The sequence below is a fragment of the Candidatus Hinthialibacter antarcticus genome (genome assembly GCA_030765645.1).
Classification (GTDB): Bacteria; Hinthialibacterota; Hinthialibacteria; order Hinthialibacterales; family Hinthialibacteraceae; genus Hinthialibacter; species Hinthialibacter antarcticus.
Genome location: JAVCCE010000001.1, coordinates 1 through 169,610, shown reverse-complemented (window position 1 = coordinate 169,610; position 169,610 = coordinate 1). Strand labels below are relative to the sequence as shown.

The 169,610-nt window shown below is 53.4% G+C and carries 93 protein-coding genes and 1 riboswitch; of the genes, 50 read left to right on the top strand and 43 right to left on the bottom strand.

The window, feature by feature from the left end:
* Positions 1 to 544 precede the first annotated feature (544 nt).
* Positions 545 to 3,037, top strand: coding sequence for a hypothetical protein (locus P9L94_00465; GenBank protein ID MDP8242522.1), 2,493 nt, complete (start codon positions 545 to 547; stop codon positions 3,035 to 3,037).
* Between the two features lie 29 nt (positions 3,038 to 3,066).
* Here P9L94_00465 and P9L94_00460 read toward each other — a convergent pair whose 3' ends face one another.
* Both P9L94_00460 and P9L94_00455 read right to left on the bottom strand, forming a co-directional pair.
* On the bottom strand, positions 3,067 to 3,663 hold the full coding sequence (locus P9L94_00460) for a hypothetical protein (GenBank protein MDP8242521.1): 597 nt from the start codon (positions 3,661 to 3,663) through the stop codon (positions 3,067 to 3,069).
* A complete protein-coding gene (locus P9L94_00455; GenBank protein MDP8242520.1) occupies positions 3,660 to 4,283 on the bottom strand; it encodes a hypothetical protein in 624 nt (207 codons plus the stop codon). Before P9L94_00455 ends, P9L94_00460 begins: the two co-directional genes overlap by 4 nt.
* A 453-nt stretch (positions 4,284 to 4,736) precedes the next feature.
* On the opposite strand from P9L94_00455, the gene serS reads away from it, so the two are divergent.
* The 6 genes from serS (at position 4,737) to P9L94_00425 (ending at position 16,002) form a co-directional block, all read left to right on the top strand.
* Positions 4,737 to 6,014: a serine--tRNA ligase gene (gene serS / locus P9L94_00450; protein MDP8242519.1), complete on the top strand. Its 1,278-nt coding sequence runs from the start codon at positions 4,737 to 4,739 to the stop codon at positions 6,012 to 6,014.
* A gap of 451 nt (positions 6,015 to 6,465) precedes the next feature.
* On the top strand, positions 6,466 to 7,392 hold the full coding sequence (locus P9L94_00445) for a hypothetical protein (GenBank protein ID MDP8242518.1): 927 nt from the start codon (positions 6,466 to 6,468) through the stop codon (positions 7,390 to 7,392).
* A complete protein-coding gene (locus tag P9L94_00440) occupies positions 7,389 to 8,834 on the top strand; it encodes a hypothetical protein (protein MDP8242517.1) in 1,446 nt (481 codons plus the stop codon). The genes P9L94_00445 and P9L94_00440 overlap by 4 nt, the downstream gene beginning before the upstream one ends.
* 432 nt (positions 8,835 to 9,266) lie before the next feature.
* Entirely contained in the window at positions 9,267 to 11,087 is a 1,821-nt protein-coding gene (locus P9L94_00435) for a hypothetical protein (GenBank protein MDP8242516.1), read from the top strand.
* Between the two features lie 120 nt (positions 11,088 to 11,207).
* Positions 11,208 to 14,837 (top strand): CotH kinase family protein, encoded by a 3,630-nt coding sequence (locus P9L94_00430; GenBank protein ID MDP8242515.1) that lies wholly within the window; start codon positions 11,208 to 11,210, stop codon positions 14,835 to 14,837.
* Between the two features lie 409 nt (positions 14,838 to 15,246).
* Entirely contained in the window at positions 15,247 to 16,002 is a 756-nt protein-coding gene (locus tag P9L94_00425; protein ID MDP8242514.1) for an alpha/beta fold hydrolase, read from the top strand.
* A 3-nt stretch (positions 16,003 to 16,005) separates the two neighbouring features.
* Here P9L94_00425 and P9L94_00420 read toward each other — a convergent pair whose 3' ends face one another.
* From P9L94_00420 to P9L94_00385, 8 genes are all read right to left on the bottom strand, one after another.
* Positions 16,006 to 17,406, bottom strand: a complete 1,401-nt coding sequence (locus P9L94_00420; protein ID MDP8242513.1) for an extracellular solute-binding protein — start codon at positions 17,404 to 17,406, stop codon at positions 16,006 to 16,008.
* 15 nt (positions 17,407 to 17,421) lie between these two features.
* Complete coding sequence (locus tag P9L94_00415) at positions 17,422 to 18,468, bottom strand: prohibitin family protein (protein MDP8242512.1); 1,047 nt, start codon at positions 18,466 to 18,468, stop codon at positions 17,422 to 17,424.
* Positions 18,468 to 20,120: a cyclic peptide export ABC transporter gene (locus tag P9L94_00410; protein MDP8242511.1), complete on the bottom strand. Its 1,653-nt coding sequence runs from the start codon at positions 20,118 to 20,120 to the stop codon at positions 18,468 to 18,470. The genes P9L94_00415 and P9L94_00410 overlap by 1 nt, the downstream gene beginning before the upstream one ends.
* Positions 20,121 to 20,305: 185 nt before the next feature.
* Entirely contained in the window at positions 20,306 to 20,494 is a 189-nt protein-coding gene (locus tag P9L94_00405) for a hypothetical protein (protein MDP8242510.1), read from the bottom strand.
* A gap of 22 nt (positions 20,495 to 20,516) precedes the next feature.
* Complete coding sequence (locus P9L94_00400) at positions 20,517 to 21,026, bottom strand: DUF697 domain-containing protein (protein MDP8242509.1); 510 nt, start codon at positions 21,024 to 21,026, stop codon at positions 20,517 to 20,519.
* Positions 21,027 to 21,307: 281 nt separating this feature from the next.
* Complete coding sequence (locus P9L94_00395) at positions 21,308 to 21,961, bottom strand: 4'-phosphopantetheinyl transferase superfamily protein (protein MDP8242508.1); 654 nt, start codon at positions 21,959 to 21,961, stop codon at positions 21,308 to 21,310.
* A 1,143-nt stretch (positions 21,962 to 23,104) separates the two neighbouring features.
* On the bottom strand, positions 23,105 to 23,677 hold the full coding sequence (locus P9L94_00390; GenBank protein MDP8242507.1) for a DUF697 domain-containing protein: 573 nt from the start codon (positions 23,675 to 23,677) through the stop codon (positions 23,105 to 23,107).
* Positions 23,674 to 24,312 carry a ParA family protein gene (locus P9L94_00385; protein ID MDP8242506.1) on the bottom strand — a complete coding sequence of 213 codons (639 nt, stop codon included), beginning with the start codon at positions 24,310 to 24,312 and terminating at the stop codon, positions 23,674 to 23,676. Before P9L94_00385 ends, P9L94_00390 begins: the two co-directional genes overlap by 4 nt.
* A gap of 518 nt (positions 24,313 to 24,830) precedes the next feature.
* Between P9L94_00385 and P9L94_00380 the strand changes: the two genes are divergently transcribed.
* The 14 genes from P9L94_00380 to P9L94_00315 all read left to right on the top strand — a co-directional run bounded on the left by P9L94_00380 (position 24,831) and on the right by P9L94_00315 (position 103,825).
* Positions 24,831 to 32,657, top strand: coding sequence for an amino acid adenylation domain-containing protein (locus P9L94_00380; GenBank protein MDP8242505.1), 7,827 nt, complete (start codon positions 24,831 to 24,833; stop codon positions 32,655 to 32,657).
* Positions 32,658 to 32,717: 60 nt separating this feature from the next.
* Positions 32,718 to 34,217, top strand: a complete 1,500-nt coding sequence (locus tag P9L94_00375) for a condensation domain-containing protein (protein ID MDP8242504.1) — start codon at positions 32,718 to 32,720, stop codon at positions 34,215 to 34,217.
* 63 nt (positions 34,218 to 34,280) lie between these two features.
* Entirely contained in the window at positions 34,281 to 48,341 is a 14,061-nt protein-coding gene (locus P9L94_00370; GenBank protein MDP8242503.1) for an amino acid adenylation domain-containing protein, read from the top strand.
* Positions 48,338 to 54,733, top strand: coding sequence for an SDR family NAD(P)-dependent oxidoreductase (locus P9L94_00365; protein ID MDP8242502.1), 6,396 nt, complete (start codon positions 48,338 to 48,340; stop codon positions 54,731 to 54,733). The genes P9L94_00370 and P9L94_00365 overlap by 4 nt, the downstream gene beginning before the upstream one ends.
* Entirely contained in the window at positions 54,730 to 58,167 is a 3,438-nt protein-coding gene (locus tag P9L94_00360) for an amino acid adenylation domain-containing protein (protein ID MDP8242501.1), read from the top strand. Before P9L94_00365 ends, P9L94_00360 begins: the two co-directional genes overlap by 4 nt.
* A gap of 7 nt (positions 58,168 to 58,174) precedes the next feature.
* A complete protein-coding gene (locus tag P9L94_00355; protein ID MDP8242500.1) occupies positions 58,175 to 71,362 on the top strand; it encodes an amino acid adenylation domain-containing protein in 13,188 nt (4,395 codons plus the stop codon).
* The gene (locus tag P9L94_00350) at positions 71,359 to 74,772 is read left to right on the top strand and encodes an amino acid adenylation domain-containing protein (GenBank protein MDP8242499.1); all 3,414 of its coding nucleotides are present in this window, start codon (positions 71,359 to 71,361) and stop codon (positions 74,770 to 74,772) included. The genes P9L94_00355 and P9L94_00350 overlap by 4 nt, the downstream gene beginning before the upstream one ends.
* On the top strand, positions 74,773 to 76,068 hold the full coding sequence (gene ectB / locus P9L94_00345) for a diaminobutyrate--2-oxoglutarate transaminase (GenBank protein MDP8242498.1): 1,296 nt from the start codon (positions 74,773 to 74,775) through the stop codon (positions 76,066 to 76,068). It abuts the gene before it with no gap.
* A 23-nt stretch (positions 76,069 to 76,091) separates the two neighbouring features.
* A complete protein-coding gene (locus tag P9L94_00340; GenBank protein MDP8242497.1) occupies positions 76,092 to 82,643 on the top strand; it encodes an SDR family NAD(P)-dependent oxidoreductase in 6,552 nt (2,183 codons plus the stop codon).
* Positions 82,631 to 86,092 carry an SDR family NAD(P)-dependent oxidoreductase gene (locus P9L94_00335; protein MDP8242496.1) on the top strand — a complete coding sequence of 1,154 codons (3,462 nt, stop codon included), beginning with the start codon at positions 82,631 to 82,633 and terminating at the stop codon, positions 86,090 to 86,092. The genes P9L94_00340 and P9L94_00335 overlap by 13 nt, the downstream gene beginning before the upstream one ends.
* Positions 86,093 to 86,107: 15 nt before the next feature.
* A complete protein-coding gene (locus P9L94_00330; protein MDP8242495.1) occupies positions 86,108 to 87,073 on the top strand; it encodes a hypothetical protein in 966 nt (321 codons plus the stop codon).
* Positions 87,070 to 91,650 carry an SDR family NAD(P)-dependent oxidoreductase gene (locus P9L94_00325; GenBank protein ID MDP8242494.1) on the top strand — a complete coding sequence of 1,527 codons (4,581 nt, stop codon included), beginning with the start codon at positions 87,070 to 87,072 and terminating at the stop codon, positions 91,648 to 91,650. The genes P9L94_00330 and P9L94_00325 overlap by 4 nt, the downstream gene beginning before the upstream one ends.
* Complete coding sequence (locus P9L94_00320) at positions 91,647 to 98,306, top strand: type I polyketide synthase (GenBank protein MDP8242493.1); 6,660 nt, start codon at positions 91,647 to 91,649, stop codon at positions 98,304 to 98,306. The genes P9L94_00325 and P9L94_00320 overlap by 4 nt, the downstream gene beginning before the upstream one ends.
* Positions 98,307 to 98,317: 11 nt before the next feature.
* Complete coding sequence (locus P9L94_00315) at positions 98,318 to 103,825, top strand: type I polyketide synthase (protein MDP8242492.1); 5,508 nt, start codon at positions 98,318 to 98,320, stop codon at positions 103,823 to 103,825.
* A gap of 225 nt (positions 103,826 to 104,050) precedes the next feature.
* On the opposite strand, the gene P9L94_00310 is transcribed toward P9L94_00315, so the two are convergent.
* Both P9L94_00310 and P9L94_00305 read right to left on the bottom strand, forming a co-directional pair.
* Entirely contained in the window at positions 104,051 to 104,479 is a 429-nt protein-coding gene (locus tag P9L94_00310) for an SET domain-containing protein-lysine N-methyltransferase (GenBank protein ID MDP8242491.1), read from the bottom strand.
* Positions 104,476 to 104,856 (bottom strand): S-adenosylmethionine decarboxylase, encoded by a 381-nt coding sequence (locus P9L94_00305; GenBank protein ID MDP8242490.1) that lies wholly within the window; start codon positions 104,854 to 104,856, stop codon positions 104,476 to 104,478. The genes P9L94_00310 and P9L94_00305 overlap by 4 nt, the downstream gene beginning before the upstream one ends.
* 190 nt (positions 104,857 to 105,046) lie before the next feature.
* Between P9L94_00305 and P9L94_00300 the strand changes: the two genes are divergently transcribed.
* From P9L94_00300 to P9L94_00280, 5 genes are read left to right on the top strand one after another with little or no spacing between them, the layout of a single operon-like run.
* Positions 105,047 to 105,835 carry a hypothetical protein gene (locus P9L94_00300; GenBank protein MDP8242489.1) on the top strand — a complete coding sequence of 263 codons (789 nt, stop codon included), beginning with the start codon at positions 105,047 to 105,049 and terminating at the stop codon, positions 105,833 to 105,835.
* A gap of 54 nt (positions 105,836 to 105,889) precedes the next feature.
* Positions 105,890 to 109,096 (top strand): cyclic nucleotide-binding domain-containing protein, encoded by a 3,207-nt coding sequence (locus P9L94_00295; GenBank protein MDP8242488.1) that lies wholly within the window; start codon positions 105,890 to 105,892, stop codon positions 109,094 to 109,096.
* Between the two features lie 7 nt (positions 109,097 to 109,103).
* Positions 109,104 to 111,470 carry a hypothetical protein gene (locus tag P9L94_00290; protein MDP8242487.1) on the top strand — a complete coding sequence of 789 codons (2,367 nt, stop codon included), beginning with the start codon at positions 109,104 to 109,106 and terminating at the stop codon, positions 111,468 to 111,470.
* Positions 111,471 to 111,472: 2 nt separating this feature from the next.
* Positions 111,473 to 111,871, top strand: coding sequence for a hypothetical protein (locus P9L94_00285; protein ID MDP8242486.1), 399 nt, complete (start codon positions 111,473 to 111,475; stop codon positions 111,869 to 111,871).
* A 13-nt stretch (positions 111,872 to 111,884) separates the two neighbouring features.
* Positions 111,885 to 113,279, top strand: a complete 1,395-nt coding sequence (locus P9L94_00280) for a hypothetical protein (protein MDP8242485.1) — start codon at positions 111,885 to 111,887, stop codon at positions 113,277 to 113,279.
* A 33-nt stretch (positions 113,280 to 113,312) separates the two neighbouring features.
* Here the strand turns inward: P9L94_00280 and P9L94_00275 are convergent, their stop codons facing one another.
* A complete protein-coding gene (locus P9L94_00275) occupies positions 113,313 to 113,516 on the bottom strand; it encodes a hypothetical protein (GenBank protein ID MDP8242484.1) in 204 nt (67 codons plus the stop codon).
* A 35-nt stretch (positions 113,517 to 113,551) separates the two neighbouring features.
* Positions 113,552 to 114,748, bottom strand: coding sequence for a hypothetical protein (locus P9L94_00270; protein MDP8242483.1), 1,197 nt, complete (start codon positions 114,746 to 114,748; stop codon positions 113,552 to 113,554).
* Between the two features lie 254 nt (positions 114,749 to 115,002).
* Between P9L94_00270 and P9L94_00265 the strand changes: the two genes are divergently transcribed.
* From P9L94_00265 to P9L94_00250, 4 genes are all read left to right on the top strand, one after another.
* Positions 115,003 to 116,430 (top strand): glycosyl hydrolase family 28 protein, encoded by a 1,428-nt coding sequence (locus P9L94_00265; protein MDP8242482.1) that lies wholly within the window; start codon positions 115,003 to 115,005, stop codon positions 116,428 to 116,430.
* Between the two features lie 306 nt (positions 116,431 to 116,736).
* The gene (locus P9L94_00260) at positions 116,737 to 118,047 is read left to right on the top strand and encodes a Gfo/Idh/MocA family oxidoreductase (protein MDP8242481.1); all 1,311 of its coding nucleotides are present in this window, start codon (positions 116,737 to 116,739) and stop codon (positions 118,045 to 118,047) included.
* Positions 118,048 to 118,170: 123 nt separating this feature from the next.
* Positions 118,171 to 118,401 (top strand): prepilin-type N-terminal cleavage/methylation domain-containing protein, encoded by a 231-nt coding sequence (locus P9L94_00255; GenBank protein ID MDP8242480.1) that lies wholly within the window; start codon positions 118,171 to 118,173, stop codon positions 118,399 to 118,401.
* 517 nt (positions 118,402 to 118,918) lie between these two features.
* Positions 118,919 to 119,872 carry a hypothetical protein gene (locus P9L94_00250; GenBank protein ID MDP8242479.1) on the top strand — a complete coding sequence of 318 codons (954 nt, stop codon included), beginning with the start codon at positions 118,919 to 118,921 and terminating at the stop codon, positions 119,870 to 119,872.
* A gap of 127 nt (positions 119,873 to 119,999) precedes the next feature.
* On the opposite strand, the gene P9L94_00245 is transcribed toward P9L94_00250, so the two are convergent.
* The 5 genes from P9L94_00245 to P9L94_00225 are packed head-to-tail and all read right to left on the bottom strand — an operon-like array spanning position 120,000 to position 123,448.
* Positions 120,000 to 120,965 carry a ribose-phosphate pyrophosphokinase gene (locus P9L94_00245; protein MDP8242478.1) on the bottom strand — a complete coding sequence of 322 codons (966 nt, stop codon included), beginning with the start codon at positions 120,963 to 120,965 and terminating at the stop codon, positions 120,000 to 120,002.
* 18 nt (positions 120,966 to 120,983) lie between these two features.
* Positions 120,984 to 122,171 (bottom strand): acetate/propionate family kinase, encoded by a 1,188-nt coding sequence (locus tag P9L94_00240; protein ID MDP8242477.1) that lies wholly within the window; start codon positions 122,169 to 122,171, stop codon positions 120,984 to 120,986.
* On the bottom strand, positions 122,171 to 122,653 hold the full coding sequence (locus P9L94_00235; protein ID MDP8242476.1) for a protein-export chaperone SecB: 483 nt from the start codon (positions 122,651 to 122,653) through the stop codon (positions 122,171 to 122,173). Before P9L94_00235 ends, P9L94_00240 begins: the two co-directional genes overlap by 1 nt.
* Positions 122,628 to 123,077, bottom strand: coding sequence for a helix-turn-helix transcriptional regulator (locus tag P9L94_00230; protein MDP8242475.1), 450 nt, complete (start codon positions 123,075 to 123,077; stop codon positions 122,628 to 122,630). The genes P9L94_00235 and P9L94_00230 overlap by 26 nt, the downstream gene beginning before the upstream one ends.
* Positions 123,056 to 123,448: a type II toxin-antitoxin system RelE/ParE family toxin gene (locus P9L94_00225; protein MDP8242474.1), complete on the bottom strand. Its 393-nt coding sequence runs from the start codon at positions 123,446 to 123,448 to the stop codon at positions 123,056 to 123,058. Before P9L94_00225 ends, P9L94_00230 begins: the two co-directional genes overlap by 22 nt.
* Positions 123,449 to 123,603: 155 nt before the next feature.
* Here P9L94_00225 and P9L94_00220 point away from each other — a divergent pair, with 155 nt between their 5' ends.
* A complete protein-coding gene (locus P9L94_00220) occupies positions 123,604 to 124,089 on the top strand; it encodes a hypothetical protein (GenBank protein MDP8242473.1) in 486 nt (161 codons plus the stop codon).
* A 4-nt stretch (positions 124,090 to 124,093) separates the two neighbouring features.
* On the opposite strand, the gene P9L94_00215 is transcribed toward P9L94_00220, so the two are convergent.
* Positions 124,094 to 125,218: an MraY family glycosyltransferase gene (locus P9L94_00215; GenBank protein MDP8242472.1), complete on the bottom strand. Its 1,125-nt coding sequence runs from the start codon at positions 125,216 to 125,218 to the stop codon at positions 124,094 to 124,096.
* Positions 125,219 to 125,531: 313 nt separating this feature from the next.
* Between P9L94_00215 and P9L94_00210 the strand changes: the two genes are divergently transcribed.
* Both P9L94_00210 and P9L94_00205 read left to right on the top strand, forming a co-directional pair.
* The gene (locus P9L94_00210; GenBank protein MDP8242471.1) at positions 125,532 to 126,803 is read left to right on the top strand and encodes a Gfo/Idh/MocA family oxidoreductase; all 1,272 of its coding nucleotides are present in this window, start codon (positions 125,532 to 125,534) and stop codon (positions 126,801 to 126,803) included.
* A gap of 387 nt (positions 126,804 to 127,190) precedes the next feature.
* Positions 127,191 to 128,282 carry a Fic family protein gene (locus P9L94_00205; protein ID MDP8242470.1) on the top strand — a complete coding sequence of 364 codons (1,092 nt, stop codon included), beginning with the start codon at positions 127,191 to 127,193 and terminating at the stop codon, positions 128,280 to 128,282.
* A gap of 25 nt (positions 128,283 to 128,307) precedes the next feature.
* On the opposite strand, the gene xerD is transcribed toward P9L94_00205, so the two are convergent.
* From xerD to P9L94_00175, 6 genes are all read right to left on the bottom strand, one after another.
* Positions 128,308 to 129,246 carry a site-specific tyrosine recombinase XerD gene (gene xerD / locus P9L94_00200; GenBank protein MDP8242469.1) on the bottom strand — a complete coding sequence of 313 codons (939 nt, stop codon included), beginning with the start codon at positions 129,244 to 129,246 and terminating at the stop codon, positions 128,308 to 128,310.
* The gene (locus P9L94_00195) at positions 129,243 to 129,872 is read right to left on the bottom strand and encodes an MBL fold metallo-hydrolase (GenBank protein MDP8242468.1); all 630 of its coding nucleotides are present in this window, start codon (positions 129,870 to 129,872) and stop codon (positions 129,243 to 129,245) included. The genes xerD and P9L94_00195 overlap by 4 nt, the downstream gene beginning before the upstream one ends.
* Positions 129,873 to 129,948: 76 nt before the next feature.
* The gene (locus P9L94_00190; protein MDP8242467.1) at positions 129,949 to 130,533 is read right to left on the bottom strand and encodes a hypothetical protein; all 585 of its coding nucleotides are present in this window, start codon (positions 130,531 to 130,533) and stop codon (positions 129,949 to 129,951) included.
* A gap of 230 nt (positions 130,534 to 130,763) precedes the next feature.
* Positions 130,764 to 131,672 (bottom strand): GTPase Era, encoded by a 909-nt coding sequence (era, locus tag P9L94_00185; protein ID MDP8242466.1) that lies wholly within the window; start codon positions 131,670 to 131,672, stop codon positions 130,764 to 130,766.
* Between the two features lie 117 nt (positions 131,673 to 131,789).
* The gene (locus P9L94_00180) at positions 131,790 to 134,072 is read right to left on the bottom strand and encodes a VCBS repeat-containing protein (GenBank protein MDP8242465.1); all 2,283 of its coding nucleotides are present in this window, start codon (positions 134,070 to 134,072) and stop codon (positions 131,790 to 131,792) included.
* Positions 133,993 to 134,685, bottom strand: coding sequence for a hypothetical protein (locus tag P9L94_00175; GenBank protein ID MDP8242464.1), 693 nt, complete (start codon positions 134,683 to 134,685; stop codon positions 133,993 to 133,995). The genes P9L94_00180 and P9L94_00175 overlap by 80 nt, the downstream gene beginning before the upstream one ends.
* 314 nt (positions 134,686 to 134,999) lie before the next feature.
* On the opposite strand from P9L94_00175, the gene P9L94_00170 reads away from it, so the two are divergent.
* Positions 135,000 to 135,581 carry a prepilin-type N-terminal cleavage/methylation domain-containing protein gene (locus tag P9L94_00170; GenBank protein ID MDP8242463.1) on the top strand — a complete coding sequence of 194 codons (582 nt, stop codon included), beginning with the start codon at positions 135,000 to 135,002 and terminating at the stop codon, positions 135,579 to 135,581.
* A gap of 41 nt (positions 135,582 to 135,622) precedes the next feature.
* Here the strand turns inward: P9L94_00170 and P9L94_00165 are convergent, their stop codons facing one another.
* Entirely contained in the window at positions 135,623 to 135,934 is a 312-nt protein-coding gene (locus P9L94_00165) for a non-heme iron oxygenase ferredoxin subunit (GenBank protein ID MDP8242462.1), read from the bottom strand.
* A gap of 107 nt (positions 135,935 to 136,041) precedes the next feature.
* Here P9L94_00165 and P9L94_00160 point away from each other — a divergent pair, with 107 nt between their 5' ends.
* Complete coding sequence (locus P9L94_00160; GenBank protein ID MDP8242461.1) at positions 136,042 to 136,917, top strand: DMT family transporter; 876 nt, start codon at positions 136,042 to 136,044, stop codon at positions 136,915 to 136,917.
* 46 nt (positions 136,918 to 136,963) lie between these two features.
* Here P9L94_00160 and P9L94_00155 read toward each other — a convergent pair whose 3' ends face one another.
* From P9L94_00155 to P9L94_00140, 4 genes are all read right to left on the bottom strand, one after another.
* Positions 136,964 to 138,274 carry a glucose-1-phosphate adenylyltransferase gene (locus P9L94_00155; protein MDP8242460.1) on the bottom strand — a complete coding sequence of 437 codons (1,311 nt, stop codon included), beginning with the start codon at positions 138,272 to 138,274 and terminating at the stop codon, positions 136,964 to 136,966.
* Between the two features lie 148 nt (positions 138,275 to 138,422).
* Positions 138,423 to 139,214, bottom strand: a complete 792-nt coding sequence (locus P9L94_00150; GenBank protein MDP8242459.1) for a CbiX/SirB N-terminal domain-containing protein — start codon at positions 139,212 to 139,214, stop codon at positions 138,423 to 138,425.
* A 139-nt stretch (positions 139,215 to 139,353) separates the two neighbouring features.
* Positions 139,354 to 140,712, bottom strand: coding sequence for a hypothetical protein (locus tag P9L94_00145; GenBank protein ID MDP8242458.1), 1,359 nt, complete (start codon positions 140,710 to 140,712; stop codon positions 139,354 to 139,356).
* Positions 140,709 to 141,824 carry a glycosyltransferase gene (locus tag P9L94_00140; protein ID MDP8242457.1) on the bottom strand — a complete coding sequence of 372 codons (1,116 nt, stop codon included), beginning with the start codon at positions 141,822 to 141,824 and terminating at the stop codon, positions 140,709 to 140,711. The genes P9L94_00145 and P9L94_00140 overlap by 4 nt, the downstream gene beginning before the upstream one ends.
* Before the next feature lie 87 nt (positions 141,825 to 141,911).
* Between P9L94_00140 and P9L94_00135 the strand changes: the two genes are divergently transcribed.
* The 6 genes from P9L94_00135 (at position 141,912) to P9L94_00110 (ending at position 148,534) form a co-directional block, all read left to right on the top strand.
* Positions 141,912 to 142,481: an SIS domain-containing protein gene (locus tag P9L94_00135; GenBank protein ID MDP8242456.1), complete on the top strand. Its 570-nt coding sequence runs from the start codon at positions 141,912 to 141,914 to the stop codon at positions 142,479 to 142,481.
* Positions 142,478 to 143,437 carry an ROK family protein gene (locus P9L94_00130; GenBank protein MDP8242455.1) on the top strand — a complete coding sequence of 320 codons (960 nt, stop codon included), beginning with the start codon at positions 142,478 to 142,480 and terminating at the stop codon, positions 143,435 to 143,437. The genes P9L94_00135 and P9L94_00130 overlap by 4 nt, the downstream gene beginning before the upstream one ends.
* On the top strand, positions 143,437 to 144,978 hold the full coding sequence (locus P9L94_00125) for a M14-type cytosolic carboxypeptidase (GenBank protein MDP8242454.1): 1,542 nt from the start codon (positions 143,437 to 143,439) through the stop codon (positions 144,976 to 144,978). Before P9L94_00130 ends, P9L94_00125 begins: the two co-directional genes overlap by 1 nt.
* A gap of 342 nt (positions 144,979 to 145,320) precedes the next feature.
* Positions 145,321 to 147,564 carry a hypothetical protein gene (locus P9L94_00120; GenBank protein MDP8242453.1) on the top strand — a complete coding sequence of 748 codons (2,244 nt, stop codon included), beginning with the start codon at positions 145,321 to 145,323 and terminating at the stop codon, positions 147,562 to 147,564.
* Positions 147,565 to 148,143, top strand: coding sequence for an NUDIX hydrolase (locus tag P9L94_00115; GenBank protein MDP8242452.1), 579 nt, complete (start codon positions 147,565 to 147,567; stop codon positions 148,141 to 148,143).
* Positions 148,130 to 148,534, top strand: a complete 405-nt coding sequence (locus P9L94_00110) for a DUF2203 domain-containing protein (GenBank protein ID MDP8242451.1) — start codon at positions 148,130 to 148,132, stop codon at positions 148,532 to 148,534. The genes P9L94_00115 and P9L94_00110 overlap by 14 nt, the downstream gene beginning before the upstream one ends.
* Here P9L94_00110 and P9L94_00105 read toward each other — a convergent pair whose 3' ends face one another.
* From P9L94_00105 to P9L94_00070, 8 genes are all read right to left on the bottom strand, one after another.
* Positions 148,535 to 148,840: a putative addiction module antidote protein gene (locus P9L94_00105; protein ID MDP8242450.1), complete on the bottom strand. Its 306-nt coding sequence runs from the start codon at positions 148,838 to 148,840 to the stop codon at positions 148,535 to 148,537. It abuts the gene before it with no gap.
* A gap of 143 nt (positions 148,841 to 148,983) precedes the next feature.
* Entirely contained in the window at positions 148,984 to 149,817 is an 834-nt protein-coding gene (gene moeB, locus P9L94_00100; GenBank protein MDP8242449.1) for a molybdopterin-synthase adenylyltransferase MoeB, read from the bottom strand.
* Positions 149,818 to 149,976: 159 nt separating this feature from the next.
* Positions 149,977 to 150,252 carry a MoaD/ThiS family protein gene (locus tag P9L94_00095; protein MDP8242448.1) on the bottom strand — a complete coding sequence of 92 codons (276 nt, stop codon included), beginning with the start codon at positions 150,250 to 150,252 and terminating at the stop codon, positions 149,977 to 149,979.
* 165 nt (positions 150,253 to 150,417) lie between these two features.
* The gene (locus tag P9L94_00090) at positions 150,418 to 151,671 is read right to left on the bottom strand and encodes a threonine synthase (GenBank protein ID MDP8242447.1); all 1,254 of its coding nucleotides are present in this window, start codon (positions 151,669 to 151,671) and stop codon (positions 150,418 to 150,420) included.
* 23 nt (positions 151,672 to 151,694) lie between these two features.
* Positions 151,695 to 151,946 carry a sulfurtransferase TusA family protein gene (locus P9L94_00085; protein ID MDP8242446.1) on the bottom strand — a complete coding sequence of 84 codons (252 nt, stop codon included), beginning with the start codon at positions 151,944 to 151,946 and terminating at the stop codon, positions 151,695 to 151,697.
* 114 nt (positions 151,947 to 152,060) lie between these two features.
* Positions 152,061 to 152,177: riboswitch (SAM riboswitch) on the bottom strand.
* A gap of 106 nt (positions 152,178 to 152,283) precedes the next feature.
* Positions 152,284 to 153,153: a hypothetical protein gene (locus P9L94_00080; GenBank protein MDP8242445.1), complete on the bottom strand. Its 870-nt coding sequence runs from the start codon at positions 153,151 to 153,153 to the stop codon at positions 152,284 to 152,286.
* Entirely contained in the window at positions 153,153 to 154,313 is a 1,161-nt protein-coding gene (locus P9L94_00075; GenBank protein ID MDP8242444.1) for a response regulator, read from the bottom strand. The genes P9L94_00080 and P9L94_00075 overlap by 1 nt, the downstream gene beginning before the upstream one ends.
* A 220-nt stretch (positions 154,314 to 154,533) precedes the next feature.
* Positions 154,534 to 156,897, bottom strand: coding sequence for a hypothetical protein (locus P9L94_00070; protein ID MDP8242443.1), 2,364 nt, complete (start codon positions 156,895 to 156,897; stop codon positions 154,534 to 154,536).
* A 232-nt stretch (positions 156,898 to 157,129) separates the two neighbouring features.
* Between P9L94_00070 and P9L94_00065 the strand changes: the two genes are divergently transcribed.
* From P9L94_00065 to P9L94_00035, 7 genes are all read left to right on the top strand, one after another.
* Positions 157,130 to 157,594, top strand: coding sequence for a PTS sugar transporter subunit IIA (locus P9L94_00065; GenBank protein MDP8242442.1), 465 nt, complete (start codon positions 157,130 to 157,132; stop codon positions 157,592 to 157,594).
* An 8-nt stretch (positions 157,595 to 157,602) separates the two neighbouring features.
* Positions 157,603 to 158,565 carry an HPr(Ser) kinase/phosphatase gene (hprK, locus tag P9L94_00060; protein MDP8242441.1) on the top strand — a complete coding sequence of 321 codons (963 nt, stop codon included), beginning with the start codon at positions 157,603 to 157,605 and terminating at the stop codon, positions 158,563 to 158,565.
* Between the two features lie 4 nt (positions 158,566 to 158,569).
* On the top strand, positions 158,570 to 158,851 hold the full coding sequence (locus P9L94_00055; GenBank protein MDP8242440.1) for an HPr family phosphocarrier protein: 282 nt from the start codon (positions 158,570 to 158,572) through the stop codon (positions 158,849 to 158,851).
* Positions 158,814 to 160,622: a phosphoenolpyruvate--protein phosphotransferase gene (gene ptsP / locus P9L94_00050; GenBank protein ID MDP8242439.1), complete on the top strand. Its 1,809-nt coding sequence runs from the start codon at positions 158,814 to 158,816 to the stop codon at positions 160,620 to 160,622. The genes P9L94_00055 and ptsP overlap by 38 nt, the downstream gene beginning before the upstream one ends.
* A complete protein-coding gene (locus tag P9L94_00045) occupies positions 160,600 to 160,893 on the top strand; it encodes a DUF167 domain-containing protein (GenBank protein MDP8242438.1) in 294 nt (97 codons plus the stop codon). Before ptsP ends, P9L94_00045 begins: the two co-directional genes overlap by 23 nt.
* Positions 160,894 to 161,104: 211 nt before the next feature.
* Positions 161,105 to 162,991, top strand: a complete 1,887-nt coding sequence (locus P9L94_00040; protein ID MDP8242437.1) for a DUF4914 family protein — start codon at positions 161,105 to 161,107, stop codon at positions 162,989 to 162,991.
* A 228-nt stretch (positions 162,992 to 163,219) separates the two neighbouring features.
* Positions 163,220 to 164,359, top strand: a complete 1,140-nt coding sequence (locus tag P9L94_00035; GenBank protein ID MDP8242436.1) for a DegT/DnrJ/EryC1/StrS family aminotransferase — start codon at positions 163,220 to 163,222, stop codon at positions 164,357 to 164,359.
* Positions 164,360 to 164,410: 51 nt separating this feature from the next.
* Here P9L94_00035 and P9L94_00030 read toward each other — a convergent pair whose 3' ends face one another.
* The 3 genes from P9L94_00030 to P9L94_00020 form a co-directional block, all read right to left on the bottom strand.
* Positions 164,411 to 164,671, bottom strand: coding sequence for a hypothetical protein (locus P9L94_00030; GenBank protein ID MDP8242435.1), 261 nt, complete (start codon positions 164,669 to 164,671; stop codon positions 164,411 to 164,413).
* A 121-nt stretch (positions 164,672 to 164,792) separates the two neighbouring features.
* Positions 164,793 to 166,313, bottom strand: coding sequence for a hypothetical protein (locus P9L94_00025; protein ID MDP8242434.1), 1,521 nt, complete (start codon positions 166,311 to 166,313; stop codon positions 164,793 to 164,795).
* Positions 166,314 to 166,376: 63 nt separating this feature from the next.
* Positions 166,377 to 166,667, bottom strand: a complete 291-nt coding sequence (locus tag P9L94_00020) for a putative quinol monooxygenase (GenBank protein MDP8242433.1) — start codon at positions 166,665 to 166,667, stop codon at positions 166,377 to 166,379.
* Positions 166,668 to 166,874: 207 nt separating this feature from the next.
* Here P9L94_00020 and P9L94_00015 point away from each other — a divergent pair, with 207 nt between their 5' ends.
* Both P9L94_00015 and P9L94_00010 read left to right on the top strand, forming a co-directional pair.
* A complete protein-coding gene (locus P9L94_00015) occupies positions 166,875 to 167,075 on the top strand; it encodes a hypothetical protein (GenBank protein MDP8242432.1) in 201 nt (66 codons plus the stop codon).
* A 16-nt stretch (positions 167,076 to 167,091) separates the two neighbouring features.
* A complete protein-coding gene (locus tag P9L94_00010) occupies positions 167,092 to 168,666 on the top strand; it encodes a sodium:solute symporter family protein (GenBank protein ID MDP8242431.1) in 1,575 nt (524 codons plus the stop codon).
* A 13-nt stretch (positions 168,667 to 168,679) separates the two neighbouring features.
* On the opposite strand, the gene P9L94_00005 is transcribed toward P9L94_00010, so the two are convergent.
* Positions 168,680 to 169,321 carry a DUF1080 domain-containing protein gene (locus tag P9L94_00005; GenBank protein MDP8242430.1) on the bottom strand — a complete coding sequence of 214 codons (642 nt, stop codon included), beginning with the start codon at positions 169,319 to 169,321 and terminating at the stop codon, positions 168,680 to 168,682.
* Positions 169,322 to 169,610 lie beyond the last annotated feature (289 nt).

Here is a 169,610-nt window from a genome sequence, read left to right as displayed (position 1 = left end):
TGTAGGGGCGCAACACGTTGCGCCCGAATCCCCCCTGGCGCTTTCAGCGCCGTCCCCCCTTAAAAAGGGGGGCTAAAAGTCTTAAGTCAATGACATTGGCTTCAGTGCGGGCTTTCAGGCCCTGATGCAACGAAATCAAAAATATCAGCCTTGTAGGGGCGCAACGTGTTGCGCCCGAATCCCCCCTGGCGCTTTCAGCGCCGTCCCCCCTTAAAAAGGGGGGCTAAAAGTCTTAAGTCAATGACATTGGGCTAGGGGGGATCAGGAAAAATGAGCGAATTCATTTCCCCCAAAAATGCGATGATTAAAAAAACCTATCCGCCCTTGCCTCTCTTACAGCAGCGCTAGACACGATTCAGCCTATCGAAATACAACCCCAAAAGGCCGGCAGCCCGCCCTCTAACTCATTCTTTGCTAAAGGTTTGGTGAAGAAATTGCGATTATACTATAGATAGAGCGATTGCCATCACTCTGTTTGTATGGGCGTTCTGTGCAATCGAGCAAGATGCGGCAATCCGTAAAGCGTAATTTTAACTGAGGCCAGATGACAAAACGGCTGGTGTTTTCTCTATGTGTATTGTCATGCCTGGCGGCGTTTGCCTATAGCGCCGCAGCGGAAGACCTGCGTCTGGATTCGGCGCTGTTGGACGACCTGTCTGCACCTGCGCAACTGGTTGTGGTTCCGTCAACGCCTGCGATGACCATTCTCCCCGCGACGTTCGCGGCGGTGTTCGAGAACGAACCCGTCACCTTTCAGCTCGAAGCCACTGGCGGCGCATCGTCGCAGCCGTACGTCTTTTTTGTTTCGCCGACGATTCCAAACGCCCGGTTAAACGCCCAGACCGGCGTCTACCGCTTTTTGCCCAATTTCATTCAAGCCGCGACCTACACCGTTGAGTTTAGCGCCGACAACCTGATCGACCGCGTCTCGAAGACGGCGACCATTCAGGTGAAAGACAACAACCGCCCGCCTGAGTTGCAAATCAGTTTTGCGAACACTCTTTCCGTTAATGAAGGCGCTTCAGTCCAGTTTGAAGCGGTCGCGATTGATCCAGACATCGACAATACTCTCGTCTTTAGCGTGACCCCTGCGGTCGCCAATTTGCATTTAGCGACGGATACGGGCGAGTTTTTGTTTCAGCCCGACTATTTTCAAGCGGGCGGCGCTACCATTGTAATTTCCGTCACCGATGGAACCCAAAGCGTCAGCCAAACGCGCATTCTTCAGATCAACAACGTCAACCGTTCGCCGCAACTTTCACTCAACCCCGAAGGAAAACACAACGTTCAAGCGGGCGATACCTTTAATTTGCTTGCGTTCGCGTCAGACCCTGATTTAGAAATCTTGGACCTCAGCGCAACCGGGCTGCCCTTGAATAGCACGTTTGACCGCAACACTGGACGCTTTCGCTTTACCCCAAAACTCAATCAGTTTCGCCAGCAATTTCAAGTGAATTTTACCCTGACCGACGGCGCAGTGACCGTGCATGACTCGGTCGATTTAGAAGTCGGCGCCGACGTCAGCCACATTTGGGAATTCAATACGCCCAATGACTTTGAGGGATGGCGCGCCTTTCAACATATTTCAAACCTTGCAGTCAGCAACGGCTTTTTAGAAGGGACCGTTACCGGCAATGATCCAATCCTGTTTCGCTCGGGCTTGAATTTCGACACGTTTTCTCAATTCGAGATGGTGATGCGCTTTTTTATGACCCCGGTCGCGCCCATCGACGTTTCGTTCATCACCGACCAAGGCTCCTTTGTCGGCCCCAAAGCCATTACCGGGTTCAACGCCTTCGGTTATCAGACCGTCACGCTGAATTACAGCGACCTGTTTGACCAAACCAAAGTGATTGAAACCTTGCGCATTGACCCCGGCTTTATTCGGGCGTCGAGCTTCTCGATTGACTATATTGGCATCGTGCGCAGCAAGTTTCCACAGCGAACGCCGACGCCGGTCCCGAGCCCAACTTTTACGCCGACGCCAACTCCGACGCCCATGCCGACGCTGGTCGCTACTCCAACGCCAACCCCGGGGCCGCCGACGCAAACGCCGACGCCGTCGCCAACTCCAAACCCCAATCTGGCGCTATATACGTTTGAAAATTCGGCCAGACTGACATCACAATTCACGCTTAACGCGCCGCAAAACTTCAAACCCGCGACGGGGCTTATCTCCGTCTCGCCTGATGTCGATGGGTTCAGCGGCAAGGCGCTCAAAGTGGTTGCGCGTCCCGGCGAAGGCATGATGATTGTCGCCAATACCCCCGTGACCTCTAAAGATGAACCCCTGTGGGCCAACGTCGCCGCCTGGGTCGATTCGTCGTCCGCCACCATTTCGCTGATGGCGTTTAACTGGCCGGTCGATAATCAATTTGGCTATAACATGTCTATTGAAGGGGCCATGCCCACGGGCGTGGCGCGCCAGTTGACGACCATTTATGACCCTCCGGGCGATATGGCGCTGTTGGCGTTGCAAATTACCCAACCCGCCGACGCCAACCACGACGCCACCGTATTCTTCGATAACTTACAAGCGCAATTGCTCGGCGAGTTTGACCGCGTCAAACAACCGCTTCAGCCCGAAGGGTCGTTCAATACCAACCTGAACGGGCTTATCATTAATTTGACCAACAACAAGGGCGGGGTGCAGATCATCCGCGACCTCTTCGGTAACCAGTCGATCGCGCTCTCATCCAGTCCCAGCGCTCCGTCGGCCAATGTCGGCGTCTTTAGCACCACCAGCCAGGATGCGTTCAACCAGCTGCAAATGGCGCAGGTTGACGTGAAACGCCTGAACGGAAGAGATGGAATGATTGATTATATCTTTACGGACGGTCGTTCTGCATTCGGGCTGGTCGCGAACGGACGCTTATTGCGAACCAGCGTAAGTACGCGCTTGACCATTGGCGGGCGCATCTTCATGCGGGAGCCGTATATCACGCCGATTCTGCTATTACAAAATGCCGGGCCGTTCGCCGCCACCGCAATCAACGCCGACGAATTCACCCAATTCACCATCAACCGCCTTCGCTAAGCGCCCCGTCGCTCCATCAGACGCTCTCATTACGAACCGCTGGCTTTGCGGGGGACGGCGTCTTTGGGGAATTGGACTGATTCACCCATGCGGGAGCCTTGGTTGCCCTTGGTTTTGATTGATGTTAATTCTTTGTCTTTGCCGTTCATGGTGAACCGAAACGTGAATTCAACCGACTTGGCGAATACTTTATCCTGGTTTGGCGGGTTGTAGAGAATTTGCGCGGGCGTTTTTGGGGTTCCTACCAAAATCATGATTAGTTTTTTTGGATCATATTGAATTTTTTCCGGCCCGGATAAATATTCGTCGCCGCGTTGAATTTTGGCGTCGCCTTCGAGCAAAAACTCTTCGGTTGCGAGTGCGTAGCGGATTTTTTTTGCGGTATAGATGGTGGTGCGGGTGCCTTCAACCAAGGTCGCTTTGGCGACGGCCATGCCCTCTTTGGGACTGAGGTTTAAGATAGGCGCGTCAGAGAACGGGTCTTCGGCTTCCCACTCGGTGTCTTCGTCGATGAAGACATCGCCGTTTCCCGTCGAGAACGAGGTCGAGAGGTCTTGGGCGAAGGCGGTTGCGCTCATCATGGCGATCAAGAAAAAGGCTGCGAAGGGGTAGAGGTTTTTTTTCATGGTTTTGGTTTCCGTGCGCTCAATAGCGTTTCTTTATTTTGGTTAATTTTCTCTTGAATCGGATCAAAATACAATGCGCCTTGCGGGTCAATGCGTTTTGATTTCGATGCGCGAATTCTTAATTCATAACTGCCCAGCACTTCAAAAAGCAACAGCTCATTGTCGAAAACCAAGCGGTCGGCGTCAACCGCCGTCTGTCCGCTTTGGGCGGAGGCCCCGCCGTTGAGTTGCATCCGGTTAAATTCGGAGGGCAAGGCGCTGACGTTGGTTTCGACCTGAAATTGTCCAGTGGCGCCCGTGGCTTTGAATGACTCTTCGGCGGCGGGATTGTCCCAGGCCAGTTCGGGCGAGTCAAGTAGAAATTTTTTTTCGGTTTGATTGAAATAGGCGCTGGGCGCGTTGACGATGATGCGTCCGCCGTCTTCGCCGAGTTGTTCAAAGCGCAGGCCTTCAAACGAGATGCCCGAATAGGCCAGGCTCGACGGTAAGGCGCGGGGGTCATGCACCGGGGCGCGTTCGATATAAAACGACATGGCGACCACCCAGCCCCAAAAGAGCACAGGCCATAGGTAGCCGCGTCCGGTGAATTCTTTGAATTGCGTCCAGGTGACAGGTTGCATAGTGGCTATTGTGGCGCCGAAGCGGGCTTTGGTCTACTCGGCCCTGCGTCGGTTTGTTTTGGAAGAGTTCAATCGTATAATTCCAACCTATCTGTATTCAAGCATACAGAGCGTTGCGTTATCGCGAGGGCCGTCCGCTGCGGCGAACGACCGAAGCGCCGGGAGGGCGAGGCTCCCGCCGAGCCACAAGAAATAAAAACGTCAGCGATATTCTATGGCTCACCAGGAAGTTCGCCCTCTCGATCTTTCACAGAAGGTTTAAGCCATTAATTAGCATCTTGGGTGTTCGTCTAGACGAATTAACCCGCCAGCAAAATAACCAGGGCCGTGGATTCAAATCCCCCCTGGCGCCTTGACGGCGCCGTCCCCCCTTAAAAAGGGGGGCAGGGTTGTCTTCGGTAAATTAAAACACGCGCGTTTTCGCGAACAGGCGAAACGTTTGGAGGATTGACTGTGCTGGATCTGAAAGTCATTCGTGAAAAGCCTGAATGGGTCGAAGCCGAGCTGCGCCGCCGCGAGCCGGGCGTTTCACTCAACGCCATTGTTGAACTCGACGCCAATCGACGCGCCTTGCAAACCGAAACCGACGAGATGCGCTCGAAACAAAACGCGGTCACCGACCAGATCGCCGTCTTGAAAAAAGACAAACAAGACGCCAGCGCCGTCATCGCCGAGATGAAGCAACTCTCAGAGCAGATCAAAGAAAAAACCGTCCAACTGCGTGAACTAGAAACGCAACTGGATATGAAAGTTGCGGAACTGCCCAACCTGCCGCATGAATCCGTTCCGACGGACATGGACAAGGCCAACAATCAGGTGGTGCATACCTTCGGCGAGAAGCCGCAGTTTTCGTTTCAACCCAAAAACCATTTGGAACTGGGCAAGTCGCTGCAACTGTTTGATTTTGAGCGCGGCGCCAAAATTACCGGGTCGCATTTCCCGCTTTATTGGGGACAGGGCGCACAGTTGGAATGGGCGCTGCTCAATTTTTTCCGCGAGCATAACCAAAAGCGCGGATACATCCCGGTGGTCCCGCCGCTGTTGTTAAACCGCGACACCACCTTCGCGTCGGGCAACTTGCCGAAGTTTGAAGACCAATTGTACAAGTGCAAAGACGATCCGTTTTATTTGCTGCCGACCAGCGAAGTGCCGCTGACCAGCATGTTTCGCGATGAGATTCTCAACGAAGACGACCTGCCGCTGATGTACACCTCGGTGACGCCCTGTTTCCGCCGCGAAGCGGGCGCGCACGGCGCCGAAGAACGCGGGCTGGTGCGGATGCACCAATTCAACAAATGCGAAATGTATAAATACACCACGCCCGAAACCTCATACGATGAGTTGGAGGCGTTGGTCAAAGACGCTCAGCATATTCTCGAAGAACTGGGGCTGCATTATCAGTCCATGCTGCTGGTGACGGGCGATATCGGCAACCAGGCCGCCAAGACCTATGACCTCGAAGTGTGGCTGCCGGGGCAAGATTCGTACTATGAGGTTTCGTCGTGCAGCAACTGCGAAGACTATCAGGGTCGGCGCGGCAACATTCGTTACCGCCCCAAAGACGGCGGCAAACCGCGTTTTGTTCACACCTTGAATGGTTCCGGTTTGGCGACGCCGCGCTTGATGATTGCGGTTCTCGAAAACAACCAGCAGGAAGACGGTTCGGTGATCGTGCCCGAGGCGTTGCGGCCTTATATGAGCGGGCTTGAGGTGTTGGAGCCGAAGGGGTAGCGAAAGGTTCGCATGGCGCAGCGGCGTGGGTGCATCTCTGCTCGCTTCGGTGCGGGCTTTCAGGCCCTATTGCACAGGCGCTCACAGAGACGCCCTCCACGCCGGAGTTGGCGTGGATTCAGTAAACACAATACCGCGAACTGAAAAATGAGTGGTTACCCAAAGTGGACAAAATGCGTAAGTTTTGATACGCTTAGTGTTTCAGGCGGGGCGTATAGGTGTTGAGGGTTGGTTGAATACACGGAGATTGACGTAACGCTTTCAACCCCCCTCTTATATCTCCCCCCATCTTGGGGGGAGGGAGCAAAACTTGAGGTAGGGTGGGTTCGAAGCAGCCTGCCGGGATCTATTTGCCCTCACCCCAACCCTCCCATAGGGAGAGGGAGCAGGTTGTGAATACTTTCAGGGTGAGTTCTGAACTCATTCAAATACTGATGAAAACGAGTTTTCTATGTTGCGAACAATTGTCACAAGCGTCTTTACTCTCTTGCTGTCTGTTTCTGTCGCGGTTGCGCAGCCGTATGAGATCAAAAATATCTTCAGGCCGGGCGCAGTCACGTTTCTGACCTTAGATACCTACATTCAGGGCGCCATGCAGAGCCAGGCGGGCGCGTTCCCCATCGAGGCCACCAATAGCGGGCTGTTTCGCTATGAAATTCAAAACGTGCTGACGACTGGCGCGGTGTGTAACGTGAAACTCGAAAAAATGGAAATGTTCGCGCCGATGGCGGGGCACCGCGAACCGCTGGATATGATCCCAATTTTGGCGAAAGAAGACGCCGCGTTTGATCTCACCATGAAGACCAACGGCGAAGTGGTAAAAAACTCTAAGCAACTCGACCTGGGAGCCGTGCTGCCGGGGTTGGACCAGGTGGGGCTTTCGCCGATTCAGATCCGCCCGTATATGCGCTTGCCGAACGGCCCGGCGAAGATCAACGACGTCTGGTCGGAAAGTTGGGTGGTTCCCCATTTAAAAGGCTCAAAGCCGATCATTGCTTACGCGACATACTCCCTGCGCAAAATTGAAGAACGCGACGGAGTGCGCACTGCTGTGATTGAAAGCGAAACCACCATCAACGCCGAGAACGTGCAATTTGACCCGGTGAAAAGCGATGACGAGGCGCCGCCGCAAATTCAACTGACCTTGAACTATAAGTCATACGTCATGCGCGGGACGGGCGAGTGGTTGTTTGATCTCGAAAAAGGCCGCCTGACCTCGATGAAAGACGACACCCGCACCGAACTGGAAATGGCGGGATCATCGAACCTGGGGGGCATGTCGTTCCCCACGGAATACACGATGACCTTGCGGGTTCGGAACGCTGGCGTGAGTTTTGACTCAATGCCGGAATGGAAAGGCGCTGCGCCGCAAGAATGATGACTTCTCCTTTACGTATATGCGCCGCGCTGGTTTGTGCGGCATTGATGGCCTGCGTCGCCGGCTTGCCGACGGCGGTCGCTAAGGCGGCGGTCAGCCGCGATAAAACCAATGCGTTTCTTTTGTCGAACCAGGGCAAATTGTTTTTCCCGCAAGGCGCCAATGTCGGCTACCTGTTGCAGGAAACCGTATCCGCGCGGACGTTGGATTCAACATTGAACATGCTGGCTGACGCGGGCGTGAACACGGTGCGGGTGAACCTCGAAGACGCGTTGGGCGACGGCGCTGCGCTGGATGCGCTGCTGGACCGTACTGGTATGTTTCGAGACGAGGTCATGCAGCGCTTTGAGGCGTTGCTTTCCGCCGCTGAGACCTATCAATTGCAGGTTGTCCCCATTCTGTTTGATTTGCAGTCCATGCAGGAAGATTGGGGCGCTTCGCCTTATAGCGAAGCCAACGGCGGGCCTTGCGAGAGCATTCATGATTTCTTGATGAACGCAAAAGTCCGCCAGCAGTCGTTGACCCGCGCCGCGCAATTGATCGAGCGCTTTCAAGGCCGCAATATACTCGCCTGGGAACTGGCGCGCGGCGCGAACGTCTGGGACGCTTCCGTCCCGCGTGATGTGGAACTTCGCGGCGAAGTCTTACTTTGGCTGAACTTGGTTCTCGACCGGGTGCATCAAGTGAACACCGAGCGCCACCTGATCGCCGCGTCATTTTGGCCGAACACGCTGCCGTATGATTTGATGGAGCAAGTTGACGTTTTGTTTCTTCACTTCCGTTCGCGCGCGCCCATTCTTGCGGCGAGCAGCATCCAAAATTTTCTAGAAGAGTGCCGGAAGTCGCGGCGCCCGGTGTTTATTAGCGAGGCGGTTTGGAACGCAAAACCTGCGCAGCGCGATTTGTTTTTCCACACGTTGTTTTGGTCGTCGCTTGCGATGAGCAGCAGCGCGTTTTTATCGCCGCTCGAGCGGGGATCGACGTTTGATTTCTCGGGTTTTGATTTGCAGCTGGCGAAAGCGCGTGAAGAGTTCATGCCGTTGTTGGATTTCACCGGCCCGGCGCGGCCTCCATCGCGGGCGCCCGTCACGGTGACGCCCAAAGATCAATATATTTTCATTGATAATCTTGTCGGGAACGACCGTCTGTTTTGGTTGTTTACCCGTGAGCCAGGCCGGAGCCAGGCGCAACTGGTTCTGCAAACCGTTGAAGGGATTTATGAATTGCAGTGGTTTGATATCGAGACGCTGGCCCCGTTGCAGCGCAACCGCTTTAATCAAGGGCGCAAAGACCTGAGAATTGAAACGCCCGCCTTTGAACAAAGCATCTTCGGCCTACTTCACTTGGTTAAAAAAGGTTCCTCAGAAAACAAAAACGGGCCGCCAGCGCCCAGTTCACCGGACGCTAACGGCTCGTTGCTCGGGCCGCGTAAAACTAATTAAACAACGTGTGAAATGAGCCTTGGAGACCGCTGTGGGATATTGAAAGCGCGAGATAAATGAGTCCTGAGCTAACGACAATTCCAGCGCTTAGCCAAATCCACGTGAGATGGGATTGATGAGTACGAGTATTTCGGCTTTTCGATTGGAGAGATTCCAACATTCTGTCCATCCGGGCTGTATACTCATCAACGGTTGCTGTTTCTTCTTCTGGTATTTGTTTTGTGTCAGTCATGGTGACACCTCCGTCAATGATCTAACTATATTGTAACTATTTATCGGCAATATGCCAACTATCTTTATAGTTTTCGCGTACAAGAGAGCGGTTTTGCTGGAGTATGATAAAATTATAGTAAATGTAATATGACTTCAGATATATTCTGGTTTTTAAATAAGACGAATTCAATATCTACCTGATTTGGTGTATCTTATCGAATGGCTGACCAAGACGCTGTGGAAATGAACCCCAAAGAAAATGTCAGCCGCTGGCTTTCAGCGGCGCTGATAATTATTTTGTTACTTGGGGCATTCTCTGCAGGATTATTTCCCATTCGCGGCAGCAATGACCCCTGGTGGCATCTGAAAACCGGACAGGTGTTGTGCGAGCATTTTGCCGAACATGGGTTTACTTTTCCCGAACATGACGTGTTTACCTACACCGGGGCGCAGACCGATTGGGTCAACCATGAATGGCTCAGCCAGGTGGTATTTTACAGCATCTATTCGATTGGGGGCGGCGAGCCGGGCGGCTTGCAGGCAGTCATCGCCTTCAAATCGCTGGTTTTGGCGGCGACGTATTTTCTGTTGGCGTTCTTTATTCGCCGCTTAGGCGTCGATTGGCCGATGGCTTGTTTGGGCGCGATGGTCGCCTTGCTTGCCGGACAACAGCATTTCTTTTTGCGGCCTCCGGTCTTTACAAACTTTTTTATCACGGTGTTTATGCACCTGCTGATGAACCTTCAGCAAGGCAAGCGGGCCAAGATCAACGTGGTTGCGATTGTGGTCGCCGAGATCGTGTGGATGAACCTGCACGGCGGCGGCGTGATCGGCATTATCCTCACTTGTTTTTGGCTGATGCAGGAAAGCTGGCTTTGCTTTTATGGTTGGATCCGAAACGCGGCGCGTCATGAGGCCAAATTCGGCCTGAGCCTGGGCGTGTTTGTTGCTGTTAGCGCTGTTTCGTTTCTGAACCCATTTACCTATCACATTCACCTGTTGCCGTTTCATGTGACCGGTGACGCGTTTTTGCTGCTCAGCATCGGCGAGATGCGTCCGCCTGACCTGCAACATTTCCAGGCGTTCTATTGGCTGCTGTTGGGATTGCTGTTCGTCCCCCTGGTGAATTTGCGGCGCGTTTCGATCTATGAAGGGCTGACGGTATTCTTCTTCACCCACCAGGCGCTCAACCACATGCGCCACCTGCCGCTGTTCGCGCTGTTCGCCGCGCCAACGGTGTTTGCTGCGCTCTATCAGGGGCGTAATCAATTGCGGGACGCTGTCCGTCATGCAGAGAATACGGGCGGCTTACAAGCGCTTATTCGTAACAGCATGAGGGCTGTCATCAATCGCCGCGTTGATGTGCTTATTGTGCTGCTGTTATTCAGCTGGCAGTATGGAACCATCTGGCGGGCGAACGCTTACAGTTTGCGCACCTATCTTGATACGGGATATGACAAGACCCGCTACCCCGTGGGGGCGGTCAATTTTCTATTACGCAACAACGCGCCCGGCCCGATGTTCAACCACGATAATTTTGCCGGGTATCTGATCTACCGTCTGGCGCCCGAACACTACACGCTGTTTACAGACAGCCGCTACGACCTGTGGGGCAGCCGCTACGCCAAAGAAGAGATCGCGGTGTTTTCGGGGATGGGCTGGCCGTTTGGCGCCTATCGCGACGACGGCGCCTGGCTTTCGTTCAAAGACGCCTGGACGCGCGACAGCCTGGGGGCCTACGCCAATGACCCGGCGTTTATGGAGACGTTTTCAGAGTTCCGCGCCTGGTGGAATAGCGAACAACCCTATTGGCAGTGGGTGCTCGATAAATATAAAGCGAATTTTATCATCACCTATACCCACCCGGTGGAATACCCCATCTACCGCATGTTGCAAGAAGAATTTTACGGGTGGTATAAAGTCTATGATAACCACGGCTACGCAATCTTCTTGCGCGACGCCCCGCAAAACCAGGCGTTGATTGAGCAATACGCGATGTTGTTTCGCGACCGCATCGGCGCCGTCCCGGCGAACGAATAATTTTCGCTCTCATAGACAACATGACTATTTCTATGATCCTGTGATATATTCATTGATATCGCTTACTATTTAATTGGCTGTCTGTTTGCCGTCTTACATTGTGAAGGGGAGTTTTCTTGCATGTTGCGAACCGTAATGTCCTGCCTACTATTGTGCCTACTCACTTATTCCGCGCAATCAGCCATTGTCATTAATGAGATTTTCTATCATGGGCCTGACAACACTCTCGAATATATCGAACTGTATAACGCAGGCGACTCGACGGTCGATCTTTCACGATGGACGTTGAAGGACGAACTCGACTCGCACGAATTTATCGTACCGTCTGGAAGTTCGCTTTCGCGCGACACGTATTTCGTCATCGCCAAAGATGAAGATGTGTTCCAGGAGAAGTATGGCTTTAGGCCGGACGCGAGCGGCGTTGGATTTAATTTTTCGAACTCCGGCGATAGCGTTCGCTTGTTTGACGCTTCGGGCGGTTTGATCGAAGCGGTCAATTATTCCGACCGCGCGCCCTGGCCGGAATCCGCCGACGGCCTGGGAACATCAATCGAACGGCGCAATCCAGCGTTACCGGCTTTTTTGGCTGCGTCGTGGGCTGCGTCAACAGAAAACGGAACGCCCGGCGAAGAAAATTCGGCCTACACCGAAGACCTCGCGCCGTTGGTGTACGAGGTTGACCACACGCCGAAGGTTCCACTGCCTAGCGAAGATGTAACCGTGACTGCGCGGGTGTATGACGCTGACGGCGAGCTGGGCGAGGTGAACCTGTATTGGGGGCGCGATGGTTCGCCTTATCGTCCCGTCGAGATGTTAGACGACGGCGCGCACGGCGACGGCGCGGCGGGCGACGGCGTCTATGGCGCAAGTTTTCGCGGCGCCAGTTTGGGCAGCATTTTGGGTTTCTATATTCAAGCCGAAGACGACGAAGGCAACGAGACCCTGTTACCTGAACAGGGCGAAGAACAACCCTATCTGACCGTGGTGGAAAATGCGTTGAACAACGAAACGGTTTCGGTCTTGCGGTTCGTTATGTTGCCGGATGTCTATCAGCGATTTTTAAGCCGCTACCAGACCGATGACTATTTCCCCGCGACGTTTTATGACGGCGATGAGGTTTACTATAACGTGCATGTGCGCCATCGCGGGCGCTCGCGCATTCGAAACGGGCGCTTTAAAATCCGCTTTCCGCATAGCCAGTTGTATCGGGGCCGGATTCGCCGGTTGAATTTTAACGGAACCGATTCCGCTACAATCTTGCGCGAGTATTTGAGTTTTCAACTCTATCAGGAAGCCGGGCTTCCAAACATGGAAACCGAACTGGTGCGGCTGCACGTCAACGGAGAACCCGGCGCCGGGACGCCGTACCGGGTGGCGATTGAGAACCCCGATTCGCAGTTCTTACGCCAGCGTTTGTACTTTAACAACGATGATGGCAATCTCTATAAAACCACCCTCGATGGGACGCCGCAAAACAAAGCCACCTGGCGGTATGTGGGCGACGACCCCGATTTGTATCGCGGCTGTTATCTTAAACAAACCAATGAAGAAGAAGACGACTACAGCGATATTATTCGTTTCTGCAAAGTGTTAAACGAAGCGGAACCGTGGGAGCCGGACTATCTGGCGCGCGCTGAGTCGGTCATCAATACAGACAGTTTTATGCGCTGGATGGCGGTATCGGCTTGCGTGGCGCATTGGGACTCGCCCTACACCGATCACGGACACAACTATGTCTTATACAACAACCCGTCCAGCGAACAGTTTTTTGTTCTCGCCTGGGACCTGAACGGCTCGTTCATTTATAACTCAAACCATAATGTCCTGAACTACCGCAAACATTACACCCATATCCGTTCGACCAAGTTTCCGACGATCAATAAGTTGCTAAACCACCCTGTCATTGGCGCGAAGTATTACCGCGAAATTGATAACCTGTTGAGCTACCTGTTCAGTTCTGATGTGATGAACGAGCGTATCGACAAAGCGCGCGACGCGCTGAAACTGGGCAACGGTTCGGTGTCGTTTTTACGCACTTACGTCAATCAGCGCATCGGCGACTTGTCGGAGTGGATCAACCGCGATCAGGGTTTGGCGTTTTTGTCGAAGCCCAACTATCAAGCCAACGCCGGACAAGCGTATCTCTACCGGATCGTCGCGGTCGATTATCAAACCAGCCAACAGCCAGACGTCTCGCTGGTGGAAGCGCCGGATTGGTTGACGTTGAACCCTGAAACGGGCGAGCTGAGCGGGACGCCGCCCGCCGCCGGCGAGTTTGAAATCAGCATTCGCGCCGACGGAAAAAAAGGCGCCATCGAACAGACGTTCACCCTGCAAGTGGTCGATCTCAGGCCGCGGGTGTTGATGAATTTTAATGATGATGGAGCGCGGGCGGCGGACCTGAGCGTGTTTAATAATGAAGGGACTTTGCGCGGCGGGGCCACACGCGGCGCCGGGCGGTTGGGACAATCGCTTGATATTACCGGGCAGTCGGATTATCTCACGATTCCGCACAACGAATCGCTTGATCTCTCCGGCGCAATTACCGTCGAGGCGTGGATTCGCGCAGAACCCGCCTCCGTTAGCAACCCGGTTATTCTGACCAAAGGCGACGCCAACACATTCAATTATAAATTGATGTTGGGCTATGGGCCGTTTAATTCTCATCCGTGGGAGCCGTGTTTTATGCCGCGTCCGTTTGATATTGTCGCGCGGGCGTATTATGGCGAGAAGGAAATCGAGTCAAATCTGTCGCCGCGAAAATGGGTGCACATCGCCGGGACGTTTGATTCGAATCGAGAACTGGTCTGCGTGTATCACAACAACAAACGCACTGTCGAAAGCGCTGGACGTTTTGTGATGGAACCCAATGGAAACGCGATTCAGATCGGCTTGAACGGCAACCAAACCTATCGTGGTTATATTGACGATATCAAGATTCTGCCGTTCGCGAAGCAGGCGTTCGCCGCAGGATTGTGTCTCTCGCGAATTGACGTGTCGGCGATCTCTCCCGCGCAAGAGCGAGTGAGGTTGTCGCTGTCGGTCCTGCGTGAGGACGCTCTCGATACGGCGGATTATTGTTTGTATCTAACACAGGCTGACCGCTGGTTGCAATTGCCGCCTGATACTTTACGCCCTGGAAATTCCGTCGAGTTTTGGCTGGATGATTTGGGGTTGGAGGAACCGCTCGGTCAACAAGAAACTTTCGCGCTCTATCCCGCCTCGCAATGGGGAACGCCGGGCCATGAGTGGGTGCTCGACCAGGCGTCGTGGGGCGCTGCGGGCCCTGGCGTCGACGACCCCGGCGTGTGCGCGGGGGTGTGGATAGACGGACGTTCTGTGCCATTGCTCGAAGGCGAATCAAATACGCTGTCGTTGACGGCGTTTGCTGACAACGATGATATGGACTTGGATTGGCAAGCCGCGCCGCAAGAAACCACAGGCCCTGCGTTAAGCGCGGTCTTCATCAATGGCGGCGACGTAACCACCAGTGACCGTGATGTGGAATTGAACATTGAAACCAGTGCGCCTACTTCGTCGCTGCGGATGCGTATTTCAAACGCTCCATTTTTCGATGGGGATTGGACCGCGTTTAAGCAAACCGCGAACTGGCAATTGCCGGGTGAAGATGGAGAGCATACGGTTTATGTGCAACTGTTGAATTCATCTGGGCAAAGGTCATTGGTTCGTAAGACGACAATTGAGTTAAAGCAGACGGCTGTGGAAGAATGGCCTGTCCATTTACGCTAGATTCACTTGTGTTTCTATCGGCTGCATGGATGCGGAATGCCTGTCGCAGTCAGGCTTGGGTGCATCTCTGCTCGCTTCGGTGCGGGCTTTTCGCCCTTGTTGCACAGGCGCCCCCAAGCCTGCCTGTTGTTCTGTGTGGGAACCCTGGCATGAGCAGCGGGGTGGGGTGGGTTTCGTAATTAACTGCAAAGCCGACTATTTTGAATTTTCGTTTATCTATATCAGGCTTGGGTGCATCTCTGCTCGCTTCGGTGCGGGCTTGCCGCCCTTGTTGCACAGGCGCTCCCAGAGGCGCCCCCAAGCCTGCCTGTTGTTCTATTTTGGAATCCGGCATGAGCAGCGGGGCGGGGTGGGTTTATAATGCAGATATCTCAAGTCATATAATTGGATTTAAAAGAGGTTTTTTTAAATGGATTCCGTTTCTAAGCAAAGCCGCTGGGTGCAGCCTGCGCCGGTGAATTCAAAGCAGACGCTGCGGTTGTTTTGTTTTCCGTTCGCGGGCGGCGGGGCTTCGGTTTACCGTACCTGGGCGGAACAACTGCCGGACTCTGTGCATGTGTGTCCCGTGCAATTGCCGGGCCGAGAGAACCGTTTGTCGGAACCGCCCTATTCGCAAGTCGCGCCGCTGGCGAGAATTTTGAGCGAGCAACTCGCTCCGCTGATGGATATGCCGTTCGCGTTTTTTGGCTACAGCATGGGAGCGTTGATTGCGTATGAATTGACGCGTGAGTTAAGGCGGTCAAACCGCGCGACGCCGGTGCGTTTGTTTCTCGCGGCGCATCGCGCTCCGCAGTTGCCAATGCGGCGGGAGGCGATTTATCATCTGGACGACGAAGGCTTCAAACAAGGGCTGCGCCATCTGGAAGGCACGCCCGAGGAAGTGCTCGCGAATGATGAACTGATGGACATTATGTTGCCGCGATTGCGGGCGGATTTTACGCTCTATGAAACGTATACGCATCAAGCCGAAGCGCCCTTGGATATGCCGCTCAGCGTCTTTGGCGGGACGCAGGACAAGGACATCCCCAAAGAAAATTTAGCGGCCTGGAGCGAGCTGAGCAACGAGTCGACGAACTTGCGTATGATTGAGGGCAATCACTTTTTTATCAACACGGCGGAGAAAAATATTCTTGACTTTGTTGTTGCTGATCTTGAATTGAAGTAAGAACTATTCGATGGGATTATTTTTGATATATTCTTCCACGGCTTTTTGAATGACCTCTGCTTTGGTCATTCCCTTCGAGAGTGAATACAGCGTTAATTCATAATGACGGTCGCTGGGGAAGGTGATGATTTCCTGGTTGGCGCCCGCGCGCGCGGCGCGGTTTTGGCGCGTTTCGGCGGCGATTTTTTTGCCGCGAATGTAGCGGTTCACGCCCGAGTCGATTCGCTCTTGTTGTTCGTCTTGAAACGAGACAAATTTAGACGCGGGGTTCATTTTGAGCGACATGGCGACTTTCCACAATGCGCTGGTAGTGTGGTAATTGACCGGGCGTAGAATTTCCCAAAATGAAACCGCGTTCCAAAACTCTTCATTCTCAATGTGGAAGTATTCAATTTCTTCGGGCGTGAACTGGTCTTTCAAGCCGGTGATGACAGGGGTCATGCCCCAGTCGCGCACTGCTTTCACTTGAACTTGCGATTCATGGCAGTGGTTGATCCATTCGATGCACAGGTCGTATTCGATGGAGTCAGGGGGGACGGTGGTGGAGATCGCCCATGAATCAAAGTAGGCGGTTAACCCTTCTTTGGGTTTGGCGAATTTCCAGTTTTGGCCTTGCATGTTAGCTTGTTGCACGGCAAAGCCCCAAGTGGTGGTGAATTTCAGCGTACTCATTTCTTCGACGTTGGCGGTGCTTTCCCAAAATGACCGGGCGTTTTTAGCCAGGTCGTTGAGTTTGGAGCGAAACTCGTTGAGAGGCACCTTCTGGAAAATAATATCAGGGTCGTACACGTCTTCGGGGGCGATGCCCATCGCGAGCGCGGTGAGGTAGATGTTGCATTCAGAATAATCGGAGGTCAGAGAATATTGGTTTTGGCTGCGGACGTTCCACAAGACGTTCCAACTGGTGGGGGCCTCGTCGACCAGGTCGGCGTTGTAGGCCAATGCGTATGAACCGGCGGCGAAGGGAATGCCATATATTTTATCGCCGACGCTGACGAATTTTTGTTTGAAAATCAATGGAGAAATTTTGTTGTAGTTTGTGATTCGGTCTGTCGGCAAGGCCTGGACGAGGTTCTCATGTACGAGAGGCCAAACGTCGCTGAGAAATAGATTGCTGGAAATGCTCAGTAGGTCAGACCGCCCCGATTTGGCGTCGTTAAAGATATCATCCGGGTTGTTGGCGACGCGCAATTCAATTTTAACATCGACGTCGTATTTCTCTTTGACTAACGCTTTGAATGTTTTCTCTATCGTATTGGAGTAGCCCTCAAACGCGGTGATGTGTAAAGTCACGACTTTTTTTTGCGCTTGGGCGCTCGCGAACAGCCCCAGGGCGACGCAGACAGCCATGCAGACAATCGCGATGGAACGCATGTAGCGGTGGTTGGAGCGATGCGGATTCATAGCGTCGGCTCCTTTCTATTTCAGGCCGCTCGAACCCATTTTTTCAAATGTGCTCAATGGCGTTTGGAAGACCGAGGAATAAGCGGACGTCAGTTTTTCGACTTCGGTTGCGTCCATTGCAGCGCCTGCAGACGCGGACGGAAGCGAGCCGAGGTTGGTCGCGTTTTGTTCTAACGTGGGCGCGTCGGACGCATTAAATATGAGCGGCAGCCCGTCGCGCGAGTTGCCGATGATGACGATTTTTGAATTGGGCGACTTGGCGAGTTCTAGCGTGGCTTCGATACCGCGCCATTGCAGCAGTTGGGTGGAGATGCCTTCGCCGACGATGTCTTGAAAATCACGGATGCCAGTCGCGAGAATCACTTTGCGCTTGGCCTCTTCTTCGGCCTGCTGCAATAAGTATTTATATTTTTCGGCGTTGTGTTGTTCCATCAATTTGTTTTGAATGGCGTCTTGCACCAAAGGCGGCAGCGCAATTTCAGTGATGAGCAAGTCGTCGAGGACAACGAAACTTTCGGTCAGCTGCATCAACGATTCGCTAATGGCCGATTCAAGCAGGCTGTAATCGGCTTGATACAGTTCCGCCGGTTCATATTTACCGATGATGGTACGCAGCGCCGATTCGATTTCTGGAATAATGATTTTCTTCAAATATTCGGGGCCGATTTGTTTGTGTAATAAGTTCAGGTTTTCGTCGCGGTGAGGATGAAAGCGAATCGAAACGCTGATGCTGATGCGCAGGCCGTCTTTGCTGAGGACGTGGTATTCATGTTCTTCCTGCTGGACGCGAACGTCGTAAACCGAAACGATATTGATGGGCAGAACGAAATGCAGGCCTTCTTGCAGAGGCGGCTTGTCGACAACGGTGCCTCCGAAGCGTTTGTAGAGCACGCCTAACTCGCCCGACTGAATGGTTATGAAAATGCGGTCCGCAAAAAACAGCGTCAGCAACACGCAGATCAATAAGAAAATCTCCATGCCAAATCGTTTGCTCGCGATCCAATAGCCAAAGCGGCGGATCAGCCCTGCTTTTTTCGGGGTCGGTTTGGTTGCTTCTTCCATTAGCGCTTTTTCTGTCCCGGTTTTGGTTCGACTTTATAATCAATGAGTTGACCGTATTCCATTTTATAAATGCGGTCGGCTTTATGATAGTACCTGTCGTCGTGTGTGATTGCCAGTATGGTTTTTCCGCGCTTCTTGAGTTCGGGCAAATAGGTTTCATAAAAATATTTGCGGAACTGCGGGTCTTGGTCGGCGGCCCATTCATCGAATACGCAGATGTCGCGGTTTTCGAGGTCGCCGATGATGAGCGCCAGGCGTTTTTTCTGCCCGGTTGAGAGTTGCAGATTTTCGATTGAGCCGTCTTCCAGAATCGACGTCTTGTCGTCGAGTTTCATTATATCGAGTAAGTGGTTCACGCGGTTGTTGTCGATCTTGCGAACGCCGTACATGCGGTCGAACAGGTGCATGTCTTGAAAGACGATCGAAAAGCAGGCGCGATAGGCGGACAAGTTGCGCTTGTTGACGCGGCGCCCGTTGTGCATTATCTCGCCCCGGTTCCAAAAATATAAGCCGGTCAGCACTTTGAAAAAGGTTGATTTTCCGGCGCCGTTGCCGCCCATGATAAACACAATCTCGCCCCGGTGGAGTTCAAAATTAATCGGGCCGATGCGGAACTGCGATTCGGATTGGGAGTGGTTGTATTCGTACGTCACGTCTTTACAGACCAGCGATTCAAACGGTTTGGGTTTGCGGCGTCCGGTGGGGCGCACGGTTTCGAGTTCGATGTGTTCGAGTTCGGCCTCGAGGTCGCGCAGGTTGCGTACGGCGACGTTGGCGCGCTCCACAAAGGGAAACACGCCGACCGCTTCTTGCAGCGGGCCGGTGGTGAGAAATAAAATTACCGAGACGATCTGCACCAGCTGCGAGTGTTCGACTTCGACGATGGTGGGGAAAACAAAAATCATGAAGCCCATTAATAAGTAACAAAACACTTGGGCGAAAATGATGGTCTTGGTTTGTTGTTCGGACGAACGAACCTTGAGGGCTTCGGTCTCTTCGCCGATCTTGCAAATGTAATTGGTGAATAAATCGTCATTGCGGTCGTCATTCACTTTGACTTCTTTGAAACCGTCGAGCAAATGGTTGACTTTTTCAAAATATAAATTTTCTTTGTCGCTTGCTTCTTTTAAATCTTTTTCATGGCTGTTTTTTTTGTCGCGGTAAGCCAGGACGCCAAAAAAGATCAGCCCCAGCGTGATTAACAGCGCGGTCAGCGAAATGTAAGCGATGAATAAAAAGCCGACGATGAGCAGCGTTGCGGTTGAACACAAGCGCGAAAACAAACGGGCGGCGCCGGAGATGGTCAAGGTTTCCTGGGTGAGCAGGTTCATCAAGCGGCTTTCGCCGATGTTTTCAAATGAAGACAAATTCGAGCGCCGAATTTTATCGACCAGGCGCGCGCGAATCTGGGTGATGACCCCTTCGACGATTTTGGTGGAGCGGTCCATCGAATATTTTTGAGTGCGGACGAAGGCGAAAATCGAAACGGCGAAAATAATCAGGTTTTGCAGAGTGTTGCCGTCGGCGGTGCTGATGGAGGCGATGATGACCACAATGATTAAAAAGTTAATCAGCCCTGATATGGCGAACACCACAAGCAGGTTGGTTTGGAAGGCGTCTGACTCATTTTTGAGAAAATCAAAAAAATCCATTTCACACAAACAATTCACTGGTTGAGAATAAAGACGATGAACATTGACGCGATGAACGATTCGGGCCGCATTGGTCCACGCGGCTGCACAATATACTCAACCCAAAACGAAAAAAGAGCAACAGTTGCGGTTGGATTTACAACCTCAACCGTTGCTCTTTCGTTACAATTTAAAACGAAACGCGTCTAACTGGCGTCAGCTTCTGCTTCGACTTTGGCTTTGATCTTCGGCTCGGATGGAATCATCATTAAGATCCCGCCGATGGGGGTGAAGATCAATGAGGCGATCAGATATCCCCAGAAGCCGAAGCGTTTTTTCTTTCCAAAAAACGCGACCAAAAAACAAAAACTGATATAGATAATCAAGTGACTCATTTTTCGCTCCCGCTAAATTAATTTACGAAGCAGCGGCGGTTTTTTTGGCGCCTTTGGAGGCGTCTTCCGCCATGCCAGCGCCTTCTTGCAACTGGCTGTTGAAGTACTCGCGCACTTTGTCAGGGTTGAGGTCTAAGAAGGTTCCGCCTGCTTCAAAGTGTTGAACGAAGACTTTGCCCATTGCGTAGGTCACGGCGCCTGCGGCGACGGGAACAGACGCGTAGCCCATGATTGTTCCCAGGCCCGGTAAAAACTTGACGACGCTGCTAAACAAAAAGCCTGCGACGTACGGCGCGGTGAAACCCGACACCAACGAGGCGATGACGTTCTTTACTTTGTGCTCATAAAACGTAACGCCGTAGAGGTCAGACAATTCTTTGATGGCTTTGACCTGAAAAGCGGCGATGCCAACGAGATCAACGATGGGGACAGGGACGGCGCCGATGCCCATAGCCCAATACATATTTTTGCGAACGATTTTGCGGGCCTCATCGAGATGACCGCTTGGCTGTAATTCTGGAGTGGCTGCCATTTTGTTTCTCCTCTTTTATATGTAAGTCTTTTTATCTTCGTATTTTACTTTATAAGTGGAAGGCATTATAAAGTAGATTTGAAATTATGCAATTGTTTTATTTCACATTTTTCCTGCTTCAATTCGCATGAGTCTATGACGTATTTGAGCAGGCGGTCTGCTGATGAACGTGTCGTTTTCAGCATGGATTCTCAAAGGTGCTGCTAAATAGCGCTGTTCTAAAGTAATCCAGTACACCGGGGTTGTCAAGTAAAATTGATACTTTATTCAACTTGTCATATTTAACATGACATATTGTTAAAATCTAGCGGTAACAAGCAGATTTGCTGGTCGCAGTCATCCGTCGCAAGGTGGCAAGTATGAGCCTTCGCGATTTTCAATGGATGCAGGCGCCAAGTGGTTTCGCTTAACATCGCGAGGGGCGGCTTGATGATAACTTCCTCCAGCGGGGCGGATAACCCGCGCCCATCAGCTTTGATGACGCTCTCTTTGGCGGTCCAATAATGGTAAAAGCGTTCGAGAGGTTGATGTGCGGCGTTGATGTCATGCCATTCAGTGGGCGACATATATTGTTGGAAGTCTTGAAACTCGATGGAGCGGTTGAATTCGACATCAACGCCGAGGCGGGAACTATCAGATATTGCGCAAACAACAATCTCACCGGAATGCGACAGATTAAAATCGCCTGGCCCGTCTAAATAGGGGCGGTTGTATTGGGTGTATTGAAGGTCGCTCAGGCATTGCTCAGAAAAACCCGCGTCGATCAGCGCTGAAAGCAGTAATCGTTTACCGAGCAGACAGGCGGTTTGGTCTTGCCAGCGTTTGTATCGGTTGATCTGCTCTTGAATGGCGGGGGGCAGCGGTTCAAACAAGCGGCGCCATTGGGCGTCGGGCAGCGGGGCGGAGAATTGGGTGTGATATACCCGAATCGTCATTATATTGTTCCGAACGAAGCGTCATAAAATTGCATCTAATCGTAAAGGCTTGGGCGCCTCTCTCTTCGCTTCAGTGCGGGCTTTCAGGCCCTTTTGCACAGGCGCTCACAGAGAGGCTCCCAAGCCTTTTGACGAGATTCGCGATGTACAATCACGTGTCAGATGCAAGATATTGGTGGCCTGCTTGGGCGGCTCGCTCTTCGCTTCAGTGCGGGCTTTCAGGCCCTTTTGCACAGGCGCTCACAGAGAGGCTCCCAAGCCTTTGGACGAGATTTGCGATGTGATACGCCAATCGTTTGATCCCCCCTTGCGCTTTCAGCGCCGTCCCCCCCTTAAAAAGGGGGGCTACGAGCCGCGCAGAATCAATATGTAAACGCTCTAATGCGGCTCACCAGGAGGTTCGCCCTCCCCTCAAATGCTTATTTGCGTTTATTTAACTGTTTATGCTTAATTCGCTAATCTCACCTTGATAAGGCCAATCGCCTGCAGAATTCACAAACCCTTTTCGGACTGGGTTCTCACTGACATACGCCCACTTTTCATCATAGTGATTCCAATTCCTAATCCGCGTATCCCAAAAATGAGATTGCCATTGGAATTCAGGGTTCTTGTTTTTTTTGTAAATTGTGATTTCCAGTACCGAACCCAATCTTTAACTGAAATTTCATCAATTACTGGTGAAATAAAAAGGTGTATATGGTCAGGCATAATTAGATATTTACCAACAATACATGCAGTGGATCTATTCCAGATGTCCAGTAAATCTCGATGTACTGTTTCATTTGCCAACCACGGAATGCGGTTCTTTGTGCAGATGGTAATGAATACAATCAAACTTTTGTGGTAATTATAATAATTGCCGTCAGCAGGCCGTTTTCTTGATGGTAAATGATTATTCATGCTACTCGTATCATTCGTGGGGAGGGCGAGTCTCCCGACGAGCCGCGCAGAATCAATATGTAATCGCTCTAATGCGGCTCACCAGGAGGTTCGCCCTCCCCACGAATCATCTCTGCCCCTGGGCAGGGTGGCGAGCCAAGGCTGCGAAGAATCAATATGCAATCGTTCTAATGCGGCTCACCAGGAGCCAGCCTGCGGCAGGCAGGGTTCGCTCTCCCCTAGTTGAATAATTGTAATCTCGCGTCAGGCGGATTGGCCTGCCTGGGCGGCTTCTTGGAGGCCTTCCTGGTAATAGTGTTTGAAATAGTGGTGGACGTCTTTCGGCTCGAAGTTTAAGAAGGTGCCGCCGGATTCAAAGTGTTGGACGAATACTTTTCCTATGGCGTAAGTCATCGCCCCGGTGGCAATCGGCATACTGGCCATGCTGACCGCGTTGCCGACAAACGGGAGCGATTTGATAAAACTGCGCGAAAGCAAGCCGCCCAAATAGGCTGAACCCAAACCGCTCACCAGGGCGCCGATGATGTTTTTGACGCGGTGATCTGAAAAGGGGATGTCATAAAAATCAGACAACTGCTGAATGGAGCGTACTTGGAATGCGGTAATTGCGACCAGATCAATCAGCGGAAACGGCAGCAGGCTGACGCCCATCGACCAATACATGTTTCTTTTTACGATTTTCATGGCGCGGTCGTCTTTGGTGGAGATGGTCTCTTTTGAAACGACTTCCGCTTCAATCACCATTTCTTCTTGCGTACTGGATGTTGAAGCGTCATCCGCAATGTTGCTGAAATCTTTCAAGCGGCTTTTACTCATTTCAAAATCTCCTCGACCTTGTCGGTCAATAATTGAATCTCATGATAGGCTTTTGATTTCGGGTCGCTACGGCCGACCCAATCGGCAAGGCCAAAGCTGTCGATAAAGGCGCTGCGCTGGCCGATCTCGGGGCCAACGGTTTCATTGAATTCTGCCAAAGACGCCGAAATTTCTTTGCCGAAGGCGGTGCGACGGTCGACCCGCGAGGGAACCAGCAAGGCTTTTGGCGCGCCGTTGCGGTAGGTTCGGCCTTCTTGAACCAGAGCCAGGGCTTTGCCAGTTGAGGTGAAATCTGCGCCGGAGGGCGTAACCGGGATGAGGATCAGGTCGCAGACGGCGATGGCCGCTTCGGTGGCTTCGCGGGTGTGGGGCGGCAGGTCAATTATGACGATGTCCGATTGATCGGATTTGATTTGGTGGATAAACTGTTTCGCTTGGTCAGGATGTTCGATGGGGACGGTTTTGCACTGGATGGCTAGATTGCCCCGCGCACACCAATTGGACGAGGTGCCTTGTTCGTCGGCGTCATAGAGCGTAACCGAACGATTGCGGGATGCGAATTCGCACCCTAAATGGACGGCGATGGTCGATTTTCCCACGCCGCCTTTTTTATTGCCCACTGCGATACATCTCATAGTTTCACTGATTGAGTCAAGTTAAATTTTCACAGGGTGCGGCAACGGAATTTGAGAACAAACGATAGAATTCTATAGGAATAATTGCAAGTGATAATTATCAAAACATCAAAATGAGTCGATGGTCAAGTAAAAAAATCATTGTTTGATGATTTTATTGAGTAAAAGCGCTAAGGCGGATTTTTTAGATATAAAACTATAACACTTTTGATAAATTCGGCTACTTTTCATTGTAAAATATGAAATTATATTCAAGAAACGTTTACTTTTTTCTTGACATAAACGTAAAAAAGACTGAATATTATATTAACAAAATACTATATGTATTGGCAATCGTATCCCGACAAGTTCTATCGGGATGCTTTCATCTTAGGCGATTTCATCAAAACATATCCTAAGCGGATTTAGCAGATTAAGACGCAAGAGACTTTAATCGTCGCTTGTGCTTTGAGCAATTTCAGTATAATGGACTGCTCTTATAACTGTTTACTATAATGGTATTGAAGAAAAGTGGTGTAATGAATAAACAAACCGAAGATCAGCCGACGCAAGCTGAGAAGCGGAAACTTCTGGCGGAATGGTTGCTGCAAAAAACAACGCAGCCCAAACGCCATGTGCTTTCATTTGGTCAGAAAGCGCTCTGGTTTTTATACAAGAACAATCCTGCGAGTGCTGCGTATAACGCCGCATACGCTGTCCGAATTCTTTCTCCGTTAAGCGAGCCAATTGTCAAGCAGTCGTTTCAGTTGCTGGTTGACCGGCATTCGATGTTGCGGTCGATCTATAAGATGGACGAAGGCGAACTGGTCCAGCAGATACTGCCCAAGCAAGAAGTCGCCTTTGAAACAATTGATGTTTCCAACCTGTCTGATTCTGAAACCGACAAGCGGGTGCGTGAAAACTATCGTAAGCCGTTTGATCTGGAAACCGGCCCGGTGTCGCGGGTGACGTTGTTGCGTCGTTCAGACCGTGAATGCATTCTCCTGGTGAATGTACATCACATCGCATGCGACGGTTGGTCGATGTGGGTGTTGATGAATGAGTTTCGTCAGATTTATCCGGCGTTGCTCAAGGGCGAGGCGGTGACGCTGCCCGGGTTGGATTATCAGTATTCCGATTTTATCGACTGGCAAAACCGGATGGTCGCCGACGCGGAAGGCGAACGCCTGTGGGACTATTGGCGCAATGCGCTCAAGGGCGAAGTTCCCATACTGAATTTGCCGACTGATAAGTCGCACCCGCCGATGCGTTCGTTTAACGGCGCCTCGATTCCCTTTCAAATTTCCGGCGACTTGACGGAGCGGCTTCACGCCTGCGCCAAAGAACAAGGCGCAACGCTCTATATGGCGATGCTGGCGGCGTTTCAGGTTTTGTTGTTTCGCTATACCGGACAGGAAGACATCATCGTTGGCTCGCCCACATCAGGGCGTACGCAAGCGGACTTCGCGTCGGTGGTGGGGTATTGCGTCAACCCGGTGGCGTTGCGTTCATCGTTTGAGGGCGACCCGGCGTTTTCTGATTTTTTGAGCCAGGTGCGCCACACGGTATTGGACGCGCTCACGCACCAGGATTTTCCGCTGCCGCTGATTGTGGAGCGGTTGCAGATGAATCGCGACCCCAGCCGTACGCCGCTGTTTCAGTCGATGTTTATTTTGCAAAAGCCGCCGCAGTCGGACGAGTATCTCGAACTGTTGACTCCCGGCGAAGCCAACGTGCATTGGGGCGGGCTTGACTTGCAGCCCTATGAACTGCCGCAGATGGAAGGGCAGTTTGATTTGACGTTGGAGATTTTAGAAAAAGCCGAACAGCGCGACAGTTTGTTTGGCGTGTTTAAATACAATACCGACGTATTTCAGAAAAGCACCATCCAGCGGATGCAGGCGCATTATTGCGTCTTGTTAGAGCAGATTGTTGAGAACCCCAATCGGCGGGTTTCAGAATTGCCGCTGCTGCCCAAGCGCGAAAAGACGCGCATTCTCAGCGACTGGAACGCGACCCGAAAAGAATATCCCTTACACAAAAGCCTGCATGAGTGGGTGGAAGAACAAGTCAATAAAACGCCTGATGCGATTGCGGTCGAAGCGCCTCAAGCGAACGGTGCGGTTGAAACGCTGACCTTCCGCGAGTTGAACGCGAAGGCCAACCAACTGGCGCACTATTTACGCAGCCTCAATGTGGGGCGCGATACGCCGGTGGGCATTTGCATTGAGCGCTCGCTGGACATGGTGGTCGGGCTGTTGGGCATCGTCAAAGCGGGCGGGGCGTATGTGCCGCTTGACCCGGATTACCCGAACGACCGCTTGCGTTATATGCTCGAAGACGCGCAGGTGCCGGTGTTGTTAACGCAGCAAAAACTGCTGAATGAGCACCCCGTGTTTTTGAACCTAAAAGCGTCTCCGTTTATCGTGTGCGTTGACCGCGACCTGGAGGCCATTGAGACATTTGATGAGGCGAACCCGGTCAACCAGTCGCGGCCCGAAGATTTGGCTTACATCATTTATACCTCCGGCTCGAGCGGGCGCCCCAAGGGCGTGATGAATATTCACAAGGCGATCTGTAACCGCTTGTTGTGGATGCAGGATGAATATGGGCTGGATGAAAATGACCGGGTGTTGCAGAAGACGCCCTTCAGTTTTGACGTGTCGGTTTGGGAATTTTTCTGGCCGCTGATGACGGGTGCGCGGCTGGTGATGGCCAAGCCCGAAGGCCACAAAGACAGCGCGTATTTGATTGACTTGATCCGGGCGCGAAACATTACCACGCTGCATTTTGTGCCTTCGATGTTGAAGGCGTTTTTAGAGCGCGACGAAGCGGGCACCTGCCGTTGCGTGCGCCGGGTGGTCTGTAGCGGTGAAGCGCTGACGCCGGAAATCCAGACGCGTTTCTTTGAGCGCTTTGATTGTGAATTGCACAATCTCTACGGCCCCACCGAGGCCGCCATCGACGTGACCTATTGGGAATGTAAGCCTGAACCGGACGCGGTGACGGTGCCGATCGGGCGGCCCATCGCCAACACGACAATCTATATTTTAGATTCGCATAAAAAGCCGACGCCGATTGGCGTGAGCGGCGAGTTGTATATCGGCGGCGTGAACCTGGCGCGCGGGTATTACAATAAATCGAAAATGACCGAAGAGCGCTTTGTGCCCGACCCGTTCGACCGGACGCCGGGCGCGCGCTTGTATAAAACCGGCGACGTGGCGCGTTTTCGCGCTGACGGCGTGATTGAATATATTGGTCGCGCTGACTATCAGGAAAAGATTCGCGGTTTTCGGATTGAACTCGGCGAAGTCGAAGCCGTGTTAGAGCGCCATCCTGATGTGGGGCAGGCGGCGGTGATTACCCGCGACGACCGCCCCGGCGGGCGCTATATGGCGGCGTATGCAGTGGCGAGTAACGGCGCCGATCTTGACGCGGCCTCGCTGCGCAATTTTATTCAAAAATTCTTGCCGGATTATATGATCCCCTCGGCGTTTGTGGTGATGGATTTGTTTCCACTGACGCCGAACGGAAAACTCAACCGCGGCGCTTTGCCTGCGCCCGATACGGTGCAGCCCGGCGACGGCGCCGATGCGCCGCGCTCGCGGACGGAAGACGTGATTTACGCCGCCTGGAAGCAGGTGTTGCAGCGCGATGAGATCGGGCTGCGCGACAACTTCTTTGAAGTCGGCGGGCATTCGCTGTTGTTGGGGCAGGTGCACAGCGTTTTGCAAACCCATTTCGGCGACGGCCTGACGATGGTCGAGTTGTTTCAATACCCGACCATTCAATCGCTGGCGGCGTATTTGTCGCGCCAGGAACAGGCGGGCGAAGTAAAGCGGCCCGCAAAGGCTGCGGTTGCGACCGCCAATCAAGACATCGCGGTCGTCGGCATGGCGGGGCGTTTTCCCGGCGCGAAGTCGGTCAGCGAGTTATGGAACAACCTGCTCGAAGGCAAAGAGAGCATTACGTTTTTTTCTCGCGATGAAATGATTGCGGCGGGCGTTGATCCAAAATTGATTGATCGCCCCGAATACGTGAACGCGTTTGGTTCGCTGGACGGGGTAGACCAGTTCGATGCGTCTTTCTTTGGCATGACGGCGCGTGAAGCCGAGGTGATGGATGTTCAGCATCGCCTGTTTTTAGAATGCGCCTGGGAGGCGCTCGAAGACGCGGGCTGCAATCCTGATGCGTATGACGGCGCGGTGGGCATGTTCGCGGGAGTCGGGTTGAATACCTACCTGCTCAATAATTTGATTACGAATCCTGAAGCGGCGCAGTCGGCGGGCGAGTTTCAGGTGTTGATTTCAAACGATAAAGATTATCTGCCGACGTTTGCTTCTTATAAACTCAATCTCAAAGGCCCCAGCGTCAGCGTGCAGACCGCGTGTTCGACTTCGCTGACGGCGGTGCATTTTGCCTGCCGCAGTTTGATTGACGGCGAGTGCGACATGGCGCTGGCGGGCGGGTCGTCGATCCACCTGCCGCAACGCACCGGCTACTTGCACAAAGAGGGCATGATTCTTTCGCCGGACGGACATTGCCGCCCCTTCGATCAAGATGCGCAGGGGACGGTCGGCGGCGACGGCGTGGGGTTGGTCGCGTTAAAGCGCTTGGATGATGCGGTGCGCGACGGCGATGTGATTCACGCTGTGATTGCGGCGACGGCGATTAACAACGACGGCGCATTGAAGGCGGGCTACACTGCGCCCAGCGTCGAAGGCCAGGCGAAGGTGATCGAGCAGGCGCTGGTACGCTCTGGCGTTGACCCAAACGCGATTGGCTATATCGAAACCCACGGCACCGGGACGGTGTTGGGCGACCCGATTGAAATTCAGGCGCTGCAGAATGTCTATAAAGACCGAATGAAAGAGGGCGCCTGCGCTATCGGTTCGGTCAAATCTAACGTCGGCCATCTCGACGCCGCCGCCGGGATCACCGGATTCATTAAAGCGGCGTTGACGGTAAAACACGGCGAGATTGCGCCGACGCTGCATTATCAGAAATCCAATTCACAAATTGATTTTCAGCGCAGCCCCTTCTATGTCAACGATGCGCGGCGCGAGTGGAAGCCCGAAAAAGGCGTACGCATTGCGGCGGTGAGTTCGTTCGGCATCGGCGGCACCAATGCTCATGCGATAATAAAAGAGGCGCCCGCGCAGGAAGCCGCGCCGGTCGAGCGCGATTTGTACCTGCTGCCGCTGTCGGCGAAAACCCGCGACGCGCTGGACGGACGCGCGGAACTGATGCGCACTTATTTTGAAGCAAACGCGAATGCTGCATTGGGCAACACGGGCTATTCGCTCAGCTGCGGTCGCAAGGCGTTTGATCATCGCGCGTTTATCGTCGCGGCTGATGCGCAAGACGCCGCAAAGCAATTGAACGCGGAGCGCTGGGCGCAACAGCCGGCTTCACAAATTAAAAACGAAGCGCAGCCGGTTGTGTTTCTGTTTCCCGGACAGGGAACCCAGACGCTAAACATGGGGCGCGGGTTGTATCAGCGCTTCAAGCCCTACCGAAAAACCTTTGATAAATGCTGTGAGTTGTTGCAGCCGCATCTTGGATTGAACTTGCGCGACGCGGTGTTTTGTTTGGAAGAAAATGACGCCGCCGCCGCGCGGCTTGGCCAGACCGCAATGGCGCAGCCCGCGTTGTTTGCGGTGGAATATTCACTGGCGAAGTTGTGGATGGCGTGGGGCGTTGAGCCGGAGTCGATGATCGGGCACAGCCTGGGCGAGTATGTCGCGGCGTGTTTAGCGGGCGTGTTTTCGCTGGAAGAAGCGCTGGCGCTGATCGCTGTGCGCGGGCGCATGATGCAGGAACTGCCCGCCGGGCGCATGTTGGCGGCGCCGCTGCATGAAAACGAATGTAGAGAGTATTTAAAAGACGGCTTGTGTCTGGCGGCGGTAAACGGTGAGCGCTCGTGCGTGTTTTCCGGCCCAGGCGAAGCGATTGAACAATTAAAAGAAACGTTATCGCGGCGCAATATCGAGAGCCGCCTGCTGCATACGTCTCATGGGTTTCATTCGGCGGCGATGGACGCCATCACCGATGCGTTTGCAAAGCGCGTTTCACAGGTGGAGCGCAACGCGCCGCAGGTTCCATTTATCTCGAATGTGACTGGCGACTGGATCTCGGCGAACCAAGCGGCCGACCCGCAGTATTGGGCGCGGCATTTGCGCGAGACGGTGCGTTTTGCCGATGGGCTGGGCGTTGTGTTGAAATCGGGCGGCGGGGTTTTACTCGAAGCAGGGCCGGGGCGCGTGTTGAGTTCGTATGCGCGTCAACATCACGGGTTCGGCGCGGGCCACGCTGCGGTTGAATCAATGCCTCATGCCAAAGAAAAACAAAACGAAGAACGTCGCATCCTCGCCGCCGTTGGTGAAGCGTGGTCGGCGGGAGTCGCGCTGGACTGGCAAAAATGGTATGCGGATGAGCGCTGCGTGAAGACGGCGCTGCCGACTTATCCCTTCCAACGCCAACGCTATTGGATCGAAGCGAAGTCACGCGGTGGGCTCACGGCGAACGCGCAAGATGAGCGGCCCGTTAAAAAAGACGATAGGGCGGAGTGGTTCTACCTGCCGTCTTGGAAAGAAACCCGGGCGGCGCATCCGCCAAAAGAGACTTCGAGAAATTATTTATTCTTTGTTGACTCACAAAATGATTTTCATACGCGTTTGGTTGAGCAATGCACAGACGGCAGTCAAATTGTCACTGTTGCGGCGGGCGAAACATTCGCCTGTGTGGATGAAGGGCGTTATCAAATTAATGCTGCGAATCCCGCCGATTTTGTCGCATTGTTGCAATCGTTGTCAGAACAAGATTATGCGTTTGATGAAATTGTCGTCGGCTGGTTATGCGGCGGCGCTTTGAGCGCAGAACAGAAACGGGAACGCGGATTTTATAGCCTGATCTCTCTCGCGCAGGCGATGGGCGAGTGCGGCCTTTCGCGTCCCATTCATTTGACGCTGCTGACCCACGCGGCGTATAGCATTGCGGGCGAGTGCGGCGGCGACGCCGACCTGGCAATGGCGGCGGGCGCGATCAAAACCATCCCATTGGAGTATCCCAACGCGCAATGCCGCTCGATTGATATTCTATCGCTGGACGCAAACCTGAAGCCAATCATTCAAGAAATGAAACGTCCGGTTGACGAACGGCTGATTGTGTTGCGCGGCGCGAAACGCTGGGTGGAAGACTATCAAGCCGCGCCATTGCCGACGACGGAGGCGGCGCCGTTTCGAGACGGCGGCGTGTATTTACTCACTGGCGGCCTGGGCGGCGTCGGGCTGGCGATTGCGGAACGGATCGCGCGCTCGGCGAAAGTGAAACTGGCGTTGACGGCGCGTTCGGCTTTCCCGAAGCGGGAGCAGTGGGACGCGATTGAAAAACTCGCCGCGTCAGGCGACGCGACGGCGGGGATTGTTCAGCGATTGAAACTTATTGAACTGCACGGTTGCGAGGTCGCGGTTTATCAGGCTGACGCGGCGGACGAAACCGCCATGAGACGCGTTGTCGTTGACGTTGAACGCGCAATGGGGCGAATCAACGGCGTACTGCATACCGCAGGCGTCGCTTCGCAGACCATTATTCAACGCAAGACGCCGGACATGATGAAGAAGGTCATCAGCGGTAAGGCCGACGGCGCAGCGGTTTTGTCGAGAATATTTGAGCCGGGTTCGCTGGACTTTTTCGTGCTGTTCTCGTCGATTGCGACGGCGTTGGAAGAAGTGGGCCAAGCCGATTATCTTGCCGCGAATGCGTATTTGGATGCGCTGGCGCAGCAGCGCCCGGACGCTGTCTCAATCAACTGGGACGCCTGGCGTGAAAGCGGGATGGCGGCGAATGCGCAACTGCCGGAAGAGATGAAGGCGGCTCATCAGGAGCGTTTGAAACTCGGCTTGTCAGACGACGAAGGCTTTGACGCGTTGCTGCGCGTGCTGCAAAACGGCGGCGGTCGCGCATTGATTTCGACGTGTGATTTTTCGTCGCGCCGTCAACGGCATTCAAAACAATATGAAGACGCATGGACGAAAGAGACGCATGCGTCGGTCCAGCCCGACGCGAACTACGTTGCGCCGCAAACCCAGACGGAAGCAACGCTGTGTGAGATATGGCAGACGTTGTTTGGATTGCCGCAGGTGGGGGCGCAAGATGACTTTTTTGCGCTGGGCGGCCATTCGCTGCTGGCGACGCAGGCGTTGTCGCGCATCCGTGAGGCGTTTGAGGCGCCGCTGAGTCTCGATGATTTCTTCTCGGCGTGTACAGTGCGCGCGCTGGCGGAACTGATCGACGCCAAGACGTTTGAAAGCGCCGGGGCGGACGATCTGGCGGAAATTCTCGCCGAAGTCGCGAAAGATAAATAACGTTATACACCCAAGAAAAATTTCACGGTTTGTTTTTAGTAGGGGTTTTTATTTTCGTTTATGGTTACAACGGATTTACAAAAACAATTGGCCAACCTAACGCCGGAGCAACGCGATCTTGCGCTGCAGAAATTGCGCGAGCGTAAGTCAGGCGCTGCTGTGGTTGGTGATAAGAACAGCGTGATTGTCGCCGCGCAACGCAACGGCGTTGCGCCGCTTTCGTTTGCGCAACAGCGCTTGTGGTTTCTTGAGCAAATGGAAGGCGCGAGTTCGTATTACAACGAATTCGGCGTTCAGCGCATCATCGGGCGGTTCGACCTTTCTGCGCTGCAAAGCAGCCTCAATGAATTGGTGCGCCGTCACGAGATTTTGCGCACCACGTTTCCTGAAAAAAACGGTGCGCCTATCCAATCTATTGCGGATGCGGGCGCCGTTCAAATCAATACCGTTGATTTGACTCATTTGCCTGAACGCCAGGTTGAACGCGAAGCCATGCTGTTGGCGGAACAAGAATCGAAGCGCCCGTTTGATTTGGCGATAGGGCCGCTGCTTCGGGTTACGGTCGTGAAATGCCGCCCGGAACGGCATTGGTTGATGACCAACATGCACCACATTATTTGCGATAACTGGTCGTCGTCGGTGTTTAATCGTGAGATTGCGGAACTCTACAGCGCCTATACGCAGGGGCGTTCGTCGTCATTGCCGCCGCTGCCGATTCAGTATGCGGACTTCGCAGTGTGGCAACGGGACGCGCTTTCAGAATCGAAGCGGGAAGAACTGCTTTCTTATTGGAAAAAGCAATTAGAGCCGCTGCCTGCGCCGTTAGAATTGCCGACCGATTTTGGTCGCCCCGCCAAGCAAACCTATGATGGCGAAAACCACCCTGTTACATGGGAGCGGGACTTGGCGTCCGCCGTCGCTGACGCGGGCCGCCGGTACGGCGCGACGCCGTTTATGGTCTATCTGGCGGCGTATGCAGTTTTGTTGGCGCGGTATAGTTGCCAGGAAGAAATTGTGATCGCGGCGCCCATCGCCAACCGCAACCGCAAAGAACTCGAACCGCTTATCGGTTTTTTCGTTAACACGCTTTTATTGAAATTAGATTTGCGCGGCAACCCCACCTTTGAGGCGTTGATTCAACGGGCGCAATCCGTTTCGTCAGACGCCTACGCCCACCAGGACATGCCGCTCGATCAATTGATCGAGTCGCTCAACCTCTCGCGCAATACTCCACTGTTTCGGGCGATGTTTATTTTTCAAAATTCGCCGCAAGTGAAATTGCAGTCGCCGGAGATTCAGATTGAACCGGTCGAGATGAGCAGCGACGCGGTCCGCTCGGACCTGGATTTTTATTTGATGGAAGCCGATGGGGCCATGCAGGGCTCCCTACGGTATAACCGCGATTTATTCACAACGGCAACCATGGCTACAATGGCAAACCGTCTTCGCCTGGTGTTGGAACGGTATGTACTGAACCCGACCACGCCGCTTGATGACCTGCAGTTTGAGAGCGCCTGCATGTTGCCGCCGATACGCAAGCCGGCGGCTTCGATTGCTTAACCATTCATGAGTTTGGGTTGATTGTATTCTTGATTCGCAACGCTAAAGCGTATGCAGGACTGTATGACGAATTTACAAAAATTTCCTCTTTCATTTCACCAGGAGCGGATGTGGTTTATCGACCGTTTCGAGACGAACAACGTCTATGAGACGCACCCGGTCTATCACAACATTCCACTGGTTTTGTATTTGCGCGGGGCGGTCGATGCGCCTCGGCTTGAAACCAGCCTTTCAAAAATTGTGCAACGCCACGCTTCGCTGCGCATTCGGGTTTCTGCACAAGACGAGCAGCAAACGCAATGGATCGATGACGACTGTTCGATCTCTGTCCCGGTGGTCGGGCCGGATGAGACTGCTGCGCTGGATTGGCGAACATGGGCGCAGCAGGAAACCTTGCGCCCGTTTGATTTAAACCAGGAACGCTTGTTGCGGGCAACGCTGTTGCGTATAGCGCCGGATGAGTCGGTTCTGGTGATGGTTGCGCACCACATCATTGCCGACCGGACCTCGATGGGCCTGCTAACGAATGAATTGAAAGAAATCTATCAGGCGCTGAGCGAAAACCGCGAACCAAATTTGCCCCCGGTGGATGTGCAGTATCCCGAGTATGCGCAATGGCAGAAGTCGCTGCGGCGCGATGATTTTGAACCGCTGTTGTTTCATTGGCGTTGGGAACTGCGGGGCCGCTTGCAAGCGCTGGAGCTGCCTGAAGACAAGCCCCGGCCTGCGGTGCATACCTACACGGCGCGTTCAATCGAATTTTCGGTTGACGCTGAATTAACGCGAGGCATTTTGGCGGGATGCCGTCAACACGAAACGCCGCCTTCGGTTTGGATGCTGGCGGCGTATGTGGTTTTGCTGCACCGCTATTCACGGTTAGGTGAAATTGTGGTGGGGACGCCTTTCGACTGCCGTCGGCAAGATGGGCTGGCGGGAGGCGTTGGGCCGTATTCAAACCTGACCGTGTTGCGCAGCCGCATGGAAGATGAAACCACGCTGCAAGAACTCCTGAACGATTTGCATAAACGCTACAACCGCGCGGCGGCGTTTCAGGAAATGCCCTTCGATCTGCTGGTGAAAGAACTCAACCCGCAAAAAGATATGAGCCGCACCGCGTTGTTTGACGTGCTCTATCAATATGATGATGCGGCGTCTGCGTTTTCGATGAACGGATTGGACGCCCGCGTTATCGAAACCAACCTTGGCTTTGGCAAATATGATCTAAACCTTTTGTGTAAGCTCGACGGCGATCAGTTCGCCGGGGTGTTAACGTTTAATCTAGATATTTATGACGACGCGACCGCCCGCCGCATGGCGGCGCATTACGAATCAGTTTTGCGCGCCATGGCGCAGGGGCTGTCAGGGCGCGTGTGTGACGCGCCGCTGTTGAGCGAAGGTGAGGTCCATCAACAGTGCGTCGAATGGAACCATACCGAGGCGGCGTATCCAGACCGTGTGACCGTGCATGAATTATTTGAAGCGCAGGCGAGGCAGGTTCCTGATAAAGTCGCGGTAATCGCAAGCGACCGAACGCTGACCTATCGCGAACTCGACCGCGCCGCCAATCAACTCGCGCATGAATTACGCCGCTTGGGGGTGAAAGAAGAAACTCTGGTCGCCGTATGTTTAGACCGCAGCGCCGATGCGATTGTTGCGCTGCTGGCGGTGATGAAAGCGGGCGGCGCGTACTTGCCGATAGACCCGGCGTTTCCCGAAGAGCGCTTGCGCTTTACCGTTGAAGACGCGGCGGCGGAATTTTTAATCAGTACGCAAGCGTTGGCGGATGCGGTCCCGGTTGTGATTGCCAATACGGTTTTGCTCGACCGCGACGCGGAGCGCATCGCTGCGCAGCCGACGGATGCGCCGGAAAACCATAGCCGCCCTGAGCATCTCATCTATTGTCTGTATACCTCCGGCTCAACCGGGCGCCCGAAGGGCGTGTTGATCGAGCACCGCAACGTGGTGCGATTGTTGTTTAACGACAAGACGCCGTTTGATTTTTCGAGCGAGGACGTGTGGACGATGTTTCACTCGTACACGTTTGATTTTTCGGTGTGGGAACTCTACGGCGCACTGCTGTACGGCGGCGCGGTGGTGATGGTCTCGAAAGAATGCGCCCAAGACCCTGCAACATTTTTGGCGCTGCTGCGCGAGCATCGGGTGACGGTGCTCAACCAGACGCCCAGCGCGTTTGATGCGCTCACCGGGGCGGCGCGGCAGGCGGGGTTGCCTGAACTGGATGTGCGTTATGTGATCTTCGGCGGCGAGGCGTTGAACCCGAAACAGCTGTCGCCCTGGCGCGAGGCGTACCCCGATGCGCGGTTGATCAATATGTACGGCATTACCGAAACCACCGTGCACGTGACGTATAAAGAAATGACCGACGGCGATCTGCAGCAAACCGCCAGCGCGGTCGGGCGGCCGATCGCGACCACCACGACTTATGTGATGGACGAGCGCTTGCGCCTGGCGCCGATTGGCGTGGCGGGCGAGTTGTGCGTCGGCGGCTTGGGCGTGGGGCGCGGTTATCTCAATCGCGATGAACTCACGCGAGAAAAATTTATTGAGAATCCCTATCGCAACGGTGAACGATTGTATCGTTCCGGCGACTTGGTCAAGCAGCGTCCAGATGGCGAACTGGTATACCTGGGGCGCATTGACGACCAGGTGCAGATTCGCGGCTTTCGGGTGGAGATGGGCGAAGCGCGCGCTCGTTTGCTGGAACACCCTGCGGTTCGCGAAGCGGAAGTGGTTGCGATTCAAGACGACAGCGGGGCGACTGCGCTGGCGGCGTATTTTACGGCGACGCAAGCAATCGACTTGAGTGAATTACGCGCCCATATCGTCGAGACGCTGCCCGATTACATGGCGCCGTCCTACTACGTTTTGCTGCCGCGTATGCCGCTGACGCCGAACGGTAAACTTGACCGCAAGGCGCTGCCGGATCCGCTCGAACACCGCATTGGTTCTGAAGCGCCTTATGCCGCGCCGCGTACGCCGCGCGAGCGAGTGTTGGTTTCGATTTGGGCGGAAACGCTCGAGCTGGAGCGGGCGGGGATTCACGATAATTTCTTTGAACTGGGCGGGCACTCGATTCTTGCTACGCAACTGGCGTCGCGCATCCGCGAGCGGTTTGATTTTGAACTGCCGCTGCGGCGGATTTTTGAAGCGCCCACGCCTGCGCAATTGGCGGCGTACTTGCCCGAGCCAGTCGCAGGCGCTGCGCCGGAAATTCAACCCGCGCAACGGAGCGGTTCGGCGCCGTTGTCGTATTCGCAGCAACGGTTGTGGCTGCTCAACCAACTCGAAGGCCAAAGCGCTACGTACAATGTTATCGCTGCGCTCGAACTACGCGGGCGCTTAGATGTAGACGCGCTGCAAAAAAGTTTGGACGCCGTCGTTGCGCGGCATGAAGCGCTGCGCACGGTGATACGCGTCAAAGATCGCGCGCCCATCCAAATCGTGATGGAACCGATCCAAGCGCCCATTCGCCGGATGAACTTGCGCAATCTTAATGACGCTTCGCGGCAAGCGGCGATCGACCAGGCGGTCAATGAAGAATCGAAACGGACATTTGATCTAGAGAACGACGTATTGCTGCGCACTTTGTTGATTGATGCAGGCGATCAGCGCGCCGTGTTCGTCATCACACTGCATCACATTATTACCGACGGCTGGTCGCAGAGCATTCTGGTGCATGATCTGGCGAAGGCCTATCAAGCGTATCGCCTCGAGCGCGGACCCGACTGGGCGCCGCTTCCGCTGCAATACGCCGACTATGCCATTTGGCAACGGCAGTGGATCCAAAGCGATGCGGCGCAATCACAATTTGATTTTTGGAAAGAAACCATGCGCGGCGCGCCCGCGCTGTTAGAACTGCCGACCGACCGTCCGCGCCCGCCCGTGCAACGATTTACCGGACGGCTGAAGACGTTTCAATTTGACGGAGATTTGTTGCAGCGCTTGAAGCAATTCAGCAACGAGCAAGGCGCGACCTTGTTTATGACGCTTCATGCGGCGTTCGTTGCGCTGCTGTCGCGCTATAGCGGGCAGACCGATATCGTTCTTGGAACCGGCGTCGCCAACCGCAACCGCCGCGAACTCGAACCGCTGGTCGGGTTTTTTGTCAATACGCTGCTGCTACGCGTCGATGCGTCTGAACGTCCGACGTTCATTGAATTATTACAGCGAACGCAGGCAGCCGATCTGGCTGCGTATGAACATCAAGACGCGCCCTTTGAACGCCTGGTGGATGTGTTGCAGCCTGAGCGCGAACTGGGATATACCCCGCTGTTTCAGGTAATGTTCACCTTGCAGAATACGCCGGACGCGAAACTCACGCTGCCTGATTTAGATATCACGCCGCGCAGGGTTGACGCGGGCGCGTCAAAGTTTGATCTGACCGTCTTGCTCAATGAAAGCGGCAATGGCCTCGAAGGCGTCGTTGAATACAGCGACGACCTGTTTGACGACTCAAGCATCGAACGCTTGTTTGGTCATTACGAAATTTTCCTGCGTGCGGCGTTGAAGAAGCCCAACGCTTCGGTCGCAGAATTACCGCTGATAGGCGAGGCGGAAATGCAACAACACACCGCCTGGAACCAGACTGCGCGGGAGTATCAAAAAGAACAAAGCATCATTGCGCGTTTTACGGAAATCGCGGCGCGGTTGCCGAATGCGCTCGCGGTAGAATACGGCGAAACCCGGCTTACATACCAAGAACTCGACCAGCGCAGCAACCAGCTGGCGCATACGTTGATACAGAAGGGCGTGAAACCCGGCGGCGCGGTCGGGCTGATGCAAACCCGTTCGGCGGAATTCATCATCAGCCTGTTGGCGATTTTAAAAGCGGGCGCGGCCTATGCGCCGCTCGACCCGTCATACCCCGATGAGCGGCTGGCGTTCATGGCGCAAGACTGCGGCGCATCGATCTTGATTACAGAAGACGCATTCAAAACCCGTTTGCCGAATTTCAATGGCGAACTCATTTTATCAAACATTGGATGGACGCTGGTTTCGGGAGAAGCGACCGCTGCGCCGGACGTTCATCGCAGCGCAGACGACCTCGCGTACATTATCTATACCTCCGGCTCGACCGGGACGCCCAAAGGCGTGATGGTTTCCCATCGCGGCGTGATGCGCTTGGTTCTCAACAACGACTATTGCCCGCTGGACGCTTCGGACCGCATCGCGCAAGCGGCCAACGCTTCGTTTGACGCGGCGACGTTTGAAATCTGGGGCGCGTTGTTGAACGGCGCGGCGCTGATCGGCGTCGACCGCGACGTGACCTTGGCGCCGCTTCGCTTTGCGCAGGCGCTGCAAGAAAAAAAGATCACCACGCTGTTTATTACCACTGCATTGTTTAACGAAATGGCGCGGCAGGCGCCCAAGGCGTTTGCGGGTTTGCGCCACGTTTTATTTGGCGGTGAGGCGGTTGACTCGCACTGGGTGGGGCGGGTGTTGCGCGAAGGCGCGCCCGACCGCCTGCTGCATGTGTACGGCCCGACGGAGAACACCACCTTCTCAACCTGGCATCGGGTGTGGAATGTTGATGATGATGCGCACACTGTCCCGATTGGGCAGGCTGTCGCGAATTCGCAGGCGTATGTGGTTGACGCCAACGGGCAACTCGCTCCAGCCGGTGTTCCCGGCGAACTGTGGGTTGGCGGCGACGGCTTGGCGTTGGGTTATTTAAATCAGCCCGAATTGACGGCGAAAACATTCATCGACAATCCATTCGGGCCAGAGCGTTCGCCGAAATTGTACCGCACCGGCGATATCGTAAAACGCCGCGCTGACGGCGCGATTGAGTTTATCGGGCGCATTGACGACCAAGTCAAAATTCGCGGTTTCCGTATTGAACCCGGTGAGATTGAAGCCCGACTCACTCAACATGCGCGGGTTGATGACGCAGTGGTGTTGTATCGCGACGGGCGTCTGATCGGTTATGTGGTTGCAAAAAAAGACAATGTGAATCCCGTTGAGTTGAGCGCATTTCTCAAAGGACATTTGCCGGATTATATGGTACCGCAGTTTTATGTATTTTTGGATGCGCTGCCGATTAATGAAAACGGTAAGGTTGACCGCAAGCGGCTGCCTGAGCCAGACCTTACATTGCAAGCGGACGAGAGCGCCGCGCCGCAAACGCCTCTGCAAGAACTCTTGGCGGGCGTCTGGCAAACGGTTTTACGCATTGAAGGCGTGGGCGTTCACGATAACTTTTTTCAGATCGGCGGACATTCGCTAAGCGCGACCCAGGTGGTTTCACGCATACGCGAATCACTCGGCGTTGAACTGCCGCTGCGCGATCTGTTTCAATCGCCCACCATCGCCGGACTGGCGGAGCGCATCGAAAGGCAACAAAAACAAACGCCGCCGGAACCGCCAATTGTTGCGCGGCGGCAGATGGATGAAAAGCTGCCGCTGTCGTATGCGCAAGAGCGTTTGTGGTTTCTCGACAAGATTGACCCCGGCAACCCGTTTTATAATGTATCTATCGCGCTCAATCTAAACGGCGCGTTAAACGCCGCTGCGCTGCATAACAGTTTGAACTCGATTGTCGCCCGCCACGGCGTGCTGCGGGCGCGATTTGGCGAAGACGGCGGCGCACCCTATCAAACCATCGAGGCGCCGTTTGACCTTGAATTGCCAGTGCGTTCGCTTGATGAGGTTTCACCGGAACAAGTCGAAGATGAAATTCAGCGGCTGACCATTGAAGAAGCGCGGCGCCCGTTTGATTTATCTCGCGACCGTTTGATTCGCGCGTCGCTGCTGCGCGTCGACGAGTCGCGCCATGTGTTGTTTTTGACTATGCACCACATCGTCTCGGACGGTTGGTCGCTGGGCGTGTTGATTGAAGAACTGGCGCCGTTATATCGAAGCGATTGCGAGGGCGCGCCTGCGTCGCTGGCGCCGCTGCGCATTCAGTACGCCGACTACGCCGTGTGGCAGCGCGAATGGTTGAGCGGCGATGTGTTGGAGCAGCAGACGCAATACTGGACGCAACAACTGGTGGACGCGCCGCCGGTGTTGAACTTGCCGACCGACCGGCCCCGCCCGCCCGCGCAGTCGTATCGCGGCGACAGCGTGACCTTTGAAATTCCAGCCGAGGTCGCCAAAAAATTGCGCGGGCTATGCCGCGCAAACGACGCGACTTTGTTTATGACGCTGCTCTCGGCGTATGCGGCGTTGCTTCACCGCTACAGCGGGCAGGACGACATCGTCATCGGCTCGCCCATCGCCAATCGAACCCGCAGCGAGATCGAATCGCTGGTGGGCTTCTTTGTGAATACGCTGGCGCTGCGGTTTGATTTTTCTCAGCCGCAATCGTTTGAAACGCTGTTGCGCCGCGCGCGCAACGTCACCCTGGACGCGTACACTCATCAGGACCTTCCCTTTGAAAAACTGGTTGATGAGTTGCAACTCGAACGCGACTTGAGCGTGAACCCGTTGTTTCAGGTGATGTTCTCTATGCAGAACGCGCCCATGCAGGATTTAAGTATTCCCGGGTTGGATATCTCGCTGGTCGCAACGCGCCGCGTGGCTGCGTTGTTTGACATGGTGTTGGACGTTTGGGAAACCGGCGACTCGCTCACCGGCGTGTTGGAGTTTAATACCGATATCTTTGATGAATCGACCATTCAGCGTTTTGTTGGGCATTATCAGCGATTGCTTGAGCGCATTGTTGATGCGCCTGAAGCGCCTGTTGGCGCGATTGATATTTTATCGTCACAAGAAAAAACGCAACTGCTCGACGAGTGGGCGGGGCCGGTGCGCGAGTATCCCGTCGAGCAGACCATTCATCAATTGTTTGAACGCAGCGCCGCTGCGGCGCCGCAACGCGCGGCGGTGGTTCATAATGAAAATTCTTTGACCTACGAAGAACTCAACCAACGCGCCAATCGCATCGCGCATCGCCTGCGGCGTCAGGGCGTGAAGCCCAATGACTTTGTCGGCATACTCGAACCGCGCGGGAATGACTGTCTGGCGGCGATGTTAGGCGTGTTAAAAGCGGGCGGCGCGTTTATGCCGATTGATCCGGTTTACCCGGATGAGCGCGTCCGCTATATGATCGCCAACAGCGAGATCAAGACGCTGATTACGCGTTCGAGTTTGTCATCGCGTTTTGATTTACATTCAAACGAAAATCATTTGGCGCACATCATTCAACTCGATGCGGACGACCTTTCGAGCGAGAGCGATGAAAACCCGTCTTGCGTCAACAGCAGCCGCGACGCTGCGTATTTGTTGTATACGTCCGGTTCGACGGGGCAGCCCAAGGGCGCGATTGTTCGCCATGACGGTGCGGTAAACCATATCTTCGCGGAATTTGACTGGCTCGAGTTTCATCAAGATTCTGCCTTTTTGCAGAGTGCGCCGTCGTCTTCAGATATTTCCGTCTGGCAGTTTCTGGCGCCGGGGCTTATCGGCGGACGGACGGTGATTGCTGATTTTGAAACGGTCTGCGATCCAACGAAATTATTTGAACTGATCCAATCGCAACGCATCACGTTGATTGAATTGGTTCCTGTGGTGATGAAGGAACTGTTGGAGCATGTCAGGCCGATGAGCGCCAAACAACGCGCGTTGCCGTATTTGCAATTCGCGATGGCGACTGGAGAGAGCGTCCCGGTTGCGCTGGTCAATCATTGGCTGGAGACCTATCCCGGCGTCCCGGTGGTGAACGCGTACGGCCCCACCGAAGCGGCGGACGATATCTGCCAGTATACATTGACGAAGCCCTTGCCGTCGGATGCGCGCAGCGTGCCGATTGGGTATGCGCTGGCGAACTTGCGGCTGTATGTTCTCGATCAAAATTTGCAGCTGGTTCCGGTGGGCGTCGCGGGCGAAATTTGCGTCGCGGGCATCGGCGTTGGCGCCGGGTATTTTAACAATCAAGAAAAAACCGGGGCGGTGTTTGTGAAAAACCCCTACGCCAAACATGAACACGAAGCGGTGTTGTATCGCACCGGCGACCTGGGCTATTGGCGGCCGGATGGCGTGTTGGAATGTATGGAGCGTCTCGACTTCCAGGTGAAGATTCGCGGCTTTCGTATTGAACTCGGCGAGATTGAAAGCGTGTTGGGGCGCCACCCCAGCGTACGCGAGACGGCGGTGATTGTTCGCGACGACCCGGGCGACGAAAAGCGATTGGTGGGTTACGCAACGCTCAACCTGGATGCAAGCGAAACGCAAAAGCAATTGCGCGACCTGAAAAATGAACAGGTCGAACTCTGGCAAACGCTGCATGAAGACAGTTACGTCGATTCGCTCACCTATCAAGACGAAACCTTTAACGTAATTGGTTGGGACAGCAACTATACCAATGCGCCGCTGCCCGAAGCTGACATGCGTGAATACGTCGGTTTGACCGTCGAGCGCATTTTGTCGCTACGGCCTAAGCGCGTGATCGAAATTGGCTGTGGGACGGGGCTTATCATGTTCCCGCTGTTGCCGCATTTGCAGGGATACATCGGCAGCGACTTGTCGCAGGTTTCAATTGGGCAATTGCAGGCGTTGCAAGCGCGGGCGGATTTGCAGGATAAAATTTCCGGCTTGGCGCAAGCGATTTTAGAGCAGCGCGAGGCGACGGATTTCAGCCGCATCGAACCGGGCGCTTACGATGTCGCGATTCTGCCTTCGGTGGTGCAGTATTTTCCTGGAGTTGATTATCTGCTGCATGTGTTAGAAGGCTTGATGAAAACGCTGGCGGCGGGCGGCTCGATCTTCGTCGGCGACGTGCGCAGCCTGCCGTTGCTGCAGGCGTTTCACGCTTCGGTGCAATTGTATAAAGCCGAAGACGGGATGAGCGTTGACGAACTGGCGGAGCGGGTGCGGCGGCAATTTCAGCAAGAACAAGAAATGGCGATTGGCCCCGATTTCTTTATTGCGTTGCAAGAAAAATATGAAGCGGTCTCGCATGTTGAGATCATGCCCAAACGCGGAACGCAGCGCAATGAAATGACGCGCTTTCGCTATGACGTTGTGATTCATCTGGAAAAAGAACTCCCGCTGCGAAGTGATTTTGATTGGCGCGCATGGGACGCTGATGCGCATTCGCTGGACGGATTGCGCCGCCTGCTCGAACCACAGCCTGACGCATTGGCGTTGCGCGATGTTGTGAACCCGCGCGTCGAGCAAGAATTTTTGTTGATGGATTGCCTGGAGAAAGAAACCACTTTAACCGTGCAGGAACTGCGCACTCGATTAAAGAATACCGTCATGCGCGGCGTTGATCCAGACGATTTGTTATCGTTGGCAACGTCTTGCGGGTATGCGCTGCATACGAGTTTTGCGCGCAACGCCGGACAAGGGCGCTATGACGCGGCGTTGGTTCGCGGCGACGCGCAGCCTGTGTTTGTCGATGAATATGACGCCAAGCCTTGGCGCGAATATGCGAACAACCCATTGCAGGAAAAATTGCATCGGCGGTTGACGTCGCAACTGCGTGAGTTCATTAAAGACAAATTGCCCAATTACATGGCGCCGTCTGACTTCGTCTTTCTATCCGATATGCCGCTGTCGCCCGCTGGCAAGATTGACCGCAAGGCCTTGCCACAGCCGGAAGCAGGCCAGTCGCGCGGGGCGGATGATTATGTCGCCCCGGTGACCGACGCCGAAAAACAGATGGGCAAAATCTGGGCGGAGGTATTGGGCGCGGAGCGCGTCGGGCTGAACGATAACTTCTTTGAACTGGGTGGGCATAGTTTGAAAGCCACTCAAGTGGTCAGCCGTATTCAACGCGACATGAACGCCGAGACCTCATTACGCGCTTTGTTCAATCACCCGACCATCGCCGAATTGCTGGAGACGATGGAAGCCGCGCCCCGCGCCGCCTATGTGGAGATTGCCAGGGCGGCGGACGCCGACAGTTATCCGCTGTCGCATGGGCAGCGCCGTTTGTGGATTCTCTCGCAGATGGAAGGCGCTTCGGCGGCTTACAATATGCCGGCGGCGTTGTTGATTGACGGTGAGGTAGACCGCGAAGGATTCACTGCTGCGTTTGCCGATTTGGTTCAACGGCATGAGTCGTTGCGCACCGCCTTTGTTATGATCGGCGGCGAACCGCGCCAGCAAATTGTAAGAAGCAGCGAAAATGCGCTGCAATGGATTGACTTGAGTCGCGAACCTGCGCCGCTGCAAGCCGCGCGTGAATTGGCGCTGCAAGACGCGCAGCGTGAATTTGATTTGTCGTCGGGCGCTTTGTTGCGCGGGGCGTTGTTGCGCTTGAACGAGGCGCAGCATGTGTTGCTCTTTAATATGCATCACATTATTTCAGACGACCTCAGCATGGATGTATTGGCGCAAGAGTTTATGGCGCTCTATCAGGCCCGGCGAGACGGCGCGGCGGCGAACCTGCCCGAACTGCGTATTCAATACCGCGACTTCGCTCAATGGCAAAATGATTTTTTAGATTCAGACGAAGGGCGGGCGCAACGCGACTATTGGCGCGAAACGCTTTCGGGCGACCTGCCAGTGTTGCAATTGCCGACTGATTTTGCGCGGCCTGCGGTCAAGACCTATCACGGCGCTTCGGCGGCGTATTCTATTTCTCAAAAAGACGCCGAAGCGATTGACGCGCTCTGCCAGCAAATGAATTGCAGCGCGTTCATGTTCTTCAGCGCAATGGTCAACGTCTTACTGCATCGAACCAGCGGGCAGGAAGATATCGTGACCGGGTTCCCGGTGTCGGGGCGCAACCACCCTGATCTGGAAGGGCAGATCGGGTTTTACGTCAACACGCTGCCACTGCGGGTTTCACTCGATGGCGAGACGCCGTTTCGTGAGTTGCTGCGCGTAACGGCGCTGCGTATTTCTGATGCGCTGGATCGGCAAGCGTATCCGTTTGATCGACTGGTGGATGAATTATCGTTGCAGCGCGACGTGAGCCGTTCGCCGCTGTTTGATGTGGTGACGGTGATGCAGGGCGATGACGGGCAATCGTTGACGCTCGACGGCGCAACCCTGCGGCCTCTCGTCGAAGACTATCCAATGGCGAAGTTTGATCTCGCCTTTAATTTTCAGAAAACACGCGACGGCGTCAGCGCCGATATCGTGTTCAACACCGATTTATTTTCACCCGAAACCGCTGAGCGCATGGGCGCTTGCTTGCATGAATTGATTCGGGCGGCGTTGAAAAGCCCCTCGCTACCCATTGGTAAACTCAACTGGCTGACGGACGCAGAACGCGAAATCAATATTACGCGATATGATGCGCAACCCGCTTCGCAGCCGCTGCGCTTTTCAACATTGGCTGCGTGGTTTGAACATCAGGCGGCGCAAACGCCAAACGCGGTTGCGGTTTCTTGTCAGGACGACGGGCAACGCAGCGAATGGACGTATCGCGAACTCAATCAACGCGCCAACCAACTTGCGCATGATTTGCGCGCGCGCGGCGTCAGGCCCAATGATCTGGTGGGCGTTTATTTGCCGCGCGGGGCGGAACTGATCGCGGCGTTGTTGGCGGTCATCAAGTCGGGCGGCGCCTACTTGCCGCTGGACGGGTTTTATCCCAAAGAACGCCTCGCTTTTATGTTGGATGATGCGCAAGTCAAAGCCGTGATTACGTTGGCTTCCATCGCGCATGAATTGCCTCAACACGCAGCGCAAATGGTTGCGCTCGATGGCGACGCGCAGCGCATAGGGCAGTGCAGCGATGAGAACCCCGCTTCGGTGAATCGTGAAAACGATACCGCGTATGTGATTTATACCTCCGGCTCGACCGGGCGGCCCAAGGGCGTGATGGTTTCACATCGAAATGTGCTGCGCCTGTTTCAGCAAACCGAAACATGGTTTGGTTTTGGGGCCGATGATGTGTGGAGTTATTTTCATTCGTGCGCATTTGATTTCTCGGTGTGGGAACTTTGGGGCGCCTTGTTGTATGGCGGGCGCCTGGCGATTGTTCCTTATGAACTCAGCCGTGAGCCGGAAGCATTTTATGATTTTGTTGCGCGTGAAAAAATCACGGCGCTAAACCAGACGCCGTCGGCGTTCCGGCAATTCATTCAAGCCGAAGAACGCGCTGCTGCGCCTGCTGAACTGGCGCTGCGTACGGTGATCTTCGGCGGCGAGGCGCTTGACTTTGCGATGTTGAAGCCGTGGTTTGAACGGCATGACGACAACGCGCCGCAATTGGTGAATATGTTCGGCATCACCGAGACGACCGTGCATGTGACCTATCGCCCCATTCGCAAAACCGACGCGGCGCAGAGCGCGAGTTTGATCGGCGAGCCGATTGACGATTTGCAGATTTATATTTTCGACGCGAATCAACAACCGGTTCCAATCGGCGTATTCGGCGAACTCTATGTCGGCGGCGCGGGCGTTGCGAAAGGCTATCTCAATCGCGAAGACCTGACGGCGGAGCGGTTTATTCAGAACCCGTTTTCAAACAAGTCAGACGAGCGGCTGTATCGTACGGGCGACCGGGGACGCTTTCTGGCGAACGGCGATATCGAATACGGTGGACGCATCGACCAGCAGGTGCAGGTGCGCGGGTTCCGGGTTGAGCTTGGTGAAATCGAAAGTGCGTTGCAAGCGCATGAGGCTGTGCGCGAAGCGGTGGTGATTGCGGAAGCGGGCGAGTTTGGCGATCGCCTGCTGGCGTATTGTATTCCAAACGGCGGCTTGCCGGATGCGGGCGCCCTGCGCGCGTTTTTGGCGACGCGCTTGCCGGAGTATATGGCGCCCTCTGCGTTCATGGCGCTGGAGCGGTTTCCACTAACGCCGAATGGAAAACTCGACGCCAAAGCGCTGCCGCGTCAAAGCGAAGATCGCCCTGAATTGAGCGCCGCTTTTGTGGCGCCGCGAAATGAAATTGAACAAACCATCGCGAAGGTCTTTGAAACGATATTGAAAATTGACGGCGTCGGCGTGCAAGATAATTTTTTTGATCTCGGCGCCAATTCGATGAGTTTGGTGCAGGCGTGTCATCAATTGCGCGAGCGGTTGTCGTGCGAGTTGTCGGTGGTGCAGTTATTTCAATTCACTACCATTGAGGCGCTAGCGCGAATGATCGCGCAGGACGCGCCGGGGCAAGAGGCCGCCAGCGTTTCAAAAGCGCAAGAACGCGCCGCCAAACGCAGCCAGGCGCGGCAGCGAAGAAACCCGGGACGAAAATCATGAGTACAACCGCGATGCAAGATTCATCCAACAAGATTGCCGTGATCGGAATGGCGGGGCGCTTTCCCGGCGCGCGCGACGTGTATGAATTTTGGCGCAACCTGGAGCAGGGCGTTGAGTCGGTGCGGTTTTTCTCGAAAGAAGAATTACTGGCGGCGGGCGAAGACCCCACTTTGTTGGATGACCCCAACTATGTGGCGGCGAATGGGTATCTGGATGGAATCGAAGAATTCGACGCGCCGTTCTTTGGCTTTACCCCGCGCGAGGCGGAGATTACCGACCCGCAGCACCGCCTGTTTTTAGAATGCGTTTGGAACGCGCTCGAAGACGCGGGCTATGACTCTAGCCGCTTTGATGGGCGCATCGGCGTGTTTGGCGGCGCAGGGCCGAGTTCCTATTTAATTCACAATTTACTGGCGCGACCCGACGCGATTCAAAACGTCGACCGCTTCAATCTGTTGATGGGCAACAATAAAGATTACGTTCCAACGCGGGCGTCCTACAAACTCAATCTGACCGGGCCGAGTTTGAACGTGAACACCGCGTGTTCGAGTTCGCTTACCGCCGTGCATCTGGCCTGTCAGAGTTTGATGGATTATCAATGCGATATCGCAGTCGCGGGCGGGGTGGGCATTCAGGTTCCACAGCGCGGTTATTTATATGAAGAGAACGCCATTCTCTCGCCCGACGGCCACTGCCGCGCCTTCGACGCTGATGCGCAGGGGACGGTCAGCGGCAACGGCGTCGCCCTGGTTGTGTTGAAGCGGCTAGATGACGCATTGCAAGATCGCGACTCGGTTCGCGCGGTGGTTTTGGGTTCCGCCATCAATAACGACGGCGCCGCCAAGGTGGGTTTTACCGCGCCCAGCGTCGAAGGCCAGACCGAAGTGATCGCCGAAGCGCTGGCGGTGGCGGAGGTGGAGCCGGATTCGATTCAGTACATCGAAACACACGGAACCGGGACCCGTCTCGGCGACCCGATTGAGATTGCAGCGTTGCGTGCGGCGTTTCGCGAGGCCGAGGGCAAGGGCGCGTTTTGCGCGATTGGTTCGGTTAAAACGAATGTCGGCCATTTGGATGAAGCCGCAGGCGGCGCGGGCTTGATTAAAACTGTCATGGCCTTAGAGCATGGCGTGATCCCGCCCAGTTTGCATTTTCAAAAGCCGAATTCCCAAATTGATTTTGACGGCGGGCCGTTCTTTGTCGCCGACAAACGCGCCGAGTGGAAAACCGACGGCGCGCCCCGGCGGGCGAGCGTGAGTTCGTTTGGCATCGGCGGGACCAATGTTCATATCGTGTTGGAAGAACCGCCCGTTGTGGAGCCAACGCCGACGAATCGCCGCTGGCAATTGTTAACGCTTTCCGCCCGCAGCCAGGCGGCGCTGGAGCAATATAGCCAATCGCTCGCCGAACATTTGAGCCAAAATTCTTCGACTTCGCTTGCAGACGCCGCCTATACGCTGCAAGTCGGGCGTAAGCCGTTTTTGCAGCGGCGGGTTGTGTGTGCGCAAAATGCACAAGACGCGATGGCTGCGTTGCGCGGTGATGATGTGCGCCGGGTGGTTTCATCGGAGGCGCTCGCGGGCGGACGGCGAGTTGCGTTTTTGTTTACGGGCCAGGGTTCCCAATATGAGAATATGGGGCTGGAACTGTATCAAGGCGAAGAGGCGTTTCGGGATGCGGTCGACCAATGCGTTGCGTTGTTGCGGCCTCATCTCAAAGCGGACCTTCGCGCTGTGATGTATCCCGCGTTGTTTGCGTCAGAAAATAAAAACATTGATATTCATCAGACTGCCTGGGCGCAGCCTGGGCTGTTTACGGTTTCGTATGCGCTGACGCAGTTGTGGGCGTCGTGGGGCGTTGAGGCTGAATGCGCCTTGGGGCATAGCATCGGCGAATATGCGGCGGCCTGTTGGGCGGGCGTGTTTTCTCTTGAAGATGCGCTGGCGGTGGTCGCGCTGCGCGGGCGTTTGATGCAGAGCGCGGCGCCGGGGGCGATGTTGGCGGCGTCTACGCCGGAAGAAACGCTTCAGCCGATACTGACGGGTTCGTTGTGCATCGCCGCCGTCAATGCGCCGGATCAATGCGTGGTCTCAGGCGTTGAAGATGAGATTGAGCGCTTCAAACAATTGCTGGAAACGAACAATGTGCAATGCGCCAAACTGCGAACATCTCATGCGTTTCATTCCAACATGATGGAACCAATTTTGGATGAGTTTCGCGATTATTTAAAAAGCGTGTCGCTGCATGAACCGCAGCGGCCGTTTATTTCAAACCTCAGCGGCGATTGGACCACGAACCAACAAGCGACCAGCCCTGACTACTGGGCGGCGCATTTGCGTAACCCGGTGCGTTTCGCGGATGGTGTGCGGCTGTTATGCCAGGATGCCAAGCGGGCGTTGGTGGAACTCGGCCCGGGTAATACTTTGAGCGCGTTGGCGATGCAATCGGATGATTGCGAAGATCGGGTTTGCGTTGCGTCTATGCCGCGCGCGAAGGATGCGCAGTCGGATACGGGGGTGATTCACAAAACGCTTGGCAGCCTGTGGGCGTCGGGCGTGGAAGTTGATTGGCAAGGCTATCAGTGCCAGGAAACGCGCGGGCGCATCCCCCTGCCGACCTATCCATTTGAACGCCAACGCTATTGGATCGATGCGCCAACGAAAAGCGGCGCGGTTTCGCCTGTTCAGAAAAATGAAGAGATTCGCAAGCCGTTTTCGCAATGGTTCTATCAACCGGTTTGGAAACCGGCTCCAGCGGCAGCGGCGTTAAAAACACAACAACGATACGTATTGTTCACCAATAAAAGCCCGTTGCTAATTGATATTGAAAAGCAGTTGGCGGCAAGCGGCCCGCCGCCGATATGCGTGGTGCAAGGCGAAGCATTTGAACAAGCGGGTGAGTCTGCTTACGCGCTGCGCCACGATCAGCCTGAACACTTTGATCTGTTGTTCAACGCGCTGGATGAGCGCGGCCTGCTACCGGATTGCATCGTTTACGCCTGGGGCATGGGGCAAGCGCGTGAAGACAATACTTTGTACGCGCCCATTTGGATGACGCAGGCGCTGGGGCGGATGCGTAAGGCAAAAGCGCTATCAATTGTGTATCTAACCCAGGACGCATTTCGCGTTCAAAGCGAAACCATCGCCGCGCCCGAACAGGCGTTGATGCTCGGCCCGGCGCTGACGGCGCCGCTGGAATATGAAACCCTGTCGTGCCGGGTGATCGACGTTGAGCGCGGGCATGCGGATGCGAACGCATTGCTTGATGAATTTCGCGTTGATGAAACCGCGCCTGTGGCCTATCGCGATAACCAGCGCTGGAAACGCAGCGTTGATCCCACGCCGCAAGCGAAAATAGAAAAACTTTCGATACGCCCGGATGGAGCCTATCTCATCAGCGGCGGTTTGGGCGGCGTTGGTTTGGCGATGGCGGAACGGTTGGCGCAAAAGGGCGCCGGTGCACTGGCGCTGATTACACGATCAGAGTTTCCCGAACGCAGCGCATGGGACGAATTGTTGCGTGATGCGCCCCATTCAAAAAATGCAAAAACCATTCAAACCATTCGCGCCATTGAACAAACCGGGGCGCGGGTGTCGCTCTACGCTGTTGACGTGAGCGATGCGATGTCGTTGAAGAAAATCGTTGATGAATTTCAAACGCAAGCGGGCGCGGTGCGCGGCGTGATTCACGCAGCGGGCGTGGCTGACGGCGAGATGATTCAGCGTCGAAGCCGCGATTCGATTCATTCGGTCGTGGCGGCGAAAGTAGACGGCGCCAAAGCGCTGGCGTCTGCGCTTGATCTAAGGTCGCTTGATTTTTGCGTGTTTTGTTCTGCGCTTAGCGCCGACATCGGTTCGGTCGGGCAAGTCGCTTACATCGCGGCGAATTCGTATCTGAACGCCTTCGCGCAACAACAACGCGCCCAAGGCGCAAATGTGACCGCCATCCATTGGGACGCCTGGCGTGAAGCGGGCATGGCGGTCGAGGCTTCTTTAAAAAGTAAAATTAAAACTCATGGAAGCGATGGGTTGTTTCAGCCGATTGATGAGGCGAACGCGATTGTCTATGCGGCGCGTATTCACCCAGACCAGGATTGGATCGTTAACGAACACCGCATCGAAGGCCAATCGGTCGCGCCGGGCACTGCGTATCTGGAATGGGTGCGCGAGGCGTTTCAACATTGCACCGGAGAAGCGGCGTATGCGTTTTCGGACGTGTACTTTTTGAATCCAATGATCATGGATTTCGAGCGCGAAGCCCGGGTTTTGTTTGACGCCAATCATTCGCCCTACGAATTTCAAGTTGTTAGTCGAAAGTCCGGCGAGGACGACTGGACGGTCCATGCGCAGGGTTGCGTTGAAGCGTTGCGCGATACTGCAAGCGGGAGGCTAGATCTAAGCGGCGTTCAATCGGCTGAAGACGAAGTCGGTTTGAGAAATATCAATGACCATCTAAAAGCGTTTGGCCCGCATTGGCATTGCGTTGAATGGGTGAAGGCTGACGGCGACGCAGCGCTGGCGAAATTGCGCCTGCCGGATTCATACGCGGCGGAACTCGCGGCGCAATCGTTGCATCCCGCCTTGTTGGATGTCGCGACCGGCATCTGCGTTTTGCGCGACGGCTTTCTCGACGGCCTGCCGTTTTCATACCAGCAAATTCGCGTCTATGCGCCGTTGACGCAGACGTTGTATAGCCGGGCGCGGCTCATCAAAAACGAAGAGAGCGAAATCGCGTTTGACGTTTCACTTTATGACGGCGACGGCGCTCTCTTGGTTGAGATCGAAAATTATACGCTCAAGCGGGTGCAACAAGAAAGCAAAACCTATCAGCAATTACAATCGACGAATGAAGCGTCGGCGTATGAAAACTATCAGTTGGATATTACCGCGCCGGGCGATCTCGAGACGCTGGCGCTGAGGCCGTCGAAACGCTCTGCGCCCGCGCCGGGCGAAATCGAAATCTGCGTCGAAGCGGCGGGGCTGAATTTCAAAGAAGTCATGTACGCCTATGGCATGTTCGCCGAGGCGGAGGGCTTTAAACTGCCGCTTGGCTTAGAATGCGCCGGGACGGTGACGGCTGTCGGCGACGGCGTTGCATCGTTTAAAACCGGCGACCGGGTGGCGGCGTTTGCGACCGCTTGTTTTCAACGCTATGTGACCGTGGCGGCGGAGCGGGCCGCGCGGCTACCGGACGGCGTCAGTTTTGAAGAGGGCGCCAGTATCCCGGCGGCGTTTTTAACAGCGTATTACGCACTACGGAAACTCGCGCGCTTGCAGGCGGGCGAGCGGGTGTTGATTCATGCGGCGGCGGGCGGCGTCGGTATGGCGGCGGTGAAAATCGCCCAGCAAATCGGCGCGGAAATTTTCGCGACGGCGGGCAGCGACGATAAGCGGGCCTATCTCAAAACGCTGAGTGTTGCGCATGTGATGAATTCGCGTACAGCGGAGTTTGCCGACGAGATTCAACAGATCACCAGCGGAGAAGGCGTCGACGTTGTGTTGAATTCACTCAGCGGCGAGCTGATGGAAAAAAGTTTTGAAACGCTGGCCCCGTTCGGGCGCTTTCTTGAGATCGGCGTGCGCGACATTTATCAAAACGCGCAGTTGGGCTTGGCGCCGTTTCAGAAATGCCTGTCGTATTTCGCCGTCGGCGTGGGGCCGGATACGCCCGGGTTCGCCGGGGCCTTTCAAGAGTTGATGCAGGAATTCGCCGATGGGCGCTTGCAGCCGAGTCCACATAAAACCTATTCTGCCCAACAAGCGCGCGACGCCTTTGCATTTATGGCGAAGGCCAAACACATCGGAAAACTTGTCATTCAATTTGCGCCGCTGGATTCGGTTGAGTTAGAAACGGTTGAGCCGAAACAACGCTCGCAGAGTTGGGAGAAACTGGTCGAGCGTTTTGCGCGTACGGATGACGCTGGAAGCGAGGATGCGTCGCTGGCGCTCGGTTTGTCGAACCGCGAAGGGCAGGATGTGTTTGAATACGCCCTTTCATTGAACGCCGCCGAGTTGATCGTTTCAACTACAGACTTTCATCAGCGGATGAATATTGACCGTACGGTTCACGGCGCATCGGGTGCAGGTCCTGATGTGGTTGATTCTAAAAATGATGTTTCACTCCTCAACGCGCATGACGCGGTTGAAGCAATTTGGAAAGAATTTCTCGGCGTTCGTTCTGTTTCTGATGCAGATAATTTTTATGAACTGGGCGGCGACTCGCTGCTGGCTGCGCAAATATTGACGCGGCTGCGTAAGGCGTTGCGGGTGAATATACCGCTCAGCGCGTTTTTAGAAGACCCGACCTTCGGTGGATTGCGTTCGCTGGCGCAGCCGGAGCATGAAGGCGCGATGGAAGACGCCGCTGAAGAAATGGAGGAAGGCGTGATATGACGAAATTGCCGGCCTTCCTTAAACAATTGCGCGAGTGGGGCGTTCATCTCTGGCTGGAGGACGGGCAGTTAAAGTTCCGCGCCGCCAAGGGCGTGATGACGCCAGAGCGCTTGGATGAACTTCGCGCTCACAAAGAAAAACTGATCGCTTTTGTTGCTTCGCTTGAAGGCGGGCCGATTCCACAGGCGCCTGAGGGTGATGACGGCGAACTGTCGAACGCCCAGCGCCGTTTGTGGGTGTTATGTCAGATCGAAGACGGCTCGGCGGCGTACAACATTCCATTGCATCAGCAGATTGAAGGCGATCTGAATCCCGCTGCCTTGCGCGCGGCGCTCGAACGATTGGCGGCGCGCCATGAGTCGCTGCGGACGTATTTTCCGTTAGTCGAAGGCGAGCCGAGGCAGGCTGTGTATTCAGACGCGTTGGCGCCGTTCGCGGTTGAAGATTTGCGTTCGTGTGCTGATCCGGCGCAAGAAGCGGTTCAGCGCGGACGGCTTCATGCGCGGCAGACGTTTGATTTGTCGGCGGGGCCGTTGTACGACGTAAGGTTATTACGCTTGGCTGAGCGGCGCCATGTGATGTTGTTTACGGTGCATCACATTATTTCTGACGGCGTCAGCATCGGGATTTTGGCGCGCGACCTATCGGCGCTATACAACGCCGAGGCGAACGGCGCGGATGACGGATTGCTATCGCTGCCGGTTCAATATCGCGATTATGCGCACTGGCAAAACGCCTGCTTGCAGTGCGAGGCGATGGAAGCGCACCGCAACTATTGGCTGGAAACACTTGCGGGCGAATTGCCCACGTTGAATTTACATACCGATTCGCCGCGTCCACCGCATCAGACGTTTTCCGGGCGCGAGTTGACGTACTTGTTTGATGAAGAGCGTTCTGCGCAGATTCAGGCGCTTGCAAAAAAAGAGAACGTCAGTTTGTTTATGTTGTTGACGGCGTGGGTCGCGGCGCTGCTGCATCGGTATACGCAGCAGGATGACGTGATTCTCGGCAGCCCGTTTTCCGGGCGCGACCATGCCGATTTAACGGGCCAGATCGGGTTTTATATCAACACTGCGCCGTTGCGGTTGCGCCCCAATGCGGCGGCGCCGTTTGTTGGACTGCTGCAGCAGGCGCGCGAGATGGTTTCGCAGGCGTATGACCATCCCTATCCATTTGACGTGTTGGTGAATGAACTCAAACTCGAACGCGACATGAGCCGCTCGCCGTTGTTCGACGTCTGTGTGATTTTGCAAAACCAGGATGACTCTGGTTTGCAGATGGGCGGGTTGTCGTGCGAGCAATTTTTTGAGCATCCAGAAACCAGCAAGTTCGATTTGACTTTTTGCTTTAAAGTCAGCGGCGGGCGTTTGATCGTCGCGATTGAATATAACACGGACTTGTTTAGCGATGCCCGCATTCAGCGTATGGTTGGTCATCTGCAAACGATTGCCGATGGTTTCTTACGAGACGCAAGCCAACCCATCGGGCGTCTTGGTTTGTTGGACAAATCGGAACGCCGCTTCTTGCTGGAAGAATGTAACCAGACGCAGAGTGAATTGCCAGACGATGGGACTTTTCTTGGTTGGATTGACCAACAGGTAAAAGAGGATTCGGAAAAAATCGCAATCACTTTTGGCGATGAGCGCATTTCGTACGGAGCGCTCAGCTGCCGTGTGAATGCGTTGACGCAGCGTTTGGTTCGAGCAGGATTGGCTCCCGGCGAATTGGCGGGCGTGTATCTCGAGCGCTCGCCGGATATGGTAATTGCGTTGCTGGCGGTGTTGAAAGCGGGCGGCGCGTATGTGCCAATGGACCCGGGGTTTCCTCAAGAACGCTTGCAATACATGCTGCAGGACTCGGGCGCGAAAGTTCTTTTGACCCAATCCTCATTGCAAGATGAATTGGCGATCGAAGGCGTGAGTGTAATTGTCGTCAATGAAATACAACACGATGCGCTGGCGCCGGATGCGCCGCGCGTTGATATTTCTCAAAATCAATTGGCGTACATTATTTATACCTCCGGCTCGACCGGACGGCCCAAGGGCGTCGAGATTTCTCATCGCACCTTGTTGAACTTTTTATTGTCGATGGCGCGCGAGCCCGGCTTTAACGCCAACGACCGCTTACTCGCGGTGACGACGATTTCGTTTGACATCGCCGGGTTGGAATTGTTTCTGCCGTTGATGCGCGGCGGCGAGATCGTGTTGGCCTCGCATGATGAAGGGGCGGACGGCATCCAACTGTTGCGGTTGATGGAAGACGCTAAGCCGAGCGTGATGCAGGCCACGCCCGCGACCTGGCGGATGCTGTTAGAAGCGGGTTGGAGCGGCAGCCCTGAAATGAAAATTCTCTGCGGCGGCGAGGCCCTGCCCTGGCGGCTGGCAAAGGAACTGTTGCGGCGCGGCGCGTCAGTGTGGAACCTTTACGGCCCGACGGAAACAACGATCTGGTCGTGTCTGCACCGGGTTGAAGAAAATACAAACACCGATCTCGACGCCAATATCTTGATCGGCCGCCCCATCGACAATACGACTATATATATTGTTGATGCGAGTGGACAGCCAACGCCCATCGGCGTCCCGGGTGAGTTGCTGATCGGCGGCGACGGGCTTGCGCGGGGGTATCACAATCGCGATGAATTGACGCGTGAAAAATTTATTGTAAATCCATTTTCAAAAGAACTGGGCCAACGGCTCTATCGTACCGGCGACCTGGCGGCGTATCGCGAAGACGGGACGATTGAGTTTTTAGGGCGGCTTGACCATCAGGTTAAAGTGCGCGGATTTCGCATCGAGACCGGCGAGATCGAAGCGGTGTTGTCCGGCCATCCAGGCGTACGGCAAGCGGTGGTGGTTCTAAACAAGAGTTCGAATGGAGAAGGCAGTCTTGCCGCTTATTACACGGCGGACGAATCGATTTCGTTGGTGGATATACGCGCATGGGTGCGGGCGAAATTGCCTGAGTATATGGCACCGTCGTATTTCACGCATCTCGACGCAATGCCGCTGACGCCCAATGGAAAAGTTGACCGCAAAGCGCTGCCGCCGATTGAGAGCAGCATTGCTGAGGCGGCGCCGATTGATGAAGAACCGCGTACGGAACTCGAAGTTAAATTGTTGGAATTGTGGCGCGGTAGTTTAGAAAACAACGCGGTCGGCGTTCACGGCAATTTTTTTGAATGGGGCGGACACAGCATTCTCGCGACGCGTTTGTTGTATCGCATTCAACGCGATTTGAGTTTGAATGCGACTTTGATGGACTTGTTTCAACATCCAACCCCGGCGGGATTTGCGGCGGCTTTTGCCGAAAAAGACGCGGCGCCGATAGACGAGATTTGTCCGGTTGACGAAGAACCTGTAGATGAAATTGAAGCAATCAGCAGCGATGAAGCGGATTCGCTTTCCGCTGAAGAACTCGAACTGTTAAACGATTAGGAGAGTCGTGAATTTGAACCCGGCGGCCATTGAGCAATTAAAACAACGCGCCAAAGCAGGCGACCAAAAGGCGCTGCAAGAACTGCGCGACAGCGGTTTTTTCGAGCAGAAGAAACGCGCGCGTAAGGGCTATGCGGTTTCTCATGCGCAAGAACGCCTGTGGCTGCTGGACCGCATGAACGAAGGCTCGACGGCGTATAACGTGCCCGGCTCGATTGTGCTGCGCGGTCAATTTGACGCCTCTCTTTTTTGGGGCGCGCTGCGTGAAATCATTCAGCGCCATGAAGCCCTACGGACGACGTTCGGTTCGCCCGATGGAGAAGTGCGCCAGTTTATTCATGATGAAATTTCTCTGGACGAAGAGATCGTTGATTTGACAGACAGCGCAGACCCGATGCAGGCGGCGAAAGACTGGGCCTTACGCGAAGCGGCGCATTCGTTTGATTTGCAGCGTGGGCCTTTGTTGCGCGCCAAAGTGTTGCGCATCGGCGAAGACGCGCATGTGTTTCTGTTTAATCTGCACCACATCATTTGCGATGAATGGTCGCTGGGTATCTTAATCAGCGAACTGAGCGCGGCCTATGAGGCGCGGTTGCAAAAGCGCGAATCGCCGCTGGCGCCGCTGAAGATTCAATATAAAGATTTCGCTGCGTGGCAAAATAAAAAACTGTCCGGCGATGCGTTAGAACCGCTCAAGACCTATTGGCATCAAAAACTGGCGGGCGACCTGCCGCGTTTAGACCTGCCGTTGGATTATCCCCGCCCCGTCGTGCAAACCAATGCGGGCGCCACGGTTACCTGCCCGCTGAATCCTGATGCGTTTGCAGCAATTCAAACATTGGGGCAAAAACAACAAGCCTCTTTGTTTGTAACTTTGACCGCGCTGGTCAAAACATTTTTGTATCGCTACAGCGGACAGGACGACCTCGTCATCGGTGCGCCCTTCGCGGGGCGGACGCATCCTGACGTTGAAAATATGATCGGCTTTTTTGTGAACACGCTTTGCTTGCGCGATAGCGTATGCGGCGATGGTTCGTTTGTCGAATTGCTGAATCGCGTCCAGGCCACCGTGACGGAAGCCATCGCCCATCAGGATTATCCCTTCGACCAATTGGTGAGCGATCTCGAAACCACGCGCGACCCAAGCCGTTCGCATTTGTTCGATGTGGTCATTTCGCTTCAACATGAGGGCGCCGGCGCGTTTCGATTAGGCGAAGCGACAGGTGAATCATTGGAGAGCGGCTTTGATACCGCCAAATTTGATTTGATTTTTGATTTTACCGAATCGCCGGACGGGTTGTTGTTTCGCATCAATTACAACACGGATTTATTTTCAGAAGAAACCATTCAGCGGATGGGCGCCCATTTCTCCCGCTTGTTGGACGGCGTCGCAGCGCAACCCGAGGCGCCGATCAATCACCACCCCATCGTGAGTGATGATGAAGCGCGGCGAATGATTTATGAGTGGAACGCGACCCCGGCTGCGTATCCTGAAACGGCGACCATTCTTTCGTTATTTGAAGAACAAACGAAAAAAACGCCGGAGCGCACTGCGGTTGTATTTGGCGAGCAGTCGCTTACTTATAGAGAACTCAATCAACGCGCCAACCAAATCGCCCGGCGTATTCAGCGTGAGATTCAACTTGGTTTTGATGAGCGCATCGCCATCTTTTTGGATCGTTCGGATTGGATGGTCGCCGTGATTCTCGGCGTGCAAAAAGCCGGAGCGGCGTATGTCCCGGTTGATCCAACGTATCCACAAGAACGCATCCGGTTCATGCTGGACGATTGCGGCTGCCGTCTGGTGGTCAGCGAAACGCATCATCAATCAACGCTGCGCGAACTGGCGCCGTCGCTGTTGTGCGTTGACGTGCATGAAACCGCGAATGAGGATGCGAGCGAAGCGGCTTCGCCGCTTACACCCGACAGCGCAGCCTATGTGATCTATACCTCCGGCTCGACCGGCAAGCCCAAGGGGTGCGTGGTCACTCACCGTAACGTTGTCCGGCTGATGGTGAATGATCGGCATCCATTCGACTTTAATGAAGATGACGTGTGGGTGGTCGCTCATTCGTTTTGCTTTGATTTTTCGGTTTGGGAAATGTACGGCGCCTTGCTGTACGGCGGCAAACTGGTGGTCGCGCCGCGTGATGAAGTGCGCAACGTCGAGGCGTTTCATGAACTCTTGCGGCGCCATCGGGTCACGGTGTTGAACCAGACGCCTGCTGCATTTTATAACTTGATCGCGCAAGAAGTGCGCGCGCAAGCGCATTCGCTCGACCCGCATTTGCGCTATGTGATTTTCGGCGGCGACCGCCTGGAAGCGACCTACTTGCGCCCCTGGGTGGAACGCTACCCGCTCAACGAAATTAAACTAATTAACATGTACGGCATCACCGAAACCACTGTGCATGTGACTTATTATGAAATTCAACCGCGCGACGTGTTTGGCGCGGCGGGCGTCAGCCCGATTGGAACGCCTATCCCGGGGACGACCGTCTTTGTTTGTAATGACGCGCTGCAATTGCAACCGCCGGGCGTTGCGGGTGAAATTTTAGTGGGAGGCGACGGGGTCTGCCGCGAATATCTCAACCGCGAGCCATTGACCCGAGAGCGTTTTATTGAAAACCCATTTGAGTCGCCGGGTCGCTTGTACCGTTCCGGCGATGTGGGGCGGTGGTTTGCGGACGGGCGCCTTGAACATCTGGGCCGCAATGACGACCAGGTGCAAGTGCGCGGCTTTCGAGTGGAACTCGGCGAAATCGAAAGCGCTGTCGCCAAGCACCCCGCCGTTGACCGATGCGTTGCGTTGGCGCAAGGCGACGACGCGACGTCGATGCAGTTGGTCGCCTACATCGCGCCCGACCCCGACAAGGCGGCGCCGCTGAAGCGCATCTTGCGTTCTATACATGAAATTCCAGATGATGCTTCGTTGATTTATGAATTGCCGAACGGGTTGACCATTGCTCATCAAAACAAAAGCGAGTCGGATTTTCTTTATGAAGAAATTTTTACTCACAATGCATATTTAAAATACGGCATCGAAATTCATGACGGCGATTGCATCGTTGATGTGGGCGGAAACATCGGGTTGTTTTCTGTCTTCGCGGCGCTGCAAGAAAAAAACATTACGCTCTATTCGTTTGAACCGATCCCTCCAGTGTATGAATGCCTGCGCAAAAACTTGCAATGGTATTCGCCGCCGTCGCGCGCATTTGAAATGGGATTGTCTGATAAGCCGGGCCAAGCGCGTTTTGTCTATTTTCCATATAACACCGTGGTTTCAGGCAAGGGCGTTGACTCCGGTGAAGTGCGCGAAGTCGTTAAAACCTATCTGGTGAATGAACTCACTGCGCAAGGGCGTGAAATTACCGACGCCGCGCTCGAAGACCTGTTGGAAGAGCGCATGCAGTCGCAGGAATTTGACTGCCGCTTGGAGACGCTGTCGAACGTGATTCGCGAACAGTCCATTGAGCGTATCGACCTGTTGAAGGTCGATGTCGAACAAAGCGAGTTAGAAGTGTTGCTCGGCATTGACGAACGCGATTGGGACAAAATCGCGCAGGTTGTCATCGAAGTGCATGACGTTAACGGGCGCCTGGATACAGTGACGAACGTATTAAAGCAGCGTGGATTCAGCCTGCAGATTGAACAAGACGCCTTGCTGCAAAATACCAATTTATACAACGTATTCGCTTTGCGGACTGATCGAAATGTTACTGAGATAAAACAATCAAACCTCGATGGTATAAATCCGTCATGGTGCGGCGAGTCTTCGTTCGCGAAGGAAATTCGTAAAACAATTGCGCCGCTGCTGCCGGATTACATGGCGCCGTCGTCGTATATTTTTGTGGAGGAATTTCCACTGACGGCGAATGGAAAGATCGACCGTAAGGCGCTGGCTGCGCTGGCGAAGAACGCTCAACGCGATCACCAGCAATTTGTCGCGCCCCGCAATGAGAAAGAAGAACGCCTCGCCGGGTTGTGGCGCAGCGTGTTAGAACGCGAAGACATCGGCGCGTTTGATAATTTCTTTGAACGCGGCGGGCATAGTTTGAAAGCGACGCAATTGGTCGCGAAAATTCATCAAGAGATGAATGTGAAAATCCCGCTGCGGCTGGTGTTTCAACATCCAACTCTTGCGGGGTTGGCGCAGGCGATTGAGCCGGGCCACCTTGAAGCGTTCCGTCATATCGAACCCGCGCCGGGTGCGGCGCGGTATCCGCTTTCGCATGGACAGCGCCGCTTGTGGCTGATTGAGCGCATGGGCGCCAACCGCCTCGCCTATATGATTTCAGAAGCGTTTCGCGCGCCCGGCGACCTGGACGCGGAGGCGTTGCGCGAGACGCTGGGCTTGTTGATTGCGCGGCATGAATCGCTGCGCACTGTTATTGTCGAAGAGCATGATGAACCTTGGCAAGTTGTGCAAGACGCCATTGATGTTCCCTTTGAAATCTTTGACCAGCGCAGCGCTTTGTTACGTGAAGATGATGAACGCGAATTAATCCTCAGCAAAACCAATCAGCCGTTTGATTTAGCGAATGGGCCGCTGTTTCGCGTCGCGCTGTTTCGGTTTGCTGAACAACGCAACATCGTTTTGTTCAGCATCCATCACAGTATCAGCGACGGCTGGTCGATGAATGTCTTGCTGGATGAATGGGCGCAACTATACGAGGCCCACCGCCGCAAACAACCTTCGCCGCTGGCCGGATTGCGTTTGCAATATAAAGATTACGCTGTCTGGCAGAAAGAATGGCTGCAATCCAACGGCGTCGAAAGCGCCCGGCGTTTCTGGCTCGATCAATTTAAGGATGAAGTTTCCGTTTTAGAATTGCCGACGGACCGCCCCCGGCCTGTGGTGCAGAGTTTTTCGGGTGGCGTCTATTCGTTTGAACTCGAAGCCGCGTTGGCCCAGCGCCTGTGGATGTTTGGTCGCGACCGTGGCGCCAGCGCGTTTGTGACTGTGTTGGCCGCTGTTTATGCGCTGCTGTTTCGTTATGCGAACCAAGATGATGTCGTGGTTGGCTCGCCGGTCGCAGGGCGTGAACACGCCGACCTGGAAGGGCTGGTTGGCTTCTTCGTCAACATGTTGCCCTTACGCAGCCGCATCAACGGCGACGCGGGCTTTGCCGGGTTGCTCGAACAGACGCGCGACGCAGTCGCCCAGGCGCTCACCTATCAGGCGTACCCCTTTGACCGTTTAGTCGATGAACTCGAACTGCATCGCGACTTGAGCCGTTCGCCGCTGTTTGATGTCGCGGTGACGTTGCATAATCAACAAACGCAAGATGGCAACGCGGTAGCGATTGAAGCGTATCCGCTGCATTCTGCGATCAGCAAATTTGATTTGACTTTTTTCTTTAGTGAATTACCAAACGGGCGGTGCGGCGTCGGCATTGAATATAACGCTGACCTGTTTGAACCGAGACGCATTGAAGGCATGGCGCGTCACTTTTGCGCGTTGGTTGCATCCGCCCTTGCTGCGCCGCAGAAGGCGCTGCATTCACTGCCGGTTATGTCTGATGATGAACGGCGGCGGGTGATAGAAAACTTTAATGACGCTGCGGCGGATTATCCAAAAACATTGAGCGTTGCGGAGCTGTTTGAACGTCAGGCCGAACAAACACCGAACGCAACCGCCCTGATCTGCGGCGATGATAAGTTGACGTACCAGCAGCTCAACCAAAAAGGCAACGCGCTGGCGACGCGGCTGTGCGTCGAGTATGCGCTGCAGCCGGAAGAATGCGTGGGGGTGTTGATGGAGCGCTCGCAAGGGCCGGTGATTGCAGCGTTGGCGATCTTGAAGGCGGGCGGCGCGTATGTCCCGCTGGACCCGGCGTATCCCCAGTCGCGTATTCAATATATGGTTGAAGACGCGCAATGCCGCATTGTTCTCTCAGACGCAGCGCTGATTGAGACTTATTCGACAATTTTAACGGACATCCATTGGGTCGACGCGGCGCAAGTCGAAGGCGAACTGTCTGGAAATCCGTCAACGCAAACCGATGGTTCGAGTTTGGCGTATGTGATATACACCTCTGGTTCAACGGGCGAACCCAAGGGTTCGCTAATTGAGCAGCGTTCGATTACGCGTTTGGTCAAAAACACCAATTACATTCAAATCAATCAGAGCGATTGTATCTTGCAAACCGGATCGCTTTCGTTTGACGCCTCTACTTTTGAAATCTGGGGCGCGTTGCTCAACGGCGCCAGCGTGTGTATGCCGCATGAAGACGACCTGCTTGAACCGGCCCGCTTGGCGGCTCTGATTGAAACGAACCGGGTTAGCATTTTGTTTCTGACCACAAGTTTATTCAATCAATACGCCGAAGCGCAAATTAATATGTTTGGTTCGCTGCGGGTTTTGTTGACGGGCGGCGAAAAGGTTTCCGTCAAACATATCAACCGCGTCCGCGCCCATTGCCCAGACTTGTCTATGCTGCATGTGTATGGCCCGACCGAAAACACCACCTTCTCGACGTATTATTCGATTGAACGCGAACAAGTCGGCGATGCGCCGATTGGAATGCCCATCGCCAACTCGACGGTTTATATTCTTGATGCGCATGGCGGCCCGCAGCCGGTTGGCGTCCCGGGCGAGATCTGCGTGGGCGGCGACGGCGTGGCGCGCGGCTATTTGAATCGCGATGCGCTGACGCGTGAGAAATTTGTTGCTGACCCGTTTCGCTCCGGCGCGAGTATGTATAAAACCGGTGACCAGGGCGTTTGGAACGATGATGGAACCGTTTCGTTTATTGGACGCATCGACAACCAGGTGAAGGTCCGCGGCTTTCGGGTGGAGCCGGGCGAAATTGAAATTCGCTTGCAGGCGTTTGATGAGATCGACCAGGCGGCGGTCGAAGCGCGTTTGACTTCGGTGGGGACCAAAGAACTGGTTGCGTATTACGCAGCGGCGCGTTCCGTTTCTGCGGCGCAGTTGCGCGAGCGTTTGTCGAAGGAACTGCCGGATTACATGGTTCCGTCTCGGTGGGTCGAGTTAGAGCGGCTGCCGCTGAACCGTAATGGAAAAATTGATCGCAAGAAATTACCTGAACCCGGCGGCTTGGATACGGCTTCATCCAAAGACGCCGCGCCGCGCAACGAAACCGAACAGGCGTTACTCGACGTTTGGCGTTCGGTGTTGGGGCGCCCGGCCCTTGGCGTGCATGATAATTATTTTGAGGCGGGCGGCGATTCGATCCGCGCGATTCAAATCGTCAGCCGCTTGCGCCAGTTGGGTTGGCAGGCGGAGATTCGCCATTTGTTTCAATACCTGACTGTCGCGGAACTGGCGCCGAGGTTGAGCGCCGCGCAAGTCGAAGAAACCGCCGATGAAGTTATTGAAGGCGAAGTGAAACTCGCGCCGATTCAGCAATGGTTTTTTGACGGGCATGATGACGACATTCATCACTTCAATCAATCGGTGATGTTGAAACCGTTGCAAGCAATAGACGCTGATGCCTTAAAAGAGGCGTTTAAGGATATCTGGCGCCACCATGACGCGTTGCGCATGCAGTTTCATCAGCCGCGCGGCGCCTATCAGCAATACAATCGTGGACTGGACGTTCCCATTGATTTCGAGGTGGTGGATTGCTGCGGCGAGACCGATGAAACCGCCGCAGTTGAACTTCACGCGCAGTCTGCGCAGGCGGGCTTTGATTTGCAAAACACGCCGTTGATGAAAGCAGCGCTCTATCGTACGTCGAGCGGCGACCGGATTTTATGGATCGTTCATCACCTTGTGGTTGACGGCGTTTCGTGGCGCATTCTCCTGGAAGATTTAGAGACGGCCTATCAGGCGCGGTCGCATAACGCGCAGCCGGTGTTGCCTCAAAAAACGGCTTCGTATCAACTATGGGCAGAGGCGCTTCATGTGTTTTCGCAAGATGGCGCCCTGTTGCAGGAAACGGACTATTGGCGCAGCGCACTAACTCAACCTGCAACGGCGCTGCCGCTGGACGGCGACGCGGACGCGAATGTTTACGGCGATTGCGACGTGATTCAACTTGAACTGTCGAATGACGAAACCGAGCAATTGTTGACGCGTTCGCACCGCGCTTATTCAACGGAGATGAACGACCTGTTGTTGACGGCATTAGCGCGCGCTCTGAGCGATTGGACTAGCGGCGATGCGTTTTGGATTACGCTTGAAGGCCACGGACGCGAAGCGCTGTCGCGACCCATCAACATCAGCCGCACTGTTGGCTGGTTTACCTCGATGTTTCCATTTTTGCTTCGAGTAGAGAGCGACTCGCTGGCGCAGCAGATCAAAGAAACCAAAGAAGCGCTGCGGGCGGTTCCGCGCAAAGGGATGGGCTATGGCGTGTTGCGCCATCTAGCGAAAATCGAAGAGATTGAGGCGCCGCCGTCGCAACTGAGTTTCAACTATCTGGGGCAGTTTGACGCCGATGGAAACGAAGGCCTGTTCTCGATTGTGGATGAACCGTGCGGCAAGACGCTGGGCGCTCGTTTACAGCGCGACTTCGATATAGAAATAATCGCCCTGGTCGCCAGTGGGCGTATGGCGTTATCGGCGATTTATAACAAGCGCCGCCATCAAAAAGAAACGGTCGAACAATTTTTGCAAGCGTTTCGAGAACAACTCAACGTGGTCAGCAATCATTGCAGCCGTCAAACGATGTCAGAATTAACGCCGTCAGATTGCACGGGATGTTCTTTGTCGCTTGTTCAATTTGAAGAACTGCTGGAAACGAACGGCTGGCGCGCCAGTGAAATTGCAGATGTGTATCCCTTGTCGCCTATGCAGCAGGGCTTGTTGTTTCAGTCGCTCTATCAGCCTGAATCGCAGGCCTATTTTCTGCAAATGTCGTTTCGGCTGAATGGCGGGTTGTCGGTTGAAGCGTTTCGCCAAGCGTGGTTTGAATTGTGCCAACGTCATGCGATTTTTCGCACCGCCTTTGTTTATGACGGGGTTGCATCGCCCTTGCAGATTGTATTGAAACAACGCGAGCCGGAATGGAATTTTGAATCAATCGCGGCGTTGCCCTCAGAACAACAAGACGTATTGATTCAACAAAAACAAGAAGACGAACGGCGGCGCGGATTTCATTTCACCCATGATCCATTGATGCGCATTCACGTTTACCAATTAAACGAAACGCAATATCAAGTCATCTGGAGTTATCACCATTTGCTGTTGGACGGCTGGTGTCTTCGTATTGTCTATCAAGAACTCTATCAGTTATACGGCGGCTTTGCTCGCGAGGGTGCAGCGGAGTTGAATTCACCGCCGCGCTACGGCGACTATATCGCCTGGTTGCAAAGTCAAGACGCAGAACAGGCGCAAGCCTATTGGGCGAAGTGGGTCGAAGGCTATGAGCCCGCCGCCACGATTGCGAAACGACGTAATGCAAGCGACGAAAGTTATCAATTCAAAAAAGCCGAAATCACATTAGATGAAGAATTGACTGCGGCGCTTCAGGCTGTCGCGTCAAACGCCAACGTGACGTTGAATACTGTGGTCCAAACGGGGCTGGCGTTGGCGCTGCAACAACACGCGGGCCGCGACGACGTGATGATGGGGTCGATTGTTTCGGGACGCGCGGCGGATGTTGAAGGCGTCGAAGACATGCTGGGATTGTTCATTAATGCGATCCCGGTTCGCGCTGGGTTTGATGGAAACCATACGGTCTCTGATGCGTTGAAAATTATTCAAAACCAAACGCTCGAATCCGAAGCGTATTCATATTATCCACTGGCGGACATTCAAGCGCTGTCGGGCGGCGAACGCGACTTGTTTGACGTGTTGATGATCTTTGCGAATTATCCGACCGAACTGGATTCCATCGAAGTTGAAGATGACAGCGAGGCGCATTGGACGATTGATCAAATCGAGAACTTTGATCAAACCCATTACGATCTCAATCTCATCGTTGCGCCCGGCGCCCGGTTGCAACTGAAATTGCATTACAACGGCGCCGCGTATGAAGAGACGCGCATCGCCTGGTTGGTGAAACAATTAAAGGCGGCGTTTGAGCGCATGGCGCAGAACCCCGGCCTGCAAGTCAAGCAATTCTCTATCTTGTCTGGACCCGAATATGGCCTGGTTGTCAATCAATGGAATGCAACCCGGACCGCAGCCTCGCAAACAACAATTGTTGATGACTTTTTAATACGCGTTCATTCTGAACCCGAAGCGATTGCGTTGAAAATAAAAACGCATTCATTAAGTTACGCTGCGCTGAACCAACAGGCGAACCCGTTTGCGAATTCGTTGATTCAAAAATATGAGGTTGGCGCAGATGACCTGGTCGGCGTGTTGATGGGCCGTTCGGATGCGATGGTTGCCGCGATTCTGGGCGTGTTGAAATCAGGCGCGGCGTATGTCCCGATTGACCCAACCGCGCCGGATGCGCGCATTGAACATGTTATTCAAGACAGCGGCTGCAAAGTTGTCATCACTGAGGCGAAGTATGCAGCGCGTCTCAATGCCGTCGGGCGCCCGCTTTTATTGGCGAATGAAATCAACGGCGCGTCAACGGATGAACCGGGCGTGAACCCGCGTCTGCAAGACTTGGCGTATGTGATTTATACGTCCGGTTCGACCGGGCTTCCGAAAGGGTGTTTGATCGAACACCGCAACCTTTCGCATTATCTCCATTGGGCGAACGACTATTATTACGGCGAACGCGACGGCGGGGTGATGGGGCTGCATTCGTCGATCTCGATTGACATGACCGTCACCAGTTTGTTTTTGCCGCTGCTGCGCGGTAAGACGCTGCATGTATTCGGTCAAGAAGAAGAGACGCCCGATCTGTTGGCGGCAATGTTCGAGCCTGGGAGCGGCTTTGATTGCGTCAAACTGACGCCGTCGCATATTTCCGTGCTCAAAGAACTCAATATTCAACAGACCGATGTCAGCCTGGCGATTGTCGGCGGCGAGGCGCTGCCGATGGATTGCGTACGCTATTTGCATCAACTCAATCCGTCGATGCGGGTGGTCAATGAGTACGGGCCGACCGAAACCACCGTCGGCTGCATCGTGAAAGAAATTTCGCCGAAGGACGAGCGCGTCTTAATTGGAAAGCCGATTCATAACACCCAGGTTTATGTTCTGGATGGTTGGATGCGTCCGGCGCCGGTTGGCGAGGCGGGCGAGATTTATATCGGCGGCGCGGGGGTTGGTCGCGGCTATCTGAATCGCGATGATTTGACTCAAGAGAAATTCATCGCGAACCCATTCGCGGCGGACGAAACGCTCTATCGCACCGGAGACGTGGGCGTCTGGCTTGATGACGGCGAACTGGATTATTTGGGCCGTAATGACGACCAGGTGAAAGTGCGCGGCTATCGCGTTGAACTGGGCGAGATTGAACAACAGATTCAAGCGCTGCCCGGCGTTGTTCAAGCCGCAGTCGCGCTGCGCGATGTGCGCCAGGGCGAGCCGGAACTGGTTGCGTATTTTGTTGCGGAGGGCGAGCCGGATACAAAACCGCTACGCGCCGCGTTGGCGAAACGCCTGCCCGACTATTGCGTGCCGCGTTATTGGATGCAACTTGACGCCATCCCGCTTTCGCCGGGCGGTAAAACTGACAAGCGCGTTTTGCCGCTGCCACAGCAAGAGCAAAATGCAGAGGATGCGCTCGACCAGCCCAGTGATGAGACCGAACAACAACTGGCCGATATCTGGCGCGAAGTGTTGAATACTGCTTCGATTGGCGTTCGCGACCGCTTCTTCGACATCGGCGGCCATAGCCTGAAAGCCATGCAAACCGTGTCGCGCATTCACAAACGCCTCGGCGTCAAACTGGCGCTGCGCGATTTGTTTGAACACCCAACCATTGCCGAACTGGCGGTGTTAATACGGCAAAGCGAGCGCGATGAGTTCCAGGCGATAGAACCAGCGCCGTCTCAGGAATATTACGAATTATCGTTCGCGCAAAAACGGTTGTGGTTTATTCAACGCGCGGGCGGCGAAGACGCGACGGCGGCTTACAACATGCCCAAGGCGCTTCTGCTTGAGGGCGAGGTGAACGTCGATGCGCTCAACCGGGCGTTCAACCAATTGCTGAAACGGCATGAGGCGTTACGGACGGGCTTCGTTGAAATTGACGGCGAACCGAAACAAGTTGTCCATGACAATGTTGAGTTTTCGGTTCGGGTGATTTGTTTTGAAAATGAAGCGGATGTCGAAAACGCTGCGCGACAACTTGCCGAAAAAGATGCGCATACGCCGTTTGATCTGGCCCGCCCGCCGTTGTTGCGCGGGACGTTGATCCTGCTGGATCCCAGCCGCGCCGTCTTTGTTTTGACGGTCAACCATATCATCGGCGACGGCTGGTCGATGCAGGTATTGTTCCGCGATCTGCTGACGTTTTATCAGGCGAACCAGGATGGGCGCGAAGCCGCAATCCAACCGCTGCGCATACAATATAAGGATTTCGCGCTATGGCAAAATTCACGCAGCCTGAACGCGCACGAAGCCTACTGGCTTGAGCAACTGAAAGGCAAACCGGAATCGGTGCGGCTGCCGTATGACCGCCCCGCCGCTGAGCAAGACTATCAAGGCGGTACGGAGCAATTGGTTCTGGATGCGCCGACTGTCGCGGCGCTGCGTGGTTTGGCGCAGTCAAACAACACGACTTTATCGAATGTTGTATTGGCCTTCTTCTACGTTTTGCTCTATCAATGGACGCGGCAGGATGACCTCTGCGTCGGCGTCAGCATCGCCAACCGGACGCATCCCGACCTCGAAGGTTTGATTGGCTTCTTCGTGAATATTCTTCCCGTCCGGGTGCGCGCCTCTGCGCAGTTGGATTTTGACGAACTGCTTACGCGGGTGATGGACGCCGCCAATTCGGCCTATGAGCACCAGGAGTATCCCTTCGATTTGCTGGTGCAAAAAATGAACCCGCACCGCGCCGCTTCGCGGCAGCCCTTGGTGAACGTCGTATACGGTTATCAGAATTTTTCTGACATTCAGTTAGACGTAGAGAAGCCGAACGGCGTTGAAATGAACAAGACGAAAGCCGCCAGCGTGAGTGAATTTGATTTGGAATTCAACACGTCAAAATTTGACTTGACGCTGTTCGCATCAGAAAGCGACGACGGTTTAGAATTGAATATGGAATACGACTCGGCGCGGTTTGAACCGGCGTCCATCCGTCGGCTCTTGGACGCGATGGGCCGCTTCATGCAATCCACGCGCAGCGAAACGCAGGAAGAGAAACAATGAAGATAGGCGATTTTAATTTCTTGGCGAATGATGTGGAAAAAAGCGATTTGCTAGAGCAGATGCGCGCCTTTAACGATAATCAAACTGATTATCCCCGCGATAAAAGCGTCCACGCGCTGTTTGTTGAGATCGCGGCGCAATCGCCGGACGCAATCGCATTGGCGGATGATGAACAGGAATATACCTACCGCCAACTCGACGAAGCCTCGAACCGCATCGCGCGTTTTTTGATCGGGCTGGAACTCCCGCCGGAGCCATTCATCGCGTTTATGCTCGAAAAAAGTTTTGAAATGATGTCGGTCGTGCTGGGCGCTCTTAAAGCGGGCGGCGCGTATTTTCCGATTGATTCCGATACGCCGCTGGAGCGGATGAAGTACATGTTGAACGACGCCCGGGCGCCGGTTTTGTTTTCAGAAAAGCGCTTCATTCGCGACATCAACATCTTGCAGTGGGAATGCCCATATTTGCAAACTGTCGTTTGCGCCGATAGTGACGACTTTTTCGGCGAGATCGAAACGCAGGGCGAGTTTATGCGAGAAGACGTGTGGGATTATGTCGGCTCCACCATGTTTGATGATATTTCCGGCGGCGGCTGGAAGAGCAGCTACACCGGCGATTGGCTTGATCGCGAGGTGATGGACGAATACGGCGACAATGTGTTAATCAAATTGAAACCGATGCTCAAACCCGACTCGCGCATTTTGGAAATCGGCTGTTCGTCCGGCATCAGCATGTTTCGCCTGGCGCCGTTGGCGGGGCATTATTGCGGTACGGACCTCTCAAATGAAATTTTAAACTGGACGCGCAACGAATGTGAACGGCGCGGCGCGAATAATATTCGTTTGGTCCATTTGCCCGCGCATGACACCGACAAGTTGGAAGAAGACCAATTTGATTTCGTCATCATCAACAGCGTGTTGCAATGTTTTAGCGGGCACAATTATTTTCGCGATGTGCTGCGTAAAGCCGTCGATACAATGAGCGATGAGGGATACATTTTTCTCGGCAACGTGTGGGACCAAGACCTCAGAGACCAATTTATCCAATCGCTATTACAGTATCAACGCGAACAGGCGCAGCGCGGCGACCGCACCACCATTGAACATGCGGAAGCATTGTTTTTGAATCGCGACTTTTTCAGCGATCTGCGCGTGGACATGCCGGAGATTGAGTCCATCGAGTTTTCCTTCATGCTTGGCGAGCACAAAAGTGAATTGTCAGAATATGGCTATGATGCATTAATCCGTATAAATAAAAAAAAGCCAACTGCCGCATCGCCGCCGCAGCGCCATAAAAACCAGCTTGACCAGCGGGCTTACGCGGAACTTGCCTGCGGCCCGATAGACGAATGCAGCGGGCCAAGAAACCTCGCGTATATTATGTATACCTCCGGCACCACCGGGCGGCCTAAAGGAGTGATGATCGAACACCGCTCTATCGTGCGCCTCGTTTGCAATACGAACCACATCGAATTCACCGCAAATGACCGCATTCTTCAAACCGGGGCGATTGCGTTTGACGCCTCCACGCTAGAATTTTGGGGCGCGTTGTTGCACGGCGGGCGCTTGTGCCGCCCCGCCAAACACGCCATTCTCGACGCCGCCGAATTAAAGCGGCTGCTAAAAAAACACCAGACGACAATGATCTGGCTTACCTCAAGTTTGTTCAACCAGATGGTTGAAACCAACATTGATATGTTTGACGGTCTGCGAATGTTGTTCACCGGCGGCGAAAAACTTTCACCGCGCCACATCACGATGACGCGGCGCCGCTTTCCTCAACTTGTAATCTGGAATTGTTACGGCCCGACCGAAAACACGACGTTTACAACGACTTTTAAGATTGATCAGGATTATGACAGCGATATCCCCATCGGGCGCCCGGTTTCGAATAGCTGTGTCGTGGTTCTCGATGAAAATTTTGAACTCACGCCCGTCGGCGTTCCGGGAGAGATTTGCACTGGCGGCGATGGGCTGGCGCGGGGGTATCTCAACGCGCCTGAGTTGGATGCGGAAAAATTTATTACTAGTCCAATGCCGTCTGGCGAGCGCTTGTATCGAACGGGCGACCTGGGGCGCTGGCGTTCAGACGGCGTGGTGGAATATCTGGGCCGGATCGACGATCAGGTGAAGATTCGCGGACACCGCATCGAGCCGCTGGAAATTGAAAACGTATTGCGTGAACTTGGCGTGATTAAAGAAGCGGTGGTGTTGGTCAAAGAATTGCGCGATGGTCAATTGTTGCTCGCTGCCTATTTCACCTCGGATGAAACCCAAGACGTGAGCAATTTGCGCGAATCGCTCAAACATTCGCTGCCGGACTTTATGGTACCCGGTCATTTTTTGCAACTGGATTCGTTTCCCTTGTCGCAAAACGGCAAGGTAGACCGAAACGCCTTGCCTGACCCGGGTGAATTAAACATGGCGCCGGGGCGCGATTATGAAGCGCCCCAAAATGAGATGGAGGCGCAACTGGCGGCGGCTTGGGCCGAAGCGCTCGAATATCAAAACCCGAGCGTACACGATAACTTTTTTGATTCAGGCGGACATAGCCTGAAAATATCAAAACTGGTTTCGCGCATCCACCAACGTACAGGCGTGGTGGTTCCATTGGCGACAATTTTTGATCGCCCCACCATTCGCCAACTGGCTTCGGCGTTGATGGACTATGCGAAATTCGGCTGCAAAGAAATTGATGAGCCGCGCGTCTTGTTAAACGCCGCCGGAGGCAAGGCCAACCTGTTTGCGTTTCCACCGGGGACGGGCGACGCGGCGGGGTTTATGCAAATCGCGCTACAGCTGAAACAGGTCGCATTTTACGGTTTCAACTTTATCGAACACGAAAACCGCTTGTCGAAATATGTTGACCTTGTTGAAGAGATCGACGCGGACGGCCCTTATATATTGTTCGGCTATTCATCCGGCGGAAACCTGGCCTATCACGCGGCGCGTGAATTTGAACAACGCGGAAAAACCGTCAGTGATATCATCATGGTGGATTCTGGCCGTAAAATGGAGCCGATGCAATTTGAAAAACAGGAAGTGGAAGATGTGATTTCAGGCTTTTTGTCGCATGAAAGCAACCGTCCCTATTTGACGAATGCGGTGTTGGTCGAAAAAGCGCGTCGAATCATTCTGAGCGCATATCACTACTTTGAGCGCTCGGTCGATCATCATCAGGTGAAGACGAATATCCATCTTTTGTTGTGCGATGGTTCTCACGATGTGTATACAGACAACTTTGGCCGCGTCTTGTCAAACAAGCGGGGATGGGCGGACGTAACAAGCGGGACGTTTCAGACTTACCAGGGCGTTGGCGGGCATAATGATTTGCTCTATAGCCCGTATGTTGAAGACAATGCAAAAATCCTGTCCGGCATCATTGAGAAAATATTAGGCGTAAAAGGATAGATGATGGAAATTTTTGAACGGATTGAATCCAATGTGCGTTCGTATTGCCGGGCGTTTCCGGTTGTGTTTGATAAAGCCCAAGGCCCCTTTGTGTATGACGTCAGCGGCAAGCGCTACATTGATTTCTTTTGCGGCGCCGGGACCATGAACTATGGGCACAACAACCCTCGCATGAAGAACGCTGTGATCGAGTATTTGCAACACGACGGAATCATGCACTCGCTGGATATGTTCACGGCGGCGAAACAGCGCTATCTCGAACGCCTGGAGAGCATCATTCTTCAGCCGCGCAAGATGGATTACAAAGCGCAGTTCGTCGCGCCGTCGGGCGCCAATGCGGTTGAGGCGGCGTTGAAGTTGGCGCGGCTGGCGACTGGCCGCAGCAACATTGTCGCCTTCACCAACGGTTATCACGGGCTTTCGGCGGGCGCGTTGGCAGTGACCGGCAATGCGTTTTACCGGCGTGAGGAATACATCAATCGACAGGACGTTGTCTTCATGCCGTTTGACGGCTATATGGGCCCCGGCGTTGATACGCTCGACTATTTTGAGCGCAAATTAGACGACCCTGGCAGCGGCCTCGGTTTGCCCGCTGCGGTCGTGATTGAAACCATCCAGGCGGAGGGCGGGGTGCGGGTTGCGTCGCATGAGTGGCTGCGGCGCTTACAAACCATCTGCCGCCGACATGAGATTTTAATCATCGTCGACGATGTACAGGTCGGCAACGGACGCGCTGGGTATTACTTCAGCTTCGAGCCAGTCGGCATTGAGCCTGACATGGTGGCGTTTTCAAAAGCGGTGAGCGGCTTCGGCCTGCCGATGGCGATGTTGTTCCTACGCCCCCATCTCGATCTATGGAAACCCGGCGAGCACACCGGAACCTTTCGCGGCAATAACCTGGCGTTTGTCGCCGCTACGGAAGCGCTTACATATTGGCAAGACGACGCATTCGCTGCTTCGATCAACAAGACCGGCGAACTGCTGCAATCATTATTAACATCAATTAAGACCACCTATCAGGATTTCAATTTTGAATTGCGCGGCTGCGGTATGATCTACGGGTTGGATTTGAAAAATGCGGAACTGGCGCGGGCGCTAGCGCGTCGCGCGTTTGATGAAGGCGTGATGATTGAACTGTGCGGCGCCAAAAGCACGGTGGTGAAATTTCTACCGTGTCTGACTATTGAAGAGGAAGTTTTGCGCGAAGGCGTTTCAGTGATTCAGGCTTGTTTGACGGCGTTGTTGGGTGAAGAGCGCTTTGCGCATTTGCGCCAAAGCCGCGCCAAAGTGGTTTAGGTTTTTGTGAGAACGGTAAATTGATGAATCAGCCAGAGACGCAGTTTCATACATTGGTCGAGGCGTTGCGGCATCGCTCGCAACATCAGGCCGACCAATGCGCGTATCGTTTTTTAAGCGACGGGCGGACGGTTTCCGCTTCGTTGACTTATGGGCAGTTCGATGAACGCGCGCGTTGCATCGCTGCGTCTCTACAAGAGGTCGCGGCGCCGGGCGAACGCGTCTTGTTGCTTTATCATCAGGGGCTGGATTACATCGCCGCGTTTATGGGATGCCTCTATGCGGGCGTGATTGCAGTGCCGACCTACCCGCCCAAGCGTAATCGGCCCGATGCGCGTTTGGCGTCTATCGTCGGCGACTGTGCGCCGGTTGCGCTCTTGACCAATTCACAAATCCTAGCGGATTTAGACCTGCGGATTGAAAATGCGCCGCAATTGAAAAATGTTCCCTGGTTCAATACCGATGAACTTGACGCGAGCGCTTCGCAATGGCGCGAGCAAACAACGGATGATAACGCGATTGCTTTTTTGCAATACACCTCCGGCTCGACGTCGTCGCCCAAGGGGGTGATGGTCAGCCATCGCAATCTCGTCCATAACTTGATCGACCTCGACGTGAGTTGGAAGCATGATGACAGCAGTGTGATGGTTTCGTGGCTGCCGTTGTTTCACGACATGGGTTTGATCTACGGCGCGCTCGAACCGCTGTTTATGGGGTTCGACTGTTATCTGATGACGCCCGCTTCGTTTTTGCAATCTCCGGTCTGCTGGCTGGAGGCGATCAGCCAGTTCGGCGGCACCCATAGCGCGGCGCCCAATTTTGCGTTTGATCTTTGTACGCAAAGCATCGCTGTCGAGAAATACGCATCGTTGAATTTACGATCCTGGCGGATGGCGCTCAACGCAGCCGAGCCAGTGCGCGATGAAACCATTCGCCGCTTTCAACAGAAGTTCGCGTCATGTGGATTGCGTCCAAATGTGGTCATCCCTGGTTTTGGTCTCGCGGAAAATACGCTCAAGGTTACCGCGACTCATGTCGGCGACGAGTATCATGTTTGCCATTTGAACTCTGAAGCGCTGGGCGAACATCGAATTGAACTCGCCAGCGAGCCAGGCGTGGGCGTGCAGTCATTTGTTTCATGCGGCCCGATCAATGACGCCGCGCAAATTTGTATCGTGAATCCAGAAACGCGAATTCAATGTATGCCGGATCAGGTTGGTGAAATCTGGACGGCGGGCGAGAGCAAAGCCTGCGGCTATTGGGGACGGGGTCAAGCGACGGAAGAAACCTTTGCGGCAAAGATTCAAGATGCGCCCGAAGGAACCTATCTCCGCACCGGCGATTTGGGGTTCATTCGCGACGGTCAATTATATGTCGCCGGGCGTTTGAAAGACCTCTTAATCATTCGCGGCCTTAACCATTACCCGCAAGATATTGAAAAAACGGTGGAGGAATGTCACGCCGCTTTGCGCCCCAATTGCGGCGCGGCGTTTTCGGTTGAAGTTGATGGTGAAGAGCAACTGGTGATTGCGCAGGAGGTCGAACGCATTCATCGGCGCAATGCGAATTCGGATGAAGTGATCGCCGCCATACGCAAGGCGCTTGCCGAGTCGCATGATTTGCAGGCTTATGCCGTTTTGTTGCTGCGCACGGCGACGATTCCCAAGACATCCAGCGGCAAAATTCAGCGCCATGGCTGCAAGCAGCGCTTTCTTGACGGCTCGCTTCACACGGTCGCCGAATGGAGACGGCAGGCGTCTTCTTCTGATTTGAATGAGCAGCCGCCCGCGCAATCGAAAGAAGAGATTCAAGGCTGGTTGGTGCGAACAATTTCGGGACGCACTGGCGTTGACGCCAAACAAATTCGCATCACGGAACCGTTTTCTGCGTATGGTTTAGATTCCGCCGCCGCCGCTGCCATTTCAGGCGCGTTGCAGGAATGGCTCAAAAAAGATATTGCGCCGACGCTGTTGTATGACTACCCAACCATAGAACGATTGTCTGCTGCATTGACGAGCGCAGGCGGCGATGCCATTCAAGTTGCAACACAATCATCACGCCCAGATGAGAATGAAGCCATCGCGATTATTGGCATGGCGTGTCGTTTTCCCGGCGCGAAGAATTCTGAAGAATTTTGGCAATTATTAGTGGACGGTAAAAGCGCGGTGCGTGAAGTCTCGCCTGAGCGCTGGAAACACTTTGATCGCGAAGAGCATCCCGCCGCGAAATGGGGCGGCTTTATTGACGGCGTCGACCAGTTTGACCCGGCGTTTTTTGAAATCACCCCGCGTGAAGCGGAGAGCATGGATCCGCAGCAGCGCTTGTTGTTAGAGGTCGCGTGGGAAGCGCTAGAAGACGCGCAATACGCGGGCGGCGTTCCGCAAGATACCGGCGTGTTCGTCGGCGTCAGCGCGAACGATTATGCGCAAGTGCATCAGGCCGCCAAGGCGCCTGCGAATTTATATTATGGAACCGGGACGGCATTCAGCATCGCCGCCAACCGCATTTCGTATTGGCTGGACGCGCGCGGGCCGAGCATGGCGATTGATACTGCGTGTTCATCGTCGCTGGTCGCGGTGCATGAGGCGCGGCAAAGTTTGTTGCGCAACGAGTGCAGCCTGGCGCTGGCGGGCGGCGTGAATTTAATGTTGACGCCGCTGTTGTCGCAAGCTTTCGCCAGCGGACAAATGTTGTCGCCGGGCGGGCGCTGTAAAACCTTCGATGCGGCGGCGAACGGCTATGTGCGCGGCGAAGGATGCGGCGTGGTTGCGCTCAAGCGCCTGTCGGACGCACAGCGCGACGGCGACCACATTCTCGCGGTGGTGCGGGGGTCGGCGGTCAACCAGGACGGACGCAGCAACGGCTTGACCGCGCCCAACGGCCCGTCGCAGCGTGACGTCATTCTGGGCGCGCTCAATGAGGCGAAACTGGCGCCGGGCGACATTCAGTATATCGAAGCGCATGGAACCGGGACGCCGCTGGGCGACCCGATTGAATGCAACACACTACGCGAAGTGTTCTCAACCGAAGGGCGCAGCGGTACGTGTTGGGTGGGTTCGGTCAAAACCAATATCGGCCATTTGGAGTCGGCGGCGGGCATTGCAGGATTGATCAAAACGGTGTTGGCGTTGCAACATAAAATCATTCCAGCGCATTTGCATTTTGAACAAATCAATCCGCTGATTCAATTTGAAAACAGTTCGATGAAAGTTGCGGACCAAAACGTCGAGTGGGCTTCGTCGCGAGGAACGTGCAACGCGGGCGTGAGTTCGTTCGGCTTTGGCGGGACGAACAGTCATATTGTATTGAGCAGCGCAAGCGATTCTCTTTCTGAATGCAGCCAACGTTCTCATCATCTTCTGGTCTTGTCCGCAAAATCAAAATTCGCTTTGCAAGAGTCGGCGCAACGCTATGTTGCGTACCTGGATGCAAACCCCGGCGCCGAATTGGCGGACGTATGCGGCGGCGCCAACATTGGGCGGGCGCATTTCAGTCATCGCTATGCTGCGCTGGCTTCGTCGCGCGACGAATTGCGCGAAGCGTTGTTGAATTGTGAATGCAGCGAAATCAAAACGGATGCGCCGCGCATTGCGTTTATCTTCACCGGGCAAGGTTCTCAGTTCCACGGAATGGGACGCAATCTGTTTGAGACTAACGAAACATTTCGTCAGACGCTGGAGCGCTGCGATGAAGTGTTGCGCCCATCATTGAACGAATCGCTAATTGATTGTTTGTATAAAAACGGCGCTGAGCGCATTCACCAAACCGGATTTTCTCAACCCGCTTTGTTTGCGCTGGCGTATGGTCTGTGCGAAGTGTGGAAGTCGTGGGGCGTCGAGCCTTGCGCGGTATTGGGGCACAGCGTGGGCGAATACGCTGCGGCTTGCGCGGCGGGCGTGATGGCGTGGGACGACGGCTTGCGGCTCATCGCTGAACGCGGGCGTTTGATGCAGGCGCTTCCGTCTGGAGGCGGCATGACCGCGCTATTGGCGCCGATTGCGCAGGCGGAAGAACTGGTCGCGCACTATGATGGGCGCCTCTCGTTGGCGGCGCTGAACGGGCCGCGCAACACGGTGGTTTCCGGCCCGGTTAAATTACTAGAGGATCTCGAACAACGCGCCGAATCGCAGGGGACCGCTGCGCGCCGTTTGCAAACTTCACACGCGTTTCATTCGGTTTTGATGGAGCCGATGTTGGACGAGTTTGAAGCATTCGCATCGACTATCGAATTTCATGCGCCGGATTGTACGTTGATTTCAAATCTAAGTGGACGCGAAGAACAGACAATCGACGCTGCGTATTGGCGGCGGCATGTGCGTGAGCCGGTTCGTTTCTCCGATGGCGTTCAACGTCTATGCGAACTTGGCGTGGATGCCGTAATCGAGATCGGCCCGCAGCCGGTGTTGTCAGGCATGGCGCGGCATTGCGTGACCCATGACGGCGCCGAATGGTTGCCTAGTCTGCGCAAGGGCGAGGCCGATTGGAAGACGATGTTGCAAGGCGTCGGGCGGTTGTACGCGCGCGGCGCGTCGATTCATTGGCGCAATGTAGACTCGCGCTATATGCAGCGCAAACTCAGTCTGCCGACCTATCCGTTTCAACGCCAGCGCTATTGGATCGAAGACGGAAACGAAGATTTGCCTTCATCGCTTCATGCAAATCACAATGCAATCGAGCGCCTTCTTGCCAGCGGTGAATTTGACGAAGATGAAAAGCGCCTGCTGCCAAAAATGCTCGAAGCGTTGCGTAGGCTCAGTCAGCCGCAAAAAGAAAATCTTTATGAAATCGCCTGGCGCGAACAACCGCTGCCGGATGGGCTGCGCCAATTCGATTCGGCAGGCGCCTGGCTTTTATTGGGCGATGCAGGCGGCGTAGGCGACGCAATTGCACAACGATTGCGCGCGTTTGGTTGTCATGTCGTTGCGCTGGCTTCCGACGGCGATCTCGAGGCTGGGTTCGATCAACTGCAACAATGCCATGCGCCGCTTCAAAGCGTTCTTTATTTATGCGCCTTGGATTCGCAGCCGGATGGCGCATCTACTGATGAAGCGCTTTGTGGTTCCATGATGCGCTTGCTGCAAATTTTGGCGAAGCGAAGTGATGCAACGCCGACAAAAATCTGGGCGGCGACCCGATGCGCAAGCGTATTGCCGGATGACGATGGCCCCATTGCATTCGCGCAGGCGCCGCTGCATGGTTTTTGCAAAGCGGCGGCGCTAGAACACCCGGAGTTATGGGGCGGCCTGGTCGATCTTGGCTCGCATTCGGATGAGTTGCAACTCGACGCGTTGTTGAATGAACTGGCGGGCGAGAAGAACGAAACCGCCGTCGCACTGCGCGGGACGCGGCGTTATGTCGCGCGATTAATGAAGAGTAAAAATAATATCAAACGCGAGGTCGCGATTCGTCCAGACGCAACCTATTGGATCGTCGGCGGCCTGGGCGCGTTGGGGCTGAGTGCGGCGCAATGGCTGGTCGGGCGCGGGGCGCGTACGTTAGTGTTATCGAACCGCAGCGCCGCCGCTGAATCCGTCAATGCGAAATTAGAGGCGTTGCGCGCGCAGGGCGCGACGCTGCATGTCTGGCGCGGCGATGTGTGCGACGCCAACGCGATGCAGGAACTCGCCCAACGTATTCAGCGCGAATTGCCGCCTCTCAAAGGCGTAATTCATGCGGCGGGACATTTAGACGACGCAACCATTCAAAATTTGGATTCAAAAAAATTAGTGAATGTTATGCGGCCTAAAACGCTTGGCGCAATAAACCTCTATGGCGCGGTGGAAGAATGCAAATGTGATTTTATTCTGTTTTATTCTTCGATTGCACCTCTGCTGGGTTCGGCAGGCCAAAGTAATTATTGCGCAGCCAATGCGTTCTTAGACGCCTTTGCGCATGACTTGCGGCGTCGCGGCGTGGATGCGTTCAGCGTCAATTGGGGGCCGTGGCGCGACGGCGGCATGGCGTCGCAACTCGATCATCAATACAAAGAGCGGCTCGCTGTGAACGGCTTTCAAGCGATGGAAACTGATGAGGCGCTGGCGAACCTGCCGCGTATTCTTAACGGCGCCGCGCCGCAAATTGCGTGTTTGAATGTTGATTGGGAGACGGCGGCTTCGCGCTTTCCATCGAAAGGCGTTCAAGCGTTTTTGTCAGAACTTACTGCGGTTTCAACGACTACATCGCTGCGGCAGGAATTAGCGCTTCTTTCACAGAAGCAGCGTAAAATACGAATGCTGGATGCGATTCAAGCCATCGTGATGAAGATCATTGGCGCCAAAGATCGCGATGCGGTTTCTTGCAGCAAAGGCTTTTTTGAAATGGGCATGGATTCGCTCATGGCGGTTGATCTGAAAAACCAGTTGCAAACACAATTTGAACTGGCGCTGCCTTCAACCATCGGCTTTGAATATCCGACCATTGAGGCGCTTGCGGATTATTTGATAGAGCAATGCTTTGCGGGCGATACGGCTGCCGCGCAACATGCAAACATGGCTGGTCGCAAAACGGTAGAAGAGATGAGTGAGCAAGAACTGGTCGCGCTAATCGAAAACGAATTTGAACAATGGCGAACATGAACAGCGATTCACATACAACACAACTAACGCCGCTACAAAAAGCCGCGATTGCGCTGCTAGAAATGCGCGCGCGGCTTGACGCCAGTGAGCGTTCGCTGCATGAACCGATTGCGATTGTCGGCATGGCTTGCCGCTTACCGGGCGGCATCGGTTCGCCGCAAGAATTTTGGCGCGCACTGGTCGACGGCGTTGATCTGCTTTCGCCTGTTCCTTCCGAACGCTGGGACGCGGAGGCGTTGTATCATCCCACGCCGGGAACGCCGGGCAAAAGTTATGTGCGGCACGGCTATTTTTTGCGCGACGCCGATCAGTTTGATCCGTTCTTTTTTGAAATGTCGCCGCGCGAAGCCAAAAGCCTCGACCCGCAGCAGCGCCTCTTATTAGAGGTGAGTTGGCAGGCGCTGCAAGATGCGCAGTATCCACCGGAGCGTTTGTCCGGCAGCCAGGCCGGCGTATTTATTGGCATCGGGCAGAATGATTATGCGCAGCGCAAACTACACGGCGGCGACCCGGCGCAAGTTGAAACTTTCGATGGTACAGGCAACGGCTTTTGTTTCGCTGCAGGGCGCGTCTCGCATTGGTTGGGGCTGCGCGGGCCCAATCTGGCGGTTGATACGGCGTGTTCGTCGTCGTTGGTTGCGCTTCATCTGGCTTGTCAAAGTTTGCGTTTGAATGAGTGCGGCTTCGCCTTGGCGGGCGGGGTGCAGTTCATGGCGTCGCCGCGCGTGAACCTGTTTTTGTCGCAAGCGAAAGCCCTGGCGCCGGACGGACGCAGCAAATCGTTTGACGCAGCGGCGGACGGATTTGGACGCGGCGAGGGTTGCGGCGTGTTGGCGCTCAAGCGCTTGTCAGACGCGCAGCGCGATGGAGACCGGGTGCTGGCGGTTGTGCGCGGCTCGGCGGTCAATCATGACGGACGCAGCAGCGGGCTGACTGTTCCCAACGCGCAGGCGCAGCAGGCCGTGGTTCGCAGCGCGATGAAGAATGCGGGCGTTGCGCCGGATGAAATTGATTTTATCGAAGCGCATGGGACCGGCACGGCGCTGGGCGACCCGATCGAAGCGCGGGCGATTGACGCCGTGTTTCAAGGCCAGCGTGAGCGTCCGCTTTGGTTGAGTTCCGTCAAAGCCAACATCGGCCATCTCGAAGCGGCGGCGGGGGTCGCGGGCGTTATTAAAACCGTCTTGTGCTTACAACATCAACAATTGCCAAAACAACTTTTGTTTCAGACGCCGAGTCCGCATATTGATTGGAGTGCGCTCAATGTGCGTGTTGCTGACCATCAAATTGAATTGAACCAAGGCGAAGCGCCGCCATGCGCTGGCGTCAGCTCGTTTGGTATTTCAGGGACCAATTGCCACGTGGTTTTAAGCGGCGTTGATAGAGAATCCGCTTTATCAATTACGGGGACGGTCGCCGTTCCGTTCAAGCGCCAACGCTATTGGCTTGACGAGGCGGCAGCGCCTTCGGTTTCTATATTAAATGACGCGGATGCGTTGTTGCAACGCTTGCTCGCGAGCGGTGAATTCAACGCTGACGAACAGCAGTTGTTGCCGAAAGTAATCGAAGCAATACAGGCGTTCGAGCGCCCACTGAAAGAAAATTTGTATGAAACCGTCTGGCGCGAAGAGCCGCTGCCGGATGGTCCCTCTTGTTTGCAAACGCAAAGCGCCTGGTTGTTGTTGAGCGACGCAGGTGGGGTCGCCGCAGCCGTAGAGCAACGCCTGAAAGCGCGAGGCCAACATGTCGTCATGTTGCCGCCTGGCGGCGACCTGGATCGTGCGTTGGATGAACTCGGTCGAAGCGATGCTTCCATGCGGGCCGTGTTATATTTCGGCGCCCTGGATGCGCCGCCAACTGATGCGCTTACGGTAGAAGAGTTGCAGCGATCGCCGGAAAGCATCTGCGGCTCCATGCGACGTTTGTTGCAAGCGGTCGCGAAACGCAGTGATAACAATGCGCTGAAAATCTGGGCTGTGACCCAATGCGCATGCGCATTGCCTGACGATAAAGGTCGCGTCGCGATTGCGCAGGCGCCCTTGCATGGTTTTGGTAAAGCGGCGGCGTTGGAGTTTCCCGAACACTGGGGCGGATTGATTGATCTAGGCGATGGCAGCCATGAAGATGAATTAAATGGATTGCTGCTTGAATGCGCAATCGGCGGCAGCGAAATGATCGCCGCCTTGCGGGGAGCGAAGCGCTTTGTCGCCCGCTTGGCATCCTGCAAGCGTGACAGCGTGAATCCAATATTGATCGACGCAGACGCAACTTATTGGACCATCGGCGGCTTAGGCGCATTGGGCCTGCAAACCGCGCAATGGCTGGTGGAACGCGGCGCGCGTTCGCTGGTGTTGACCAATCGCAGCGGCGAGACAGAGCAGACTGCAATACAAGTGCAGGCGCTTCGCGCGCAAGGCGCGGTGGTGCATGTCTGGCGCGGCGATGTATGCGATGCGGGTGAGATGCAAAAAATTGTTGACCGCATTCAGCGCGAGGCGCCGTCGCTCAAAGGCGTTATTCATGCGGCGGGGGCGGCGGGATATCAGAGCATTGAAAATTTAGATGAAACCCAAATGGATAACGTCATGCGCTCCAAGACGCTGGGCGCATGGAACCTGCTCAATGCAGTGGAAGACGTTTCGCTTGATTTTATTTTGCTCTATTCATCCATTGCTTCGGTGTGGGGTTCCAAAAATCAAAGCCATTATGCAGCGGCGAACCATTTTCTCGATGCGCTCGCCTGCGACGCTGCAAAACAAGGCTGCAACGCGCATAGCATCAATTGGGGGCCGTGGCCCGGCGATGGAATGGCGACCGAATCCGCGCGTGATCTGCTATCAACGATGGGAATCACGCCGCTCAGTTTTAAGGCGTCATTTGCTGCAATTCAACGTGTGTTGTCGTCCGGCGCCGCTCAAACGGTTGCGGCGGATGTCGACTGGCCCCGCTTGTCAAACCTGTTTGAAATCCACGGGCGCCATCGCTTTTTTGAAGAATTAATTGATTCGGCTCCAACAAACGTGCAACCGGAGCAATCTGGAAATGCGCTGCAAACAATCGAGGCGCTTGCTGATGAAGAACGCCTTGGCGCTTTGCGGTTGCATGTCCAAACCATCGTCGCCGACTTGCTGGGATATGAAGGCGGTCAACTGCCTGATGCGCATGACGGTTTCTTTCAACTGGGTATGGATTCGCTGCTGGCGGTCGATCTCAAAGACCGGCTGGTGCGGTCGCTGGGTGTTTCGTTGGCGGCCCCGGCGGTGTTCAGTTACCCCAACGCGCATGATCTGGCGGCGCATATTTTTGATAACTTAGGTTGGAGCGCGAATACAAGCGCACCCGCAAAGAATGAAGACGATGATCGTACGAATGAACCTGTCGCGAATGAACCCGACGACGCGCTTGCAAAAAAATTGGCGCAATTAGAATCATTGTTAAGTGATGAATAGAACGCAGAAGGAACGATGCAGAAATTGAATGTGATCTTTTTTGATGGAATTTCCGGTTCGGGCAAATCGACCACCTCGCAGTTGATCTATCTCGATCTGCTGCGTAAGGGGGCCGATGCGAAGTGGTATTACGAACATGCGGCGCCGCACCCGGTTGTCGAGAGCCGCGAAGTGGAATTTGCATTACAGAACCAGGCGCCGCCCGAAGCGGCGGTTGAGCAAGTCTTGGACCGCGCGGCGGAATTTGTGAACCAATTGAATAACGATGGGCAGATCCATTTGTTTGAAAGTTGCATCTACCAACTCTTTGCGGGTTGCCTGTTTCGGATGAACCAGGGCAAGGACGAAATTCTGCAGGCTGTACAGCAGTTTGAAGAGTGTTTCTCAGCGGTCAATGCGCAGCTGGTCTATTTTGTTCAACCCGACGTTGGCGCGGCGTTGCGCCGTATCGCAGCCAGGCGGGGCGAAGGGTTCGACCAGTATCTGCTCGATCAGTTTTCGCAAACGGCCTACGGCAAGGCGCACGGCGTTGGTTCGTTCGATCAATTGATCGAGGCGTATGTTGAATTCCGAACGATCACCGATGCGCTATTCGAAGCCAGCACATTCGAGAAAATTCAAATGAATACGTCAGAGGATAATTGGAGCGTGATTTTGCACGATATTTCACGCTTTGTATCAGATAGCGACTATCAAGGCCCGGCGGCGCCCACGCGCCCGTTGGATGAATATGCGGGGACGTATCAGGAAACAAGCAGCGGCCATCAATGGAAAATTTTGGCGAATGAGAACGGGTTGCAGTTTGACGACGCCTTTCAGATGAAAGCGTTGCCCTTTCATGGCGATGTGTTTTTGTTGGAATCGACGCCAATTGAATTGCGATTTGAAATCGGCGAGGGCGGCAGGATCGAAACTCTCCGCTGTGAAGGAAACGTGTTGAAGGAACCCGTGGTGGGAACGGTTTGGAAGAAAATATCATGACGGATACAAACCAGGCGGCGATGCTTGACCCTAAGCGTTTGATGAAAGCGCTTGACGACGCGGCGTCAAAATTACAAGCCATGCAGCGCCGCCGTTCTGAGCCAATCGCGGTTGTCGGGATGGAGTGCCGTTTTCCCGGCGCGGACGATGGCGCTGAATCATATTGGCGTATGTTGCGTGATGGGCGTTGCGCCGTCTCTGATATCCCCGCGCAACGATGGGACGCCGACGCGTTCTTTAATGAAGACCCGGAGGCGCCTGGAACCTATTACACAAAAAAAGGCGGTTTTCTGCGCGACGTTGATCTGTTCGACGCCAAGCGGTTTAAGATATCTCCGAACGAAGCGCGCAATATGGACCCGCAGCAGCGCCTGTTGTTGGAAGTCTCGTGGCGGGCGCTCGAACACGCCGGGATGAAACCCGAATCGTTGCGCGGTAGCAAGACGGGCGTCTTCATAGGTGCAACGTACAATGAATATGCCGAGTTGATCTCCCGTTCGCAAACAGGCGTCAACGCCTATTACGGCTCCGGCAATGCGCTCAACGCGGCGGCGGGGCGGCTGGCGTTTACGTATGGATTGCACGGCCCCTGCATGACCATCGACACCGCTTGTTCTTCGTCGTTGGCGGCGCTTCATGCTGCCTGCGCGAGTTTGCGATTGGGCGATAGCGAGGTTGCATTGGCGGGCGGCGTGAATCTGATGTTGACGCCCACGCCTGCGATTGCGCTTTGCCGGGCGCGGATGTTGTCGCCGGACGGTTTGTGCAAAACCTTCGACGCCTCGGCGAATGGTTATGTGCGCGGCGAGGGTTGCGCGGTGGTGGTGTTGAAGCGCGCGTCAGACGCGCGGCGTGACGGCGATCCCATTCTGGCGTTGGTGCGCGGTTCCGCCATGAATCATGACGGCCCCAGCAGCGGCTTCACTGTCCCGAATGGGCGCGCGCAGGAGGCGTTGATTCAACAGGCGCTCGAAAATGCGAAAGTAAAGTCCTACCAGATTCATTACGTCGAAGCGCACGGCACAGGTACCGCGCTGGGCGACCCGATTGAAATTCAGTCCATCGCCAATACGCTGTCAAAAGGCCGCGATAGTGAAAACCCGGTCCGTGTCGGCTCCGTCAAAACCAACATCGGCCACCTCGAAGCGGCGGCGGGCATGGCGGGTTTGATCAAGTCTATATTGATATTGCAAAACGGATTGGTTCCGCCGCATCTGCATTTCAAGACGCCTAACCCGCATATCGACTGGGCGGGCGTCCCCGTACGGGTGACGGCGCAGCAAGAGGCGTTTCCAACCGGGGTTTGCATCGGCGTCAGTTCGTTCGGCGCCAGCGGGACCAATTGTCATGTGGTTCTTAGCGCGATTGAAGAGGAGTATTCACCCAAACGAGCCAGTTTGCCCGCGACGGTCTTTGAGCGCAAGCGCTATTGGGTCGAAGAAAAAACACAGACGTTACCGTTGGAACTTGGCGATGCCGAATCTTTGTTGCGGCGATTGCAATCGGTCGGGACGTTCACGAATGAAGAACAAAAAATGTTGCCTGCGTTTGTTGAAGCGATGCAGCAGTTGATGCGCGCGCCTCAAGCAAACGATATCGACGACTTGTTTTATGAATTGAACTGGGCTGTTCGCGCCCGAAAGCCGAATGCAAACGAACCGCTATCTCTAGTTTGCGGCGGTGCGTTAATGCAGCAGGCCGCGCCGTTGCTTGAATCGTGCACGCGCGGAAACGACATTGAAAATTATCTGCAAGGTCTCGCGCAGTTAGAGACGCTGGCGTGCGCCTATATCGGTAACGCGTTGCTCGACCTGGGGTTTCGGCTTGACGCTGGCGAATGCCTAGAAGAAAAAACGATTGATATTCTCCCGCAGCATCGCCGTCTGTTGCGGCGCTTGTTGAATATTTTGGTTGAAGACGGTTGGCTGGTTCGCAACGGCGAAGCGTGGACGTTGAAACGTAAAATCGAATTTGTGAATCCACAGGCGACGGTCGAACAACTGCTCAAGATGTATCCAGAGGCGCAAGCCGAAATCACTGTGTTTGACCGTTGCGCTCGAAATCTAGCAGGCGTTTTGCGCGGTGAGGTTGATCCGCTGCCATTGTTGTTTCCACAAGGCGGCGAAGTTAGCGCTGCGCGTCTCTATCAAGACTCGCCCGGCGCTACGGTGATGAACCGCCTGGTTCAACAAGCGGTTTCGGGCGCTCTCGAAGGGCTTGCGCCGGGGCAAACCGTTCGCATTTTGGAGATCGGCGCGGGGACGGGCGGGACGACAGCGTATATTCTTTCTCATCTCCCCGGATATCAGGTCGAGTATACGTACACCGATATTTCTCCGGCGTTCTTTCAGCAGGCGCGCGAAAAATTCAGCGAGTATGACTTTGTCGAATATAAGACGCTTGATATCGAACGCGACGTTCAAGCCCAAGGCTTTTCTATGGGTGAATACGATATCGTTATCGCCGCCAATGTCGTCCATGCGACGAAAGATTTAAGTGAAACGCTTTCAAAAATTCACCACCTGCTCGCCCCTGGCGGCGTGGTCGCGTTGTATGAAGGCGTCGGCCCGGTGCGGTTGTTGGATTTAATCTTTGGACTGACCGAGGGCTGGTGGCGTTTTAAAGACGTAGGCTTGCGCGGCGCGCACCCGTTGATCTCAACGCGACAATGGCGCGAATTGTTTCAGGCGCGCGAGTTTGTTGATTGCTGCGACCTGACGCCTCAGGCGGGTTTGTTGTCAAACCAAAGCGTGTTACTCGCCCGGAAAGAAGTTTCGCAACTTTGCGCTGCGAATGGCGCATGGCTGCTGATTCATAACGGCGGCGCCCTTGCAGACGAATTGCAGGCGCAATTAAAAACGCGCGGCGGCGACGTGATTTCGCTTAAACCGTCAGCGTCAGACGCGCAAGTCGCTGCGGCGTTTCAATCATCAAGCGTCATCCGCGGGGTTGTGTTTGTGCCGGGCTACGAAGATTGTATTGACGACGATTGGACGGCGGAGGATGTTATCGCGCAAAATAAAACCGCTTGCGAAAGTATTTTAACGACGCTGCAAGCATTGGCGGCGGCGGATTTGCCCTCGCCTCCTCAACTCAACATCATTACGTCAAATGCCGTTGCTGTCACAGCGGAAGACCCGCTCGCGCAGTTGCATCTATCCACGCTATGGGGGCTGCGCCGCGTCATCGCGCAGGAGCACCCTGAATGGCGCCCGCGCAGCATTGATCTCGAGCGCGGCGATCCACAAGCGCTGCTTGCGCTTGTACACGAACTGACGGCGAATGACGACGGCGATGAGATCGCTTACCGCAACGGCGTTCGATATGAAACCCGCCTCGACCGATTGGCCCCAGCAAGCAAGCCGAATGAAATCATCATTCGCGACGACGCGGCCTATGTTATCACGGGCGGCTTGGGCGGATTGGGTTTGTTGATTGCAGAATGGCTGCTTGAACGCGGCGCGAAACGCATTGTGTTGTTGGGGCGCAATGCGCCCCGCCAAGATGCGCAACAGAAAATAGACCAATGGAACCGCGATGGCGCAAAAGTGAAATGGCAAGCCTGCGACGTTGCCGATGAGGCGCAGATAAAACTTGTGTTGCAAGCGGCGCAAGAAAACGGCTGCGCATTGAAGGGCGTGATTCACGCGGCGGGCGCGTTAGACGACGGCATGTTGCTTCGCCAGACATGGGACCGCTTTGAATCGGTGATGAACGCGAAGGTCAAAGGCGCGTGGAACCTACATCGCCAAACGCGTAATCTGTCGCTCGATTTCTTCGTGCTGTTTTCGACCACGACGGCGGTCTTCGGCTCGCCGGGCCAGTCAAACCACGCCGCCGCCAATGTCTTTCTCGATGAACTGGCGGCGTATCGCCGCGCAAGCGGCCTGCCCGCGATGAGCATCAATTGGGGGCCGTGGGGCCAGGTCGGCGCAGTGGTTGAAGAAGGAGTGGAAGAACGCTTGAAATCAAAAGGCGTGGCTGCCATGTCGCCCGAAACCGGATTGCGCTGTTTTGAACGCGCCATGCGCATCAATGCGCGGCAAGTTGCAGCGGCTGTCATTGATTGGGCGCAATGGCCGGACGCGCTGATGCGGCGCCCCTTCTATGAAACGCTGCGGGTGAATCAACAAGCAGGCGTGAAAGAAGCCAAGGCGGAATTGGTTGATCTGCAATCCATGCCGCCCGCCCAAAAAGAAGCGTACTTACATGAAACTATCGCCCGCTTGGTTCAAGAAATCCTTGGGCTGGATGCAGACGAAAAGGTTGCGCTCAATCAGGGCTTTTTTGATATGGGCATGGATTCGCTGTCAGCGGTGGAATTGCGCAACCAGTTGCATCGCGCGTTTGGGTTGAACCTCCCGCCGACGATTGCGTTCAATCATCCCAGCGTCGCCAAACTATCAAAGTATATATTGTCGAAACAAGATGAAGTAAAACCCGAAACGCCGCGCGCGCCCGTCGCGCAAGAGACGGCAGCGTCAACGCCAGATAATCTCGACCAACTGTCGGAAGATGAATTGGGCGCATTGCTCGATCAGGAACTGGACCAGGCAGAGGAACGGCACTTACGATGAATGATGCATTAAACCAACCAGGCGATCACGCCCAGCGCTTAAAGCGCGCCGTGCAGGTCATTCAAGATTTGCGCGTACAGTTGGATGAAGCCAAACAGCCAAAGTTTGCGCCAATTGCTGTCGTGGGCGCGGGGTGTCGTTTGCCGGGCGGGGTTGATTCGCTGCGCTCGTATTGGCAACTGTTGTGCGACGGCGTTGACGCGATCACCGAAGTTCCTGAAGATCGCTGGTCGAGCGATGACTGGTATGATCCTTCGCCAGACGCACCGGGAAAAACCTATGTACGCAACGGCGGGTTTTTGAAAAACATTGATGCGTTTGATCCCGAATTTTTTGGGATATCGCCGCGCGAGGCCGCCAGTATGGACCCGCAGCAGCGCCTGTTGTTAGAGACCGCCTGGGAAGCGGTTGAGCGGGCGGGCATTGCGCCGTCACAGTTGCAAGAATCCCAAACTGGCGTGTTCATTGGAATCAGCGGCGCCGACTATACCCAATTGATGCTCGACCGCGACCCGGCGCAATATGATCTGTACATGGGCTCCGGCGCCGCTCATAGCGTAGCGGCGGGGCGCTTGTCGTATTTTTTGGGATTGCATGGCCCCTGCGTTGCAATCGACACCGCCTGTTCGTCATCGCTGACCGCCATTCATCTGGCTTGCCAAAGTTTGCGTAGCCGCGAGTGCAGCGTTGCGCTGGCGGGCGGCGTGAATGTAATTCTGACGCCGTCGGTTTCAATCAACCATTCGCGCGCGAAGATGCTGGCGCCGGACGGGCGCTGTAAGACGTTTGATGAATCCGCGGATGGGTTTTCCCGCGCGGAAGGCTGCGGCGTGATTGCGCTCAAGCGTCTTGACGACGCCCTGGCTGACGGCGATTCGATATTGGCGGTGGTGCGTGGATCAGCGGTCAATCAGGATGGAAAAACCAGCGGCATCACCGTGCCCAACGGACTCGCGCAAGAGCAGGTGATTCGCCGCGCACTGGTGGACGCTGGCGTTGGACCCGGCGACGTTGATTACGTCGAAGCGCACGGAACAGGAACTTCATTGGGCGACCCCATCGAAGTTGAAGCGCTGGCGGCGGCGTATGGCGCGGGGCGCGCGTCCGATCAACCACTGCGCATCGCTTCGGTGAAAAGCAATATCGGCCATGCGGAAACGGCGGCGGGGGTTGCGGGCTTCATCAAGGCGGCGCTGTGTTTGCATAAGCGCCAGTTGCCCGCGTCGCTTCATATCAAGACATTGAATTCGTTGGTCGATTGGGACAATATCCCCGTCCGGCCTGTGACGCAATTGGAAGAATGGAACTCTACGCGTACATTGCGTTTGGCTGGAGTCAGCTCGTTTGGCTTCGGCGGTTCGAATGCGCATATCATTCTTGAAGAAGCCCCGCCAGCGGTTGCGCCTGAATCCCTGTTCCCGTCGCAGCAAAATGTATTTGCATTGTCCGCCAAAAATGATAACGCTTTGAGCGAGTTGCTAAAAAATTATCTTGATCGATTTGAGCGCGAGCCGGGCCTCTCGCTGAACGACGTTTGTTATACCGCAAACGCCGGACGCGCGCATTGGAACAACCGCGTCGCGATTATCGCATCGTCATTGCCGGAGCTGCAACGCGAATTGCAAAACACTTTAGACGAAACGCAATTTGCACACACAAACAAGCCGCCGGAAATTGCGTTTTTGTTTACAGGACAAGGTTCGCAATATCCCGGCATGGGGCGCGGGTTGTTTGAGACGTGTCCTGTGTTTCGTGAAGAACTGACGCGGTGCGACGCGATCTTGCAGCCGATTCTAGGGCAATCAATTGTTGATGTTCTGTACAAGAACGCAGGCGGCGACGGGGCGATTCATCAAACCGCTTTTACTCAGCCCGCGCTGTATGCGTTGGAATATTCGCTGGCGAAATTGTGGATGTCATGGGGCGCGGCGCCGAGTGCGCTTATGGGGCACAGCGTGGGCGAGTATGCGGCGGCGGCGGTTGCGGGCGTGTTTTCGCTCGAAGACGGCGCTGCTCTCATTGCGAAACGCGCGCGGCTGATGCAGTCGCTGCCGCAAGACGGCGGCATGGTCGCGGTGTTAGATGATCGCGCGTTGGTCGATGACTTGATCCGTCCGTATGGAGACGGCCTGTCCTGCGCAGCGTTTAACGGCCCGCGCAATACTGTGATTTCAGGCAAGCAAGACGCGATTGAAAAAGTGATCGCTGAATTAAAGAAACGAAAGATACGCCATCAAGCGTTGACGGTTTCTCATGCGTTTCATTCATCCTGTATGGAACCGATGCTGGACGCGTTTGAGGCGTTTGCTGAAACGGTCGAATTTCATCCGCCGCAAATCGAATTGATTTCAAACCGCAGCGGCGCGATCGCGGGCGATGAAATTGCCTGTGCGCGTTATTGGCGCGACCACATTCGCAACCCGGTGGAATTCAGCCTCGGCATGGAAACGCTGGCGGATATGGGCGTCGGCGTATTTCTTGAAGCCGGGCCGAAGCCGGTGTTGTGCGGCATGGGGCGTTATTGCGTTGCGGGTCCCAGCGTTGACTGGCTGCCGAGTTTGAACGAAGGCATTGACGATTGGGACGCGCTGCTGCCGTCCGTCGCGCAACTGTATCGCCAAGGCGCGGCGATTGACTGGGCGGCGTTGTATCGGCCGTTCCGGGGGCGGGTGGTTGATTTGCCGACCTATCCATTTCAGCGCCAGTCATATTGGGCGCCGGAAAAAGGCTATAAACCTGGCGCCCGGCTCGCGGCTTCGTCACCGATTCATTCCTTGCTTCATCGAAGAATCGACTGCGCGGCGCATGACAACGAATGGCTATTTGAGACGGACGTGAGTTTGGCGGCGTTCCCCTATTTGCGCGATCACGCCGTATTCGGCGAGTGGGTTTTGCCTGCGGCGTTTTATTTGGAAACAGCGCGCGCTGGGCTTCATCAGGCGCTTCCAGACCAAACCCTACAACTGTCTTCTATTCAGTTTCATCAGCCTTGTATTCTGGAAGAAGACCAGTCGGCAACTCTTCAGTTAATCATTACAAAAGATAAGGACGGCGATTTTTCTTTTCAACTTTTTGGACGCGACCAAACAAACAATGAGTGGCTGCGCCTGGTTTCAGGCGGCGCGGTTGCGCAAAGCGCCGTTTTGCAGAACGAAATTGATTTTGATGCGGTGCGTGAGCGCGTGCCTATCGCCATCGACGTTTCGCGTTTGTATCAAGGCTATCAAGAGCACGGGGTTGAATTCGGCGACGCCTTTCAGCGCATCAAAGAGTTATGGACGGGCGGCGATGAATGCCTGGCGCAGTTGGATTTTCCAGACGCCATGCGGGGCGCTCACGGCGACTGCATTCACCCGGCGTTGCTCGACGCTTGCGCCCAGACATTCGGCGGGCTCTTTATTGATGACACAGACGCATCTTTGTTTTTGCAAGTGGGGATCAAAGACTACGTCGTTGTGAACAACGCGCAGCCGAAGTGGTGTTATCTGAAAAGAAATGACGATACAGATAATGAACGTTCGCATCATGCCGACATGGTTTTATTCGACGAGAATAAACAAGCGATTGCATTGATTGATGGAATGCGGGTGCAAAAGGCTGACCAATCGACGCGTAGTCCATTCTCCGCCGATGACTATTATTCCATCGTCTGGCGGCCTCAACCATTCATCGGTTCCAACGCGGCGTTAATGGCGCCGAAAGAGATCGCCGCTTCTATTCTGCCGAAATTGCAAGGCGCCGTCCGAAGCGATGAGTTGCAGCGTTACGGCGATTTGTTGCAAGGGCTGGATCGCTTGGCATGTCTATATATTCAAAACGCATTGTGTGAAGCAATGCCCGCAAATCAACGTTTTTCATTTGTTGAATTAAAGGCTGCATTGCGCGTGCTGCCGTCATTTGAGATTTTGCTGCGGCGTTGGTTGTATTGGTTAGAACAACACCGTATCGTCAAACGCGACGGGGACGGTTGGGCCGTCGCGCCGTCTGCGGACGCAAAAGCCTGCGAGTCGCTGCATGAACAACTGCTAGCGCAGCATCCCAATGGCTGGGCCGAACTGGGCTTAATGAAGCGGTGCGCCGCGCAAATCGGCCCGATCCTGCAAGACTCTCTCAATGCCGTCGATGTGATTTTTGCGCAAGACAAACGCAATGAAACCGAAACCATTTACCGCGACTCGCCCGGCGCCCGTTTGATGAACAACCAGTTGAAACACGCGCTGGAGGCGTTGCTGTCAACCCGCCCCGACGGGCGCGTGTTGCGCATCCTTGAAATCGGCGCAGGCACCGGCGGCGCTACGTCGTACATTCTTCCCGCGCTGCCAGCCGACGGCGTTGAATATACCTTTACTGACTTGTCGCCCCACTTTCTCGCCAAGGCGAAAGAGTCGTTCAAGCAATATGGCTTTCTCCAATACAAGACGCTGGATATTGAAGCCGACCCAGCCGCGCAGGGCTTCGATGCGCAGAGTTATGATGTGGTGATTGCGTTTAACGTGTTACACGCCACCCGCGACTTAAAACAGACGGTGCTTCACGCAAAGCAACTGATGGCGCCCGGCGGTTTAATGCTTCTATTAGAGAACACCGCGCCGATGGCGTGGGTAGAAATGATTTGGGGATTGACGGAAGGCTGGTGGAGATTTGACGACCGGGATTTGCGCACAGAACACCCCTTGTTGGATGAGCCGCAATGGATGCATTTGTTGCAGGAGGCCGGGTTTGAAGAAACCGAATCCGTCTCGCCCGCAAACGTTGATCGCCGCGACTTGTTCAAGCAATCAATCTTAATTGCACGCAACCCGCAAACGGCGCCGGATGATGTTTGGCTGCTTTTCTGCGATGAGAATTCAGAGCCGAAAGCGCTTCAGCAAGAGTTAAAACTCGCTTCGCAAAAATACATCACAGTCTATGCAGCAAAACAATATAAGAAAATTCGCGAAGATGAGTTTGCGCTGAATCCGCATGACGCATCAGGCTATTCTAAATTGATAAATGAATTAACGCTGCCTGATGATGCGACAGTCCGCTGCGTCTATCTTTGGGGATTCGGCCTCATTGCCCAACAATATCCACATGGCGCCGGACTGGCGCAATCTTGCGCATCCGCGTCGATGGGCTTCATCCACTTGCTGTGCGAACTCGATCGGCAAAGTATCTCCGCATCCGTGTGCGTTGTGACGAGCGGCGCACAGCGCGTTGATGAAACGGAGCCAGCGCCCGGTTTTGCGCAAAGCGTGTTATGGGGTTTTGGCAAGAACGCGTTGTTGGAATTTTCTGACCGGGCAATTCGCTTACTTGATTTGCCGTCTCCGCCAGGCGCCGCCGATTGGCGCACTGCGTTGCGGCAGCTGCAATGTGAAGACCGGGAAGACCATGTCGCGCTTCGTGGCGCACAGCGTTATGTTGCGCGAATTGAACGCGCACAAAAAAGCCAGAGCGTCATGCCGCCCGTCGCGAGCGACGGCGCGTATCTCATCACTGGCGGTCTGGGCGCGTTAGGGTTATCGACGGCGCAATGGCTAATCAATCAGGGTGCAAAACAACTTGTTCTGCTGGGGCGTCGCGGTGCGACGAGTGACGAAGCCATGCAAAGCGTCGAAGGCTGGAGTGATGCGGGCGTTGATGTTCAGATCGAAAAAATTGACGTCGCCGACGCGCAATCATTGCGCGGTCTTATCCATCGGCTTGATGGCGGGCCGGTTGTGGTGCGCGGCGTATTTCATGCGGCGGGCGTTGCCGGATACAAGCCGTTGCGCGAACTCGCCGCCCAGGATATCGAAGCGCAGTTCGCCGCTAAAGTTGCGGGCGCGTGGAACCTTCATTGCGCTTTACAAGACAGGCCGCTGGATTTCTTCGTGATGTTTTCATCAATGGTTTCGCTGTGGGGCGCCAACGGTCAAGGGCATTACGTCGCGGCGAACCATTTTCTGGATGGGCTTGCCAATCACCGCCGCGCCTTGGGCTTGCCTGGTTTGTCGGTCAATTGGGGGCCAATTACCGGCGGCGGTATGTTCCCCGATGAGATCGTTGACGAACTCAAACGCATGGGCATTCAAACCACAGGCAAAGATCAAACCATCCCGGCGATTTCAGCGTTAATGCAGCGCGCGCCGTCGAGCATTGCGCCCGCCAAGATTGATTGGCGGCGTTTTCTCGGCGTGTATGAAGCCCGGCGTCAACGCCGCTTGTTCGATGAGATGCGCACAGGCTTGCGTTCCAAAGACGCGGTCGTTCAACAAACGAAGCAATCGCTCGTTCAGGTGATTGGTGATGCGCCTGAGACCCTGCGACGGGATTTAATGGCTGGGCACCTTCAATCGGCGCTGGCCAACGTGCTTTGTCTGGACGCATCCCGAACTATTAACGCTGAGCAGGGTTTCTTTGATATCGGCATGGATTCACTCACTGCGATGGAACTGAAAAACCAATTGGAAAAAGATTTGCAGACGACATTGTCTTCGACCTTGGCGTTTGATTATTCCACTATCGAAACCCTGACTGACTATTTATTAAATGAAATTACAGCGCCGCCCGAACACGAACCCGAAGCGCCGACGCAAGCGCAACCAGATGTTGGCGCGTCGTCTGAAGCGATCAAAGCCATGTCGGAAGAAGAAGCCGAGCAATTGTTGTTGAAAAAACTCGAATCACTATAAATAGGTTAACTATGAACCAGCCAGCCGAAACCAACTCGCTTTCGCCGCTCAAGCGCGCGTTAGTCGCGATGGAAACCCTGCAAGCCAAAATCGACGCGCTCGAACAACAGCGCGCCGAACCCATCGCGGTGATTGGCATGGCCTGCCGCTTTCCCGGCGCCGCCGATTCGCCCGAAGCCTTCTGGCGCAATTTAAAAGCGGGCGTCCATTCGGTGTCGGAGATTCCCGCCAGCCGCTGGGACATTGACGACTATTACGACCCTGACCCTGAAACGCCCGGCAAGATGAACACCCGCCACGGTGGATTCATTGACCATGTCGAAGAATTTGATGCGCCGTTTTTTTCGATCTCGCCGCGTGAAGCGATCACCATGGACCCGCAGCAGCGCATCCTGCTTGAAACGGCTTTTCAAGCAATGCAAGACGCGGGCATGGTGCGCGAACGGCTTTCGGGGCAACTGACCGGGGCGTTCATCGGCGTCACTTCCAATGACCATTCGCAAATCAATCTTGAAACCGGAGACGTGTCCAATATTGATACCTACCACATCACCGGTAACACCAACAACGCCGCCGCCGGGCGCCTCTCGTATGTGATGGGGCTGCGCGGGCCATGTATGGCGATTGACACGGCGTGTTCGTCGTCGCTGACGGCGATGCACCAGGCGGTGCGCAGTCTGCAAAACCGTGAATGCGACGCGGCGTTGACGGGCGGCGTCAATCTGATGTTGTCGCCCGTGACGAACCTTGCGTTATCAAAAACCAAAGTGCTGTCGCCCAGCGGTTGCTGCCGCGCCTTTGACGATGGCGCTGACGGCATGGTGCGCGGCGAAGGCTGCGGCGTGGTCGTGTTAAAGCGGTTGAGCGACGCGCAAGCCGACGGCGATCGCATTCTTGCCGTGGTTCGCGGGTCGGCGGTCAATCAGGACGGCCCCAGCAGCGGCTTGACCGTGCCCAACGGCCCCGCCCAGGAAGCCTTGATTCGCAGCGCATTGAAACACGCAGGATTGAATCCCGAAGAAATTGACTACATCGAAGCGCATGGCACCGGCACCTCGCTGGGCGATCCCATCGAATTAAAAGCACTCGCGAATGCGTACGCCTCGTCGCGGCCTGTTGAGCGCCCATTGTTGATCGGCTCGGTCAAAACCAACATCGGACACTTGGAGGCAGGCGCGGGCATCGCGGGTTTTATTAAACTCGTCCTGGCTTTGCAACATGAAGAACTTCCACCGCATTTACATTTCGAACAACCGACTTCGCGCTTTGATTGGCAGCGTTTCTCCATGCAAGTGGTGAAGCAAGCGACGGCATGGAAGCGCGGCGAACGACCGAGACGGTGCGGAGTGAGTTCGTTTGGCTTCAGCGGCGTGAATGCGCATGTCATTGTCGAAGAAGCGCCGTTGGCGACGCAAAAGCAAACGCAATTCGAGCGGCCTGTTCACACGCTGGTTTGCTCCGCTCATAGCGAAGAGGCGCTTCGCGCAGCGGTGGAGAACTTGTTGGGCGGCTGCGAAGCGCTACATGAAAATCAATGGGCGGACGTTTGTTATTCATCGAACGGCGGGCGCGGGCATTTCGCTCATCGTCTCGCCGTCAGCGCTGATAATTTGCGTGATGGACGGGCTCAGTTGCAGGCGTGGTTAGACGGCGCCTCCTGCGATGTCGCGTGCAATCGCGTAGAGCGCGCGCCGAAAATTGCATTCTTATTTACCGGGCAGGGTGCGCAGTATCCGCAAATGGCGCGGCAATTATTTGATTCGCATCCCGCCTTTCGCGAGACGATGGAAACCTGCGACCGCTTGTTGCGCGACCGATTGCCTCAACCGTTGTTGGAGGTGTTGTATGGCGCCCAAAGCGGCGATGGATCGTTAAACCAGACCGAATTTACGCAGCCCGCATTGTTCGCGCTTGAATATTCGTTGGCGAAGTTGTGGCAGTCGTGGGGCGTTGCGCCTTCGTTTGTCGCGGGCCACAGCGTTGGTGAATACGCAGCGGCATGTTTCGCCGGTATTTTTAGCCTTGAAGACGGCGTTCAACTGATCGCCGAACGGGCGCGTTTGATTCAGTCGGTGCAGGCGCCCGGCGCCATGCTTGCGTTGAGTTGTGACGAAACCACTGCGCTTGAATTGATTCAACCCTACCAGGACGTTTCAATCGCGGCGCTCAACTCGCCGACACAGACTGTCGTATCCGGCGGCGAAAGGGCAATCAAAAAAATACAGACATTGCTCAAAGAGAAGAAAATACATGCCGTCCCGTTGCGAACCTCTCATGCGTTTCATTCGCCTTTGATGGATGAAATCCTGCCGCAGTTTGAGACGTATGCGAAACAGGTTGCGTTTACTGCGCCCAAGACGGCGATGGTTTCAAACGGAACCGGGGCCTTGGCTGACCATCGAATAACAACGGCGCAGTATTGGACGGAACACATTCGCAAGCCGGTGCGCTTTATGGACGGAATGCGCGCGCTCGAAGAAAAAGGCGCGGATACGTTTGTCGAAATCGGCCCCAAACCGCTGCTGGTCAACCTGGGGCAGGCTTGCGTGAATCCAGACGGCAAAACATGGCTCGCTAGTTTGCGAAAAGAAGGTCGCGACTGGCAGGATATATCAGCGTGTCTTGGGGCGTTATATATCAACGGCGCCAAGATTGATTGGCGGGGATTTGATCGCGGCTATTCGCGTAATCGCTTGTCGCTGCCGACGTACCCATTTCAGCGCCAGCGCTATTGGGTGCGCGACGAGGCCTCGCATCAGGCGCCGCGCCTGCGCGGTCGCGCGTCACAAACCTTTCTCGGAGAACGCATGGCGCTGGCGGGCAGCGAGGAAATGCGTTTTGAATCGCGCATCTCGATTGCGGCGTTTCCGTTTTTGGCTGACCACAAAATTAATTCCCGAATGGTTTTGCCTTTGTCGGCGTTTATCGACATAGCGGCGTCCGCGTCAAAACAGATTACAGGCGCGACGGTTGTACGCATCGAAAATTTGTCGATGATGGCGCCGTGCGTTTTGGATGAGAACGCGGAGAGCGTGCTGCAAACCGTTGCGCAGCCGATTGGCGAAGGGCGCTATTCGTTTTGTATTTATAGTTCGCGCGGCGTTGAAGACAGTGAATGGCTGCAACACGCTGTCGGCGAATTTTGCGCAGGGGAAGCGTTGGACGCGCCTTCGCTCAAAGTATGGTCGGCGTCTGAAGAAAGCGAATCGTTGGCGCAAGCGCATTATCAGGCTTGCCGCAGTCGCGGCGTCGATTTCGGCCCGGCGTTTCAGGCTGTCCACGCGTTGCAACTTTCGGATGGGCGCGCACAATCTATCATTGATGCAAAAAGCCATCGCCCAGCCAAAAGATGTTTTATTGACCCTGTCTTGCTGGATGCGTGTTTTCAAACCTTGGGCGCATTTGTTCTGGAAGACAATGCAGAGCGCTTGTTTTTGCCCGTCGGTATTGAGCGGATCGAGTTGCGTTTGTGTGAAGACCGAAATGGATATGCGCAAGCAACCCATGTCGAAACCGGAGCCGACGCAGACAGCATCGTATTTGATTTTGAAATGCTTTCGTCCAAGAGCGAAGCCGTTGCAAGCATTCATGGAATGCGGCTCAAAGAAGCGCCGTCTGATTTCTTGCTAAAAGATAACCGCGCCGACATAGAATCTTTGTTCTATCACATCGAATGGACGCCTTTTGATTTACCGCAAAACACAACGCTGCAACATAAAGGGCGTTGGCTCGTTGTTTCTGAAGACGCGGCCTTTTGCGGCGCTGCAAAAAAACATTTACAACAACATGGTGGAGAATGCGAATGCGTTACGCCGCATCAGTTGTTACAACCGCAATTTGATTTAAAACGTTTTGGTCGAATGATTATTTATTGCACGGATGATGAGGCGCAAGTCGCGCAAGTTACATATCAATATACCGCTCAGTTGGTTCAAATCATTCAGCGACTGCTGAAGATGGAAGCGTCCGCGCCGCTGTTTGTGATGACCCAAAATGCGCAATGTGTTTCGCCGGATGACGACATGTCCGGCCTTGCGCAGGCGCCGTTATGGGGCGTGTTGAAATGCCTGATGCAGGAGCATCCAAATTTTTCGTGCGCGATGATTGATGTGGATGATGTTGCATCCTCTGTGAACTGGCAGGCGTTGGCGCAGATTTTATGTGCGCCGATCAATGAAAACCAATTGGGGTTGCGTGAAGGAAAATGCTACGCCGCGAGAATGGCGCGTCATCAGTTGGACAAGAATGTAACGTTGCTTTCGATCAAGCCGGATAAGGCTTATTTGATTACGGGCGGCCTGCGCGGCATCGGCTTCGCTGTTGCCGGGTGGATGGTCGAACGCGGCGCGACACACCTCGTCCTGGCAAGCCGCAGCGGAAAAATAGACGCAGCGCAAGAGCGGCGTATCAACGATTGGAAGCAGCGCGGCGTTCATGTGTATTGTGCGCGTTGCGACGTTTCGATTGCGCAGCAAGTTCAGGCGTTGGTCGAAAATTTGCCGCAAGGTTTTCCAGCGCTTGGCGGCGTTGTCCATTCAGCAGGTGTGTTAGATGACGCTTCAATCGTTAATTTGAATGAGGAGCGCATCCAAAATGTGTTCGCCCCAAAAGTGAACGGCGCGGTGAACCTGCACCAAGCAACGCAAACAATGGAATTAGATTTCTTCGTTCTGTTCTCGTCGCTCTCGACATTGTGGGGTTCGCAGGGGCAGGCCAATTACGTCGCGGCGAATTCATTTCTCGACGGATTCGCTCATTGGCGACGGGCGAAAGGCTTGCCTGCGTTGTGCGTCAACTGGGGGCCGTGGCAAGAAACCGGTATGGCGGCGAACGATGCGCTGCTTGCGCAATTCGAGTCGCAGGGCATTCGCGCCTTGCCGAACGAACGCGGCCTTGCGGCGCTGGGGCGTCTGCTTGATGCAGGCGCCGTCCAATGCGCGGTTGCGGATATTGATTGGCCCCGCTTGCTGCAACGCATCGGTTCGTCAAGCGTCCCGCCGTTGTTGGCGGATATTGCGAACAATGAGAAATCTGAAATCGCAGTTACTTCTCAAGCATCCAGTGCGAATGTGTTAGATTCGTTATTGTCGCAAACGGGCGACCAGCGCCGCCAGCGCTTGAGCGAATATTTAACGCAAAGAGTCATCGCCGTGCTGCGCATTCAGCCTGCGGAATTCGATGAGCGTACGCCGCTAAACCGCTTGGGGGTCGATTCGCTAATGGCGGTCGAACTGCGAAACCGTTTGCAGAAGGAACTAAAAGTTGACGCGCCCATTCCCATGTTTTTGGACGGGTCCGATACCCACACTTTGGTTGACCGCATCGCGCAGCGTTTTGAGCAGGCGCATCAGAACCCTTCCGTTCAGCCAACATCAAAACAGAGCGTCGCTCAATTGGCCGACAATCTGGATTCAACCAACGCCGAGCACTTGCTTGATAAAATTGATGACTTGTCGGATGAAGAAATTGACGCGCTGTTCGGTTCAGCGGTCAAAGATATGAAGCATGACACAAAATAACAGCGTTAAGGCCCATCTTGGAAGCGACTACTTGCATTGATCGGTAGCCATGCTTTTTGTTATGAAAACGTAGTCTGGTTTATCAAAAATTGACAAATCTTCTCAGGTCTGGGTGCAACTCTGGGAGCGCCTGTGCTTAAGGGCCTGAAAGCCCGCACTGAAGCGAGCAGAGTTGTGCCCAGACCTGAATGCAGCGAAATCTAAATTCAATTTACGAAAAAAATTTTAAGGTTTAGGGGAGCGGCCTTGGATGAAGCCCCGGCAGTGCGTCGCGCCGCATGAACAATGAAATGATTTATACAAGACCTCTTCGGTCGCATCATAATCAATCGTAATGATTTCGCCCGGTTCAATGCGCTTGGTTGCGATAAACAAGAGACGCTTGAGGTCCGTGATGCAATTCGGATCGCAATGGTGGAGAACTTTTCCCATGAAATAGGGATCATGGATATGCAGCGACTCGCTCAGTTGCAGCGTGAATTGGGTGATGTGGGGCAAGACCACCCCGCTGAAGGCGGCGACGACATCGCCAGGCTGGAAAGATACCAACGAGACGACCCCTTCGCCCCGGGCGTTTTCAAATTTTTGGACTTGAAAACGGTCCGTGGTGGGCTCGAATTGAAACGGTGGAATCGAGTCGGGATAAAATCTCATGACCGCAATAGTACCTTATAGGTTTCGTCTTCTGGTGAAAATCGGTCATTGACAAAACGCAACACCTCGTCAGGATCAAAGTCTTTGCAGCTAAAGACGTCTAAATAGAGATCGCGCGCCATGTCGTTGGTGTGCACCGTAATCGCGCTGGTCTCGATCAGTTGAACGCCGGAGATTCCAATCTCGATGCCTTCGCCAAAGCGCTCGACAATCGGCTGGCCAAACGGCTTCATATCAATATCAACCGCGAGTTGATGTAAGAAATCAGAGATGGCTTGCTTGTCAGTGATATTTTGGGTGCAGCGTTTGAATGATGCGATTAGATGTTTGCCGTAGTAATGCGTATTATCGATAATTATACGTCGGTATTCTTCCATATTGGGTTTAAAATAGACCTTAGTTTGATGAACGATTTAATAATTTTAGGCGAAAAATAAAAAACAACAACAGCTTTTCACGAAAGTTGATCATTTATATCAGAATAAAATTAAATATGCGCTATGCTGTTGCCTGAATAAGAGATGTATGAGAAATCCGTGTAACAAAATGTTATGCTTGGAGGGTGTGTTGAAAAAACAAATTGCTTTAAATATTGCGCTTTTTTTGGGACTCGTATTGGGCAGCGGGCTGTCCGCATCGGCAATTGATATTTACGGCGAGGAACTGAGTATTAATGTTGATTTCACTTATGCCTCTAAATATATGTGGCATGGGTTTGATACGTTTGACAATGACGGCGCCTTTCATCCCAGCGTTGAATTTGGGTATAAAGATTTTTATGCCGGAGTGTGGGGCGCTTGGCCTGATACCAGCGGATTTGAAGACCTGACAGAAATTGATTTCTATCTTGGTTACGATCATGCGTTTTTTGAAGAAGAATGGTATAGCCTCTCAGTCGGGGTCGTATATACCTATTTTTCATTTCCCAAATTAAATAGTCAAATTGACGGGCAAGAGATCGGACTATCATTTACGTTCGACCAACTCTTGCCAATCGGCCCCTCGGTCTTGGTGCCCAGTTATACGGTGTACTATGAGTGGGACGGAATTCAGAGCGAAGAGGCGATTGATAACGGGTTTTATCATACCTTTGCATTGGGGTACGACGTTCCAATCCCAGCCTTGTTGCCCGAACAAGAAGAGCAAGCGATTTCTCTGATGGCGGATGTAACGTATGGGGACGGCCCCTATGATACCGCATCTGGTTTTCTATACGCAACCGTTGGCGCTTCTACCACGTTTGAATGGAACAATTTTTATTTAACCCCGGCTGTCTATTACCAATTTTCATTTGATGATTCCGTCAATGATGAAGATGACTTGTATACGCTGATTAGTATTGGTTATTCGTTCTAGTATTTGGTTGAGAAATAATTGTAAGTTACGTCGTACAACCGCTTCAGGAAAGCAATGGTCCGTATTCTTCAAAAACTGTTTCAAGTTCATGAGGGAGAAGGAGCGAAAGTCTTCTTCTTTTCGTTGTTGGGGGCGTTGTTGCAGGCTGGCGTAGCCATTGGTTATGTCGGTTCTGACTCGCTGTTTATTTCTTACCTTGGCGTACAAAGCCTTCCTTATATCTATTTTATTCTGCCGCTCTTGATGTTTTTCGTCACGCCGTTGACGTCGTTGATTACACAGCGGGTCGGCGTGTTGAAGATGCAATTGCTGACATGCGCCTTGTTAGTTTTTGGCGGCATAGGGCTGTACCAATTAGCGGAAATTGCAATCACGTCCGGCGATGAATCCTATTGGATGTTTTTTATTGTCAAACTCTACAGCGCAATTTGTTATATTGCGGTTTATACCATTTATTGGAATTTTGTTGACGCCTATTTTGATATTTTAAGCGCCAAGCGGTTGTTTCCCCTTTTGAGCGGGGCGAATGCCGTTGGCGCAACCGTGGGCGGCTATTTAGTTACGCTTTTTATGGGTTTCCAAATTGAAGTCGGCTATTTATTTTTGCTTTGGTCGGGGTTGAGTTTACTTTCATTGGCGCCAATTTTCAGCCTGCGGAGGTTTTCGACGCTGATTGATTTGGAGGCGGATTCATCTGGTTCGGTCCGGCAACAGATTTATTCATTAGGGCAGGGATTTAAGAAATCAAAATATGTTATTTTTCTGACCGTTTCATCGTTTCTGGGGATGATTCTGGCTTATATCTGTGAATTTCAGTATATGCAGATTTTTGAGCATCAATATACGGATGAAGATTCACTCGCCAATATGTTGGGGTATATGTTCATGTTGGCGAACATATTTAATACCATTGTTGTTTTGTTATTGTTTAACCGGATGATTGTGAACTTTGGCGTGAGAAATATTGCGTTGATCCAGCCAATCGCTTACTTAGTTTTATTTGCAGGCTACGTGGCTGTGTTTGGTTCTCCAGAATCAATGTTAGTTATGGCAATCGTCGGTTTCTTTGCTTATCAGGGAGTTCAAACATCCATTGAGTATAATAACTTTAATTTAATTATTAACCCGATTCCCCGTGAAATTAAAACGTCAGTGCGCACCATTATTGAAGGCTGGATTGAGCCGTTCGGCGTTGCGGTCGCGGGTTTTACACTGATTGTTTTTAGCGAATATATTGGACTTTCACACCTCGAAATGTCATTAATTGCACTTTGGATTGGTTTAGTCTATTTGGCGACAATATTAATTATGCGCGCACAATATGCTGGCGCAACCGTGCAGAGCCTCAAGGATGAATGGCTTGATTTTAATGTTTCAGAAACGCAACAACAACGCATATTAAGTGATGAAGAACTGTCTTCTCTGCGGGAAGTGATTCAAACCGGCGGCGTAAAACAAAAATTGACGGCGTGCCGGATGCTGTGGAAGCATGACCAGATTGCAGGCGTGACGGAACTCTTGCGATTGTGGGAAGAAGCGGACGCGGATGGACGTACTATATATAGCCGATTATTAAGCGAGATGTATAGCCAGAATAACAACGATGTGAACCGTTTAATTCTCGATTGGATCGTATCGCAAGATGAGCCAACGCGCCAAGTCATCATAAAATCTCTCGATCAACAAAGCCTTGCGTCTGCGAACACCATGCTTGAACTATTACAATCAGATGATGTTGAGGCGCGGGCCTCCGCGGCTGTATTGTTGTGGAAGCATTGGGATTTAGAGTACGCCTCGCTTGCGATCCGGGAGTTTCAGCAACTGGTGCGCGGCAGCGTAAACGAACGGTTGGCGGCGTTGCGTTCGCTGGTGAATACGGGAGATAGCCGTTACGCGCAATATGTCAAAAGTTATCTGGATGAAGAAGATGAGAGCGTGCGCAAGGCGGCGCATCTCGCCTTAGCCCACTTAGTAGGTGTTGAAAACCGCAATCTTATTCAAGATGTAATGGTGATGATGAATGAAGATGACGGCGAGGTGCGGCTTGCTGTTTTTGATGCGCTAAAACAGATTGGCGACTCCGCTTGCATCCCCTTAATGTTAGAGCGCGCCGACGCCTATGCGCCGTATGAAAAACGGCTGGCGCAACAGGCCATTTTACAATTGGGGCTTAAATCCATTCCGACTTGCGTCCGGGTGCTTCGGAATGAAACGTATTCGTACGGCGGACGCTCGATCGCTGCGCGCGCGATTGCAGAAATGGCTTTCCCTCAGATGCAGGCACTGGCGCCGAGCCTGGTTGAAAGCGAAATTCGGCGGTCGTATCAGATGATTTATTGCAGCCAGATCTTGCAACAATTCGGTTCGCACCAAAACGGCTTTGTTGCATTAGGCTTTTTTTATCAGGATGAACAAATTCGTTCTCTGGGATTTATTTTAGAGATACTGTCATTGGGCGGACAGATTGCAAACCATGAAATGATTGCGGCGTCGTTGTGGTCATCAAGTCGGGATGCGCGAAGCAACGCCATCGAAACCTTAGAACAGTCTGTGAGTAAATCCGTCTATAAAAAATTGCTCCCGCTTGTTGATGGCCGCTCTCGTAGCAATCAAGTCGATTTTTACCGCAAAAAATTCAACTGTGATGAGATGACCATTGGCGAAGTGATCGATTTTGCTTGGTCGAGTTCAAACCAACTCGAAAAATCCATTGCGGCCCAAGTGCAGTTTGAGTGGGAAGACAATAATACCGAATCGGGCGCCGACCATTTTGATCAATTATTGCGGCGCCTGTGTGAAGACTTAGACCCGTCTGAAACATCGGTGCGACAGGTTCTTACGGCAATGTTGAGACGGGTCGAAGGCGAAGTGGTTGATACGATTGTTGACCGAATTGTATGCATGAAACGCACGACCATTTTTTCAGCAGTGCCTGTGTTTGAATTGCAGGAGCTTGCGGCAAAAATGAAGACGATATTATTTGCGCCTGATGAAACGATTTATCAAGAAGGTGAAGCGGCGAATTCTTTCTATTTGCTTGATGAAGGCTCCGTTGTGCTTTCGTCAGAATCAAGCGTTGTGATTGCGTATGGCGACGTCATTGGCGAGAAGGTAATTATGGGAAGCCAGTTTCGCGAAGAAAACGCCTCTGCAGAAACGAGTGTTAAAGTGTATGAATTATCGCTTGAATATCTCGAGGAGTTTGGAAAAATCCACCCCAATTTATCCATAAAATTACATGGTATGTTTGCATTGAAGTGAAAGTGATATGAATAGACGGAATGAAAATAAACGGTTTACGATAGGGCTGCATGCATTTTATATGTTGTTTTTAGCCCCGATTTTTCTATTTGTCACAATTATTATGGGGCTGGTCAATTTTAGTGATACCTATCGGTTAATTGAAGATGGGTTCGGCGACCAAATTGAAGCGATTAGTTTGGTCACGGCGAGTTTTTTAGACGGCGATGAAATCGTTGATGGTTTAATGAGACAATTTCAACCGCAAGGGTTGGTTTATATCGAAGAGCGTTTGCGCCTGTTGGGCATTGATAAAAATACCGGATGGCTTCTTGAGATTGACCCCGTCCATGGCGGCGCGAATGTTTTAAATACAAGTCTCAGCGTGAATCTGATTGATCTCGCATTTGACGCAAACCGGCGAACCTATTACGGAGTTGATGCGTCTGGGACTATTTATTCTGCAAGTGATTCTACATTCAATAACTTACAAAAGATTGCCTCGTTAGAGCGGGCTGTGAGCGGCATCGCCTTTAATTCAATCAATCAACAAATCTGTATATGCGGCGACGGATATTTTCAAATTGACGCCGTTTCTAAATATGTATTAACAATAAATGAAAATGATTATATGGATTATGTTGGGCTTACATATAATTCCGACAATAATTCTCTATACGCATTACGCGTTGACCCGGTTGCGTTATGTCAAATTAATAGCGTGAACGGAGAAGTCATTGAGGAAATGCAATTGCGTTTAAATGAGGAGCCGGATGAATTTGAAGAGCCGGTTAATGATCTTGGTGAATTGGCTGAGCGCGATGTGTGGAATGCATTTCAATATGACCGAATTATGCAATTGCAAGATGAAGAGGCCAAGAGGGTCGTTCAAGAAAATATATTGAACCTTTTGTTGCAAACAGACGCTCAAATGAATGAGGTTGAGGAAGAAGTCGCGGAAGAGGATGATGATGCACCTGCTTTGGATGAGTTCTTTGAAGGCCCGGTTTATGGATTGGCCTGGAAAGCGCAAACGCAGGATTTATTTGTTTCTTCTGACGCGTTGCTTGAGATCGACTCTGATTCGGGCGCGCTAGTGCAAAGTGGAATTTGGGGCGGATATCGAAATGAAATGCGTGAATCGTATTTGACCAATGTAAGTCCGATGAGAAGAATCAAAGAGAAATTGAATGTGACCTACTTATATACATTCATGCAAAATGCTGAACAAGATTTGGGAGCGATTACTTACAATATTGATTCTAACATTGACGCCGATCATTCTTGGATCGCGACGGAAGATTCTCTTCCCGCTGAAAGCGTCTTTGATTTATATGGACGAATTTTGTTGGGGGAAATATATCAGTCAGATATCGTGGAATGGGACGAGTGGGGATTGATAAAAACAGGCTATGCGCCGATTTTTGGTCAAGGCGGCGTTGTTCGCGCGGTCGTTGGTACGGATGTGAATGTTAGTGTGATTGGGACAAAATCCCGGGTGCATTTATTACAAACCATTGGGTTGGGGTTGCTGTCGTTTCTATTAGCGTTGCTTGTTATGTACGCCGTGACGACGGCGATGTCGAAGCCGATCGCCCTGTTAAATGAGACGGCGCTCACCGTTGCGGCGGGCGAGTATGGGAAAAAGGCGGACGAAGTTGGCGCGAAAGAATTTCATGCGTTAAGCCACGCGTTTAATTTACTCAGCCATGATATGAAAGAAGCGCAAGATAAACGCGAATTTGATAACAAAATTCTACACTATCAAACCGCGCGCGCGGAACTCATTAGAAAACTGGTGCAAATCCGTGAGATGCTAGTCCCGTCTCAGATGGATGGATGGCAGACGCACCATTGGGGCCTTGGCGTAAACGAGTCGGTTTTGTCAGCCGTCTTAAAAGATGTTCAAGGCGCAATGGCTTGGGCTGGAATTCAAAAAGGCAATTCGCTGGTTGTGTTAAAAACCCAAATAGACATACCGTCAATTGTTCGTAAATTGCTGCGTTTGTATCGCGGTGACTGGACGAAAATTTCGTTCGCGTTAAATGAATATTACCAAGATTGCGTTCAAGGTTTCTTTTTTATTCACCGCAAAGATAAATGTTTATATTCGCTGTGCCGATCTGAATTTGTTTGCTACCGAATCAACCAACAGCCATATCAGCGAATCAATTTGTCAGAGACGGGTTCGTTTCCCGTCGAGTCAGGCGATGCGCTTATCATCGTTTCTGTTGCGATTGCGGACGCGGTTCAATCCATCATTGAACGGGAGGCGGATTTGAAAGCAGGCGAAGGCCGCGTCCCGGCCCTATTTGAACGCATTCAATCAGAAATACCGGATGAGAAAACGCCAACGGCGGAGCGCAGCATGATGATATTGTTAGAATGGGCGTAGCGATGGACCGTATTCAACGAATCTTTTATTTGAAAAATATTCCTGCATTTGATTCTTTGCGCGATCATGAAATTGACGTGATCGCGGAGGTGTTGTCAGAACGCGCCTATGACGAAAATTCAATTGTCGTGAATGCAGGCGCGGCCCTATCCAGCATGTTGATTACGGTTTCTGGAGGGTTGGTTACAAGGGGCGGGCAGGCGCTGCCCATCGTGGTTGGGGCCCCTTCATTGTTGTTTGGGTGGGAACTCGGTTCCGATATCTATTCAGCCGCTGGTGAAAAAACCGTTTGTTTGACCTTGCGGAAAGGCCTCTTCTTTACGCTGGTTTATGAATGTCCGGCTTTTTTGTTTGCGATGCTTGGCAAGACCGAAGGCAAAGACTTGTATTTCTCTCATTAAACGGTGTTTCTAAATGCGATTGCGTACGCAAAATTTGTTATTTCTGTTGCCGGTATTTTTGGTGACCATCATCGTGATGGGCGGCTTTAAATATTATACCGAGCGCAACGTGTTATTGTCTGGTTATGAGACCAAGGCGAATGCGTTTGCTATTTCAATTAGCGAATTTTTGACTCCGAATGCGTTGCAAGAACTGCATGAAATATCCGCCGCTGATGACGTGATTAGCGGCGATTTGGAGTTGGCGTTTGCCCGTATTTTAGATGATGGATTGGCCCTGCGGCTGTCTGTGCATGACTCTCAATCGTTTGAAGCCATTTACGCTTGGGGGCAGGAGCCGACTATTGACAGCGTCGCTTATTTGAACGAGCACAACGATTGGTTCCATCAAACCGTGCGCTCCGAACATGAAAATGAGTCAGAAAATTACGATTCACTCTTTTTTTATCCGAACCAAGGCGAGCCAGACCAGCCGTTGATTCTCATTGCGTCAGCGCCAGTGAACAATGGTTTAGATGAACTGGCCGCCGTTGTCATGGTTGAGATGGACGTAAGCGGAATCAGTGAACTGTCATTCTCAATCCTTCGTGATCTCTTGTGGATTTGTGTAATTGTTTTATTGATCGGCGTACTCGCCGCTTTTACATTATCGTTTATCATTAGCCATTCGATCCGGGAACTGACCTATGCCATTCAAGACGTGCAATCCGGCGATTTGCATGAGATAAAACTCACTTCTTCAATCCGCGAAATCAACGGGTTGGAGAATACCTACAACACCATGGTTGAAGTATTGAAAGAAGAGCGAGAACGCGATCAAGATGAATTAATGAGTATTGAGAGCCAGCGCGTTCAAAAAGACTTAGAGAAAGTCTATCAACATGTGATCTGGCCGGAAATTAAAATTCAACACAATGCGCTCTCAGGCGTTGGCGTGATTCAAGATATCTCCAAAGGCGAGTTTATGGACTTGGTGGAGGTTGAAGACGGCGTGTGCGCCATCGTAGGCCGGGTGAGCGAAAAAGAGTTCACCGCGATTGTGTCCGCTTCGAGCGTGGTTCCTTTTTGGCGGAGCCAGTTGCAATCGGGCCCGGTCGAAGACGCGGTGAAATGCATCGGCGAAATTTTTGAGCTTGATTGGTTTGAGTGTGTTTGGGTGCAAAGTTCTGAGGGCGGCGTCATAAAAACCTGGAACAAACCGCCTGGCGTTTCGGAGGTCGAACCCGGTCAGCGCCCCAAGCAGGCTGGTTCATCCGTGGTGCTTCATGCGGAAAGCGGTGAATCAGCGAAGGATATTGAACGCTTTGTTCGCCGCTTGGGTTATTTGGACCCGACCGCGTTGCATGAGCATTTAAACAACGCATTACAAAACCCGCCTGTCGGCCCGATTGTCATTATCAAAACATAAAAAAAGGAGTTCTTCCGGTATTTGGGTACTTTATCACAAATTGAATTGCGTCTTTTGACACTTTTTCGTGAATTTATGATCTTTCGCTGTATCAGGCATGGGTACAGATCTGCTCGCTTCAGTGCGGGCTTTCAAGCCCTTATGCACAGGCGCTCCCAGAGTTCCACCCATGCCTGATTTGTCAATTTTTGAAATACCGGAACCTGTTTCTGTATCAAAAAAGGCGGGCTGGAACATTCCAACCCGCCTTACATGCGTGATTGCAGGTTCGCTTATTCTTGTGCTTGCGAGGCTTGGTCAAAGCGCGTCGGCAATGACTCGAAACGGTCGCGGTATAATTTGTCAACAGAATCCTGAGCGTTCAGTGCGCCGCCGAAGGTTGACTCTTCAAACTGTTTAATCAGTTCTTCGTCGCCAGACATAACAGACGTGATTTGTTCATTCAAGCCGTTGATGGTCATTGTTACATCGATGCCGCCTGCGTTAGGATCAGTCGCTTTTACTTGGTCCAATGTCGAGCGCAGGCCTTTCAGTAGGCCTTCTAAGTTGTTTGTGTTGCTTGCGATGGCCGCTTGTGACTGGGCGATTAGCGCGCCCACTGCGCCTGCGCCTTGCGCTTTGCTTTGCACTTCCTCACGCTTGAACGTAAGCAATGTGGTCATGACTTGCGGATTGGCTTTTGTGGTTTTGGCTTCATCCACTAATTTGTTGTAGTCCGCCATGATTGCAGACAACGCCTGTTGGGCGGCGGGCAGTCCCGCTTCGGCGCCTTCTTTGGCTTTCAACGCTTGGGCGAGTGCAACAATCGACTCGGGATATTCAACCGAGAAGCGGTAAACCATGCCTGCGGCTGAATTCAAATCTTTGGGATCGGGCGCGGCGTGGCGCGTCCAGAAGTTGACGTCTTTCGCGAATTTCAAAAACTCTTCGCGTTTTTCATCTGGAACACCAATGTAGTTTCCGTTTTTCAATTTGCGGGCAAAACGCAGGCCGTCGGCGTCGTCTTGTTCGCTGACCACCGTGTATAGAAGGCCGTTGGGCAGTTGGATATCGCCAATGTTGTAGTCAAAGCAAAGCAGGGCGTACAAGGTGTTGACCCGCGACATCGGCGCTGAGCCAAAGTCGTTAAACTGAATCGCGCTGCTCATCGACTCGCTCGCGTTTGCGCTCTGAGACAACTGCGTACGCAATGTGTTCCATGGCGGCGCCATCACGCTGGATAAACCACCGCTGATGGTTGGCGCCCACGACGATGAACCCGCTTCAACCGAGAAGAAGACCGGCAGGGTGCCGTCTTCACGGACGCCGACGATGGCGTCAACGACTTGCTGGGAATAGTTCTTTGACGTCTCATCCCGTAAATCTAAAAACGACTTGTAATGCGCGTTTCTCATGGCGCATCCGCTCAACATCATCAAACAAACGCAACTGAGTATCAAACTGCTTGCTAATCTGTACCGACGAATCATGTTACCCTCCTGGATTTGGAACTATGCTATTGGCATAGTCATGTAGAATTAGGGATTTCCGAAACAAAACATAACATCTTGAATTCGCATCTTGCATTCTGTTGGGTCGATAAAATTTCAGTGGGAGCATTCGCAAAGAGGAACCACTATCTTACTCGAAATATGCTAGAGATGAAAAGTATTCGACCAATGATTTTTTTAGGGCATAATGTGAGGCCTGACGGCAAAAATGCGCATGAATGGGGGCAGTTGACATGAATGGGCTGTATTTCAATTTATTAGCGGCGCCGCGTTTATTTCTGATTCTTTCTGTAGGAGCCATCTCTCTGTTGAATTTAACCAATCTTGAAGCGAAAACGACATTCGCTGTAGTTGAATATGGCGCTGTCGGCGACGGGCTAACCCTCGATACCGACGCGATCAATCAGGCGATCTCCGCCTGCGCCGAAGCGGGCGGTGGTCAGGTCGTGTTTACGCCCGGGGCGTATCTTACGGGCAGCATTCATCTTAAAAGCCATGTCGGGCTGACGCTTGAGGCGGGCGCGCGTATTGTCGGCAGCCAAGACCTCGATCAATATCAGCATCCCGCGATCCCGTCCGGCAAGCCTGAATCACGTTGGGGCAAATGGCATCGCGGGCTGATCGTGGGCGACAACATCGAAAACGTCTCGATTTCGGGCGCGGGCGTGATCGACGGCGCCAAGGTGTTTGACCCCAAGGGCGAAGAGAAAATGCGCGGCCCTCACACGGTGGTATTCACTGGATGCCGCAATGTGTCGGTGCGTGATGTGACCGTGATTGATTCGGCTAATTATGCGTTCTTGTTTTTCGCCAGCGATGATATCGAATTTCGCAACGTGGTGATGAAAGGCGGTTGGGACGGTATCCACTTTCGCGGTTGGAAAGACCAGCCCTGCCGTCGTATCACCATCACCGGCTGCGAATTTTACACGGGCGACGATTCAATCGCCGGGCGCTATTGGGACGACGTCGTCATCTCAAATTGCATCATCAATTCGTCTTGCAACGGCATCCGCGTGATCGGCCCTGCGGATAATCTGATCATTCACGACTGCCTGTTTTTCGGGCCGGGGCGCTATGATCACCGCAGTTCAAAACGCACCAACATGCTGGCGGGCGTCAACCTTCAGCCCGGCGGGTGGGACGCCACCGAAGGCAGTTCAGATAACATCGTTATGTCGAACCTGACCATGCGCGATGTGGCGACGCCGTTTCATTTTATCTTGAAACCCGGTAACACCTCTGATGGAATCGTTGTCAGCCGGGTTGATGCGACCGGCGTCTATCGCTCAGCCTGCACGGTCGAAAGTTGGGCGGAGACGCCGTTTAAAAACGTGACCTTTCGCGATGTCAGTGTTCGGTATCTCGGCGGTGAATCCAAAGCAACCATGAAGACCGTGAAGTCGCCGGGCGTCGATGCGCGTCCGCTGCCCGCGTGGGGATTCTATGCGAGGAATGTTGAAGCGCTGCGTTTGGAAAACATCAGCCTGAAGTTTGAAGAAGACGATGTCCGCCCTGTGATGATGATGGAAAACGTCAATGGTCTCGACATCGAGAGTCTATCGGCTTCTCGCTCGCCTCACGCCAAAAAAACCGCCATCTTTAATGACGTGAAAGCGATTCAAGTTGACGCCGCCGCCCAAACTTTTATTGGAAAATAATTAGTCGGTTGCATTTTGGAGTAAGGTCTGCGCGGCGCTGCGTACTGAAAGAACCAGAAATAAAAATCGGCAAGGCGTGAAAGCGTTTTTGTGTCTCTCAAAAAATGGAATTTGTAGATTAAATTTCTGATTATATACTGAGGTGGCAGTAACCGCATAAACATAGGGGCCGTACAAACCGGGACGAGGAATGCTTCGTCCCGGTTTGTTATTTTATGCGGTTTTCAAAATAAAACGCTATACGCCGCCCGCTGAATTTTGTACGATCAATCTATTGACAATTATATCACCGCATAGGGGAGTAATATGGATTCTCAATCGACCATCAATCGGCGTGGATTCGGCAAGCAGACAATAGCGCTTACGGGCGCACTCGCGGCGGGGCCTTCACTGACCGCGCTGGGCGCCAACGACAAAATCAGGCTGGGCTTCATCGGCCTGGGCGGACGCGGACAACATCACTTTCGCCAGTTTCTCGATTTCAAAGATGTGAACATCGTTTCGTTGTGCGATGTTGACCAGGAAAACACTGACGCTTGCAAAGATCGCCTCGGCAAGCCCGTGCAGACCACGCAGCACTTTGAAGACGTATTGGATAACCCCGACGTCGACGCCGTGGTAATCTCGACCTCCGACCATTGGCACGCCATCCCGGCCATCATGGCGATGCAAGCAGGCAAAGACGTCTATTGCGAAAAGCCGATGGGACACACCTTTGAAGAACAACAGCGCATGATCGAAGCCGTCAAAAAAACCGGGCGGGTCGTGCAGATCGGCTTACAACAGCGCAGTTCCAAACAATTTCAACAAGCGGTCGAGTGGGTGCGGTCGGGCGAAATCGGCAAGGTCACCGCCGTCGAGTGCATTAACATGTGGCATGTTGGCAGCTATCTCAACCAGCCGCCGCTACAGCCTGTGGTTCAAGACGATCAGGAAACCCCGCCGACCATTGATTACGAACGCTTTCTTGGCCCGGCGCCCAAACACAAATTCAACCGCAGCCGGTTTCGCGGCAGTTTTTATTTCCATAACGACTATGCGGGCGGAATGCTCACCGGCTGGGGCGTCCACCTCTTTGACATCGTCGCGTGGGCGATGGGCCATGAAATGAACTCGGTCACCACCATCGGCGGCAAGTTCTTTTTTGAAGACATGCGCGACACCCCCGACACGGCGGATTGCTTGTTTGAATGCCCTGGCTATAACTTCAAATATTCGATGCGCCACGCCAATGGGTTCCCGCATGATCCCGAACTCTCCGGCATCGACCACGGCATCTATTTCTACGGCTCCAAGGCAACGGTTTTGGTCAATCGCAGCCATGCGAAGTTGTACCCCGAAAATGACCGCGCCAATCCGATTGTGGTCCCCGCGCAGGGCGGAGACGTTGAGCATAAACAAAACTTCCTCGATTGCGTCCGCAGCCGCAAGACGCCTGTTGCGGACGTATACGTCGGCCATTACGCTAACTTGCCAGGACTGTTGGGGGTCATTTCATTGCGGGTCGGGCGCCAGATTCGCTGGGATCCTGACAAAGAAACCATCATCGGCGACCGTGAAGCCGCGAGACTTTTGAAAAAGAAATACCGTAAACCCTACACGCTGCCGGATGTCTAAAGAGTAAGAGATATGAAAATGAGAACGCCCTCTACGTGAGGGCGTTTTTTGTGCCGCAAAATAATCGGTATTTCTAATCTATTCTCTCTATAATAAGCAAATCAAATCGGGTGGAGGGATTGGATGAAACGAAACGCGTTCACATTGATCGAATTGTTGATCGTCGTGGCGATCATCGGCATTCTGGCGGCGATTGCCGTCCCCAACTTTTTAAGCGCGCAAATCCGCGCCAAAATCGCCAAGACCGAATCGGAGATGTCAGCCTATGGAACCGCAGCGGAAATGTACCGCCTCGACGAACGCTGCATAACTAAACTCCAGCACCAATTTAATCTAGAAAATCTCGCGTGGTGATATGTATCATATAAATATAATTTGACTTTAATGTTGAGACGTGCTAATATTATTAGCAAAATCTACCTGCGGAGGCAAAAAATGAAAAAAAGAAGCATTATTTTAGCAATAGTTATCTGCGTGTTGTTTGCACTCAATTCAAAAATAGAAATATTTTCCGCTTGCACAAATTGCAGAAACCATATTTCAGTTTGGGAAGATACTTGCAGTGATGATGATTGTGATTATACCAAATTTTGGTGGGAAGGACACGCTTGCTGTGACGCTGCATGGGGTAGTTGGGCCAATTGCCCTGTAACCCCTATTCTAAGTACATATGAGGTTTATTCTCTCACAGCCAGTTGCGGAAACCCTACGATTCAATCATGCGCACATACCGTTGGAAACAGCATAACAGGACAGTGCATAAATACCGCTTATTCAAAAGAATCCTATGAAGATTGCTCATTTGGCTTATATCTCTACGATGTTGACAATGACTTGCTTTCGAAATGTCAATAAAAGAAAGGCGTTAATCATGAAAAGAATATTAATAACTATAATTACTTTATTCATCCTTACTTGGAATGTTGCAGCACAAATAGACAACAATGAGATAACGAAAGTTTCACTTAAATCATCCTTGAACGAAACTTTCACCTCAATTAGAAATACCGAAATCACATATCAAGCTGAAGAAAACTTTTTCAAGAAAATCTCTGATGTTGATAAAAATGAATTCAGAAAAGACATTCAATATTTCAAGCATGTTATTGAGGCAAGAAAAAACGGGACGCTTTCGCCTGAAGATACAAGGTTGTTTTATCTGAAATCAGATGAAGATTTAGAGGCGTCTATTGCCAAACGTGAATGGCTGTTAGATGAAGATTCAAAAGAAGCAATATACATATTTTCTACCGATGGTTTTCGGTTCCGTCAAGATGTATATAGGCCGCAAGTTACCGATGAAGATCATTCTTATATCTTTGATGGCATAAATGGCTTCTTAGTAAAAACAGCGGACAACGTAGTGCGTTCTGGAGATCTTTTCACTGAATACTGGACGAACTTTAACTCATTCGCCCGATTTGGGTCCGGCTTAGAAAAGGCGCTACAACAAAACACTGTATATAATACTGACATTATTTCAAACAATTCTGGTCATCACCTAATTGTTGAGAATAATTCAATGCAAAAAAAAGGCATCCACCTAGATTTCACGTTGCTAGATTCAAACCCAATTTTCTGGGAAAAGTGTGAGCATAAAATAAATAACAAAACTACACTTCGAATTGTCTGTGAAGATTTTAAAGAACATGACGGCATTATGGTCCCAGGAATTGTCCGAAGACAAAAACCTTCAAAAAATGGTTTTGAAGATGAGTATGTTTTAACTTTGTTAGATGTGAAAATAAATACTGTTGAATTCCCTGAGAATTTTTTTAACCCTCCAACAGTGGAAAACTCAATCGTCCATCGCTTAACCCGCTAGCCTGTTTAATAAAGAGTAAGTGAAATGCAAATAAAAACGCCCTCTTCGCGAGGGCGTTTTTGATATAGCGCGTTAATATGAAAAAGAGAATTTATCTTTCTACAGAACAACGGCGTACACGGTTCGTCTAAAAATTCTCGAAAGGCGAGAACAAAACGCTGACCGATTCGCCGTTGTGGATGCGGCTGATGGCCTTGGCGATCATCTTGCCGACGGACAATACCTTAATCTTGTCAATCGCCTTTTCGCCTTCGACCGGGATCGAATTGGTCACGACCACTTCGCTGATGTTCGACTCTTGGATGCGCTTGATCGCATCGCCGCACAACACTGGATGTATGACGCCCGCGCGAATGTCGGTGACGCCTTGCTCCGCCAGAATTTCCGCTGTGTTGACGAGTGAGCCGCCGGTGCTGATTTCGTCGTCGAAGATCAACGCGCGTTTGCCTTCAACGTCGCCGATGATGTGTTTGGCGACGGCTTGGTCCTGGTTGCCGATGCGGCGTTTGTCGACGATCGCCAGCGGCAGTTCAAGCAGCATGGCGTATTTTTCGGCGCGCTTTGCGCTGCCTGCGTCGGGCGCGACAACGACCGTATTGGTCAAATCCGTCTTGCGGAAATAATCAATCAACACAGGCGTCGCCAGCAAGTGGTCAGAGGGGATGCGGAAAAAGCCTTGAATCTGGAACGAGTGCAGGTTCATGGTGAGAACCCGGTCCGCGCCCGCCGCTTCGATCAGGTCAACGATCAGTCGAGCGCCGATGGAGATGCGCGGCTGGTCTTTTTTGTCGGAACGCACATACGGGAAATACGGAATCACGGCGGTGATGCGCGCGGCGGAGGCATGTTTGAGCGCGTCAATCATCAACAGCATTTCAATCAAGCGCGTGTTGACCGGCGACGCCGACGTTTGGATGACAAACACGTCGCACTCGCGGACATTCTCGCCAATTTTAACGAAGAGGTTCTCGTTTTTAAATTCGATGATTTCGGCTTCGCCGAGAGGGATATCGAGATGGCCGCATATTTCTTGGGCTAATGGACGGTTAGACAGACCGGCGAATACTTTGAGCATTTTACTATTGGCTCGCACTGAGAACCCCTTCCAGAGTTAGGTGGATTGAAGTTTTTCATACGCGGCGCGCGCAACGATGACTTCTTCATTGGTGGGCGCAACCCAGATTGAAGTTTGTGATGCGTCGCTAGAGATGCTGGTTTCGTTTCCGTTGCACTTGTTATTTTTATCTTCATCTAAATGAATTCCCAAGTGCTCCAACCCCAAAAGGCTGGTTTTCCTTACCCGGGCGCCGCGTTCGCCGATGCCGCCTGCGAAAGCGATGCAGTCCACGTTGCCTAAAATTGCAACATACGATCCAATATATTTCTTCACCGCATAACAAAACGCCTCAAATGCGAGCCGCGCCTCATCGTTGCCGTCGTCCATAGCGGATTCGATGTCGCGCATGTCGTCCGAAACGCCGGACAGCCCCTTGAGGCCGCTCTCTTTGGTGAGTTGATGAACGGCGTCGTCGATGCTGAGGCCTGCCTCGCGCATCATGTACAGAATCGCGAAGCCGTCGAAATCGCCCACCCGGGTGCCATGAAACAGCCCGGTCTGCGGCGTGAACCCCATGGTGGTATCAATGGATTTTCCGCCCTGGATGGCGCACATCGACGAACTACCGCCCAGGTGGCAAGAGATAATATTGGTTTGCGCCGGGGCTTTGTCGAGCAACTGCGGGACCCGCTCTGAGACGTAGCGGTGCGACGCGCCATGAAAGCCGTAGCGCTCAACGGCGTAGGTCTCGCGCCATGTTTTGGGGATGGGGTAGGCGCGGGCGTAATCGGGCATGGTCAGATGAAACGCAGGCTCAAACAGGCCGACCAGCGGCGTGTCGGGCAGTAGTTCCTTGAACATGCGGATCGCTTTGACGTAGGGCGGGTTGTGCGCCGGGGCGAGAAAGAAGAAGTCTTCCATTGCTTTTAAAACCGGCTCTTCGAGCAATTCACAACCGACGTACCCTTTCGAGACGACGGTCTTAAACGCCACGCAGTCGAGGTCTTCGACCGTGCAGGCGCCGTCGTCGCGGAGTTGTTTCAGGGTGAACTCGACCGCATCGCGATGCGTTGCAAACTGCGCCTCGAATGAGCCGCTGCTTTCGCCGTGCGTCCAGGACGCAGCGCCCTGTTCGCCGCCGATGCGCTCAATGCGTCCCTCAGCGAACAATTGCTCATCAGGAAACTGATACAAGCGGTATTTGAAAGACGAACTGCCGACATTCGCGACCAATATACGCATTATGATTTCTTCCGTGTTGTTTTCTTTTTGGCGGTTGATTTTTTAGAAGACAATTTCATTTTGGGGATACTCAGTTCTAACTCATCTGATTGGAACACTCTCGCATCGACCATAGGCAAAATGATTTTAGTGTGCGGGCCGTCAGCTGAAAGAGATGCTAGTTTTTCCCGTGCAATTCCGAAAAGCGTAGCAGGCGCGTTAATTAAATAATTCTTCTTTTCTGATTCAGTTAAATCTTCCTCAAATAAGAAAAATCCTACGATTTCTACAGAAAATTCGTATGCAAGTTCCTTTATTGAAGACACAGACAGATTACATTGAATCGCCCCGTCTTCATCAGCATCGAAAAATCCAAATTGAACATTCAAGTCGTCCGCGAGAATAGGCTGAATATCACCATGGTCTCCAATTGCATTGGGATTTGCTTTCAATGATAGGTTTGTTATGAAGTAATAGTTAAGCTGCAAGGGGAATTGTGACATTTTTCTTTTCCGTTGATGAAACAACTGTTAAATGACTCGATTGATTATGGTTTTTTGAAAATTTATTGCGTTTCTCTTGCTTTGCTTTTATTGCTTGTTGCTTCCAATTTTCAATTGGCTCCACCTTCGGTTCCAGTTTAAACACAAACTTACAATTCAGCCTGCGCGCGATCTTCACCAACGTCGCAATGGACGGGTTGGCGTATCCGCTCAATAATTTTGAAACGTATTGCTTTGTTGAGCCGAGTTTCTCCGCGAGTTGAGATTGATTGATGTCTTGCGCTTCCATGTGGTCATAAATCTCATCAGCGAACACTAATTTCGCCGTTTCGATGTGATATTCGTCATGCGTCATTATTTCAGCGAATTTCTGTTCATACTCTTTGGTCAAGTCTATTATTTCTATGCCTTGCTTTGTGTCCATTTTAAATATTCGCCTCGTTCTTTTTGCGCTGATTTAATGTATCGTTTTAATTGGATGTCTTTGATTTTGTGAAACCCATGTGTACAGATAATGAGTTTCCCCTTTTCATAAAAACAAATGACTCGTGAACCTGAAGTAGTTTTAATTTCAAAAAGTTTTTCTGCGTTCTTTCCTTTTAACGGCCTCATTTGCCGATTGTTTGCTGGTTGACCGCTTTGAGCGATATGGCGGATACGCGTCATCAGCGCTCGGTATTCACTGGGATCATTTTCTTCAAGATCATCTAAAAGTTTTCGTACACTGCTTTCCCGCTCTTGTTCGAATGAACAGATTTCAAAGGCTTCTCCCTTAAATATACGAAATAGACGCATAATAGTCAACCTATAAGTTTACTTTTTAAAGCCTTTTCATGGCGGGCAGCCTATGGGCTATGTTGCACATCAGGTATTCTTAAGTAAATAAAATGAATAATGTCGCTATTATTTCACAGACATAAAGTTTTGTTAAACCTTGTAGATCAGAGACCATGAGCGAACCCACTGCATCCACTTTTTCGGCCCAGAGCGAGATTATGCGCCTATGGAGGGCGCCTGTCCTCAAATGGGCGGCGGGCGCCGCAGCGGTGGATGCGTTTTTATGGGGCGTCTACTTCGAGACGGCGCGGCGCGGGGCGATGGCTGTAGTCGCGTCGCATGAGTTTTTCTCGTTCTTTGGCTTGCTGGTTTATGCGTTGGCGGGGCTGGTCTGCCTGCTGATATCCGGTGCGGCGCTGCAACTGGGGCTGCAAGAAGGCGAATGGAGCGACTCCGACCGTTTGGTGTTTCAGGGCGGCTTATTGATCGGGGCGGTGTTTATGTTGACCGGGTTCCAGTTTATCGTCTTCGGCGAATGGCGTATCTATGACCCGACGTTCTTTATTACGTATCAAGTATCTATTTTGTTCTGTCTGCTCTTATTTTTTGTTCGGGTATTACTTTTTGAGTGGAGGCTGCGGCGCCGCGAGCGGGAGTAATTCGCTATTCGTGACCGTTGTGCTGATGGCTCACCACTTCCAGCATGGAGATCAATATAAAGAGAATAAGCGTCTGCGAAAGAATCACATACGCGCCGAACGGGCCGTCAACCAGCGGCAAAACCAGGGCGGAACTCCCAACAGCCAAAGTCAATAAATGAATGAAAAACACCGCCCGGCGGTGGCTCATACCTAGCGCGACCAGGCGATGGGAAAAGTGATTTTTATCGCCTTCAAAGATTGGCTTACCGTTGCGTACGCGGATGAGAATCACCGAGACGGTATCAAACAGCGGCACGGCAAGAATCACAATCGGCATGACCACTGACCATGCGGTGGCGTTTTCGGTTCCCGTCTGGTAGAACGTCGATTGAATGGTTAGCGCCGAGACCAGAAAACCCAGCACCATCGAGCCCGCGTCGCCCATAAAAATGCTTGATGGATTCAGGTTGTAGCGCAAAAAGCCCGCAATACATCCCGCCAAGACAAATGACATCGACGACATGAAGGTCTGGTTGCTGACCATGTGGGTGGATATGCCCAACAATAGCAGGCAGATCATGGCGACCCCGCCAGACAGACCGTCCATATTGTCGAGTAGATTAAACGAGTTCGTCAATAAGACGATCCAGCCAAAGGTCAACATAAAATTGATGAAAGGGTGGTCGATAAATAGCGCGATCTGAATTCCAACAAAATAGAGAATAATCGCCGCGAGCATCTGGCCGCCGAGTTTAATGAAGGGGTGCATGCCATAGCGGTCGTCAAAAAGGCCTAAAACAAACAGCAGCGTTGCTCCGCCCAACAGGCCGAGCAGTTGTCCCCAAACACGCGCGACGCCTGAGGCGTAGGGCGCCGCTTGGCTGAGTTGCTCGCCAAACCATCCGGGGAGGCTGACATTGGAATGGAAGAGCCAGTATAACACGCCTAAATCGCCGATAATGCAAATGATAAACGCAAAATAGATCGCGGCGCCGCCGAGTAGGGGCTTGGCGTTGGCGTGAACTTTGCGGTGACCGGGTTGGTCGAGAAACCCTACCGCAGGCGCAATTTTGCGCATGATAGGCGTCAGTATGACCGCCAATAAAAAGCCCTGCGCGAACAGTATGAAAAAATGAATCCAACTCATTCTTCAGCGTATCCCCATCGGTTCGCCTGAATTGTGGACGCAAACCGATAGAACTATATCAGCGCGGCCCCGCCCCAACAAGGAAACGGCGGTTTCTCATGTGGATTTCTTCTATACATTAAAAGACGCCTACGAAGCCGATTTTGCATCAAATCGCTGCGTTTCCCCTGGAACTCAAGCCAAACGTATGGAACGATAGTGTAGGGGCTGCCATTCACAATTCGAATAGAATTTTGGCAACCATAATAAAAGATCAACCGTTATTCCCAGCGGAAGATGAATTCCGCATGACACTCGACTAAAGGGGACCATAATGACAGAACAGCCATCAGAATCTCGACGTTCGTTTTTGAAAGGCGCTGCTATTGCCAGCGTCGGCATGACCGCGCTAAACGGCATCGCGCCGTCCAGCGTAATTGGCGCCAATGAGACCATCCGCCTGGGCGTCATTGGAACCGGCGGCCGCGGCCAGTGGGGCCTCAAAGAAGCCAAGATGCGCGGCGCCCAAATCGTTGCGGTCTGCGACGTGTATGAAGAACGCCTCAACCAGGGGCGGGCGCTCTCAGAAACCGATGACGGCAAACTGGCCGACATGTACTACGAACACGAAAAATTGCTGGAACGCAGCGACATCGACGGCGTTTACATTGGCGTGCCCGACCACTGGCATCACGATGTATTGATCGACACGGTCAACGCGGGCAAAGACGCCTATTGTGAAAAGCCGTTCTCGAAGTCCATCGAAGAAGGCCAAAACATGGTGCGCGCCGTCCGCGCCACCAACCAGGTCGTCCAGGTTGGCAACCACCGCCGTAGCGGCGAGCACTGGAAACGCGCCCGCGAAGTGATCCGCTCGGGGACCTTGGGCAAAGTCGTCGCTGTCAAAGTGTGGGACAACCGCAACTGGTCAAGCGGCGATCCGTTCGCGGGCAATCTGAATATTCGCGGTCGCCTCGACTGGGACCGTTTTCTCGGCAAAGCCCCCAAACGCGCGTTTGACCCCTACCGCTATTACGCATGGCGTTGGTATTGGGATTACGCAGGCGGCTTGATGACCGACATCGGCGCCCACCAGCTCGACGTGAACCAATGGCTGATGGACAAAACCGGCCCGGTCAGCGTCGCAGCCAACGGCGGCAACCACTACTTCGACCATTGGGAAACCCCCGACGTGGTCCATTCGGTGTTGAACTACGGCGACTTCACCACTCACTTCAACGTGCAGTTCATTAACGACCGCGATAGCGTGGGCGCGGTGTTCTTCGGCTCGGAAGGTTCGCTCACCTGCGATGACCGCGAAGGCTTCAAGGTCTTCCCGCAGGGCGCAAAGATGAACGAGCCGATCGACGCATGGCCGCGCACCTATGAGGGCGGCGATCACGTGGCAAACTTCCTGGAGTGCATCAAGTCGCGCAAGGAACCAAACTCGCCAGTCGAAGTGGGGCATCAGGTTATCAACGCCGCCCACTTGGGCAACATCTCCTACCGCACCGGACGCCGGGTGAAATGGGACGCAACCACTGAGGATATCCTCGAAGTGCGCCGCATTCGCCCCTCCGACGCCTGGATGAAAAGCATGATGTAGGGATGTTTCCTGGGGAGCCGCATATTGGCTCTTTGATTTCAATCAACCGTAGGGGTGCAGTGCGCTGCACCCCTCTTTTGTTTGCGCATTTTTAAATTGTCTCAATTTTTATTAAAGTCAATAATCCATTTATTCAATTATTTTGAGCAGTGGGTGGCAAGGGCAAGGCGTCGCGAAGTGACGACAGCCCTTGAGTCGATGTGAGATAATATCAAGGTGTTTTATTTTTCGTATTGTTTTGTTATCATTTTTAGTATAATATATGGTTTAATAGACTGTAAATTATAGAGATATCGTTATCATTTTTTATTTCACATGACTTATCAAAAAACACATTCCTGGATTACGTTTCACTTAGACCTTCATAATGCGCCGCCCCAGTTGTGGATGGCGCTTGGTGAAGCAAAATCAAAGTGTGACCATATTGCTGGGGTGCCTCTTCGTCCAAATACGGCTAGGGACCTCCATCAGGTCTATCTCGCAAAAGGCGTTCAAGCAACAACGGCTATTGAAGGGAATACATTGTCCCTCGATGAGGTTCGGCAACGTATTGAGAATGTAAAATCGCTGCCGCCGTCGAAGGAGTATCTTGGTCAAGAAATTGATAATGTTCTTGATGCTTGCAACTGGATTAAAGATGAATTAAGAAAAAGTAAAAATGCAACAATTGAGATTAATACAGCGCTTATCAAAAAATATAATTCGTTTGTGTTAAATAAACTGGATATTGATGGAGGCGTCGTTCCCGGTGAAATACGCGCGCATGAAGTTGGTGTTGGTAAGTATAAAGCGCCGGACGCAAAACACTGTGAAGAACTCACCCGGAAAATGTGTGAATGGATCAATGGGCCTGACTTTATATCGAGTGACGATCAACGAATTGTGTATGGTTTAATCAAGGCCATCGTTGCACATGTGTACATTGCATGGGTTCACCCCTTCGGCGACGGCAATGGACGCACCGCCCGATTGCTTGAGTTTCAGATACTACTTGAAAATGGCGTGCCTGCGCCCGCAGCGCAACTTCTTAGCAATCACTATAACCAAACCCGCGCAAAATATTATCGCGAACTCGACAAGACCAGTAAAAGCGGCGGCGACTTAATTCCGTTTATCCAGTATGCGGTGCAGGGGTTTGTTGATGGTCTTTGTGAACAGCTCGCATTTATTCGCATGCAGCAGTTGGATGTTGCTTGGTTGAATTATATTCATCAAAGTTTTCTTGACCAAAAGACGACTGTAAAACGTCGCCGAAAACAACTGGCTTATGACTTGCGCAAAGTTACAGAAGAGGTTCCGTTGTCAAAGATTACTGACATCAGTCCCGCAGTGGCGCGGTTGTACGCCTCAAAGAAAGAACTGACTTTGCGGCGTGATCTCGATGATTTGGTCAAAAAAGGAATCATAGAAAAAACCGAAAAAGGGTATCGGTCAAAGCCTGAAACAATTCTCGCTTTTTTACCATTCAGAAAATTATAATCATTGAATATCTGCAATATTGAATTCACCCTTTGCGATTTCTTGGATGGAATTGCTGGTGGAGTTCGGACATGCGGCGTTCGTCGAGGTGGGTGTAAATCTCGGTGGTGTTGATGCTGGCGTGGCCGAGAAGTTCCTGTAGCGAGCGCAGGTCGGCGCCGTTCTCCAGCATGTGGGTCGCGAAAGTGTGGCGTAGCGTGTGTGGGGTGAGTTCCGCAGTGATGCCCGCCAACAGCGCATACTTGCGTAGGATTTTCCAGAAGCCCATGCGGCTGAGTTTTTTTCCAAAGCGATTGACGAACAGCGTTTCGCCGTTGTTCTTCTCGCACAAAACCGGGCGTCCGTGTTCGAGATACTCGGTGATCTTGCGGGCGGCCTCGTCGTGGAACGGCGCCAGGCGTTCTTTGTCGCCTTTGCCGATGGTGCGCAAAAAGCGGAACTGGAAATTGAAGTCGCCTGGCCGCAGCCCCAGCAGTTCCGACACCCGTAATCCCGTGGCGTAGAGCAGTTCGATCATGGCGCGGTCGCGCAGGCGCAGGGCGTCGTCGCGTTCCTGCTCGGTGGCGTCGATCAGGCGTTGCATCTCGTCGGCGGTGAGCGCTCCCTTGAAACGCTTGGGCGCGCTGGAGCGGCGCAGCAAACGGGTGGGGTCTTCGCTGATGTACTTCTCTTGCAACATGTACTGATAAAAGCGCCGCAGTGCAGAGGTCTTACGCGCCAGGGTCGAAGGCCGGGCGCCCTCAATCAGAAGCGCATCGAAGAATTGCGAAACCGCTTCACAGGTCACGCCCTCAGGAAATGCGATTTTCTGTTCTTTGAGCGCATTGAGATGCTGAACCAAGTCGCGACGGTAGGCTTCGACCGTTGCCTTGGCGGAACCGCGCTCCAGGCGCAAGTAGTCGAGAAACTCGCGCGCGTAGCGATTCAGCGGTTTGGGTTTTGTTTCAACGGCAGTCGAGTTCATATCGTATTCAGAAATGGATTATCCAGTTTCTCGTCGCCAATTGTGGTCGCTGGCCCATGTCCTGGATACACGATAGTATCGTCCGGCAACACCAGGAGTTGATTGCGAATGCCGGCAATGAGGACTTCGTGCGATGCGCCGGGCAGGTCGGAGCGTCCGACCGACTGCTTGAACAATGCGTCGCCGGGGAACAACAGGTTCCCGATATAAAACGAGACGCCGCCGGGGCTGTGCCCTGGAGTGTGATAGACGCGGATGGCGTGGTCGCCAAATTCGAGCGAGTCGCCGTCGTTAAGTTCGCGGTCGGCGGCGGGCGATGTAATGGGCGTTCCAAGGAATATGGACAGGTTCTTTTCGGGGTCGGTCAACATGGGGGCGTCGCCGCCGTGAATCATCAACGGAACGTCAAATGCGTCTTTGATATGTCCATTGGCGGCGATGTGGTCGCCGTGCCCGTGGGTATTGAGCACCATCAGCGGCGTCAGTCCCCGTTCGCGAATGGCGGCTTCGATCTGCGGGCCGTCTGCGCCGGGGTCGATGACAACGGCGTTTTGGGTCTCGTCGTCAAACAGGAGATAGCAATTCGATTGCAGTGGCCCAACGGCCAAGGTGATTGTTTGTAGCATGAATTTTTCCTCAACCAAATAATAAAGCCGCGAGGCGAGCGCCCGGCGGCTTCAAGGATTCGCTGCGAAGATTGTCTTACCCGCCAATCTGGGTGCGGGTGATCTCGCCCAGGCTGAAGGTGCCGTTGGTCGGGTCATATTCAACGATGCCGAGTTCGTTGCCAACGCCTGACAAGCGCCCCAGCCCTTCATCGCGGTAGTCGGTTTGGTCTGGCCCGATGCTGTGCATGAACCAGTATTTCTTTGTCCGATAGGCGGAACTTCCCGACGATTTCGCCATGTTCGACGCATGGAAGAACACAAACCGATTATCGGTCGGGTTTACATAATCATAGCCAAGAACCGAATTGGAATATAAGCCGCCCAAGCCGGAAAGCCCTTGTTTGAAGCGGTCGGTTGGCTCTTGGGTTAAAAGTTCGGTTTTTATCAGACGATTGAGCGGTTTTGGGTTATCGTATGTAGGTGACTCAGGAAAATCGCTTTGTTCCAAGTGGTATTGCAACAGCGCATTGCTGATTTGGTTGAGCGATACCCGCACGTCGACTACCTCGGCGCGAACCTTCGCGTCAAGATATCCCGGTACGGCAATCGCTACCAGAATCGCAGTGATACCCGCAACGATCAGCAGCTCAATTGCGGAGAACGCTGGCTTTATGGGCATCCGTCACCTCCCCGTGACTTCTATGGCGCGTTATGCCCTGGTGATACATCCGTCATAATAAAATACACCTGACTATGAAGTTTAGAGAAATTCACGCGATTGTCAATACGTTTTCTAGAGAATACGACTTACAAGCGAACCTTTTGCTTTGGTTGTGAAGGGAGAGGGCTTAGGATTAGATATTTCAATAGGATAACTTATTGGCCTCCAAAATGAGGATTTTAAGCAAGTTAGCCTTGGTCTGTATAGCCAAATTCGCGCAGTCGGCTGGGTTGTTTGCGCCATTTGGGGGTTACTTTCACCCACAATTCAAGAAACACCTTGCATTCCAACATCTGTTCGAGTTCTTCGCGCGCCTGGGCGCCGATGGCTTTTATCATGCTGCCCCGCTTGCCGAGGACGATGCCTTTCTGCGAGTCGCGTTCGACGTGCAGCGCCGCCTGGATGTAGGTCACCCCATTGTCGCGCTCTTTCATCGTCTCAATTTTTACCGCCAATGAATACGGCAATTCGTCATGCAGCAGTAAAAATGCTTTCTCGCGGATGGTCTCTTCGACGAAAAAACGCTGGGTGCGGTCGCTGAGTTGTTCGGACGGGAAAAATTTTGGCCCGTAAGGCATCCGCGAAATGATTTCGTTGAGAAGGTCAGCGACGCCGTCGTAATGAAGCGCCGCGATATAATGAATGCTGACCGGTTTGAGTTCGCTGATTTCCTTTTCGTATTCTTGAAAGACCTCGCGTTTGTCCATCGGTACGGCGTCCATTTTGTTGAATACAACAATCAACGGGATGCTGCGGTCTTTGAGCGCTTTCATGGTCAGGCTGCGTTCGGCTTCGGTCAGCCCTTTGAGGCCGTCGATGATCCACACGGCGAGGTCGCAATCGTTGAGCGCATTGTCGGCTTCATGCAGCATGAAGTCGTGCATCTTGTCTTTTGGAGTAAGGATGCCCGGCGTATCTTGAAAGACGATTTGGCAGTCGGTGCGGTCAAAAATGCCGAAGATGCGGTTGCGGGTGGTTTGGGCGTGGGGCGACACCGCCGCGAGTTTGTGTTCTAACACGCTGTTCAATAGGGTCGATTTGCCCACGTTGGGGCGGCCTATTAATGCAACAAAACCTGACCGGTGTTCTTCATTCATCGAAACACTTCCATTGACCATTCTATGTTCGGTGCTGCAATTTCGTCCACATTGATTGAGGCTTTTTTTGTGATGGATTGCTCCCATTGTAGTGGCGCCGCGCCCGCCGCGAAGCTGTTACGGCTGGTTGGGCGTGACATTGGCGAAAAAGACCAGCCGGTTGGCGATGCTGTCTAATAAGACGGCGTCCGTCCATCCATCGCCGTTGAAGTCGGTCGCGGCGATGGTGAATTGTTGCCCGACCGGAAACGATTGCGAAATTGGAATGGGAATAATTTTGGTGAAGACGGCTTGCTCCTCGCCGCAAACAATCGCCAGTGAACTTTGTTGGGTCTCAACGTCAAACCCTGCCAGGATATATTCTAACTCGCCGTCGCGGTCAAAATCGCCCGCTTCAAAATCGTTGACGATCATTGAAACGGGTTCTTCAAAAACGATGGGTGAATAATCGGGGCTGAGCAGGGTGTGAATTTCACGATTGAAGGTAAGCCCCGCCATGTCGGGCAGACCGTCGCGGTTTATGTCCGCCGTTAGGATGTCTTGGGGGTCGTTGCCAAAAAAGTTGAGGCTGAGCGGGTGCTCCACAATGATCTCTGCGCTTCGTTCAAAAAAACGGTAAGCGATCATGCGTTCCGGGTCGGCGTGCGCCGCCAGTAGTTCATCCATGCCGTCGCCGTCGAGGTCGGCCGCTACGAGTTGCGTCACAAAGAAGGGGACGGTAAGCGTCTCGATTGGAGTCAACGCGCCGTCCCGGTTTTGGTAGAAAATAATTTGGTTTGATAACGCAACCGCAAGGCATTTGGGGCCGCCTTGAAAAAAACGCCCGGCAGTGATGAGCCGAATGCGCGCTCGCTCGAAGCGCTCTTCGGGCAGGTAGATCAGTTCCGGCAGGGACCATTGCACCGGCGCCTCGAACCCAGACGCGTTCGCTTGATAGTAGGTCAGCGTCGAGTCGTACCCGCCCAGCAAGACCGCGTCGGTCAGGCCGTCGTCATTCAAGTCGTCGAGCGCGACATTCAAGCAGCCTTCGCCGCTTGGTAGAGATTGCGCGTCGTATGAATTGCTCTCATTGCTGAGCAGCAGGGTTGCGTTTGCCTCGCCGTAGTTGGCGGTGAGATAGTCAACGCGCCCGTCGCGGTTCACATCGGCCCACGCCATTTCGTAGGGCGCGGCGCCGACTTCTATCTCATTCTGTTTTGAAAACGCGAGTTGCCGGCCGCATAACTGCGCGATGATGGCAGGCGTCGGCGTTGGGCGCGTTGGTTTTTGCGTTGGCGTCGGAGATGATGTCGGCGTGATCGTTGGTGACGGCGGCAGCGTCGGCGTTGGATGCAACTTCGCAATGATGGGCAGAATAATTGGCTGCCGGGGCGGCTCGTCTCGCGCGATGATTTCAACCCGCCCGTTGTCTAAGACGCGTATGTGTTCGAGTCCATCAGCGAGCGGTTCGATAATTTCCCAGGCGATGCGTTCCGTCGGAAAACCGTCTGGCTCAATGCCGTCGAATAGGGAATATGGCGTGAGGTATGTTTCGTTGGATGAAAGCGAAATCGGGGGCATTTGGTAAAAGTCGCCCAGCCGGAAACTTGAAATTTTAATGACGATGTCTTGGCTGATGCTGGAGACGCCGTCCGATAAAGTGAGTTGCGCTTGAAACGATCCGGCCCGGCGCGGCGCTTCTACGTACAACTGGTTCGCGGCGTCAATCGAAAGCCGCAGGCCGTCCGAGAGCGGACGCGCGTTCCATGTCAGCCTTTCGCGCGGCGTGTCGGCGTCCCGGGCGTAGTCGTCTAAATCAAGCAAGGCGGTTCCGGTTTCGTTGAGCAAAATGCGTAAGTCAGGCAACGGCAGCGCTACTGGCGCTTGCGGCGGCAACGGCGTCTGCGTGAGCGTAAGGGTCGTTGTCGGGGTCGCGGTGCGAGTGGGTTGCGGCGTATTTGTTGGCGTCAGCGTTGGTAGAGGCGTGATGGTGGGGCGCGTTGTCGGCGAAGGCGTTTCGGTTGCAATGAGAGTGGGCGTCGCCGTCGGCTGCGGCGTTGCGGTTGCTATTGAAGTTGGGGTTTGCGTCGGCGGCTCTGCAAGAATGCGATAGGTCAATTCTTGCTGGACTTCAAAAATGCCGTCGCTGGCAAAAATCGTAATTTGATAATCGCCTGGCTGCGATTGGGTTTGAAGAAAAAAATCAACGCCCGAAGTTAACGCGTTCTTCGTTTCAATGACGCCGAACACAGCGTCCGCTGGTTCAATACGGAAAGTGACTTCGTCGCGGTCTGCGTCGAACGCTTTGATCTGAATGAGAAACAATTGGAAGCGTGAAACTTCATACAACGGGTGTTGGTTTGGAATCAACACCGGGCGGTTCTGAGTCAGCGCCGGGGTTGGCGTAAAAGTTGGCGTCATTGTTGGCGCTGGTGTTTGGGTCGGGACCGGCGTGTCTGTTGGGCGTGGTGTTGGCGAGGGCGTCAGCGTAGCCGTCGGAGTCAAAGTGACAGTTGCTTGAGGAGTTGGCGTGTCTGTTGGGGCGTTTGTCGCTGTTGGCGCAGGCGTATGGGTTTCGGTCGCAATACGGGTCGCTGTAGGCGGCGGCGTATGCGTCGCGATGGGCGGCATGGTAGGCGTGAGTGATGGAGCCGACGTGGGCGTCGTTGTCGCTGTTGGCTCTGGCGGGAGCGTCGGCGCAGGCGTTGGGATTTTCGTGACTGTCGGCGCGGGCGTCCAGGTTGGCGTTTGCGTGTTTGTTGGCGGCGCTGGAAGCGGGGTTGCCGTGCTGGTTGGCAGAGGAACAGGCGTATGCGTCGCGGTTGGTTGCGGAACAGGTGATACGGTCGGTGTGAACGTGGGCGCAGGCGTCGAGGTTGATGTAAGCGTCGGCGTTGGTGTTTGAGTCGGCCCGTCTGGTGGCGTTGGCGTGTCGGACGGCGTTGGCGTAAACGCAGTCAGATGCGTATTGGGTTGTTTCGGATACTGGGCGTAAATCTGAGAAATATACGCATACCCAATGCAATAGGCGCACAACACAATCAGTACGAGCAAAGTTGGTTGATTCAAACGCTGTAAATTCATTGAGGCTTCAACCAATAAAGATTTAATTTCCCGCCTTGATTGTCTGCAATCAATTTGGGTTTGTCAATTCAAAACCTCACGCAATGCAAAGTATTCGGTATTTATGTTGTAATCAAATTTTTGATATGGTATTTTTGAGACCAACGTGAAATGACCGAAGTGGTATGGATCGTTTACTATTTCATCTTGCCGATGTGTTTAATGGCTCTCTAGGCTTGTGAAGCCGTCTTTAATTCTGGACTGGGAAATCGAGTGATTTTTAAAATGAAAAATTCTGGATTCACGTTAATCGAGTTGCTCATTGTCGTCGCCATTATTGGAATATTGGCTGCGATTGCGGTGCCGAATTTTTTGAACGCGCAAGTTCGGGCTAAAATTGCCAATGCGCAATCTGAGATGAAGACGCTGGATACCGCGTTGGAAATGTACCGGATGGACAATAACCATTATCCGTATTGGTTAGACTCGTCGGGAAATTCGATCACGCCGTTGCCCCGGCGGTTTTATCCACTGACGACGCCGATTGCGTATATCTCTTCTGTCCCGCAAGACCCGTTCATTTTCGGCCCTCCCGGCGCGCGCGTCGTCGAAGACCAAAATGCAGGCTATACAACCTACGATTACGTCGAATCACGGGGCACGATTCTGTTCGCGGGCGCAACGCTCCTGCCGCCTTCGCGCCGATGCGCAGAATGGCGCCTCTCCAGCGCCGGGCCGGACGGGCTGAATTCGTATGGCAATGTGTATTCGTATGACGCCTCGAATGGCTTGAGAAGTTTTGGCGACCTGGTTCGCGTCGGGCCGAGAATCTCGTTTCCCTGTAACGATACGTTGGTTGGGAAGTAGCCGCCGAAGAACCCAAAAAAAACGAAAACCCGCCGTGCGGTTTAGTTAATTTCAACCATTACCGAACCGTCTTCGATTTTCACGTTATATGATTTTAGGCCATCACGGGCGGGGCCTTGGGTTAAGGCTCCGTCTTTCAATTGAAAGCGGGCGCCGTGCCACGGGCAGATCACTTCGCCGCAGTCGACCGCGCCTTCCGCCATCGAGGCGCCGACGTGCGGACAGGCGTCCGCTAGCGCGTAATATTGGCCGTCCACGAAAAATAAGGCGATGTCTTGCCCGTCAACAGAAACGCACTTTCCTTCGTTCGCGGTGAGTTCATCAACGCTCGCTGCTTTCGTCCATCCACTCATTCGTTTTTCGCCCCTTCGTTTGTTCTTGCGTGACAGTATTGTAATAGCGTTGCCAATATATTTGAAACCCGAATTGCGCTGAAGTTGATGTGCGCTCAACATACGGAATGACCAACGATCCCCGACTTCTTCCCCGATTGGCTGCGATTGTCGCCGTCGTGTTCTTTTCGACTGGCGGGCTGGCGATTAAATCGGTCGCGCTGCCCCCGCTGGCGATATCCGGCTCACGTTCAGCGATAGCGGCTGTTTGCCTGGGTTTGTATATCCTCCTTGCATTAAAACAGCGCATCCGCTTTGATCTGGGGCGCTCCGGCTGGGCGGCGGCGATTTGTTATTTTCTCTCCTTGACCGCTTACGTGATTGCCAACAAATGGACAACGGCGGCCAATACCATTTTTCTGCAATACACCATGCCCGCCTGGGTGCTGATCTTCGGCGCTCTCTGGCTGGGCGAACGCGCCACCTGGGGACGCATCATCTCCGTCACGCTGAGTCTGGGCGGATTGGCGGTGTTCTTTTTAGAAGACGTTGAACCGCAGCAATGGGCGGGCAATATGACGGCGGTGTTCGCGGGAGTGACGTTCGCGTTCGTCGTGTTGACGCTTCGCCGCAACCGCGAGCGCGGCGCGATCCACGTGGTCTTTTGGGGCAACGTCATCACGGCGGCGTGTCTTTTGCCGGTGTTATTTTTTGATCCGGCGCTTTCGTTCGCAGAATTTAATGCATCTGCGCTCATGGGTTTGGTCTGGCTCGGTGTATTTCAGGTCGCGGGCGCTTATGTCATCTATGTCTGGTCGCTGAGCCGTCTGCCTGCGATTGAGGTGGCGATCTTGTCGCTGGTCGAGCCGCTGTTGAACCCGATCTGGGTGTTTTGGATGATCGGCGAGGCGCCGTCGAGTTACGCGATGGTCGGCGGGTCGATTATTTTAACAGTGGTGTTTTTGCGGTCGCTGTGGCCAGAAAAAAGCGCCGCCCCAGCCTAAGCCCGGACGGCGCTTTTTGTTTTTCACTTCGATTGAAATCCGAACCCTAAATCACGGTTCCATCGGGTACCACCGCTGAGCGGGGAATCACCACGATGCCGTCTCTGACCGAGAAATTGCTTTGGTCGGTGTCTTGTTCTTTGCCTTCATTGGTGATGCGTACGTTTTTACCAATGCGGGCGTTTTTGTCGACGATGGCGCCTTTAATGAAGGTGCCGGCGCCGATGCCCAGCGGCGGCGCATCAGTGGGGACATCTTCAAACGTAATGTTGGGGCCGTCGTAATAATCGGCGCCCATCATAACCGTGTCTGAGACATGGGCGCCGTCGCCGATGATGCCGCGCAGGCCGATGATAGAGCGCTCAACGGTTGATCCCGCCGAAATAATGGTACCGTCGCATAAAATCGCCGAACGCACTTGAGCGTCATTGACCTTCGCTCCCGGCAAAAAGCGCGGGCGGGTGTGAACAATGGAATCTTCGTTATAAAAGTTGAATTCCGGCACTTGGTGAGTCAGCCCTAAATTGGCGTCGTAGAATGAGCGGATGGTCCCGATGTCTTCCCAATAGCCGTCAAAGAAGTAGGAATACACTTTCTTGTTTTCAATCATCGCGGGGATGATATTTTTGCCAAAGTCCGAACCGTCGTTTTCGCTCAACGCTTCAAACAGGGTGCGGGTTTTGAAGGCGTAGATTCCCATCGAGGCGATATACTCGCGCCCTTTAGGCTCAATGTTGTATTTCTCAAACGTCGAGGCGGGGACGCGCAATGGGTCTGTTTCTTCAGGCGTACAAGGCTTTTCGACAAAATTAACGATTTCTTCTTTATCATTGATCTCCATGATGCCGAATTCTTTGCAGCGGTCATGGTTCACCGGCAATACGGAGATGGTTACGTCTGCGTCGGTCTCAACGTGGACTTTCAACAGTTTGCGGTAGTCCATGCGGTAGAGGTGGTCGCCGGAGAGGATCAAAACATTTTCGGGTTGCCGTTGGTGGAGGCGTTCGAGCGACTGGCGCACCGCATCGGCGGTGCCTTGATACCAGTGGCGGTTTTTTGGCGTTTGCTGCGCCGCCAACACTTGAATGAACCCCTTGGAGAACACGTCAAAGCGATAGGTTTGGGCAATATGGCGGTGTAGCGAGTCTGAGTTGAACTGGGTCAGAATATACAAACGGTCTAATTGCGAATGCAGGCAATTGCTGATGGCCAAGTCGATTAAACGGTACTTTCCCGCAACAGGCACGGCGGGTTTGGATCGGGTCAATGTTAATGGAAACAACCGCGTCCCTTGGCCTCCGCCAAGAATCAAGACGGCTGTATGGTCGGAATACAATTCGGATTTCATTACTGCCATGGTCGGCCCCCAGATCATTCAAGATCACTTGAAAACATCGGCGAAAAAACGGGATGCGTCTAACCGCCCTCGTTTCTCTCATTATAACAAAGGCTTCGCGCTTTGGAACACGCAACCGATTCGATTTTGATTAATTTAGTAAAAGTGTTTAAAAACGCGCGGCGGCGGTCTCAACAAACCGCGTTGCTAATATGGGGTCAGGAAGAATAGCGTCGTGAAAATATACCGCTTTGGAACTCGCATGGGCGTTGGCAATCGCGGCGGGGATGACCTCGTTTTGAATTACGCCTTTCGCCACCAACGCGGGCAGAATCACCACCCGCTGCCATTGGCGCGCGGCATCATCAATCGCTTTCGATAATGGTTCGGGCGAAAACGCGACCATGTCGCCTGCATAAACCCATCTCATATTGACGCCGGGAAAAGCGCCTTTCATGTTGTCAATGACGGATTGCGCCAGCGCGTCCCAGGCGGCGAGGTACGACTTTGTCCCATAATAAACAAAGATGACGCCGTCTTGCGGCGTGAGTTCAATCTTCGAGCGAATGCGGCGCGCGGCGTTGTCAGCCAAGAGTTCCGGCGCTTGCGGGGGCGGCAGCAGCGTGAGGGTGCAGTCGCCGCATTGAAAGCGGGCGTGGTTATTTTTGGCCTCGATCGGTGCGGCTGCTTTCTCGAACTCATTGGGGATATCCACCGTCACATGTTGGCTGACGGAGAGAAACAGGGGTTGTGCGATTACTTTGCTGTTCGATTGGCTGAGTGATTGGACCGCGTCGGCAATCGAGGGCTGCCCGTGCTCCATAAAACAAGCGCTGGCGCCTGAAAACGCGCCAGAATCTTGGCAGGCCGCGTCCGCCTGTTGGGCGAATTCAACCACGGCGTTGTTCCATGCGCTTGAGCGGCTGCCGTGCGCGACGATGAGTAAGTGAGGTTTGGTCATTCACATTCCTGTTTGGATGATTCAGCGTAACAACGGTATACAAGAAGGTGTGGGGGCGTCTCTGTGAGCGCCTGTGCAAAAGGGCCTGAAAGCCCGCACTGAAGCGAACGGAGACCTACCCACACCTTCATATTAACACTCATCTATTTAATTGTTTGAGAATCACCGCGCCGAGAAAAACCAACCCTGCGATCCAGATTGAAAAGAGTAGTAGAAATATAGGAAAAGACAATTGCGTCCACAACCATGCCCAGCCGATATCCCAACGCGAAGGTTCGACCGCAAACGCCATAATTGAGTGGTAGTAAATCGGGTTCACCAATGGTTGCCAGATGAGTTGTTGTTCAGTCACGTCCTGGTTGGTGAGAAAGAGAATCACGTCGTTGAAATCGACCAATGCGCCCAGCAGTTGCACGACAGCGCCAACCGCGCCCAGGCCAAGAAGTATGACGGTTGTGCTGGTCGAGCGCATCTCAATCGCCTCGGCAATCGGCAGCGCCAACAGCGGCAATAACGGGACCAGATGGCGCGGGCCGTAGCCCCAGCCGCCCCACCAGTTGCCCCAGAATGAATACAACAAAAACAGCGCGATGCACAAACCGCCCCAGACGAGGGCGATGGGCTTGTTTCGATTGATGAAATGACGCACCAACAGCGGCAGTAGTAAAAAGATTGGGTTGAAAAGAATGAGGCTCTTGCCCGGCGAACCCAAAAATCCCAGGATCGCGGCTGAAGGGTTCATCACAAACGAGCCTTCATACCCGCCGCTAGCTTCTCCCGACCAATACATCTGGTTGTAAGCGGCGTAAAACAAAACGCCCAATACAACAAATGAGAAGAAGGCGGCGAACGGCGTTTGTTTTATTAACGGCTGTCTGGCCTGATAAAAACCAAACAGAAACACTGGCGCCAACACCGCGAGTTCAACCCGCACCATCAACAACGCCATAAAACATAAACCGCACCATAGGACGTTGACGGGATATGTCTTCGATTCGTTTTTTGATTGCCAAAAGCGGATCAAAAAATAAAAGGCGGCCATGAGCAACAGCCCCGCCAGCGTCTTGTTATAGTCATAACGCGCATACGAAAACGCCAGCGTGGTGAATCCGTAGAGCAGGGCCGTCCCGCATTGCGCCCCATGCGAATAGCCCAACCGCCCCAGCGTTCTGACGATCAGCCCCAGCGTCATGGCGGCGAAGGCCATGTTCATCCAACACATGCACTTGCGCTGCACCCAATCCAGCGGTTGCGCTTGAAAGACCGTCGCGTGCAGCAGGGTTCCGAGGCCGTAAAATGGCAGGTAAACAATTGAGTAGAGCCAGCCCTGTTTGACCTTCACGTCAGGAAAGAGCGTCCCTTCGCTGACGATGGCGCGGGTGAGTTGAAACGAAGGGGTGGCGTCAACGGTGTAGCCCAGTTTGCGCCCCAGCAAGGGCGTCATGAAGACCAGATACAACGCCGCGATCAAAATCGCCAGCCGGTGCGATGCGCTCATTGCGTACCGCCTAAGACCGAGCGGTAGATATCAAGAATGCGTCCACACATCATTTCGTGAGTAAAGTTTTGTTGTACGCGCTGCTGCGCGGCTTCGCCGAATTTTCGCCGCAGTTCGGCGTCATCCAGCAACCGGGTGATGGATTGCGCCAGCGCGTGTTCATCATTGGGCGGAACCACCAGCCCGGTTTGTTGGTGTTGATTGATATATGACGTGCCGGTGCCGAGTTCGGTGGAGATCAACGGCATCCCGCAGGCGGCGGCTTCGAGCAGCACTAGACCGAAGGCTTCGGAACGGTAAATCGACGGCAAGCAAAATAAATCGCCCGCATAATAATAGGGAATGACAGATTCGACCCGGCCTACGAAGATGATGCGGTCTGAGTAGGGCAGGGTTTTGACCCACGACAACAATTGCCCCAGCAGCGGGCCGTCGCCCACGATGAGCAACCGCCCATCGACATGCTCCATGGCGCGAATCAGGACATGCAGCCCTTTGTAATAGCGCAGCACCCCCGCGCATAACACCAGTCGGTCGCCGTAGCGGCGGCGGTAGCGATGCGCTTTGGATTCGATTTCGGGCGTCCTGGTGAATTGTGAGGTAGAGACCCCGAACGGAACGATTTCGCATTTATCACGAAACGGCGCCAGGGTTTCGGAGGTTTCCAGATAATTGGGCGAGGTGACGATGATGCGCTCCGCCTGCCGTAAAAAGGCGTTGCGAAACGCGCCATACAGGGCCAGCCAGCGCTTTTGGCGTACGATATCGCTGTGGTAATGCACGATTAACTTGCCTTTGGGACGCGCCAACAGATGCGAGATGACCGCCGTCGGGTTGGGGATATGGTAATGAAGAATATCGGCGTCCATCCGCTTCAGCCATAAGGGAAAACTCGGCGACAGCGGCGCCGATAAAAAACGCCCCCATTCACCCGCTTTATAAACGGGCGTGCCTTCGACTTCGGCAATCTCCGACCGCCAGGCTTGATTGCAGATCAAGACTTTGATCTCGTCGCATTGATCGCGGCAGCCCTCAATGATGCGGTTGATGGCGATTTCGATGCCGCCGCAGGTGGGCGGATAGTAATCTTTATAAATGTGTACAATACGCACGTTAGGTATTTACAACCGCCTTGTGTTTTGCGCTTCCCGCTTCAGGCCGCAGCCAGTATTATAAGAGAATCTCTGTTGGAGGAAACCATGTCCTATACCGCGTACTTAGATGACTTTACTTCATTACTGAGCAAAATTGATTCGCAAGAGGTCGAAAACCTGGTTAGCGCCATTCGCGAAGCCTATGACAACAACCAGTTCGTCTTCATCTGCGGCAACGGCGGCAGCGGCGCCAACGCGTCTCACATCTGCGAAGACCTTGGCAAAGGCACGCTGACCGACTTCGACAACCAAAAGCGCTTGAAGGTGCTCAGCCTGACCGATAACACGCCCTACATTCTTGCATGGGCCAACGACACCGCCTATGAGCGCATCTTCGTCGAACAATTAAAAAACTTCGCCGAGCCGGGCGCCTTGTTGATTTCGATCAGCGGTTCCGGCAACAGCCCCAACGTGCTCCGCGCAGTCGAGTGGGCCAATGAGAACGGCATGAAGACTTTTTCATTGACCGGCTACGACGGCGGCAAGTTGAAAGAAATCTCTCATCAGGTGATGCATGTTCCGTCCTTTAATATGGGCGCGGTCGAGTCCGTCCATCAAGTGGTGTTCCACTATGTGCTCGATTCGCTGCGGGAACAATTCAAAGTCGCGTCATGAGTTTAGCATTAGGCATTGAAATCGGCGGCACCAAACTTCAGGCGGGCGTTGGACTCAACAACGACCGCCTGCTTGCGTTGGCGCGAAAGCAAATTGATCCCGAACAAGGCGCCGCAGGCATTCGCAAAGCGCTGCCCGGTTTAGTGGACGAGGCGCTCGCCAATGCGAAACGCTCCATTGACGATATCGTGGGCGTTGGCATTGGCTTCGGCGGCCCGGTCGATTCGAAACAGGGGCTGACTCTGGTCTCTCACCAGATCGACGGTTGGGAGAACTTCGCCTTGCAGCAATGGGCCGAAGAACAATGGAAGCGCCCCGCGCGCATTCAAAACGACGCCAGCCTGGCGGGATACGCCGAAGCCATCCTCGGCGCGGGCCGCGGCAGCGAAAGGGTGTTTTATATCACCGTCGGCAGCGGCGTGGGCGGCGGATGGATATGCAACGGCGTGTTAGATGAAGGCCAGGGGTTGGGCTCAGCGGAAATCGGCCACACCTGGGCGCCCGACCCTGACGACGGCGAGCCGGAAAAGATTGAGCATATTTGTTCGGGCTGGTCGATGGAAGAACGCGCCTGCGCGGCGTTGGCCGATGGTGAAGAGTCTATCTTGCGTGAAATGAGCAATGGCGACGCTGATCAATTGACGGCGCGGATGATTTATCAAGCGGCGGAAAAAGACGACCTGCTGGCGCAGACGCTGCTCGACCATACCACCACCACGCTGGCGGTCGCGATTGGTAATGTCATTACCCTGCTGCATCCCCATAAAATCATCCTTGGCGGCGGCGTATCGCTGATGGGGCCGCTGTTTTGGGAGCCGCTGCGAAAAAAAGTCAAACGCTATGCGTTTCATTTATATGCAGACAGCGCCGAGTTGGTTCCAGCGGAACTCGGCGAAGACGTTGTTGTTGTCGGCGCGTCGCTGCTGGGTCTCGACGCTGCCAAGGCGGTACGCTAATGATGGCCCGCGTCGTCTCGATTGCTTTCCTGGCGGCGCTGGTTTTTGTTGGAAATTCGTATGCGCAAGAGGTCGCGCTCTTTTCAGATTTTGATAACGGCAGCCTGGGCCGCTGGACAAAAACCGCCGATCGCGAGATCGAACTCACGCTGAGCGATGATTCAGGCGGGGCGTTTTTTTTCTTTCGCATCGAAAATGTAAAAGACCAAACGCTGCGGTTTGTGGTTCCTCGCGCGCCCGCGCAACTTTTTCCCGAATACAGCCTGCCGTTTATTAGTTATGACCAAATACACTGGACGGCGCTTCGCAAGCGTTGGATCGAACCAAACACGAAAGGCGGCCAGTCAACGCGTTATACCTTTGAAGCGGCCTTTGCGCAGCCGCGCGCCTGGATCGCTTCAACGCCGCCGTTTAATAATGATTTTCTCGACCAGTCGCTGCAACAATACTTAGAACACCCGCACTTACGCGTTGAAACGCTTTGCGAGTCGCCGCTCAAGAAAAAGCCCATTCAATTGCTGCACATCACGGATCCCGCTCAAGCGGATGAACCAAAATCTGTCGTGTTTATTCTTGCGCGTGAAGACGCCTTAGAGCCTGCGTCGTCATGGGCGGCGTGGGGCATGTTGCGTTTTTTGTTGTCGGACGGCCCCTATGCGGCGGCGATCAAACGTCGGATGCACTTTGTGCTGTTGCCGTTATTTGACGCGGACGGGGTTGCGCAGGGCGCGTCCGGTCATCCGTTTCCTGAGACGGGCGGGCCGGTTTTCTGGACGGAAGCCTGGCCTGAAACCCAGGTCTCGTTTTATGAACAGCGCCGACTCAAGCAGTGGCTGCAACAATGGAAAGACGCGGGCAAGAAAATTGATTACGCGCTGCGGCTGCACTCCGATAACTGGGGGCGCGATGTGTTGCGCCGCGAGCAGGCGCGGGAGGAAATGCAGCCCGCGCAGGACCTGTTATTCATCAATCTAATCGAACAAAAATATCTGCCTTGGCGCGCCAATGCCGACCGGGTTCAACCCGACACGCGCTTTTCAAAAGTCGTTTATGATTTATTTCCCGATGCGGTTACGGGCATGATGCAGTTTGAGTTTTTGTTTGATCAGACGTTGTTACCGCAGCAGCCGCTGTACAAAACGACCGAAGATATTCAAGTCGAAGGCGAGATGGTTGTACGCGCATTTGGCGAATCGTTGAACATTCAAGCCAGCGACCCGCCGCCCTACTTGCTTTCGGCGCAAGCGTCGCCATTGTCGCGCGGCGACCGCAATGCGTATGCGTTTCAATGCGTCTATCGCGACTTAAACAACCGCCCGCCTGAATATGTTCGCGTTGTGGTTGATGAAGAGACCTACGAATTAGCGCCCGCTGACGCAACGCAGGCTGATTATGCGCGAGGCGTTTTATATGTCGGCTTCGCTGGAATGAAAAATCGCGACAACACCCATTACTTCACTGCGTCGAATGGCTCCTCTACAACCCGCAGCCCGCAAGTCGGCGTCTGGCCCGGCCCCTATTGGCTGGGCGGCGAGAAATAGTGATTCCGTTACGCAATTGCCATTTCATTTTTTTGATATTGATAAACGAAAATCAAGGTAGGTTTGGTCATGAATAACGACGACATACCAAGTAGAGTGGCGTTGAGGGTAGCGAAACCCACCAATAAAAGCGCATTGAAATTCGTAAGGTGAGATTCATTTTATTCATCCCACCCCACATTAAATTGAGGCGAGCGCAGTTGTATCCATTGCCTAAGCGCTATGATGATTAAGATTGCTTAAAATTAAGGCTCTTAATGAAATTCGCCGCTCTCTGGTTTCAATCCAGCCCACGTTATTATACGGAAAACAAAATGCGACCCTTCATAGAGAGGAACCTTCATGTCCGCTGAATTACTCAAAAAAGCCGAAGAGGGAATCAAAGCTTACTTAGACAAATACGAAGCCGAACTCCGCGCCGCCTGCCCGGGCGAGCTGCCGCCTTCCGCGCAAGGCAATCTTGATAAAGCGCGCAAGAACGTCATCCCGTTGCTGAATGAATGGGTCAACGACCCCCATTGCGCTTCGTTTTCTCCGCATATTGCCGACGGTATTCTCGACGCCATTCGCGACGAACGCTGGGTCGATCTCATTGATGCGTTCTTGCAGGAAATCAGTTTCGGTACCGCAGGTATTCGCGGACGCATGGCGTTTGACAAGGCCTCGATTATAAAAATGAAAGACGAAGGCCCTGCGGCGCAAATTCTCAAAGGCCCGGCGACGCTCAACGACAAAGTGCTGTTATTAAAATCCGTCGGCGTGGCCAAGTTCATGCAAGACCGCAAGATGCTCAAAATCGTGATCGGCTATGACAGCCGCGTGAACGGGCCGGGATTTTCAAAGCTCATTACCCGCCTGTTTCTGGCGCACGGCCTGACGGTCTATCTGTTCGACGAAGCCTGCCCCTATCCCGAAGTCACGTTTTCCGTCCCGAACCTGCTCGCCGACGTGGGCATTTTGATTTCCGCCAGCCACAACGACTATCGCTATAACGGCTACAAATTGTCTTGCAGCAATGGCTCGCAGTTCAGTCTGCAAGACCGCAAAACCATCGTCGAAGATTACATCAATAAAGTCACCACAGCGGACATCAAGTTGATGGACATTCACGACTGTGGGCCTGATCAGTTCTGGTGGTTGGGCGGCGCCGCGCCTGTCGATGGCCTCGACTATCTGGGTCGCGAAGACAAATTGATCGACATGCACACCCGCCACATCGAACACATGAAGGGCTTTTTGGTTGATGAGGCGATGGTCAAAGCGCAGAAGGACGACCCCGACGCGCTCAACATGGCGTTCTGCGCGTTTCACGGCGCCGGGCGCATCGCGGTTCCGCGCGTGATGAGCGAAGTCGGTTTTAAAGACGTGCAGACGCTGTCGAAACTCAATCAGCTCGACGGCATGTTCCCCTGCTTTAACAGCAACCCCGGCGAAGAACAACAGCCCGATCCCGGCGATCTTCGCGCCGCCGAAATCGCCATGAAAGCGTATAACGAAGAGTATCCTGACGGGTTTGAGTCGCTCGATATGATGCTTGGCACCGACCCTGACGCCGACCGCGTTGCGGCGGTGGTGAAGGTTCCCAAAGAACAGCAGGCGGTATACAACGACAAGCCTTATACATTGTTGCCGCCCGACGACGCCTGGGCGCTATTGATTTGGTATCGCCTGCAAAAGCAGATCGAAGAACACGGCGCGGTGCAGGACCCCGAAGAGTTGTTTATCACGCTGTCGCATACGACCAGCGACGTGCTCACCAAACTGGCGCTCAAGCATAACTTGGGTGTGATGAAGAGCTGGGTGGGCTTCGCGATGCTCGCGATGTGCGTCAACGAAGTGTGGCAGGGAAACCCGCTGCCCGAGCAAGTTGATGGGCGGCCAGACCCCAACGATCCCCATTGCCACCCTTTCATGCTTGAAACCCGCGAGATGAAAAACGGAAAGCGTCGCTTTAACCTGGCTAACATGGAGCAAAGCTGCGGCTTCTCCATCCTCGGTGGCCCGCCCAAAGACGCGGTCTCCATGGGCGAGGGCGGACACGTTCGCGACAAAGACGGCGTCTTCGCCGCCATGTTGATGGCCGAAGTCGCGGCCTACGCCAAAAAACAGGGAAGCGATTTATTCCGTCTTCTTGATGAAAAAATATTCCTCGATCCTGACGTGGGTTACTTCCTCAATTATTACGAGCCCGACCCGCTGGACGGCGAATACGACGGCATTCAGGGCTACATCAAAAAACGCGACGTGATTGAAACGATGTTGAAATTAGAAAAAGAATGCAAAGCGGGCGGCGTGAAACTCGCGGGCCTCGAAGTCAAATCGACCGCGCTCTATTGGACGGGCAAGTATGACGCCGCTAATTTCCCCGGCTTTCCTGATGAAGGCGTACGCTTCTTTTTTGACGACGACCGTTGGAGTTACTTCACCTTCCGCCCCTCCGGCACCTCGAATGCGCTGCGCTTCCATTTGCAGTTGCATGAACCTAACGTAACCAAAGAGAACTTGGCCGAGACCAAGTTGAAACTCAAAAAGCAGGCGTATGACGTGGTGACCGACATTCGTCAGCGGGTAGGGGCTTTACGTTAGATGGCAAAACCTTGGACCAAACGCAGCAGCCGGGTGGTAGGTGAATTTTCCGTCTTCCGGCTGCGGTGCGACCAGATGGTTTCGCCGCGTAACGGGCACGAGTTGGATGCGTTTATTTTAGAAACGCGCCCCTGGATCACCATCCTCCCGACCACGCCGGACGGCGAAGTGGTTCTCGTCCGGCAGTACCGTTTTGGCATCGAAGCCGCGACCTTGGAAACCCCCGGCGGTTTGATGGATGCGAGCGACGCGTCGCCCGAAGCCGCCGCCCGCCGCGAGTTATTAGAAGAGACGGGCTGCGAAGCCGAAGAGATGATCTCGCTCGGCGTTGTCCGGCCTAACCCCGCCATTCAAAATACGTCGTGCCATATTTTCTGGGCGAAAAACGTGTACGGCGAGTGCGCCCAAACATTGGATGAAGGCGAAGACATCTTGATTGAGCGCCTGCCGCTGGACGCCGTTCCCCGCATGATTCATCAAGGCGTCATTCAACATTCCATTGTATTAAACGCGTTTTATTTGTTTGATCTCTATCAAATTCACAACAAAGGAAACTCCGGCGACAATGCCTCACTTTGATAAACATTTCACTCTTAATGAAGCCAACGCGCTGTTGCCGCGCTATCGTGAAATCTTCGCCCGCATCCAGGAACTCATCGACGAGGCGCGCGGCGAGTCGTCGAATGTGATCAATTTGCACGGCGCCGGACGGACGAACGGTTCGACCAATGGGACGCATTCGGCCCGCGATAAAGCGCTCAAAATCATCAATGAATTAATTAGTGAAATTACTGACGCAGGCGTGGTGATACAAGACGTCAGCCGGGGGCTGATTGATTTTCCCGCCATGGTTGACGGCAATGAAATCTTCCTCTGTTACGAACTCGCCGACGGCGAGGCCATCCAGTTTTATCACGAACTCGAGTCGGGCTACGCAGGCCGCCGCCTCATCATCGGCGATGAGTTTTAGCTACTCGACTGCAAGATTTGCTTTTGCCTGAAGTTTAAGCCCCAAAGCCGAAATAACTTTTAGAATGGTGTCGAAATTTGGCGTCCGTTCGCCTGAAAGCGCTTTGTAGAGGCTTTCGCGAGAAAGACCAGCGTCGCGGGCGACTTGCGACATGCCTTTCGCGCGGGCAATATCGCCCAACGCTTTTGCGATGAACGCGGCGTCGCCGTTGGCTTCTTCAAAGCAAACTTCTAAATACGCCGCCATTTCTTCAGGCGTGCGAAGGTGTTCAGCAACGTCAAAGCGTGAGGTCGAAGTTTTTTTCATAATGGATACCTACAAGCCTGGTAGGGTGGGCTCAAATTGCAAAGCAATTTAGCCCACCATGCAACATTGACACAATATCCGGTGGGCTGCTGCGCGAGCCCACCCTACCTCGGATTTAGCAACGCAATTGAGTAAATTCACTCCTACGGTTTTGCGAGTTCGCAACTTTCTTCATAGTCGATGAGTTTGGTAATCGTCGGGTGGTCGCTGCAGATGGGGCAGTCTTTGTCGCGTGGAACCGACACCTTGCGGAAATTCATCTCCAGCGCGTCGAAAGTCAGCAGTTTGCCGATCAGCGGTTCGCCTAAATCCAACAAGACCTTGATCGCTTCGGTCGCCTGGATGGTCCCCATCACCCCCGCGATGCAGCCCAACACGCCCGCTTCATGGCAACTCGGCACCAAGCCCGCTGGCGGCGGTTCAGGAAACAGGCAGCGGTAGCAGGGTCCTTCAAACGGTTTAATCGTGATGATCTGGCCTTCAAAGCGAAAGATGCCCGCATGAATCAACGGGCGCTTCGCCATCACGCAGGCGTCGTTAATCAAAAACCGCGTGGGGAAATTATCCGTCCCGTCGAGCACCACGTCATACCCTTTGATCAGGTCGAGAATATTGGTTGAGTTCAAACGAAAATTATGCTGAATGATGTTGACGTCTGGATTCAACTTCGTCAGTTTTTGCGCGGCGGATTCCGTCTTTGCGACGCCGACTTCGGGCGTCGAGTGGAGAATCTGGCGCTGCAGGTTTGAAATGTCTACTACGTCGTCATCAACGATGCCGATGGTTCCCACGCCCGCTGCTGCGAGGTAATACGCCGACGGTGAACCTAGCCCGCCCGCGCCGATCACCAGCGCTTTGCTGTCGAGCAGTTTCTTCTGGCCTTTGCCGCCGACCTTGGGCAGGATGATGTGGCGGCTATATCGCGTAATTTGTTCGTCAGTAAATTCAACCATTTTCTTTTCTCGTTTGGCAGTCATGGTGGGTTAAGAACCCACCCTACAAATGTCTAATTATACGGCATGTTGCATTGCGCATAGGGCTTGGGGGCGTCTCTGTGAGCGCCTGTGCAAAAGGGCCTGAAAGCCCGCACTGAAGCGAACAGAGACGTACCCAAGCCCGACGTTGTTTATCCTGATTCATCCTCCCGCGATGGCGGGGATGATCGAAACCTCATCGCCGTCTTTCAACGCGGTCCGTTCGTTCTGCTGAAAACGGATATCTTCGTCATTCACATAAAAATTCACGAAGCGGCGTAACTTTCCATTATCATCGCACAAGCGGCTTTTGATGCCGGGATGGTTGACTTCGAGATCGTCAATCAATGCCAATATGGTAGCGGCTTCTGCTTGAACCACTGCCTGGTTGCCGGTGATTTTTTGCAATGGCGTGGGAATACGTACTTGAACTGCCATGATCTTCTCCTAAGGCTGTGGTTCATTTAGAGAATACCGCAGGGGATTGGGTGGAGCGGCTTTCGTAGTCAGCGACAATAAGTCGCGACGGAGACAAGCAGAACCCAACCCCGAGGTATTCTTGATTATGTGCCATTTCTGTATTTCTAATTCTATTCCTGCTGTTCAAACCGTTGCGCACTGCTTCGGTAACACGTCGCTATACGCGTCTTCGAACGAACCCAGGTTGGCGTCAATCAAGCGCCCTGCGCCCGCTTTGCCTTCGACCGCCTCGCGCACTTTGTAGCCGTTGCCAGTGATACAAATCACAATTGGCTGATCGGGGTCAATCTTGCCGTCGCGAATCAACTTCTTCGCAACCGCCAATGTCGCGCCGCCTGCGGGTTCGGTGAACAGGCCTTCTGTACGCGCCAAGAGTTTGATGGCGTCGATGATTTCGTCATCGCTGGCGTCGTCGGCGGCGCCGTTGGTGTTACGCAAAATATCGAGCACGTCATAGCCGTCGGCGGGGTTGCCGATCGCGATTGATTTCGCAATCGTATCCGGCTTTTTGGGGTTGATAGAATCTGCGTTGGTTTTAAACGCTTCCGAAACCGGGTTGCATCCAGACGCCTGCGCGGCGTACATGCGCGGTAGTTCGTCATCGACGAAGCCAAGCGTTTGTAGTTCCTCAAACGCACGCGCGACTTTCGGCAGGATGGTGCCGCCCGCGACGGGAAGCACGACGCTGCCCGGAAAACGCCAGCCTAGTTGTTCGGCAATTTCAAAGCCGTGCGTCTTGGCGCCTTCGGTGTAATAAGGGCGCAGGTTTACATTCACAAACGCCCAGCCGAATTTGTCGCCGACCTCAGCGCACAGGCGGTTCACGTCGTCATAGTTGCCGCGCACCAAAACGATATTCGCGTCGAATATCAGCGAGCCTAAAATCTTGCCCGGTTCGATGTCCGCCGGGATGAAGATATACCGTTTCAGCCCTGCGCGCGCGCCATGAGAGGCGACGGCGTTGGCGAGATTGCCGGTCGATGCGCAGCCGATTGTGTCAAAGCCAAACTCAACCGCTTTCGATAACGCGACCGCAACCACGCGGTCTTTATAAGAAAGCGAAGGGCGGTTGACTGAGTCGTCTTTGAGGTACAACTCGCGTACGCCCAACTCGCGGGCGAGGTTTTCAGCGCGAATCAGCGGCGTCCAGCCTGAATGCTCGCCGGTCAGCGGTTTTCCTTCGACGGGCAGAAGTTCACGATAGCGCCAGACGTTGCCGGGGCGGCGCTCAATGGTTTCGCGGCTCAATGATGCGCGGATGGCGTCATAGTCGTACACGACCTCCAGCCCGCCGAAATCGTCTTCACAGACATAGAGCGGTTGGATGGGATACTCTCTGCCGCACTGTTTACACCGCAAGCATTTGACAAAACTCATCAATGTCTCTCCTTGAACCGCTCTTAATACTCCGCTGTTTTTTGAACGACAAAATGGGCGCGCCCGTCGGCGTCGGTGGAAGACTCAAGGATGGTCTGGCCATCTTCTTGGAGGCTCTTGGGGACATGGCGCGAAGGCTCGCCTTCATCGACAATGACTTCGACGACTTCGTTCATTTCCATATCTTCCATATAGAGTTTGGTTTTTACGTAGTTGTATGGGCATTGAACGCCGCGAAAGTCGAGCGTTTCCCGTTTTGCGTCTGAATGAGACATGCGTAATCCGCCTGATAAAATTTCATAACGAGGGGTAGGGAGGGATATTTCTCAAAGAGGATACAAAAAAGCCTCTTTGAGAATTGAAGAGGCAGCAATAGACAAAGCGTCCTCGTCTCATCTCCCGACAATATTCAATGAACATTGCCGCAGGATTTGGCACCATTTCCTACTAGGTAGGCGGTTGCCGTGGCTTCATCGGGCCAGTCCCTCTGCCACTCGTTATGAGAGTTTCGGTCGAAACCGAATATGTATACTAAGTTGGTAGAATATCTAAATTATTTTTAATGTCAATACTAAAATGTTGAGTTTGGATTGGCAAACTGATATTGGAGGCTTAGAATTTTTTTTTGTTGAAGACCATGCGGCTCGGGCCAGGGCCGGTTCCGCCGTCGCGACGACGGACAACGGTCGTATCATCGGAACCGCTATTTTCAGCGGTGGATAATTGATCGTCTAATTGGGTTTTGACTTTCTCCAGCGTGTCTTGATGCTCATTGAGGGCATGAAGATTTACGCGGATTGTGTCTAACTCAGCGATGCCCTCGTCCAAAATCGCCTTCAGTTCCATCGGGTCGGTGGGCAGTTCTCCAAGATCGACGGTGCGGGGCATCATCACTTGAAACTCAGACAAAAGAGCGCGAACTTTTTCGATGCTTTCATCTTCTTGCAGTTGAATCGCGACTTCGGTGAGTTTGTGGCTGAGGATGACCAGCCGTTCCACTAATACCTTGCGGGCGGCGTCTAAGATAACTTCCCAGCAGCCCAGTATTTCGATGCGTCCTGTCATCGAATCGCGCAAATCGGGAAACAGGTCTTGAGCGAACGCTACGATGTCAGCGGGGAAATCGTCTGAGTCGGCCCGTTCGAGTAACTGAAAAATAAGCGAGTTATTGTCTTCAATGCCTTGGGTGCGCAGCGCGGTCAAAAGACGACGGTAAGAGAAATTGCTTTTTTTTCGCTGCTGAATGCGGTTGTCAGCGGTTTTGAGCCGAAAGCGAAGCTCGCCCGCGATGCGATGGTTGGCTTTGACCCGGTCCATCCAACGGTCGATAAAGGCTTCATCGACTTCTCCTTTTTTCTTAATTGAATTTAAGAAATTGGTGCAGGAGTTCGCCGAAACTTCAATGTAATAATAAATTTTGGGGCCGTCTTCATTCAACAGAAGCGAATGAGGGTCGTCGGGCCATTCTTGAATAATATTCATTACACCGATTCCACTTCCAACATTTCATGGATGTTGGATATTAATTCTTCTTTTTTGAACGGCTTAGGCATAAAGATCGTCGTCGAGCTTATAGGGAACAATTTTTCAACCGTATCCAGATTTGTCAATGCGCTATAGAACAATAACTTCGCGTCGGGTTTGCGTTGACGAATTCTCATGGCTAATTCTAGCCCCGATGAGCCTGGAACAAAAATGTCGAGCAAAAATAATTGAAACGAATCAAGATCAAGCCGGGGCAGCGCACTGTCTAATTGGTGGCCGCTTTTAAAAACGACGGATTCAAAGCCTTCATCTTGCAACATCTCATGGATGAATTGGCAGATGGCGTCTTGATCTTCCAGAAGTAGAATTTTTGGCGACGCACCGGAAAGCGGCCGTTTTTCACGGGGTGTATGGGCCGGCGCAAATGGCGAAGAATTCAACGGCGAAGTTGGCAGTGTCAAGCGTACGATCGGCATTTCAGGATTATCATGATGGAGGACTGTCTTGCCGCCCCAAATCTCGACCAGTAATTTTGCGGCTTTAATGCTGACTGCTTGACAAAAACAACATTCCGCCAATTTCTCGTCAATCATTTTGGGGTGAGGCTCCGGGTTGGTTTGACCATGAATGTCGATCAAAACCCAATGCGCATCGTCGCCGTTTTCTTGCGGGTCTGGTTCGTGCACCTTGGTTACGACGGTTCCGCCTTCGGGGGTCGCATTGCGAATTAATTGTAAAAAGAAATGCAACAATACCTTAAAACCCGCATGGGGAAAGATAATGTCATCTGACTTTAACTCGATCTCATGTTCGAATGCGTGGTCAGTTTTAAACAAGAGTTGAGAGACGGCATTGGCTTCTTCGATGAGAGTGGTCAGTTTGGTTTGACCGATTTTATCGCTAAAAAGAAAGACGTTGTTAATGAGTATTTGTGAGGTTTCGCAACATTGATGGATCCGTTCAATATAATCTTGTACTTTCGCGGGCGTTTTTGATTTTACTTGCGCGAGTGAAAGATAACCAAAAATCCCCGTCAACTGGTTATTGATTTCGTGGCCCACTTTTCGGGTGAGTTCTTCAAGAACAGACTTTTGAATCAAACTCAAGAGTTCTGATTCAGATGTTGGAAACGGAATAACGTCTTGTTGTGGTTCCATCGGTCTTTCAGTTTGTATGGATATTCGGTTCTTAGCGTTACACACACCAAAAAGAGTATATCACTTTAATCATCATTGATATAAGTTGTCTATATATTTAACGACTATTTTGTTGCAGATTCATCAAATATATTAATCTAATATAACAAAAATTATCATGTTTTCTTATAAAATTGCAAACCATAAGAAAAGATTTTCTAATTTTGGTGTTATGAGGCGTCTATCTGTTTCGCCGTTTCAAACGTGAGAAAAAAAGCCCCAATATCGTTAAAGTGAGGGTTGTTGCTGTAATTACTATGCCTGCCTTAAAACCAGACGCATCATATTGAATTGTTATGAGACTTGGCCCATTTGGGATGGGTATCGAAATCCAGGTCTCTTTATACGGTTCGATAGGGGTGTACGTCTCTCCAATTTTGGCTTTCCAATTTGGGTAATACACCTGAGACCAGATGAGACGGTTTGGCGTTGGAGTCTGTACGTTAAGCACGACCATAGACGGCGTTTGTTTAACGATTTGAATTTCCATGTCACTAGACGGAGTTTCCAAACGAAATTCATGGTTGCCCGTTGCAGAATAGATTTTCAGCGGCGAGCGGCCTGTGCTCCATAATGGGGCCGGGGCCGTTGGGGGAGGCTGCGCGGTCACGAATGAGTGGACGTTGCAGTCTTCGAGAACCTGCGGGTTTGGAAGCGCCGGGAAAAACAACAAGCCTCCCTGCGGCGCATCGGGCGGGTTGCCGTAAGCGCGGTTCACATATCGGGCGAAGCGGCGCAGAATCAGCGGATCATAGCCGCGTACGGAGTGAATGCCATACCGCATCAATCGGTTGGGGCGCAGTTCGGGGTGTGCGTCTGTGCCAGGGTATCCAACGGCGTCATCCAATAGCAAAACGCGCCCCTGCCGGGCCGATTGAGAGATTGCGGCGGTGATTTCGGTCTCAGGGAAGTAGGTTTCACGCCATGTTTGTTGTGACTGGGTCGGGACAAACCGGGATGAAAAAAAGAGCAAATCAGCCAACAGCACCAATAGAGGCGCATAGCGTAATATGCTGTTTTTGCTTCGCTTGATGAGCGCCAGGCTGCCCCAGCCGAACAACATCCACAAATTCGCCACTGAGAGCGAACTCATCAGGTAGGCATAGCGGGTTTCAAACAAAATCTCGGGCAGGCGCGCACTAATGGCGCGGCGGTCGGCGGTCCAAAGTTTGAGGTTGAATACGGTCTGGTCGATTTCGTATTCACGCAGCGCGACCAATATCGCGGGTTTTGAGAGCAGAACCAATATATAGGTGATGCAGAGCAGTAGTGAAAAAATGGCTGCGCATTTCACCGCCAGCGATTGGGTTAATATTTTCCGGTCGGTTTCCATCCAGCGCGAAAGCCCCACACTGGAGCAGACCGAGACGCCAATAATGAAAATCATCACCAACCGCGCCGGGACGCGAAAATAACTCCACCCCGGTAGGCCGTAATAGAGAAGCGGATAGAGCGGATTGTATTCTCCCAAAGCAAAAAACAGCCCCAGCCCGCCAATGAGCGCAAAGAAGCCGCATTCAATATTGATGTTGCGGTTGGCTGCGTTTTTGGCGCTTGGAACTCCCGCCAGCAGGGCGGCAATCAACGCCAGCAGCCCGGTATAACCGCATAATTCATGGTATCCGGTCTTGGTGAGCCAGAAATTGGCTTCACGGACGGGGGCGGTCGGGTCGCCAAACGCCAACGGGGCGATCATGGCGGCGAGAAACGACGGCGGCATCGAGTCGCTGACCGCGAAGCCATAGTCTGCGCCGCCCGCCCGGCCTGCAGTATGTTGAGACAATTGCGCCAACGGGACCAATACCAGCGCCGCCAAAAGAACAGCCAACGCCAGGCTGAACAGCGTCCAGGCGGGAGCGCTGGCGAGTTGTTTCCAACCAGCGCCGCCGCGCCACGCCCACAGGCTTTGCCAAAGCGCCCGCGCCATCAGCAAATAAAAAATATATAACGGAATCTGTGTATGCCCTGCGTAAAACATCATGGCGAGACAGGCCGCCAACAGTGCCGAGCGCTTGAGGCTCCATTGCGCGCTGCCTGCCGCTTGCGCCCATAAGGTGAAAGGAATCCAAGCATAAGCACGTAAGTGTATAAGGTGACCGTCATGACCGTGGGTGATATAAAAGCCTGACCAGGCGTAAACTACGGCGCCAAAGGCGGCTGCTGCGCGGTTTTTGGTGATGGAATAGAGAAAACCGTACATCGCCAGGCCAGCCATCATTTGATGAATGACTAACGACAGCGAGTAGACCGATTCGGTAGAAAAGAAAAAATGAAGCAGGTTTTCAGGATAAAACAGCGCGGTTTGGATGTTGGCTGCAAACGGGGCGCCGCAAAATACGTACGGGTTCCAGAAGGGAAAACGCCCCTCGCGGATTTCTTGCAGGGCGAATTCGCGCCAAGGGACGAATTGGTTTATCAAGTCGCCGCCAGTGATCCACCAGCCCAGCGCCCAGATTTTCCAATGAAACGCCAATATCGGCAGCGCGATCAGCGCCAGCGGCAGGGCGTGTTTTTGAATGCGGCGTTGAGTGGTTTCAAGCGCCATCCCGGTTTGGCTCCCCAAAATTAGACTCCAGGGGATCATAAACCGTTTACGATAAAAACGGCGCCCCAAAGCGGCGCTCTCTAGTTTCTGAACGCGGCATGTATAATACAGTCCAGCGGCGTTTTGCAACGCCCGAAGTAAATCTGCTCAACGAAACCAGTCCGAACCGGGCGGCGTGAGCTGTTGGTTCGATAAAATAAGCGTTGATAAGCAACCCAATGGGTGGTGTTATATGAATTTGATGGACCTAATCTCGCCTCACTGCATCAAAGCGCCTTTGCAAAGTAAAACCAAAGACGAGGTGCTATCTGAACTGGTTGAACTACTCGTGTCGGTGAAGCGGCTTTCTCATCGCGACGCGATTTATGAAGCGCTGATCGAGCGCGAAGAAGTGGGCAGCACCGGCATCGGTCACGGCGTCGCGCTTCCACACGCCAAATGCGCCGAAGTCAAAGAGATCTATATCGCTTGCGGCGTCTCGAAAGAAGGCATCGACTTTGATGCGCTCGACCGCGAACCGGTTTATGTTTTCTTTTTGATCCTGGCGCCGCGCACCGCGCCCGGTCAACACTTGAAGGTGATGTCGCTATTGACGCGCTTTTTAAGCAAAGCCGCCGTGCGTGAAGAATTGATGAAATCTGAAGACGCAGACGGACTCTATAGCGTACTATTTAAAGTGAACGAAAACCAATCATAAGGACCGTCATGACTTCAGAACGCGTAATGACGCCGAAACCGATTTCGGTGCGTCGCTTGTTAGAGTTTCACGACCTTGATCTCAAGGTGGCGGGAGGCGAAGAAGGCCTCGACCGGGTCATTATCCGGGCGGAACTCAATCGGCCTGCGTTGGAACTCTCTGGCTTTTTCGATAAATGGCAGCCGGAACGCGTGCAGATTCTCGGCTCGGGCGAAATGACCTACATCGAGAATAGCGCCGATAAAGCGAAATTGTCGGCCCATCTCGAGCGCATTTTCGCTTCGCATCCGCCCTGCGTGGTGGTCACCAATGATGTCGCCGCAACGGACGAAATTGTGCAACTCGCGGCGCGCCATAAAGTGACGCTGCTGCTTTCAAGTCATCATTCGACCAGCTTTATCAAACGCTTGTGGGACCACCTCAACCTGGAACTCAGCCCCTATGTGGTCAAACGCGGCGTGATGATGGATATATTCAACCTGGGCGTGTTGATTATCGGGCCGAGTTCGATTGGCAAAAGCGAGTGCGCCCTCGAGCTGCTGTCCAAGGGGCACACCTTCGTTGCTGATGATCTGGTGTTGATTCGTACCGCCCATTTGTCGCATCTGGTTGGCAGCGGCAAGGCGCCAGTGCCGTTTCACATGGAAATTCGCGGCATCGGCATCATCGACGTCAGCCGCATGTACGGCCCCCGCGCGGTCCGCCATCAAAAACAGATCGACATGGTGGTCAATTTAGAGGGATGGGACGCAAAAAAAGATTATGAGCGTCTTGGCATCGAAGACCGTGCCACCAAAATTCTCGGCATTGAGATTCCCATCTATCACTTGCCGATCAAGCCGGGGCGCAACATCGGCACCATCGTCGAAGTCGCCGTCTTGGACATGAAATTAAAACAATCCGGCGTGCACATGGCGCGTGAGTTTGACGAACGGCTCATCAAGATTATGAGCAAGGTGGAAGGGCGTTAATTAGATGAATAAACCCAACTACAGCGAAGGCTCATTTACCATTTTGAACGTGTTGGGGCTGCACGCCCGTCCGGCCATGTTGCTGGTTCAATCCATTACGCGGTTAGACTGTGAAGTCACCATTGAAAAAGATGGAATCGACGCCGACGCAAAAAGCATCATGGGCGTGTTGACGCTCGCAGCGGAACAAGGCAGCCAAATCCAAGTTCGCGCCGAAGGGCCGGACGCAGAGGAAGCGGTTCAGGCGATTGAAAAACTCATTCTCGAAAAGTTCGGAGAGGACTGAACTCACTGGTCTCGGCGTCTCATCCGGCGTCGCGATTGGTCATGTTCGTCTCTTCCAGGTCTCTAGTTTAGACGTGGGCGAATCTGTCGTACATGCGTCTAACGTCGAGAACGAAGTGCAACGGTTCGAGGCCGCGCTCAACAAAACCCGCAGTCAGATCGAAGCGCTTGGGCAACGGGTGCAAGAGCGGGGAGAAGATAAATCTCTGATTGAAGTTCTGTCGATGCACGTCATGCTGCTCAATGACCGCATGTTGGTCGACCGCGTGAAAGAACTCATTCGTGAAAACCGTTATGGCGCCGAATATGCGTTGTCATGCGTCGTGAGAGAATCAGAACTGCGCTACGCTGATTTGCCCGATTTGTTTCGCGAGCGCTTCAAAGACGTCGAAGACATTTGCCGCCGGGTGATGAACAATCTGCGCGGCGTTACCACCCAGTCGCTCGAAGATATCAGCGAAGAATCCGTCATTGTCGCCAAAGAGCTGGCGCCGTCCGACACGGCGTCGATGCGCTCCGAGACAGTGCTGGGTTTTGTCACCGAAGCCGGCGGCAAGACCTCGCATACCACCATTCTTGCGCGGGCGCTTGAGATTCCCGCTGTGGTGGGCGTGCCCGACATCACCCGCTTTGTTCAAGAGAATGACTTGATTATTGTCGACGGCGGCGCCGGTAAAATTATCATCTCGCCCAACGAAGACGACCTGAAAGCCTTTCATGTTCGCCAAGACCAGTTCAGGGTGCGCCAGTCGAGTTTATTGGGCATCAGAAACTTGCCGCCGGTCACGCTGGACGGTCACGTGATTGATCTGGCCGCCAATATTGAATTCGCGTCTGAAGTTGAGACGATTGATAAATACGGCGCGATGGGCGTCGGCTTGTTCCGTACGGAATATCTCTTCCTGAACCGGGTCACCATCCCGACGGAAGAAGAGCAGTACGAAAATTATTTGCAGGTCGCCGAAACTCTGGCGCCGCATCCGGTGGTGATTCGTACGCTTGACATCGGCGGCGACAAATTCGCCCATTCGCTCAATACACCGAACGAGTTGAACCCGTATCTGGGGTGCCGCGCGATTCGTTTTTCATTGGAGAACCGCGAGCTGTTCCGTACGCAATTGCGCGCTATTTTGCGGGCCAGCGTCCACAAGAATTTGCGAGTGATGTATCCGCTTATTTCCGGCATCGGCGAACTGACGGCGGCCAATGAGGTGATGGACGCCGTCAAAGACGAGATGCGCGCCGAAGGGGTCCCCTTTGATGAAGACATCCCGGTCGGCTGCATGATCGAGGTGCCCTCGGCGGTGATGGTGTCGCGTGAACTAGCCAGGATTCTTAAATTTTTCAGCATCGGCACCAATGACTTGATACAATACACGCTGGCGGTTGACCGCGGCAACGAAAAAATTTCGCGTTTGTATGAGCCGTTGCATCCGGCGGTGTTGCGCATGATCGCCATGGTGGCCGAAGCGGGCGATGAGGAACAGATTCCGGTCGAAGTCTGCGGCGAGATGGCCAGCGACCCGATTTGCGTCTTAGTGTTGCTTGCGTTGGGCATTGAGCGTTTTTCGATGGCGCCCTACGCCATCCCCATTGTTAAAGAGATTGTCCGGTCGGTCAAATTGGTCGGTTTGCGTGAATTCGGGCGCAAGGTGCTCGCGCAAAATCGCGGGGCGCATATCAAAGAAATGGTCATCGAAGCCTTGCCAATCCTCTTGCCGGGACGGCAAGATTTAGTGGAGCAGGCTTATGAGTCCAGCTTACTTACATGAACAGCCCGATGGAGTGGTTTTAAGTGTCCGGGTTGCGCCCCGGTCTTCTCAGTCGAAAGTGCAGGGCGTGATTGGAAGCGAAGTGAAAATCGCCCTGCAGGCGGCGCCCGTCGATGGACAGGCGAACCAGGAACTCATTCAACTGCTCGCAAAAACGCTTAAGATATCAAAAAGCAACATCGAGATTGTTCGCGGCGAAACCGCGCGCAATAAGACGGTGTTTCTGCGCGGCGTGACTGCGGCCCAATGCAAAGCGGCGCTCAAACTGTAATATAATCAGAGGCGAATTCTCAAAAACTACTCAGAAATTTAAATAGAATTATACTGTATACCTCCAAGTCTGGTTCGGGCCCATACTTACAATTTCATCATCGCTTATTGAACCGGTTTCGTCGCCTTGCCGTCAGCACGCTAGGATTTTGTGCGCAGTGCAGGGCGTTAATAATGTGAATGAGTCTGGTTAAACGACAGGAGAACTTATTGTGGCAGTGAAATCATTGGATGCGCTGGAGCGCATTGCAGTTTCTGACGACTTAAAGGCCGTATTGGAAAAAGCGCCTGCGGTATTGTTGCCTTCGAGCCGGGAATCTCTAATTGAACTGGCGATGGGCGGCCAAAAAGAAATTTATGACGTCGTCTATGATGTCGCGGGCAAAGATCGCGTGCTCGAAGCCCAGGTGGTGCGATGCAAAAACGGGCTGGCCGTGAATTATACCGAAGCCTATATGCGGCGCCGCGACCCCGATTGCATGGTGGTCGCCGATGACGATCCTTCCGACAAAACGCGCTACTCCGAACGCTTTGACCAGCCGTTTCCTGAATTGAAAAACGAGGTCTTGGCTTGGTTGGGCCATCAAGAGTTGATGGTGTTGCCCTTCTGCGCGGGCGGCAGCGAACTTGGGTATGATGCGCTATTAATTGCGCCGGTGAATGCGGCGTTTTTTGCGGCGGCGCTGGCTGATTTGCAGGGCATGATTCCCCGCGACGACATCCCGGACGATTTTAATCCCCGCGCGATTATTTATTTGGCCCCGCCGTTTCGTCACACCCATTGCGACGGCAAGCAGGTGGTTGTACACAACCGCAGCGAAGGCATCCATGAGATATTTGCGTTAAACCTCTACCCCGGCCCCAGCGCGAAAAAAGGCGTGTATGGAATCCTGCTTTCGATCGGCGAATCCGAAGGCTGGTTGACCGCGCACGGTTCCAGCGTTCAGGTGATAACGCCCTACGACAATGTTGTCACCATCATGCACGAAGGCGCCAGCGGCGGCGGTAAGAGTGAGATGCTTGAGCACGTACACCGCGAGCCGGACGGGCGCTTGTTGCTCGGCGAGAATGTGGTGCATGGCGAACGCCGCCATCTGGCGATGGGGCAGACCTGCGAATTGCGCCCCGTCACTGACGACATGGCGCTCTGCCACCCGACCTTGCAACAAGACAAGCGCAAGTTGGTGGTCACCGACGCAGAAGCCGCCTGGTTTTTGCGCATCAACCACATCGAACATTACGGCACCGACCCCGACTATGAGACGCTGACCATTCACCCCAAAGAGCCGATCATCTTTTTGAATATCCAGGGCGTCCCCGGCGCCACATGCCTGATATGGGAACACACGGAAGACGAGCCGGGCAAGCCGTGTCCGAACCCGCGTGTGATTTTGCCGAGGCGGTTGATCCCCAAGGTTGTGGATGAACCAGTCGAGGTAGACGTGCGCAGTTTTGGAATCCGCACCCCGCCGTGCACGATTGATAAGCCATCGTACGGAATCTTTGGCTTGCTTCATTACATGCCGCCCTCGTTGGCGTGGTTGTGGCGCATGGTGGCGCCGCGCGGGTTCTCGAACCCCAGCATTACCGACAGCGAAGGCATGACCAGCGAGGGCGTTGGTTCCTATTGGCCGTTCGCCACCGGGCGCCGCGTCGATCAGGCCAATCTGTTACTCGAGCAGATTCTCAACACGCCCGATACGCGCTACACCATCTCGCCCAACCAACACGTCGGCGCCTGGAAAGTCGGCTTTATGGCGCAATGGCTGGCGCGTGAATACATGGCGCGTCGAGGCGGCGCCAAGTTCCGTCCTGACCAATTGATTCCGGCGCGATGCCCGTTGTTAGGCTACACGCTCAACTCGATGCAGATTGAAGGGACGCAGATTTCTCACTGGTTCCTTCAAGTTGAAACCCAGCCGGAAGTTAAACTCGAAGGCTATGACGGCGGCGCAAAAATTCTAAGAGAATTCTTTAAGCGTGAATTGACGCCGTATCTCGATGAGAAAGACTTGCACCCGATGGGCCGCAAGGTGATCGAATGTTGTTTGCAAGACGGAACCATCGAAGAATATGTGAATCTAATTCAGTTTGAATAAACGCTTGTTTATTGAACGAACCAATCAAAGGGGCTGCGAAGCCCCTTTTTTTGTCGGTAGGCGTTGTGTGACGCCAGACCGCTATGGAAAAATTAGCAAAATCTGAATGAAGTCATTGAATGCATTTCAATCAAACCCTATCGTAAGAAAATCAAAGAACAGACGCCGTCTATGCGTATTCTTGCATAAAAATTTTTGACGATACGCACCAAAAACCGGAGAACCAACATGAAAGTGCCCCTACTAGATTTGAACGCGCAACTTAAAACCATTGAGCAAGACGTCAAGGACGCTGTATTGGAAGTGGTTGACTCAACGCGCTACATCATGGGGCCTAAGATAGAAGAACTCGAGCAAGAAGTTGCCGCCTATGTGGGGGCCAAGCACGGTATCGGCGTCTCATCGGGGACCGATGCGCTGTTGGTCGCGCTGATGGCGTTAGATGTTGGCCCGGGCTGCCGCGTTATCACCACGCCGTACTCATTTTTTGCGACCGCTGGAGTGGTTACGCGACTGGGCGCGACCCCGGTTTTTATTGACATTGACCCGGATACCTACAACATTTGCCCGCAAGCATTGAAGGCGTGGTTCGCTTCGGCTTCACAAGAAGAAATTGGTTCCGTCAAGGCGATCATTCCCGTTCATCTTTATGGACAATGCGCGGACATGGGCCCCATCATCGAAATCGCGAACCACTATGGGCTTGCTATTGTTGAAGACGCGGCGCAGGCGATTGGGGCGCGCTATCCTTCCCAAACTGGCGTGACGAAAGCCGGGGCCATGGGAACGGTCGGGTGCTTCTCGTTCTTCCCCAGTAAAAATTTGGGCGGGATCGGCGACGGCGGCATGGTGGTGACCAGCGACGCCGCCTTGGCGGAAAAAATCGCGAAGTTGCGCAATCACGGCGCAAGCCCGAAGTATTACCATTCAATGGTGGGCGGTAACTTCCGGTTAGACCCGATTCAGGCGGCGGTGTTGTTAGTCAAACTTCCACATCTGGACTCGTGGCACGCAATGCGCCAGAAGAACGCGGAATACTACGATGTGAATTTGGCTGTAGATACGGTCAAAAAACCTCAAATCGCATATCAGCGTGAATACCATATTTATAATCAATACGTTCTCCGCCTGCCTGGACGCAGAGATGAATTGAGGGCTTTCTTGTCTGAGAATGATATCGGCAACGAGGTCTATTATCCGGCGGCGTTTCATCAGCAGGAATGCTTCAAGTATCTGGGTTATCAAGCGGGCGCGTTTCCCAACAGTGAACACGCCGCAGCGTATACCATTGCGTTGCCCATATACCCCGAATTGACGGACGAGATGAAAGATTACGTCATCACGAAAATCCAAGAATTTTATGCGTGACGGCGGCTTGTGGTCAGATGATGAATGTGAAGGCGCTAGCGTAACGGAAGGTCAAACGGTTGACTCTTCGGCTTCGAGTTCGTGAATGGCTTTGATTGAGTCTAAGTAGATGCCCCGGTCATCACAGACGTCGAGATAGTCGCGCCCAAACTTGGGTTCGTAGAGTCCTTCTACTTTTCCCCGGGTTGTGATGGTTTCTTTGTGCTTTTCGGGTTTGTGCTGGCCGGGTTTTAACTCTTCGGTCGTTTCTACCCAGGTGATTTCGCAGTATTTCCCGACGAATTTGCGGTATTTGTCAGCATAAATGCTCATTGCTTCAGTCCCCAATGCGAACGAGTCGTTCAAAAATAAATCGAATAAATTTTACTCTCCTATGATGAATACCACAAACGCACTGTTTGTGCAACAGGTTTCTAGTTTTTGCGTCGAGAACCTAGCGTTTTGCTTGGTTCAAATCGGCCCGGTCTAGGTCGAGGCGATACATGATCTGGTTATAGTCATAGCGCGGGGTGGCGACGTCGTTGCCTGAGAAGGTTTTGGTATAGGTTCCTTCAAAATAGATGAAACGCCCGTCTTGCTCATCGAAAAACGCATGATGGACGGGATTGTAAAACGTATAGTTGTTGTGAGTGACGATCTTGACCGCCTTGCGCCAAGGCCCGGTGGGATGGTCGGCTTCAGAATACCACACTTCGCCGAGTACGGATGTCCCGAATTGTTGCACGCCGATCAGTACCCACTTTTTTCGATACGGGTTCCATTTTACTGAACTGCCGTGAATGCCAACCGGGGCGCCGCTGTTGATATCAACGGGCAAAAAATGAGCGTCGTCAATCTTTAGTAAGCCTGCATCGGCCCATTCTTTCTCATGCCAGCCTGCAGTTGGCTCGGCTTTTCGCCATGCGTATTGCGGTTTGCTGTCTTTTGTGATGATGCGCGAATTTTCGCCGTCATAAGACGCGCCCGGCTCCAGGCAGGTATAGGCTTCATATTGTGATGCGTCCAATAGCGAACCGTAATTTGCTTTCACCCGCGTCATGGTGAACCAACCCGGAAAATAAAAATAGTCCGCTCCGTCTTCTTTGACGCGAATGGGATGATAGCGCGGCGCCTGCCATGTTTCATCAAGTTTGAATTCTTTTATTTTGATGAACGCTTCCCGGTCGTCGTCAAATACGGCGAGGCCGTGCTCCAGCAGTTTTGATATGCTTTCCAGGCGACTGTAGTGGCAGATCAAGCGTTCTTTGCCGGAATGGTCATTGATGGTTAGGAGACCGTCGATCCAAATCAAATTTTCTTTAAACTCAGGAAACATCTCTTGGGTGAAACCGCTTGCGGATTCAAAGTAGTTGAGATTGACGCCGACTTCAGGCGAGAGTCCGCCATTGCTCGGAAGCCGCGACGTTGCGCCCGTCGTGCGGAAATTGCCGAGGGGATACGCCGCCCGCGATGTGTCGCCCCAAAACCAATATATCTTATCGTTATAGATTGCCGCCAAGGTCGAGTCTTGCCCGACAACTTTGCTGTTGAGGGCTGGCTGTTCGAGAGGAACGGGCGCGCCGGTTTTTATGCTGTCGCTGTAGATGCCTTGCCCGGTGATGCGGTAAAGGCGCTCGGCGATGTTTTCGCGCTTCACTTTAATGACCGCCTCGCCTCCGGCGGTGGGGTGCAACCGCAGTCCGCTATAGCCGAAGCCGTCTTTGGGGTAGGAATACCCGTGGCCTGAAACATGAAAAAACACATCTTGGTCCATCAGGCCGGGTTCGTTAAACGCAACGATGCCGTTGCTGTCGGTGAAGTATGGAACCTCATTGACGGTCTTAACTTCGATCAACGGGACTCCGCGCCCCGTTTCTTGATCGACGACTTTGATCTGAAAATAGTCGCCCGCGCTTGAGAACATCGGCGTGAAGAGTAGGAAAAACGTAATGAGAATTCGGTTCGTTGGTTTCATGGTATTCTTTGACCGTTTGGGTACCTCGTAATAGACTCGATTGGGCCGCGGCTTGCGAAATGTTCAGCCAATTTGAGTCATTTCGTTGATTGTGAGATCAGCGATGGCGCCTTCAGTTGCTTTCAAAAACGCCGCCAGATGAGGGGTATTCATGTGGACCTGCCAGAGTTCGCGGGATTCCCAGTTTTCAAAGAACAGAAAGTGGGCCGGGTTTTCATTGTCCTGATGAAGATCATACTGAATGCAGCCTTCTTCGGCCCGTGTGGTCGGGATCAGTTTTTCTAACTCGGCTTTGACCCCGTCGATTTTGTCGGAGTTGGCTGTGATGTTCGCAACGATGGTGAGTTTTGACATTTTAGGTTTCCTTGGTTTGATGAATGATGTAAAGCGTCGTTGATTATTTTAACACGAACATTAACCGCTTGTCGCGTAGAGATGCGGCTGAAAATCCACAATGCGGCGCGAAGCCTAAAAATAGCGTTATTTTTTTCGTACAATATCTGGACGGCATAAATTTAATTACGTTTTCGAAAAATAATTCTCTTGGGGAGAGTCATCAAAATGGAAGCCCTTCTTCCTTTCCTGTATCAATTCATCGGCGGCGGCATCGTTTTGATCGCCGGTTATTGGGGCGCGGTCCGGTCTGGAGCACTCGTCCCTTCATCTCCAGAAGGCCGCAAATGGATCGTGTTGGTTATCAGCGCTGTGCTGATGCATGTCATGATCCAGGGGTCGTTCCAGTTTCTGCTAAGCGCCAAATAAAAAGGAAATTTCTATTATGCCTTCATTGGGGTCAGAATTAGATTTAGCCATTATCGCCATCTACTTGTTTGCGATTCTCCTTTTTGGAAGTTACTTCGGCAAATATACAAAAACCACAAAAGACTTTTTTTATGCCGGGCAGCGGTTTTCGTGGTGGCTGATTGCCATGAGTTGCATCGCAACCCTGGTGGGGTCTTACAGTTTTGTGAAATATTCCAACCGGGCGTTTGAGAACGGATTTGCGGCAACCCATAGTTACATGAATGATTGGCCGTGGCTCTTTTTATGGATGTTCGGCTGGCTGCCTGTTATTTATTATTCCCGCGTTGCTTCCGTCCCCGAATATTTTGATAAGCGCTTCGGCAGCGGATGCCGGATGGCGGCGATATTCATTATTCTGGTCTATATGATTGGTTATATCGGCTACAACTTCTTGACCATCGGCGTCGCGCTGCAACCCATTCTGCAATGGGACTTGATGACAATTGTTGTCGTGGTCGCCGTGATTGCGGCGATTTATGTAACCGCTGGCGGACAAACCGCCGTCATCATGACCGACCTGGCGCAGGGCGTTCTGTTGTTGGTCGCCGGGTTCGCGATTCTGTTAATCGGCATCGATATGTGTGGAGGCTTCAGCGCATTTTGGCAAGCATGGCCCGCCGAGCAACGCCGCGCGTTTATGCCATTGACCGAGCCTGCCGGGTTCAACACCGCAGGCGTGTTCTGGCAGGACGGCATGGCCAATTCCGCCGCGTTTTGGTTTATGAACCAAGGAATCATTCTTCGGTTTCTTTCGGCAAGAAGCGTGAAAGATGGACGCAAAGCCATGATTGTAATTTTGTTGGTTATGATGCCGCTTGCCGCCGTAACCGTTTGCAGCGCTGGTTGGATAGGCCGCGCACTGTATGAACAAGGCTCCCTTCCATTATTAGACGATCCCGCGAACCAGGAAAACGTTTTCGTTATCGTGTCAGACGCGGTCAGCCGATTTGCACAAATTCCAGGAATGTTCGGTCTCATCATTGCGGCGTTGACGGCGGCATTAATGTCGACGGCGGATACCTTAATCAACGGCGTCGCGGTGGTGTTCACCAATGACATCGCCAAACCCTATCTTTGGAAAAACCGGGATGACCGCTTCTATTTATCGTGCGCTCGATATGTTTCGGTCGCGGCGGCCATCGTCGGAATATGTCTGGTTCCATTGTTTAATTCGTTTAATAGTCTTTATGACGCTCACGCGGCGTTTACCGCTGCGGTAACGCCGCCGATGGTGATGGCGATTTTGATGGGCTTCACCTGGAAACGCTACAACGCGCTCGGCGCTATGGCGACCTTAGTCGGCGGGATCATTCTGATTGCGCTTTCGATGAAGTTCCCTGCGTTGATTACGCCGTTCAGCCACGGCATGGAGCCGGGCGGCGAGGGATTCAAAGCGTATAAATACATACGCGCCTGTTACGGGATGGTCGCATCAGGCGCGCTGGGCGTCATCTTCACTTATCTTGGCTCTGCTCCCAATCTGCAAAAAATCACGCCTTACCTCTGGGGCGACGAGAAACAAAAACAGTTGGAATTCGAGAGCGAATAAGACAAGCGGCGACTTAAACTTCTTGAATTCGAATGTTTCGGAACTTGACCCATTTGCCAGGGCCGGTGTGTGAATCTTGCAGGCCGATGTACCCGCGCAATGGCTTATCTTTGATGGCTTCGACGTCATCCAGAAAAACGTCGGTGCAAACTTGTCCGTCGACCTCGACGGTGATGTGTTTGCCAATGCACGAAATTTTATAATGATGCCAGACATTCGGCGTTTCGTCAGGGCGCGGGTTGGGCGCCACGTAGCGATAAAGCGCGGCGGTGCAATGCAGGTCGTCGCGGTTTTCGTTAGAGATTTGGCATTCCATCCCGGTCATGGATGAGCGCCCGGTTTTCGCGCAGCGAATGAAGACGCCGCTGTTGCCGCCCTGGGAGATGTTGTAATCCAGTTCCAGAATAAAATCGCTGTATTCTTTTTTCGAGCGGATCCAATCGCCGCCTTTTCCGCCGTCGCTGTGCAGGACGCCGTTGTCGAAGACCGTCCAGCCTGCCGGGCTGCCGACGATGTCCCAATGCTGCAGGCCGGAGCCGTCAAACAACGAGACGTATCCAGCGTGATCGCGCGGCGCTTGCGTTACAGGCGCCGTCGCGCAACCGATGACGAACAGACTGACCAAAAAGGCGAGAGCAAAGCGAAGTGTTTTCATGGTTTTTCCTAAGGTTAAGATGTCTTAAACCTAATGGAAATGGTGAAAAGAGTCCAGAACGAAGAATCAAAATAATAAAAATGAGGTTCTTCCGTAAATTGGATATTTTTTTTATAAATTGAATTGAGATTTCGCTGCATGTGGCATGGGTACATGCTCTGCTCGCTTTAGTGCGGGCTTTCGGTCCCTTATGCACAGGCGCTCCCAGAGTTGCACCCATGCCTGATTTGGTTTGTCAATTTGTGATGCGCCGGGATACGTTTTCGTAATCAAAATGATGACCATCCAT

Excerpts from the sequence above, each read along its gene's own strand:
- P9L94_00170 (MDP8242463.1), top strand. The coding sequence starts at position 135,000 with ATGAAAAATTCTGGATTCACGTTAATCGAGTTGCTCATTGTCGTCGCC.
- P9L94_00180 (MDP8242465.1), bottom strand. The coding sequence starts at position 134,072 with ATGACGCCAACTTTTACGCCAACCCCGGCGCTGACTCAGAACCGCCCG.
- P9L94_00005 (MDP8242430.1), bottom strand. The coding sequence starts at position 169,321 with ATGAAAACACTTCGCTTTGCTCTCGCCTTTTTGGTCAGTCTGTTCGTC.
- P9L94_00230 (MDP8242475.1), bottom strand. The coding sequence starts at position 123,077 with ATGGACACAAAGCAAGGCATAGAAATAATAGACTTGACCAAAGAGTAT.
- P9L94_00455 (MDP8242520.1), bottom strand. The coding sequence starts at position 4,283 with ATGCAACCTGTCACCTGGACGCAATTCAAAGAATTCACCGGACGCGGC.
- P9L94_00415 (MDP8242512.1), bottom strand. The coding sequence starts at position 18,468 with ATGGAAGAAGCAACCAAACCGACCCCGAAAAAAGCAGGGCTGATCCGC.
- P9L94_00305 (MDP8242490.1), bottom strand. The coding sequence starts at position 104,856 with ATGGAAGAATACCGACGTATAATTATCGATAATACGCATTACTACGGC.
- P9L94_00155 (MDP8242460.1), bottom strand. The coding sequence starts at position 138,274 with ATGGCAGTAATGAAATCCGAATTGTATTCCGACCATACAGCCGTCTTG.
- P9L94_00385 (MDP8242506.1), bottom strand. The coding sequence starts at position 24,312 with ATGAGATGTATCGCAGTGGGCAATAAAAAAGGCGGCGTGGGAAAATCG.
- P9L94_00325 (MDP8242494.1), top strand. The coding sequence starts at position 87,070 with ATGACGGATACAAACCAGGCGGCGATGCTTGACCCTAAGCGTTTGATG.
- P9L94_00055 (MDP8242440.1), top strand. The coding sequence starts at position 158,570 with ATGAATAAACCCAACTACAGCGAAGGCTCATTTACCATTTTGAACGTG.
- P9L94_00290 (MDP8242487.1), top strand. The coding sequence starts at position 109,104 with ATGAATAGACGGAATGAAAATAAACGGTTTACGATAGGGCTGCATGCA.
- P9L94_00370 (MDP8242503.1), top strand. The coding sequence starts at position 34,281 with ATGACGAATTTACAAAAATTTCCTCTTTCATTTCACCAGGAGCGGATG.
- P9L94_00380 (MDP8242505.1), top strand. The coding sequence starts at position 24,831 with ATGAATAAACAAACCGAAGATCAGCCGACGCAAGCTGAGAAGCGGAAA.
- P9L94_00160 (MDP8242461.1), top strand. The coding sequence starts at position 136,042 with ATGACCAACGATCCCCGACTTCTTCCCCGATTGGCTGCGATTGTCGCC.
- P9L94_00330 (MDP8242495.1), top strand. The coding sequence starts at position 86,108 with ATGCAGAAATTGAATGTGATCTTTTTTGATGGAATTTCCGGTTCGGGC.
- P9L94_00365 (MDP8242502.1), top strand. The coding sequence starts at position 48,338 with ATGAGTACAACCGCGATGCAAGATTCATCCAACAAGATTGCCGTGATC.
- P9L94_00015 (MDP8242432.1), top strand. The coding sequence starts at position 166,875 with ATGGAAGCCCTTCTTCCTTTCCTGTATCAATTCATCGGCGGCGGCATC.
- P9L94_00270 (MDP8242483.1), bottom strand. The coding sequence starts at position 114,748 with ATGATTCGTCGGTACAGATTAGCAAGCAGTTTGATACTCAGTTGCGTT.
- P9L94_00335 (MDP8242496.1), top strand. The coding sequence starts at position 82,631 with ATGGCGAACATGAACAGCGATTCACATACAACACAACTAACGCCGCTA.
- P9L94_00310 (MDP8242491.1), bottom strand. The coding sequence starts at position 104,479 with ATGAGATTTTATCCCGACTCGATTCCACCGTTTCAATTCGAGCCCACC.
- P9L94_00070 (MDP8242443.1), bottom strand. The coding sequence starts at position 156,897 with ATGGCGCTTGAAACCACTCAACGCCGCATTCAAAAACACGCCCTGCCG.
- P9L94_00240 (MDP8242477.1), bottom strand. The coding sequence starts at position 122,171 with ATGCGTATATTGGTCGCGAATGTCGGCAGTTCGTCTTTCAAATACCGC.
- P9L94_00280 (MDP8242485.1), top strand. The coding sequence starts at position 111,885 with ATGCGATTGCGTACGCAAAATTTGTTATTTCTGTTGCCGGTATTTTTG.
- P9L94_00430 (MDP8242515.1), top strand. The coding sequence starts at position 11,208 with ATGTTGCGAACCGTAATGTCCTGCCTACTATTGTGCCTACTCACTTAT.
- P9L94_00190 (MDP8242467.1), bottom strand. The coding sequence starts at position 130,533 with ATGCCCATAAAGCCAGCGTTCTCCGCAATTGAGCTGCTGATCGTTGCG.
- P9L94_00195 (MDP8242468.1), bottom strand. The coding sequence starts at position 129,872 with ATGCTACAAACAATCACCTTGGCCGTTGGGCCACTGCAATCGAATTGC.
- P9L94_00445 (MDP8242518.1), top strand. The coding sequence starts at position 6,466 with ATGTTGCGAACAATTGTCACAAGCGTCTTTACTCTCTTGCTGTCTGTT.
- ectB (MDP8242498.1), top strand. The coding sequence starts at position 74,773 with ATGATGGAAATTTTTGAACGGATTGAATCCAATGTGCGTTCGTATTGC.
- P9L94_00075 (MDP8242444.1), bottom strand. The coding sequence starts at position 154,313 with ATGGAACCACAACAAGACGTTATTCCGTTTCCAACATCTGAATCAGAA.
- P9L94_00410 (MDP8242511.1), bottom strand. The coding sequence starts at position 20,120 with ATGGATTTTTTTGATTTTCTCAAAAATGAGTCAGACGCCTTCCAAACC.
- P9L94_00395 (MDP8242508.1), bottom strand. The coding sequence starts at position 21,961 with ATGACGATTCGGGTATATCACACCCAATTCTCCGCCCCGCTGCCCGAC.
- P9L94_00215 (MDP8242472.1), bottom strand. The coding sequence starts at position 125,218 with ATGAGTTGGATTCATTTTTTCATACTGTTCGCGCAGGGCTTTTTATTG.
- P9L94_00080 (MDP8242445.1), bottom strand. The coding sequence starts at position 153,153 with ATGAATATTATTCAAGAATGGCCCGACGACCCTCATTCGCTTCTGTTG.
- P9L94_00095 (MDP8242448.1), bottom strand. The coding sequence starts at position 150,252 with ATGGCAGTTCAAGTACGTATTCCCACGCCATTGCAAAAAATCACCGGC.
- P9L94_00165 (MDP8242462.1), bottom strand. The coding sequence starts at position 135,934 with ATGAGTGGATGGACGAAAGCAGCGAGCGTTGATGAACTCACCGCGAAC.
- P9L94_00360 (MDP8242501.1), top strand. The coding sequence starts at position 54,730 with ATGACGAAATTGCCGGCCTTCCTTAAACAATTGCGCGAGTGGGGCGTT.
- P9L94_00405 (MDP8242510.1), bottom strand. The coding sequence starts at position 20,494 with ATGAGTCACTTGATTATCTATATCAGTTTTTGTTTTTTGGTCGCGTTT.
- P9L94_00265 (MDP8242482.1), top strand. The coding sequence starts at position 115,003 with ATGAATGGGCTGTATTTCAATTTATTAGCGGCGCCGCGTTTATTTCTG.
- hprK (MDP8242441.1), top strand. The coding sequence starts at position 157,603 with ATGACTTCAGAACGCGTAATGACGCCGAAACCGATTTCGGTGCGTCGC.
- P9L94_00315 (MDP8242492.1), top strand. The coding sequence starts at position 98,318 with ATGAACCAGCCAGCCGAAACCAACTCGCTTTCGCCGCTCAAGCGCGCG.
- P9L94_00085 (MDP8242446.1), bottom strand. The coding sequence starts at position 151,946 with ATGTCTCATTCAGACGCAAAACGGGAAACGCTCGACTTTCGCGGCGTT.
- P9L94_00320 (MDP8242493.1), top strand. The coding sequence starts at position 91,647 with ATGAATGATGCATTAAACCAACCAGGCGATCACGCCCAGCGCTTAAAG.
- P9L94_00285 (MDP8242486.1), top strand. The coding sequence starts at position 111,473 with ATGGACCGTATTCAACGAATCTTTTATTTGAAAAATATTCCTGCATTT.
- P9L94_00025 (MDP8242434.1), bottom strand. The coding sequence starts at position 166,313 with ATGAAACCAACGAACCGAATTCTCATTACGTTTTTCCTACTCTTCACG.
- P9L94_00425 (MDP8242514.1), top strand. The coding sequence starts at position 15,247 with ATGGATTCCGTTTCTAAGCAAAGCCGCTGGGTGCAGCCTGCGCCGGTG.
- P9L94_00400 (MDP8242509.1), bottom strand. The coding sequence starts at position 21,026 with ATGGCAGCCACTCCAGAATTACAGCCAAGCGGTCATCTCGATGAGGCC.
- P9L94_00440 (MDP8242517.1), top strand. The coding sequence starts at position 7,389 with ATGATGACTTCTCCTTTACGTATATGCGCCGCGCTGGTTTGTGCGGCA.
- P9L94_00035 (MDP8242436.1), top strand. The coding sequence starts at position 163,220 with ATGAAAGTGCCCCTACTAGATTTGAACGCGCAACTTAAAACCATTGAG.
- P9L94_00375 (MDP8242504.1), top strand. The coding sequence starts at position 32,718 with ATGGTTACAACGGATTTACAAAAACAATTGGCCAACCTAACGCCGGAG.
- P9L94_00150 (MDP8242459.1), bottom strand. The coding sequence starts at position 139,214 with ATGACCAAACCTCACTTACTCATCGTCGCGCACGGCAGCCGCTCAAGC.
- P9L94_00205 (MDP8242470.1), top strand. The coding sequence starts at position 127,191 with ATGGCGCTTGGTGAAGCAAAATCAAAGTGTGACCATATTGCTGGGGTG.
- P9L94_00435 (MDP8242516.1), top strand. The coding sequence starts at position 9,267 with ATGGCTGACCAAGACGCTGTGGAAATGAACCCCAAAGAAAATGTCAGC.
- P9L94_00120 (MDP8242453.1), top strand. The coding sequence starts at position 145,321 with ATGTCCGCTGAATTACTCAAAAAAGCCGAAGAGGGAATCAAAGCTTAC.
- xerD (MDP8242469.1), bottom strand. The coding sequence starts at position 129,246 with ATGAACTCGACTGCCGTTGAAACAAAACCCAAACCGCTGAATCGCTAC.
- P9L94_00340 (MDP8242497.1), top strand. The coding sequence starts at position 76,092 with ATGAATCAGCCAGAGACGCAGTTTCATACATTGGTCGAGGCGTTGCGG.
- P9L94_00125 (MDP8242454.1), top strand. The coding sequence starts at position 143,437 with ATGATGGCCCGCGTCGTCTCGATTGCTTTCCTGGCGGCGCTGGTTTTT.
- P9L94_00465 (MDP8242522.1), top strand. The coding sequence starts at position 545 with ATGACAAAACGGCTGGTGTTTTCTCTATGTGTATTGTCATGCCTGGCG.
- P9L94_00030 (MDP8242435.1), bottom strand. The coding sequence starts at position 164,671 with ATGAGCATTTATGCTGACAAATACCGCAAATTCGTCGGGAAATACTGC.
- P9L94_00250 (MDP8242479.1), top strand. The coding sequence starts at position 118,919 with ATGAAAAGAATATTAATAACTATAATTACTTTATTCATCCTTACTTGG.
- P9L94_00255 (MDP8242480.1), top strand. The coding sequence starts at position 118,171 with ATGAAACGAAACGCGTTCACATTGATCGAATTGTTGATCGTCGTGGCG.
- P9L94_00065 (MDP8242442.1), top strand. The coding sequence starts at position 157,130 with ATGAATTTGATGGACCTAATCTCGCCTCACTGCATCAAAGCGCCTTTG.
- P9L94_00110 (MDP8242451.1), top strand. The coding sequence starts at position 148,130 with ATGCCTCACTTTGATAAACATTTCACTCTTAATGAAGCCAACGCGCTG.
- P9L94_00010 (MDP8242431.1), top strand. The coding sequence starts at position 167,092 with ATGCCTTCATTGGGGTCAGAATTAGATTTAGCCATTATCGCCATCTAC.
- P9L94_00225 (MDP8242474.1), bottom strand. The coding sequence starts at position 123,448 with ATGCGTCTATTTCGTATATTTAAGGGAGAAGCCTTTGAAATCTGTTCA.
- P9L94_00210 (MDP8242471.1), top strand. The coding sequence starts at position 125,532 with ATGACAGAACAGCCATCAGAATCTCGACGTTCGTTTTTGAAAGGCGCT.
- P9L94_00220 (MDP8242473.1), top strand. The coding sequence starts at position 123,604 with ATGAGCGAACCCACTGCATCCACTTTTTCGGCCCAGAGCGAGATTATG.
- P9L94_00350 (MDP8242499.1), top strand. The coding sequence starts at position 71,359 with ATGAAGATAGGCGATTTTAATTTCTTGGCGAATGATGTGGAAAAAAGC.
- P9L94_00295 (MDP8242488.1), top strand. The coding sequence starts at position 105,890 with ATGGTCCGTATTCTTCAAAAACTGTTTCAAGTTCATGAGGGAGAAGGA.
- P9L94_00130 (MDP8242455.1), top strand. The coding sequence starts at position 142,478 with ATGAGTTTAGCATTAGGCATTGAAATCGGCGGCACCAAACTTCAGGCG.
- P9L94_00105 (MDP8242450.1), bottom strand. The coding sequence starts at position 148,840 with ATGAAAAAAACTTCGACCTCACGCTTTGACGTTGCTGAACACCTTCGC.
- P9L94_00420 (MDP8242513.1), bottom strand. The coding sequence starts at position 17,406 with ATGAATCCGCATCGCTCCAACCACCGCTACATGCGTTCCATCGCGATT.
- P9L94_00275 (MDP8242484.1), bottom strand. The coding sequence starts at position 113,516 with ATGTTCCAGCCCGCCTTTTTTGATACAGAAACAGGTTCCGGTATTTCA.
- P9L94_00045 (MDP8242438.1), top strand. The coding sequence starts at position 160,600 with ATGAGTCCAGCTTACTTACATGAACAGCCCGATGGAGTGGTTTTAAGT.
- era (MDP8242466.1), bottom strand. The coding sequence starts at position 131,672 with ATGAATGAAGAACACCGGTCAGGTTTTGTTGCATTAATAGGCCGCCCC.
- P9L94_00090 (MDP8242447.1), bottom strand. The coding sequence starts at position 151,671 with ATGAGTTTTGTCAAATGCTTGCGGTGTAAACAGTGCGGCAGAGAGTAT.
- P9L94_00145 (MDP8242458.1), bottom strand. The coding sequence starts at position 140,712 with ATGAGCGCATCGCACCGGCTGGCGATTTTGATCGCGGCGTTGTATCTG.
- P9L94_00235 (MDP8242476.1), bottom strand. The coding sequence starts at position 122,653 with ATGTCACAATTCCCCTTGCAGCTTAACTATTACTTCATAACAAACCTA.
- moeB (MDP8242449.1), bottom strand. The coding sequence starts at position 149,817 with ATGACTGCCAAACGAGAAAAGAAAATGGTTGAATTTACTGACGAACAA.
- P9L94_00020 (MDP8242433.1), bottom strand. The coding sequence starts at position 166,667 with ATGTCAAAACTCACCATCGTTGCGAACATCACAGCCAACTCCGACAAA.
- P9L94_00135 (MDP8242456.1), top strand. The coding sequence starts at position 141,912 with ATGTCCTATACCGCGTACTTAGATGACTTTACTTCATTACTGAGCAAA.
- P9L94_00115 (MDP8242452.1), top strand. The coding sequence starts at position 147,565 with ATGGCAAAACCTTGGACCAAACGCAGCAGCCGGGTGGTAGGTGAATTT.
- P9L94_00460 (MDP8242521.1), bottom strand. The coding sequence starts at position 3,663 with ATGAAAAAAAACCTCTACCCCTTCGCAGCCTTTTTCTTGATCGCCATG.
- P9L94_00390 (MDP8242507.1), bottom strand. The coding sequence starts at position 23,677 with ATGAGTAAAAGCCGCTTGAAAGATTTCAGCAACATTGCGGATGACGCT.
- P9L94_00260 (MDP8242481.1), top strand. The coding sequence starts at position 116,737 with ATGGATTCTCAATCGACCATCAATCGGCGTGGATTCGGCAAGCAGACA.